This window comes from Telluria mixta, assembly GCF_029223865.1.
Taxonomy (GTDB): Bacteria; Pseudomonadota; Gammaproteobacteria; order Burkholderiales; family Burkholderiaceae_D; genus Telluria; species Telluria mixta.
The window spans coordinates 229,017-459,702 of record NZ_CP119520.1 but is presented as its reverse complement, the minus strand read 5'-3'; the positions used below and the strand labels follow the sequence as shown (position 1 = coordinate 459,702).

196 protein-coding genes, 2 tRNA genes and 3 pseudogenes (2 of these 201 only partly in view) are annotated in these 230,686 nt (G+C 66.7%); 117 read left to right on the top strand and 84 right to left on the bottom strand.

Features of this window, described 5'->3' with window-relative positions; translation table 11 throughout:
- The 4 genes in view from P0M04_RS02035 to P0M04_RS02020 are tightly spaced (at most 45 nt apart) and all read left to right on the top strand, a layout consistent with a single transcriptional unit that may run on beyond the window.
- Window positions 1–576: the 3' portion of a dienelactone hydrolase family protein gene (locus tag P0M04_RS02035; protein WP_259448990.1), read on the top strand. The gene continues 315 nt to the left of window position 1, outside the view; 576 of the gene's 891 nt are visible here — the last part of the coding sequence; the start codon falls outside the window, past its left edge; its stop codon occupies window positions 574–576.
- 45 nt (window positions 577–621) lie between these two features.
- Window positions 622–1,089, top strand: a complete 468-nt coding sequence (locus tag P0M04_RS02030) for a c-type cytochrome (protein WP_259448991.1) — start codon at window positions 622–624, stop codon at window positions 1,087–1,089.
- A gap of 24 nt (window positions 1,090–1,113) precedes the next feature.
- Window positions 1,114–1,812 carry a lectin gene (locus P0M04_RS02025; RefSeq protein WP_259448992.1) on the top strand — a complete coding sequence of 233 codons (699 nt, stop codon included), beginning with the start codon at window positions 1,114–1,116 and terminating at the stop codon, window positions 1,810–1,812.
- Window positions 1,813–1,831: 19 nt separating this feature from the next.
- Entirely contained in the window at window positions 1,832–3,223 is a 1,392-nt protein-coding gene (locus P0M04_RS02020; RefSeq protein WP_259448993.1) for a Do family serine endopeptidase, read from the top strand.
- Window positions 3,224–3,320: 97 nt separating this feature from the next.
- Here the strand turns inward: P0M04_RS02020 and P0M04_RS02015 are convergent, their stop codons facing one another.
- From P0M04_RS02015 to ccmA, 9 genes are all read right to left on the bottom strand, one after another.
- Complete coding sequence (locus P0M04_RS02015; RefSeq protein WP_259448994.1) at window positions 3,321–4,007, bottom strand: tetratricopeptide repeat protein; 687 nt, start codon at window positions 4,005–4,007, stop codon at window positions 3,321–3,323.
- A complete protein-coding gene (locus P0M04_RS02010) occupies window positions 4,004–4,405 on the bottom strand; it encodes a cytochrome c-type biogenesis protein (protein ID WP_259448995.1) in 402 nt (133 codons plus the stop codon). The genes P0M04_RS02015 and P0M04_RS02010 overlap by 4 nt, the downstream gene beginning before the upstream one ends.
- Window positions 4,398–4,925, bottom strand: a complete 528-nt coding sequence (locus P0M04_RS02005; RefSeq protein ID WP_259448996.1) for a DsbE family thiol:disulfide interchange protein — start codon at window positions 4,923–4,925, stop codon at window positions 4,398–4,400. Before P0M04_RS02005 ends, P0M04_RS02010 begins: the two co-directional genes overlap by 8 nt.
- The gene (locus tag P0M04_RS02000; protein ID WP_259448997.1) at window positions 4,922–6,934 is read right to left on the bottom strand and encodes a heme lyase CcmF/NrfE family subunit; all 2,013 of its coding nucleotides are present in this window, start codon (window positions 6,932–6,934) and stop codon (window positions 4,922–4,924) included. The genes P0M04_RS02005 and P0M04_RS02000 overlap by 4 nt, the downstream gene beginning before the upstream one ends.
- The gene (gene ccmE / locus P0M04_RS01995; protein ID WP_259449162.1) at window positions 6,931–7,383 is read right to left on the bottom strand and encodes a cytochrome c maturation protein CcmE; all 453 of its coding nucleotides are present in this window, start codon (window positions 7,381–7,383) and stop codon (window positions 6,931–6,933) included. The genes P0M04_RS02000 and ccmE overlap by 4 nt, the downstream gene beginning before the upstream one ends.
- 2 nt (window positions 7,384–7,385) lie before the next feature.
- Window positions 7,386–7,538: a heme exporter protein CcmD gene (gene ccmD / locus P0M04_RS01990; protein ID WP_063978197.1), complete on the bottom strand. Its 153-nt coding sequence runs from the start codon at window positions 7,536–7,538 to the stop codon at window positions 7,386–7,388.
- Window positions 7,535–8,284 (bottom strand): heme ABC transporter permease CcmC, encoded by a 750-nt coding sequence (gene ccmC / locus P0M04_RS01985; protein WP_259448998.1) that lies wholly within the window; start codon window positions 8,282–8,284, stop codon window positions 7,535–7,537. The genes ccmD and ccmC overlap by 4 nt, the downstream gene beginning before the upstream one ends.
- 152 nt (window positions 8,285–8,436) lie before the next feature.
- Entirely contained in the window at window positions 8,437–9,105 is a 669-nt protein-coding gene (ccmB, locus tag P0M04_RS01980) for a heme exporter protein CcmB (protein WP_259448999.1), read from the bottom strand.
- Window positions 9,105–9,734 carry a cytochrome c biogenesis heme-transporting ATPase CcmA gene (gene ccmA, locus P0M04_RS01975; protein ID WP_259449000.1) on the bottom strand — a complete coding sequence of 210 codons (630 nt, stop codon included), beginning with the start codon at window positions 9,732–9,734 and terminating at the stop codon, window positions 9,105–9,107. The genes ccmB and ccmA overlap by 1 nt, the downstream gene beginning before the upstream one ends.
- 135 nt (window positions 9,735–9,869) lie before the next feature.
- On the opposite strand from ccmA, the gene P0M04_RS01970 reads away from it, so the two are divergent.
- Window positions 9,870–11,141, top strand: a complete 1,272-nt coding sequence (locus P0M04_RS01970; RefSeq protein ID WP_259449001.1) for an O-acetylhomoserine aminocarboxypropyltransferase/cysteine synthase family protein — start codon at window positions 9,870–9,872, stop codon at window positions 11,139–11,141.
- On the opposite strand, the gene P0M04_RS01965 is transcribed toward P0M04_RS01970, so the two are convergent.
- The 4 genes from P0M04_RS01965 to P0M04_RS01950 are packed head-to-tail and all read right to left on the bottom strand — an operon-like array spanning window position 11,142 to window position 19,904.
- Window positions 11,142–12,533, bottom strand: a complete 1,392-nt coding sequence (locus P0M04_RS01965; RefSeq protein WP_259449002.1) for an efflux transporter outer membrane subunit — start codon at window positions 12,531–12,533, stop codon at window positions 11,142–11,144. It abuts the gene before it with no gap.
- An 11-nt stretch (window positions 12,534–12,544) separates the two neighbouring features.
- Entirely contained in the window at window positions 12,545–15,631 is a 3,087-nt protein-coding gene (locus P0M04_RS01960; RefSeq protein ID WP_259449003.1) for an efflux RND transporter permease subunit, read from the bottom strand.
- Window positions 15,628–18,729 (bottom strand): multidrug efflux RND transporter permease subunit, encoded by a 3,102-nt coding sequence (locus P0M04_RS01955; protein ID WP_259449004.1) that lies wholly within the window; start codon window positions 18,727–18,729, stop codon window positions 15,628–15,630. The genes P0M04_RS01960 and P0M04_RS01955 overlap by 4 nt, the downstream gene beginning before the upstream one ends.
- Window positions 18,726–19,904 (bottom strand): MdtA/MuxA family multidrug efflux RND transporter periplasmic adaptor subunit, encoded by a 1,179-nt coding sequence (locus P0M04_RS01950; RefSeq protein WP_259449005.1) that lies wholly within the window; start codon window positions 19,902–19,904, stop codon window positions 18,726–18,728. Before P0M04_RS01950 ends, P0M04_RS01955 begins: the two co-directional genes overlap by 4 nt.
- Before the next feature lie 248 nt (window positions 19,905–20,152).
- On the opposite strand from P0M04_RS01950, the gene P0M04_RS01945 reads away from it, so the two are divergent.
- The 3 genes from P0M04_RS01945 (at window position 20,153) to P0M04_RS01935 (ending at window position 22,743) form a co-directional block, all read left to right on the top strand.
- Complete coding sequence (locus P0M04_RS01945; protein WP_259449006.1) at window positions 20,153–21,376, top strand: sigma-54 interaction domain-containing protein; 1,224 nt, start codon at window positions 20,153–20,155, stop codon at window positions 21,374–21,376.
- A 182-nt stretch (window positions 21,377–21,558) separates the two neighbouring features.
- Window positions 21,559–22,563, top strand: coding sequence for a sulfate ABC transporter substrate-binding protein (locus P0M04_RS01940; protein ID WP_259449007.1), 1,005 nt, complete (start codon window positions 21,559–21,561; stop codon window positions 22,561–22,563).
- A gap of 30 nt (window positions 22,564–22,593) precedes the next feature.
- Window positions 22,594–22,743: a hypothetical protein gene (locus P0M04_RS01935; protein ID WP_259449008.1), complete on the top strand. Its 150-nt coding sequence runs from the start codon at window positions 22,594–22,596 to the stop codon at window positions 22,741–22,743.
- Window positions 22,744–22,835: 92 nt separating this feature from the next.
- Here the strand turns inward: P0M04_RS01935 and P0M04_RS01930 are convergent, their stop codons facing one another.
- Window positions 22,836–24,035, bottom strand: a complete 1,200-nt coding sequence (locus P0M04_RS01930) for an RNA-guided endonuclease InsQ/TnpB family protein (RefSeq protein ID WP_259449009.1) — start codon at window positions 24,033–24,035, stop codon at window positions 22,836–22,838.
- Window positions 24,036–24,256: 221 nt separating this feature from the next.
- Here P0M04_RS01930 and P0M04_RS01925 point away from each other — a divergent pair, with 221 nt between their 5' ends.
- The 9 genes from P0M04_RS01925 (at window position 24,257) to P0M04_RS01885 (ending at window position 35,022) form a co-directional block, all read left to right on the top strand.
- A complete protein-coding gene (locus tag P0M04_RS01925) occupies window positions 24,257–25,918 on the top strand; it encodes a sensor domain-containing phosphodiesterase (RefSeq protein ID WP_281042356.1) in 1,662 nt (553 codons plus the stop codon).
- 224 nt (window positions 25,919–26,142) lie between these two features.
- Window positions 26,143–26,943: a 3-keto-disaccharide hydrolase gene (locus P0M04_RS01920; RefSeq protein ID WP_259449010.1), complete on the top strand. Its 801-nt coding sequence runs from the start codon at window positions 26,143–26,145 to the stop codon at window positions 26,941–26,943.
- Between the two features lie 8 nt (window positions 26,944–26,951).
- On the top strand, window positions 26,952–27,791 hold the full coding sequence (locus tag P0M04_RS01915) for an FAD:protein FMN transferase (protein ID WP_259449011.1): 840 nt from the start codon (window positions 26,952–26,954) through the stop codon (window positions 27,789–27,791).
- The gene (locus P0M04_RS01910; RefSeq protein WP_259449012.1) at window positions 27,781–29,067 is read left to right on the top strand and encodes a Gfo/Idh/MocA family protein; all 1,287 of its coding nucleotides are present in this window, start codon (window positions 27,781–27,783) and stop codon (window positions 29,065–29,067) included. The genes P0M04_RS01915 and P0M04_RS01910 overlap by 11 nt, the downstream gene beginning before the upstream one ends.
- Window positions 29,068–29,096: 29 nt before the next feature.
- A complete protein-coding gene (locus P0M04_RS01905; protein WP_259449013.1) occupies window positions 29,097–30,485 on the top strand; it encodes a Gfo/Idh/MocA family oxidoreductase in 1,389 nt (462 codons plus the stop codon).
- A gap of 320 nt (window positions 30,486–30,805) precedes the next feature.
- Window positions 30,806–31,795, top strand: a complete 990-nt coding sequence (gene dusA, locus P0M04_RS01900; RefSeq protein ID WP_259449014.1) for a tRNA dihydrouridine(20/20a) synthase DusA — start codon at window positions 30,806–30,808, stop codon at window positions 31,793–31,795.
- A 348-nt stretch (window positions 31,796–32,143) separates the two neighbouring features.
- The gene (locus tag P0M04_RS01895) at window positions 32,144–33,922 is read left to right on the top strand and encodes a methyl-accepting chemotaxis protein (protein WP_259449015.1); all 1,779 of its coding nucleotides are present in this window, start codon (window positions 32,144–32,146) and stop codon (window positions 33,920–33,922) included.
- Window positions 33,923–33,995: 73 nt separating this feature from the next.
- Window positions 33,996–34,343 (top strand): energy transducer TonB, encoded by a 348-nt coding sequence (locus P0M04_RS01890; protein ID WP_258851162.1) that lies wholly within the window; start codon window positions 33,996–33,998, stop codon window positions 34,341–34,343.
- Window positions 34,344–34,638: 295 nt separating this feature from the next.
- Window positions 34,639–35,022 carry a YXWGXW repeat-containing protein gene (locus P0M04_RS01885; RefSeq protein WP_259449016.1) on the top strand — a complete coding sequence of 128 codons (384 nt, stop codon included), beginning with the start codon at window positions 34,639–34,641 and terminating at the stop codon, window positions 35,020–35,022.
- Between the two features lie 7 nt (window positions 35,023–35,029).
- Here P0M04_RS01885 and P0M04_RS01880 read toward each other — a convergent pair whose 3' ends face one another.
- From P0M04_RS01880 to P0M04_RS01870, 3 genes are read right to left on the bottom strand one after another with little or no spacing between them, the layout of a single operon-like run.
- A complete protein-coding gene (locus tag P0M04_RS01880) occupies window positions 35,030–36,241 on the bottom strand; it encodes a YbdK family carboxylate-amine ligase (protein WP_259449017.1) in 1,212 nt (403 codons plus the stop codon).
- Window positions 36,238–37,446, bottom strand: coding sequence for a cation:proton antiporter domain-containing protein (locus P0M04_RS01875; RefSeq protein WP_259449018.1), 1,209 nt, complete (start codon window positions 37,444–37,446; stop codon window positions 36,238–36,240). The genes P0M04_RS01880 and P0M04_RS01875 overlap by 4 nt, the downstream gene beginning before the upstream one ends.
- On the bottom strand, window positions 37,439–38,494 hold the full coding sequence (locus tag P0M04_RS01870; protein WP_259449019.1) for a hypothetical protein: 1,056 nt from the start codon (window positions 38,492–38,494) through the stop codon (window positions 37,439–37,441). Before P0M04_RS01870 ends, P0M04_RS01875 begins: the two co-directional genes overlap by 8 nt.
- Window positions 38,495–38,868: 374 nt before the next feature.
- Between P0M04_RS01870 and P0M04_RS01865 the strand changes: the two genes are divergently transcribed.
- The gene (locus P0M04_RS01865; protein WP_259449020.1) at window positions 38,869–39,459 is read left to right on the top strand and encodes a hypothetical protein; all 591 of its coding nucleotides are present in this window, start codon (window positions 38,869–38,871) and stop codon (window positions 39,457–39,459) included.
- A 69-nt stretch (window positions 39,460–39,528) separates the two neighbouring features.
- On the opposite strand, the gene P0M04_RS01860 is transcribed toward P0M04_RS01865, so the two are convergent.
- The 4 genes from P0M04_RS01860 to P0M04_RS01845 all read right to left on the bottom strand — a co-directional run bounded on the left by P0M04_RS01860 (window position 39,529) and on the right by P0M04_RS01845 (window position 42,870).
- Window positions 39,529–39,604 (bottom strand) — tRNA-His (locus P0M04_RS01860).
- A gap of 103 nt (window positions 39,605–39,707) precedes the next feature.
- Window positions 39,708–40,547, bottom strand: a complete 840-nt coding sequence (murI, locus tag P0M04_RS01855; protein ID WP_259449021.1) for a glutamate racemase — start codon at window positions 40,545–40,547, stop codon at window positions 39,708–39,710.
- 138 nt (window positions 40,548–40,685) lie between these two features.
- Complete coding sequence (locus P0M04_RS01850) at window positions 40,686–42,221, bottom strand: fumarate hydratase (RefSeq protein WP_259449022.1); 1,536 nt, start codon at window positions 42,219–42,221, stop codon at window positions 40,686–40,688.
- A gap of 37 nt (window positions 42,222–42,258) precedes the next feature.
- Window positions 42,259–42,870 carry a TIGR00645 family protein gene (locus P0M04_RS01845; protein ID WP_056131044.1) on the bottom strand — a complete coding sequence of 204 codons (612 nt, stop codon included), beginning with the start codon at window positions 42,868–42,870 and terminating at the stop codon, window positions 42,259–42,261.
- A 212-nt stretch (window positions 42,871–43,082) separates the two neighbouring features.
- Between P0M04_RS01845 and acs the strand changes: the two genes are divergently transcribed.
- A complete protein-coding gene (gene acs, locus P0M04_RS01840; RefSeq protein ID WP_259449023.1) occupies window positions 43,083–45,074 on the top strand; it encodes an acetate--CoA ligase in 1,992 nt (663 codons plus the stop codon).
- A gap of 73 nt (window positions 45,075–45,147) precedes the next feature.
- On the opposite strand, the gene P0M04_RS01835 is transcribed toward acs, so the two are convergent.
- Entirely contained in the window at window positions 45,148–45,420 is a 273-nt protein-coding gene (locus P0M04_RS01835) for a KTSC domain-containing protein (RefSeq protein ID WP_259449024.1), read from the bottom strand.
- A gap of 158 nt (window positions 45,421–45,578) precedes the next feature.
- Here P0M04_RS01835 and P0M04_RS01830 point away from each other — a divergent pair, with 158 nt between their 5' ends.
- Both P0M04_RS01830 and P0M04_RS01825 read left to right on the top strand, forming a co-directional pair.
- Window positions 45,579–46,505 (top strand): lipase family alpha/beta hydrolase, encoded by a 927-nt coding sequence (locus P0M04_RS01830; protein ID WP_259449025.1) that lies wholly within the window; start codon window positions 45,579–45,581, stop codon window positions 46,503–46,505.
- Complete coding sequence (locus P0M04_RS01825; protein ID WP_259449026.1) at window positions 46,502–47,422, top strand: lipase secretion chaperone; 921 nt, start codon at window positions 46,502–46,504, stop codon at window positions 47,420–47,422. Before P0M04_RS01830 ends, P0M04_RS01825 begins: the two co-directional genes overlap by 4 nt.
- An 88-nt stretch (window positions 47,423–47,510) precedes the next feature.
- Here P0M04_RS01825 and P0M04_RS01820 read toward each other — a convergent pair whose 3' ends face one another.
- The gene (locus tag P0M04_RS01820; protein ID WP_259449027.1) at window positions 47,511–50,189 is read right to left on the bottom strand and encodes a polysaccharide deacetylase family protein; all 2,679 of its coding nucleotides are present in this window, start codon (window positions 50,187–50,189) and stop codon (window positions 47,511–47,513) included.
- 91 nt (window positions 50,190–50,280) lie between these two features.
- Entirely contained in the window at window positions 50,281–50,646 is a 366-nt protein-coding gene (locus P0M04_RS01815; RefSeq protein ID WP_259449028.1) for a VOC family protein, read from the bottom strand.
- 114 nt (window positions 50,647–50,760) lie between these two features.
- On the opposite strand from P0M04_RS01815, the gene P0M04_RS01810 reads away from it, so the two are divergent.
- Window positions 50,761–51,048, top strand: a complete 288-nt coding sequence (locus P0M04_RS01810) for a helix-turn-helix domain-containing protein (RefSeq protein WP_259449029.1) — start codon at window positions 50,761–50,763, stop codon at window positions 51,046–51,048.
- Window positions 51,049–51,080: 32 nt separating this feature from the next.
- On the opposite strand, the gene P0M04_RS01805 is transcribed toward P0M04_RS01810, so the two are convergent.
- Window positions 51,081–51,171: transfer RNA gene (locus tag P0M04_RS01805), tRNA-Ser, on the bottom strand.
- Between the two features lie 163 nt (window positions 51,172–51,334).
- Between P0M04_RS01805 and P0M04_RS01800 the strand changes: the two genes are divergently transcribed.
- Complete coding sequence (locus tag P0M04_RS01800) at window positions 51,335–52,117, top strand: HNH endonuclease (protein ID WP_259449030.1); 783 nt, start codon at window positions 51,335–51,337, stop codon at window positions 52,115–52,117.
- A 1-nt stretch (window position 52,118) separates the two neighbouring features.
- On the opposite strand, the gene P0M04_RS01795 is transcribed toward P0M04_RS01800, so the two are convergent.
- A complete protein-coding gene (locus P0M04_RS01795; RefSeq protein WP_281042353.1) occupies window positions 52,119–53,099 on the bottom strand; it encodes a FecR family protein in 981 nt (326 codons plus the stop codon).
- Window positions 53,096–53,698, bottom strand: coding sequence for an RNA polymerase sigma factor (locus P0M04_RS01790; RefSeq protein WP_259449032.1), 603 nt, complete (start codon window positions 53,696–53,698; stop codon window positions 53,096–53,098). Before P0M04_RS01790 ends, P0M04_RS01795 begins: the two co-directional genes overlap by 4 nt.
- 242 nt (window positions 53,699–53,940) lie before the next feature.
- Here P0M04_RS01790 and P0M04_RS01785 point away from each other — a divergent pair, with 242 nt between their 5' ends.
- The 9 genes from P0M04_RS01785 to P0M04_RS01745 all read left to right on the top strand — a co-directional run bounded on the left by P0M04_RS01785 (window position 53,941) and on the right by P0M04_RS01745 (window position 66,599).
- On the top strand, window positions 53,941–56,400 hold the full coding sequence (locus tag P0M04_RS01785) for a TonB-dependent receptor (protein ID WP_259449033.1): 2,460 nt from the start codon (window positions 53,941–53,943) through the stop codon (window positions 56,398–56,400).
- Between the two features lie 76 nt (window positions 56,401–56,476).
- Complete coding sequence (locus P0M04_RS01780) at window positions 56,477–57,841, top strand: MFS transporter (RefSeq protein ID WP_259449034.1); 1,365 nt, start codon at window positions 56,477–56,479, stop codon at window positions 57,839–57,841.
- A gap of 18 nt (window positions 57,842–57,859) precedes the next feature.
- Window positions 57,860–59,518 carry a serine hydrolase domain-containing protein gene (locus tag P0M04_RS01775; RefSeq protein WP_259449035.1) on the top strand — a complete coding sequence of 553 codons (1,659 nt, stop codon included), beginning with the start codon at window positions 57,860–57,862 and terminating at the stop codon, window positions 59,516–59,518.
- A complete protein-coding gene (locus tag P0M04_RS01770) occupies window positions 59,515–60,987 on the top strand; it encodes a M81 family metallopeptidase (protein ID WP_259449036.1) in 1,473 nt (490 codons plus the stop codon). Before P0M04_RS01775 ends, P0M04_RS01770 begins: the two co-directional genes overlap by 4 nt.
- 25 nt (window positions 60,988–61,012) lie before the next feature.
- The gene (locus P0M04_RS01765) at window positions 61,013–62,041 is read left to right on the top strand and encodes an N-acetyltransferase DgcN family protein (RefSeq protein ID WP_259449037.1); all 1,029 of its coding nucleotides are present in this window, start codon (window positions 61,013–61,015) and stop codon (window positions 62,039–62,041) included.
- Window positions 62,031–63,017, top strand: coding sequence for an N-acetyl-D-Glu racemase DgcA (gene dgcA / locus P0M04_RS01760; protein ID WP_259449038.1), 987 nt, complete (start codon window positions 62,031–62,033; stop codon window positions 63,015–63,017). The genes P0M04_RS01765 and dgcA overlap by 11 nt, the downstream gene beginning before the upstream one ends.
- Entirely contained in the window at window positions 63,017–64,270 is a 1,254-nt protein-coding gene (gene kynU, locus P0M04_RS01755) for a kynureninase (protein WP_371877287.1), read from the top strand. Before dgcA ends, kynU begins: the two co-directional genes overlap by 1 nt.
- Window positions 64,271–64,282: 12 nt before the next feature.
- A complete protein-coding gene (gene kynA / locus P0M04_RS01750) occupies window positions 64,283–65,113 on the top strand; it encodes a tryptophan 2,3-dioxygenase (RefSeq protein WP_259449040.1) in 831 nt (276 codons plus the stop codon).
- Window positions 65,114–65,126: 13 nt separating this feature from the next.
- On the top strand, window positions 65,127–66,599 hold the full coding sequence (locus P0M04_RS01745; protein ID WP_259449041.1) for a leucyl aminopeptidase: 1,473 nt from the start codon (window positions 65,127–65,129) through the stop codon (window positions 66,597–66,599).
- Between the two features lie 5 nt (window positions 66,600–66,604).
- Here the strand turns inward: P0M04_RS01745 and P0M04_RS01740 are convergent, their stop codons facing one another.
- Window positions 66,605–67,501: an AraC family transcriptional regulator gene (locus P0M04_RS01740; protein ID WP_259449042.1), complete on the bottom strand. Its 897-nt coding sequence runs from the start codon at window positions 67,499–67,501 to the stop codon at window positions 66,605–66,607.
- A gap of 97 nt (window positions 67,502–67,598) precedes the next feature.
- Between P0M04_RS01740 and P0M04_RS01735 the strand changes: the two genes are divergently transcribed.
- From P0M04_RS01735 to P0M04_RS01715, 5 genes are all read left to right on the top strand, one after another.
- Complete coding sequence (locus P0M04_RS01735) at window positions 67,599–68,342, top strand: SDR family oxidoreductase (RefSeq protein WP_259449043.1); 744 nt, start codon at window positions 67,599–67,601, stop codon at window positions 68,340–68,342.
- Window positions 68,343–68,467: 125 nt separating this feature from the next.
- On the top strand, window positions 68,468–69,436 hold the full coding sequence (locus P0M04_RS01730) for an HDOD domain-containing protein (protein ID WP_259449044.1): 969 nt from the start codon (window positions 68,468–68,470) through the stop codon (window positions 69,434–69,436).
- A gap of 109 nt (window positions 69,437–69,545) precedes the next feature.
- A complete protein-coding gene (locus P0M04_RS01725; protein WP_259449045.1) occupies window positions 69,546–69,998 on the top strand; it encodes a nuclear transport factor 2 family protein in 453 nt (150 codons plus the stop codon).
- The gene (locus tag P0M04_RS01720; RefSeq protein ID WP_259449046.1) at window positions 69,998–70,633 is read left to right on the top strand and encodes a methylamine utilization protein; all 636 of its coding nucleotides are present in this window, start codon (window positions 69,998–70,000) and stop codon (window positions 70,631–70,633) included. Before P0M04_RS01725 ends, P0M04_RS01720 begins: the two co-directional genes overlap by 1 nt.
- Before the next feature lies 1 nt (window position 70,634).
- Window positions 70,635–72,881, top strand: a complete 2,247-nt coding sequence (locus tag P0M04_RS01715) for a putative bifunctional diguanylate cyclase/phosphodiesterase (RefSeq protein ID WP_259449047.1) — start codon at window positions 70,635–70,637, stop codon at window positions 72,879–72,881.
- A 3-nt stretch (window positions 72,882–72,884) separates the two neighbouring features.
- On the opposite strand, the gene fliD is transcribed toward P0M04_RS01715, so the two are convergent.
- Together fliD and P0M04_RS01705 are read right to left on the bottom strand one after the other, a co-directional pair.
- A complete protein-coding gene (fliD, locus tag P0M04_RS01710; protein ID WP_259449048.1) occupies window positions 72,885–74,198 on the bottom strand; it encodes a flagellar filament capping protein FliD in 1,314 nt (437 codons plus the stop codon).
- Window positions 74,199–74,252: 54 nt separating this feature from the next.
- Window positions 74,253–75,155 carry a PAS domain-containing protein gene (locus tag P0M04_RS01705; protein ID WP_259449049.1) on the bottom strand — a complete coding sequence of 301 codons (903 nt, stop codon included), beginning with the start codon at window positions 75,153–75,155 and terminating at the stop codon, window positions 74,253–74,255.
- Window positions 75,156–75,415: 260 nt separating this feature from the next.
- Here P0M04_RS01705 and P0M04_RS01700 point away from each other — a divergent pair, with 260 nt between their 5' ends.
- Complete coding sequence (locus P0M04_RS01700) at window positions 75,416–76,816, top strand: GntP family permease (RefSeq protein ID WP_259449050.1); 1,401 nt, start codon at window positions 75,416–75,418, stop codon at window positions 76,814–76,816.
- Window positions 76,817–76,850: 34 nt separating this feature from the next.
- On the opposite strand, the gene P0M04_RS01695 is transcribed toward P0M04_RS01700, so the two are convergent.
- The 4 genes from P0M04_RS01695 to P0M04_RS01680 form a co-directional block, all read right to left on the bottom strand.
- Window positions 76,851–77,441 (bottom strand): PEP-CTERM sorting domain-containing protein, encoded by a 591-nt coding sequence (locus tag P0M04_RS01695; protein WP_259449051.1) that lies wholly within the window; start codon window positions 77,439–77,441, stop codon window positions 76,851–76,853.
- Between the two features lie 22 nt (window positions 77,442–77,463).
- On the bottom strand, window positions 77,464–78,957 hold the full coding sequence (locus P0M04_RS01690; protein ID WP_259449052.1) for a PhoX family protein: 1,494 nt from the start codon (window positions 78,955–78,957) through the stop codon (window positions 77,464–77,466).
- A 127-nt stretch (window positions 78,958–79,084) separates the two neighbouring features.
- A complete protein-coding gene (locus P0M04_RS01685) occupies window positions 79,085–79,522 on the bottom strand; it encodes a GNAT family N-acetyltransferase (RefSeq protein WP_281042352.1) in 438 nt (145 codons plus the stop codon).
- A 250-nt stretch (window positions 79,523–79,772) separates the two neighbouring features.
- Window positions 79,773–80,573: an alpha/beta hydrolase gene (locus P0M04_RS01680; RefSeq protein WP_259449054.1), complete on the bottom strand. Its 801-nt coding sequence runs from the start codon at window positions 80,571–80,573 to the stop codon at window positions 79,773–79,775.
- 178 nt (window positions 80,574–80,751) lie between these two features.
- Here P0M04_RS01680 and P0M04_RS01675 point away from each other — a divergent pair, with 178 nt between their 5' ends.
- The 4 genes and pseudogenes from P0M04_RS01675 to P0M04_RS01660 all read left to right on the top strand — a co-directional run bounded on the left by P0M04_RS01675 (window position 80,752) and on the right by P0M04_RS01660 (window position 84,315).
- Window positions 80,752–80,967, top strand: coding sequence for a tautomerase family protein (locus P0M04_RS01675; protein WP_259449055.1), 216 nt, complete (start codon window positions 80,752–80,754; stop codon window positions 80,965–80,967).
- Between the two features lie 115 nt (window positions 80,968–81,082).
- On the top strand, window positions 81,083–81,643 hold the full coding sequence (locus tag P0M04_RS01670; protein WP_259449056.1) for a prepilin-type N-terminal cleavage/methylation domain-containing protein: 561 nt from the start codon (window positions 81,083–81,085) through the stop codon (window positions 81,641–81,643).
- Between the two features lie 99 nt (window positions 81,644–81,742).
- Window positions 81,743–82,237: pseudogene (locus P0M04_RS01665) on the top strand (hypothetical protein); the annotation flags it as partial.
- A 347-nt stretch (window positions 82,238–82,584) separates the two neighbouring features.
- Complete coding sequence (locus P0M04_RS01660) at window positions 82,585–84,315, top strand: hybrid sensor histidine kinase/response regulator (RefSeq protein ID WP_281042351.1); 1,731 nt, start codon at window positions 82,585–82,587, stop codon at window positions 84,313–84,315.
- Here P0M04_RS01660 and P0M04_RS01655 read toward each other — a convergent pair whose 3' ends face one another.
- Window positions 84,316–85,263: a LysR family transcriptional regulator gene (locus P0M04_RS01655; protein WP_259449058.1), complete on the bottom strand. Its 948-nt coding sequence runs from the start codon at window positions 85,261–85,263 to the stop codon at window positions 84,316–84,318.
- A gap of 79 nt (window positions 85,264–85,342) precedes the next feature.
- Here P0M04_RS01655 and P0M04_RS01650 point away from each other — a divergent pair.
- Window positions 85,343–86,164 (top strand): annotated as a pseudogene (locus P0M04_RS01650) (DMT family transporter); the annotation flags it as partial.
- A gap of 112 nt (window positions 86,165–86,276) precedes the next feature.
- Here the strand turns inward: P0M04_RS01650 and P0M04_RS01645 are convergent.
- Window positions 86,277–87,269, bottom strand: coding sequence for a GlxA family transcriptional regulator (locus tag P0M04_RS01645; protein ID WP_259449059.1), 993 nt, complete (start codon window positions 87,267–87,269; stop codon window positions 86,277–86,279).
- 92 nt (window positions 87,270–87,361) lie between these two features.
- On the opposite strand from P0M04_RS01645, the gene P0M04_RS01640 reads away from it, so the two are divergent.
- Together P0M04_RS01640 and hisN are read left to right on the top strand one after the other, a co-directional pair.
- Window positions 87,362–88,162: an MBL fold metallo-hydrolase gene (locus P0M04_RS01640; protein ID WP_259449060.1), complete on the top strand. Its 801-nt coding sequence runs from the start codon at window positions 87,362–87,364 to the stop codon at window positions 88,160–88,162.
- Between the two features lie 43 nt (window positions 88,163–88,205).
- Window positions 88,206–88,988: a histidinol-phosphatase gene (hisN, locus tag P0M04_RS01635; protein ID WP_259449061.1), complete on the top strand. Its 783-nt coding sequence runs from the start codon at window positions 88,206–88,208 to the stop codon at window positions 88,986–88,988.
- On the opposite strand, the gene P0M04_RS01630 is transcribed toward hisN, so the two are convergent.
- The 4 genes from P0M04_RS01630 to P0M04_RS01615 all read right to left on the bottom strand — a co-directional run bounded on the left by P0M04_RS01630 (window position 88,974) and on the right by P0M04_RS01615 (window position 96,515).
- Entirely contained in the window at window positions 88,974–92,567 is a 3,594-nt protein-coding gene (locus P0M04_RS01630) for a GAF domain-containing protein (protein WP_259449062.1), read from the bottom strand. The two genes, hisN and P0M04_RS01630, sit on opposite strands and share 15 nt — an antisense overlap.
- A gap of 164 nt (window positions 92,568–92,731) precedes the next feature.
- The gene (locus P0M04_RS01625) at window positions 92,732–95,032 is read right to left on the bottom strand and encodes a xanthine dehydrogenase family protein molybdopterin-binding subunit (RefSeq protein WP_259449063.1); all 2,301 of its coding nucleotides are present in this window, start codon (window positions 95,030–95,032) and stop codon (window positions 92,732–92,734) included.
- A complete protein-coding gene (locus tag P0M04_RS01620) occupies window positions 95,029–96,039 on the bottom strand; it encodes an FAD binding domain-containing protein (RefSeq protein WP_259449064.1) in 1,011 nt (336 codons plus the stop codon). Before P0M04_RS01620 ends, P0M04_RS01625 begins: the two co-directional genes overlap by 4 nt.
- Window positions 96,036–96,515, bottom strand: a complete 480-nt coding sequence (locus P0M04_RS01615; protein ID WP_259449065.1) for a (2Fe-2S)-binding protein — start codon at window positions 96,513–96,515, stop codon at window positions 96,036–96,038. The genes P0M04_RS01620 and P0M04_RS01615 overlap by 4 nt, the downstream gene beginning before the upstream one ends.
- 254 nt (window positions 96,516–96,769) lie before the next feature.
- On the opposite strand from P0M04_RS01615, the gene P0M04_RS01610 reads away from it, so the two are divergent.
- The 7 genes from P0M04_RS01610 (at window position 96,770) to P0M04_RS01580 (ending at window position 105,263) form a co-directional block, all read left to right on the top strand.
- Window positions 96,770–98,614, top strand: a complete 1,845-nt coding sequence (locus P0M04_RS01610; protein ID WP_259449066.1) for a sensor domain-containing diguanylate cyclase — start codon at window positions 96,770–96,772, stop codon at window positions 98,612–98,614.
- 94 nt (window positions 98,615–98,708) lie between these two features.
- On the top strand, window positions 98,709–100,559 hold the full coding sequence (locus P0M04_RS01605) for a potassium transporter Kup (RefSeq protein WP_371877293.1): 1,851 nt from the start codon (window positions 98,709–98,711) through the stop codon (window positions 100,557–100,559).
- A 72-nt stretch (window positions 100,560–100,631) separates the two neighbouring features.
- Window positions 100,632–102,221, top strand: coding sequence for a GGDEF domain-containing protein (locus P0M04_RS01600; protein WP_259449068.1), 1,590 nt, complete (start codon window positions 100,632–100,634; stop codon window positions 102,219–102,221).
- A gap of 71 nt (window positions 102,222–102,292) precedes the next feature.
- Window positions 102,293–102,754: a MarR family winged helix-turn-helix transcriptional regulator gene (locus tag P0M04_RS01595; RefSeq protein ID WP_259449069.1), complete on the top strand. Its 462-nt coding sequence runs from the start codon at window positions 102,293–102,295 to the stop codon at window positions 102,752–102,754.
- A 98-nt stretch (window positions 102,755–102,852) separates the two neighbouring features.
- A complete protein-coding gene (locus P0M04_RS01590) occupies window positions 102,853–103,506 on the top strand; it encodes an outer membrane beta-barrel protein (protein WP_259449070.1) in 654 nt (217 codons plus the stop codon).
- Between the two features lie 21 nt (window positions 103,507–103,527).
- Complete coding sequence (locus tag P0M04_RS01585; RefSeq protein WP_259449071.1) at window positions 103,528–104,229, top strand: hypothetical protein; 702 nt, start codon at window positions 103,528–103,530, stop codon at window positions 104,227–104,229.
- Window positions 104,226–105,263: a glycoside hydrolase family 43 protein gene (locus P0M04_RS01580; RefSeq protein WP_259449072.1), complete on the top strand. Its 1,038-nt coding sequence runs from the start codon at window positions 104,226–104,228 to the stop codon at window positions 105,261–105,263. Before P0M04_RS01585 ends, P0M04_RS01580 begins: the two co-directional genes overlap by 4 nt.
- Here P0M04_RS01580 and P0M04_RS01575 read toward each other — a convergent pair whose 3' ends face one another.
- Entirely contained in the window at window positions 105,264–106,145 is an 882-nt protein-coding gene (locus P0M04_RS01575) for a LysR family transcriptional regulator (RefSeq protein WP_259449073.1), read from the bottom strand.
- 113 nt (window positions 106,146–106,258) lie between these two features.
- On the opposite strand from P0M04_RS01575, the gene P0M04_RS01570 reads away from it, so the two are divergent.
- The 3 genes from P0M04_RS01570 (at window position 106,259) to P0M04_RS01560 (ending at window position 108,585) form a co-directional block, all read left to right on the top strand.
- Window positions 106,259–107,125, top strand: a complete 867-nt coding sequence (locus tag P0M04_RS01570) for an SDR family oxidoreductase (protein ID WP_259449074.1) — start codon at window positions 106,259–106,261, stop codon at window positions 107,123–107,125.
- Between the two features lie 112 nt (window positions 107,126–107,237).
- Window positions 107,238–108,050, top strand: a complete 813-nt coding sequence (locus tag P0M04_RS01565) for a prohibitin family protein (RefSeq protein WP_259449075.1) — start codon at window positions 107,238–107,240, stop codon at window positions 108,048–108,050.
- A 397-nt stretch (window positions 108,051–108,447) separates the two neighbouring features.
- Window positions 108,448–108,585 carry a hypothetical protein gene (locus P0M04_RS01560; RefSeq protein WP_259449076.1) on the top strand — a complete coding sequence of 46 codons (138 nt, stop codon included), beginning with the start codon at window positions 108,448–108,450 and terminating at the stop codon, window positions 108,583–108,585.
- On the opposite strand, the gene P0M04_RS01555 is transcribed toward P0M04_RS01560, so the two are convergent.
- Window positions 108,569–111,013: a TonB-dependent receptor gene (locus P0M04_RS01555; protein ID WP_259449077.1), complete on the bottom strand. Its 2,445-nt coding sequence runs from the start codon at window positions 111,011–111,013 to the stop codon at window positions 108,569–108,571. The two genes, P0M04_RS01560 and P0M04_RS01555, sit on opposite strands and share 17 nt — an antisense overlap.
- 231 nt (window positions 111,014–111,244) lie before the next feature.
- Here P0M04_RS01555 and P0M04_RS01550 point away from each other — a divergent pair, with 231 nt between their 5' ends.
- From P0M04_RS01550 to P0M04_RS01535, 4 genes are read left to right on the top strand one after another with little or no spacing between them, the layout of a single operon-like run.
- The gene (locus tag P0M04_RS01550) at window positions 111,245–112,252 is read left to right on the top strand and encodes a LacI family DNA-binding transcriptional regulator (protein ID WP_105379798.1); all 1,008 of its coding nucleotides are present in this window, start codon (window positions 111,245–111,247) and stop codon (window positions 112,250–112,252) included.
- A gap of 56 nt (window positions 112,253–112,308) precedes the next feature.
- Window positions 112,309–114,645, top strand: coding sequence for a glycoside hydrolase family 65 protein (locus P0M04_RS01545; protein WP_259449078.1), 2,337 nt, complete (start codon window positions 112,309–112,311; stop codon window positions 114,643–114,645).
- Window positions 114,645–115,289: a beta-phosphoglucomutase gene (gene pgmB, locus P0M04_RS01540; protein ID WP_259449079.1), complete on the top strand. Its 645-nt coding sequence runs from the start codon at window positions 114,645–114,647 to the stop codon at window positions 115,287–115,289. The genes P0M04_RS01545 and pgmB overlap by 1 nt, the downstream gene beginning before the upstream one ends.
- A 29-nt stretch (window positions 115,290–115,318) precedes the next feature.
- Window positions 115,319–116,569, top strand: a complete 1,251-nt coding sequence (locus tag P0M04_RS01535) for an MFS transporter (protein ID WP_259449080.1) — start codon at window positions 115,319–115,321, stop codon at window positions 116,567–116,569.
- On the opposite strand, the gene P0M04_RS01530 is transcribed toward P0M04_RS01535, so the two are convergent.
- The gene (locus tag P0M04_RS01530; RefSeq protein ID WP_259449081.1) at window positions 116,559–118,676 is read right to left on the bottom strand and encodes an EAL domain-containing protein; all 2,118 of its coding nucleotides are present in this window, start codon (window positions 118,674–118,676) and stop codon (window positions 116,559–116,561) included. The two genes, P0M04_RS01535 and P0M04_RS01530, sit on opposite strands and share 11 nt — an antisense overlap.
- Before the next feature lie 109 nt (window positions 118,677–118,785).
- Entirely contained in the window at window positions 118,786–119,571 is a 786-nt protein-coding gene (locus P0M04_RS01525; RefSeq protein WP_259449082.1) for a hypothetical protein, read from the bottom strand.
- 222 nt (window positions 119,572–119,793) lie between these two features.
- Between P0M04_RS01525 and P0M04_RS01520 the strand changes: the two genes are divergently transcribed.
- From P0M04_RS01520 to P0M04_RS01465, 12 genes are all read left to right on the top strand, one after another.
- Entirely contained in the window at window positions 119,794–122,436 is a 2,643-nt protein-coding gene (locus P0M04_RS01520; protein WP_259449083.1) for a TonB-dependent receptor, read from the top strand.
- Between the two features lie 84 nt (window positions 122,437–122,520).
- Window positions 122,521–123,861 carry an MFS transporter gene (locus P0M04_RS01515; RefSeq protein ID WP_259449084.1) on the top strand — a complete coding sequence of 447 codons (1,341 nt, stop codon included), beginning with the start codon at window positions 122,521–122,523 and terminating at the stop codon, window positions 123,859–123,861.
- Between the two features lie 18 nt (window positions 123,862–123,879).
- Entirely contained in the window at window positions 123,880–124,830 is a 951-nt protein-coding gene (locus P0M04_RS01510) for a glycoside hydrolase family 43 protein (protein ID WP_259449085.1), read from the top strand.
- Between the two features lie 12 nt (window positions 124,831–124,842).
- Window positions 124,843–125,901, top strand: coding sequence for an aldose epimerase family protein (locus P0M04_RS01505; protein ID WP_259449086.1), 1,059 nt, complete (start codon window positions 124,843–124,845; stop codon window positions 125,899–125,901).
- Window positions 125,902–125,923: 22 nt separating this feature from the next.
- On the top strand, window positions 125,924–126,811 hold the full coding sequence (locus P0M04_RS01500) for an SMP-30/gluconolactonase/LRE family protein (RefSeq protein WP_259449087.1): 888 nt from the start codon (window positions 125,924–125,926) through the stop codon (window positions 126,809–126,811).
- 140 nt (window positions 126,812–126,951) lie between these two features.
- Window positions 126,952–128,694, top strand: a complete 1,743-nt coding sequence (locus P0M04_RS01495; protein WP_259449088.1) for an IlvD/Edd family dehydratase — start codon at window positions 126,952–126,954, stop codon at window positions 128,692–128,694.
- An 89-nt stretch (window positions 128,695–128,783) separates the two neighbouring features.
- Window positions 128,784–129,776 (top strand): AraD1 family protein, encoded by a 993-nt coding sequence (araD1, locus tag P0M04_RS01490; RefSeq protein ID WP_259449089.1) that lies wholly within the window; start codon window positions 128,784–128,786, stop codon window positions 129,774–129,776.
- Window positions 129,773–131,353, top strand: a complete 1,581-nt coding sequence (locus P0M04_RS01485) for an aldehyde dehydrogenase (NADP(+)) (RefSeq protein ID WP_259449090.1) — start codon at window positions 129,773–129,775, stop codon at window positions 131,351–131,353. The genes araD1 and P0M04_RS01485 overlap by 4 nt, the downstream gene beginning before the upstream one ends.
- 122 nt (window positions 131,354–131,475) lie before the next feature.
- A complete protein-coding gene (locus tag P0M04_RS01480; RefSeq protein ID WP_259449091.1) occupies window positions 131,476–132,243 on the top strand; it encodes an SDR family NAD(P)-dependent oxidoreductase in 768 nt (255 codons plus the stop codon).
- Between the two features lie 107 nt (window positions 132,244–132,350).
- The gene (locus P0M04_RS01475) at window positions 132,351–133,904 is read left to right on the top strand and encodes an alpha-N-arabinofuranosidase (RefSeq protein WP_259449092.1); all 1,554 of its coding nucleotides are present in this window, start codon (window positions 132,351–132,353) and stop codon (window positions 133,902–133,904) included.
- Window positions 133,905–133,907: 3 nt separating this feature from the next.
- Entirely contained in the window at window positions 133,908–134,909 is a 1,002-nt protein-coding gene (locus P0M04_RS01470; protein WP_259449093.1) for an arabinan endo-1,5-alpha-L-arabinosidase, read from the top strand.
- Window positions 134,906–137,257, top strand: coding sequence for a glycoside hydrolase family 127 protein (locus P0M04_RS01465; protein WP_259449094.1), 2,352 nt, complete (start codon window positions 134,906–134,908; stop codon window positions 137,255–137,257). Before P0M04_RS01470 ends, P0M04_RS01465 begins: the two co-directional genes overlap by 4 nt.
- A gap of 133 nt (window positions 137,258–137,390) precedes the next feature.
- Here P0M04_RS01465 and rsgA read toward each other — a convergent pair whose 3' ends face one another.
- Window positions 137,391–138,419: a ribosome small subunit-dependent GTPase A gene (gene rsgA, locus P0M04_RS01460; protein ID WP_259449095.1), complete on the bottom strand. Its 1,029-nt coding sequence runs from the start codon at window positions 138,417–138,419 to the stop codon at window positions 137,391–137,393.
- A 352-nt stretch (window positions 138,420–138,771) separates the two neighbouring features.
- Between rsgA and P0M04_RS01455 the strand changes: the two genes are divergently transcribed.
- From P0M04_RS01455 to P0M04_RS01420, 8 genes are all read left to right on the top strand, one after another.
- On the top strand, window positions 138,772–139,734 hold the full coding sequence (locus tag P0M04_RS01455; protein ID WP_259449164.1) for an ABC transporter substrate-binding protein: 963 nt from the start codon (window positions 138,772–138,774) through the stop codon (window positions 139,732–139,734).
- A gap of 11 nt (window positions 139,735–139,745) precedes the next feature.
- Window positions 139,746–141,263 (top strand): sugar ABC transporter ATP-binding protein, encoded by a 1,518-nt coding sequence (locus P0M04_RS01450; RefSeq protein ID WP_259449096.1) that lies wholly within the window; start codon window positions 139,746–139,748, stop codon window positions 141,261–141,263.
- Window positions 141,260–142,294, top strand: a complete 1,035-nt coding sequence (locus P0M04_RS01445) for an ABC transporter permease (RefSeq protein WP_259449097.1) — start codon at window positions 141,260–141,262, stop codon at window positions 142,292–142,294. Before P0M04_RS01450 ends, P0M04_RS01445 begins: the two co-directional genes overlap by 4 nt.
- Window positions 142,291–143,274, top strand: coding sequence for a galactofuranose ABC transporter, permease protein YjfF (gene yjfF / locus P0M04_RS01440; protein WP_259449098.1), 984 nt, complete (start codon window positions 142,291–142,293; stop codon window positions 143,272–143,274). Before P0M04_RS01445 ends, yjfF begins: the two co-directional genes overlap by 4 nt.
- 105 nt (window positions 143,275–143,379) lie before the next feature.
- Entirely contained in the window at window positions 143,380–144,333 is a 954-nt protein-coding gene (locus P0M04_RS01435; RefSeq protein WP_259449099.1) for a glycoside hydrolase family 43 protein, read from the top strand.
- Between the two features lie 53 nt (window positions 144,334–144,386).
- Window positions 144,387–145,328, top strand: a complete 942-nt coding sequence (locus P0M04_RS01430) for a LysR family transcriptional regulator (protein WP_036238599.1) — start codon at window positions 144,387–144,389, stop codon at window positions 145,326–145,328.
- A gap of 104 nt (window positions 145,329–145,432) precedes the next feature.
- Entirely contained in the window at window positions 145,433–146,131 is a 699-nt protein-coding gene (locus P0M04_RS01425; RefSeq protein WP_259449100.1) for a fumarylacetoacetate hydrolase family protein, read from the top strand.
- A complete protein-coding gene (locus tag P0M04_RS01420) occupies window positions 146,128–147,066 on the top strand; it encodes a 2-hydroxyacid dehydrogenase (protein ID WP_259449101.1) in 939 nt (312 codons plus the stop codon). The genes P0M04_RS01425 and P0M04_RS01420 overlap by 4 nt, the downstream gene beginning before the upstream one ends.
- Here the strand turns inward: P0M04_RS01420 and P0M04_RS01415 are convergent.
- The 5 genes from P0M04_RS01415 to P0M04_RS01395 form a co-directional block, all read right to left on the bottom strand.
- Window positions 147,063–148,217, bottom strand: a complete 1,155-nt coding sequence (locus P0M04_RS01415; protein ID WP_259449102.1) for an HlyD family secretion protein — start codon at window positions 148,215–148,217, stop codon at window positions 147,063–147,065. The two genes, P0M04_RS01420 and P0M04_RS01415, sit on opposite strands and share 4 nt — an antisense overlap.
- Before the next feature lie 4 nt (window positions 148,218–148,221).
- Window positions 148,222–149,607: an efflux transporter outer membrane subunit gene (locus tag P0M04_RS01410; RefSeq protein ID WP_259449103.1), complete on the bottom strand. Its 1,386-nt coding sequence runs from the start codon at window positions 149,605–149,607 to the stop codon at window positions 148,222–148,224.
- 55 nt (window positions 149,608–149,662) lie between these two features.
- Window positions 149,663–151,165 (bottom strand): MDR family MFS transporter, encoded by a 1,503-nt coding sequence (locus P0M04_RS01405; RefSeq protein WP_259449165.1) that lies wholly within the window; start codon window positions 151,163–151,165, stop codon window positions 149,663–149,665.
- 26 nt (window positions 151,166–151,191) lie between these two features.
- Window positions 151,192–151,638, bottom strand: a complete 447-nt coding sequence (locus tag P0M04_RS01400) for a MarR family winged helix-turn-helix transcriptional regulator (protein ID WP_259449104.1) — start codon at window positions 151,636–151,638, stop codon at window positions 151,192–151,194.
- 75 nt (window positions 151,639–151,713) lie between these two features.
- A complete protein-coding gene (locus P0M04_RS01395) occupies window positions 151,714–152,805 on the bottom strand; it encodes an asparaginase (RefSeq protein ID WP_259449105.1) in 1,092 nt (363 codons plus the stop codon).
- Window positions 152,806–153,135: 330 nt separating this feature from the next.
- Here P0M04_RS01395 and P0M04_RS01390 point away from each other — a divergent pair, with 330 nt between their 5' ends.
- Complete coding sequence (locus P0M04_RS01390) at window positions 153,136–153,504, top strand: hypothetical protein (RefSeq protein ID WP_259449106.1); 369 nt, start codon at window positions 153,136–153,138, stop codon at window positions 153,502–153,504.
- A 67-nt stretch (window positions 153,505–153,571) separates the two neighbouring features.
- Here the strand turns inward: P0M04_RS01390 and P0M04_RS01385 are convergent, their stop codons facing one another.
- A complete protein-coding gene (locus P0M04_RS01385; RefSeq protein WP_259449107.1) occupies window positions 153,572–154,426 on the bottom strand; it encodes a pirin family protein in 855 nt (284 codons plus the stop codon).
- A gap of 121 nt (window positions 154,427–154,547) precedes the next feature.
- On the opposite strand from P0M04_RS01385, the gene P0M04_RS01380 reads away from it, so the two are divergent.
- The 6 genes from P0M04_RS01380 to P0M04_RS01355 all read left to right on the top strand — a co-directional run bounded on the left by P0M04_RS01380 (window position 154,548) and on the right by P0M04_RS01355 (window position 164,309).
- Window positions 154,548–156,077 (top strand): dipeptidase, encoded by a 1,530-nt coding sequence (locus tag P0M04_RS01380; protein ID WP_259449108.1) that lies wholly within the window; start codon window positions 154,548–154,550, stop codon window positions 156,075–156,077.
- 334 nt (window positions 156,078–156,411) lie between these two features.
- Complete coding sequence (gene galT, locus P0M04_RS01375) at window positions 156,412–157,506, top strand: galactose-1-phosphate uridylyltransferase (protein ID WP_259449109.1); 1,095 nt, start codon at window positions 156,412–156,414, stop codon at window positions 157,504–157,506.
- Window positions 157,503–158,618 (top strand): M24 family metallopeptidase, encoded by a 1,116-nt coding sequence (locus tag P0M04_RS01370; RefSeq protein ID WP_259449110.1) that lies wholly within the window; start codon window positions 157,503–157,505, stop codon window positions 158,616–158,618. The genes galT and P0M04_RS01370 overlap by 4 nt, the downstream gene beginning before the upstream one ends.
- Window position 158,619: 1 nt before the next feature.
- Window positions 158,620–159,720 (top strand): galactokinase, encoded by a 1,101-nt coding sequence (galK, locus tag P0M04_RS01365; protein WP_259449111.1) that lies wholly within the window; start codon window positions 158,620–158,622, stop codon window positions 159,718–159,720.
- Window positions 159,707–161,515: a glycoside hydrolase family 2 protein gene (locus tag P0M04_RS01360; protein ID WP_259449112.1), complete on the top strand. Its 1,809-nt coding sequence runs from the start codon at window positions 159,707–159,709 to the stop codon at window positions 161,513–161,515. Before galK ends, P0M04_RS01360 begins: the two co-directional genes overlap by 14 nt.
- A 211-nt stretch (window positions 161,516–161,726) precedes the next feature.
- On the top strand, window positions 161,727–164,309 hold the full coding sequence (locus tag P0M04_RS01355) for an NAD(P)-binding protein (RefSeq protein ID WP_259449113.1): 2,583 nt from the start codon (window positions 161,727–161,729) through the stop codon (window positions 164,307–164,309).
- 54 nt (window positions 164,310–164,363) lie between these two features.
- On the opposite strand, the gene P0M04_RS01350 is transcribed toward P0M04_RS01355, so the two are convergent.
- The 7 genes from P0M04_RS01350 to P0M04_RS01320 form a co-directional block, all read right to left on the bottom strand.
- Window positions 164,364–165,026 (bottom strand): hypothetical protein, encoded by a 663-nt coding sequence (locus tag P0M04_RS01350; protein ID WP_259449114.1) that lies wholly within the window; start codon window positions 165,024–165,026, stop codon window positions 164,364–164,366.
- Between the two features lie 154 nt (window positions 165,027–165,180).
- Window positions 165,181–165,582, bottom strand: a complete 402-nt coding sequence (locus tag P0M04_RS01345) for a VanZ family protein (RefSeq protein ID WP_259449115.1) — start codon at window positions 165,580–165,582, stop codon at window positions 165,181–165,183.
- 107 nt (window positions 165,583–165,689) lie between these two features.
- Window positions 165,690–166,013 carry a hypothetical protein gene (locus tag P0M04_RS01340; RefSeq protein WP_259449116.1) on the bottom strand — a complete coding sequence of 108 codons (324 nt, stop codon included), beginning with the start codon at window positions 166,011–166,013 and terminating at the stop codon, window positions 165,690–165,692.
- 541 nt (window positions 166,014–166,554) lie between these two features.
- Window positions 166,555–167,331: an SDR family NAD(P)-dependent oxidoreductase gene (locus tag P0M04_RS01335; protein WP_259449117.1), complete on the bottom strand. Its 777-nt coding sequence runs from the start codon at window positions 167,329–167,331 to the stop codon at window positions 166,555–166,557.
- 69 nt (window positions 167,332–167,400) lie between these two features.
- Window positions 167,401–167,910 carry a TPM domain-containing protein gene (locus P0M04_RS01330; protein ID WP_259449118.1) on the bottom strand — a complete coding sequence of 170 codons (510 nt, stop codon included), beginning with the start codon at window positions 167,908–167,910 and terminating at the stop codon, window positions 167,401–167,403.
- Window positions 167,910–168,767 carry a TPM domain-containing protein gene (locus tag P0M04_RS01325; protein ID WP_259449119.1) on the bottom strand — a complete coding sequence of 286 codons (858 nt, stop codon included), beginning with the start codon at window positions 168,765–168,767 and terminating at the stop codon, window positions 167,910–167,912. The genes P0M04_RS01330 and P0M04_RS01325 overlap by 1 nt, the downstream gene beginning before the upstream one ends.
- Window positions 168,768–168,776: 9 nt before the next feature.
- Window positions 168,777–169,355 carry a LemA family protein gene (locus P0M04_RS01320; RefSeq protein WP_259449166.1) on the bottom strand — a complete coding sequence of 193 codons (579 nt, stop codon included), beginning with the start codon at window positions 169,353–169,355 and terminating at the stop codon, window positions 168,777–168,779.
- Window positions 169,356–169,509: 154 nt separating this feature from the next.
- Between P0M04_RS01320 and pyrF the strand changes: the two genes are divergently transcribed.
- On the top strand, window positions 169,510–170,331 hold the full coding sequence (gene pyrF, locus P0M04_RS01315; protein ID WP_259449120.1) for an orotidine-5'-phosphate decarboxylase: 822 nt from the start codon (window positions 169,510–169,512) through the stop codon (window positions 170,329–170,331).
- A gap of 7 nt (window positions 170,332–170,338) precedes the next feature.
- Here pyrF and P0M04_RS01310 read toward each other — a convergent pair whose 3' ends face one another.
- From P0M04_RS01310 to P0M04_RS01300, 3 genes are all read right to left on the bottom strand, one after another.
- Window positions 170,339–171,562 (bottom strand): MFS transporter, encoded by a 1,224-nt coding sequence (locus P0M04_RS01310; protein ID WP_259449121.1) that lies wholly within the window; start codon window positions 171,560–171,562, stop codon window positions 170,339–170,341.
- 19 nt (window positions 171,563–171,581) lie between these two features.
- On the bottom strand, window positions 171,582–173,030 hold the full coding sequence (gene sbcB / locus P0M04_RS01305; RefSeq protein ID WP_259449122.1) for an exodeoxyribonuclease I: 1,449 nt from the start codon (window positions 173,028–173,030) through the stop codon (window positions 171,582–171,584).
- Between the two features lie 76 nt (window positions 173,031–173,106).
- Complete coding sequence (locus tag P0M04_RS01300) at window positions 173,107–174,060, bottom strand: GGDEF domain-containing protein (RefSeq protein ID WP_259449123.1); 954 nt, start codon at window positions 174,058–174,060, stop codon at window positions 173,107–173,109.
- 109 nt (window positions 174,061–174,169) lie between these two features.
- On the opposite strand from P0M04_RS01300, the gene P0M04_RS01295 reads away from it, so the two are divergent.
- Window positions 174,170–174,970, top strand: a complete 801-nt coding sequence (locus P0M04_RS01295) for a helical backbone metal receptor (protein WP_259449124.1) — start codon at window positions 174,170–174,172, stop codon at window positions 174,968–174,970.
- Here the strand turns inward: P0M04_RS01295 and P0M04_RS01290 are convergent.
- From P0M04_RS01290 to P0M04_RS01265, 6 genes and pseudogenes are all read right to left on the bottom strand, one after another.
- Window positions 174,963–176,066, bottom strand: a complete 1,104-nt coding sequence (locus P0M04_RS01290; RefSeq protein WP_259449125.1) for an acyltransferase family protein — start codon at window positions 176,064–176,066, stop codon at window positions 174,963–174,965. The genes P0M04_RS01295 and P0M04_RS01290 overlap by 8 nt on opposite strands.
- Window positions 176,067–176,186: 120 nt before the next feature.
- Entirely contained in the window at window positions 176,187–176,561 is a 375-nt protein-coding gene (locus P0M04_RS01285) for an HPF/RaiA family ribosome-associated protein (protein WP_259449126.1), read from the bottom strand.
- A gap of 75 nt (window positions 176,562–176,636) precedes the next feature.
- A complete protein-coding gene (locus P0M04_RS01280) occupies window positions 176,637–177,320 on the bottom strand; it encodes a DUF1345 domain-containing protein (protein ID WP_259449127.1) in 684 nt (227 codons plus the stop codon).
- Window positions 177,320–178,581: pseudogene (locus tag P0M04_RS01275) on the bottom strand (MFS transporter). Before P0M04_RS01275 ends, P0M04_RS01280 begins: the two are co-directional and overlap by 1 nt.
- Before the next feature lie 78 nt (window positions 178,582–178,659).
- Entirely contained in the window at window positions 178,660–179,403 is a 744-nt protein-coding gene (locus P0M04_RS01270; RefSeq protein ID WP_259449129.1) for a methyltransferase domain-containing protein, read from the bottom strand.
- Window positions 179,404–179,522: 119 nt separating this feature from the next.
- Complete coding sequence (locus P0M04_RS01265) at window positions 179,523–180,551, bottom strand: CDP-6-deoxy-delta-3,4-glucoseen reductase (protein WP_259449130.1); 1,029 nt, start codon at window positions 180,549–180,551, stop codon at window positions 179,523–179,525.
- Between the two features lie 11 nt (window positions 180,552–180,562).
- Here P0M04_RS01265 and P0M04_RS01260 point away from each other — a divergent pair, with 11 nt between their 5' ends.
- Window positions 180,563–181,444 (top strand): NAD-dependent epimerase/dehydratase family protein, encoded by an 882-nt coding sequence (locus P0M04_RS01260; RefSeq protein WP_259449131.1) that lies wholly within the window; start codon window positions 180,563–180,565, stop codon window positions 181,442–181,444.
- A gap of 146 nt (window positions 181,445–181,590) precedes the next feature.
- Window positions 181,591–181,863, top strand: a complete 273-nt coding sequence (locus P0M04_RS01255; protein WP_259449132.1) for a hypothetical protein — start codon at window positions 181,591–181,593, stop codon at window positions 181,861–181,863.
- Between the two features lie 53 nt (window positions 181,864–181,916).
- Here P0M04_RS01255 and P0M04_RS01250 read toward each other — a convergent pair whose 3' ends face one another.
- The 7 genes from P0M04_RS01250 to P0M04_RS01220 form a co-directional block, all read right to left on the bottom strand.
- On the bottom strand, window positions 181,917–182,642 hold the full coding sequence (locus P0M04_RS01250; protein WP_281042326.1) for a glycine-rich domain-containing protein: 726 nt from the start codon (window positions 182,640–182,642) through the stop codon (window positions 181,917–181,919).
- A gap of 207 nt (window positions 182,643–182,849) precedes the next feature.
- Entirely contained in the window at window positions 182,850–184,703 is a 1,854-nt protein-coding gene (locus P0M04_RS01245; protein WP_281042324.1) for a sensor histidine kinase, read from the bottom strand.
- Window positions 184,704–184,970: 267 nt separating this feature from the next.
- Window positions 184,971–185,852, bottom strand: a complete 882-nt coding sequence (locus P0M04_RS01240; RefSeq protein ID WP_281042322.1) for a glycine-rich domain-containing protein — start codon at window positions 185,850–185,852, stop codon at window positions 184,971–184,973.
- A gap of 305 nt (window positions 185,853–186,157) precedes the next feature.
- Window positions 186,158–188,011 (bottom strand): sensor histidine kinase, encoded by a 1,854-nt coding sequence (locus P0M04_RS01235; RefSeq protein WP_281042319.1) that lies wholly within the window; start codon window positions 188,009–188,011, stop codon window positions 186,158–186,160.
- A gap of 222 nt (window positions 188,012–188,233) precedes the next feature.
- The gene (locus tag P0M04_RS01230) at window positions 188,234–189,019 is read right to left on the bottom strand and encodes a glycine-rich domain-containing protein (protein ID WP_307727394.1); all 786 of its coding nucleotides are present in this window, start codon (window positions 189,017–189,019) and stop codon (window positions 188,234–188,236) included.
- 319 nt (window positions 189,020–189,338) lie between these two features.
- Window positions 189,339–191,129, bottom strand: a complete 1,791-nt coding sequence (locus P0M04_RS01225; RefSeq protein WP_281042317.1) for a sensor histidine kinase — start codon at window positions 191,127–191,129, stop codon at window positions 189,339–189,341.
- 236 nt (window positions 191,130–191,365) lie between these two features.
- Complete coding sequence (locus P0M04_RS01220; protein ID WP_259452312.1) at window positions 191,366–193,114, bottom strand: glutamine--tRNA ligase/YqeY domain fusion protein; 1,749 nt, start codon at window positions 193,112–193,114, stop codon at window positions 191,366–191,368.
- Window positions 193,115–193,318: 204 nt separating this feature from the next.
- Here P0M04_RS01220 and P0M04_RS01215 point away from each other — a divergent pair, with 204 nt between their 5' ends.
- The 5 genes from P0M04_RS01215 (at window position 193,319) to P0M04_RS01195 (ending at window position 196,298) form a co-directional block, all read left to right on the top strand.
- Window positions 193,319–193,609, top strand: coding sequence for a DnaJ domain-containing protein (locus P0M04_RS01215; protein WP_258851283.1), 291 nt, complete (start codon window positions 193,319–193,321; stop codon window positions 193,607–193,609).
- A gap of 29 nt (window positions 193,610–193,638) precedes the next feature.
- The gene (locus P0M04_RS01210) at window positions 193,639–194,154 is read left to right on the top strand and encodes a hypothetical protein (protein ID WP_259452313.1); all 516 of its coding nucleotides are present in this window, start codon (window positions 193,639–193,641) and stop codon (window positions 194,152–194,154) included.
- On the top strand, window positions 194,151–194,933 hold the full coding sequence (locus P0M04_RS01205; RefSeq protein WP_259452314.1) for a hypothetical protein: 783 nt from the start codon (window positions 194,151–194,153) through the stop codon (window positions 194,931–194,933). Before P0M04_RS01210 ends, P0M04_RS01205 begins: the two co-directional genes overlap by 4 nt.
- Window positions 194,934–194,950: 17 nt before the next feature.
- Window positions 194,951–195,829 carry a hypothetical protein gene (locus P0M04_RS01200; protein WP_259452315.1) on the top strand — a complete coding sequence of 293 codons (879 nt, stop codon included), beginning with the start codon at window positions 194,951–194,953 and terminating at the stop codon, window positions 195,827–195,829.
- 148 nt (window positions 195,830–195,977) lie between these two features.
- On the top strand, window positions 195,978–196,298 hold the full coding sequence (locus P0M04_RS01195) for a hypothetical protein (protein WP_259452316.1): 321 nt from the start codon (window positions 195,978–195,980) through the stop codon (window positions 196,296–196,298).
- A gap of 34 nt (window positions 196,299–196,332) precedes the next feature.
- On the opposite strand, the gene P0M04_RS01190 is transcribed toward P0M04_RS01195, so the two are convergent.
- Genes P0M04_RS01190 through P0M04_RS01175 form a run of 4 tightly spaced genes read right to left on the bottom strand, consistent with a single transcriptional unit; the run spans window position 196,333 to window position 202,602 of the window.
- Entirely contained in the window at window positions 196,333–197,205 is an 873-nt protein-coding gene (locus P0M04_RS01190) for an MORN repeat-containing protein (protein WP_259452317.1), read from the bottom strand.
- Window positions 197,202–198,470 carry a CaiB/BaiF CoA transferase family protein gene (locus tag P0M04_RS01185; protein ID WP_259452318.1) on the bottom strand — a complete coding sequence of 423 codons (1,269 nt, stop codon included), beginning with the start codon at window positions 198,468–198,470 and terminating at the stop codon, window positions 197,202–197,204. The genes P0M04_RS01190 and P0M04_RS01185 overlap by 4 nt, the downstream gene beginning before the upstream one ends.
- 35 nt (window positions 198,471–198,505) lie before the next feature.
- On the bottom strand, window positions 198,506–200,287 hold the full coding sequence (locus tag P0M04_RS01180; protein ID WP_259452319.1) for a cation:proton antiporter domain-containing protein: 1,782 nt from the start codon (window positions 200,285–200,287) through the stop codon (window positions 198,506–198,508).
- A gap of 53 nt (window positions 200,288–200,340) precedes the next feature.
- Window positions 200,341–202,602, bottom strand: coding sequence for a family 1 glycosylhydrolase (locus P0M04_RS01175; RefSeq protein ID WP_259452320.1), 2,262 nt, complete (start codon window positions 202,600–202,602; stop codon window positions 200,341–200,343).
- Window positions 202,603–202,903: 301 nt separating this feature from the next.
- Between P0M04_RS01175 and trpS the strand changes: the two genes are divergently transcribed.
- Together trpS and P0M04_RS01165 are read left to right on the top strand one after the other, a co-directional pair.
- Complete coding sequence (trpS, locus tag P0M04_RS01170; RefSeq protein WP_259452321.1) at window positions 202,904–203,926, top strand: tryptophan--tRNA ligase; 1,023 nt, start codon at window positions 202,904–202,906, stop codon at window positions 203,924–203,926.
- Window positions 203,927–204,051: 125 nt separating this feature from the next.
- Window positions 204,052–205,101 carry a serine endopeptidase gene (locus P0M04_RS01165; protein ID WP_259452322.1) on the top strand — a complete coding sequence of 350 codons (1,050 nt, stop codon included), beginning with the start codon at window positions 204,052–204,054 and terminating at the stop codon, window positions 205,099–205,101.
- Between the two features lie 9 nt (window positions 205,102–205,110).
- Here the strand turns inward: P0M04_RS01165 and P0M04_RS01160 are convergent, their stop codons facing one another.
- From P0M04_RS01160 to P0M04_RS01150, 3 genes are all read right to left on the bottom strand, one after another.
- On the bottom strand, window positions 205,111–207,300 hold the full coding sequence (locus tag P0M04_RS01160) for a glycoside hydrolase family 9 protein (protein WP_259452323.1): 2,190 nt from the start codon (window positions 207,298–207,300) through the stop codon (window positions 205,111–205,113).
- A gap of 248 nt (window positions 207,301–207,548) precedes the next feature.
- Window positions 207,549–207,995 carry a DUF3597 domain-containing protein gene (locus P0M04_RS01155; RefSeq protein WP_259452324.1) on the bottom strand — a complete coding sequence of 149 codons (447 nt, stop codon included), beginning with the start codon at window positions 207,993–207,995 and terminating at the stop codon, window positions 207,549–207,551.
- 55 nt (window positions 207,996–208,050) lie between these two features.
- Window positions 208,051–208,569 (bottom strand): hypothetical protein, encoded by a 519-nt coding sequence (locus tag P0M04_RS01150; protein WP_259452325.1) that lies wholly within the window; start codon window positions 208,567–208,569, stop codon window positions 208,051–208,053.
- A 141-nt stretch (window positions 208,570–208,710) separates the two neighbouring features.
- On the opposite strand from P0M04_RS01150, the gene P0M04_RS01145 reads away from it, so the two are divergent.
- The 10 genes from P0M04_RS01145 to P0M04_RS01100 all read left to right on the top strand — a co-directional run bounded on the left by P0M04_RS01145 (window position 208,711) and on the right by P0M04_RS01100 (window position 220,492).
- Window positions 208,711–209,667, top strand: coding sequence for an alpha/beta fold hydrolase (locus P0M04_RS01145; RefSeq protein WP_259452326.1), 957 nt, complete (start codon window positions 208,711–208,713; stop codon window positions 209,665–209,667).
- A gap of 52 nt (window positions 209,668–209,719) precedes the next feature.
- The gene (locus tag P0M04_RS01140) at window positions 209,720–210,061 is read left to right on the top strand and encodes a DUF1294 domain-containing protein (protein ID WP_259452327.1); all 342 of its coding nucleotides are present in this window, start codon (window positions 209,720–209,722) and stop codon (window positions 210,059–210,061) included.
- A 21-nt stretch (window positions 210,062–210,082) separates the two neighbouring features.
- Complete coding sequence (gene ugpQ / locus P0M04_RS01135; protein ID WP_259452328.1) at window positions 210,083–210,835, top strand: glycerophosphodiester phosphodiesterase; 753 nt, start codon at window positions 210,083–210,085, stop codon at window positions 210,833–210,835.
- A 69-nt stretch (window positions 210,836–210,904) separates the two neighbouring features.
- A complete protein-coding gene (locus P0M04_RS01130) occupies window positions 210,905–212,563 on the top strand; it encodes a flagellinolysin (RefSeq protein ID WP_259452329.1) in 1,659 nt (552 codons plus the stop codon).
- Window positions 212,564–212,676: 113 nt separating this feature from the next.
- Window positions 212,677–215,292 (top strand): alanine--tRNA ligase, encoded by a 2,616-nt coding sequence (gene alaS, locus P0M04_RS01125; RefSeq protein ID WP_259452330.1) that lies wholly within the window; start codon window positions 212,677–212,679, stop codon window positions 215,290–215,292.
- Between the two features lie 311 nt (window positions 215,293–215,603).
- A complete protein-coding gene (locus P0M04_RS01120; protein WP_036238555.1) occupies window positions 215,604–215,831 on the top strand; it encodes a sulfurtransferase TusA family protein in 228 nt (75 codons plus the stop codon).
- Window positions 215,832–216,034: 203 nt separating this feature from the next.
- Window positions 216,035–216,784 (top strand): electron transfer flavoprotein subunit beta/FixA family protein, encoded by a 750-nt coding sequence (locus P0M04_RS01115; RefSeq protein WP_056129015.1) that lies wholly within the window; start codon window positions 216,035–216,037, stop codon window positions 216,782–216,784.
- Between the two features lie 16 nt (window positions 216,785–216,800).
- A complete protein-coding gene (locus tag P0M04_RS01110) occupies window positions 216,801–217,733 on the top strand; it encodes an electron transfer flavoprotein subunit alpha/FixB family protein (protein ID WP_259452331.1) in 933 nt (310 codons plus the stop codon).
- 90 nt (window positions 217,734–217,823) lie between these two features.
- Window positions 217,824–219,614 (top strand): acyl-CoA dehydrogenase, encoded by a 1,791-nt coding sequence (locus P0M04_RS01105; RefSeq protein WP_259452332.1) that lies wholly within the window; start codon window positions 217,824–217,826, stop codon window positions 219,612–219,614.
- A 170-nt stretch (window positions 219,615–219,784) separates the two neighbouring features.
- On the top strand, window positions 219,785–220,492 hold the full coding sequence (locus tag P0M04_RS01100; protein ID WP_259452333.1) for a hypothetical protein: 708 nt from the start codon (window positions 219,785–219,787) through the stop codon (window positions 220,490–220,492).
- A gap of 32 nt (window positions 220,493–220,524) precedes the next feature.
- On the opposite strand, the gene P0M04_RS01095 is transcribed toward P0M04_RS01100, so the two are convergent.
- The gene (locus tag P0M04_RS01095; RefSeq protein WP_259452334.1) at window positions 220,525–220,938 is read right to left on the bottom strand and encodes an NINE protein; all 414 of its coding nucleotides are present in this window, start codon (window positions 220,936–220,938) and stop codon (window positions 220,525–220,527) included.
- Window positions 220,939–221,141: 203 nt separating this feature from the next.
- On the opposite strand from P0M04_RS01095, the gene rpsP reads away from it, so the two are divergent.
- The 10 genes from rpsP to P0M04_RS01045 all read left to right on the top strand — a co-directional run bounded on the left by rpsP (window position 221,142) and on the right by P0M04_RS01045 (window position 229,717).
- Window positions 221,142–221,390 carry a 30S ribosomal protein S16 gene (gene rpsP / locus P0M04_RS01090; protein ID WP_259452335.1) on the top strand — a complete coding sequence of 83 codons (249 nt, stop codon included), beginning with the start codon at window positions 221,142–221,144 and terminating at the stop codon, window positions 221,388–221,390.
- Window positions 221,391–221,410: 20 nt separating this feature from the next.
- Window positions 221,411–221,986 (top strand): ribosome maturation factor RimM, encoded by a 576-nt coding sequence (rimM, locus tag P0M04_RS01085; RefSeq protein ID WP_259452336.1) that lies wholly within the window; start codon window positions 221,411–221,413, stop codon window positions 221,984–221,986.
- 26 nt (window positions 221,987–222,012) lie between these two features.
- The gene (gene trmD / locus P0M04_RS01080; RefSeq protein ID WP_259452337.1) at window positions 222,013–222,774 is read left to right on the top strand and encodes a tRNA (guanosine(37)-N1)-methyltransferase TrmD; all 762 of its coding nucleotides are present in this window, start codon (window positions 222,013–222,015) and stop codon (window positions 222,772–222,774) included.
- An 89-nt stretch (window positions 222,775–222,863) separates the two neighbouring features.
- Window positions 222,864–223,250 carry a 50S ribosomal protein L19 gene (gene rplS, locus P0M04_RS01075; protein WP_259452338.1) on the top strand — a complete coding sequence of 129 codons (387 nt, stop codon included), beginning with the start codon at window positions 222,864–222,866 and terminating at the stop codon, window positions 223,248–223,250.
- Window positions 223,251–223,310: 60 nt separating this feature from the next.
- Window positions 223,311–223,976: a CoA pyrophosphatase gene (locus P0M04_RS01070; RefSeq protein ID WP_259452339.1), complete on the top strand. Its 666-nt coding sequence runs from the start codon at window positions 223,311–223,313 to the stop codon at window positions 223,974–223,976.
- 78 nt (window positions 223,977–224,054) lie between these two features.
- Complete coding sequence (locus P0M04_RS01065; protein WP_259452340.1) at window positions 224,055–225,014, top strand: CobD/CbiB family protein; 960 nt, start codon at window positions 224,055–224,057, stop codon at window positions 225,012–225,014.
- 113 nt (window positions 225,015–225,127) lie between these two features.
- Window positions 225,128–225,472: a DUF3579 domain-containing protein gene (locus tag P0M04_RS01060; protein ID WP_056129044.1), complete on the top strand. Its 345-nt coding sequence runs from the start codon at window positions 225,128–225,130 to the stop codon at window positions 225,470–225,472.
- A gap of 62 nt (window positions 225,473–225,534) precedes the next feature.
- Window positions 225,535–225,984, top strand: coding sequence for a CBS domain-containing protein (locus P0M04_RS01055; protein WP_056129047.1), 450 nt, complete (start codon window positions 225,535–225,537; stop codon window positions 225,982–225,984).
- Between the two features lie 67 nt (window positions 225,985–226,051).
- Entirely contained in the window at window positions 226,052–228,784 is a 2,733-nt protein-coding gene (locus P0M04_RS01050; protein ID WP_259452341.1) for a M16 family metallopeptidase, read from the top strand.
- 150 nt (window positions 228,785–228,934) lie between these two features.
- The gene (locus P0M04_RS01045) at window positions 228,935–229,717 is read left to right on the top strand and encodes an SDR family oxidoreductase (protein WP_259452342.1); all 783 of its coding nucleotides are present in this window, start codon (window positions 228,935–228,937) and stop codon (window positions 229,715–229,717) included.
- A gap of 12 nt (window positions 229,718–229,729) precedes the next feature.
- Here P0M04_RS01045 and P0M04_RS01040 read toward each other — a convergent pair whose 3' ends face one another.
- Together P0M04_RS01040 and P0M04_RS01035 are read right to left on the bottom strand one after the other, a co-directional pair.
- Window positions 229,730–230,008 (bottom strand): hypothetical protein, encoded by a 279-nt coding sequence (locus tag P0M04_RS01040; RefSeq protein ID WP_307727338.1) that lies wholly within the window; start codon window positions 230,006–230,008, stop codon window positions 229,730–229,732.
- A 24-nt stretch (window positions 230,009–230,032) separates the two neighbouring features.
- Window positions 230,033–230,686, bottom strand: the 3' portion of a protein-coding gene (locus tag P0M04_RS01035; protein ID WP_259452343.1) for a GntR family transcriptional regulator. It continues 87 nt past the right edge of the window; only the last 654 of its 741 coding nucleotides appear in the window; its start codon lies beyond the right edge, outside the window; the stop codon is at window positions 230,033–230,035.

Below are 230,686 nucleotides of genomic sequence, written 5' to 3'. Positions count from 1 at the left end.
GAGAACCGCGGCCTGAACCCCCACATCGAAGACATCGCGCGCCGCCTCGCGCTCGCCGGCTATGTCGCGTTCGCGCCGGACGCCTTGTATCCGCTGGGCGGCTATCCCGGCGACGAGGACAAGGCCCGTGCCCTGTTCCCGAAACTGGACCAGGCGAAGACGCGCGAAGACTTCGTCGCCGCTGCCGGCGCGTTGAAGACGCTGCCCGGCACGAACGGCAAGGTCGGCGTCGTCGGCTTCTGCTACGGCGGCGGGATCGCGAACCTGCTGGCGACGAGGTTGCCCGACCTGGCCGCCGCCGTGCCGTTCTACGGGGCCGCACCCGCGCCGGCGGACGTCCCGCGGATCAAGGCGCAGGTCCTCGTCCACCACGCCGGCAACGATGCGCGCCTGCTGGAAGCGTGGCCCGGCTACGAGGCCGCGCTGAAGTCGGCCGGGATCCGCCACGAGGGTTACGTGTACCCGGGCGTGGAACACGGCTTCAACAACGATACGACGCCGCGCTATGACGACGCGGCGGCGAAGCTCGCGTGGCAACGCACGCTGGCCCTGTTCGACCGGACCCTGCGTGCCTGAAGCCCGGTCGTCGTCACTTTTTTTACCCCCACCAGAAGGAAGAAGATGAACAAGCGTACCAAGACTCTCGTCGCCCTCGCCGTGATTGCGGCTTCCGCGTCCGCACTGGCCCAGCAGGGGCCGAAGCCGGAAAACCTGATCAAGTGGCGCCAGTCGGCGTTCCAGGTCGTGGCCTGGAACTCCGGCCGCATCAAGGCCTCGCTGGACGGCCAGTACAACAAGGACGAGGTCCTGCGCGCCGCCAACACCATCGCCGCCGTCGCCAACTCGGGCCTGGGCTCGCTGTTCGCGCCGGGCACGGAGCAGGGCAAGGGCTGGCACGACACGAGTGCGAAGCCGGAAGCGTTCAAGGACACGAAGCATTTCGGTGAGCTGGGCGCGAGCTTCGCGAAGGAAGCGAACGAGCTGGCCTCGCTGGCTGCCGGCGGCGACGCGGCCGCCATCAAGACCCAGTACGGCAAGCTGACCCGCACCTGCAAGGCCTGCCACGACGACTTCAAGGCCAAGGACTGACCTGTCATCACATCGGAGACCTGAATGATTCACCTGAAACATGCGGCCGTCGCAGCCGCGCTCCTCGCCACCGCCTGCGTCCTGCCGGCCGTGGCCCAGCAATCCGCCGCGCGCTCGACCGACCCGGCGAAGCCGCTCGGCTTCTTCGTCACCAGCGAAGGCGTCGGCAAGGGCGGTAATCTCGGCGGCCTGGCCGGCGCCGATGCCCAGTGCCAGAAACTGGCGACCACGGTCGGTGCCGGCAACCGCACCTGGCACGCCTACCTCAGCACGCAGGCGTCGGAGGGCCAACCCGCGGTCAACGCGCGCGACCGCATCGGCCAGGGACCGTGGTACAACACGCGCGGCGCCGTCGTCGCGCGCGACGTCGCACACCTGCACGGCGACACGCTGGAGGCGGCCCGCCTCGGCAACAACCTGACGCGCGCCACCGTCTTCAACGAAAAGAACGAGCCGGTGAAAGGCTTCGGCGACAAGCCGAACGAGCATGACATCATCACCGGGTCGACGCCGGACGGCCGCGCGTTCGCCGACGCGGCCGACCATACGTGCCGCAACTACACGAGCAGCGCGGCGGATGCGTCGACGCAGCTGGGCCACTTCGACCGGACCGGCGGCGGCAACACGTCGTGGAACTCGGCGCATGCGAGCCGCGGCTGCGGGCAGGAGAATCTCGTGAGTACCGGTGGGGCGGGCCTGTTGTACTGCTTCGCCGTCAACTGACCGGTCCGTGGAGATGCCCATGACATCCTTCCGTTACGCGTCTCCACTTGTTTTTGCCTGCGTGCTCGGCGCCGCGCAAGCCGTCGAGGTGGGGCCCGATTTCAGCACGCTGGTCGAGAAAGCCGGTCCCGCCGTGGTCAACATCCGCACCACGCGGACCGTGGCCGCGCATGAGAGCGACGACCCGGAGACGCGCGAGCTGTTCCGGCGCTTCTTCGGCGAGCCGCTGCCGCGCGATCATCCGCCGCTCCCGTCGGACGAAGCACCGGAGCGCGTGCGGCGCGGCGTCGGCTCCGGCTTCATCGTGTCGCGCGACGGCGACGTGCTGACGAATGCGCACGTGGTCGACGGCGCCGACGAGGTGTACGTCAAGCTGGCCGACCGGCGCGAGTTCAGGGCGCGGGTCGTCGGCACCGACAAGCGCACCGATGTCGCGATCCTGAAGATCGACGCCGCCGGCCTGCCGACCCTCACGACGGGCAATTCGGGCAACACGAAAGCGGGCGAATGGGTCATCGCGATCGGCTCGCCGTTCGACCTGGACAACACGGTCACGGCGGGCATCGTCTCCGCCCGCGCGCGCGAGACGGGCGACTTCCTGCCGCTCATCCAGACCGACGTGCCGGTCAATCCCGGCAACTCGGGCGGCCCGCTGATCAATTTGCGCGGCGAAGTGGTCGGCATCAATTCGCAGATCTACAGCCGCTCCGGCGGCTTCATGGGCATCTCGTTCGCGATTCCGATCGAGGACGCGCTGCGCGTGGCCGGGCAACTGAAGGGCAGCGGACGCGTGACGCGCGGCCGCATGGGCGTCTACCTGACGGACGTCGACCGTGACGTGGCCGACGCGCTGGGTCTCGCGAACACGCAGGGCGGATTCGTCGGTCGCATCGAACGGGGCGGACCGGCCGAACGCGCGGGCCTGCGCGACGGCGACATCATCGTCGCGTTCAACGGTGCGGCCATCGAGCGCAGCGCGCAACTGCGCCGCCTGGCGGCCGACACGCGGCCCGGCACGACGGTCAACCTGACCGTGCTGCGCAACGGGTCCGCACGCCATGTCACCGTCACGCTGGCCGAGCTGGAAGCGGAACGGCCGGCACCGAAGGTTCGCGCGCAACCCGCGCCGGCGGCGCCGGGCAACCGGCTGGGCGTGTCGGTGCTGGACCTGACGGCGGCGCAGAAGGCGGAACTGGGCGCACGCACCGGCGTGGTGGTCGACAAGGTGGAAGGCGCGGCGCAGGTGGCCGGCGTGCGCCCGGGAGATATCATCCTTGCGCTCGACAATGCGGACGTGGCCAGTGCCGCGGCGTTCGCGAAGCAGGCCGACAAGGCGGGGAAGGCATCGGTATTGCTCGTGCGGCGGGGAGATACGTCGCAGTTCGTGATGCTGCGTCCCGAAGCTCACTGAGCACCTACGTCGTCCCCGCGCAGGCGGGGACCCAATTTGTACGCGCCGCGGCAGCGCCACCAACTTAGGTTCCCGCCTGCGCGGGAACGACGGTTTTTCAACGTTTCGAACTCTTGGCCGCCAACGCTTCCGCCTTCTCCACACTGGCCCCGATCGAGCGGGCCATCTCCGAATCCTGCGGCACCATCGCCAGGATTTTTTTCCACGGTGGGATCGCCTGCGCGTAATCGCCCCGTTCGTAGGCGGCGCTGCCCTTCAGCGCGAGCGCCTGCACATGGTTCGGGTTGATGGCTAGCGCGCGGTCGATCAGCCGTTCCGGTTCGCCCGACAAATCCTGGTTCATCGCCATCCCCAGCGCGACGGCGGCGTCGGTCAGCCCGTTCGCATTGTTCGGCTCCAGCGCGATCAGGTGGCGGTAGGCCTCCACCGCGGCATCGAAGCGGCGCAGCGTCTCGTACGAGTGCGCGAGCATGCGCCAGCCTTCGGCGTCGTCAGGTTCATTCTTGAGGCGTTCGGCCAGGCGGTTCACCATCGCCTCGATCTGCGCGGGACCGATCGCCGGCGTGTCCGCCTGCGTCGGCGGCGCCAGCACGGCCTGCGGCGTGCCGATGGCCGCGTACAGCGCCACGGCGGCCGCGGGGAGCACGAGGCCGATGGCGATGGGTGACCAGTCGCGGTCGGGGCGAGGCGCAAGGCCGGCCGGGTGACGGCGCAGCAGCGGCGCCAGGGCGAAGGCGAGGGCGATGGCCACCAGGGCGATCGCGCCGAGCAGGAAAGACGTCATGCGGCAGACTCCTCATTGTCGGGTTCGAACTGGCGCGCGCGCAGGCGGGCGAACAGCAGGGCGAGGCCGGCCAGCAGCAGGCCGAAGGGGCCGAACCACAGCAGCCACGTGCTGGCCTTGACGGGTGGGCGGTACAGCACGAAGTCGCCGTAGCGCTGCACCATGAAGTCGATGGCCTGCCGGTCGGTGGCGCCGCGCGCCAGCATGTCGCGCACCTGGCGCTTCAGCATCAGGGCCAGCTCCGCGTGCGAGTCCGCGATCGTCTGGTTCTGGCACACGAGGCAGCGCAGCTCCGCGGTCACGCGCTCGACGCGCCGGTCAAGTGTCGCATCGTCCGGTTGCGCGCTGGCCGGAGCGAGCGCCGCGCACAGCAGCAGGGTGGCGAAGCGCTTACGCATGTTCCAGTTCCCGGATCAGCGGCAGCAGGGTGTTCTTGATGATCTCCGGCGTCACGGGACCGGTCAGCTTGAGGCGGATGTTGCCCTGGCGGTCGATGACGAAGGTCTCGGGCACGCCGTACACGCCGTAGTCCGTGCCGACCTTGCCGTCCGCGTCGAACACGGACAGCGCGTACGGATTGCCGAACCTGTCGAGCCAGCGGCTGCCGTCTTCGCGCACGTCCATGTAGTTCAGGCCCACGATCGGCACGGCCGCCTGCTTCGCGAACTCCACGAGCACCGGATGCTCGGCGCGGCACGACGTGCACCACGACGCCCACACGTTGAACAGCCAGACCTTGCCGCGCATGTCCTGCGGCGAGAACGTCCTGTCGGCCTGTTCGAGCTGGCTGAGCTTGAAGGCGGGCGCAGGCTTGCCGATGAACGGGGACGGGACTTCCTGCGGCTTCAGGCGCAGGCCGACGCCGAGGAAGACGAGCAGGATGGCGAAGATGCCGAGCGGGATGGCGTAGCGTTTCATGCGGACCTCGATGATGATGGAACGGGGATGGCCGGCGCGGCGCGGGCGGTGTCCGGGGCGGCGACGCGGCGCGTGCGGTAGCGGCGGTCGACGGCGGCCAGCAGTCCGCCTGCGGCGATGACAAGGCAGCCGGCCCAGATCCAGCCCATGAAGGGCTTGTGCTGGACGCGCACGATCCACGTGCCGTCCTTCGTCAGTTCGCCCAGCGACACGTACAGGTCGCGCGCGATACCGCGGTCGATGGCGGCTTCCGTCGTCGGCATCTGCTGCACCGTGTAGAAACGTTTTTCCGGATGGAGCGTCGCGACGCGCGCGCCGTCCAGCGTGACGGCGAACGTGGCGCGCGCGCCGACGTAGTTGGAGGCGCGGATTTTTTCCAGTCCCTCGAACGTGAACGTGTAGTCGCCCGCGCGGGCGCTGCCGCCCACGCGCAGGCTCACGTCGTCCGCCGTCTCCGTGCCCTTGACGAGCGTGACGCCGATGACGAAGATGCCGACGCCCGCATGCGCGATCACCATGCCCCACCAGGCCGCGCCCTGGCGAGACGCGCGCCGGGCGAGCGACGTGCCGCGCGGCGCCTGGCTCAGGTTGCGGACCACGTGCTGCAACGTGGCGGAGAGCGTCCATGCGGCCAGCAGCACGCCCAGCGCGACCGTCGGCGAGCCGCGCACGACGAACAAGCCGGCCGCGCCCAGCACCACGGTCAGCAGCACGGCCAGCAGCGCGGCCGGACGCAGGCGCACGGCCACGTCGCGCAGCGAACCGTTCTTCCACGGGACGAACGGACCGACGGCGATCAGCAGCAGCACGGGCACCATCAGCGGCACGAACACGGTCTCGAAATACGGCGGGCCGACGGAGATCTTGCCGCCGCCCAGCGCATCGAGGAACAGCGGATACAGGGTGCCCAGCAGCACGGTGGCTGCGGCCACGAGCAGCAGCACGTTGTTCACCAGCAGAAGCGACTCGCGCGAGAAGAGTGCAAAGCGGCCGCCGAGGCCAATGGTCGGCGCGCGCCACGCGTACAGCGCCAGCGAGCCGCCGATGACGATGGCGAGGAACACGAGGATGAACAGGCCGCGGCGCGGATCGGACGCGAACGCGTGCACGGACGTCAGCACGCCGGAGCGGACGAGGAAGGTGCCCAGCAGCGACAACGAGAACGCGAGGATCGCGAGCAGCACGGTCCAGTTGCGGAAGGCGCCGCGCTTTTCCGTGACGGCCAGCGAGTGGATCAGCGCCGCGCCGACGAGCCAGGGCATGAACGACGCGTTTTCCACGGCGTCCCAGAACCACCAGCCGCCCCAGCCCAGTTCGTAATAGGCCCAGAAGCTGCCGAGGAAGATGCCGAGCGTGAGGAAGGTCCAGGCGACGAGCGTCCACGGCCGCGCCCAGCGCGCCCAGGCCGCATCCAGCTCGCCGCCGATCAAGGCTGCGATGGCGAACGCGAAGGCGACGGAGAACCCGACATAGCCCATGTACAGCAGCGGCGGATGCACGATCATGCCCACGTCCTGCAGCAGCGGGTTCAGGTCCTTGCCGTCCAGGGGCGCGGGCAGGCTGCGGTCGAACGGATTCGACGTGAACAGCGTGAACGACAGGAAGCCGATGGCGACGAGGCCCATCACGGCCAGCACGCGCGCGGACGTCGCCGGCGGCAGCTGGCGGCTGAACGCGACGACGGCGAGCGTCCACAGCGCGAGCGTCTGCACCCACAGCAGCAGCGACCCTTCGTGTCCGCCCCACGTCGCCGTGATGCGGTAGACGAGCGGCAGCGCCGTGTTCGAGTTGCCGGCCACGTAGGCGACGGAAAAATCGTTGACGGCGAACGCGTGCACGAGGATCGCGAACGCCAGCGTGACGAACAGCGCCTGGCCGACAGCCGCGGTGCGCGCCAGCGCCAGCCAGCGCGCGTTGCCGTTCAGCGAGCCGGCGAGCGGCAGCGTACCCTGCAGGACGGCGAGGCACAGCGCCAGCACCAGCGCGACGTTACCCAGTTCCGGGATCATGGCTTGCCTTTCGATTCGTTGGCGGCGAGGGCGCCTTTCCGCAATGCTTCCGCGGCTTCGGGCGGCATGTAGTTCTCGTCGTGCTTGGCCAGTACCTGGTCGGCGACGAACACGTGGTCCGCATTCAGACGGCCCTGCGCGACGACGCCTTTGCCTTCCTTGAACAGGTCGGGCAGGATGCCGCGGTAGTTGACCGTCACCTTGTGCGCGAGGTCGGTCACGACGAAGCGGACGGTGACGCCATCGGGCTGGCGCTGCAGCGTCCCATTCTCGACGAGGCCGCCGATGCGCAGGCTCTGGCCGCGCGGCGCTTCGCCCGCCAGGACCTGCGTGGGCGTGAAGAAGAATACGAGGTTCTTGCGGAATGCGGACAGCACGAGCATCGTGGCGATGCCCAGCGCGGCAAGAGCGCCGGCCAGCAGTATCAAACGTTTGTGGCGGGGTTTCAGGCTCATGGCCGGCCTTTCGACAGGGCGGCGCGGCGGCGTGCGCGCAGCGCCAGTACCTCGATCAACACGCCCGCCGCGGTCGCGCCGACGGAACCCCAGACATACGGCGCGTAGCCACCCATCGCGAGAAAATCGTGCCAGGTTTGCCAGATCATCGTGCCGCTCCCCGTTCGAGAATGATGCAGCGCAGCCGCGCGAGCACGGCGGCGATGGCATAGGCCCACAGCGCGAACGTCATCACGAGCATCCCGGTCAGCATCGTCGTCGCCATGCTGGGCGCCGCGCGCAGGCTGACGGACGCGCCCTGGTGCAAGGTGTTCCACCACTGGACCGAGAAATAGATGACGGGGACGTTGATCACGCCGACGAGGGCGATCACGGCGCCGGCCTTGTCGCCGCGCACCGGATCGTCGATGGCCGATTGCAGCGCCATGAAGCCCACGTACAGGAACAGCAGCAGGAGCTCCGACGTCAGGCGCGCATCCCACACCCACCACGCGCCCCAGGTCGGCCGGCCCCACAGGGCGCCCGTCCACAGCGCGAGGAACGTGAACAGCGCGCCGGTCGGGGCCAGAGCGCGCGCCATCATCGCGGAGAGGCGCGTGTTCAGCACGAGCCCGAGTCCGGCCCAGAAGGCCATCGCGACGTAGATCAGCATCGACAGCCAGGCCGCCGGCACGTGCACGAAGATGATGCGGTAGGCGTCGCCCTGCTGGTGGTCGGTGGGCGCGACGAGGAAGCCGATGGCAAGGCCGACGGCCGCGAGGACCAGCGCCGCGCCGGCGAACCAGGGAATCAGGCGGCCCGCGAGCGGATAGAAGACTTGCGGCGACGCGTAGCCGAACCAGTGGATGCGGCCAGGCGCCAGGCGTGGGGCCGCGTGGGAAGTCGGTGGTGTCATGTCGTGACGTCGTTGGCGTTCAAAAAAAAGCCCGCGTGTGTTGGACGCGGGCCCAGGAGACCGTCCCAACGGGAGAATGGCAGGGACGGATTCACTGTATCGCCTGGCGCGAAAAAAGTAATCGAATATGTTCGCATGTCGTTATGAGCTCGTCATTCGAGTGCGATGCGCAGCGCGCGCGCCGTGGCCCAGGGCGCCAGCGCGACGGCGCCCGCGAGCAGGGCGCCCAGCAGCGACAGGTGCGCCGCGCCATCCATGCCACTCATCTCCGCGCCGACGGCACCCGCGCCAAAGATCAGCACGGGCACGTACAACGGCAGCACGAGCAGCGCGACGAGCACGCCGCTGCCGCGCACGCCCAGCGTGAGCGCGCCGCCGATGGCGCCGAACAGGCTCAAAACCGGCGTGCCGATCAACAGCCCGAGCGTGAGTGTGCCGATGGCCGCGGGCGACAGGTCGAACTGCAGTGCCAGCAACGGCGCGAGCAGCACGAGCGGCAGGCCGGCGACGAGCCAGTGCGCGAGGATCTTCGCGGCGACCAGCACCGCCAGCGGTTCGGGCGACAGCAGCATCTGTTCGAGCGTGCCGTCCGCATGGTCCGGCGCGAACAGGCGCGCCAGCGACAGCATGGCCGCCAGCAGCGCCGCGACCCACAGGATGCCGGGCGCCATCGTGCGCAGCAGTGCCGGTTCCGGTCCGACGCCGAGCGGGAACAGCGAGATCACGATCACGAAGAAGAACAAGGTCGTGAACACGTCCGACCTGCGGCGCAGGGCGAGCTCCAGGTCGCGCCGGATGATGCACAGGAAGGTCGCGAGCATCAGCTTTGTCCGCCGAGGTCGAGCCGGTGCAGGCGGCCCGCGGAGAGTGCCAGGTCCTGGTGGGTCGTGTAGACGATGCTGCCGCCCTCATCGAGATGTTGATCCAGGAGCGAATGGAGCGCGGCGATGGACCCGGTGTCCAGCGCGGAAAACGGTTCGTCAAGGATGAGGAGTGCCGGCCGCGGGGCCAGCGCCAGCCGTGCGAGAGCGACGCGCTTGCGCTGGCCCTGCGACAGGATCGCGCACGGCAGGTGCAGCGCGTGCTCCAGGCCGAACAGCGCGAGCGCGCGCCGGGCGTCGTCGATGCCGCCGGACTGGCCGGCGATGCGGCGCGCGACGTCGAGGTTGCGCCAGGCGGGCAGGTCGTCCTTCAGCCCGGGCGCGTGGCCGCAGTAGAACAGGTCGCGGTGGTAGTCTTCGCGCGACGTCGCGATGTCGCGGCCGCGCCAGTGCACGGTGCCGGCCGCCGGCGGCGTGAGGCCGCACAGGATGCGCAGCAGGCTGCTCTTGCCGCTGCCGTTGGCGCCGGCCACCCACAGCGCCTCGCCCGGCGCGACGGCGAGGTCGATGTTCGAGAACAGGGTGCGGCCGCCGCGCACGCAGGCGATGTGATGGGCTTGCAGGGTCATGGTCGAGCGGACTATAGCGGGGTGTGGAGAAAAAGACATCGAAGGAATTCGCATGTCGTTATGCGCAGTCCTTCGTTCACCGCGCATGCCACCCGACCGTATATTCCAGAGCACCGAAACGATCACGGAGAAACCATGAAGAGAGAGACCATCGCCGTCCACGGCGGCTATTCGCCCGACCCGACCACGCGCGCCGCCGCGGTACCGATCTACCAGACGGTGTCGTACGCGTTCGACAGCACGCAGCACGGCGCCGACCTGTTCGACCTGAAGGTGCCCGGGAATATCTACACGCGCATCATGAACCCGACGCAGGACGTGCTGGAACAGCGCGTCGCGGCGCTGGAAGGCGGCGTGGGCGCGCTGGCGCTGGCGTCGGGACAGACGGCGATCACGTATGCGATCCTGACCATCGCGGAAGCGGGCGACAACATCATCTCCGCCTCCACGCTGTACGGCGGCACCTACAACCTGTTCGCCCACACCTTGCCGCAGTTCGGCATCCAGACGCGCTTCGCCGACTACCGCGAGCCGGAATCGTTCGCGCACCTGATCGACGAACGCACGAAGGCCGTGTACATCGAATCGATCGGTAACCCGCTCGGCAACATCACGGACATCGAAAAGATCGCCGAGGTCGCGCACCGCCACGGCGTGCCGCTCATCGTCGACAACACGGTCGCCACGCCTTACCTGCTGCGCCCCTTCGAACACGGCGCCGACATCGTCGTGCATTCACTGACCAAGTACCTGGGCGGCCACGGCAACTCGATCGGCGGCATCATCGTCGATTCTGGAAAATTCCCCTGGGCCGAGCACAAGGAACGCTTCCGCCGCCTGAACGAGCCGGACGTGTCGTACCACGGCGTCGTCTACACGGAGGCACTCGGTCCGGCCGCATTCATCGGCCGCGCACGCGTGGTCCCGCTGCGCAACACGGGCGGCGCGATCTCGCCGTTCAATGCGTTCCTGATCCTGCAAGGCATCGAAACGCTCGCGCTGCGCCTGGACCGCATCACGGAGAACACGCTGAAAGTCGCCGAGTACCTCGATCGCCATCCGAAGGTCCGCTGGGTCAACTACGCGGGCCTGCCCGACCATCCGAGCCACGACCTGGCCGTCAAATACCTGGAAGGCCGGCCGTCCGGCGTGCTGACGTTCGGCGTGTCCGGCGGTCGCGAGGGCGGGGCGCGCTTCCAGGATGCGCTCAAGCTGTTCACGCGGCTCGTCAACATCGGCGATGCGAAGTCGCTGGCATGCCATCCGGCGTCGACGACGCATCGCCAGCTCGGGCCGGACGAACTGGCGAAGGCCGGCGTCACCGAGGATACGGTGCGGCTGTCGATCGGCATCGAACATATCGACGATCTGCTCGAGGACCTGGCCCAAGCCCTCGACGCCGTTTGATTACCCGTTCCACCCGCCACCCAACGCCTTGACCAGGCTGACGCTCGCCGCCAGCCTGCGCCCCTGCGCAGCGAGCGCGCTGCGTTCGGCCGCCAGCGCCGTCGCCTGTACCGTCACCACGCTCAGGTAGTCGGTCGTGCCGGCCCGGTAGCGCGCCAGCATCTGGCGCTCCGATTCGCGCGACGCCTGCACGGCCGCCTCCAGCAGTTCCGATTCCTGTTCCAGGCCCGCCAGCAGGGCCAGCGCATCTTCCACTTCCTGCACGCTGTCCAGCACCGTCTGGCGGTAGCCGGCCACGGTCGCGTCGTAGACGGCGATGGCGCTGTCCGTCTGCGCGCGCCGTGCGCCGCCGTCGAACAGGGTGACGGCCAGCGCGGGACCGAGCGCCCACACGCGGTGCGGCACCGTCAGCCAGTGCGCGCCGTCCGTGCTCTGGAAACCGCCCATGGCGGACAGCGTCAGGTCGGGGAAGTACGCGGCCTGCGCGGCACCGACGCTCGCATTGGCGCTGGCTACGCGGCGCTCGGCGGCCGCCACGTCGGGGCGGCGTTCCAGCAGCTTGGACGGCACGCCGGCGGGGACGACGGGGACCTTGACCGCCACCCGTGCGGCCGGGGCAAGCGCGAACGAGGCAGGTTCGCGGCCCAGCAGCACGGCCAGCGCATGTTCCAGCTGGCTGCGCTGCACGCGGTTGTCGACGGCCTGCGCCTGCGTGGTTTTCAACTGCGCCTGTGCCTGCGCGACGTCGGCCGGCGTGGCGACGCCGAAGCGCAGGCGCTGCTGCGTCAGTTGCAGGCTGCATTCGTACGCCTGCACCGTGCTGTCCAGCAGGCGTTGCTGGGCGTCGACGACACGGACCTGAAAGTACAGCTGTGCCACCGTCGCCTGCACCGCGAGCCGGGCCGCGGCCAGGTCGGCGGCACCGGCTTCAGCTGCCAGTCGGCTCGATTCGGCCTGGTTGCGCACGCGGCCCCACACGTCCGCTTCCCAGCCCGCTTCCAGGGCGATGCGGCGGCTTGTCGCGACATTGCCGGCGCCGCCGGCACCGTTGCCCGTGCCGCGTTTCGCGCCGCCGGTCAGGTCGAGGAACGGGAACAGACTGGCCCGGGAGGATGCGGCCAGGGCCAGCGCCTGGCGGTAGCGCGCTTCGCTGATGCGGATCGTATCGTTGGACCGGCCCGCTTCCTCGACGAGTTCGGACAGGTGCGTATCGCCATACCCGAGCCACCAACGGCCCTGCGTGTCGAGTTCCGCGGGTTCGGCATACTTCCAGGCGGGCAGTGTGGTCGTCTCCTTGTACGTGGTGACCGGGACGTCGGGACGATGATAGGCGGGGCCGGTGGCGCAGCCGGCGAGGAGCAGGGAGAGCAGGGTAAGTCGAGGAGCGTTCATTGCGTGAGGATTCAGGTTGTGGCGAGCACCGGCGCGCGCTTGAAGCGGCGCAGCGCCTTGTGGCGCACGCGGTCGAGCGCCAGGTAGACGACCGGTGTCGTGTAGAGCGTGAGGGCCTGGCTGAACAGCAGGCCGCCCACAATGGCGAGGCCCAGCGGCCGGCGCAGCTCCGCGCCGTCGCCGGCGCCGAGGGCCAGCGGCAGGGCGCCGAACAGCGCGGCCAGGGTCGTCATCAGGATCGGACGGAAGCGCAGCAGGCAAGCCTGACGGATCGACGCCTCCGGCCCGAGGCCCTGGTCGCGTTCCAGCTGCAGCGCCGTGTCGATCATCATGATCGCGTTCTTCTTGACGATCCCGACGAGCAGGATCACGCCGATGAACGCGATCAGCGAGAACTCCGTGCCGCACGCCATCAGCGCCAGTAGCGCACCGACGCCCGCCGACGGCAGGGTCGACAGGATCGTCAGCGGGTGGATCGCGCTTTCGTACAGGATGCCGAGCACGATGTACACGGACAGCAGCGCGGCGAGGATCAGCCACGGCTGCGTGGCGAGCGAATCCTGGAACACCTGGGCGGCACCGGCGAAGCGGCCCGTGACGCTGTCCGGCGGATTCAGGCCCGCGAACGCCTTGTCGACGAGTGCCGCGGCCTGGTCGAGCGTGACGCCCGGCGCGAGGTTGAACGAGACGGTCGTCGCGGCGGCCGGGCCCTGGTGGTTGATGGCCAGCGGTGCCGTTTGCCGTTCCCAGTGGCTGATCGCGGCCAGCGGCACCTTCGCGCCGTCGGCACCCGTCAGGTAGACGTGGTTCAGCGCGGCGGCATCCTGCGTGAATTGCGGCAGCAGGGTGAGGACGACGAAGTACTGGTTCAGCGGTTCGTAGATCGTGGAGACGGGGCGCTGGCCGAACGCGTCGTTCAAGGTGGCGTCGATGTGGCGCGCCGTGATGCCGAGCCGCGCGGCGGCCGCACGGTCGACGACGAGGCGCGTCTGCAGGCCCTTGTCCTGGAAGTCGCTGTTGACGTCCGTGAGCTGCGGCAGCCTGGCCAAGGCGCCGCGCAGGCGCGGGGCGAGCGTGCGCAACGCGTCCAGGTCGCTCGACAGGATCGTGTACTGGTATTGCGCGCCGCTGGAACGGGCACCGATCGTCAGGTCCTGGTTCGACGACAGGAACAGCGAGATGCCGGGCACGCCGGCCAGCTTCGGACGCAGGCGCGCGATGATCTCCTGTGCGCTGGCCTTGCGTTCGCCCAGCGGCTTCAGGCGCACGAACACGGTGCCCGTATTCGTCTGCTGGCTGCCGAAGCCGCCCGAGTATTCATAAAAATTATCGATGTCCGGATCCTCGCCGAGGATTTTCAGCATGCGGTCGATTTTTTGCCGCATCGCCTGGAACGACGTGGACTGGTCGGCCTGGAAGGAGCCCATCAGCCGGCCCGTGTCCTGGATCGGAAAGAACCCCTTCGGCACGATCGTGTACAGCCACGTGTTCAGCGCGATCGTGGCCGCCAGCACGAGCAGGGTGAACCCCGCGTGGCGCAAGGTCCAGTCCAAAGTGCGGCGGTACCACGCAAGCGGGACGTCCATCAGACGGTCCAGACGGCCGGGCTTCGCATGCGTGTCGACAGGGCGCAGCAGCAGCGCGCACAGCATCGGCGTCGTCGTCAGCGAGATCACGAGCGAGATCAGCACGGCGAGTGACAGGGTGACGGCGAATTCGCGGAACAGCCGCCCGACGATGCCGCCCATGAACAGCAGCGGGATGAACACGGCCACGAGCGACACGCTCATCGCGAGTACGGTGAAGCCTACTTCCCTGGCACCGCGCAGCGCGGCGGCGATGGGCGCCATGCCTTCCTCGATGTGCTTGACGGCGTTTTCCACGACGACGATCGCATCGTCGACGACGAAGCCCGTCGAGATGATCAGCGCCATCAGCGACAGGTTGTTCAGGCTGTAGCCGAGCAGGTAGATGATGGCGAGCGTGCCCAGCAGCGAGACGGGGATCGCGATGCTGGGGATCAGCGTCGCGCGGCCGTTGCGCAGGAACAGGAACGTCACCGCGACCACGAGCACGACGGCGATGGCCAGCGTTTCCTGCACTTCCGTCAGCGACTTGCGGATGGTGGAGCTGCGGTCGATCGCGACGTCGACGTCGACGCCGGCCGGCGCCATCGCACGCAGTTGCGGCAGCAGGGCGCGCAGCGCGTCGACGGTGGCGATCACGTTGGCGCCCGGCTGCGCGAACGCCGCGATGATCACGGCCGGCTTGCCGCCGTACGTGCCGGCGTTGCGCACGTCCTGCACGGCGTCGCGCACGCGCGCCACGTCGGACAGGCGCACCGGCGCATCCTTGTTCCACGCGACGACGAGGTTGCGGTAGTCGCGCGCCTGGCGTGCCTGGTCGTTGACGTCGATCTGCCAGCGCCGCTGCCCGTCCTCGACGAAGCCCTTGGGGGCGTTGACGTTGGCGGCGGCCAGCGCCTGCCGCACCTTTTCCAGGCCGATGCCATACTGGTTCAGGACGTTCGGGTCGACCTCGATGCGCACGGCGCGCAGCGAGCTGCCGTTGACGTTAACCTGGCCCACGCCCTTGACTTGCGAGACCTTCTGGCCCAGCAGGGTGAAGGCGATGTCGTACAGCTGGTCCTGCGTGTGCGTTTGGGAGCGCAGCGCGAAGGTCATGACGGGCGGGCCGGCCGAATTCGACTTGCGGTACGACGGGTTGTTCGGCATCGTCGGCAGCAGCGCGCGGGCCGCGTTGATCGCCGATTGCACGTCGCGCGCGGCGCCGTCGATGTCGCGGTCGATGTCGAACTGCAGGTTGATGCGCGTGACGCCCTGCGTGCTCGACGACGTCATTTCCGTGATGCCGGCAATACGCCCTAGCACGCGCTCGAGCGGCGTCGCCACCGTCGCGGCCATCGTTTCCGGACTGGCGCCGGGCAGGTTGGCCTGCACGCTCAGCGTGGGAAAGTCGACCTGGGGCAGGGCGGCACGCGGCAGCAGCGCATACGCGAGCATGCCGGGCAGCGCGATGGCCAGGGTGAGCAGGATCGTGGCGACAGGCCGGCGGATGAAGAAGGCGGAGAAATTCACGCGCGCAGCTCCACCACCTGCGCCTCGCCCGGGCGCACGGCCGGGACGGCGGACGCGCGGCCGAACCTGCGGCCCAGCCGGTCGAAGGCGAGGTAGATGACGGGCGTCGTGAACAGGGTCAGCGCCTGGCTGGCCAGCAGGCCGCCGACAAGGGCGATGCCGAGCGGCTCGCGCAGCTCGGCACCGGGGCCGCTGCCGAAGATCATCGGCACGGCGCTGAACAGCGCGGCCAGGGTCGTCATCAGGATCGGGCGCAGGCGCAGCAGGCAGGCTTCGTAGATCGCGGCGCGCGGGTGCATGCCGCGGCTGCGCTCCGCCTCCAGCGCGAAGTCGATGATCATGATGGCGTTCTTTTGCACGATGCCGATCAGCAGGACGATGCCGATGATGGCGATCACGCTCAGGTCGTGGCCGCCGACCCACAGCGCGAGCAGCGCGCCGATACCGGCGGAAGGCAGGGTCGACAGGATCGTGAGCGGATGCACGAAGCTTTCGTACAGCACGCCCAGCACGATGTACATGGTCACGAGCGCCGCGACGATCAGGAAGAATTCGTTCGACAGCGCCGTGCGGAACGCGAGGGCCGCGCCGCGGAAGCGGGTCTGCACGGCTTCGGGCAGGTCGAGCGTGGCGCGCTTCGCCTCGATGGCGGCCACGGCGTCGCCCAGCGAATAGCCGTCGGCCAGGTTGAACGAGATGGTCGCGGCGGGGAACTGTTTTTCTCGGCTGATCAGCAGGTTTGCGGGCGCCTCGCGCACGCGCACGAGCGTGGCGAGCGGAATCTGGCGGCCGTTCGCGCCGCTGACGTAGAGGCTGCCGAGCGCGTTCAGGCCGGCGTCGCGGTCGCGCTGCGCTTCCAGCACCACGCGGTACTGGTTCGTCTGCGTGAAGATGGTCGACACGAGGCGCTGGCCGAACGCGCTGTACAACGCGTCGTCGATGGCGGCCACCGTCACGCCGAGGCGGCTCGCGGCGTCGCGGTCGATTTCCAGGTAGGCTTTCAGGCCCGCGTCCTGCACGTTGCTCGCGACGTCCGTGAGCTGCGGCAGCGAACGGAGGGCCGTCAGCAACGGCGGCAGGGACGCCGCCAGCGCGTCGCCGTCCATGCTCTCGACGAGGTACTGGTATTGCGTGCGGCTGACGCGGTCTTCCACCGTCAGGTCCTGCAGCGGCTGGAAATATGCCGTGATGCCGGGGACGTCGTGCGCGGCCTGGCGCAGGCGCGCGATGATGGCCGGCGCGCGGTCGCCGCGTTCCTCGTGCGGTTTCAAATTGACGAGCAGGCGGCCGCTGTTGACGGTGGCGTTGGTGCCGTCGATGCCGACGATGGACGACAGGCTCGCCACGGCCGGATCGCGCAGCAGCGCTTGTGCGAGGGCCTGCTGGCGCTCGGCCATCGCGCCGAACGATGTCGTCTGCGGGCCTTCCGTGATGACCTGGATGGCGCCCGTGTCCTGGGCGGGGAAAAAGCCTTTCGGGATGCCCCAGGCCAGCAGCGCCGTCAGCACGACGGTGCCGAACGTGACGAGGAGTGTCGCGCCCTGGTGGCGCAGCACCCATTCCAGCGCGCGGCCGTAGCGCTTCAATACCGCGTCGAAGAACGGATCCTCCGCGGGCTTCTCGTGCTTCAGCAGGCGCGCGCACAGCATCGGCGTGAGCGTCAGCGATACCACCGCGGAGATCAGGATGGCGACGGCGAGCGTGACCGCGAATTCGCGGAACAGCCGTCCGACGACGTCCGCCATGTACAGCAGCGGGATCAATACCGCGATCAGCGAGAAGGTCAGCGAGATGATCGTGAAACCGATCTGCTTCGAGCCCTTCAGCGCGGCGTCCAGCGGCGATTCCCCTTCCTCCACGTGGCGCGCGATGTTCTCGATCATGACGATGGCGTCGTCGACGACGAAGCCCGTGGCGATCGTCAGCGCCATCAAGGTGAGGTTGTTCAGGCTGAAGCCGGCGAGATACATCACGCCGAACGTGCCGACGAGCGACAGCGGCACCGCGAGGCTGGGGATCAGCGTGGCGGACAGGCTGCGCAGGAACAGCGCGATGACCATCACGACCAGCGCAATCGCCAGCACCAGTTCGAACTGCACGTCGTGCACGGCCTGGCGGATGGTGGTCGTGCGGTCGGACAGCACCGTCAGCTCGACGTTCGCCGGCAGCCCCGCGCGCAGGGACGGCAGCAGCGCCTTGATGCGCTCCGCGACATCGATCACGTTGGCGCCCGGCTGGCGCTGGATGTTCACGAGGATCGCCTGGTGTTCGTTCGCCCACGCGGCCAGGTGCAGGTCTTCCGGCGCTTCGCGCACGTCGGCCACGTCGGCCAGGTGCACCGGGTTGCCGGCGCGCGTGGCCAGCACCACTTGCCGGTATTCCCCGGCGCTGCGCAGCTGGCTGTTGGCGTCCAGCGCCGCGGTCTGCAGTGGGCCGTCGAAGCTGCCCTTCGCCTGGTTCGAGTTGGCCGCGCCGATGGCCGCGCGCAGCTGGTCGAAGCCGATGCCGTACGCGGCCAGCGCGGCCGGGTTGACCTGGATGCGCACGGCCGGGCGCTGACCGCCCGCGAGGCTCACGAGGCCGACGCCCGACACCTGCGCGATCTTTTGCGCCATCGACGTGTCGACGATGTCCTGCAGGCGTGTCAGCGGCAGCGTGTCCGAGCGCACGGCCAGCGTGAGGACGGGCGCGTCGGCCGGATTGACCTTGCTGTAGACGGGAGGCGACGGCAGGTCCTGCGGCAGGTAGCTTGCGGCCGCGTTGATGGCGGCCTGCACGGACTGTTCGGCCACGTCGAGGCTCACGTCGAGCGCGAACTGCAGGGTGATCACGGACGCGCCGCCGGAACTCGACGACGACATCTGGTTCAGGCCCGCGATGGCGCCGAACTGGCGTTCCAGCGGCGCGGTAATGGCCGTGGCGACGACGTCCGGGCTGGCGCCCGGATAGCCGGTCGACACCTGGATCGTCGGATAGTCGACCTGGGGCAGCGCGGACTGCGGCAGCAGCCGGTACGCGAGGAGGCCGGACAGCAGCACGGCCAGCATCAGCAGGAGCGTCGCCACCGGACGCCGGATGAAGACGCGCGACGGGTTCATCCCGCGATCTCCGCGCGTGCGGTCGCGCGTGCCTTGCGGGACTCCGGCAGCACCACTTTCGCACCGTTGCGCAACCGGTCCGTGCCCGTCACGACGACCTGTTCGCCGGGTTCCAGGCCCGTGGTGACGGTCGTCTTGTCGCCGTCGACGGGGCCCAGCGTGACGGGGCGCAGCGCAACGGTTTTATCGGTGCCGACCACGTACACGAACGGCCCCTGGTTGCCGTTCTGGATCGCGACGCTGGGCGCGACGATTTGTGCCGACCGCGTCTCGACGAGCAGGCGCACGTTGACGAACTGGTTGGGGTACAGCGCGCCGTCCGCGTTCGCGAACTGCGCCTTGAAGCGGATGGTGCCGGTGGCAGGATCGATCTGGTTGTCGATCGTCTCCAGCCGGCCCTGCGCGAGCTTGCGCGTGCCGGCGCGGTCCCACGCTTCCACCGCGAGCACGCGGCCCTGCTTCTGCGCGCCGGCGAGCTGCGCGGCGATGGCGGGCAACTGGTCTTCCGGCAGCGAGAACAGCGCGGCAATGGGTTGTACGGCCGTGATGACGGCGAGGCCCGCCGCGTCGTTCGGTGCGACGATGTTGCCGACGTCGACCTGGCGCAGGCCGATGCGGCCCGACACGGGCGCCGTGATGCGGGCGAAGCTCAGTTGCAGGCGCGCGTTGTCGACGACGCCCTGGTCGGCCTGCACCGTGCCCTGGTACTGCTGCACGAGCGCGGCCTGGTTGTCGAGCGCCTGTTCCGAGATCGAGTCGTGGGCGCGCAGGCCCTGGTAGCGCGCGAGGTCGGCCTGCGCGTTCTTCAACAGCGCGAGATCGCGCTTGAGTTGTCCTTCCGCCTGCGTCAGCTGCGCCACGAACGGGCGCGGGTCGATTTCCGCCAGCAGCTCGCCGGCTTTGACCAATTGACCCTCCTGGAACAGCACCTTTTGTAATTGGCCGCCGACGCGCGCACGCACGACGACGGACGCCTGCGGCACCACCGTCCCGAGCGCGCTCTGCACGACGCGCACGTCCTGTTTGCCGGCCGCCGCGACGGCCACGGGCACGGGCCGGTTGGCGGCGGCGCCCTGGCGTTCTTCCTTCACCTGCTGGCCGCAGCCCGCCACACCCACGCACGCGGTCAGCCCGAGCACGCCCGCGGCGCGGCGCCATCGTCTCTTGTCTGTCATTCCTGGTCCCGGATTTGCGGCCGTCGTCGAAATGCGACGGCCTGTCGATCGTCGTCATCCTGCAACAACCATGCCCGGGATTTGGGCCGCCGCAGCGGCAAAAACTGTTCGATTCGCAGCAGGCGGCGATGCGGCGTGCTGCGTCCTCAACAATGTTGTGCGCTGCCACCAGCACGGCGCCTTGCCGAATAAGCAAATGCCTTTATCTTCGTTCTCCGGGCCGGAAAGCGCACGTTATATTGACAACCATGAGCCTGACGACCCTACACCACAAGACCGCCGACCTGCCGCGTACCGCGGGCCCCACGACCGCCATCGTGAGGCCGCCGGGCGAGCACGAGTTCGAGCGGGCGGACAGCCCCACGCTGATCGCTTTCCGCGAATCGCAGCAACTGAGCCTGCTGATCCGCGCCACGGCCTTCGTGTTTTCCGACCCGCAGTCGCGCGCGCTGCAGGACCTGATCAAGCGCATCGCGCCCAGCGAAGCGACGGCGCTGATCATGGGCGAGACGGGTACCGGCAAGGAGCTCGTCGCGCGCCACGTGCATGCGCTCTCGCGCCGTGCCAGCTCGAACTTCGTCGCCATCAACTGCGGCGCGTTTTCCGAGACGCTGATCGAAAGCGAGTTGTTCGGCTACGAGCGCGGCGCGTTCACGGGCGCGCAGCAGGCCAAGGCCGGCTGGTTCGAGACGGCCAACGGCGGCACGCTGTTCCTCGACGAAATCGGCGACCTGCCGCTCGCGATGCAGGTAAAACTCCTGCGCGTGTTGCAGGAACGCGAAGTGGTGCGGCTGGGCGGCCGCAAGCCGATCCCCATCGACGTGCGCCTGATCGCCGCGACCAACGTCGATCTCGCGGAGGCCGTGCGGGCAGGGCGCTTCCGCGAAGACCTGTTCTACCGCCTGCAAGTGGTGACGCTCCCCTTGAAGCCGCTGCGCGAGCGCGCCGGCGACATCCTGCCGCTGACCCGCCACTTCCTGCAGATGTACGCGCAGCGGCTGCACGTGGCCGACCCCGTCGTCCTGCCGGAGGCGGACCAGGCGCTGCTCGCGTATCCGTGGCCGGGCAACATCCGCGAACTGGAAAACGTCATCCACCGCGCGCTGCTCGTGTGCCAGCAGGGCGTGATCACGGCGGCCGACCTGCACCTGCCCAGCTGGCACACGCAGGCCGTGGCTGCCCCGGTGTCCGTGCCGGACGTGCCGCAGGCGTTCGTACAGCACGCCGCGGCGCCGGAAACGTCCGCGCCGCGACCGCACGCGCCCGCCGTCGAGGGCACGTACGCGGAACTGCGCCAGGCCTGGCAGCAGCTGCTCCATTCGGACCGCACGATCGAGTTCGAGAACATGGTGCTGCAACTGGCGGAGGACGCGTGGCGCCACAACCTGTGCAACCAGGTGCGCACGGCCAAGCAGCTGAATATCAGCAGGAACATCCTGCGCACGTACCTGAAAAAGTCCGAACTGTTGTGACGCCGCCGCGTCGTTTGCGCAGGGTGCCCGGCCTCGCCGCGCACCCTGTTTGCGTTCGTGCGCCCGTGCCCAAGGGGATATGACAAAACCGGATAAACAAGGGCAAAAGTATTCGTTTGGTTTTCGACCTGCTGTGCTTAACCTGTGACTTCCAGAACCTGCCCTTGAAAGAGAGAAACAATATGCTGTTAAAAAAACTGATCCAGGCAACCGTGGCTATCGCACTCGTTGCCCCGACCGTGCATGCCGCCGACATCACTCTCCTGAACGTGTCGTACGACCCGACGCGCGAGCTGTACCAGGACGTCGGTAAAGCCTTCGCCGCCAAGTACAAGGCCCAGACCGGCGACAACGTCACCTTCAAGGCATCGCACGGCGGTTCGGGCAAGCAGGCCCGCTCCGTGATCGACGGCCTGCAGGCGGACGTCGTCACCCTGGCCCTCGCATGGGACATCGACGAGATCGCCGAGCGCGGCCTGGTCGCCAAGGACTGGCAGAAGCGCCTGCAGCACAACAGCTCGCCGTACAACTCGACCATCGTGTTCCTGGTCCGCAAGGGCAACCCGAAAGGCATCCACGACTGGAACGACCTGATCAAGCCGGGCGTGCAAGTCATCACCCCGAACCCGAAGACGTCCGGCGGCGCACGCTGGAATTACCTGGCGGCCTGGGGCAATGCCCTGAAACAGCCGGGCGGCAATGAAGCGAAGGCACGCGACTACGTGGCCAAGCTGTTCAAGAACGTGCCTGTGCTCGACTCCGGCGCGCGCGGCGCGACTACGACCTTCGTCGAACGCGGCATCGGCGACGTGCTGATCGCCTGGGAAAACGAAGCGATCCTGGCCATCAAGGAACTGGGCCCGGACAAGTTCGAGATCGTGGCGCCGAAGCAGAGCATCCTGGCCGAGCCGCCGGTGGCCGTCGTCGACAAGGTCGTCGACAAGCGCGGCACCCGCAAGGTGGCCGAGGCCTACCTGCAATACCTGTACACGGATGAAGGCCAGGACATCATCGCGAAGAACTACTACCGTCCGATCAACGCCACGGTCGGCGCGAAATACGCGGCGCAGTTCCCGAAAGTGAACCTGTTCACCATCAACGACGTGTTCGGCGGCTGGACCAAGGCGCAGAAGACCCACTTCGCGGATGGCGGCACGTTCGACCAGTTGTACCAGCCGGGCAAGTAAGATAGCCTGATACCGTTCCGCCGGCGCTACTTGCGCCGGCATTCTGGTTCAACGCCGGCGCGTGCGCCGGCCTTCATTTTTCTCGGACCCATCATGGACTGGCTGGATCGGGTGACCTGGTTCCTGGTCATCGTGCTCGTGATCGCCGCGTTCTGCTTTCCCATCAACCGCGGCGACTAATATCTACCTGGCAATATTGCTGTTGCTATCACAACGGATGGGCGCTACAGTGGCCGGATGGAACGACACCGTTCTTCCAAACTTATGCAAAGCTAACCATAGTTAACTTTTCGGTTGGATTCCTGCTTCACCGGGGCCGGTTTCACCCTGCGCTCACGCGCACGGCCAGCGACTTCCCCTCCACAGGCGGATGCGGTGGAACTCACCGCCAGGTTTCTTAGATTGGTTGCGGCGTTCACGTCGCGGTCGTGGGATGCCCCGCAACCCGGGCAGGTCCAGTGACGCACATCGAGGCCGAGCTCATCCAACCGGTATCCACAGCCTGAGCACAGTTTGCTGCTTGGGAACCAGCGATCGGCCAGCAAGACCTTCCCGCCGCGCCAGGCCGCCTTGTACTCGAGCTGGCGGCGCAGTTCGAAGAAACCCATGTTGGCAATGGCCCGCGCCAGATGCCGGTTGCCCAGCATGCCTTTGACGTTGAGGTCTTCGATGCCAATCGTGTGAAAGCGGCGGGTGATGCTTGTGCTCAGCTGGTGCAGGCTGTTGCGACGAATGTTCGCGATGCGTGCGTGGAGCTTCGCCAGTTTCAGCTTCGCCTTCGCGCGATTGCGCGACCCTTGGACTTTACGGGACAAGCCACGCGACAGTCGTCGCAGGCGTATCAGCAAGGTACGCAGCGCCTTCGGGCCTTCGAACGATTCACCGGTCGACAACGTGGCCAGCGCCTTGACGCCCAGGTCCACCCCGACCGCGCCCTGGTTCTCGGCAGGCGGCACAGGTGGATCGGAGGTATCGACGGTGATGCTGGCGTACCAGTGGTGAGCGATACGTGCGACCGAGGCGGAAACGATGCGACCCGCGAAGCGCAGTGTCTCGCGCATGCGGACCCATCCCAGCTTTGGAATACGGATGCGCCGCCCCTCGACCTGGAACTGATCATTGGTCAAGGTAAAGCGGTCGTCCCGTCCTTTCCTGCGGAACCGCGGGTAACGGGCGCGCCCCGCGAAGAAGTTCTCGAAGGCTCGCCCGAGCTGCATGATGGCCATTTGCGGCGCGTTCTTCGTGACATCGAGCATCCAGGGAAACTGCTCGCGCTTGATGCTGTTGAGCAGGCGTCGCAACGCCGCTTCGGAAGGCTTGGTCAGCGTCGGATCGGTTTTGCAGGCTTCGTACTGTTTCCGCCATTCGTTCAGTGCCCAGTTATAGGTGAAGCGGGCCGTGCCGGCCGCGCGCGCAAAGTAGGTCGCCTGCACGTTGTTCGGGTCCAGCCGGATGCGGTGCGCTACGAGCATTGTGTTTTTACAACGGTGTTGGTCGAGGTGTCGGGAGCTTTGGTAACCGTGCTGAACCGAACAAACTTGCTTGTTTTGCATAAGATCGCAGAAAACTAGCCAAGTTCCGAACGAACTGTTGCAACCCCCTCACCGCCAATGAAGAGGCGCGCCTGGCCGCGCTGCACAACCTCCGCCTGCTCGATACCGCGCCGAACGAAGCCTACGACCGCATCACACGCATGGCCAGCCGCCTGTTGCGGGTGCCGGTCTCGTCGATCTCGCTGTCCGACCGCCACCGCCAGTTCTTCAAATCGCGGGTCGGGTTTGACCTGACGGAAGCGCCGCGCGAACAGACGCCATGCCACTGGGCCTTCCAGTCGGACGGCGTCTACACGGTGTCCGACCTCCTCGCAGACGAACGGTTCGAACATACCGACATCGTGCAGCAGGGCGGCATGCGCGCGTACGCGGGCGCGCCCTTGATCACGCGCACGGGCTACAGCCTGGGCACGCTGTGCGTGATCGACAACCGGCCGCGCACGTTCAGCACCGAGGAAACGGAATTGCTGGCGGACCTGGCCGAGATGGTGATGAGCCAGATCGAACTGGAAAACAGCATCGGCCGCATCCACCCGGTGAGCGGCCATCCGAACGAATACCAGTTGATCGACGACCTGGACGACATCGCCGGACGCCAGCCCGAGGCCGAGCACACGGCCCTGCTGATCGAGCTGCTGCCCGCGCGCCAGCTGCGCCAGGGGATGCGTGTGCTCGGTGCCAATTTCGTCGAGAACCTGATCCACAGCTCGACCGAAACCATCCGCCGCTGCCTCGACGCGGACACGTGCCTGTACCACATCGGCCCGACGCGCTGCGCGGTGCTGCTGAGCGCAACCTGCGCGAGCGTGTGGGAGGCGGCCGCGCGCCGGCTCGACCTGCACCTGCGCGAACCGATAGCCTGCGACGGCATCCCGGTGCGCGCCGTGCCCGCCATCGGCGTCTATACGTTCAAACCGGCCGACGTGACGCCGCGCGACGTGCTGCGCCGCCTGTACAACGCGGCCGAGGACGCCCGCGACGACGGCGTGCTGACGGCCAGCTATGACCCCGACCACGACCGTATCCACGCGCGCCGCTTCCAGCTCTTGGGCAGCCTGTCCGACGCGCTGCGGGCGGACGACCAGCTGGCGCTGATGTTCCAGCCGCGCGTCGACCTGTCCGGCCGGCCGCGCGGCGCCGAAGCGCTGCTGCGCTGGCGCCACCCGCATCATGGTCCCGTCTCGCCCGCCGAATTCGTGCCGCTCGTCGAAGAAACCGCCCATATCCAGGAACTCACGCAATGGGTGCTGGACAATGCGCTGGCCCAGGTCGCGCGCTGGCGCCGGGCCGGACACTCCCTTAAGGTGTCGATCAACGTGTCCGCGCCGAACCTCGAGGAGCCCGACTTCGCGGCCGGCGTTGCACGCCTGCTGGCGCGGCACGACGTGCCGCCCGGCGCGATCGAGCTCGAGTTCACCGAAAGCGTCCTCGCACGGGACGACGGCCGCGTGATCGAGCAGCTGTGCGCGCTGCGCGACATGGGCATCGAGATCGCGATCGACGATTTCGGCACCGGCTACAGCAGCCTGGCCTACCTGCAAAAGCTGCCGGCCAGCGTGCTCAAGATCGACCGCGCCTTCATCAAGGACTTGCCGACGAGCGAGCGCGACCGCAAGCTGGTGCGGGCGATGATCGGCATGGCGCATGATCTCGGCTATCGCGTCGTCGCGGAGGGCATCGAATCGGAAGAGGGCGTCGCGCTGCTCGCCGAATGGGGATGCGATGAGGCGCAGGGGTATTATTTTTCGAAGCCGTTGTCCGTGGGTGACATGGAAGCGTGGCTGGCGGCCAGGAACCACTAACAATACCTTTTTTGAACCATTCGATATACACAAAACATTGGTTCTAATTATTTTATTGAAATAGAGTGAACGGATGAGTGCCGGGTAGCATCGTCGTGCTCGCGGCCCTGCTCGGTTTCATCGGACGATAACAATCATTCCATACGCGGCGGATGTCAATATGCCGCACGTGTCCATGTGCCCAGCGACCATTTGTTTAGCGTTTCGTTCACATGGAGACTGTAATGCCCCGCTACCGAATGCTCCCGGCGATCCTCGTCGCCGCGATATGTTCCGCCTCGTCGTTCGCCCACGCGCAAGCCGCGCCGTGCGCCGTCACCAGGTCAGCGCCGCTGACGCCCCAGCAAAAAGCGGAAGGCTGGACCGTTTTATGGGACGGCACGTCCACCGACGCGTGGCGCAGCGTGAAATCCGATCGGTTCCCGCAACAAGGCTGGCGGGCCTGCGACGGCATGCTCACGGTGGCCGGGAAAGGTGGCGAGGAATCGCGCGGCGGCGGCGACATCATCACCCGCAAGCGCTATGCCGATTTCGAGCTCACGCTGGATGCGCGGCTCACACCCGGCGCGAACAGCGGGGTCAAGATCTTCACCCAGCCGAATCTGGCACCGATCGACAAAGTGACGGGCAAGCCGGCCGCGGTGGGTTCGGCGATCGGCCTCGAATTCCAGTTGCTGGACGATGAGCGTCATCCCGATGCCAAACTGGGACGCGACGGCAACCGGACCATCGGTTCGCTGTACGACCTCATTCCAGCCGCAAAGGACAAGACCCCTGCGCCGGTCGGCCAGTGGAACCACGTGCGTATCCTGTCGCAAGGGAAGACCGTCACGTTCTGGCTGAACGGCAGGAAGACCGTGGAATTCGAGCGCGGCTCGGCCGCCTTTCGCGAAGCTGTCGCCGCCAGCAAGTTCCGCGACATCCCCGGATTCGGCGAATGGGCTGACGGGCACATCCTCCTGCAGGACCACGGCGACGAGGTTGCTTTCCGCAATATCCTGATCCGCGACCTCCACGGGAAATAAGCGACCCGATGTTTCACCGGACCTTCGCGTCGATGAACACGCGGCTGAGCATGGTCTTGCCGTCCACGGCAGGCCAGGCCGGCGAGCGGCTTGCGGACGAGGTGCAGGGTCTGCTGCGCGACCAGGAATCGCTCATGAGCCGCTTCGTTGCCGTTGGCGACCTGGCAGTGGTCAACCGGAACGCCGCCCGAGGCGCCGTCCCGGTGAGCGATGCCCTGTGGGCGGTCCTGGACGCATGCATGCGGCATCACCGCCTGACCGGGGGCGCATTCGACATCGCCCAGGGCGCGGGTCGTCCCGGCCATGGCATGCACCAGCTGGACCTCGATCCTGGTGCGCGTACCGTACGCTTCACCGAGCCGGGGTTGCAACTCGACCTGGGCGGTATCGGCAAGGGCATCGCACTCGACCTGATCAGGCAGTTCCTGCTCGATCGACACGTCGGGCAGGCCTTTCTCAGTTTCGGGGAGAGTTCGGTGGCCGTGATCGGCAGCCATCCCGCCGGCGACTGCTGGCCGGTCGGCGTCGAGCACATGTTCGCGCCCGGGACGTCGTTGCACAGGTTCGACCTGCGCGACGGCGCGATGTCCACGTCGGGCAATCGTCCTGGCGAAACACACATCATCGATCCGACGAATGGCCAGGCGGTGGCCGGTTGCAGGACCGTGTCCGTCACTTGTCCCGGCGCCGCGGATGCCGAGGCATTGTCGACGGCCCTGTTCGTGCTCCCGGCAGCGCGCCGTGCGGATGTGCTGCGTCGCTATCGGGACGCGCAGGCCGTGGCGTTCGACTATGGCCTGGAGGGCGGGGCCTGGCGTGTACAAAAGGAATGGCGATATGAGCAGTAACCCTCTTGACGACATTCGCCTCGAGGCGCAGGAGCGGCGGCGCTTCCTGGCGCGCGTGGCCGGCGTGGTGGCAGGCTCTTCCTTGCTGAGCGGGCTCCCGTGGATGGCGCCGCTGCGCGCCCAGCCGGTGGGCGATGCGCCATCGGACCGGGTGCGCATCGGCGTGATCGGCACGGGGTCGCGCGGCAGCCTGCTGTTGCAGTACCTGCTGCGCACCCCGGGCGTCGAAGTCGCAGCATTGTGCGACGATTATCCGCCGCACCTGAACGACGCCATGGCGGCAGCGTGCGGCAAGCCGAAGGCGTTCAGCGATTACCGCAAGCTGCTTGCGATGCCGGGGATCGACGGCGTGGTGATTGCCACGCCCCTGCATCAGCACGCGCCGATCTGCCTGGCCGCGTTCGCGGCGGACAAGCACGTGTTTTGCGAAAAGAGCCTGGCGCTCACGGTCGACGAATGCAAGGCGATCGCGCGGGCGGCGAGCGCCAGCCCGCGGGTGTTCCAGGTCGGTCACCAGCGCCTGTTCAGCGCCACGTTCCTGCACGCGCACGAGCTGGTGCGCTCGGGACACATCGGACCGATCACGCAGATCCGCGCCAGCTGGCACCGCAACAACGACTGGCGCCGTCCGGTGCCGGACCCGCGCCTGGAGCGCAAGCTGAACTGGCGACTGTACCGCGCCAGTTCCGGCGGCCTGCTGACGGAGCTGGCGTCGCATCACCTGCAGGTCGCCAACTGGTATCTCGATGCCGCGCCGTTGTCCTGCGTCGGCTACGGCAGCGTCAATCATTGGAAGGACGGGCGCGACGTGTACGACAACGTCAACGTGCTGTTCCGCTACCGCGACGGCGTGACCCTGGTCTACGACTCGCTCACCAGCAACCGCCACCACGGGCTGGAAATCCAGATCATGGGGCCCAGGGGAACGATCGAAGGCGAGAGCGGCAGGTTTTACACGGAGGAGCCGCCCCCGGCGCCCGCCGTCGCGGCACTCGTCGCGCAAATCGAGCAGGGCAAGGCGGAGACGGTGCCGATCGGCGCGCCGAGCTGGAAGCCGGAAGCGAAGTCCGGCGAGGTCGGACAACAGCTGCGGCACGACTTGGGCGGCGACGATGGCACCGTACTGTCGATGGCCGCCTTCGCCAACGCGATCCGCCTGGGCCAGCAGATGCCGCACATGATCGAGCACGCCTACCGTTCCGGAATCGCCGCGCTGATGGGGCAGGCGGCCATGGACGAGGGGCGCGAGATCGCCTGGCCCGGCAGCTACAAGTAACGACACCCGACTACTACAAGGAGACACCGATGTCGCAGCCGCTTTTCTCTACCCGTCGCCGCACGATCGTCAAGGGCGCATTGGCCGCGATGGCCACGCCGATGCTGGCGCACGCCAAGGCACCCAATGGCAAAGTCAACCTGGCCTGCGTCGGCATCGGCAATCGCGCCGCCCAGGTCATCAAGGAACTGCACGCGACCGGGCTCGCGAACGTCGTGGCCCTGTGCGACGTCGACATGGGCGCGCCGCATACCGTCGAGATCCTCAAGATGTTCCCCGATGTGCCGCGCTTCCAGGATTTTCGCCGCATGTTCGACAAGATGGGCAAGGAGTTCGACGCGGTCAGTATCGCCACGCCCGATTTCTCGCATTTTCCCATCGCGATGCTGGCCATGTCGCAAGGGAAGCATGTCTATTGCGAGAAACCGATGGGGCAAAGCTTCCGCGAAATCGACATGATGATGGCGGCCGAGCGCAAGTACAAGGTGGCTGCCCAGATGGGCAACCAGGGCCATTCGGAGGCCAATTACTTCCAATTCAAATCGTGGGTCGATGCCGGCGTCATCAAGAACGTGCGCGCCATCACGGCGTTCATGAACAATCCGCGCCGCTGGCACGGCATGACGGTGGCCGGATACCTGCCGCGCCAACCGGTACCGGCAACGCTGGACTGGGACGTCTGGACCGCGACCGGTCCTTACCATGATTTCAATCGCGGGTACGTCAACGGTGACTGGCGTTCCTGGTTCGACTACGGCAACGGTGCCTTGGGCGACTGGGGCGCGCATATTTTCGATACCGCCCACGAATTCCTGCAACTCGGCCTGCCGACCGAAGTCGAAGCCGTGCGGCTGGAAGGCCACAGCCCCTTTATCTTTCCGCAGGCGTCGACGCTGGCATTCCGCTTCCCGCAACGCGGCGCACTGCCACCGCTGGAACTGACCTGGTACGACGGCGTAAATAATCTGCCGCCGCTGCCGAAGAACTTCGGCGCCGCCATCGTCGATCCGAGCGTGCCGCCGCCATCGAAAGGCAGCGCCACCGGTGCCGTGCTTCCGCCCGGGAAGGTCATTTATGGCGACGGCCTGACCTTCAAGGGTGGTTCGCATGGATCTGAACTCCAGATCGTCGGCGAGGCCGCGCGGGATATCGCGCTCCCTGCCGTACCGAAGAGCCCATCCAACCACTTCGCCAATTTCCTGAAGGCCTGCATGGGCGAGGAAACCTGCCGCTCGCGCTTTGCCGTCGCCGGACCGCTATGCCAGACGATGGGGCTCGGCGTGATCGCCCAGCGGGTCAACGCGAAGCTCGTCTTCGATCCTGCGACCAAACAGATCACCAACCACAAGCAGGCAAACGCGCTGCTGGCCGGCATGCCGCCGCGCAGGGAGTGGGAGCAGTACTACAAGCTCGTCTAAAAACCGCAGCGGGTGCCCAGGCAACGTCACCGTGGTTCCGCCGCCACGTCCGTAACGCTGCCGTCTTCTTCTTGATGAGCTCTTTTAGGGTAATATTCGCTAGCCCGCGAGTGTCGTCGAAGCGCCGGGCATCCATCTCAGCCTCGACTTTCCGCGCCCACGCGACGGCCTGCGCGGACCTGCGCCCGCCAGGGTCCCCGACCTCAAGTATCGAAGTCATCTGTAGCAAATTCGTAGCAGCGAGGGAGGAAACAGGGGCATTCTGCGGGAAGTTCCGGGAAGTCGTATCGCTCCCTCCCAGAGGGAAAAGTAGGGATTAAATGAAAGACAGCAAGAGAAAACTGAGCGTTGCACCCATGATGGACTGGACCGACCGCCATTGCCGCGTCTTCCACCGCCAGATCACGAAGCACACCTGGTTGTATACAGAGATGGTGACGACGGGCGCGCTCGTCTACGGCGACGTCGAACGCCACCTGCGCTATGACGACGTCGAGCATCCCATCGCGCTGCAACTGGGCGGCAGCGATCCGGCCGACCTTGCCAAGAGTGCCAAGCTGGGCGAGCAGTGGGGCTATGACGAGGTCAACCTGAATTGCGGCTGCCCGTCCGAGCGCGTGCAGAAGGGGGCGTTCGGCGCCTGCCTGATGCAGGAACCGCAGCTCGTCGCCGATTGCGTGAAGGCGATGCGCGACGCCGTCAGCATCGACGTCACCGTCAAGCACCGCATCGGCATCGATTACAACGAGGAATACGGCTTCGTGCGCGATTTCATCGGCACCATTGCCGACGCCGGTTGCCGTACCTTTATCGTGCACGCGCGTAATGCCGTGCTGAAAGGGCTGTCGCCGAAGGAAAATCGCGAGATCCCGCCGCTGCGCTACGAAGTGGCGTACCAGTTGAAGCGCGAATTCCCGGACCTCGAGATCATCATCAACGGCGGCATCAAGACGGATGACGAGATCGCTACGCACCTGCAATACGTGGACGGCGTCATGATCGGCCGCGAGGCTTATCACAATCCCTATGTGATGGCGGGCTGGGATGCCCGCTTCTACGGCGACGCGACGCCGCCGAAAACGCGCGAGCAAGTGCTTGAAGCGATGATCCCGTACATCCGCGCCGAGCTCGAGCGCTATGGTCCGCTGGGCCTGCGCCTGAACAGCATCACCCGCCACATGCTGGGCCTGATGGCCGGCCTGCCGGGTGCGCGCGGCTACCGCCAGATGCTGTCCGACTCCCGCCGCCTCGCCGAAGGCAATCCCGAACTCCTCCTCGAAGCTGCCGGCAAACTGCGTCTGGCCGCGTAAGCGTCGCGTAAGGTTGACTCTTTGTTACTTTACTACCCCGGCCGCATGAAAATGGCCGGGATGTTCAAAATCCGCTACAAAAAATGTTGCATTTATTTAATCATTTGCAACGTTATCCTTGCCCGAAGGCAAGAATAGACCCATAATCTGGGCTCTTCTCCTTGCACGACATCTAATCCTGTTGTTGTGGTGAAACATAATTACAGCGGGGCATGTTTTCTGTCTGCAAATCGTCGTTTTGATTTATCCTGACGGAAATACGCAAGTCCACCGGGAAGATGGACTTTCCGTAACAAAAGACAAAGACCCCGGAGCGGGTCCGATCACTTGAAACAGGGAAGATAAGGAATGAACTTAGCAAACATGAAGGTCGGCGTGCGTCTGGGCTTGGGCTTTGCCCTCGTGCTCGTGCTGCTGGTCATGGTCACCGTCGTCGGCATCCTGCGCATGGCGCAGATTCAGAACCGGCTCGACCACGTCGTGAATGTCAATAATGTCGTCACCCGCCTGGTCGTCGACATGCGTAACAACGTGAGCGAACGCGTCACCTCGCTGCGTACCCTGACCCTGATGACGGACCCGGCCGACATGGAGCCGGAGCTGAACCGTTTCAAGGAACAGACCGCCAAGTACGATGCTCTGCAGCAGAAGCTGGTCGCCAAGTTCGCGGAAGAAGCGTCGGCTGAAGAAAAATCCCTGCTGAATCAAGTGAAAGAAGCCGAAGGCGCCGCCATGCCGGCGATCGCCAAGGCATCGGAACTCTACCTGGCCAATAACGCGATGGACGCCACCCGCGTGATGGTCAAGGAAATCCGTCCTGCCCAGAAGAAATGGCTGGAAGCGCTTGACCAGCTGGGCAAGCTGGAAGACAAGCTGAACGCGCAGACCCAGGTCGACGCGGAAGCCGCCTTCGCCAGCGCCCGTAACTTCATGCTCGTGCTGCTGGCCCTGGCCGTCACACTCGGCATCCTTGCCGCCACCGTCATCACCCGCGGCCTGCTGAAGCAGCTGGGCGGCGAGCCGGGCTACACCGCCAAGATCGCCGGCAGCATCGCCGAAGGCGACCTGTCGATCGCTATCGACACCAAGTCGTCGGATCGCGGCAGCCTGCTGATCGAAATGAAACAGATGCGCAACAGCCTGGTCGACATCGTCAGCCAGGTTCGTCGCGGCACGCACACCATCACCACCGCTTCGCGTGAAATCGCAGCCGGTAATACCGACCTGTCGTCGCGTACCGAACTGCAAGCCAGCTCGCTGGAAAAGACCGCGTCGGCGATGGAAGAACTGACGTCGACCGTGAAACAGAACGCGGACAATGCCCGCGAAGCGAACCACCTGGCCGCCACCGCATCGGACGTGGCACGCAAGGGTGGTGACGTGGTGTCGCAGGTCGTCGGCACGATGGGCGAGATCAATAGCTCGGCAAGCAAGATCGCCGACATCATCGGCGTCATCGACGGCATCGCCTTCCAGACGAACATCCTGGCACTGAACGCCGCCGTCGAGGCAGCCCGTGCCGGTGAACAGGGCCGCGGCTTCGCCGTCGTCGCCTCGGAAGTGCGTAACCTGGCCCAGCGTTCCGCAGCGGCCGCGAAAGAAATCAAGCAACTGATCGGCGACTCCGTCGAGAAGATCGGCCGCGGCAGCAAGCTCGTCGGCGAGGCCGGCGAGACGATGGACGAGGTCGTTGCCAGCGTCAAGCGCGTGACCGACATCATGAGCGACATCGCCAGCGCCAGCGCCGAACAGAGTGCAGGCATCGAACAGGTCAACCTGTCGATCATCGAGATGGACGGCATGACGCAGCAGAACGCCGCGCTGGTCGAAGAGGCCGCCGCCGCCTTCCAGAGCCTGCAGGACCAGGCCGCGGAACTGCAGCGCGTCGTCAGCATCTTCAAGCTGGCCGAAGGCGAAGAGCAGGCCGTCGTGGACGCACCGGCGCCAAGCGCCGCGACCGCCAGCCGTGCCGTCGTCGTCCGCCCGGCCGCCAAGCCGCAGCTGAAGAAGCCGGCCGCCGCGAAGGCCAAGGCGCCGGCCCAGCAGGAACGTGCGGCGGATGCTCCGGCATCGACCGCGAAGAAAGTCGCAGCGGCAGCCGCCAGCGACGATTGGGAAGAATTCTGAGCCAGGACGGCTCGTCCAGCGCCGGTCAACGCGCCGGCATCAAAAAAAACTTTGTTTTTCGGGGGTAATAAAAATGTCCAATAAGAAATTTGCTGTGAGCCTCGTCGCTCTGCTGGTCTCGGGTATCGCTGGTTCGGCTTTTGCAGGCGAAACGCCGGCATCGTTCGATCCGTCCAAGTGCAAGGTCGAATATCCGAAAGCGTCGCTGATGAACGAAGAGCAGGGCATCACGTCGATGTCCTTCCTCGTCGCCGCGGACGGTTCGGTGGCCGATTCGAAGCTGGAAAAATCGAGCGGCTTCAAGGGCCTGGACAAGGCCGCACTGAAGGGCCTGTCGGCATGCAAGTTCAAGCCGGGCACCAAGGACGGCGCACCGGCGCAGACCTGGACCAAGGTCGACTACGCCTGGAAGCTGGACTGATCCATCGGCGGGTGCCGGCCGGCCTGGCTCGGCGCCCCAGGTGAGGCTCTGCGTCCCCGGCATCTTGGCCGGGTGCGCGCGAGACCTGGGCCTGGCGGCATCCAACGATTCGAAAAGGGCGTCCCCGCGGGGGCGCCCTTTTTGCATCCGGCCCCGTGAAATCTGAAAATCTGTTACCGGCCTGTTGCGGCATGTATCGGTTGTAAGCGCCGGCTTCAATCCGGCAAATGCGGGCGGCTTCTCGCTATAGTGGTCTCACAGCGCAACTTCACCGCGCAACCAAAGGAGAACCACCATGAAACGCATTCTTGCTGCCACCGCCCTTGCCATCGTGAGCACCGCCGCCGTCCTGCCGGCGCAGGCGTCCGCCCGGGATGTCGTCGTCGTGCGCACCGCGCCGCCGCCGCCGCGCCACGAAGTCGTGCCGGCCGCGCGCCACGGTTACGAATGGGCGCCGGGCTACTGGAACTGGAACGGCCACCGCTACACCTGGGTGCGCGGCCATTGGGAGCGGGTGCGTCCGGGCTATGTCTGGCACCGTCCGGAATGGCGCCAGGGCGACCGCGGCTGGCAAATGGAGCGCGGCGGCTGGCGCCACGGCGACCGCGCTGTCGATCGTGACGGCGACGGCGTGCCGAACCGCTTCGACAACCGTCCCAACAACCCGCACCGCTCGTGACGAGTAACTAGCCCAGCGGCGCGCCGTCCTCGAACATCTCGCTCGCCATCCGCGCGAGATCGTTCATGCCGCCGCCGGACGCGAGATGGGCGCGCAGCCAGCGCGCCTGTCCGCCGTCTTTCATGAGGTGTTCGATCACCTCGCACGCCTTGCCGAAGCCGGGGTCGCTCGAGCGTTTTTTTAATCGTTCGAGGTCGGCGCGGATCGCATCCCCGATAGGCATAGCCGCACCCGATTCAGGATCGATCCACGTCGCGTCGACGCCGTCGCGTGCCGCGTTGAAGCGGTTCCAGATATACAGTTCGCGGCTGCTGCTTGTCGGCCAGCGGCCCGGCTGGTCCGCCCATTCCAGGCACAGCTCGCGCGCGTAGCACGCGAGCGCCGCCGCATACACAGGTTTTAACGGCGTATCCAGCACGCGCAATTCGATCGTTCCGTATTCCGGCTTCGGGCGCACGTCCCAGTAAAAATCCTTGATGCTGTTGACGATGCCGTGGCCGGCGAGCTGGTCGAAGTGGGCGCGGAAGTCGTCCCACGTGCGGATCTCGTACGGCAGGATGCCGCTCATCGGGAACGCGCCCACCACGTTGCTGCGCGAGCTGCAGAAGCCCGAGACTTCGCCCTGCCAGCACGGCGAATTGGCCGACAGCGCGATGAACAAGGGCGCGCGCTGCGTGAGCCAGGAACACAGGCGCATCGCCTCGTCCGGCGTGCCCGCGCCGATGTGGACGTGCATGCCAAATACCGTAAACAGTTTGGCTAGATAGCCGAACTTGCGCTCCGACGCGAAGTAGCGCTCCTTCGGGTAGATGCGCTGCTCGTTCCACTTCTGGAAGGGATGCGCGCCGCCGCCCGAGATCGACGCGCCGACATCGAACGCGGCCCGCTGCACCGTCGTGCGGATGTGTTCCAGCTGCTCGGCCGCTTCGTCGAACGAGGTCAGGATCGCAGTCGCCACTTCCAGCATCGACGTCGTGATTTCCGGCGTGTGCACCCAGGGCTTGTCGTGCTTGTCGAGCAGGCGCAGGATGTCGGGTGCGGCGGGGAACAGGTCGAACGTGAGGCGGTCGAGCACCATCAGTTCCAGCTCGATGCCCATCGTGCCGATCGTGGACGCCTTGAAGTCGGGCAGGTAGGCCGGGCCCTGACCGCTTGTTGCGAGTGCCTGCGCGTCCGTTTTCAGTTTTCCCAGCGCTTCGTCGTTCATCAATTCGCTCATTGGGCACCTCCTCGATAAGTTTCGCCCGCAAGGTGCAAACCAAGCCAGGTCAGGCCGGGCGCCAGCAGGACGTTCAGGGCCAGCAGCGCGCCCATCACGGCGGTGGACGTCGCATCGAGCCCGGTGTAGGCATTCAGGGTGTTGTCGACGACGAGCCCGCCGTAGCTGACCAGGGAGCACATCGACAGGGCCATCGCATGCTGCTTGCGCATGTCCCAGGCGGTGCCCGGCCACAGGGCGAGGCGCGTGGCCGCGATGCGGACCGCGAACACCGTCAGCGCGGCCACGATGGTCCAGCCGTCCAGCAGCGCCTGCAGGTCGACGAGCGCCGCCGACATCAGGAACAGCAGCACGTAGCCGATGTCCTGTGCCGTCTTCAACTGCGCCTGGAACACGTTGTCGCGCTTCTCCGCATTGCGCAGCAGGACGCCCATCAGCAGCAGCGAGAGCAGGGCGCTCGCGGACATCACGGAGCACAGCCCGAGGTCGATCAGCAGCGCGGCCAGCAGCATGCCGGGGCGCAGCGTCGCCGGCACCTTGCACAGCCGGGTCGCAAGCGCATAGACGCCGTACGACAGCACGGCGATCAGGGCGCCGATCACGAGCTTGCCGCCCTGGCGCATCAGCTCCGTCCAGAAACCGCTGTCGGCGTCCTGGCCGTGGCTGCGCGTCCATGCGAGCGTGATGCCGAGCGCCAGCAGCGCGACGAAGTTGGAGAGGCCGACCATGTTCGACGTCGCGAACGTGCTCGTGCCGCTCGCGTTTTCGTCCGCCACCATCGAGCTGTGGATGACGGGATTGACGGCGATGAGGATCGAGCCGATGAAGATCGCGGCGCCCCACGGCAGGCCGAAGAGGCCCAGCGTGACGGCGGCCGCGGCGCCGCGCGCCAGGGTCGCGAGCAGCAGACTGGCGCCCTGGCGGCCGCTGCGCAGCAGCCACGCGAGGTCCATCTTGCGGCCGACCTCGAACAGCACGAGCGCGGCGGCGCCGTTGAGGAGTTCCTGGAACTGCGTCAGCAGCGCGCGGTCGATGAAGCCGGCACCGTTCGCGCCGAGCAGCAGGCCCGCGATCACGGCGCCATACAGTTTCGGGATGCGGAAACGCTGCAGGGTCAGTCCGATCACGAGCGCGACCATCAGGCCGGCACCCAGAACGGCCAGCGGCGACAGCAGCCAGAGGGGCGAGTACAGTTCGTCATTCATGGCGCACCTCCCACGCGTGGGCAAGCGCGGTCAGTTCGCGCCCGATCACGTCGGCCCGCTGCTTCGCCAGTTCCTTTTGGCGCTCCGCCGATGCCGGCGCGAGGTCGCTGACGATGCGCGCGCGGACGATGCCCGCGTCGTCGCGCAGCGGAATCCACAACTGTCCCTTGACGCTGGCGCCTTCGCGCCACACGGCGACGAACTTCGCACCGGTACGGTCGCCGGGACGGCCCGGCTCCAGCAAGGTAAAGGGCTGCAGCCACTCGGCATCCGGGAAGCGGCGGGCGAGCAGCACCTGCATGCCGCTGCGCTGCTCCAGCCTCGCATCGTCGCGCGAATAGGGCAGGTGGATGCGCGTCTGGCTGATGCCCGAGGTCTCCAGGCGCAGGCAGGTCTTGTCGGACACCCAGCGCCATGTATCGCCATCGAGCACGCGCGGCTTGCCCTGCGACGCATCGCGCCACGCGACGAACAGCTTCGAGGCCGCCGGCAGCGGATTTCCTGCATCGATCGCATGCGCGGCCTTCGTCACGTTGTCCCAGTGGCCGGCCTGCCAGGTGCGCGTATCCGGTTTCTCCGACGGCTGCCAGCGCCACAGCGCTGCCGACCACTGGCCGTCGTCACCGCGCCAGATCGCGGCGAGTTGCCGGGTTTCGGACGTATTCATGGTCACGGTGCGGCCGGACCAGGCGCTGTTCCACGGCGGCGCGTCCGCGTGGATGGCTTGCGTGAGGCGGTGCCATGCGATGGCAGCCGGCTGCAGGCAGGTGGCTGCCGGCGTCGGGATGCTGCGCCAGTACACCATCTCCACGCGCTGGCTCCAGGCGCAGCGGCGCATCGTCGGTTCGCCCAGGCCTGACAGGGCGGGGGCGGCGGGGGCGGCGCAGTCGCGCGGCTGGGCGCCGCTCAGCTGGGTGAAGTCGGCGATGGCCGGCGTCGTTGGGGTCTTGACCGGCTTGCGGCTGGCCGCGTGCGCCGGTGGAATCAGGATGGCGCACAGTGCGCCTGCCGTTGCGAGCAGGCGGCGCAATGGTCGTGTTGGGGTCATGAAGATCGGCCCTCATTGAAAGACCTCGGTGCGGGCCGGGGGAAGCTTGGATCCGTCCGGCGCGCGGAGGTAAGTGGTCGCAGCGCGGGACGGTTGGCCGGCGTCTGGACTCGTTGAAAGACTGGATGCTTCGGATGCATCCGCGCTGCGGCGGGGCCGCGCGGCGGCGAGGTCAACGTGATGCCTGCCGCTCGTTTTTTAGGTGTGTACCGGGATCAAGTATAGGGCAAATAATTCATTTGCTCAAATATGATTGACGTAAGTACATTTCTGACGTGCATTTTAATCCAAGCGGAAATAGGGTGGCGTACGGTTGGTCGGTGTAGCCGCATTCGGTATAGTTGGGCCGACAATGACCGAAAAGGCATCGCAACATGAGTGAGCGCGGCATTTTATTCAGTGCGCCGATGGTGCGCGCGCTGCTGGCCGGTACGAAGACCCAGACACGGCGCGCGGTGAAAGAGCGGGAGGGCAGCGTCCACGCCGACTCGCCTCGTCCCTACGGTCGGCCTGGCGATCGGCTGTGGGTGCGCGAGACCTTTTTCGCGTATGGCCGCTGGGAAAAGCGCTACAACGAGAAGAAGCAACGCGACGAGTGGCGCTTCGTCGATATGACCCTGGAGCGCAGCCATTCCTATTTGTACGCGGCCGACAACCCGGACGTGCCGGTGGAAAAGGGGCGCTCCGCGACACCGGGCTGGCACACTCGTCCGGCACTGTTCATGCCGCGTGCGGCGAGCCGTATCCTGCTGAAAGTCGTATCGGTGCGGGTCGAGCGTCTGCAGGCCATCAGTGATCACGATGCAATCGCTGAGGGCATCGAGCGTGACGCCGGCAATACTACCGAATCGTTCAGCTGCCCGGTCGACAGCTACCGCTCGCTGTGGGAGCAGATCAACGGTATTGGCAGCTGGAACGCCAACCCGTTGATATGGGTTGTCGAGTTCAGGAGGATGGAAGCGTGATCGAACGTCAAAACGACAAAGGGTTGCAGCGACTACGCTTGCAACCCTTTGCTTTTACTGCTGAATTCTTGGGGTGGCTGATGGGACTCGAACCCACGACAACAGGAATCACAATCCTGGACTCTACCAACTGAGCTACAGCCACCACTGTCTTACTTGCTGTCTCGTTGTTGCCGAGACAGAACGAGATTATATAGGCACATTCGCATTCTGGCAAATCGAGTTTTGCCCAGCAGTGCGAGCGGCCCTCACTCGCCGCCGAACGTCGCCTCGTGCACGGGCGGATCGATGCCGATCAGGCTGTTGAACGCGGCCGACAGCGCCGTGGCGCTGGCGCTGGTCCAGGCCTCCAGCGTACCCGGCGCATCGTCAGAAGGGGAACGCAGCAACCGCCCCGCATCCAGCAACCGCACCAACTGGCGTGTAACGGCATCGCCGGTATCCACGAGCGTGACGTCACGTGCGCCGGTGGACGCGATCACGTCCTCGATCGCGGCGCGCACGAGCGGGTAGTGCGTGCAGCCCAGGACGAGGGTGTCGGCGCCCTGGTCGAGCAGCGGCGTCACGTAGCGCTGCAGCAGGTCGCGCGTGCCTTCCGTGTCGCCCAGTTCGATGCGGTCGACGAGGCCGCGGCACGGCTGCAGCAGGAATTGCGCATTCGTCGCTTCCGTGATCTGGTCGCGCAGTTGCAGGAACTTGGCGCCGGCCAGCGTGCGTTCCGTGGCCAGCACGCCGACCTTGCCGCTGCGCGTGGCCGCCGCTGCCGGTTTCAGGCCCGGTTCCACGCCGACGATGGGCAGGTCGGGGAAGGTGTCGCGCATCAGCTTGACGGCGGAGATAGTCGCCGTGTTGCAGGCGACGACGATGGCTTTCACGCCGCGTTCGACGAGGAAGCGGGCCACGGCCAGCGAGCGCTCGGCAACCACTTGTTCGGACTTGTCGCCGTACGGGGCGAATCCGGTGTCGGCCACGTAGATCAGGTGTTCGTGCGGGAGTGCTGCACGGATGTGGCGCAGGATCGACAGGCCGCCGAGGCCGGAGTCGAAGACGCCGACGGGGGCGTCTTCGGGGTGTGCTTGGGTGTTCATGGGGAGATGGTAACCCGGCAGGAGACGTTGCGGTACTGCGGGAGAAATTAGGTCCCCGCCTCCGCGGGGACGACGTGCGAATGATGCGATATCGTTCGAACGTCGCCCCTGCGCAGGCAGGGGCCCAATGTCGTGCGCTTAAGCCGTCGCGACCGGAATGCCCTTCAGCGACTCGATCTTCGCAGCCCATTCCTTCGGACCGGTCTGGTGCACGGAGGTACCCGTCGCATCGACGGCCACGGTCACCGGCATGTCCTTGACCTCGAACTCGTAGATCGCTTCCATGCCCAGGTCTTCGAAGCCGACGACCTTCGCCGACTTGATCGCCTTCGACACGAGGTACGCCGAGCCGCCGACGGCCATCAGGTAGGCCGACTTGTGGTTCTTGATCGACTCGATGGCGGCCGGACCGCGTTCCGCTTTACCGATCATCGCGATCAGGCCCGTCTTCTCGAGCATCATGTCGGTGAACTTGTCCATGCGGGTCGCCGTCGTCGGGCCGGCCGGGCCCACGACTTCGTCACGCACCGGATCGACCGGGCCGACGTAGTAGATCACGCGGTTCGTGAAGTCGACCGGCAGCGGTTCGCCTTTCGCCAGCATGTCCTGGATGCGCTTGTGCGCGGCGTCGCGGCCCGTCAGCATCTTGCCGTTCAGGAGCAGGGTCTGGCCCGGCTGCCACGATGCGACTTCTTCCTTCGTCAGCGTGTCGAGGTTGACGCTCTTGCTCTTCTGCGTGTCCGGGGTCCAGTTCACGTCCGGCCAGGTCGACAGCGCCGGCGGTTCGATGTACGACGGGCCCGAGCCGTCCAGCACGAAGTGTGCGTGGCGGGTGGCGGCGCAGTTCGGGATCATCGCGACCGGCTTCGATGCGGCGTGGGTCGGGTACATGTTGATCTTCACGTCCAGCACGGTCGTCAGGCCGCCAAGGCCTTGCGCGCCGATGCCCAGGGCGTTGATCTTGTCGCACAGTTCGATACGCAGCTCTTCCAGCTTGTTCTGCGGGCCGCGCTGCTTCAGCTCATACATGTCGATGTCTTCCATCAGCGACTCCTTGGCCATCAGCATGGCCTTCTCGGCGGAGCCGCCGATGCCGATACCCAGCATGCCCGGCGGGCACCAGCCGGCGCCCATCAGCGGGACGGTCTTGAGGACCCAGTCGACCAGCGAGTCGGACGGATTCAGCATGACGAACTTGGTCTTGTTCTCCGAGCCGCCGCCTTTGGCCGCGACCATCACGTCGACCGTGTCGCCCGGCACCAGCTCCATGTGCACGACGGCCGGGGTGTTGTCCTTGGTGTTCTTGCGCTCGAAGTGCGGGTCGGCGACGATCGAGGCGCGCAGCTTGTTGTCGGCGAAGTTGTACGCGCGGCGCACGCCTTCGTTGACGGCGTCCGTGATCGAGCCGCTGCCGAAACCTTCGAAGCGCACGTTCATGCCGATCTTCAGGAACACGTTGACGATGCCGGTATCCTGGCAGATCGGGCGCTTGCCTTCCGCGCACATGCGCGAGTTGGTCAGGATCTGCGCGATGGCGTCCTTGGCGGCCGGGCTCTGCTCGGCCTCGTAGGCGCGCGCGAGGTGCTGGATGTAGTCGGCGGGGTGGTAGTAGCTGATGTACTGGAGTGCGGCGGCGACCGATTCGATCAGGTCGTCCTGTTTAATGACAGTCATGTGAGTCTCGCTGTGGGGGTCTTGGATTACGGAGGAATCAGTGGTGCTTGTTGTCACTCTGGGTGTTCATCATGATCCGGTCGGTGTAGGCGATCGCCATTGCCGACAGCAGGAACACGACGTGAATGCAGGTCTGCGCGATGATCGTCTGCGCATCGTAGGACTTGGCGTTGATGAACGTCTTGAGCAGGTGGATCGACGAGATACCGATGATCGCCATCGCCAGCTTGGTCTTCAGCACGGACGCGTTCACGTGCGACAGCCATTCCGGCTGGTCCGGATGGTCTTCCAGGTACATGCGCGACACGAAGGTTTCGTAGCCGCCCACGATCACCATGATCAGCAGGTTCGAGATCATGACGACGTCGATGAGGCCCAGCACGACCAGCATGATCGTCGTTTCGTTCAATTTGTCCGGCAGCGGCGCGCCCGGCACGGCGACGGCCTGGAAGATGTGCTGCAGCGCGGCTTCGTTGCCCATTGCGGCCAGCACGAGGTCCTTGAGTTCGACCCAGAAATGGAACACGTAAACGCACTGCGCGAGGATCAGGCCGAGATACAAAGGCAGTTGCAGCCAGCGGCTGGCGAACATGAAACTGGCGAGTGCGCTGCGTTTGCGTGCGCTGGAGGAGGGTTGCGAATCGAACATCTATGCGGGCTTTCCAATGCGGCGGCGGTCAGGACAGCTCAACATTCTACACCCGCCGGGCGTTGCCGGCACGGCGTCGTGGTACGCGGAAGGTTGATAGAATGGCCAGCGGGGATGTCGCAGGTAGCCCGCGTTGGGCCGTGTAAGGGCTCAGTAAGCGTGGGTGCTTAAGGTATTAGGCAAAATTACTACACTATCAATAGGAGACTAGTATGGCCGAGAACGAGACCCAACAGCAGGGACTGCAGGAAAACCGCGTCTTCCAGCCGCCCGCACAATTCACCGCCAATGCCGCGATTTCCGGCATGGATGCGTACAACAAGCTGTGCGACGAAGCCGCCAGCGACTACGAGGGTTTCTGGGCCCGCCTGGCGCGCGAAAACGTCGCCTGGCACAAACCCTTCACGCAAACCCTCGACGAATCGAATGCGCCGTTCTACAAATGGTTCGCGGATGGCCAGCTGAATGCGTCGTACAACTGCCTCGACCGCAACATCGAGAACGGCAACGGCGACAAGACGGCGATCATCTTCGAAGCGGACGACGGCGCTGTCACCCGCGCCACGTACCGCGAACTGCACGAGCGTGTGTGCAAATTCGCCAACGGCCTCAAATCCCGCGGGATCAAGAAGGGCGACCGCGTCATCATCTACATGTCGATGTCGATCGAAGGCGTGGCCGCGATGCAGGCGTGCGCGCGCATCGGCGCGACGCACTCCGTCGTGTTCGGCGGCTTCTCCGCGAAGTCGCTGCAGGAGCGCATCATCGACGCGGGCGCCGTCGCCGTCATCACGGCCGACGAGCAGCTGCGCGGCGGTAAATCGCTGCCGCTGAAAGCCATCGTCGACGAGGCGCTGGCGATGGGCGGCTGCGAGACGATCCGCGACGTCATCGTCTACAAGCGCACCGGCGGCAACATCAACTTCCAGGAAGGCCGCGACCTGTGGCTGCACGACCTCGTCGACGGCCAGAGCGCGCAATGCGAGCCGGAGTGGGTCGACGCGGAACATCCCCTGTTCATCCTCTACACCTCGGGCTCGACGGGCACGCCGAAGGGCGTCCAGCACTCGACCGGCGGCTACCTGCTGTGGGCCGCGCTGACGATGAAGTGGACCTTCGACATCAAGCCGGACGATGTCTACTGGTGCACGGCCGATATCGGCTGGGTGACGGGCCACACGTACATCTGCTACGGCCCGACCGCGGTCGGCGCCACGCAGATCGTGTTCGAAGGCGTGCCGACCTTCCCGAACGCCGGCCGCTTCTGGGAGACGATCGCCAAGCACAAGGTCAGCATCTTCTACACGGCGCCGACGGCGATCCGTTCGCTGATCAAGGCGTCGAACACGGACGAGAAGGTGCATCCGAAGAACTACGACCTGTCCAGCCTGCGCCTGCTGGGCACTGTCGGCGAGCCGATCAACCCGGAAGCATGGATGTGGTACTACACGCAGATCGGCGGCCAGCGCTGCCCGATCGTGGACACCTTCTGGCAGACGGAAACGGGCGGCCACATGATCACCCCGCTGCCGGGCGCGACGCCGATGGTGCCGGGTTCCTGCACGTTGCCGCTGCCGGGCATCATGGCCGCCATCGTCGACGAAGCCGGCCACGACGTGCCGAACGGGCAGGGCGGCATCCTGGTCGTGAAGCGTCCGTGGCCGTCGATGATCCGCACGATCTGGAACAACCCGGACCGTTTCCGCAGCGCCTACTACCCGGATGAACTGGGCGGCAAGTACTACCTGGCCGGCGACGGCGCGATCCGCAACAAGGACACGGGCTACTTCACCATCACGGGCCGCATCGACGACGTGCTGAACGTCTCGGGCCACCGCATGGGCACGATGGAGATCGAGTCCGCGCTCGTGGCGCACCCGATCGTGGCGGAAGCGGCGGTCGTCGGCAAGCCGGACGAGACGACGGGCGAGGCGATCTGCGCGTTCGTCGTGCTGAAACAGGCGCGTCCGACCGGCGAGGAAGCGAAGAAGCTGGCCGCCGAGCTGCGCAACTGGGTCGGCAAGGAGATCGGTCCGATCGCCAAGCCGAAGGAGATCCGTTTCGGCGACAATCTGCCGAAGACGCGCTCCGGCAAGATCATGCGCCGCCTGCTGCGCGTGCTGGCCAAGGGCGAGACCATCACCCAGGATATCTCGACGCTGGAAAACCCGGCCATCCTTGAGCAACTGAAAGAATCTGCCTGACCATTCGCGCGTGATCGGTTACACTGATCACAGCAGAGTTGACGCCGCACCGGGAGACCGGGGCGGCGTTTTTTTATTCCTCGCCGGTTTTCTTGAACAGCGCTTCCAGTTCCGCCCGTTTGCTGTCCACCTGCGCGCGTCCGCGCTTGCCCGCAAACTCTTCCTCAATGTTGTCTCGGTAGAAACTCCAGGCCGCGCCCGACGTCGAGAAGCGCCGCCATACCTCGCTGCCGACGCCCGAGTAGTCGATCGCGCTGCCGTCGTCGAATTCCACGCGCAGGATGCGCTCGCGCGCGTCGTAACCGATCGCGCGCAGCTTACCCGCGTTGATGCGTTTCATGTCCATGGTGTTGTGTCCTCCGCAAACGATGCATGGATTATTGGGACATTCGACTGATTCGGCAAGCCAAGCCGCCTTGCACGGCGGTGCATGCCTTGTTGCGTCTTCCGCTTGTACGTACTCTGGCTCAGCCGCACGACAAACATTAAATGGGAGACTAACAGATGAAACGTTTCGCCCGCTGGTTCGCCGCACTCTTGTTCGCCCTGTCGTTCCTGCCGCTGTCCGCATCCGCCGCCGGTTATACCCAGACCCGCTACCCGATCGTGCTCGTGCACGGCCTGCTCGGCTGGGACAGCATCGGCCCCTTCGATTACTGGTTCGGCATCACGGACGCCCTGCGCCGCGACGGTGCCCAGGTCTACGTCGCCCAGGTGAGCGCCGCCAACAGCACCGAAGTGCGCGGCGAGCAGCTGCTCACCTACGTCAAACAGGTGCTGGCCGCGACTGGTGCCCAGAAAATCAACCTGATCGGCCACAGCCACGGCGGCCCGACGATCCGCTATGTCGCGTCGGTGGCGCCGAATCTCGTCGCTTCCGTGACGAGCGTCGGCGGCGTCAACAAGGGTTCGGCGGTGGCGGACGTCCTCCGCGGCACCGTCGCGCCGGGGACGTTCCCGGAAGCCGTGCTGGGCTCCATCGTGAACGGCCTGGCCGGCACCATCGCCTTCCTGTCCGGGGACAGCAGCGCGCAGGTGTCGACGGCGGCGCTGGATTCGCTGACCACCGCCGGCGCCGCGAAATTCAACGCCGCGCATCCGGAAGGCGTACCGACGACTGCATGCGGCGAAGGCGCCTGGCAGGCCAGAGGCGTGTATTACTTTTCGTGGAGCGGCGCGCAGCCGTTCACGAACCTGCTCGACCCGATCGATGCGCCGCTCAGCCTCGTGTCGCTGGCGTTCCGTGGCGAGAAGAACGATGGCCTCGTCGGTAGCTGCTCCAGCCACCTGGGCCGCGTGATCCGCGACGACTACGCAATGAACCACTTGGACGAAGTGAACCAGGTCGCGGGCCTCGTCAACCTGTTCGAGACCAATCCCGTCACGCTGTACCGCCAGCACGCCAACCGCCTGCGCGAGATGGGACTGTGAACCGCAATCCGACCATCGTCTTTGCGCTCGGCGCGGCCGGCACGCTGTGGCTGGCCGTGGTGGCAGGGCGGCCCGCACCGGCGGTGCAGACCGTGCACGTGGCGCGGGCGGCCAAGCCGTTCGCGCCATCGCTGCAGGGCACGCGGCCGGACGGCGCCGTACGCGTGGCGCCGGACGACAGCGTCGTCGCGGACGCCCAATTGATCGAGCTGTTCGACTATTACCTGAGCACCGTGGGCGAGAAATCGCCCGCCGCGGTGCGGACGGAAATCGAGCGTGAACTGGACCGCACCTTGCGTCCGGCCGCCGCCGCGGCAGCGAAGCGCGTGCTGACGCGCTACATCGCCTACCGGCAGGCGCTGGCGGGTTTGCAGACCGACCGCAGGCTGACCGGCCCGGATGCGGCGGCACTCAAGCGCCGGCTGAACGCATTGCGCGGCCTGCGCGCGCAGTATTTCAGCCAGCGCGAGATCGCCGCGATCTTCGGCCGCGAGGATGCCGCCAATGCGGAGGCCCTGGCACGCATGGAGATCCGCGACGACCGCACCCTGAGCGCGCAGCAGAAGCAGACGCGCCTGGCGGCGCTGGATGCGGGCTTGCCGGCCGACGTCCGCGCGGCGCGCGAGACGCCTTTGAAAATCGTGCGTGTGCAGGAGGAGGCGGAGCGGCTGCGGGCCGGCGGGGCGAACGAGGAGGATGTCTTCCGGCTGCGCGCGGACGCGTTTGGCGCGGATGCGGCGCAGCGGCTGGCGGATGTGGATAGTGAGGAGGCGGCGTGGAAGCGGCGGATCGAGGCCTACCTCGTCGAGCGCCGGGGGCTGCGCGACGAGGCGGAGATCGCGGCGCTGCGCAATCGCATGTTCAGCGAGGATGAGCAGCGGCGGTTGGCGGCGTATGAGGGCGGCCCGCTACCTTAAACGTCATTCCCGCGCACGCGGGAATCCATACGGAATCACAGAATTCGCTCAGCATGGGTTCCCGCTTTCGCGGGAACGACGATTATTTTTACAGCTTCTCGAGCTGTCCCTTCGCATACCCGGCCCCCGCGCCGCTCGGCGCCAGCTCGAGATAAGTCTTGTACGCCGCCTTCGCTTTCTCGCCATCGCCCGCGCGCGCATACGCGTCGCCCAGGTTCATGTACGCGATCGCGCGCGACGGATCCATCTTGATCGCGTTCTCGAACCAGCGCGCCGCTTCCGCGAACTTGTCCTGCTTGTAGAAGACGAAGCCGAGATTGTTCGCCGCCAGCGCGAAGTTCGGCCGCAGCTTCAGCGCTTCCGTGAACTGCGCCTCCGCCTGCGCATACTGCTTTTCCTTGTACAGCTGCAGCCCGTGATCGTTGGCGCGCTGCGCCTGCTGGCGGCTCGACACCGGCACCGCGACGGGCGCCTTGATCGTTTGCTCGCCGCCTTGCAAGTCCTTCACGACGACGGGCGCGGTCGGCGTCGACGCCTTCGCGTCCAGCTTCGTGTTGAGGGCGATGGCGTCGTTCGACAGCTGTGCCGTGTTCGTGTTCAGGAATTCGCTTTCCTCCGGCAGTTCGAACACGAAGTCGCCGCCTTCGGAACCGGGTAGGCTGCCGAAAGCGGGCGTCTGCTGCGACACGCTGGATACCGCCGGCGCCACGTACGCCGCCAGCTCCGTCGCGGTGATCAGGCCGTCGCCGTTCAGGTCGGCCTTGCCGCCGAGGCCCTGCAGCAGCGTCCACGTGAACACGGAATGGCCGTTCGGACCGCCGTCGGACACCATCTGGTCCGTGCCGCCCGCCGTCAGCATCTGGCGGCCGAGGCGCTTCGCGTTATCGCGCAGGAAGGCCGCGTTGGCGCCGCCGCGCGTGAGTCCCAGGCCGCTGTAGCAGGCATCCATCACGAACAGCACGTGCTTCGCGGGCAGGCTCTCGGCGATGTTCTGGATTTCCGTCATCGGGATGGCGTCGCTGGCCAGGTTCTCGGGATCGGCGTCGTACGGGACGATGTAGCCGAGATCGCGCCCGGAGCTCAGCTTGCGCGTGGCGCCGTGGCCCGCGAAGAACACGAACACGCGGTCGTTCGGCTGCAAACCATGACCGACGACGTCGTGGAACGCGGCGAGGATCCCGCGCCGCGTGGCCTGCTCGTTCTTCAGCGTGATCACGTGGTCGGACGCGAAGCCGAACTTCTGCACGAGCGCCTGCCCGACGCCTTCCGCATCGCGCACGGCATACTGCAGGCGCGGCCATTTCGGATAACCGTCGACGCCGACGACGATCGCCCACGAAGACGCATAACCCGTCGCAGCCGCGCGCGCGACAGGTGCCGGTGCCGCACCCGCACCGCCGCTCACGCGGAACGTATTGCCGTCCCAGCCGGCGAACTGGTAGCCCTCCGCGACGAGCCGGTCGAGGATCGCCGGCAGTGCCTTCACGGTGCGCTCGTGGATGTCGTGGAACAGGATGATGCCGCGGCCTTCCTTGTCCACCGCACGCAGCACGCGGTCGGCGATGGAAGAGGGCACCGGATCGGCCCAGTCCAGCGAGTCGATGTTCCACATGACGGATTTTAAATGCGCATCGGCCAGCAGGTGCATGCCTTCCTTGTTGCGCGCGCCGTAGGGAAAGCGGAACAGCGCGGAGCGTTGCGGATCGACGGCCTTCAGCAGCGTGTCCGTATCGAGGATCTCGGCTTTTAAACTGTCGCCACTCTCTTTCGACAACTGCGCGTGCGAGAAGCTGTGGTTGGCCAGCACGTAGCCTGCGGCCTTCAGCTTGCGGCTGACTTCCGCGCCCGCGTTGAGGCGCGCGGCACCGTGCGCGTCGAGCGTGCCGATGTTGCGGCCGACGCTGAAGAACACGGCCGGCGCATCGTACTGCTTGAGGATCGCGGCGATCTCCTCGCTGTAGCGGCGGTGCGGACCGTCGTCGAAGGTCAGTACGACTGTCTTCTTCGGCAGGCCCTTGCCGAAGATCTCGTCCTCTTCCTTTTGCGCGGTCGGGCTATTGTCCTGGCTCGGCGGTTCCGGCTTGGCGGGGTAGGGCAGCACGACGCCGTAGTCCTTGAGGATCTGGTCGCGTCGATACAACGTCTTCAGGTGGGCGACGTAGGCGTCCCACTTCTCGCGCTTGAGCGTGATGGAGCGCGTCTCGAAGCGACCGAAGACGGCGTGGATCTCCTTCTCGTAATTGCGCTCGATCTCGGCCAGCGCGTCGACGTCTTCCGAGATCCGCTTGTGCAGCTTGATCGCGGGCAGCGACGAATCCTTCGCCACGCTCGCCAGCAGCGACTGCATCAATTCGCGGAACGCGAGACGGTCCGCATCGTACAGGCCTTCGCCCGACTCGACGTAATCGAGCAGGCCGCCCACCGCCTCGAAACGGCGCGGATTCTGCGACCCGACGAGGCTCGCCAGCGCATCGTCGATCCTGTTGATGCGCTCCTGGTTTTCATGGAACAGCTGTTGGCCGACGCGGTTGACCTCTTCCTGGCCTGTCGAGGAGAGGCCGGCTTCGTCCTGGGTCAGCACGATCATCTTGCGGTAGGCGGCCAGCACCTGCTGCATGTCGGCAGCAATGTCGGAGGCCTCTTTGGACTGGTTTTGTTGTGTCGCCTGGGCCGGCGGCCCCGGTTTGCGGTTGACCAGCCAGGTGCCGCTGGCAGCACCGGCAGCGGCGACGGCGAAGATGACGAGATAGAGGGCTTTGCGTTTCACGGCGGCGTTGGAAAACTTTTATCGCGGCAACAATATCACTAACGGCGTGACCTTTGCTAACAAAAACTTAACCTTTGTGGCGCCGCAACAATCAGGACGACGACAGCACGAAGGTATTGCCGTCCGGGTCGCGAAACTTGGCGAACGAGCCCCAGGGTTGGCTGGTCGGCGGCTCGATGAACTCGACGCCGCGCGCGCTGAGCTGGCGCCAGGTCGCTTCGACGTTGTCGCACGCGAATGAGCCGTTGAAGAACGTGCCGATGCGGTCCTCGTGGCCATCCGGCGTGAACAGCACGACGCGCGTGCCCGAGCGCGCGATGCGCAGTTCGATCCAGCGTTTGCCGGGGCCCATCGGCTGGTCTGTGGAGATCTCGAAGCCTAGCTTCTCGGTGTAGAAGGCGAGGGCGCGGTCCTGGTCGGAGACGGGGATGCCGACGAATTTCAGTTGAGTGATCATGTTGTGGCTTGTTGTAGTTGTGGTGCCGGCCATTATCGTGGCAGGATGGCCACCGGTGTGCTTTTAAAAACTATAGTATCGATGACTACTCGTGTTTCCCCGCTGGACGCCTATGTGTTCGAAGTCCTGATGCCCGATCTGGTGGGGCATGACCGCCGCCCGGCGGCCTTTGTCGTCTATCTGTATTTGCTGCACAGTGCGCAGGCACTGGGGCGTGATCAGGTTCCGGCCAGTTTGCAGACGATCGCCGTGAAGACGGGGCTGTCGAAGTCGGCGGTGCAGGTGGCGCTGCGGCACCTGAAGCGGCGCGGGCTGATCGGTGCGGAAGAGGTGGGGACGCAGGTGAATCCGGTTCGGCACGTGCTGCGGCCGTGGCGTCGGCAGATCGATACAAAAAAATAGGCCACCGCAGGGTGGCCTATTTTTGGGTGTTCTGGCGGAGAGAGGGGGATTCGAACCCCCGATAGGCTATGAACCTATACACGCTTTCCAGGCGTGCGACTTAAACCACTCATCCATCTCTCCTGATGGGTTCACGAACTAGATGTTCGCGAAGCCGCCTATTATAGCAAGGATTCTCGGCTGTACAAGAGCGGCATGTCACACGCACCAAATCGCGCCCCCGTTCGGATCTCTCTGTTCAAAATCAATGCTATCTTGCCTGTTCAATATCTATTGAAGGGGCAACATGGATTTCGTGGAATGGATGCGATCAATCGACCTATCCGAAAAGTCGGTCAACAACTACGCCAACGCCATCAAGGGCAGTCTGACCAACTGGGCGATGCGATACGGACTGACGAAGAAACCGATTTCCGATATCTCGGATGTGGATGAACTGACCGTCTTGATCGAGCGTCTGAGCCGAACGACCGAATTCATCAATCGGAACGGGCGGGGGAAGGGCATGTACGCTGCCGCGCTCAGCAACTACCAAAAATACGTGCAGAGCCAATACCATGGAAAGCCCAATGACTACGGTCCGTATCGAAAGCAAGTCGAAAAACTTGAAGCGGAACCCGGCGTGCCGTTCGATCCGGCCGGACTCGAGGACGCGCGTACGCGTGTGTTGCGCGTCGTCGTCCAGCGACGCGGACAGCGGAAGTTTAGGGGCGAGCTGCTCCAAGCGTATGGGGGCCGCTGCGCGATCACGGGCTGTCCCGTGATTCCTCTTCTGGAAGCCGCGCATATCACGCCCTATCTTGGCCCGGATACCAACACGATCAAGAACGGCATCCTGCTGCGTGCCGACATCCATACGTTATGGGACCTGGGTTTATTGGCGGTCGATCCAGGTACGGGCGAAGTATGGGTGAGTCCCGACGTCGACGATCCGACCTATCGTGTGCTCTCGGGCCAGCCGCTCAAGCATCCAGCGCATACCGCCCAGCATCCGGCGCTGTCCGCACTGCAGCAGCAATGGGATCTCGTGCACAAAAAGCGCGATGAAGCGGCGTTGGGCATGTCGTAAGTCATCCGGTCCGTTCACGAGGCCGGACTCGACACCCTGATCTCATCCCCACGACGTTCACATCGAGCCCGAACCCGACGTGCAACAACCGCGCAAACGCCTCCACATTATCCGCATCGAACACGCCGCCGATGCCGATGCGCGCCGCGGCGTCATCCTCGATCACCAGCTGCTTGCGCCCATACCGGTTGAACTGCCGCGCCGCATCGGCCAGCGTCGCCTGGTCGAACACCAGCTTCCCCTGCATCCAGCTCAAGCCGGCCTTCAGCTGCTGCGTCGATTTCCGCGTGACCAGCACGTTATCGCGCTCCGCCAGCGCCGCATCGTCGCGCGTTAGCACGGTCGGAGTGCCGCGCGGCGCCTTCACCTGTACGCGGCCTTCCAGCACCGCCACGCGCAACCGGTCGCCTTCGCGCAGTAAAGAAAATTTCGTTCCCAGCACAGTGACAGTCTGCGCACCCGCATGCACGACGAACGGCCGCCGTGCGTCGTGCGCGATGTCGAAGAACGCCTCGCCCTCGTCCAGCCACACTTCACGCGCGCGCGGCGTCACGGCCGTGCGTACGTGGGTCGCGGTGTTCAGCGTCAAATGTGAGCCGTCGGCCAGGGCGACCTGCTCGCGCTGGCCGCGCGCGGTCGCGTAGCGTTGCGTCTCGGGCGAGCGGCCGAACTGGGTGACCAGCAGCACGGCCACCAGCACCGTGCAGAAGGCCGCCGCGGTGCGGTAGACCGCAGGATGCGCGATCCAGGCCAGCGGCGTGCGCCGGCGTTGCGCGCCCGAGGCCGGCAGCGCACCGAGACGGTCGGCCCGGCGCCACGCGTGTTCCAGGCGCAGGAAGGCGACGCGATGGGCGGTCGATGCGGCGAGCCAGGCGTCCAGCGCCTGCTGGCGGTCAGGGGGCAGGGTAGCATCGTAGCGATCGCGCTCGGCGATCCAGTCGGCGGCCCGGGCTTCGATCTCCTGGAGATCCGTGGATGTCATTGCAGGGTTCCTTTCTTGCGCAGCGGTCCCGCAGGAGCCAGGCCGACGGCGGTGGCACTCGCCTGCAGGGCCTGGGCCAGGGCGCGGACGCCTTTGGAGACCTGGCGCTCTACGGTGTCTTCGGTGATGCCCATGCGCGACGCGACTTCGCGTTGCGACAGGCCCTCGATCTTGCGCAGTTCGACGACTTCGCGGCAGCGCGCCGGCAGCAGGTCGAGCGCCACCTGCAGCAGGCGCAATTCGCTGCGGCCGGTCAGGTGGCGCTCGGGACTCAGTTCGTCGACCGTCGGCGCGAGGGCGTCCATGTCGGCGAATGTGTCGATCGCCACGATCTGGGCGCGGCGCGCGCGGTCGATCAGCAGGTTGCGGGCTGTCGCCAGGACGAAGGCCTGGGCGGAATCCGGCCGGCGCAGCGCGCAGCCGTCCCACACGCGGGCATACACCTCCTGCCGCAGGTCGGCGATCTCGCTCGCATTGCGCCAGTTGCGGCGCAAATAGCGTTCGAGCACACCTTCGAGCGGCAACACCTGGTCGACAAACCAGGCGCTCAATTCATCGTTTTCCACGTCGGATCCTTCGCTGTCGTGCGACTCGGCCATCACCTCATCTCTTCAGACGAAGCGGAAAACAAAATCCGGTACGCCGCCACGATATTTATTTTTCGTCGAAAAAGATACCGGATCGTGCCGGCACCCACGTCTAGGTTTCATGGAGACACCCAAAACAGGAATCAAAAATGAAACCGAAAACGCGTTCGCATGTTTTGATACGCACGGCATACCGGATAATGGCGCGGCCATCGTCTTTATTCGACAGAGACAGCTTACCTGGAAAGCCAACGATGAAGACGAAACGACCCTCGCACTTCCTGCCGTCGATGGCGCTCGTCGGCGCGCTCCTGTGCGGCGCCGGCGCGCAGGCGCAGGTGCGCAACTTCGATATCGCGCCGGGCGAGTTGAAGACCGCGCTCGATGCCTATGCGGCGCAGTCGGGCACGCAGCTTCTCTACAAGATGGAAGACGTCAAGGGGCGCAGCACCCAAGGGGTCAAACGGGCGCTGTCCCCGGACGACGCGTTGCGCCAGCTGCTCGACGGGACGCCGCTTTCGGTGCGGCGCGACGTGTCGGGCGCGCTGGTCATCTTCGCGGCGCCGGCGCCGCCACCGCCGCCGTCCGACAAGCGTTCCGAGGTCGAACAGGTGACGCCCGGGATGGTGGTCGTCACCGCCACGCGGCGCCGCGAGCCGGCGCGCGAGGTGCCGATGCAGGTGAGCAGCCTGTCCACCGAGAGGCTGACCCAGGCCGGTGCGAGGGGCCTGCAGGATTACCTCGGCAGCGAGGCCGGCGTCGACGTCAAGAGTACCGGCGGTCCCGGGATCGGCACGTTGACGATCCGCGGCGTCAGCACCGGCACGCAGACCATTTCGACGGTGGGCGTGTACATCGACGATGTTGCATTCGGCTCAAGCACGGCGGCCGCCAACGGCGCGCAGATGGCGCTGGACATGGCCCTGCTGGACCTGAATCACATCGAGCTGCTGCGGGGCCCGCAAGGCACGCTGTACGGCGCCAGTGCGATGGGCGGCCTGCTCAAGTACGTCACCAACGAGCCGGATACGACCGAGTTCTCCGGCAAGGCGATGGTGAGCGCGTCCACGACGCGGCACGGCGGCGCGGGCCACATGGTGAGTGCGGTCGTGAATGCCCCGCTGAAGGAGGACGTCGCGGGGCTGCGGGTGTCGGCCTTCACCGACCATGCGGGCGGCAGCGTGGACAGCGTTGACCTGCGCCCCGGTCGCGACATCGACGGCGGCCGGACCAGCGGCAGGCGCGTGTCGCTGCTGCTCATGCCGGCCCACCGCCTGCGCGTGCGGCTCACCGGGACCACCCAGCGCATCGCGCGCGGCGGCACCGATTTCGTCGACTACGACGCGAGCGATGGGCGGCCGGTGCGCGGGACGCCCACGCGCCAGCTGTTCGGCGCGGAACCGTATCGCGTCAAGACCGACGTGCTGGCGGCCGAAGTCGAATACGATTTCGGCTGGGCGCGTTTGAACTCCATCACGTCGCGGCAGCGCGTCCGCTCGTCGGCGGGGACCGATTTCAGCTTCGGCTACGTGCCGCTGCTGCGCGATGCCGGCATCGACGTCGACTCCACCGTGGCCGTGGTCGACGTATCGCTCGACAAGACGACGCAGGAGGTGCGCCTGACGTCGAAGGCGGACAAGCAGCTGGAATGGCTCGCCGGCGTCTACCTGAACCGCGAGAACAGCAATAACCGGCAGCGCATCGATACCACGTCGAGTGGGCTGCCAGGCGCGAGCCCGCTCGCCGTCGCGATTCCCGCCGAATACCGCGAGGCGGCGCTGTTCGGCGACGTGACCTGGAAATTCTCGCGGGCGCTGGCCGTGACCGCAGGCTTGCGGACGGCCCGCAACCGGCAGCATTACGTGCAGCAGTCCGACGGCCCGCTGGCCGGCGGTTCCCAGGCCCTCGAGGCCCGGTCCAGCGACAGTACCCGCACGTGGCTGCTCACCGCACGCTACAACCTGACGCCCGGAAGTTCGATCTATGCGCGTGCGGCCACCGGATATCGTCCCGGCGGGCCGAATGCGGTGCTGCGCGATCCGGCTACCGGCGCGCCGACCGGACCGACGTCGTTCCAGCCCGATACCCTGACCAGCTACGAGCTGGGCTACAAGGCCGACCTGCTCGACAAGCGCCTGCACGTCGAGACGGCGGTGTTCGACCTCGAATGGAAGAATTTGCAGCAGTACCGGCCCGTCAACGGCATCGCGACGATCGTCAACGCCGGCGCGGCGCGCGTGCGCGGTGCCGAACTGACGGCGATCTATCGGCCTGATGACCGCTGGACCCTGGCCGGCAACGCGGCCTGGATCGACGCCAAGCTGACCAAGGACGCCCCCGGCCTGGACGCCGTGGCGGGCGCGCGCCTGCCGTCCAGCGCGCGATTCTCGGCCAGCCTGAGTGCCAATTACACGTTCGAGGTGGCGGGCTTCGCGGCCTATGCCGGCGCGACGCAGCGCTACGTCGGCGCCCGCAACGCCGGTTTCGCGGGCAGCGCCGCGCTGCCGTTCTACCGCCTTCCAGCCTACGCGCTGACCGACCTGCAGGCGGGCGTCGATTTCAGGCGCGCCAGCGTGTCGCTGTTCGTGCGCAACGTGTTCGACCGGCGCGCCCAGCTTGCGGCCGACAGTACGGTGCAGGCGTTCGGTGGGCCGGCCTGGGTCTCGCTGGCCCAGGCGCGCACGATCGGCGCGACGCTGACCGTGCCGTTCTAAGCGCCGGCATTTCGCTGTTCCATCGCCGACGGCCGCGCGCCGCCGGATCCTCTTCCATTCTCATCGGGCTTCGCTCATGGATAAACACGTCCTGCATTTCCCCACGCCGGCGCTACCGGCCGCGTCGCGGGCGCACGGCCTGGCGGCCTGCTACGGCCTGCTGGTCCTCGTCATCGCGTCGATTTTCAGCGCGCTGGACCGGCAGATCCTCGTCCTGCTGGCCGAACCGATGCGGCAAGGCCTGGGCCTGTCGGACACCCGGCTCGGCCTCCTGCAAGGCGTCGGCATCACCTTGCTCGCCGGCGCGCTGGCCGTGCCGTTCGGCTGGCTGGCGGACCGCTACGGCCGCCGCACCTTGCTGGGCATCTGCCTCCTGCTGTGGGGCGCCGGCACGGCCGCGTGCGGGCTGGCCCACGATTTTTCCACCCTGTTCGTCGGGGCGATCGGCCTGGGCATCGGCGAGTCCGGCGTGACGCCCATCGTCTATGGCCTGATTCCGGAAATCGTGCCGGAACGGCGGCGCGGGCTGGCCAACGGCATCTACACGCTGGCGGCGATCCTGGGCGCGGGCCTGGGCATGTCGCTCAGCGGCGCCCTGGTCCAGGCGCTGGACGATGCCCGCCCGCTGCTGCCGACGGCCCTGCGCACGCTCGAGTTGTGGCGGCTGGCGTTCCTCGCCACGGCGCTGGCGGGCCCCGTGCTGGCGCTGGCCGTGTGGCTGATCCGGCTGCATCCCGGGCACCGGAGCGACGACGCGCCGCAGGACACGGCCCGGCCGGCGCTACGGGCGTACGTCAGCGCCCACCGCCGCACGATGGTCAGCGTGTTCGCCGGCTCCGGCCTGCTGACGATGGGGATCGCGGCGGGCGCCAACTGGGCACCGATCGTCGCCGCACGCGAATTCGGCGCGACGCCGGGGGAAGTCGGGGAGGGCATCGGCGCAGCCTACCTGCTCGGCACGCTGGCGGGCGCGGTGCTGGGCGCGGCGGGCGTGCGCCTGCTGCGCCGCCGGGCGGGACTGGCCACGCCGGTGCGCGTCATCACGGTCGGCGCGACGGTGGCGGGACTCGCATCGGTGCTGATGCCGGCGGTGCCCGGCGTGGCGGGACTGTACGTGCTGTTCGGCCTCCAGGTCGCCGCGCTGATCGCCGGCAGCGTGCTGGTGCCGACCCTGCTGCAGGACATGACGCCGGCCGCGCTGCGCTCCCGCCTGATCGCCATCGGCACGGGCGTGACGCTCGGCCTGGGCGCGCTGAGCCCTGTGCTGGTCGGTGGGCTGTCCGACCTGATGCAGGGCAGTGCCCACGGCCTGCTGTTCGCGATGGCGGGCGTCGGTGCCACGGCATTCCTGGTGTCCGCGGCCATCATGCGGACCGCCGAGAAGCCGTTCCTCCATACCGTCGACGACATCCATCCCGAACTCGCGGCAAAGACCGCGTGACCGCTCACAGGAGACACCATGAACGAATCCAATGCGCTGGACGACCTGTTCCAGCCTTTCAACCGCAGCGACGCGCCCGGCCTGGTGGTGGGCGTGGCCCGGCACGGGCGGCGCATCCACCGGCGCGGCTTCGGCCTCGCCAGCGTCGAGCTGGGGGTGGCCAACACGCCCTGGACGCGCATGCGCATCGGCTCGGTGAGCAAGCACTTCACCTGCCTCGCGGCGCTGCTGCTGGCGGAAGAAGGGCGCCTCGACATCGACGCGGGCGTGTGCAGCCTGTTGCCCGGGCTGCCGGTCCCGCTGGGCGAACCGACCCTGCGCCAGCTGATGACGCATACCAGCGGTGTTCGCTGCTACGTGGACCTCGCGTCGCTGGCCGACGGCACCGCGATCCAGCCGCCGGGCGCGGTGCTGGCCGCGCAAACGCGCCAGCGGACCGCGAATTTCGCGCCGGGCGAGAAAATGATCTATTCGAATGGCGGCTACCACCTGCTGTCGCTCGTCATCGAACGCGTGGCGGGCATGCCGTTCGAGCGGTTCCTCGAGGAGCGCATCTTCGTGCCGCTCGGGATGATGGACACCGCGTCCGTGCCCAGCGATTTCGACATCCATCCGGGCATGGCCACCCTGCACGTGGCGCGCCCGCCGGAGCAGGGCGGCGGCTGGCGCCGGGGCGTCTTCCCCACCGACGAGTTGCGGGGCGAAGGCGCGATGGTGTCCACGATCGACGACATGCTGGCCTGGCTTGCCCACTTGCGCGCGCCGGACAAGCGCGTCGGCACGGCCGCGAGCTGGCGCCAGATGCTGACGCCCGCCACGCTGAACAATGGGCGCGTCAATCCGTATGGACTGGGCCTGTTCCGGCACGATTACCGCGGCGTCGAGGTGATCCACCATGCCGGCGGCGTGGTCGGCGGCACCTGCCAGATGATCACCGTGCCGAGTGAAGCGCTGGACATCGTCATCATCACGAACGGCGTCGCGGCCAATCCCATCGAGCTTGGTTACAGGATCATCGACATGCTGCTCGGCGACGGCGTGCTCGGCGCGCGACCGGAAAAGCCCGAGGCGGCGCGGTTCCGCCCCATGCTGGGCACGCGCTACCACGCGGCGGCGTCCGGCCTCGTCGTCGGTTTCGCGGAGGCGCCGGGAGGGAAGCTGGGCATCTCCTTCCTGGACAACCCGCCAGCGGCGCTGACGGCCAGCGGCGACGTGCTGCGCCTCGGCTTCGAGGACATGGCCATGGGGCCGCTGGAACTGCGCACCGGCGATCTGGCCGTGGAAGGGCAATCTCCGCCCGCCGTGCTGACGGTGAGTGAAGCGGGCCACGCGGAACGCTACGAGCGCCTGCCGCCCACGCCGCCCGCGCCGGCATCGGTCGCCACGACTTTGCTGGGCCGCTACCGCGTCCCCGACCTGGACGCCGACGCCGAGATGCGTTTCGACGGCGCGCAACTGCTGCTCGATATCTCCGGGCCGTACGGCCGCGACCTGATGACGCTGGAGGCGTTCTCGGACCGCGTGTTCGGCATACGCTTCGGCGGCGAACATCCGCCCCTGTGCGGCGTGCTGACGGTGGAACGGTCGCCCGAGGGCGTCGCCGGCCTGCGCGTCAACACGCCGCGCACCCGCAACCTGCGCTTCGAGCGCGTGGCCGACCGGGAGGCGTCGCGATGAAATTCTTCATTGCCCAACTGGCCACGGAGACGAACACGTTCTCGCCCACGCCGACCGGCTACGGCGCGTTCGAGGAATGCGGCATCTACCGCGGCGACGGCAGCACGGAGGCGCCCGACAGCACGGGCGCCGTCCTGCATGCGTTCCGCACGCTGATGGAAGCCGACGGCCACGAGGTCGCGGAGGGCCCGTGCGCGCTGGCCGAACCGGCCGGCCGCACCGTGCGCGCCGTCTACGAGGACTTGCGCGACCAGCTGCTGGCCGACCTGCGCGCCGCGATGCCGGTCGACGCCGTGCAGCTCATGCTGCATGGCGCGATGGTGGCGGACGGCTACGACGATTGCGAAGGCGACGTGCTGGCGCGCGTGCGCGCCATCGTCGGTCCCGAGGTGCCCGTCGGCGCGGAGCTCGACCTGCACTGCCACTTCACGGAATCGATGCGCACCTCGGCGGACGTCCTCATCGCCGTCAAGGAATACCCGCATACGGACATCGCGGACCGCGCGCGGGAGCTGTACCGCATTCTCGTCGACATGTACGCCGGCCGCGTGCGGCCCACCACGGCCGTCTTCGACTGCAGGATGGTCGGCACGTGGCAGACGACGCGCGAGCCGATGGCAAGCTTCGTGCGGCGCATGCAGTCGTTCGAGGGGCGCGACGGCGTGCTGTCGGTCTCGCTCGGCCACGGCTTCCCCTGGGGCGACGTGGCCGATGGCGGCGCGCGCCTGTGGGTGGTCACGGACGATGATCCGGTGCGAGCCGCCGCGCTGGCCGAACAGCTGGCCCGTGAGTTCTGGGCGCTGCGGGAGCAGGTCGGCGCTCCGGTGATCGCGCTCGACGCCGCGCTCGACCAGGTCGTGGCGCAGGCGAGCGGTCCGCTGGTACTCGCCGACATGGCCGACAACCCCGGCGGCGGCGCGCCCGGCGACGCGACGTTCATCCTGCGGCGCCTGCTCGAGCGTGGTATCGGCAACGTCGCCATCGGCGCGTTCTGGGACCTCGGCGCGATCCACATCTGCCGCGACGCCGGCGTCGGCGCGACGCTCGACCTGCGCGTCGGCGGCAAATGCGGGCCCAGTTCCGGGCAGCCGGTCGACCTGCGCGTGACGGTAAGGGCCGTGGTCGACGATCACAGCCAGAGCGCCGCCGCCATCGGCGGACGGGCACCCATGGGAACGTGCGTCTGGCTCGAAGCAGCCAATGACGTGCATCTCCTGCTCGCGTCGGTGCGCGGCCAGATCTTCGCACCGGACGCCTTCACCGGCGTCGGGATGAGCCTCGCCGACAAGAAGCTCGTGGTCGTCAAGTCCGCCGTCCATTTTTACGCCGAATGCGCGCCGATCGCGCGGGCCGTGTTCTACGCCGCCACGCCGGGCGCCGTCGCGCCCGATTTCGCCGCCATTCCCTACCGCGTGCGCCAGCCCGATTACTGGCCGCGGGTGGCCCGACCGCACGCGGACTGGTCCTGAATCAAACTCACCCAACGGAATTTTCATGCTCGTACTTCGCAAACCTTATCTGCTCTTCCTGGGCGACGCCCGGACGCCGGTCGATGCCAAGACCGCGCTCGGCGTCGCCCAGTGGTGCCCCGACGACGTCGTCGGCGAACTGCGCTTTGCCGGTGCGGCGGTCAGCACCGGCATGCCCGCCATGGGCATCGCCGAGGCGGTCGCCGCCGGCGCCGGCTCGCTGCTGATCGGGATCGCCCCGGCCGGCGGGCAGCTGCCGCCGCACTGGCTGCCGACCCTGTTCGAGGCCGTCGACGCGGGCCTCGACATCGTCAGCGGCCTGCATACCCGCCTGAACGATTTTCCGGAACTCGTGCGCGCGGCCACGGCGGCGCAAGTGCAGCTGCACGACGTGCGCCACGGCGCCTGGCCGCGCGTGACCGGAACCGGCCGCAAACGCGCGGGCCGCCGCCTGCTGACTGTCGGCACCGATTGCGCGCTGGGTAAAAAATACACGGCGCTGGCGGTCACGCGTTCGCTGCAGGCGCGGGGCATCCCGGCCACGTTCCGCGCCACCGGCCAGACCGGGATCATGATCGCCGGCAGCGGCGTCGCCATCGATGCCGTCGTGGCCGACTTCATCGCCGGCGCCGCCGAGCACCTGTCGCCGGACAACGCGGGCGACCACTGGGACGTCATCGAGGGCCAGGGCTCGCTGTTCCATCCGGCCTACGCGGGCGTCAGCCTGGGCCTGCTGCACGGGTCGCAGCCGGATGCGCTCGTGCTGTGCCACGAACCCGGCCGCACCGCGCTGGATGCCTTGCCGGCCTTTCCCACGCCGCGGCTGGCCGACGCCATCGATGCGTACCTGCGGGCGGGACGCCTCACCAACCCCGCCATCCGCTGCATCGGCATCAGCGTCAATTCGTCCGCGCTTGACGACGCGCAGTGGGCTGCGTACCGCGACCGGACCGGCGCCGAGCTCGGACTGCCGGTCGTCGACCCGCTGCGCGGCGGCGTCGAGGCGCTGACCGCCGCCATCGTTCAACCGGAGGAGACCCATCATGACGCTTGAATGCACCATCGCCATCGAAAGCTGGCCCCTGCGCGAACCGTTCGAAATCGCGCGTGAAACGATGACCGACGTCGACGTGCTCGTCGTGACGCTGCGCGACGCGCAGGGACGCGCCGGCCGCGGCGAGGCGGCCGGCGTCTCCTACGACGGCGAAACACTGGCGTCGATCGCGGCGCAGGTCGACGCCGTGCGGCCGTTGCTGCGCGCCGATACGGCGGGCGCGGACCTGATGCGCTGGCTGCCGCCCGGCGGCGCGCGCAATGCGCTCGACTGCGCCCTGTGGGACCTGCGCGCGAAGCAGGCGGGCCGGCACGTGTGGGAGCTGGCCGGTCGCGCCCAGGCGGGCCGTGTCCTGACCGCGTACACCATCGGCCTGGGCGGCGAAGCGGACGTGCGCCGCAAGATCCGCGCCGCGCGCCGGTTTCCGCTGCTGAAGCTGAAGGCCGATGCCACGCGCCACGTCGACATGGTGCGCTGGGCGCGCGAGGAGCACCCGCAGGCGCGGCTCGTCATCGACGCCAACCAGGCGTGGGACCGCCGGCTGCTGGAGCGCATCCTGCCCGAGCTGAAGGCCCATGGCGTCGAACTGGTCGAGCAGCCCGTGCCGCGCGGGACCGACGCGCAGCTCGACGGCCTGGCGGCCACGATTGCGCTGGCGGCGGACGAATCCTGCACCGACCGCACGTCGCTCGACAACCTGGCCGGCCGCTACCAGTTCGTGAACATCAAGCTCGACAAGTGCGGCGGCCTCACCGAGGCGCTGCTGCTGGCGCAAGCCGCGCGCGCGCGGGGATTCGGCCTCATGGTGGGCAACATGGGCGGGACATCGCTGGCGATGGCGCCCGCCCACCTCGTGGCTCAGGATTGCGCCTACGTCGACCTGGACGGACCGCTGCTGCTGCGCGAGGACCGGTCGCCGGGCATGCGCTATACGGCGGCGCTGCTGGATGCGGCGGATGCGGGTGTCTGGGGGTGATGGCCATGAACCGACAAGACTGCATCGCGCTCGATGCGCGGGATCCGCTCGCGCCGTTGCGCGCGCATTTCGACCTGCCCGAGGGCGTGATCTACCTGGACGGGAATTCGCTGGGGGCCGCACCGCGCGCCGCGCAGGCACGCGCCGCGCAGGTGATCCGCGCGGAGTGGAGCGAGGGCCTGATCCGCAGCTGGAACACGGCCGGCTGGTTCGACCTGCCCAGGCGCCTGGGCGACAGGATCGCGCCGCTGATCGGTGCGGGCGCGGGCGAAGTGGTGGTCACCGACACGACGTCCATCAACCTGTTCAAGGCGCTGGCCGCGGCCGTGGCCGTGCAGGCGCGGCATCCGCGCAACGGCGGCCGGCGCGTCATCGTCACCGAGCGCGGCAACTTTCCGACGGATCTCTACATCGCACAAGGCCTGTCCGCCTGGCTCGCGCGCGGCTATACGGTCAAGATGGTGGACTCGGCCGCCGCGCTGCCGCAAGCGATCGACGACGACACGGCGGTGGTGATGCTGACGCACGTGAATTACCGCACCGGCTACCAGCACGACATGGCGGCCCTCAGTGCGCATGCCCATGAACGGGGCGCGCTGACGGTGTGGGACCTGGCCCATTCGGCCGGCGCGGTGCCGCTCGCCGTCGACCGCGACGGCGCCGACTTCGCCGTCGGGTGCACCTACAAATACCTCAACGGCGGTCCCGGCGCGCCGGCCTTCATCTGGGTGCCGCGGCGCCACCAGGTCGGCTTTGCGACGCCGTTGTCCGGCTGGTGGGGGCATGTCGCGCCGTTCGCGATGGCACCCGAATTCGCGCCTGCCGACGGCATCGCGCGGGCGCTGTGCGGCACGCAGCCGATCGTGTCGATGGCGCTGGTCGAGACGGGACTGGACGTGTATGCGCTGACGACGATGGCGGCGGTGCGTGCGAAGTCGCTGGCGCTGACCGACCTGTTCATTGACCTGGTGGAGACGCGCTGCGCCGGTCACGGGCTCGATCTGGTCACCCCGCGCGAGCACGCACGGCGCGGCAGCCATGTCAGTTTCGCGCATCCGCACGGTTTCGGCGTCATGGCCGCGCTGATCGGACGCGGCGTGATCGGCGACTACCGCGAGCCGGCCCTGCTGCGCTTCGGCTTCAATGCGCTGTACATCAGCCATGCGGACGTGTGGGATGCCGTCGAGATCCTGCGGCAGATCCTCGAACATGAAGACTACGACGTCGCGGCGGAACGAAGCGCGGTGACGTGATTGGAGACAGAGATGAAAAACACAGGAGAGTGGCACGGTGCGCAGATGGACTTCTCGGCATCGATGAGCTACGGCGACTATCTCGCGCTCGAGCCGATCCTCGCGGCGCAGCAGCCGCTGTCGCCTGCGCACGACGAGATGCTGTTCATCGTCCAGCACCAGACCAGCGAGCTGTGGATGAAGCTGATGCTGCACGAGCTGCGTGCCGTGCGCGCCGCGCTGCAACGGGACGAGCTGGCGCACGCGTGCAAGATGCTGACGCGCGTGGCGCGCATCATGGACCAGCTGGTGCACGCGTGGGACGTGCTGGCGACGATGACCCCGCCGGAATACACGGCGCTGCGCGGCTACCTGGGCAAATCGTCCGGTTTCCAGTCGTGGCAGTACCGCGAGATCGAATTCATCCTCGGTAACAAGAACGCCGCGATGCTGGCCGTGCATGCCGGCGTGGCGGCGCGCCATGCGCAGCTGGAGCGGGAGCTGCGGACGCCGTCGCTGTACGACGAAGCCGTCATGCTGCTGGCGCGGCGCGGCTTCGCCATCGCGCCGGACCGCCTGGCGGGCGAGCGGACGTCGCCGGCGGTCGCCGATGACTCGGTGCTGGCCGCCTGGCAGGACGTATATGGTGACCCGCAGCGCCACTGGCCCCTGTACGCGCTGGCGGAAAAGCTGGTCGACCTGGAAACGGCGATGCGGCTGTGGCGCTTCCGCCATGTGGCGACGGTGGAACGCATCATCGGCATGAAGCCCGGCACGGGCGGCACGAACGGCGTCGGCTATTTGCGCAAGATGCTCGAGACGGTTTTGTTCCCGGAACTGTTCGCGCTGCGCACCGAGATCTAGGACGAGAGGACGCATGGATTTCAGTATCAGGGAAAGCGACAAACGGAGCGGCTGCATCGCCGTGGGGGTATTCGAGCAACGGTGCCTGTCGGCGCAGGCACGCGCGCTGGACGGGGACGACGCCATCACGCTGGCGCTGCGCTCCGGCGATATCAGCGGCAAGCCGGGTTCCACGCTGTTGCTGCATGGCGTCGGCGGCGCGGCGCGCGTGCTGCTGGTCGGACTGGGCGACGAGGGCGCGCTCACGCAGGCGGCATTCGCGACGGCGGTGCGTGCCATGCTGGGTGTGTTCGCCACACTGGGCACGGCGCAGGCGACCGTCGCGCTGCCGTTCGACGACGTGGCCGGGAGCGACCGCGCCTGGGCCATCGCGTGCGTGGTCGCGGCCGCGCGCGCGGGCGTGTTCCGGCGCGATGCATTGAAAAGCCGGAAGGATGCGCCGGCGGCGGGCGTCCGGCGCATCGTGCTCGCGGCGACGCCTGACGCGGCGGCGAAGGCCGCCCTGGCCCAGGCATGTGCCATGGCCAATGGCGTGGACCTGTGCAAGACGCTGGGCGACCTGCCGGCGAACATCTGCACACCGGCTCACCTGGCCGACGCGGCACGGCAGCTGGGCCGCGACTGGGGCTGCGGCGTGCAGGTGCTGGGCCGCACGCAGGTCGCGCGGCTGGGCATGGGCTGCCTGCTGGCGGTGGCCGAGGGCAGCGAGGTGCCGCCGCAGTTCATCGTCCTGAAGCACAAAGGCGGCAAGCCGGGCGAGGCGCCGGTGGTCCTGGTGGGTAAGGGCATCACGTTCGACTCAGGCGGCCTCTCGCTCAAGCCCGGCGCGGGCATGGAGGAGATGAAATACGATATGTGCGGCGCGGCGGCGGTGCTCGGGACGTTCCGCGCCATCGCGGAGATGCACCTGCCGCTGAACGTGATCGGCCTCGTCCCGGCCTGCGAGAACCTGCCGTCCGGCCGCGCCGTGAAACCCGGCGACGTCATCACGTCGATGAGCGGCCTGACCGTGGAAGTGCAGAACACGGATGCGGAAGGGCGCCTCGTCCTGTGCGATGCGCTGGCCTACGCGGCGCGCTTCAAGCCCGCCGCCGTGGTCGACATCGCGACCCTGACCGGCGCCTGCGTCTCTGCGCTCGGCCACCACCGTTCGGGGCTCTTCACGCGGTCCGACCCCGAACACGACCGGCTGGCCGATGCGCTGATCGCCGCCGGAAGCGCCAGCGGCGACCCGGCCTGGCGGATGCCGCTCGACGATGCGTACCAGGAGCAGATCAAGTCGGCCTGCGCCGACCTGGCCAACCTGGGCACGCCGGGAGCGGGCAGCATCACGGCGGCCTGCTTCCTCGAGCATTTCACGCGCGCCTACACCTGGGCGCATCTCGATATCGCCGGCACGGCGTGGGAGCAGGGCGGTGCCAAGGGGGCCAGCGGCCGGCCGGTGCCGTTGCTCGTCGCGTTCCTGCGCGCCCGGGCAGGACGGTAGCACCTTCAGGCCGCGCGTGCATAGCGCGCGGGCGGCTGCCCCACGTGCCGCGCGAAGGCGACCGTGAACGTGCTCGCGGAGCTGTAGCCGACACGCTCGGCCACCTCGGCGACGCTGCCCGCGCCGCGGCGCAGCAGGTCTTGCGCCAGCGCCATCCGCCAGGTCAGCAGGTACGTCATCGGCGCCATGCCGACGGTGCGGCTGAAACGGTCGAAGAAGGCGGAGCGCGACAGCGCCGCCTCGCGTGCGAGGTCGGCCACCGTCCAGGCACGGGCGGGGGCCGCATGCAGCGCGCGCAGTGCGTTCGCGAGGCGCGCGTCCGCGAGGCCGCGCACGAGGCCCGGCGAAGGCTGCGTCCCGGTTGCCCCGCGCAGCGCTTCGATCAGCAGTACTTCCAGCAGGCGCGCCAGCACGACCTCGCGTGCGGGACGCTGCGCGCGCGATTCGTCGTTCGCCAGTTGCACGAGCGTGGCCAGCCGGGGCTCGCCGCGCACGTACACGACGCGCGGCAGCAGGGATACGAGCAGGGCCGCGTCGGGCGCCGCGAACTCGCAATGGCCGATGAGGAAGCGCACGTCGGGCGCGCCGTCGGGCGTGCCGTGGCGGACTTCGCCGGGCGCGACCTGCGCGGGAGGCTTGTCGAAGTCGCGTGCGGGCGGCGGGCGCAGGCTGGACATCGCAAACGCGTACGTGGCGGGGATCAGCACGAAGTCGCCGGGTTCGAGCGCGATGGGATCCATGTCGTCGACAGTCAGCAGACACGTGCCGTCGAGTATGGCGCAATACGTCGGCTGGCCCGTTTCCGTGCGTCGCACGCCCCAGCGCCCCGCCGCGCCGACGAGCTTCGTGAAGCGCACGCCCGGCCGCAGCAGGCCGACCACGTCGGTCAAGGGATCGATCATTCCGGACTCTCACAAAAGTATCGTGGACTGGCGATTGTAGCGCGTCCGGACTTCGACGGGTATCGTTCTGGTATCGCCAACCCACACAGGAGTTCCCATGAAAACCGTCATGATCACCGGCTGCTCGTCCGGCTTCGGCCTCGAAATCGCCCGCCATTTCCTCGCAAACGACTGGCACGTCGTCGCCACGATGCGCACGCCGCGCACGGACCTGCTGCCGGCATCGAGCCGCCTGCGCATCGTCGCGCTGGACGTGACGGATGCGGACAGCATCCGCGCCGCCATCGCCGCGGCGGGACCGGTCGACGCGCTCGTCAACAATGCCGGCGTCGGCGTGATCAATCCGCTGGAAGCCGTGTCGATGGAGACGGCGCGTGCCGTGTTCGAGGCGAACACGCTCGGCACGATCGCGATGACGCAGGCCGTGCTGCCGGCCATGCGCGCCCGGCACGCGGGCGTGATCGTGAACGTCACGTCGGTCGTCACCCTCGCGCCCATGCCGCTGCTGTCGGTCTACCGGGGCAGCAAGGCGGCGGTGAATGCGTTCACGGAATCGCTGGCGCTGGAACTGGCGCCGCTGGGCATCCGGGCGCGCCTCGTGCTGCCGGGCCGCGCGCCCGCCACGAGCTTCGGCGAGAATGCCCGCGCGCTCATGCAGGGCGATGTGCCGGCGGAGTACGCGCCGCTGCTGGACGAGGTGTTCAACGGCATGCGCGAGCCGGGGCCGGTCACGCAGGCGCAGGACGTCGCGCAGGCGGTCTGGCGGGCCGTGACGGATCCTGCTGCGCCGATGCGCATTCCCGCGGGCGCGGATGCCGAGGCCCTGGCGGCGTCGCGCTGATTCATTTCCGACAATGCGAGCCGGCGGTTTGTTGCCTTGCGGCATCATTCCGCCTGAGGTACTTCGCGCGCAGCCTGCAACAGGACTACAATAGGGCTCATGATCGCTGCGCAGCCCCAACGCCTATGAAAAACTGGATCAGCCGCCTCCGGGGCGGTTCCGACAACACGGCCGACACCAAGGCGGCTCCCGCCGCGGCGGAGGCGGACGAACACCCGGGTGGCATTCCCGCCGAAATCGAGGCCACGTATTACCGCTGGCTGACCGCGTCCTCCGGCTACGACGCCTCGGACGCCGTCCAGACGGCGATCCTCGACCAGGTGCGCGCGCTCGCGCGCGATCCGGCGAGTGCGGCCGAACTGGTGCCGCGCGTGCCCGAAGTGATCCCGCAACTGCTGCGCAGCCTGCAGGACGAGGCGTCGAATGCCGATCTGGCGCGCCAGGTCGCGCAGGATGTCGTGCTCGTGGCCGAAGTCATCCGCGAGGCGAACAGCGCCTATTACCGGCCGATGTCGCCCGTGAAGACGGTCGAGGCGGCCCTCATGATGCTGGGCCAGAACGGCTTGCGCATGCTGCTGGCGCGCGTCGCGTTCCGGCCGATCATCAAGCTGCAGACGACCGGTTTCACGCGCCTGGCGGCGCCGCACGTCTGGGCCCAGTCCGAGAAATGCGCGCTGGCCGCCAGCCTGATGGCGCCCGGCCTGACTGCGGGGGCGTTCGAAGCCTATCTCTCCGGCCTGATGCAGAACCTGGGTCTCGTCGTCGGTTTCCGCCTGGCCGATCGCCTCTGCGAAGAGAACAAGGTGCCCGGTTCCAGCGAATTCGGGGCGCAGTTGCTGGCCGAAGGCCGCCTGCTGTCGGCCGCCATCGCGAAGCACTGGGACTTCCCGCAGGAGGTTGCCGACGCCATCGCGCATGCCGGCGATGCAGGCGACGAGAACCTGGCGCAAGCGCTCGCGCTGGGCGACCGCATCGCCAAGCTGCGGATGCTGATCGACAGCCATGTGATCGACGAGGACGACGACTTCGTCACCGACGGTCTCGACAACTTCCAGCGCCGCTGCCTCGGCAAGCTGGGCACAGTCGAAAGCTGATCCGCCACATCGTTCTTCTTCCGTGTTGCCACGGCCGGGTTTCCGTGTAATCATGATTTTCAGACACGAAACTTTTGCCTAGGCAATAACTACGCGTGGAGGAGACACGATGATCCGCAAGACGAAGGTTGCATCCCTGCTGCTGGCATTCGCATTGCTGCCCGTGTGCGGCGGCCAGGCCGTGGCCGGACCGCTGGACGAGGCCAAGGCCAGGACGCACCTCGACGCCGTTGCCGCCGGCGACCTGGACGCCCTGATGCGCGACTATGCCGACGACGCTTATATGGAGTGGGTCGGCGGGCCGCTCGACGGCCGTTACCGGGGCAAGGCCGAGATCCGCGCCGTGTGGCAGAAATTCATTGCGGCGAACGGCGGCCAGCCGCGTCCGGCGACGTTCGGCAAGTTGAAGGCGTTCACCAATCCGCGCGGCACGTCGGTGGAGGCCGGCGCCGGCTACGGTGGAAAGTTGCCGATGAAGGTCTGGCACGCGCTGACCTATCGGGAGGGCGATCTCACCACCGAAGTGTGGCAGATCGCGCCCGCGCTGCAGATCGATCCGTAATGCGTCCGCTGGTGCTCGCGGCGCTGCTGCTGACGGGTGGCGCGGGCGCCGCGCCCGTCGAGGTGCTCGTGCAGACGCCGGCCGGCACGCCGCTGGCCGACGCCGCCGTGCTCGTCGAGCCGGTCGCGGGCACGCCTGCGCGCCCGCGTGCGCGCGGCCATGCGGCCATCGAGCAGCGGGGCCGCGAATTCATCCCGTGGATGACCGTCGTGCAGACCGGCACCAGCGTCGACTTCCCCAACAACGACACGATCCGCCACCACGTGTACTCGTTCTCCGAGCCGAAGCGCTTCGAGATCAAGCTGTATGCCGGCAAGCCGGGCCAGCCCGTCGTGTTCGACAAGCCGGGCCAGGTCGACATCGGCTGCAACATCCACGACTGGATGGAGGCGCATGTGCTGGTCGTCGACACGCCATACTTTGCCCGCACGGGCGCGGACGGCCGTGCCACCGTGGCCGGCGTCCCGGCGGGGCGCTACCGCGTGCGGCCGTGGCATCCGCTGCAGAAGGCGGTCGTGGCGCCGCAAGACATCGAGATCGAGAACGGTGAAGCGCCGGTGCGCATGGCCCTCGTGGTCGACGCGCGTCCGCGCCAGCCCAAGCCCCACACCGAGGACGACCCGGACCGTTACTGACATGTCATCGAGATCGCTGCGGCATCGGATCGCCATCGTCTTCGTGGGCCTGCTCGTGCTGGTCATGGGGCTCGTGCTGGCGCTCGTCCACCACAGCAGCGCGCGGATCGTGGAGCGCGAGACGCGGCGCGAACTGGCCGTCGGCGCCAAGGTGTTCCAGCGCCTGCTCGAACAGAACCAGCGCCAGCTCGAGACGGCGGCCGCCGTGTTGTCTGCCGACTTCGCGTTCCGCGAGGCGATCGCCACGCAGGACCAGCCCACCGTGCGCTCCGTGATCCGCAACCATGGCCAGCGCATCCACGCGCAGGTGATGATGGTCGCGGGCACCGATGGCAGGCTGATCGCCACGACCCAGCGCGCCAGCGCGGCCGGCGATCCGTTCCCGTTCCCCGACCTGCTCGCAGCCGCCGAAGCGTCCGGGCGCAGCGCGGGCTTGCGCCAGATGCGCAACGGCCAGCTTTATCAAGTGGTGCTCGTGCCGATCCTGGCGCCCACGCGCATCGCGTGGGTGGCGATGGGCTTCCACGTGGACGACCGCTGGGCGGCCGACATGGCCGGCATCACGGGCCTCGGCGTGCACGTCGTGCGTGCGGGGACGCCCGGCGTGCTCGCGTCCTCCGGCTCACCCGTCGGCACGCAGGATGCGTCCGTGAGCGTGCCGCTGGACGGCGGCCTGCAGGCCGCGCTGCGGCTGCCCGTCGCGCAGGTGCAGGCGCCGTTCGAACAGTTGCAGGGCCGTCTGCTGGGGGTGATCGTCGTGGCCGTGCTGGTGTTCGCGGCCGGCAGCGTGATGCTGGCCGCGCGCATCGTCCGGCCCCTGAATGAATTGTCCGCCGCCGCGCGCCGCATCGCGCAGGGCGATTACGCGCAGCCGCTGCCGCCCGCCCAGGGCGACGAGATCGGACAGCTGGCCGGCAGCTTCGAGCAGATGCGCACGGAGATCGCGAGCCGCGAAGAGCGCATCGCCCGGCTGGCCTACGTGGACGCCTTGACGGACCTGCCCAACCGCACCCGCTTCCTGGAAGCGTTCGCGCGCCTCACGCCGGGGGGCGGCGGGGCCGTGATGGTCGTGAACGTCGACCGCTTCGCCCTCATCAACAATGCGCTGGGCCACCTCGTCGGCGACCGCCTGCTGCGCGCCGTGGCGGGCCAGCTGCAACCGCTGGTGCCGCCAGGCGGCATGCTGGCGCGCCTGTGGGGCGACCAGTTCGCGTTCCTGCTGGAGGGCGCCGGCCTCGAGGCCGCGCGCCGCTTCGCCGACACCGTCCTGGCCGCGCTGCGCGACCCGGTCACGCTGGACGGCCAGCGCCTCGACATCGAGGCCGGCGTCGGCATCGCGCTGTATCCGGACGACGGCCTCGATGCGGCCACGCTGCTGCGGCGCGCCGAGCTGGCGCTGGCCACGGCCAAGCGACGCCATGCCGGTGTCGCGTTCGCGCAGGAGACGGGCGGCGAAACGGCGCACGAGCAGCTGTCCCTCATCGGCGACATGCGGCGCGCCCTGGCGGCCGGCGAATTCACGCTCGCTTATCAACCCAAGCTGGCGCTGGCCGGCGGACGCATCGTGGCGGTGGAAGCGCTGCTGCGCTGGCAGCATCCGGAGCGCGGCAGCATCGCGCCGGCGCGCTTCATCCCGTTCGCCGAGCAGACGGGTTTCATCCGCGAGATCACGCCGTGGGTGCTGGAGTCAAGCGTGCGCCAGGCCGCCGCGTGGCATGCGGCGGGGCTGGACATCGCCGTGTCGGCGAACCTGTCGACCCTGGACCTGCTCGATCCGCACCTGGGCCGGCGCGTGCGCGGCCTGCTGGAACAATACGCGGTGCCGGCGCGCCGCCTGTGCCTGGAGATCACGGAGAGCGCGCTGATGGACGATCCGGCGCTGGCGCAGGCCCACCTCGATGAACTGGCGGGCCTCGGCATCAAGCTGTCGATCGACGACTACGGCGTCGGCCAGGCGTCGCTGGCCTACCTGAAAAGCCTGCCCGTGGACGAGCTGAAGCTCGACCGCAGCTTCATCACCGCCATCACGGAATCGCCGCGCAACGCGGCCATCGTCGAATCGACCATCATGCTGAGCCACGCGCTGGGATTGACGGTCGTCGCGGAGGGCGTGGAGACGCCGGCGGAACTGCGCTGGCTGCGCGAGCACGGCTGCGACATCGCGCAAGGCTACTGCATCGGCCGGCCGATGACGGCGGCGCAGCTGCAGGACTGGCTCGCCGATTTCAGGCTGGACACCGTCGTCTGAGCGTCAGGCGAGGAAGTCGAAGGCGGACATCGGTCGTCCGCCGTTCATCAGGCCGAACAGCGAATTGCTGCCCGCATTCGCGTACTGCTGCACCAGGCTGCTGGCCTGCGCGTTGACGGCCTGGGTCATCTGCGTTTTCTTGTCGCTGAGCGCATCGCGGTCCTTCGCCACGGCCGCGGCCTGGCCGGCGAGCGTACCGCCCGTCGCCAGCTGCTGCGCGATGCCGGCGCCGACCTTGTCCGCGAGGCCCGAGCCGCCGTTCGCGAACACCTTGGCCACCTGGTCCGGGTCAAGCGCGATGGCCGCGTTCAGCTTCGCCTCGTCGACCGCCAGCTTGCCGTTCTTCGCGCTGATGCCAATGGCCGCCAGCGCGGCAGGATCCGTACCGCCGACGAGGCGCGTGACCTGGTCCTGGATCTGCGCGAGCGTGCGGTCGGAGGCGACGTCGTTCGTCTTCAGTGCGGCCAGGCGGCCCGGCATTGCATTGACGGCGTCGGCGAACGCCTTAACGTTTTTCGCGATGGCCGCGTTGTCGCCGGCCAGCGTCACAGTGCCGGTGCCCTTGGCCTTGAGGTCGAGCGTGACGCCGGCGATGGCGCCCGTGACCTTGTTGCCGGCGCTGGTGACCGTCTTGCCGTCGACGTTGACGATGGCATCCTGCGCGGCGCCGGCCTGCGTCACCGCGCCGCGCGTCCCCGGCTGGTAAGCGAGCAGCGCCTGCAGGGCCGGGTCGCCGGAGACGCCGATGCGCATGGCGTTCGCGGCGCCGGGCTGGCTCGTGAGGCTCAGCGCGACGCCCTTGTCGTCGGCGACGAGTTTGGCATCGATGCCGGCCGCCTTGAACGCGGCGGCGATGCCGTCCGGCGTATTGTCGGGCGCGTCGATGCGGATGGTTTTCGTGCTGCCGCCCGCTTCGACCTTGATGAGGGTCGGCGCGCCGCTGCCGATCGGCGTCGTGGCCGTCGGCACCCGGACCGTGACCAGTTGCTGGGCCTGGGCCAGCTGCTTCACGTCGATCTTGTGCGTACCGGCGGCCGCGCCGGACGCCGTGATGCGCGCGTCGAGGAGCTTGCCGTCGACCTGCGTCGCGAGTTTCAGGCCGCTCGCGGCGAGGGTGCCGGCGACGGACCTGACGTCGTCCAGCACGTTGGCCAGCCGCCCCAGCGTGGACAGGCGCGCGTCGTCGCGTTTGATCTGCGCGTCGATGCCCTGCAGGCCGGCGTTGCGGGCGCTCAGCGACTTCACGGCGGCGCCGTACAGGTCGGCCAGGCCCTGGCTGGCGGTGGCCGTCGTCCTCGATGGAATGGTGGTCGTCATGGCTTTGTATTATCCCTGCAAGCTTGCCGTTTCATTTACTGAACATCGTGCAGTTTACCCGTCAATCCCCGCCTTCGCCGCGGCAGGTGGTGCCTCGACGAAGCCGGCGACCGCGCCCACGACTTCGCCCGCCTCGTCGCGCAGGGGCAGGGCATTGATGACGACGTGCAGCCGGTCGTCGTCGGCAAAGCGTAACGTCAGGGACGCGTCGCGCACGACCTCGCCGGTGGCGGCGGCGCGCTGCAGCGGCAACTGGTCGAGGGCCAACTGCCGGTTGCCTTCGTACACGGAGAAGGCCCGCCCGCCGCGATCGTCCGCCACTGGGTTTTGGCCGCGGCGCAGGCGCAGCAGGCGTTCGGCCGCGGGGTTCGCCTTGACGCGCCGGCATTCCCGGTCGCTGGCGACGAACAGCGCGGCGGGCGCCGCCTGCATCACGCCCTCCAGTTCGCTCGTGCGCCGCTGCTCGCGCCGCTGGCTGTCCTGCAGGGCGCCGGCGAGGCGCTGCTGTTCGGTGATTTCCTCGACGACGACAGTCACGCCCAGCAGGGCGCCGTTGCGGTCGATGACCGGGTAGATGCTTTCGCGCCACACGCGGCGCAGGTGCGGCTGGGCCGGCGTCGCGCCATCGAACACGGCGCCCAGGCTGGCGATCCCGCTCGTCATGACCTGGCGGATGCGCAGTTCGGCGCTGGGCGCGATCTCGGGGATGGCGTCGTGGATCGATTTGCCGATGTGGTCTTCGACCGGCAGGCCATTGATCTCGGCCAGCAGCCGGTTGATGCGCACGTAGCGCAGGTCGAGGTCCAGCACGGCCAGTCCGACGGGCACGTGGGCGAACGCGGCTTCCATGGTCAGGATGGCGCGGTGCGTGTCCTGGCTGTCGCGCCGCGCGTCCGCCAGGCGCTGCTGCTGCCATCCCAGCAGAATGGCGATGACCGCCGCAAGCGGCATCAACATCAACAGGAGCTCTGCACTGACAACGGGCACGGCGGCCTCCGCAACACATCGATGGACGTTTCACAAAATATCATTTCCTTTGCGAAATTCCTAATGTATGTACACGACTGCGCGGCGCTGAACGAGGGAAATGGAAATGCAAACCTTTCCATATGTGGCGGCGCAACATCACTGGGTAAATTGATAACAGTAATTTTACGTATTTCAAAGATTTGTCGGATCAATAATAATCGGCCGCATCCAGAAGAAAGAGGAGGCCCATGTCATTTCTAATCGTTCTCGCCGCGCTGGCGTTCCTGATGTTTGCCGCCTATCGCGGCTACAGCGTCATCCTGTTTGCCCCGATCGCCGCCCTGGGGGCGGTGCTGCTCACGGCGCCGGACGCCGTCGCGCCCGTGTTCACCGGCATCTTCATGGAAAAGATGGTCGGCTTCGTCAAGCTGTACTTTCCCGTGTTCATGCTGGGCGCCGTGTTCGGCAAGGTGATCGAGTTGTCCGGCTTTTCGGAATCCATCGTCAACGCCGCCATCCGCTACATCGGCCGCTCGCGTGCGAACGCCGTGATCGTCGCCGTGTGCGCACTGCTGACCTATGGCGGCGTGTCGCTGTTCGTCGTCGTGTTCGCGGTGTACCCGTTCGCGGCCGAGCTCTACCGCCAGAGCAACATTCCGAAACGCCTGATGCCGGGTGCCATCGCGCTGGGCGCGTTCTCGTTCACGATGGATTCGCTGCCGGGCACGCCGCAGATCCAGAACATCATCCCGACGACGTTCTTCAAGACGACGTCGTGGGCCGCGCCGGTGCTGGGCACCGTCGGTTCGCTGTTCATCATCGTCGTGGGCCTGTCGTACCTGGAGTGGCGCCGCCGCGCCGCGCTGGCGCGGGGTGAAGGCTACGGCACGTCGCTCGTCAACGAGCCGGAACGCACGCAGGCGACCTCGCTGCCGCATCCGGCGCTGGCGATCCTGCCGCTGATCGTCGTGGGCGTCGCGAACTTCGTCCTCACGCGCATGATCCCGCAATGGTATGGCGATTCGTTCACGGTGCCGGCCGAGATCCTGCCGGGCGTGCACACGCCGGTGACGGCCACGATCAAGACCGTCGTCGCGATCTGGGCGGTGGAGGCGGCGCTGCTGCTGGGGATCGTCGTCGTGATCCTGACCGCGTTTCGGCGCGTGAGCGCCCGTTTCGCGGACGGGTCGAAGGCGGCCGTCGGCGGCGCGCTGCTGGCCGCGATGAACACGGCGTCGGAGTACGGCTTCGGCGGCGTGATCGCGGCACTGCCGGGCTTCATCGTCGTCAGCGATGCCTTGAAAAGCATCCCGAATCCGCTGGTGAATGCGGCCGTGTCGGTGAGTTCCCTCGCGGGCATCACGGGTTCGGCGTCGGGCGGCATGAGCATCGCGCTGGCCGCGATGTCCGACCTGTTCATCAAGGGTGCGCAGGCCGCGCAGATCCCGCTGGAAGTGTTGCACCGCGTGGTGTCGATGGCCAGCGGCGGCATGGACACCTTGCCGCACAACGGCGCCGTCATCACGCTGCTCGCGGTGACGGGGCTTACGCACAAGGAATCATATCGCGAGATCTTTGCGGTGACCGTCATCAAGACGGTGGCGGTGTTCTTCGTGATCGCGTTTTATTACGTGACCGGGCTGGTGTAACGCGCCGCCCCGCGCAAGGGCGGCGCATACGACGTCAGCCGCGCTTGCGCTTGTACGCCGCCGCCATGCCCAGCAGCGCCGTCATCGCGAGCAATGCGGACGACGGCTCCGGCACCTCGGCCGCGGCCGCGGTGGCCGCCGTGACCGTGAACGTGTCGCCCGCGCGCAGGCCTCGCGTATCCAGCAGCCAGTCGGTGGCGCCCGGCATGCCCAATGCATTCCCGAACTGGAACTCGGCCCATTCCGGTGCGCTGAACACGACGTTCGCCGTGTGCGCACCGGACGTCGTCGAGCCGACCGTGCCGAAGGCCGGCGTCACGCTGCCGGCCGCGAAGAAGGCGATGCCGTTCAACGAGAAGCTGAATTCGTCGAGCGCGGTGCCGGCCAGGTTGCGCACGAGCGCGTTGAAGGCGAGGGGGCCCGCCAGGTCGCCCGCTTCCAGCACGAAGCTGAAGGTCGTCGGCGTGAACGTGGCGAGGTCGAGGTCGAACGCGGCCAGGCCTGCGCCGCTGTAATCCGTCACGGCGTTCGTGCCCGAGGTGGCGGTCAGGATCGCGGCCTGGGACAGTTGCGGCAGTGCCAGCGCGGCCGCCAGGGCGAATGCGCCGATGAGTGTGGTCTTCATGTCGTATCCTTTCGATGGCGGATCAGAGCGGGCCCCTGGCCCATGGACCGGAGATCGCGAACGTGATGCCCGGGGTCTGGATGTTGACGAACAGGTAGCGGCCCGTCGGATCGAAGCAGGCGCCGGCGAACTCGTTGCCGCGGTGGTCGCCCGCCAGCGTATTCAGTTTGCCGGCCGCGTTCAGTTGTGCCGTCGTCAGCTGCACGTTGTTCTTGGCGAAGATGTAGGCGTCGCCGGTTTGCGTGATGCCCATCAGGCGCTGGCCGTAGCCGAAGGCGTCGGTCGTGGCCGTGGACGCGTCCTCGCAGATCAGGATGGCGTTGCGCGGGCTGACCGTGAGGTTGTCGCCCATATTGCCCACCGTCGTATTCGGGCTCGAATAGATGCAGCGCAGGACCTGCGTGGCGAGGTCCAGTTCCCAGATCGCGCCGCGCGCCACGCTGCCGCCCGACGTATCCATCACGTACATCTTGCCTTGCGCGTACCAGATGCCTTCGCCGCGGTTCATGCGCAGCGCGCCCTGCAGCCAGCCCTGTACGAACGGGCCGGCGGCGTTGTTGATCGTCGTGCCGGACGGCCCCGTCGCGTTGCCGCGGTTCTGGTCCGGATTCGCGATGGGCACCCATTCCAGCACGTAGGCGTCGCCTTTCAGCGCGCCTGCCACGTTGGCGTTCGGCGTGCCTTTTACTCGCGCCATCTGCAGCACGCCGCCCCGCGCCAGCGCGCCGTAGCCGCCGTTTTTATCGTCCGGGATGTAGCGGTAGAAGCCCGACTTGCCCGACGAATCCTCCGTCATGTAGACGATGCTCGTGGCCGGATCGACGGCCGCTGCCTCGTGCGCGAAGCGGCCCATGCCGACGATGGGCTGGCCCGTCGTCTGCGTGGTGTCCGGCGACACTTCGAACACATAGCCGTGCTTCTTGCCCGATGCAGTGACGTTGTCCGAGCCGATCTCCTCGCACGACAGCCATGTGCCCCACGGCGTGATGCCGCCGGCGCAGTTGCCGTCCGTGCCGCCCAGGCTCGGGGTCACGCTGACCCAGGCGCCGTCGCGGAACAGCAGGTTCGTCGTGCCGCCGCCCAGCACCGTGGTCGCGCCGGCGCTGCTCGCGCCCGTGTCGTATGCGCCGAACGCGTTGATGAATTTGTTCGGACTGACGGCGTGCGCCTCGTGGTTGCGGACCAGGACGAGCTCCGTGCTGCGGCCCACCTTGCGCGTCAGGACGACGCCCATGCCGTCGTGCGCGGCGGGGCAGGGCTTGCCGTCGGTCATCGTGTCGCCGGTCCAGCCGAAGCTCTTGTACGTGAAGCCGGCCGGCAGTTGCAGCAGCGGCAGGCCGGTGGTCAGATCGTTGACGGGGGCGATGGGGCCGTACGGGCTGTCGATCAGGGCGCTGACGCCGCCGGCGGCCAGCGCCTCGCGTGCCTGCAGGGCGGCGAAGGCGCCGACGAAGGGGAGCGTGCCCATGCCTTTCAGCAGGTTGCGCCGGGAGGCCGAGATGTCGTTGTGAGTCATGCTGAGCTTTCTCCATAGGGATGGATTGCGCCGGCACTTCGCGGCCGGTCCGCCGTGCCGGAATGGCACGTGCTCATGCATTAAAACAAACGAAAACTACCGTTCGATGACAGCAAAAAGACAATGTTCAGAGGGGCGTAACGACCCGCACCACCGTCTCGCAATAGTCGCGGAAGCCCATGCGCAAATAAAAGTCGTGGGCGGCCTGGTTGGCGCTCATCACGTGCAGGAACGGGATCTCGCCGCGCGCCAGCTGGCGCAGGATGACCTTCTGCATCAGGCGCTTCGCGTAGCCGCGGCCCTGGTAGTCCGGGTGCGTGCACACGCCGCTGATTTCGCGATAGGGGCCCGCCGTCGTGCGTTCTCCGGCCATCGCGACGAGACGGCCATCGTCGAACAGGCCGAAGTATGCGCCCATCTCGATCGTGCGCGGACCGAACGGGCCGGGACGCGTCAGCCGGGCCAGCGCCAGCGCCTCGTCCGCGTGGCGGGCTCCCAACGGCAGGGCGTCCGGTGCGGGATCCTCGGCCGGGCCCGGGCGGCCATCCCATACGAGGCGGAACATCTTCGCATTGACCTCGATGCGCCAGCCGTCCGGCGCGGGGCCGGACCAGACGTCGCAATAAAACTGTTCGCCGGGCGTGCAGAACGGGCGCAGCGCGGCGAAGTCGGGCTGCTGCGGATCGGGAAAGCCGACGATGGGTGAAAAGCCGGGGCATAGCGGCGCGCACGGTCGGTGCCGGAGGAGAGGTGGCGGTGCGGGCCGTCGAGGCAGTTCCAGAAGATGTTGTCGAGCGGGTGGGCCATGGTCCTTATCATGCAGGCAGCTTCAGGATCCAGTCAAGCAGCGGCCGGGCCGCGTCTTCCCAGTGCGGATCGAGCATCAGCGCATGCGCCAGCTGCGGCACGACGTGCGGTTTCACGCCGTAGTAAGTCGCGGTGCCGCGCACGGCGTCGGAACGGATGAAGCGGTCGTCCTCGCCACCCAGCACGAACATGGACGGCGCCTGCCAGGGCATCGGCGCGAACGGCCGCCAGCCCTGCAGTTCGATGCCCACGTGGCGCGACTCGCCCTGCACGCGGCGCGCGAAGCGGGCATAGTCGGCGTCGGGCAGGTCGTCGGAAAACAGGTGGCGGCGCATGATTTCGGGGTCGAGCGTCTGCGGTTCGGCGAAGGAGAGGCGCGCCAGCTGCTGGAACAGGTCGGGCGACGACAGCATCATCTGCCACGCCGAATACGCGAGGCCCCACGGCGGGACGGACGCGAGCAGCGCGACGCCGGCCGCGTGGCCGCCGCTGCGGATCCAGTCCTGCACGACGGCGCCCCCGAGCGAGTGGCCGACGACGACGAGCGGCCCGTCGCCCAGCCGCGCGATGGTCGTGCGCAAGTCCTCCGTGTAGTCGGCCAGCCGCCAGTCGTTCAGTCGTTCGCGCCCGCCGCTGCCGCCGTGGCCGCGCAGGCTGAGCGCATGCACTTCGAAGCCGGCGTCGGCGAGCCAGGGCATGACGTGCTCTTCCCACACCCAGGCGCCCACGCAGATGCCGTGCACCAGCAGCAGGCGCGGGCTGTCCGGGCGGGGCGTTGCCGGGCGGCGCGTGATCAGTTCGAGTTCCATGCGGTCGTCGTGAGTCGCTCTCGACTGTATGGTAGCGCAAACGGACAAGGTCAGTGACGCCAGATTGTTGGGCCAGGCCGAACAGACTTCGCCATTTCTGAACATTTATCGCGCCTGCGCGAATGCCGACAATGCCTGCACCGGCGACATCCGTTGCCATTCACGACAAGGAAGAATCATGCCATTCGCAAACTTCAAATTCCCGGAAGGCGTCGTCGACGCGGCCAGCAAGGAAGAGATCATTCACCGCACGACGGCCATGTTCGTCGAGTTTTTCGGCGAGCAGGCCCGGCCCTATTCGATGGTGCTGGTGGAAGAGGTCGCCGACGGCGGCTGGGGCAGGGCGGACGAGACGCTGACCCTCGCCAGGATGGGGCTGACCAAGCCGGAATAGACGCAAGGTTACAACGGTCCGCCAACCATATGATAGAAATGTGGCGAGCGTATTGATATACTGAAACAATTCTTTGTGGAAAAGAATGTAACCGACTTCATATCGAGCCCGCGCCATGTATCGACACTCAACAGGAATCACCGCCCTCAGCGCCGCACGGACCCGGGGGTTCACGCTGATCGAACTCATCGTCGTCATCGTCATCCTCGGCATCCTGTCCGCGGTCGCGTTGCCGAAATTCGCGGACGTCGGGGGCGACGCCCGCAAGGCGTCGATCCAGGCACTGACCGGCTCCGTCAACACGGGCATCAAGCTGGTCAAATCCCTGACCGCGATCCGCGGCGCGGGCACGTCGGCCGGCATCACCAACCTGACGTACGTCAGCATGGACTCCGGTACCCAGGTGCGTGTCTGGAGCGGCTATCCGGATCGCTGGTGCGACGGTATCGGCGCGGTGCTGCAAGGCATGACCGTGCCCGGCGGCGGCTGCTATCTCAAGTCGACGGCGGTCGAGGTCGATGGCTATACGTTCTACGGGTACGGCAACGACAAGCTGCCCAACGGCGACGCCGGATGGCGCATCGAGAGTGCGCCGGATCCGAAGCAATGTTCTGTGCAGTACACTTATAACGGTACCGGCGTTCCCATCGTCACGCCGAATACCGACGGGTGCTGAGCCGGTGACAGCCGAGGCCGCTTGATTGCGGCTGCAATGCATTAGCGCGCCGCGGAGGCGTGCTTTTCGGTAGCATGGGGTGTCCATACAATCGGTTCAATGTCGATGGAGACCCAATCCTCAACCGCCGCGTCCTGCGTCGACGACGTGCTCATCACGGCGGAACTGGAGCGGCGTCCGCGCCGGGCGCCGGACTACGCGGCGGAAAACCGCGCGATGGCCGCGCTCGCCCGGCAGCTGGCCATCGATCCGCATGGCGTCCCCCAGAAACTGGCCGAGCTGGTGCTCGACTTGTGCGACGCCGGGTCGGCCGGCATCAGCCTGCTCGAGGAACAGGACGGGCACCGGTACTTCCGCTGGCACGCGGCGGCCGGGCTGTTCGCGGACCACCTGGGCGGCACAATCGACTTCGGCGTCAGTCCGTGCGGCATCGTGGTCGACCGCAATCAAACCATGCTCATGCGGCACGGCGAACGCTGCTTCGCGGCGATGGCCGGCTTCGAGCCGCCGATGATCGAAAACCTGCTCGTGCCGTGGACGGCGGAGGGCCGCGCGGTGGGCACCGTGTGGGTGATCAGCCATCGCCGCGACCGGGAATTCGATGCCGAGGATGCGCGCGTGCTGCGCAACCTGGCCGATTTCGCGGCCGCCGCGTACCAGGCCATCATCGCGCTCGAGGAAACGGCCGAGGGCCGGCGCGAGCTCGTGCAGGCTGCCGAGGAGCGCACGCGCGTGCTGGCCGGCCACAACCGTATGCTCGAACACGAGATCGCCCAGCGCCGCCAGGCCGACGACGCGCTGCGTGCCAGCGAGCAGCGCTACCGCGACCTGATCGGCGCGATCCCGGCCGGCGTCGTCGCCTGCGACGCGGCGGGGACGGTCGTGTTCCACAACGCCTGCGCCGACGAGTTGTGCGGCGGCCCGCCCGGCGAGACGCCCGCGTGCTGGGGGCCGGAAGCCTGCGCCAACAATGGCCACCGGCTGGAAAACTTCACGGCGCCACTGCGCGAGGTGCTGGCCGGGGCGAGCCCGTCGTCGACCGCGAACTGTCGATCGAACGGCCGGACGGCAGCCGCATCGACGTCCTGCTCAACATCACGCCGCTGCGCGACCATGCGGGCGGCATCGCCGGCGCCGTCAACATCGTGCAGGACATCACGGCGCGCAAGCGCGTCGAGGACGAGCTGCGGGCGTCGGAACAGCGCTTCCGCACGCTGGCGAACACGGTGCCCGTGCTGATCTGGCAGAACGACGAAGACGCCCGCAACGTGTTCGTCAACCAGTATTACCTCGATTTCACGGGCAAGACGTTCGAGGACGTGATGGGCGTGCGCTGGCACGAGCTGGTGCACCCGGACGACGCGCCCGCGTACATCGCCGACTACATGGATGCCGTGCGCACGCGCCGGCCCTGGCGCAATCTCGACCGCCTGCTGCGCCGCGACGGCCAGTGGCGCTGGTTCGACAATTACGCGCAACCGCTGTTCGCGCCGGACGGCAGCTATGCGGGCCATGTCGGCGCCTCGCTCGACATCACGGACGCGGTGCTGGCCGAGCAGGCGCTGAAGGAAACGGACCGCCGCAAGGACGAATTCCTCGCCGTGCTGGCGCACGAGCTGCGCAACCCGCTCGCGCCGATCAGCAACGCGGTGCACCTGCTGCGCCATCCGGACGGCCGCCGCCGCGCCGACCGCCTCGTCGAAATGCTGGGCCGCCAGGTACGCCAGATGATCAAGCTCGTCGACGACCTGCTCGAGATCTCGCGTATCACGCGCGACAAGATCGAGCTGCACCGGCAGCCGCTGCTGCTGGCCGACATCGTGCACGGCGCCGTCGAGACGAGCCGGCCGCTGATCGACCAGCAGCACCACCACCTGGAGGTGCGCCTGCCGGAGGAACCGCTCACCCTCAACGCGGACAGCGTGCGCCTCACGCAGGTGCTCGCGAACCTGCTGAACAATGCGGCCAAGTACACGGACCAGGGCGGGACGATCGACCTGGAGGCGCGGCGCGACGGCACGGAAGTCGAGATCGCGGTGCGCGACAACGGCATCGGCATCCCGGCCGGCAACCTGCCCGCGGTGTTCGACATGTTCACGCAGGCCCACCGCGCGGCCGGACGCGGGCAGGGCGGGCTCGGCATCGGCCTCGCCATGGTGCGCAGCCTCGTGCAGATGCATGGCGGGACCGTGGAAGCGAAGAGCGCCGGCGCGGGCAGCGGCAGCGAATTCGTCGTGCGCCTGCCGCTGGCCGAGCCGCCCGACGAAGCGCACGACGGCACCGCCGCGGGGGCCGGCGCGGCGCCGCTCGCGGGGCAGCGCATCCTCGTCGTGGACGACAACCAGGACGCGGCCGACACGCTCGCGATGCTGCTGGACGCGGACGGTGCTCAGGCGCGCGCCGTGTACGACGGCCCGTCCGCGCTGGCCGCGTTGCCGGCCCTGCGGCCGCACACCGTGCTGCTCGACCTGGGCATGCCGGACATGGACGGCCTCGAGGTCGCGCGCCGCATCCGCGCCGATCCTGCCTGGTCGGGCGTGCGCATCGTCGCGCTGACGGGCTGGGGGCAGGAGAGCGACCGCGAACGCACGCGCGGGGCCGGGTTCGATTTTCACCTCACCAAGCCGGTCGACCTGACCGTCCTGCACGCCTGGCTCGGCACCCGTCACTGATCATCCAAAATATGCCGTGTCGGCCGCGACGCGCGGCGCGATGTGTCCATCGACCCAGTCGAGCCACGCCCGCGTGCGCGCATCCATGAAGTGACGCGACGGCAGCAGCGCGTACACGCCGATGTCGGGCGAGCGCCACCCCGGCAGGATGCGCACGAGGCGCCCCGCGCGCACGGCATCGATCACGGAGAACAGGGGCAGCAGCGTGATGCCGGCGCCGCGCAGCGCCACGTCCACGATCAGGTCCGGCGTGTCCGCCACGACCTGCCCCCGCGGCGCCAGCGTGAACACCGCGTCTTCTTTCGCACCGCCTTCGACGAGGCGCCAATCCGGCCCGACCGACGGATTCGCCAGCCGCAGGCAGGCGTGCGCGCGCAGGTCGTCCGGCGTCGCCGGCGTGCCGTGGCGGGCGAGGTAGGCCGGTGCGGCGCACAGGACGGCGAACGTGGTGCCGAGCCGGCGCGCCACCATGCCCGAATCGACGAGGGCTTCGGCCAGGTACAGGCTCACGTCGGCGCCGCGCGCCAGCAGGTCCGGCACGTATTGCGACGTCGAATACTCCACGGTCAGGTCGGGATACGCGGCGCAGAAGTCCGCCAGCACGGGCGCCACGTAGTGCTGGCCGAAGTTCGTCATGCACTGCACGCGCAGGCGCCCGCGCGGCCGCGCGCCGGCCCCGCGCGCCTGCGCCTCCGCTTCCTCGACGAGGGCCAGCAGCTCGCGGCAGCGCTCCGCGTAGGCGGCGCCGCTGTCGGTCAGCGCGTGCTTGCGCGTCGTGCGCTGCAGGAGCTTGGTGCCGAGGCGCCGCTCCAGGTCGGCCACGAGGCGCGAGACCTGGGCCGTCGTCAGGTCCATCTGCTCGGCGGCCAGCGTGAAGCTGCCGCTGTCGATCGTGCGCAGGAAGGCCTGCATGGCCCAGACGAGGCCGGCGTCGAGGTTGTTGCGCATGGTTTTATTACGTTTTACGTAAAGGTCATTTTCATTTTTCCGGATTGTTGCATGAGGCGTGCGTGACCACAATCGCAACATGCCATCCGAGGAGACCGCCATGAAGATCACGCCCGCCCCCGCCGTTGCCACTCCCTGGCGCTGGGTCCTGCTGGCCGTCCCGCCGCTGCTGTGGGCGGGCAACTTCGTGGCCGGCCGTGCCGTGCGCGACGCCGTGCCGCCGATGACGCTGGCGTTCGCGCGCCACCTGCTCGCCTTCCTCGTGCTGCTGCCGTTCGCGTGGCCGGGATTGCGTGCGGACGCGGGGACGTTGTGGCGCCACCGCGGGGTCATCGCGCGCACGGCGCTGGCGGGCATGGCCGGCTTCAACCTGCTCGTCTACGCCGCGCTGCACACGACGACGGCCACCAACGTGCTGCTGCTGAACGCCGCGATCCCCGTGCTGATCGTGCTGTTCGGCGCCGTGCTGGGCCGCGGCGCGCCGACGCGGCAGCAGGTCGCAGGCATGCTCCTGTCCTGCGCCGGTGTCCTGCTCATCATCGGCCACGGCGACCCGGCGCGCATCGCGCAACTGCGCTTCGCCCGCGGCGACCTGCTCGCGTTCGCGGCGATGGGCGGCTTTGCGCTGTACTCGCTGTGGCTGCGCGACCTGCCGGCCGGCGTCGACCGCATCGGCGTGCTGGCCGCGCAACTGGGCGTGGCGGCGGTCGGCCTGCTGCCGTTCGCCGCATGGGAGTGGGGCCGTGGCCTGCAGGCGCACCCCGCCCCGGCCGCACTCGGGGCCGTGCTGTACGTCGCGCTGGGTGCGTCGCTGCTTGCGCCGCTGTTGTACATGGCCGGCGTGGCACGCGTGGGCGCGGCCCGCGCCGGATTGTTCCTGCACCTGATCCCGGTGTTCGGCGCGCTGCTGGCGGCGCTGCTGCTGGGCGAGGCGCTGCAGGCGTACCACGCCCTCGGCATGCCGTCATCGCGACCGGGATGGCGGTGTCGAACCGGTCGCCGCGGCCGTGTACTCAGGCCGCGAACTGCGGTGCCTGCTGACGGAACGCCTTGCGGTAGGCCGCCGGCGACGTCTGCAGCGCGGCGCGGAAGTGCTGGCGCAGCGACAACGCCGAGCCGAAGCCGGCCTCCTGCGCCACCACCTCGACGGCCGCATCGGATGTCTCCAGCATCCAGCGCGCGTGCGCCAGCCGCTGGGCCAGCAGCCATTGCTTGAACGACGTGCCCGTCGCCTGGCGGAAGTGGCGCGTGAAGTTACGCCGGCTCATGGCAGCGCGCTGCGCCAGGTCGTCGATGCCATGCTCCTCGGCGAGGTGGCGCGTCACCCAGTCCAGCACGGCGGACAGCCGGCCGTCGCTGGGCGACACGGGCAGCGGCCGTTCGATGAACTGGGCTTGCCCCCCTTGCCGGTGCGGCGCGACGACGAGCATGCGCGCCACGTGGTTCGCCGCGTCCGCGCCGCACAGCCGGCGCATCAGGTGCAGGCAGCAGTCGATGCCGGCCGCCACGCCCGCCGACGTCAGCACGTCGCCGTCGTCCACGTACAGCACGTCAGGATCCACTTTCACGCGCGGGTGGCGGCGCGCCAGCTCGGCGGCGAGCGCCCAGTGCGTGGCCACCGTGCGGCCGTCCAGCAGGCCCGCCTCGGCCACCGGGAACGCGCCGAGGCACAGCGCGACGATGCAGGCGCCGCGTGCATGCGCCGCGCGCAGCGCGTCCAGCAGCGCGGGCGGGGCGGGGCGGCAATCGTCGTACCAGGCGGGCATGACGACGATGTCGGCATCGAGGAGCGCCTCCAGGCCGTGGCCGGGCACGATGCCGAAGCCGGCGCTCGTGGCCAGCGGGGCGTCCGGGTCGGCGCCGCACACGGTCAGCGCGAAGCGGGAGCGCGCATCCGCGCCGGGACGGCCGCTGAACACGAGGCAGGGCACGGACAGGTGGAAGGGCGTCATGCCGTCGAAGGCGATGACGGCCACGCGCCAGGTGGAGGGATGATTTTGGGTCATGGCCCGATTATATCGAAGGATGTCCTGCGGGCCGCTGTCGGCGAACCGGCCGCACCGCGACAATGGCGTCACACACACCAAGGAGAGACACCATGCAAGTGACCCAGATCCGCAACGCCACCCTGCTCATCGAGTACGCCGGCAAGACCTTCCTCGTCGATCCGCTGCTGGCCGACAAGGGCGCCTACCCCGGCTTTGCCGGCACGGCCAACAGCCACCTGGCCAATCCGCTCGTCGACCTGCCCGTGCCGCTGGAAACACTGTTCGACGTGGACGCCGTGCTCGTCACGCACCTGCACGCCGACCACTGGGACGAGGCCGCGCGGCGCACGCTGCCCCGTTTGCTGCCCGTGTTCGCGCAGAACGACGCCGACGCGCAGGCCATCCGCGCCGACGGGTTCACCGACGTGCGCACGCTCGGCGCACAAGGCGACACGCTGTTCGACGGCATCCGCATCGCCCAGACGCGCGGCCAGCACGGCAGCGACAGCGTCATGGCCGTGATCGGCGCGCGCATGGGCGAGGTGAGCGGCCTCGTGCTGCGCCATCCGGACGAGCCGACCTTGTACATCGCCGGCGACACGGTGTGGAACGTGCACGTGGCGGGGGCGCTGGAGACGTACGACCCGGACGTCGTCGTGCTGAACTGCGGCGATGCGCAGGTGCCGGGCCTGGGCCCCATCATCATGGACCTGGACGACGTGGCCAGCGTGGTGAAGGCGGCGCCGCGGGCGACGATCGTCGCGAGCCACCTGGAAGCGGTGAACCATTGCATGCTGACGCGGGCCGAGCTGCGGGCGTGGGTGGATACGCAGGCGCTGGCGGCGCGGGTGCTCGTACCCGACGACGGCGAGGCGTGCATGTTCACCCAAATCGCCACGGCTTCGCGGTAGTATGCGGAAGACGGCGCCGTGCCGTCTTCCTGCGAGATAGCCGATGCCCATCGATGCCACCGAATTCGACGAGTACCTGCAGTTCGCCAACGAGCTGGCCGACGCGGCCGCCGGCGCCATCCTGCCGCACTTCCGCGCCGGCAGCGGCGCCGAGAACAAGAGCGCGCACGGCTTCGATCCCGTGACGGCGGCCGACCGCGGCGCCGAGCGCGTGATGCGGGCGCTGATCCGTGCCCGCTACCCTCACCACGGCATCCTCGGCGAAGAGGAGGGGGCCCAGGCGGGCGAGGGCTTGACGTGGGTGCTCGACCCCATCGACGGCACCAAGGCCTTCCTCCTCGGCCTGCCGCTGTGGGGCACGCTGATCGCGCTGAACGACGGCACGCGCCCGGTACTGGGCCTGATGAACCAGCCTTTTACGCGCGAGCGCTTCGTCGGCACGGCGCACTGCGCCTGGAACGGCGGCCACGTGCTGCACACGCGCCCGTGCGCGCAGCTGGCGGACGCGCACGTGATGTGCACGTCGCCCGACATTTTCGATCCCGTGCAGCGCATCGCGTTCGACGCCGTCGCGGGCCGCGCGCGGCTGCTGCGCTATGGCGGCGACTGCTACGCCTACTGCATGCTGGCGTCCGGCCTCGTCGACGCCGTCATCGAGGCGGGCCTGCAGCCGTGGGACGTGCAGGCACTGGTGCCCATCATCGAAGGGGCGGGCGGCGTGATCACGGCGTGGGATGGCGGCGACGTGCAGCATGGCGGCACGGTGCTGGCATGCGGCGACCGGCGCCTGCACGCGCAGCTGGTGCGCGATCTAGCCGTTCGCTAGCCACGCGGCGAGTGCGCCCAGGTCCACCGGCTTGGTCATATGATGATCGAACCCGGCCGCGCGCGTGCGCTCGCGGTCGGCCTGCTGGCCCCAGCCCGTGAGGGCCACGATACGCACGTGCGCGTGGCCTTCGGCGCGGATGGCCCGCGCGACGTCGAAGCCGTCCATCTCCGGCATGCCCAGGTCGAGCAGCACGACGCTGGGCGCGAACCCGGGCAGCGACGCCAGCGCGGCCGGGCCGCCGTACACGGCCCGTGCCCGTGCCCCGTGCGTGTCCAGCAGCAGGGCCAGCGTGTCGGCCGCGTCGGCATTGTCGTCCACGACGAGCACGCGGTGACCGGCCAGCGCCGCACACGTCGTCCCCGCCTCGCCGTCCGGCGCCGTGCCGTGCAGCAGGGGTAACCGTACGACGAATTCGCTGCCGCAGCCCGGTCCCGCGCTGTGTGCTTCCACGGTCCCGCCGTGCATGTCGACGAGCTTGCGCACGATGGCGAGACCGATGCCCAGGCCGTCGCCGCAGCCCCGGTCGCCCAGGTGCGGCTGCGCGAACATTTCGAACACGTGCGGCAGCTGGGCGGCCGGGATGCCGCGGCCGTTGTCGCGCACCCGCAGCACGACGGCGGGGCCTTCGCGCCGGGCGAGCAGTTCGATGCGGCCGCCCGGGCCGGTGTACTTGGCGGCGTTGTTGACCAGGTTCGTGAGGACCTGCGTAAGTCGCACGGCGTCGCCATCCACGACAAGAGAGTCGTCCTGCACCGTCACGTCGAGGACGTGGCCGGCGCGTTCGACCTGCGGGCGGCTCGCCTCGACGGCGTCGCGCACGACGTCGGCCAGGGCCAGTGCGCGCCGGTCCAGTTCGATCTTGCCGCGCGAGATGCGGGCGATTTCCATCAGGTCGTCGACGAGCTTGACGATCTGCCGCACCTGGCGCTCGACGATGCCCGTGAGGCGGTCCGTCGCGTCCCGGTTGTCGGTGCGGCGCATCAGCTGGATCGCGTTGCTGATCGGCGCGAGCGGGTTGCGCAGCTCGTGCGCCAGGGTGGCGAGGAATTCGTCCTTGCGCCGGTCCGCTTCCTTCAGCGCCTGCTCCGCGCGCACGCGCTCGATCGCGGCCCACGTCCGTTCGCCGGCCTCGCGCACGAGGTTCACCTCGGCCGCGTTCCAGTGCCGCGGCGCCGCGTGATGCACGCAGAACACGCCGGCGACGCGCCCGCCGGAATACAGCCCCACGCCCACGTGCGACGCGATGCCGACGCTGATCCAGCCGGCGCGCGTGGTGCTGTCCGTGTGCGGGTCGCGCGCCGTATCCTCGACGACGAACGGCTCGCCCCGCTCGAACGCGGCGAGCGCCCGCATGCCCAGCGCGGGCATCGGATACGTGCCGGCCAGCGACGCGACGCCTTCCACGTGGTCGCGCCGGATGCGGATCCGGTCTTCCTCGAATTCGCCGATCAGCACGCGGCTCGCGCCGAGGTGCGCGGCGACCATGCGCGTGGCCGTCGTCTCGATCGCGTCGGCATCGTCCAGCGAGCGCATCGCGTCGGACAGGCGCAGCAGGAACGCCGCCCGTTCCTCGCTCTCGCGCAGGCGCGCTTCCAGCATGCGCCGGCCGGTCGTGTCGCGCGAGACACCCACGACCTGCTCGACCGATCCGTCCTCGGCCAGCACGGGGCCCCAGCGGAACTGGAAATAGGCGCTCGTGCCGGTCGGGCTCGTGAAGTAGATCTCGTCCTGGATGGTGACGCCGGTGCGGAAGATGGTGTCGAGGTGGCCGTCCAGGCGTGCGGCCAGGTCCGACGGGAAGTCCAGGTCGGCGAAGCCGCGGCCCACGAGGTCCCCGGCGGCCATCCCGTACAGTTCTTCCATCGCGCGGTTGACGTAGACGAAGCGGTGCGAGCGGTCGAATGCGTACACGAAGTCGGGCAGCGCATCCATCGTCGTCGCGACGAAGCGCGACTGGCGCATCAGTTCCACGTGGGCGGCTTCGCGCTCGGCCTGCGCCTGCGCGCGCTCGACGGCGGCCCAGGTGCGCTCGGCCGTCTCCTGCATCAACGCCAGGTCCGCATTGCTCCATGCGCGCGCGCGGCCGTGGTGCGCGAACAGGATGGCGACGAGGCGGCCATCCTTCACGAGCGGCACGTCGGCCACGGAGGCGGCGCCGAGCACGGCATGCGCGGCCCGCGCGGCGGCATCCAGGTCCGGATCGTTCTGCACGTCCGGTCGCACGATGGGCCGGCCCATGCGCAGCGCGGCCAGCAGGCCGGGGCCATAGTCGGCGTAGCGCAGCTTGCTGCCGAAGGCGGACGCGCTCGTGCCGTCGGCATGGGTGACGATCAGGTGCTCGCCGTCGCCGCAGTCGGCCGCGTAGCCGGTGCGGTCGATGCCGAGATGGTCGCGCAGCACGCGCGCGGCTTCCTCCTGGATACGGCGCGGGTCGGCCAGCGGCCGCAGCGTGTCGTTCAGGCGCAGCAGGAACGCCTGGCGCCGCTCGTCGTCGCGCCGGGCCGCATGGCTGCGGTGGCGTTCGATGGCGCCGGCCGCCGTGCGCGCGAGCAGGTCGAGCAGGCCGGTGCTGTCCGCCGCCGGCGGCCGCGCGAGGGCAAGGCGCAGCGTGCCCAGCACGGTGCCGTCGTGGGCCGACAGGGGAAGGGCGTACGGCGCATCCGTGGTCGTGGCGCGGGCGATGGGCACGACGTCGTTGCGGTAGCCGGCCGCGGCGCCGTGCGTACGCTGGGCCACGATGGCGCGCCCGGCATCCGGCCCGGCGGCCAGTTCGATGCGGCCGTAGGCGGCGCCGGCCAGTGCGCAGGCGCGGTTCAGCACCGGGGCCAGCGCCGCGGGCAGGTCGGCCTGGCCGGGCGGCGCCACGTGCAGTTCGAGCAGCGGACGCAGGATGGCGGGGCTGGCCAGCAGCGCGGCTTCGGCGGTGCCGCTGGTGCGCGTTTCGACGTGATGGCGCAGCGTCGCGAGATGACGGTCGACGTGGGAGGCGGACTGCGCGTCGTCCAGCGCCTTCACGACCCGGTGCGCGGCGGCCGCGAAGGACGACAGTTCCGCCAGCAGGCGCGCATCCTCGGCATCGAACTGCCGCTCGGGATCGTGGGCGATGACCCAGACGGTGCCGATCGGCTGCTCGTCGATCGTCCAGGGCACGAGCAGGCATTCGAGCAGGGCGGGACCGCCGCAGCGCAGCGGGGCGAAGCGGCGCGCCGGCCCGTCGAACAGCAGCGTCGTATTGCGTTCGATGACGACGCCGCACGGGCTGTCCCCGCGCGGCACCGTGGCGCCCAGCGCGGCGGCGTGTGCGCCGGCCATCGCGTGCCAGCGGAACACGTCGCCCTTCGCGCCATGTTCGAGAATGCTGACGCCGGCCGTGCCGGCGCGGCACAGTTGCAGCGCGAGTTCGGCGAGCCGCTGCAACACGCCGCGCGGATGGGTCACGAGCTCCTGGCTGAGCAGCGTGAGGGCGCGGCTCTCCGCGCGGTGGTCGGGCGCGCGCGCAGGGCGGCGCGCGAGTTCGTGCGTGATCAAGACTTCGTCGAGGGTCACCTCGACATTGCCCGTGTCGTTATGCGTCATGTCTTCTCGTCCGTTGTTATTCCGGGCAGACTCTGCGCGGCTGAGCCGCGAACGAGAAGAATAGGTTTAGATCGTTTTGCAGGGCAAGCGAAAAATGAGTTTTAGTGATATTTCATTTGGTCAGTGTTGCCGATGCGACGATTCAAATTCCGGGTGGAAAATCTTTACTTGCCGACAGGCACTTCGTGGTCGCCCAGCAGCACCTTGTCGGGTGTGATGGGCGTCGTGCGCAGGCGCTTGCCGGTGGCGTGGAACACGGCGTTGGCGACGGCCGCCGCCACGCCCACGATGCCGATCTCGCCGACGCCCTTGGCACCGAGCTGCTTGCTGACGATGCGGTCTTCCTCGTCGGCGAAGATCACGTCGATGGCGTGGATATCCTTGTTGACCGCCACGTGGTACTCGGCGTAATTGTGGTTCATGAAGCGGCCGAGGCGATGGTCCGTGAACGTTTCTTCGTGCAGCGCCTGGCTGATGCCCCATACGACGGCGCCGCTGACCTGGCTCGCGGCCGTCTTCGCATTGATGATGCGGCCGGCCGCGACGGCGGACACGGCCCGCGTCACACGTACCATGCCGAGCCGCTCGTTGACGCGCACCTCCACGAACACGGCCGAGTGCACGGCGCGCGAAAACTTGCGCTGCTTGAGCATCTGCGGCGTCATCAGGTATTTCTCCTCGATGCGCTCGCGCCCCGCCTGCGCCAGCAGGCTTGTCAGCGGGATGCCCTGGTCCGGCTGCCCGTGAGGCTGGATGCGGCCGTCGGCGAATTCCACGTCCTTGACCTTGAGGCCCTTGAAGGCCGGATGCTTGTGCGCGAGTTTCAGCAGCGTGGCCTTCAGCTTGTCGCAGGCGCCGGCCACGCCGCCGCCCACCGTCGTCACGTGCGACGAGCCGCCTTCCACAGGCGCCAGCGGCAGGGTGGAATCGCCCAGCTGGAACGTGACTTTTTCGAGCGGCAGGCCGAGGCGCTCGGCCGCGATCATCGCCATGACGGTGTACGTGCCGGTGCCGATGTCGGACGCGGCACTCGACACGACGAGGCGCCCGTCCGCATGCAGTACGGCGGACACGCGCGCGATCATCACGAGCGAATCCCAGATGCCCGTCGCCATGCCCCAGCCGATCAACTCGTCGCCGTCCTTCATCGAACGGGGTTCGACGGGCCGGTCCTTCCAGCCGAAGCGCTCCGCGCCGAGCCGGTAGCACTGGCGCAGTTCCTTGCTGGAGAACGGCTTGTCTTCCAGGTGGTTGTGCTCCGCGTAGTTCTTCAGGCGGAACTCGAGCGGGTCCATGCGCAGCGCGTACGCCAGTTCGTCCATCGCGACTTCCAGCGCATGCACGCCGTGCGCGGCGCCCGGCGCGCGCATGTCGATGGGCGTCGCGCGGTCCTGCTCGACGAGCTGGTAGCCGAGGTGGATGTTGTCGCACGCGTACATCTGCCCGGACCAGTTGACGACGACTTCCACGTAGTCTTCCAGGCGCGACGTCTCCTGGATCGCCTCGTGCCACACGGCCTGCAACTTGCCGTCCCTGTCGGCCGCCAGTTTTATCTTGTGCCACGTCTCGGGCCGGTGGCCGAAGCTGAACATCTGCTGGCGCGTGAGCACGACGCGCACGGAGCGCTTCAGCTTCAGCGCGCCCATCACGGCGAGCGGCAGTTGATACTGCGGACGCAGCCCGGACCCGAACGCGCCGCCCACGTACGGGTTGCGCACAGTGACCTTGTTCTTGGAGAGCCCGAACACGTGCGACACGTACCAGCGGCTGTTCTGCGAGCTCTGGGTCTTGTCGTAGATCGTCAGGTGGCCGTCCTCGCCGTAGACGACGGTCGAGGCGAACATCTCCATCGGATTGTGGTGCTCGACGGCGTTGTAGTACTCCGCCTCGATTTTGACGGGCGCCGCGTCGAACGCCTGGTCCGCATCGCCCTTGCTGCCCGGCGGCGTGAAACCCGCCTTCATCGGACGCGGCTTGTAGGCCCTGTTCAACGTCGAAAGGAGATTCGTGTCGTGTTCCTCGATGTCGTACGTGAGGCGCACGAGGCTGGCCGCGTAGCGCGCGGCTTCGAACGTCTCGGCCACGACGAGTGCCACCGGCTGGCCGCTCCAGAACACGCGATCCGAGAAGAGGGGGCGGAACGGCGAGCCGCCGGGTGCCGTCATGTCCTTGTACGCGAGGTCGTTGCCGCGCATCTTCGGCCGGTTCTCGTGCGTGATCACGTCGATCACGCCGGGCACGCCACGGGCGGCTTCGGTATCGATGGTCTTGATGCGGCCGCGTGCGACGGTGCCGCTGACGACGACGCCGTATGCCAGGTCCGGCGCCGGGATCTCGGCCGCGTAGTGCGCCGTGCCCGTCACCTTGGCGCGGCCGTCGATGCGCGACACGGCCATGCCGCTGTGCACGCGGCCCGTGCCGTCGGGTGCCGTCGGGGTGCGCAGGTCGGGGATCAGGTCGGTCATCGCGGGGCTCCCCTCAGTTCGTTCTTCTGCACGGCGTTCGTCAATGCCTGGACGATGGCATTCTTCGCCAGCGGTATCTTGAAATCGTTCTGGCCGTAGCCGCGCGCGCCGCGCAGGATGCGCTCGGCCGCCTGTTCGAACGCGGTCTCGCCGGCGGGCCGGCCGGTGAGCAGCTCTTCCGCTTCCTCGACCCGCCATGGCTTGTGCGCCACGCCGCCCAGCGCGATGCGGGCCGCGCGCACGGTGCCGTCCGCGGCGAGGTCGAGCGCGGCGGCCACCGACACGAGCGCGAACGCGTACGACAGCCGGTCGCGCACCTTCACGTACTCGAAGCGCTGCGCGAAGCGGCGCGCGTCGGGCAAGGTGATGTGCGTGATCAGTTCACCGGGCTGCAGGGTGCTGTCCACGTCCGGCGTGTCGCCCGGCAGGCGGTGGAAGTCGGCGAACGGAATCGAGCGTTCACCGTTCGCCGCGCGCACGTGCACGGTCGCATCGAGCGCGCGCAGGGCCACGCACATATCGGACGGATGGGTGGCGATGCACTGCGGGCTCGTGCCGAGGATCGCGAGCTGGCGGTTGAGGCCGGCCTTGGCGGGGCAGCCCGTGCCCGGCCCGCGCTTGTTGCACGGCGTGCCCACGTCGTAGAAATAGACGCAGCGGGTGCGCTGCAGCAGGTTGCCGCCGTTCGTCGCCATGTTGCGCAACTGGGGCGACGCGCCGGCCAGGATCGCGGCCGCCAGCAGCGGATAGCGCTCCCGCACGAGCGGGTGATACGCCGTGTCCGCGTTGCGGGCGAGGGCGCCCAGGCGCAGGCCCGTGCCGTCTTCCGCGATGGCGGCGAGGCCCGCGATCGGGTTGATGTCGACGAGGCCGGAGGGCTTCATCACACCCTCCTTGATCAGGTCGAGCAGGTTCGTGCCGCCGGCGATGGGACGCGCGCCCGGGGCGGCGAGGGCGGCCAGCGCGGCGTCCACGTCGGCGGGCTGCTGGAAGTCGAACGGATTCATTTTTCGATCTCCATCACGTCGCAGACGGCCTGCGCGATCTGCGGATAGGCGCCGCAGCGGCACACGTTCCCGCTCATCAGTTCGCGCACGTCGTCGACCGTCTTCGCCTGGCCCTCGGCGACGAGGCCGGCCGCCGAACAGATCTGGCCCGGCGTGCAGTAGCCGCACTGGAAGGCATCGTGGTCGATGAAGGCCTGCTGCAGCGGATGCAGCGTGTCGCCATCGGCCAGGCCCTCGATCGTCGTGACCTCGTGGCCGTTCTGCATGACGGCGAGGGTGAGGCAGGCGTTGATGCGGCGCCCGTCCAGCAGCACCGTGCAGGCGCCGCACTGGCCGTGGTCGCAGCCCTTCTTGGTGCCTGTGAGGCCGGCGCGTTCGCGCAGCAGGTCGAGCAGCGTCACCGTGGATTCGACGGCGAATGCGCGGTCCTCGCCGTTGATGCGCAGGCGGATGGGGTACTGCCGGTAAGCGTCCATGGCCGTCCTTGTCGGGGCAAAGCCCTCACCTTACGGTTCCAGGGACGGCCGTTCGGTTAGGTCACACACACAATGTGATCGATCTGGCAACGCAGTGTGTCATTTGTGCAGCAGTCCGCATGGTTTTCGCATAAAAGGTGAATTCTCATCAATTATTTCGAAGTAGAATGTTTTCAAAGTTTTACAACGGCACGGGATGTAACCGTAATGCAACGGTTGCGGCGTCAGGGCGCCCCGTCCAGGCAAGGATGCTCATGCTCAGTCAACAAGATCTCGCAGAAGAAGCACGCCTCCAGGCCTTGCACGCGCTGGGGTTGCTCGATACGCCCCGCGAAGACCGGTTCGACCGGTTCACCCGCCTCGCCCTGGCCGCGTTCCACGTCCCCATCGCGCTCGTGTCGCTCGTCGACCGCGAGCGCCAATGGTTCAAGTCGCACGCCGGCCTCGATTACCGCGAGACACCGCGCCCGCTCGCCTTCTGCAGCCACGCCATCGCCCTCGACGACATGCTGGTCGTGCCCGACACGCTGGCCGACGAACGCTTCGTCGCGCATCCGCACGTGACGGGCGCGCCGGGCATCCGCTTCTATGCCGGCCAGCCGCTGCACAGCGTGGATGGCCAGCCGCTCGGCACCCTGTGCATCATCGACACGGCCCCGCGCACGTTCGGCGACGCCGACCGCCGCATGCTGTGCGACCTCGCGCAACTGGTGCAGGACGAGTTGAACCGCGACGTGCTGGTCGCCGCGCGCACGCGCGAGCTGCAGGACAAGAACGCCACGCTCGAACTGACGATGCGCATGCGCGAGGCAGCCGAGCAGGCCTTGCGCCAGAAGCAGGAATTGCTGGACGCCGTGCTGGAAACCGTGGACGTGGGCGTGGTCGCCTGCGACGCCGACGGCCACCTGATGCTGTTCAACCGCGCGGCGCGCGCCTTCCACGGCCTCGACGCGGACAGCGCGCTGCCGCAGGCCGACTGGCCCGCGCACTACGATCTATATGGCGAGGACGGCCTCACGCCGCTGGCGCCCGCCGACATCCCGCTCGTGCGCGCGCTGCGCGGCGAGCGCGTGATCGACGCCGGCATGACGATCCACGTGCCGGGCGAGCCGACGCGCCGCCTGCTGGCGAGCGGCCGCGCGCTGCACGGGACGGCCGGCGAGCCGCTGGGCGCCGTCGTCGCGATGAAGGACGTGACGGAACTGGACGCGTCGCGCGCCCGCCTGGCCGAGAGCGGCGAATGGCTGCGCACCATCGCCGACAACGTGCCGGCGCTGATCGCCTACGTCGACACGGACCTGCGCTACCGCTTCGCCAACGAGCGCTATCGCGAATGGTTCGGCGTGAAGCCCGCCGACATGGTCGGCAAGACCGTGCTGGACGCGATGGGCGACGGGTTCTACGCCCCGCGCCGCGCCGCGCTCGAGCGCTGCCTGGGCGGACACGCGTCGCACCTCGAGATCGAGGAACAGCGCCGCGGCCGCACGCGCGTCATCAGCTCCACGTATCTGCCGCACATCCGCGACGGCATCGTGCAGGGCATCTACGTGCTGTCGACGGATGCGACGTCCGCGCGCGAATACGAGCGCCAGCTGCATGCGCTCGCCCACTCCGACCACCTGACCGGCCTGCCGAACCGGCGCAGCTACGAGGAGCGCTTCGCGCAGGCCGTCGCGCGCGCCCGCCGCGGCGCGACGCCGCTGGCGCTGGCCTACCTCGACGTCGACCACTTCAAGCAGATCAACGACAGCCTCGGCCACGCGGTGGGCGACGCCGTACTGCGCGAGTTCGCGCGCCGCCTCGGCGCCACGGTGCGCGCCACGGACACGGTGGCACGCCTGGCCGGCGACGAATTCGTCATCGTGCTGGAGCAGGTCGGCTCGCCGCTGGAATGCGAACGCGTCGCCGCCAAGCTGCTCGACGCGATCCGCACGCCGTTCGCGGTGGACGGGCATACGCTGGCGGTCACGAGCAGCATCGGCATCGCGTGGAGCGCGCGTCCGGAGCAGGCCGCAATGGCCCATGCGGCGGACGACGGGTTGTACCGGTCCAAGCATGCCGGGCGCGACACGGTGTGCGTGCTCGTCGTGGGCAACTGACCACCACCTTTTTACAAAATCTTTACGGCCCCGCCAGTACGATACCAGCCACGATCATTGCTGGAGAACCTGGTTGGACACCGACAACAAGAACATGGCCGGCCTCGCGCTGGCCGCCATCGGCATCGTGTACGGCGACATCGGCACGAGCCCGCTGTATTCGCTGAAGACCGTCTTCGATCCCGCGCACGGACTGCCCCTCACGCCGGCCAACCTGGTCGGCGTCGTGTCGCTGATCTTCTGGGGCCTGTCCGTCATCGTCTCGTTCAAGTACGTCACGCTCGTGCTACGCGCCGACAACCGCGGCGAGGGCGGCATCATGGCGCTGCTGGCGCTCGCGCTGGGCGCCGTCGGCGACCGCCGGCGCATGCACCTCGGGCTGCTGCTGATCGGGGTGTTCGGCGCGTCGCTGTTCTACGGCGACAGCGTGATCACGCCCGCGATCTCGGTCCTGTCCGCCGTCGAGGGCCTCGAGGTCGCGACCCCGGCAATGGAAGCGTACGTCGTTCCGCTGACGATCGTCATCCTCGTGTGCCTGTACGCGGCGCAGCGCCACGGCACGGCCGGCATCGGCCGCTGGTTCGGTCCGGTCATGCTCGTGTGGTTCGCGGCGCTGGCGGCGATGGGCGTGCTGAACATCGTGCGCAGTCCCGGCATCCTCGTGGCCCTGAATCCGTGGCATGCGCTGCGCTTCTTCCTCGACAACCGCGGCATCGCCTTCCTGGCGCTGGGCGCGATCGTGCTGGCCTTCACGGGCGCCGAGGCGCTGTATGCCGACATGGGCCACTTCGGCCGCAAGCCGATCCGGCTCGCGTGGTTCGCCGTCGCGTTTCCGGCGCTCGCGCTGAACTATCTGGGGCAGGGCGGGCTGCTGCTGGCGCGGCCGGACGCGATCGCGAATCCGTTCTACCAGCAGTTGGGCAGCTGGAGCGTCTATCCGCTCGTCGTGCTGTCCACCATCGCCACCGTCATCGCGTCGCAGGCGACGATTTCCGGCACGTTCTCGATGACGAAGGAAGCGATCGCGCTCGGCTTCCTGCCGCGCATGCGCACCGTGCACACGTCGGAGCGCGAGATCGGCCAGGTCTACCTGCCCGTCATCAACTGGCTGCAGCTGATCGCCGTGCTGCTGGCCGTAGTCGGGTTCGGCTCGTCCGACGCGCTGGCATCCGCCTACGGCATCGCGGTCACGGCGACGATGCTGGCGACGACGATCCTGACCTACTTCGTGATCCGCTACCGCTGGCGCCTGAATCTGCTGCTGTGCCTGGGGGCGACCGGGTTCTTCTTCGTGATCGACGCGGCGTTCTTTTCGGCGAACGTCCTCAAGATCCTGCATGGCGGCTGGTTCCCGCTGGCCCTGGGCGTGCTGCTGTTCACCTTGATGCTCACGTGGCGCCGCGGCCGCGCGCAGGTGTTCGAGAACCTGCAGAAGCACGCGATCCCGCTCGACGCTTTCCTTGAGTCACTGTTCATTGCGCCGCCGACGCGGGTTGCCGGCACGGCCATCTTCCTGCGCGGCGAAAGCGATGGCGTGCCCCATGCGATGCTGCACAACCTGCTGCATAACAAGGTGCTGCACGAGCGCGTCGTGTTTCTCACCGTGCACATCGCGGACGAGCCCTATGTCGACGCGGCATCCCGCATCCGCATCACCGGTCTTGGCCACGGCTGCCACCAGGTCGACGTGCGGTTCGGCTTCAAGGACGAGCCGGACATCCCCGGCATCCTCGGCCAGTGCGCGGCGCACGGGCTGGCCTTCGACATGATGCAGACCTCGTTCTTCGTCGCGCGCCAGACCGTGATCTCGACACCGGGCGGGGGCATGGCGCCGTGGCGCGAGCACCTGTTCGTCGCGATGCAGCGCAACGCCCGCGACGCGGCCGACTACTACCGCATTCCCACTAATCGGGTCATCGAGCTGGGAACGCAGGTGGAAATCTAGCGGCGCCGCTCGTGCGAATGTGGACGGCGGCCTCCGACGCGGATAAGCTGGAGGCGGAGGGGATGCCGCCACATGCACGATGCCGACCACAGCGCCGCCGACAGGGACGGCCACGGATTGTCTGCGCTCGACGGCCAGCGCCGCCCGCTGGTCGCGCTGGCCGTCGGGCTGATCGCCGGCTTTTGCCTGCTGCTGGCCGGCCTGCAGGGCTGGAGCGCCTGGCATGCCTGGCAGGCCATCCGGGAGGACAGCCGCGTCGCCACGACCAACATGGCGCGCGCGCTCGCGTCGCATGCGGAGACGTCGATCAAGCTGGGCGATGCGGTGCTGGCCGAGATGGTCGAGCGCATCGAGCACGACGGCCTCGGCGAGGCCGCCACGGCGCGCCTGACGGGACGGCTGCGCGACCTCACGCACGACGTCGGCGAACTGCACGGCCTGTTCGTGTACGGGCCGGACGGCAAGTGGCTGACGTCGTCGCTGCCGCGCCCCATGCAGGGCAATAATTTCGACCGCGAGTACTTCCAGTTCCACCTGCTGCACAGCGGGCGCGCGACGCACGTGGGCGTGCCCGTGCGCAGCCGGTCGACCGGTGCGTGGATACTGCCGCTCTCGCGCCGCATCGACGGGCCCGACGGCAAATTCGCGGGTGTGGCGCTGGCCACGCTGAACCTCGCGTGGTTCGGGCGCTTCTACGAGAGTTTCGACGTCGGGAAGAAGGGCACGATCCTGCTCGCGCTCGACAACGGCACCCTGATCTACCGCCGGCCGTTCCGCGACGACCAGGTCGGCATGGACATACGCAACGGCAGCATCTGGCAACGGATCCAGCGTGACGGCTACGTCGGCTCGGTCGTGGAAGCGCCCCGCATCGACAACATCGAGCGGCTGTACAGCTACCGGCATCTGCAGGGCTTTCCGCTGTTCGTCGCCAGCGGCCAGGCGACGGAAGAGATCTTCGCCGGATGGCGCCGGACCACGATGCAGACGGCCGTGCTGGGCGCGGCGGCGATGATCCTGCTGGCGTGCGGCGGCGTGGTCCTCGTGCGCCAGATCCGCATCCGCGAGCGGCTCGAGCGCGACCTGCGCCGCGTGGGCGTCTCGCTCAGGCGCCACAACGCCTCGCTGCAGAACCTGGCCGACAGCGACGCGCTGACGGGCCTGGCCAACCGCCGCCTGTTCGAAGACCGCCTCGTGAGCGAATACGAGCGTGCACGCCGCAATGGGGCGCAGTTCGCCCTTATCATGGCCGACGTCGACCACTTCAAGAAATTCAACGACCACTACGGCCACCCGGCCGGCGACGATTGCCTGCGCAAGGTGGCCGGCGCCATCGAATCCGGCGCGCGCCGGCCGGGCGACCTGGCCGCGCGCTACGGCGGCGAGGAATTCGCCGTCATCCTGGCCGATACCGATCTCACCGGCGCCAACGCGGTGGCCGACACGATCCGCGAGGCCGTGGCGGCCCTGGACCTGCCCCATGCGGACAACCCGGCCGGCCGCGTCACCCTCAGCATGGGCCTGTACGTCGGTCACCCGGCGCTGGCCGAGCGCGACGATCCGCTGGCCTGGGTCGACGTGGCCGACCGGCTGCTGTACGAGGCCAAGGATGCCGGCCGCAACCGCGTCGTCGCGCGCGAGGGACACGAGGCGGCGGTGTGATGTCGTGCGCTGGTCGGCGATAAAAGGTCTACACTGGTGTGGAGGCCGCCTCGCGAACCGGGATGCAAACCATGGAAGCGAACAACACATCGACCAAGCAAGGCAAGCGGACCCCGCTGCTCGACGACCAGTTGTGTTTCGCGCTGTACTCGACCGGTCTGGCGATGAACAAGGTGTACCGCAAGCTGCTGCGCAAGCTGGACCTGACTTACCCGCAATACCTCGTCATGCTGGTGTTGTGGGAAAAGGACGAGCAGACGGTGTCCGAGATCGGCGCCCGGCTGTTCCTGGACTCGGCCACGCTGACACCGCTGCTCAAGCGGCTGGAGGCGGCCGGCCTGGTGAGCCGGACCCGGTCCGCCGCCGACGAACGGCAGGTTGTCGTGGCCCTGAGCCCGGCCGGCCGCGCGCTGGAGCAGGAAGCGGCCGCGATCTACGACGGCGTGCTGTGCGCCACCGGGTGCGCGCCGTCCGACCTGGCTGCGCTCAAGGGACAGCTGGACATGTTGCGCGGCAAACTGGCTGACCATTAATGCATATTTTTAGTTACAGACGCTTACGTGCGGGATGATGCGATTTTGAACACGGACTGCTATCGTAATGAAAGGCATCCATGACAAAGGGGAAACGCATGAACACCATCCACGTCGCATTGGCCGCCGGGCTGTCGGTGGCCGGCGCCGCGCACGCGCAGTTGCTGGACAATGCGGCCGCGACGAAGGACCTGTCTGCCACCCGCACGCTGTCCCCGGCGTTCGCGAAGATCCAGCCCGTCCCACGCACGTACATGGGCAATGAGGCGGAAACGGGCGGCCTGCGCTACCAGGACAAGAGCGCGTTCGGCGTCTACGTGTCCGATCCCAAGCTGTTCGCCGGCGTCAACCTGGCGCCGAACTTCGCCATCGAGACGGGCTACGCGAACCTATACACGCGCGGCTTCCATTTCGCCGATTATGCCCGTCCCGACGAGGTGAACGGGGCGCTCGGCACCAAGGGGGTTAACAGCTACCTGGCGGCGCGGCTGAACGTGCCCGTCAACGACCAGCTCGCCGCCTACGGCAAGCTGGGCGTCGCCGTTAGCGAGCGTGTGACCCACGACAAGACGCTCCGCAACACCGTGTCGGATACCGACGTGGGCGCATACGTGGGCATGGGCGCGCGCTACAAGGTGAACGAGAAAGCATCCGTCTCCGCCGGCTACGAACAGTACGGCAACAGCGCGAAGAAGTGGGGCAGCGACACCAACAACTCCGGCCTGCAGGCCAAGTTCAAGATGGGTTTTTGAGCCTGTGTCACAATCACGGGCATGGAAAAACTGCTCTATGAATTGAACCGCCTGTACCTGCTGCCGGACAGCCCGGCCGCGCAGGGCGGCCCCGGCCCGGTCGCGGACCTCGTCTCCGCCGCGGGTGTTACGCGCGCCATCGCGATCCCGTTCCGCAAGGTGCGCGGTGAAGACGCGCAGCACTGGGAACGCCTGTGCACCGTCGCGAACGGCCTGCAGGCCGACTTCGGCTTTCCGGCCCCGGCGGTGAGCGTCGCCAGCACGGGCGGCTTCATGCTGTGGCTGTCGCTCGAGGCCCCCGTGCCGGTCGCGGATGCGCGCCGCTTCGTCGCCGGCCTGGGCCGGTTGTGGCCGGACACGCTGCCGCCCGCCGACACCATCGGCCAGCCCGTCGAACTGCCGCCGTGCCCGAACACGGCGACGGGGACGTGGGCCGCGTTCATCCATCCGGGCATGGGCGCGTCGTTCGCGGACGAGTCCGGGCTCGACATGGCACCGCCCGCGGCGGGGCAGGTCGCGTTCCTGGAACACCTCGACAGCATCGCACCCGGCCAGTTCAGCGACGCGCTGGCGCGGCTCGACGCCCCGGCGGCACCTGTCGCGGCACCGCCGCCTCCCGCCGCCGCTGGCCTGCTGCTGAAAGACGCCACCCTGGAAGACATCGTCCGCGTCCTGCACGCGCGCGGCATCGAACCCACGTTCCGCTTCACGCTCGCACGATGAAGCGCGCCTTGCTGGCCGTTGCCGCCGCCGTCGCGCTGCAAGCGCAGGCGGCCAACCCGATCGTCAAGGGCTGGTACGCCGATCCGGAAATCCGCGTCTATGGCGACACGTACTGGATCTATCCGACGTATTCCGCCGACGCCGACAAGCCAGCCAGGCCATCGGTCTTCACGCCGGACCAGCAGCGCATGCGGGCCCGCTCCGACCTGATCTGGGCGCCGTTCCTGAAGCAGACGTTCCTCGACGCGTTCTCGTCGCGCGACCTCGTGCACTGGACGCGGCACGAGCGCGTGCTCGACGTCGCCGACGTGGCCTGGGCCGCGTACGCGGTGTGGGCGCCGTCGGCCATCGCGCACGGCGACAAGTACTACCTGTTCTTCGGCGCGAACGACATCAAGGGCAACGGCCAGCTGGGCGGCATCGGCGTGGCCGTCGGCGACCGTCCGGAAGGCCCGTTCAAGGATGCGCTCGGCAAGCCGTTGATCGGACAAGTCCACAACGGCGCGCAGCCGATCGACCAGATGGTGTTCAAGGACGACGACGGCCAGGCGTACATGCTCTATGGCGGCTGGAAGCACGCCAACGTCGTCAAGCTCGCGCCGGACCTGCTGAGCGTCGTGCCGTTCCCCGACGGGACGACGTACAAGGAGATCACGCCCGACCCGGCCTACGTGGAAGGCCCGTTCATGGCCAAGCGGAAGGGGGTGTACTACTTCATGTGGTCGGAAGGGGAGTGGACGGGGCCGGATTACCGCGTCGCGTATGCGATGGGCCCGTCGCCGTTCGGCCCTTTCAAACGTATCGGCACGATCCTCGCGCAGGATGGCCGCATCGCGCGCGGCGCCGGCCACCACTCGATCGTCAACGTGCCCGGCACCGACGAGTGGTACATCGCCTATCACCGCCGCCCGCTGGGCGAGACCGACGGCAACCATCGCGAGCTGGCCGTCGACCGGCTCTACTTCAACGACGACGGCACGATCCGGCCCGTGGTCATGACGAACGAGGGCGTCGCGCCGCGGCTTGTGCGCTGATCACGGCGCGAGGTAGGCCGCCAGCTCGTCCGGCGTCCCCTTCGGAAACGCCGCCTTCAAATAATCGAGGAAGGCGGATACGCGCGCGCTGAGCAGCCGCCGCGACGGGTACAGCGCCCACAGCGCGATCTCGGGCCCGGCCACGTCGCCCCACCGCACCAGCCGCCCCGCCGCGAGATCGTGGCTGACCACCGACGCCGGCAGACAGCCCGCGCCGACACCCGCCCGCACCGCGTCGCGCACCATCACGAGCGAGGACAGGCGGAGCACCGGGTCGATCGCGATGTCTGGCTGTCCCGTGACTTTCCATGTCGCCTGGTCGGCGACGCGGCTTACGACGGCGGGCACGGGTGCGCCATCCGCCGGCTGCTGGCGTCCCGGCGCCGCCACGACGACGAGCCGGTCGCGCAGGAAGATGCGGCCCACGAGGCTTTCGTCCGGATCGGGATTGACGCGGATGACGAGGTCGTAGCCTTCCTCGACCATGTCCACGGGCCGGTCTTCCGTCGTCACTTCCAGCCGCACGTCGGGATACGCCCGCGCGAACCCGGCGGCCAGCGTGCCCATCGCCGTCTGCGAGAACAGCAGCGGCGCACTGATGCGCAAGCGGCCGCGCGGCCGGTCGCCGCCCGAGGCGAGGGCCGCCGCCGTCTCGTCGATCTCCGCGAGGAGCGCCCCCGTGCGCTCGTACAGCGCGCGACCTTCCTGCGTGAGCTTCAGCACGCGCGCGCCTCGCTCGAACAGGCGTAGGCCCAGATCCGCTTCCAGCTCCGCGACGCGGCGCGACAAGGTCGCCTTCGGCCGGCCGGTTTCGCGTGCAGCGCGGCCGAAGCCGCCGTGGCGGGCGACAAGGTTGAAATCGGCGAGGGCGAGCAAGTCCATGTGTTCCACCTGTGAGACGGGATGTCCAATATTACCGTCTATCGGTCCGCCTGTGGGATGACTAAGCTGTTAAGCGTCAACCGACACTTTCGAACCCAACCCAGGAGCACATCATGACCATTCTCGTCACCGGCGCCACCGGCAACATCGGCCACCACGTCGTCAACCAGCTCGTGCAGCGCGGCGCCCCCGTGCGCGCACTCGTCCGCAATCCCGCCAAGGCGGATTTCCCCGCCGGCGTCGACGTCGTCCAGGGCGACCTGCTCGACGTGGATGCCCTGCGCCGCGCGTTCGACGGCGTGTCGACCCTGTTCCTGCTGAATGCCGTCGTGCCCGACGAATTCACGCAGGCGCTCGTGACGCTCAACGTGGCGCGGGAAGCGAGCGTGCAGCGCATCGTTTATCTCTCCGTCATCCATAGCGACCTGTATGTGAACGTGCCGCACTTCGCCGGTAAATTTGGCGTCGAGCGGATGATCGAACGGATGGGCTTTGCCGCCACCATCCTGCGCCCGGCCTATTTCATGGACAACGACGTCACGATCAAGGACGTGGTGCTCGGCTACGGCGTGTATCCGATGCCGGTCGGCGGCAAGGGCCTCGCGATGGTCGATGCGCGCGACATCGCCGAGGTCGCCGCCATCGAACTGGTCCGCCGCCACGATGCCGCGCAGCCGCTGCCGCTCGAGCGCATCAATCTCGTCGGGCCGGACACGCTGACGGGCAACGACGTCGCGGCCATCTGGTCCGACGTGCTGGGGCGTCCCATCGCCTACGGCGACGACGACACGGCCGGCTTCGAACAGAACCTGCGCCAGTTCATGCCGGCCTGGATGGCGTACGACATGCGTTTGATGAGCGAGCGCTTCGTCACCGACGGCATGGTGCCGGAAGCCGGCGACGTCGCACGCCTGACTGCGCTGCTGGGGCGTCCGCTGCGCACGTATCGCGCATTCGCCGCTGCCATCGCCGCTGCCTGAACCCAGGCGCTTCGGCTTTCCCGAACTTCTGCTTCCGATATTTCTGATTCTCTTGTTGCCCTGACAGCTATACACTTTGTTCGCTGTCAACAATAACTGAAAGGGAATCGAAATGAATCGAGTGTCGTTGAACGTGGGCGTGAAGCTCGTCCTCGCCGTGGTCGTGCTGATCCTGCTGTTCGCGCTGGCACCGTTCGGGACGGTGCCGGCCGGCTACCGCGGCGTGATGACGACGTTCGGCAGCCCGAGCGACCAGGTGCTGAGCGAGGGCATCCACTTCCGCATACCGCTGGCGCAAAAGCTCAACCTCGTCAACGTGTCGATCCAGAAGGGCGAAGGCGACGGCGACGCCGCCTCGCGCGACCTGCAGACCGTGCACACCCGCGTGGCGCTGAACTACCACGTCCGCCCGGATGCCGCGATGACGGTGTTCCGCGACCTGGGCAACGAGCCGGGCCAGCGCATCATCATCCCGGCCGTGCAGGAAGCGGTGAAGGCCGTCACGGCGCGCTTCACGGCCGAGGAGCTGATCGCCAAGCGTACCGACGTGCGCGACCAGATCGTCACCCAGCTGCGTGAAAGGCTGGCACGCCACGGCATCGTGGTGGACGAGTTCTCGATCGTGAACTTCAATTTCTCGCGCTCGTTCAATGAGGCGATCGAAGCGAAGACGACGGCCGAGCAGCTCAAGCTGAAGGCGGAACGCGACCTGCAGCGCATCGAGGTGGAAGCGAAACAGCGGGTGGCCCAGGCCAAGGCCGAAGCCGAATCGCTGGCCGTGCAGCGCCAGCAGGTGACGCCGGAACTGATCCGCCTGCGCGAAATGGAAAACCAGCGCGCGGCCATCGAGAAGTGGGATGGCAAGCTGCCGAGCGTGTCGGGTGGGGCGGTGCCGTTCATTAACGTAGGCAACGGCGTTAAGTGAACTTTCTATACTCACTCAAGTCGAAAGGTGGCATGGGTGAGTAGTACGTTGAACGACGATGGAATGGGCTTCGAGCGATACCGCTGATATACCATGTTCGCAAAAACCAAGCGAAACTGTTTCAGGTTTGCGGTATCCGAACAAGAGCGCGCTTTACTTCTGAATAACAGTGAATTCGATTTGACGCTCATGATGCATCGGCTCGCATCCGGCGCCTTTGAGGCGCAATCTGCGCTACCCGTGGCGAGTCCGACGGTAACGTCGGGCACTGCCGCCGAGATGATGTTGGCGGGAGGCGGGAAAGTGACGCTTGTCAGGTACGAATACGGTCAGCAGGACGGTTCGGGGCAGGAAGAAATGGCGAGCACGTGTGCTCACATTTTAATAGCAGATAGCCATGAAAGCACTGACCTTCGCCCTTTTGATCGGCCGATTTGAAAGTCAGCTTCTGAAAGAAAAAAAAGCGGGACCGAAGTCCCGCCAAGAGGGTACAGCAGAAGAGGAGGTAAAGCGTTACATCAGAAGCGGTAGGTGAGCGACGCTTCCCACGCGCGGCCGAAGATCGGACGGGCGTTGATCGGGCCGGTGCTGGCGCCGACAAGGCGCGAGTTACCTTCCGTCAGGCCCAGCGAATTGTTCACGTTGGTGCCCGTGACACGGAATTCCAGCTTGTCCGACAGCTCGGCCAGGATGCCCAGGTCCAGCGTGTTATACGACGGCAGGTACTGGGTGTTCTGCTGGTCCGCCCAGCGCGCGCCGATGTGCGAGTAGGTGCCGTAGAAGCGCAGTGCGTAGTCGCCCACCGGCAGGCGGTAGCTCGGCGAGAAGCGGTACTGGAACTTCGGCTGGCGCTGCACCTGGTTGCCGGCGATGGTCGGATTGTCCTTGTACGTCGAATCCTGCCAGTCGCCCGTCAGCTGCAGTTGCAGGCCCGCGATCGGGCGCACGGCCAATTCGAATTCCACGCCCTTGCCGTGCGAGCCGCTCACCGAATACAGTACGCCCGACGTCGTGATCTGCTGGAACGAGATGCCCGTGAAGTCCGTGAAGAACGCGTTCACGTAGGCGCTGTACAACGGCGTCGCGGTCTTGTAGCCGATCTCGTACTGCGTGACTTTCGGCGTCGGGACGCGGTTGCGGTCGTTCACGACGTCCTGCGTGCCGGCGTTGCGCAGGTCGTCGAAGTAGATGAACGTGTGACCCTGGTTGGCGCGCACGAACACGCTGGAATCCTTGGTCAGCTTGTACAGGCCGCCCGCGGTGAACGAGTTCGCGGTGTCGTCGCGCGACAGGCCCGTGAAGCTGCCCGTGGGCTGCGACGTGCCGTTGTTGTAGACGGTCAGCGCATTGTTGTCCGTGTCGCTGGATGCCAGGTTCGAGATCGAGCCCGAGATGTGCTGCTTCTCGTGGCGCATGCCGGCGTCGACCTTGATGCGGTCGTTGATGCGCCATTCGTCGGCGACGAACACCGCCGTGTTGCGGCCGTCGTACGAGGCGATCGGCGCGTAGAACACGTTGCCGTCCGTGCCGTTCTTGGAGACGACGGCGCCGTTGTTCAGCTTGACGTCGATGAGGCGCGCGTTCGGCGTCGCGGTCATCAGGTGGCTGTTGCCGAGGTACCAGACGTCGTGCGACGAATAGTTCGCCACGTAGGCGCCGGCCGTGATCGTGTTGTTGTAGCCGATGTCCTTGCTGACGCGGAATTCGTCGGTGAACGAGCGCAGCTTCTTCTCGACGGCCCACAGGCCGGCCTGCACCACCTGCTGGTTGCCCGCGACGGTGCCGCCGCCGTTCGTGTACGTAATCGCGCCGCTCGTGGCCGCCGTGCCGCCTGCCGCCGCCAGCACGGCGGCATTGCCGTTGGCGGAGGAGATGGCCTGGCTCACGTAGTCGGCCGCGCTCAGCGGGTTGTTACCCGTGAACATGGCGATCGTGTTCAGGTCGCCCTTGAAGTAGTTGAACTTGTTCGACACGTCCCAGCCGTTCAGCTTTTGCTGGAACTCCGCGCCGACCACGTTCGACGAGAGGCCGCGGCCGTCGCCCAGGTCGTACGTGAGCGTCTTGCCCGGACCGGCTTCCACCGTGAAGTTGCGCATCTCGTTGCTCATCAGGGTGCCGCGCAGCGGGTCGAAGCCGGGGAATGACGAGATCGTGTGGCCGTTGTTCGACGAGATCAGCGGCACGCCCGTGTAGAACGCGTTCTTGTCGGACGTCGAGCGGGCGTAGACGGTCAGCTCGCCCTGGTCCAGCTTGCGGGTGAGGGACGCGGACAGCTGGCCGCCGTCGTCGGCCGGGAAGCCGGCGTCGCGCACGCCGTTCGTCGTGCGGTAGAAGCCGCCGATCATGCCGTACCACCCGTCGGCGATCTTGCCGCTGTAGACGCCGTCGAAGCGGCGCAGGCTGCCGGTGCCCGTCGTGAAGCGCAGGCTGCCTTCCGGCGTGTCGCCGCCTTTCTTCATGATGAAGTTCATCGTGGCGCCCGGCTGGCCGCTCGAATAAATCGTGCTCGGACCGCCGCGCAGCACTTCCACGCGCTCGATCGTGTCATCCAGGCGGAACGCGGACGAGCCTTCGAAGAACGACAGCACCGGGACCGGGAAGATCGGGTTGCCGTTCATCTGCACGGAGACGAACGGCGAGTCGCTGCCCGACGGGAAGCCGCGCACCTCGATGTTGGCGCCGGACTGGCCGCCCGTCGCTTCGGCGTACACGCCTGGAACGATCTTCAGCACGTCGGCCGTGCTGGACGGCGCCGCCTGCTTCAGTTGTTCTTCGGTCGCGGTCGTGATCGAGAAGCTCGTGTCGATCTTGCGCGTACCGGAGGCCGATGCCGTACCGGTCACGACGACTTGCTGGATTTCTTTCTGAACATTGTCCTGAGCGATGGCCTGGGACTGGGCGACGAGTGCGAGGACAGCGAGGGCAACTGCCGACAGTTGCGGAAACTGCATGGTGTTTTTCATTTTGTGCTCTCTTGTGATTGGGAACCGGCTGCGGGGCGTCTCCTCCCCGGTTTTCCTCGCGATTGATGGTTCGACAAGGAAACTGCGGCCATTGAAACATCGGATTGACATCGATGTCAATCAAAATGCTATCGATGTCATTTTTTGTCGACACGACAAAAAAATCTGTCATAATCCATCCCGCTCAAGTAATCTGTTACCGATACCCCAAGATTTATTGCTCACAAGACTATGGCGCAAGCGAAGAAAACACTGGCCGGCGACAGCGCCGTGACGATGGAAGACCTGGCGAAGATCGCCGGCGTCTCCACGATCACGGTGTCGCGGGCATTGCGCGACAGTCCGCTCGTGACCGAAAACACGCGGGAAAAGATCCGCAAGATCGCGCAGGAGCAGGGCTACCGCTTCAACATCAGCGCCCGCAACCTGCGCATGCGCCGGTCGTATTCCGTCGCCGTCGTCGTCGAGATGACGCCCGTGAAGGGCCGGCCGATGTCGGACCCGTATCCGCTCGAACTGCTGGGCGGCATCACGCAGGAACTCACCACCGCCGGCTACAGCGTCGTGCTCACGTCCAAACAATTGCTCGACACGGCCCCGGTGCAGGGCGCCGACGGCCTGATCCTGCTGGGCCAGGGCTCGCACGGCGAGGCCGTGAAAGCCTTGCAGCAGACGACCTTGCCGCTCGTCGTCTGGGGCGCGCCGGAAGAGGGGGCCACGTACACGGTCGTCGGTTCGGACAACCGCAAGGGCGGCGCCAGCGTCGCCGAGCGCTTCCTGGAGCAGGGCCGGCGCAAGCTGATCTTCGTGGGCGACGTCGACCATGCCGAGGTACAGGAGCGCTGCGCCGGCTTCATCGACGCGCTGTCCGGCCGCGCCACCGTGCACATCCTGCGTCCGAAGGCGTTCACGTTCGAAGCGGGCTTCGATTGCGTGACGTCGATCTTGAAAAAGAAGAACGGCCACAGCATCGACGGCCTGTTCGCCGCCAGCGACCTGCTGGCGATGGGCGCCATCCGAGCGCTGACGGAAGCGGGCCTGCGCGTGCCCGACGATATTTCCGTGATCGGCTACGACGATACGCCGGGCGCCGCCAGCTTCGTGCCGCCGCTCACGAGCGTCCACCAATACCTGCGCGACGGCGGCGTGCTGCTCGCGAAAAAAATGCTGGCCATGATCGAAGGCCAGCCGGCGCATTCGGAAATGCTGCCGACGACGCTGATCGTCCGCCACACCTGATCGCACCACCATAAAAGCTTGAAAACGCGCCCCGCGCACGAGACGAGGAAACTGAAGTGGAAAATGACATCGATAACAATAGCGCCATCGCCGCCGAAGCGTGGTGCATCCGCGAAGACGCGCTCGACCCGGCGCGCGCTTTCCTGCACGAGACCCTGTTCACCCTGGGGAATGGCTGGATCGGCATGCGCGGCACGCCGGACGAAGGGACGCTCAAGCGCGCCGGCCAGACGCTGGAAGGCACCTACCTGAACGGCTTCCACGACACGGAAGCGATCCGCTATCCGGAAAACGCCTACGGCCTCGCGCGCATCAATGAATTCATGCTGAACGTGCCGAACGCGAAGCGCATCGCGGCGGTCATCGACGGCGAACGGTTTTCTCTCGACGGCGGCAAGGTCCTCGCGTGGGAACGCACGCTGGACTTCCGCACCGGTCTGCTCGTGCGCACGGTCGAGTGGGAGACCACGACAGGCAAGCGCCTGCGCATCGCGAGCCGCCGTCTTGTCTCCCTCGTGCACAAGCACGTCGCCGCGATCGAATACGCCGTCACGCCGCTGAATTTTTCGGGGGCCGTGCGCATCGTCGCGGACATCGATGCGGATGTGACGAATTTGCAGGCCGGCGACGACCCGCGCGTCGGTTCCGCGCTGACGGGAGCCTCGCTGATCGAGGCGCAACGCGAGGTGGGCAGCGAAGCGGGCGCGCACGATGTGCTGCTGCTGCAGCGCACGCGCCACAGCGGTTTCACGCTGGCCACCGCGACGCATGCCGTGGCGTCGGGCGCTGCCCGCGTCGAGCAGGCCGGACTGGGCCACGCGTTCGACGCGGACGTGGAGCAGGGCGCCACGTTCACCGTGCACAAATACGTCGCCTACGCGAGCTCGCGCGACATGGCGCAGGACGCCGTCGGCCCGCACGCACGCGCCGAGCTGGCGCAGGCCCGTGCGGCCGGTTTCGATGCGTTGGCGCTTGAGCAGGCCGACTATCTGTCCCGCTTCTGGGAAGACGCCGACGTGGCCATCGCCGGCGACGACGCCCTGCAGCAGGGCGTGCACTTCAACCAGTTCCACCTGCTGCAATCCGTCGGCCGCGACGGCAAGACGAACATCGCGGCCAAGGGCGTGACGGGCGAGGGCTACGAAGGCCACTATTTCTGGGACACGGAAATCTATGTGTTCCCGTTCTTCCTGTATTCCCGTCCCGAGATCGCGCGCGCGCTGCTGCAGTACCGCTACAACGGCCTGCCGAAGGCACGCGAGCGCGCACGCCAGATGGCGCACGACAAGGGCGCGCTGTACCCGTGGCGCACGATCGCGGGCGAGGAATGCTCCGCGTACTTCCCGGCCGGCACGGCGCAATACCACATCAATGCGGACGTCGCCTACTCGATCCGTTTATACCTGCTGGCCACCGGCGACTTCGACTTCATGGCAGAGCAGGGCGCCGAGATCGTGCTGGAGACGGCGCGCATCTGGACCGGCATCGGCAGCTACGACCGGCAGCACCGCTTCTGCATCAACACGGTGACGGGGCCGGACGAATACACGGCCATCGTCAACAACAACTACTACACGAACGCGATGGCGCGCATGCACATGACGTTCGCGGCGGATGTCGCCGAGCGCCTGCGTGCCGAGCGTCCCGCCGACTACGCGCGCGTGGCGCAAGCCATCGGCCTGGACGATGCCGAGATCAAGGCGTGGCGCGCCGCCAGCGCCGCGATGTATCTGCCGTACGACGACGCCCTCGGCATCCACGAGCAGGACGACAGCTTTCTGTCCAAGAAGCCCTGGGATTTCGCGAACACGCCGACAGAGAATTACCCGCTGCTGCTGCACTACCACCCGCTGGTGATTTATCGCCACCAGGTGTGCAAGCAGGCGGACGTCGTGCTGGCGCTGCTCCTGCTGTCGAACCAGTTTTCGCTCGACGACAAGCGCCGCGACTTCGATTTCTACGAACGCGTGACGACGCACGATTCCTCGCTGTCGTCCTGCATCTTCAGCATCGTCGCGAGCGAGATCGGCTACCGCGACAAGGCGTACAGCTATTTCATGGAGACCGCGCGCCTGGACCTGGACAACACGCACGCGAACACGCAGTACGGCGTGCACACGGCCGCGATGGCCGGCACGTGGCTCGGTGTCGCCTACGGCTTCGCCGGCATGCGCCTCGACGAAGCGGGCATGCGTTTCGCGCCGACGCTCCCCGACCAGTGGACGGGCTACCGCTTCAAGGCGCAGGTCCGGGACACGCTGCTCGAGGTGTCGGTCGACGCCACCGGCACCGACTACCGCCTGCTGCGCGGCGACGTGCTGGTCTTCGCGCACGCCGGCAAGACGGTCGAACTGAATGCACAGCGCACCCACATCCGCATGGAGAACAAATAATGACTTCAAGATTCAAAGCCGTGATCTTCGACCTCGACGGCGTCATCACCGACACGGCCCACTACCACTACCTGGCGTGGAAGCGCCTCGCGGACAGCGTCGAAGCCCCGTTCGACGAAGCCTTCAACGAACAGCTGAAGGGCGTCGACCGCATGGGTTCCCTGGAACTGATCCTCGCACGCGCGCCGCGCACGTACACGCCTGAAGATAAGCGTGCGCTGGCCGACAAGAAGAACGCGCATTACCAGGAACTGATCGCGACGATGACCCCGGACGATTTGCTGCCCGGCGCCCTGCGCGCGCTGGAAGACGTGCGCGCGGCCGGATTGAAGATCGGCCTCGCGTCGGTCAGCCGCAACGCGTTCACGGTGCTGGACCGCCTGGGCATCCGCGACCGCTTCGACGACGTCGTCGATGCCGCGACCGTCGTCAACGGCAAGCCGGATCCGGAGATCTTCCTCACCGCCGCGGCGCACCTGGGCGTCGACCCGCAGGATTGCCTGGGCGTGGAAGATGCCGTCGCGGGCGTCGCGTCGATCAAGGATGCGGGCATGTTCGCCGTCGGTGTCGGCAGTCCGGAGGTGCTGCAGCGCGCGGACCGTGTGATACCGTCGATGGCAGCGTTCCGGCTCGAAGACTACTAAAACATAACCATAAAAATATTGGAGACAACATGAACCAACGACGCATCATGCTCGCCCTGTTCATGATTTACTTCGTGTTCGCCATCCTGCTCAACAGCGTGGGCACGGTGATCCTGCAGGTGATTCACACCTATGGCGTCGACAAGGGCGCGGCGAGCGTGCTGGAAGGGTTCAAGGACCTGCCGATCGCGATCGTGTCGTTCTTCGTCGCGTCGACCCTGCCGCGCTTCGGCTACAAGAAGGCGATGCTGGTGGCGCTGGCGATCGTTACCGCCGCCACGCTGGCGATGCCGATGATCCCGGCATTCGCGACAGCGAAACTGCTGTTCCTGTGCGTGGGCGTCGCGTTCGCGTTGGTGAAGGTGTCCGTGTACTCGACCATCGGCCTGGTCGCGCGCGACCGCAAGCACCATGCGGGCATCACGAACATGCTGGAGGGCTTCTTCATGGTCGGCGTGCTGTCGGCGTACTGGATCTTCGGCTTCTTCATCGATGCGGACGATCCTGCATCGACGAGCTGGCTGAACGTCTACTGGCTGCTCTCGGGCCTGTGCGCAGCGACGTTCCTGCTCGTGCTGGTGACGTCGTTCGACGAATACGGCGCCGCGCCGCCGGACAGCCGCGGGCCGGCCGCCGACTTCATCGAGATGCTGCGCCTGTTCGTGCGGCCGCTCGTGTACGTGTTCGTGCTGACGGCATTCCTGTCCGTCCTCGTCGAGCAGGCGATCGGTTCGTGGCTCCCCACGTTCAACAACGAGATCCTGATGCTGCCGGCCACGATGAGCGTGCAGGTCACGAGCATCTTCGCGGGCTGCCTCGCGGTGGGGCGGCTGCTGGCGGGTGTCGTGATGCGCCGCCTGAACTGGTATCCCGTGCTGACCGTGTGCATGCTGGCGATGGGCGCGACGGTGCTGCTGTCGCTGCCGCTCACGCACGGCATCGCTCACGATCCGAACGTGACGTGGGCGACGGCGCCGGTGGCCGCGTTCCTGTTCCCGCTCATCGGCCTGTTCATGGCGCCGATCTACCCGGGCATCAATTCCGTGATGCTGAGCTCCCTGCCGCGCCACCAGCACGCGCCGATGACGGGGCTGCTCGTGATCTTTTCGGCGCTCGGCGGCACCACGGGGTCCTTGATCACGGGGTATGTGTTCGGGCACGTGAACGGGCATTTCGCGTTCTACCTGACGCTCGTGCCGATCGTGCTGATGGTGGGCAGCCTGTATGGGTTCAAGCGGCAGGTGGAGAAGAGCCCGGCCGAAGCGGTCGTCACGGCGTAGGCTGGCAACCCGGGTCGGCTTGCGTCGGCTCGGCCTTCTGCGCCAGCAGCAGCGCCCTGAAATCCTCCGCCCGCATCGGCTTGCCGATCAGGTAACCCTGCAGGACGTCGCATCCCGTCGAGCGGATCGCTTCCTTCTGCAGCTCCGTCTCGATGCCTTCGCAGATGACGTCCAGCTTGAGCGACTTGGCGAAGGCGATCACGCCGTTGACGATGTCCAGGCAGCGCCGGTCCTGCTCGATCTCGCGCACGAACGAGCGGTCGATCTTGATCGCGGTAATCGGCAAGGTGCGCAGGTACGAGAGGTTCGAGTAGCCCGTGCCGAAGTCGTCGAGCGCGATGCGGAAGCCGTCGCGCTGCAACAGCCGCAGCACCGCCGCGGCCTTGTCGATGTCCTGCATCAGCATGCTCTCGGTGACTTCCAGCTTGATGCACTCGGGGTCGAGGTCGTAATGGGTGACGATGTTCGTCAGCAGCGGCGGCAGGTTCTCGTCCATCAGCTGGCGCGGCGAGACGTTCACCGCCATGCGCAGCCGGTAGCCCAGCAATTCCCATTCGCGCGCCTGGCGGCACGCCTCCTCGCACACCCAGGCGCCGACGGCCGTGATGGCGGGCGAGCCTTCCAGCATCGGCAGGAACAGGTCGGGGGCGAGCAGGCCGAGGCGCGGATGTTCCCAGCGCAGCAGCGCCTCCGCGCCCACGACGGCGCCGTTCGCGGCGCTGACCTGCGGCTGGTAGAACAGCACGAACTGGCGCCGTTCGAGGGCCGAGAACACGTCCTGGCGCAGCTCCAGCCGCTGCTTGAGCAGGTGGCGCGCCGTCGTCGAGAACACGGCGAACGTGTGGCGGCCGTTGTCCTTCGCTTCGTACATGGCCGCGTCCGCGTTGTTGAGCAGCTCGTCGGCCGAGTAGTCGCGGCCCGTGCCGATCGCGATGCCGATGCTGCCGCCGACCGACACGTAATGGCCGTCGACGGGAATCGGCGTGGCAAGGTGCTGCAGGACGGCCGCGGCCACGCCCTTCGCGCCTTCGGTGTCCATGCCTTCGAGGACGACCACGAATTCGTCGCCGCTGATGCGCGCGACCGTGATGCCGGCGCCGGCGAGGCTGCCCAGGCGACGGCCGATTTCCTGCAGCGCGTTGTCGCCCGCGCGGTGGCCGTGGGCGTCGTTGACTTCCTTGAAGTGGTCGAGATCGACGAACAGTACGCCCACCGGGCGCTCGTCCTCGACGGAACGGGCCAGCGCTTCGTCGAGCGCGCGCAGGCAGCTGAAGCGGTTGTGCAGACCCGTCATGCTGTCGTGCGTGGCCATGTGCAGGAGCCGCGTCTCCGCTTCCTTGCGCTCGGTGACGTCGGCGAAGAACGCGGTGACGCCTTCGCGCGACGGGTACACCCGCAGTTCCAGCCAGATCCCCAGCGGCGCGTAGAAGTTCTCGCACCGGGCGACTTCGCGGTCGTGCATCGCGTGCTGGTACGCCTCGTAGAACGGGCCGCCGACGGCTTCCGGGAACTCGTCCCACATGTTCTTCCCGATCAGGTCTTCCGGCGCGCGGTCTATCCACGCCGCGCCGCGCGCGTTGACGTACGTGAAGCGCCACTCGCGGTCGAGCGACACGCAGCCGTCGGAGATGCTTTCCAGGACGGTGCTCAGGCGTTCGCGTGCCTGCACGGCGGCCTGCTGGGCTTCGACCACTTCCGTCACGTCCTGCAGGAAGGCGACGAAGTGGGTGGGCGCGCTGCCGTTCTCGTGCACGGGAAACAGGTGCATGCGGCTCCAGAACGGGCTGCCATCCTTGCGGTAGTTGCGCAGCAGCGCCGTGCAGACCTCGGCGTTTTCCACGCAGTGGCGGATCAGCGCGATCTCGGGCTGGTCGCGGTCGTCGCGCTGCAGGAAGCGGCAGTTGCGGCCGACAACTTCGTACAAGGCGTAACCCGTCATCCTCTCGAACGCGGGGTTGACGTAGGCAATGGGATTGTCCGGCAGGCTGGCGTCGGAAATGATGATGCCCGTGTTGCTCGCCTCGATCAGTCGCTTGAAGAACGGCACTGGCAACTGTTCGATCTTGTCGAGGAGGGAGCGGACTTCTTCAGGAGAACAATTCTGCATGATCGTCTACCTTGGCGCTGGACGTTATCAGTGTAACGCCGCCTGAGGCCGGCATGCAGCACGAAAGACAGCTGTGTCCGCATGTTGTTGCCTCTGGGATGGGACCGGTTCAATCCACGCCCAGCGCCGCCATTTTCGCCCGTAGCGCCAGCCGGTCCGCATCGATCTGCGCGCCGTTCGTCTGGCGCGACAGCGCGGCCTTATCCTTGCGGCCGAGGAAGTAGGCGATGCGCTCGGCATTGGCGCCGGACGGATGCGGAATGCCGTGCAGGATGCGGTCGGCGGCCAGCACGCCGCGTGCCGCGAGCCAGTCGAGCGCCAGGCCGACCTTCGGGCCCAGCGGCACGTACACGGCATCGGGCAGCAAGCGCGCCTCGGCCGCGAAATAGTCGAGCAGCTGGGCCTGCAGCAGCGGCGTCGTCAGCATGTTCGGCGATGCGCCGTTGTAGTTCTTTTCGTTGACGAATACCGGATGGCGCAGCACGGCCGTCACGTGCATCAGGTGCGCGTGTTCGCCGAACAGCGACGCGCAACTGGCAATGCCGAGCCAGCGCTGCAGGCCCACGTGGTCGAGCAGGGCGACGAGGTTCGGGCGGATCGCGCCGGAAAACGCGCCGGTGTACTTGGCTGCGCGCAGCAGCTCCTCCTGCGCCGCGCCGAGTGCCAGCCGCCGCCGCGCCTCGCGCACGGCGTTCTTCCATTGCACGAAACCGGGCGAGATGCCGACGAGGACGAGCCGCGCCGCGTGGTTCACATAATCGAACGGGATGTAGTGGGCGCTGATGGTCCCTGCGCGTACCAGCAGGAAGCCATCGGGGATCTGCGCGGGCGTGTTCACGAGGTCCGGATCGGTGTCCAGGATGAGGTCGCGGAACGCGGGAAAGGTAGCCAGCATGAAAATCGTAAAAAGTTCGAATTCCTCGGATTGTGCCATGTGAAATCGTTGTCACGTGTCTTTACCTGGTTTTACACATACAAAAAACGATATCGAAGTTGCCGAAAATTTGATTGGATCGTTCTCGATGTTGCGCCTAACATTACCGATAAGCATGCCAGTTCTGAAAGCGTTTCTAGGCTTTCTGAAACATAACAATACTTACATAGCAATAGGAGACGTATGGAACCCATCGCATCGGGTCGTTTTGCACCCGCTTCGCGCGCCTTCGCACTGCGCGGCACGGTGGCCGCACTCATGGGCATTGGCCTGTTGACGAGTGTTTCCGTCCGCGCCCAGGACGCCGGCGCCTCCCAGGACGCCAACCAGGCCAACGGCAGCAACGTCGTGGTCGTCAGCGGCCAGCGCCAGGCGGCGCAGAGCGCCCAGACGATCAAGAAAAACGCGGACCAGGTCCTCGATTCGATCGTCGCCGACGACATCGGTAAATTCCCGGACAAGAACGTGGCCGAGATCCTGGCCCGCGTCACCGGCGTGCAGGTCCTGCGCGGTGCCGGCGAAGCCAGCACGGTCGTGGTCCGCGGCCTGGGTGGCGCGAAGACGCTGTTCAATGGCCGCGAGATGTTCACCGCCGCCAGCCGTTCGTTGGCCCTGGCCGACGTGCCGGTCTCGATGCTGCAGCGCGTGGATGTCTATAAATCGCAGGGCGCCGACATGGTCGAAGGCGGCACCGCGGGCACCATCGACGTGCGCACCTTCCGTCCGTTCGACTTCAAGGGTTCGCAGGTCGCCATCAACGCCCGCGCCGAAAACCGCGACAAGGCCGGCAAGACCGATCCGCAGGTCGGCGGCCTGTGGTCGAACCGCTGGAAGACCGACATCGGCGAAGTCGGCCTGCTGGGCGGCCTGTCGTACCAGCGCGGCCGCTACAGCGACGAAGTGGCATGGGCCGGCCAGCCGGCCACGTACCAGGCCAACGGCCAGACCGTGCAGGGCGCGGACGGCAACGGCCGCGTGATGACGACGGGCGACCGCAAGCGCCTGGCCCTGAACTTCGCGGCCCAGTGGCGCCCGAACCGCGACATGCAGTTCTATGCGGAAGGCTTCGGCACCAAGATCGACCATGACGCGCAGAGCGTGTTCTTCGTCGGCGGTTTCCCCGTGAACAGCCCGACGTCGACGATCAAGACGATCACCGAGAACGGCAAGAACTACCTGGACAGCATCAGCAATCCGAGCGACACGTCGCTGGTGCTGAGCTCGACGCAGGCGCGCCGCGACTGGTCGAAGGGCAGCCAGCTGGCCCTCGGCGGCACGTGGGACGCGACGCCGACGATCCGCCTGTCGACCGAGGCCGTACGCACGGTCTCGACCTACCGCCAGGAAAACCCGATCCTCGACTCGATCTATACGGCGCCCCATGCGGTCGTCGGCGGCACCCGCGACGGCGGCGGCTATGTCGATTATCCGGGCACGGACCTGACCGATCCGTCCAAGTGGACCATGATCGCGCTGTACGACAACCACAACCACGCGAACGGCGCGTCCAACGACTGGCGCGGCGACGTGACGTGGACCCCGGAAAACGACGGTCTGCTGAAGGAATTGAGCGGCGGCCTGCGCTGGGCGCAACGCGACGCCTCGTATGCGCACGAACTGGGCAACTACCGTCCGGCGACGATCACTGGCCAGAATCCGGGCAGCGTCCCCGGCCTGTCGTGCCTGAGCCCGGAGACCCACGGCAACTATGGCCTGAACCAGTACTACGCCGCCTGCTACAAGTTCCTGCTGGATAATACCTCCGTCGTGCGCCAGGCCATCCTCGGCACGCCGAACGGCCTGCCGGACGATCCGCTGTCGCTCTACACGGACCGCGAAACGTCGCAAGCCATCTACGGCAAGGCCAAGCTCGGCTTCGACGCCTTCGGCGTGCCGATCGATGCGACGGCCGGCGTGCGCGTCGTGAACACCAAGCAGAGCGTCAACGGCAACTCGCGCAGCGGGACGGGTCCCGTCACGCCGGTGTCGGTCTCGACCAGCAATACGGACGTGCTGCCGAGCCTGAACGTGCGCGCCAACTTCCGCAACGACCTGGTCGGCCGCGTCGTCTACGGCAAGGCGATCGAGCGCGCCGCGTTCGGCGACTACAACCCCGGCGTCGTGCTCGGTTCCGTCACCACGACCAACGGCAATCCGCCGGGCGGTGCAGGCGGCAACCCGAACCTGAAGCCGCAGGAAGCCCGCAACCTGGACGTCTCGCTGGAGTGGTATTTCTCGAAGGACGGTTCGCTGACCGGTACGGCATTCCAGCACGACTTCAAGAACTTCATCCGCCACAAGACGACGACGGAAACGATCAACGGCCAGGCCTACCTGATGGACCGTCCGTACAACACGGACACGGCCAAGCTGTACGGCTTCGAAGCGGCGTACCAGCAGTTCTTCTCGTTCCTGCCGGGCTGGCTGAGCGGCCTGGGCATGCAGGCGAACTTCACGTACATGAACGGCGGCATGACGGAGCCGGACGGCACCCGCAACACGTTCCCGGGCATGTCCAAGCGGGCCTACAACCTGGTCGGCCTGTACGAGCGCGGCCCGTGGTCGGCGCGCCTGGCCTACAACTGGCGCGACAAGTTCGTGGACACGTACAACTACCGCGGCCTCGGCCTGAACCTGGTCGTGGACCCGATCAAGACGCTGGATGCCTCGATCTCGTACAAGATCACGGACAACCTGACGGCGACGCTGGACGGCAGCAACCTGCTGGACCAGGAGTACCACGATTACCACGGTACCCCGCTGCTGCCCCGTGACGTGCGCCGTTATGACCGTGTCGTCGGCTTTGCCCTCCGTTGGAAACACTGATCCAGGTTTCTAATCGTTAGGCAATAATCAGGGTGCTGCGCGGAAAATCCGGGTAGCACCCTCGTCGTTTGGAAGGACGTCCCTATGCAAACCCAGAAACTTTCCACTCTCGAAAAAGTGGGCTTCGGCGCCGGCGACATGGCGCTCAACGTGGTGATCTCATCGATGATGCTGATCATCACTTTCTTTTATACGGACGTCTATGGCCTCAAGACGACCGACCTCGCGCTGCTGTTCGTGCTCGTCAAGATCGTGGGCGCCATTTCCGACCTGATCGTCGGCCAGATGACGGACACCTTCCTCTCCCGCTGGGGCCGCTATCGGCCGTATTTCCTGTTCCTCGCGATCCCGTACGGCCTGTCGGTGTACGCCGTGTTCAGCACGCCGGACTGGAACTATGACGCCAAGCTCGTGTGGGCCTATTCCACGTACATCCTGATGACCCTCATGACGTCGGGCGTGGGCGTGCCGTACATCTCGCTGATCAGCGGCCTGACGAGCGACCCGCAGGAGCGCCTGTCCGCCAACGGCTACCGGCTGTTCCTGGCGAAGGTCGGCGCGTTCATGGTCACCATCGTCGTGCCGATCCTCGCGCAGCGCTGGGGCAACGGCAACCAGGCCGCCGGCTACCAGGCGGCGATGGCCCTGATGGCGCTGCTGGGTGTCGTGCTGTTCCTGTTCACCTTCTTCACGACGACGGAAAGAGTCGTCTACAAGACGAAGCGCCAGCCGCTGATGGAACAGATCGCGGTGCTGGCACAGAACGACCAGTGGCTGATCCTGTGCGCCGTGTGCGTGACGGGCACCATCGGCTACGTGATCCGCGGCTCCGTCGCGATCTATTACGCCAAGTATTATCTGCACGGCGACACCGAGACCGTGTCCGCGTTCCTGTCGACAGGCGTCGCGGCCGCGATCATCGCGATGGTCGTGTCGACGTGGGTGACCAAGTTCTATTGCAAAGTCAAACTGTTCCGCTACACGCAGCTGATGGTGGCGGTGCTGTCAGTGATGATTTATTTCCTGGTCAAGCCGGGCGACACGGCACTGGCCTTCGTCCTGTACTTCCTGCTGTCGCTCGTCGTCGACCTGCACGCGCCGGTATTCTGGTCCGCGATCGCCGAGACCATCGACTATGGCCAGGTCAAGACGGGCAAGCGCGTGTCGGGCTTCGCGTTCGGCGGCATCTCGGTCGCGCAGAAGGCGGGCATGGGACTCGCGGGCGGCATGGTCGGCCTGCTGCTGAATTATTTCCACTACCAGCCGAACCAGGAACAGAGCGCGCTGGCGCTGCAGGGCATCGCGCTGATGCTGTCCGTGATTCCCGGCTTCTTCCATTTCCTGATGGGCGCGCTGATGTTCAAGTACCGCATCAGCGATGAATACTATTCGACAGTCAAGGAAGACCTCCGCGCCAGCGCGTGATTCACTAGCGAGAACAACATGCAAGACACCGTCCTGAAACCCCTTATCGAACAACGTGCCGACCCGTACATCTACAAGCATACGGACGGCTATTACTATTTCACCGCCTCGGTCCCGCAATACGACCGCATCGAACTGCGCCGCGCGAAGACGATCGCCGGGCTGGCCACCGCGCCCACCGTCGATGCGTGGGTGAAGCCGGACACGGGCCCTTACAGCGAGCTGATCTGGGCACCGGAAATGCACTTCAACATGGGCGCGTGGTACGTCTATTTCGCCGCCGCGCCGAGCCGCGAGATCAAGTACAAGCTGTTCCAGCACCGCATGTACGCGATCCGTAACACGAACGCGAATCCGCTCGAAGGCACGTGGGAATTCATGGGCCAGGTCGACACGGGCATCGACACTTTTTGCCTGGACGCGACCACGTTCAACCACAACGGCGTGCTGTACTACCTGTGGGCGCAGAAGGACAACGAGATCGAAGGCAATTCGAACCTGTACATCGCGAAGATGAAGACGCCGTGGCAGATCGAAGGCAAGCCCGTGCTGCTTTCGAAGCCCGAGTACGACTGGGAAATCCGCGGCTTCTGGGTCAACGAAGGTCCGTCCGTCCTGCGCCGCAACGGCAAGATCTTCATCTCGTATTCCGCCAGCGCCACCGACGAGAATTACGCGATGGGCCTGCTGTGGGCCGACGAGAATGCGGACCTGCTCGATCCGGCCGTGTGGACAAAGTCGCGTGAGCCCGTGTTCCGTACATGCTACGATCACGGCATCTACGGACCCGGCCACAACAGCTTTACCTATGCTGAAGATGGCGACACCGTCATGCTCGTCTACCACGCGCGCACTTATACGGAAATCGTCGGCGATCCGTTGTGGAACCCGGACCGCCATACCTTCGTCAAACCGCTGCGCTGGGACGAGAACGGCATGCCGGTATTCGGGCGGCCATCCACCCTCTGAGGATATAACAACGTGCAAAACGGAATTACCCAGGCGCCGTTCGGGACTTTGCCCGACGGTCGGCAAGTGTCGCAGTACACGCTCAAGAACAACAACGGCATGGTCGTGAAGGTGCTGGATTTCGGCGGTATCATCACCGAGATCCACGTCCCGGACCGCGACGGCGTCTTTGCCGACGTCGCACTCGGCTTCGAGACGCTCGAGCCCTACATCAAGGACAGCCCGTATTTCGGCGCCCTGATCGGCCGCTACGGCAACCGCATCGGCAAGGGTCGCTTCACGCTCGACGGCAAGCAGTACCAGCTGACGACCAACAACGGCAACAACCACCTGCACGGCGGCGATCCGGGCTACGACAAGGTGTTGTGGACGGCCGCCGTCGAAGGCGACGGCCTCGTCCTGCGCTACCACAGCCCGGACGGCGAGCAGGGCTATCCCGGCAACCTCGATGCCACCGCCACGTATCTGCTGACCGACGATAACGAGATCGTCGTGCGCTTCCACGCCGTGACCGACCAGCCGACGCCCGTCAACCTGACCCAGCACAGCTATTTCAACCTGGCCGGCGCAGGGCAGGGCGACGTCCTGGCCCACGAGATGACGATCGACGCCGACAAGTTCGTGCCCATCGACGCGGAATCGATCCCGTTCGGCGAACTGGCCCCCGTGACCGGTACGCCATTCGATTTCCGCAAGCCGCGCACCATCGGCGAGCGCATCGAACAACCGGACAAGCAACTGCGCCACGGCACCGGTTACGACCATTGCTGGGTGCTGAACCGCAATCTCGGCGAGCGCGGCCTGAAGCGTGCCGTCCACGTGTGCGAACCGACGTCGGGCCGCGTGCTGGAACTGTTCACCCAGGAACCGGGCGTGCAGTTCTATAGCGGTAACTTCCTCGACGGCTCGCTGAGCGGCAAGGGCCATCCCTGGATTTTCCGCAGCGGCTTCTGCATCGAGCCGGAGCACTACCCGGATTCGCCCAACCAGCCGGCGTACCCGAACACGATCCTGCGTCCGGGCGAAGTCTATGAAACGGAATCGCGCTTCCGCTTCTCGGTGGCGCAGTAATCAGGAGACTGGAGAAAAATCGATGATGGAACTGGTGGTGGATGGCCGGCACGTGCTCGGCGAGGGGATCATCTGGGACGACAAGGGCGCACGCCTGTTCTGGACCGACATCGAAGGCAGCGAACTGTGGTCGCACGCACCCGCAACGGGCGCGCTGCAGCGCTGGCCGCTGCCCGAGCGCCTGTGCTCCATGGCGCTGACGCACGACGACGGCCGCCTGCTGCTGGGTCTCGCGTCGGGTCTCGCGTTCTTCGACCTGGCCAGCGGAGAACTCGACCGCATCTGCGACGTCGAGGCGCACCTGCCCACCACGCGTCTCAATGACGGCCGCACCGACCGCCAGGGCCGCTTCGTGTTCGGCGTGTTCAACCAGGCCGAGAACCCGAAGGATCCCATCGGCGGTTTCTACCGGCTGAATCACGACCTGTCGCTGGAGCGCCTGCCGCTGGGCGGCGTCGCCATCGCCAACAGCATCTGCTTCAGCCCCGACGGCCGCACGATGTATTACGCGGATTCGGGCACGCGCGAGATCCGCTGCTGCGACTATGATCCGGACACGGGCGCCATTGCCAACCTGCGCGAATTCGCGGCGGCCGACGCGGCGCCGGGCGATCCGGACGGCTCGACCATCGACGCGGACGGCTATCTGTGGAGCACGCGCTGGGGCGCGGGGCAGGTCGTGCGCTTCGCCCCGGACGGCGCCGTCGATCGCGTATTGACGCTGCCCGCCCCGCAACCGACGTGTCCGGCGTTCGGCGGACCCGGCCTGGACGTCTTGTATGTCACTTCCGCAACAGTCGGCCTGCAGGCCGGCCAGCTGGCAGATGCACCAAAATCGGGCGGCGTATTTGCAAAATTGCTACCAGTTAAGGGCTTGGCAGAGGTGAAATTCGCTGGTCGGCGCCGATAGCGGTAACAGCGATGCCGATAACGATATCGATTGCTGCTAAAAATTGATTGGAAAGTTATCTTATCGGCCTTTAGACTTCCTTCATCGCTGAGCTGGACGACGACAAGGGTCGCTCAGATTACAAAAACGACGGAGGAAGAATGTCCGAGACAAAAAAGAAGCCCACCCTGCGTTCCGCAGCGTGGTTCGGTACCCAGGACAAGAACGGCTTCATGTACCGGAGCTGGATGAAGAACCAGGGTATCCCCGATCATGAATTCCAGGGCAAGCCGATCATCGGCATCTGCAACACCTGGTCCGAATTGACCCCCTGTAACGCCCACTTCCGCAAGCTCGCCGAGCACGTCAAGCGCGGCATCCTGGAGGCGGGCGGCTTCCCGGTCGAATTCCCCGTGTTCTCGAACGGCGAATCGAACCTGCGTCCGACCGCCATGCTGACCCGTAACCTGGCCAGCATGGACGTCGAAGAATCCATTCGCGGCAATCCGATGGACGGCGTCGTCCTGCTGGTCGGCTGCGACAAGACCACGCCGGCCCTGCTGATGGGCGCGGCCAGCGTCGACATTCCGGCCATCGTCGTCACCGGCGGCCCGATGCTGAACGGTAAGCTGAACGGCAAGGACATCGGTTCCGGCACCGCCGTCTGGCAGCTGCACGAGCAGGCCAAGGGCGGCCAGATCTCGATGCACGACTTCCTCGCCGCCGAAGCGGGCCACTCCCGCTCGGCCGGTACCTGCAACACGATGGGCACCGCGTCGACGATGGCCTGCATGGCCGAATCGCTGGGCGTCTCGCTGCCGCACAACGCCGCGATCCCCGCCGTCGACGCGCGCCGCTACGTGCTGGCGCACATGTCCGGCATCCGCATCGTCGAGATGGTCAACGAAGACCTGAAACTGTCGAAGATCCTCAAGCGCGAGAACTTCGAGAACGCGATCCGCACGAATGCCGCCATCGGCGGTTCGACCAACGCCGTGATCCACCTGAAAGCCATCGCCGGCCGCATGGGCGTGCCGCTGGAACTGGAAGACTGGACCGCTATCGGCAAGGGCACCCCGACCATCGTCGACCTGCTGCCTTCGGGCCGCTTCCTGATGGAAGAGTTTTACTACGCCGGCGGCCTGCCGGGCGTGCTGCGCCGCCTGGGCGAAAGCAACCTGCTGCCGCACAAGGACGCGTTGACCGTGAACGGCAAGACGATCTGGGAAAACGTCCAGGACGCGCCGATCTACAACGACGAAGTGATCCGCAAGATCGACAACCCGCTGATCGACGACGGCGGCATCTGCATCCTGCGCGGCAACCTGGCCCCGCGCGGCGCCGTGCTGAAACCGTCGGCCGCATCGCCGCACCTGATGAAGCACCGCGGCAAGGCCGTCGTGTTCGAAGACTTCGACCACTACAAGGCGCGCATCGTCGATCCGGACCTGGACGTCGACGAGAACTCCATCCTCGTGATGAAGAACTGCGGTCCGAAGGGCTACCCGGGCATGGCCGAAGTGGGCAATATGGGGCTCCCGCCGAAGCTGCTGGCGAAGGGGATCACCGACATGGTCCGCATCTCGGATGCGCGCATGAGCGGCACCGCCTACGGCACCGTCGTGCTGCACGTTGCACCGGAAGCGATGGCCGGCGGCCCGCTGGGCATCGTCAAGGACGGCGACTTCATCGAACTCGATTGCAAGGCCGGCCGCCTGCACCTGGACGTGCCGGAAGACGAGATCAAGACCCGTCTCGCGGACCGCGCCGAGAACCAGAAGGAAGCGCCGCGCACCGGTTACGCCGGCCTGTACCTGGATCACGTGCTGCAGGCGGACGAGGGCTGCGACTTCGACTTCCTCGTCGGCTGCCGCGGTTCGGCCGTGCCCAAGCATTCCCATTAATGTTGGCATTCGCGTGGGCACGGGGTGCCCACCCTACCGTGTTGCGTAGGGTGGGCTCTCCGAGCCCACGCGCTATTTGAGATCCCACTATGCTGCTCATCCAATACAAATCCGCCACCGGCGACCGCCGCGTCGGCATCCTGAACGGTGACACCGTCACCGCCATCACCGGCTACGCCACCACCTTGGAACTCGCGCAGGCCGCCATCGCGCAGGGCAAGGGCCTGGCCGTCCTGGCAGACGCCGCCGCCAAAGGCGACACCGAATCGTACGAAGCGATCGCGCAGGCAGGCCGCGTGCTGGCCCCGCTCGACCATCCGGACGCCGCCCACACCTACGTCACCGGCACGGGCCTGACGCACCTGGGCAGCGCCGACACGCGCGACGCCATGCACAAGAAGATCGGCGGCGACGTCGAGACGCTGTCCGACTCCATGAAGATGTTCCGCATGGGCGTCGAAGGCGGCAAGCCGGAAGCGGGCAAGGCCGGCGTGCAGCCGGAATGGTTCTACAAGGGCGACGGCTCGATCGTGCGCGCCAGCGGCCAGGACATGGAAATGCCGGACTTCTCGCTGGACGGCGGCGAAGAGCCGGAGATCGCCGGCCTGTACGTGATCGGCGACGACGGCCAGCCATACCGCGTCGGTTTCGCGATCGGCAACGAGTTCTCGGACCACGTGACGGAACGCCAGAACTACCTGTACCTCGCGCACTCCAAGCTGCGCAACTGCGGCATCGGTCCGGCGCTGCTGGTCGGCGAGCTGCCGGCCCACGTCGAAGGCGTGTCGCGCATCCGCGCCGCCGACGGCTCCGTGCGCTGGGAAAAGGCGTTCGTGTCGGGCGAGCAGAACATGTCGCACACGATCGGCAACCTGGAATACCACCACTTCAAGTACGGCCTGTTCAACCGCCCGGGCGACGTGCACATCCACTTCTTCGGTACCGCGACCCTGAGCTTCGCCGACAACATCAGCGTACAGGCCGGCGAGACCTTCGAAGTCGAATCGCCGCAATTCGGCCCCGCACTGCGTAACAAGCTCGCCGTACAATCTACTCAATTCGCGAAAGTGAAGACCTTATGACCATCGCACAAATCACCGGCGAAGCCCTCATCGGCGGCGTCGCGCAGCGCGGCGCCGGCGGCTCGTTCAAGGCCTGGAACCCGGGCGCACGCACGCACATCGAACCCGCGTTCAACATGGTCGACATCGACCAGATCGACCAGGCCTGCAGCCTGGCCGGCAAGGCGTTCGACATCTTCCGCAACACGACCGACGAAGAGCGCGCCGCGTTCCTCGACACCGTCGCCGAGCAGATCATGGCCCTGGGCGATGCGCTGGTCGAGCGCGCGATGCTTGAAACCGGCCTGCCGCGCGGCCGCATCGAAGGCGAGCGTGGCCGCACCTGCACCCAGCTGAAGCTGTTCGCCAGCCTGCTGCGTGAAGGGTCGTGGCAGGATCCGCGCATCGATCCGGCCCTGCCGCAGCGCACGCCGCCGCGTCCGGACCTGCGCAGCCGCCTGATCGGCGTCGGCCCCGTCGCCGTGTTCGCCGCATCGAACTTCCCGCTCGCATTCTCCGTCGCCGGCGGCGACACGGCATCGGCCTTCGCGGCCGGCTGCCCGGTCGTGCTGAAGGCCCACTCGGCCCACCCGGGCACGTCGGAACTGGTGGCGCGCGCCGTCGTGAAAGCCGTCGAACTGTGCGGCCTGCCGGCCGGCACGTTCGCGCTGCTGACCGGCACGGGCAACGGCATCGGCCAGGCGCTCGTCGCCCATCCGGCCATCCAGGCCGTCGGCTTCACCGGTTCGCGTTCGGGCGGCACCGCCCTGATGGCCGTCGCTGCGGGCCGCCAGCAGCCGATCCCGGTCTACGCCGAGATGAGCAGCATCAATCCGGTGTTCCTGCTGCCGCAGGCGCTGGAACAGCACGCCGAGCGCATCGGCCGCGAATTCGCCGCGTCGCTGACCTTGGGCGTCGGCCAGTTCTGCACCAACCCCGGCCTCGTGCTGGCGATCGACGGCCCGGGCCTGGCGACGTTCTGCGCGTCGGCCACGGCCGCGCTGAACGACACGCAGCCGGCGACGATGCTGTCGGCCGGTATCGCATCGAGCTTCCGCCGCGGCGTCGCCGCGCTGGGCAGCAACGAAGCGGTGACCACGCTGCTGCGCCTGGAGCACGAAGAGAACCAGGGCCACGCCGCGCTGTTCCGCGTGGAAGGCGACGCCTTCCTGGCCCGCAAGGAGCTGCATGAAGAAGTGTTCGGCCCGGCCTCGCTGCTGGTCGTTTGCAAGGACGTCGAGCAGATGCGCGCCATCGTCGAGCACCTGGAAGGCCAGCTGACGGCCGCGATCCACCTGGAAGAGGGCGATATCGCGGCGGCACAGGTCCTGCTGCCGACGCTGGAGCGCAAGGTCGGCCGCATCTTGGCCAACGGCTTCGGCACCGGCGTGGAAGTGACGCACGCGATGGTGCACGGCGGTCCGTTCCCGGCCACGGCCGACGGCCGCAGCACCTCGGTGGGCACGGGCGCGATCTTCCGCTTCCTGCGCCCCGTGGCGTACCAGAACCTGCCGCAGGCACTGCTGCCGGCGGTGCTGCGCGACGAGAACCCGCGCGGCATCTGGCGCCGCCGCGACGGCGCGCTGGGCAAGGACTGATACGCCAACAAGCCGCATACGTCACGCGTGGGCACAGGGTGCCCACCCTACGCAAGCGGCGACAGTAGGGTGGGCTCCCCGAGCCCACGCGTTACACATAGAATAAGAGTAAGGAGACGACGATGGGTACTTTAGCCAAGTACGGTAGCCTCGAAGGCAAACGGGTATTCGTGACGGGCGGCGGCAGCGGGATCGGTGAAGCGATCGTCGCCGCGCTGGTGGAGCAGGGCGCGCTGGTCGGCTTCGTCGACATCATGCGCGATGCCAGCGAAGCGCTGGTGGCACGCCTGGCGGCAGCAGGCCACAAGGCGCCGATCTACCGCTACTGCGACATCACCGACATCCCGAGCCTGCAGGCCGTGATGGCCGAGATGGCCGCGAAGCTGGGCGACTTCGACGTCGTCGTCAACAACGCCGCCAACGACCAGCGCCACCAGATCGGCGAGGTGTCGGTCGAATACTGGGACGAGCGCATCAATATCAACCAGCGTCCGATGTTCTTCACGGTGCAGGCCGCGCTGGAAGGCATGAAGCGCCGCGGCGGCGGCTCCGTCATCAACTTCAGTTCGATGTCGTGGCACGCCAAGAATCCGAACTACCCGATCTACGCGACCACGAAGGCCTCCGTGATCGGCCTGACGCGCTGCCTGGCGCGCGACCTGGGCAAATTCAACATCCGCGTCAACACCGTGACGCCGGGCTGGGTGATGACCCAGCGCCAGATCGACCTGTGGCTGGACGAGGCGGGCGAGGCCGAGATCGCGCGCTCGCAATGCCTGCCGGGCAAGCTGATGCCCGAGGATATCGCCGCGATGGTGCTGTTCCTGTCCGCCGACGACAGCAAGATGTGCACGGGCCAGGAATTCATCGTCGATGCCGGCTGGGTGTGACCAGGACGCCTGTCCTTTTCCTCCCCATCTAAAACCGTCAATCCCGAGCCTGTGGGATTGACGGATTCTGCACTTCACAACAATACAACCACCCTAATGGAGACCACATGAAGGCATTCCAACCCACCATCCTCGCCCTCGGCCTTGCCGCCGCATTCTGCGCCGGCGCCGCGTTCGCCCAGGTGAACGTCACCGTCGACGCGTCCAAGCCGGGCGCGGTGATCGACAAGGACGTCTACGGCCAGTTCGCCGAGCACCTCGGCACCGGCATCTACGGCGGCCTGTGGGTTGGCCCGGATTCGAAGATCCCGAATACCAAAGGGTGGCGCAACGACGTCGTCGGCGCGCTGAAGGACATGCACGTGCCGCTGGTCCGCTGGCCGGGCGGCTGCTTCGCCGACGAATACCACTGGCGCGAAGGCATCGGCCCGCGCAACAAGCGTCCGGTGAAGGTCAACACGAACTGGGGCGGTGTGCCGGAAAACAATGCGGTGGGTACGCATGAATTCTTCGACCTCGTCGAGATGCTGGGCGCGGACGCCTACGTCAACGGCAACCTCGGTACCGGCACGCCGCAGGAAGCGGCCGAGTGGATCGAGTACATGACGTCGGAAGGCAAGTCGACCCTGGCCGAACTGCGCGCGAAGAACGGCCACCCGGCGCCGTTCAAGGTCGCCTACTTCGCCATCGGTAACGAGTCGTGGGGCTGCGGCGGCAACATGCGTCCCGAGTACTACGCCGACCTGTACCGCCAGTGGCACACGTTCCTGAAGGCGCCGCAGCACCTGCGTCCGAAGATGATCGCCAGCGGCGGCAACGGCGACGACACCAGCTGGACCGAAGTGCTGTCGCGCGACCTGAAGGGCCGCACGGAAGGCATCACCTTCCACTATTACACGCTCCCGACCGGCAACTGGGACAAGAAGGGCGCCGCCACCGCCTTCCCCGAGTCCGAATGGTTCTCGACCATGACCAACACGCTGCGCATGGAAGACTTCGTGCGCAAGAACGTCGCGATCCTCGACAAGAACGACCCGGAGAAGAAGATCGGCTTCGACGTGGACGAGTGGGGCACCTGGTACGACGTGGAGAAGGGCACCAACCCGGGCTTCCTGTTCCAGCGTAATACGATCCGCGACGCCGTCGTGGCCGCGCTCAACTTCAACATCTTCCATGCCCACGCCGACCGCGTGCGCATGACGAACATCGCGCAGATGGTCAACGTGCTGCAGGCGATGATCATCACCGACAACGAGAAGATGCTGCTGACGCCGACCTACTACACCTTCAAGATGTACGTGCCGTTCCAGGGCGCGACGTCGCTGCCGGTGGCGCTGTCGAACAACACGACCTACGGCTCGAACGGCCAGGGCGTGCCGGGCATCAGCGCGTCGGCTGCGAAGGCCAAGGACGGCAAGACCTACGTCGCCCTCGTCAATACCAACCCGCATGACGCCACCGACGTCGTCCTGAACGTCGCCGGCCAGAACGTCGGCGCCGTGCGCGGCCAGCTGCTGACCGCGGACGCGATGGATGCCCACAACACGTTCGAGCGCAAGGATGCCGTCAAGCCGGTACCGTTCAGCGCCAACGCCAGCGGCGGCAAGCTGACGATCAAGGTGCCGGCCAAGTCGGTGCTGGTCGTGGCCGTGGAAGGCTGAGGCATGAAGGCGCCGCTCGCAGCCACGATGCTGCTGGCTGCGGCGGCCAACGCCGCGCAGGTGGGCGTCCACGATCCCGTGATGGCGAAGGACGGCAGCACGTACTACCTGTACAGCACCGGCCCCGGCATCACGTTCTACTCGTCGCGCGACATGCTGCACTGGAAGCCGGAAGGCCGCGTGTTCGCGGGCGAGCCGGCGTGGGCCAAGCGCGCCGCGCCGACGTTCAACGACCATATCTGGGCACCGGACGTCCAGCACCATAACGGCCGCTGGCTGCTGTACTACTCGGTGTCCGGCTTCGGCAAGAACACGTCGGGCATCGGCGTGACGACCAATGCGACGCTCGACCCGCGCTCGCCGAACTACCGCTGGGAAGACCAGGGGATGGTCGTGCAGTCCGTGCCGGGCCGCGACCTGTGGAACGCCATCGACCCCAACGTCGTCGAGGACGACAAGGGGCAGGGCTGGATGAGCTTCGGTTCGTTCTGGGGCGGCATCAAGCTCGTGAAGCTGGACGACAGCTGGACGAAGATCGCCGAACCGCAGGAATGGCACACGATTGCGCGCCGCGAGCGTCCCGCGTTCACGCCGGACGAGGACGCCGCACCGGCCGAGATCGAAGGGCCGTTCATCTTCAGGAAGAACGGCTATTACTACCTGTTCGTCTCGTGGGGCCTGTGCTGCCAGGGGCCGAAGAGCACGTACCACGTCGTCGTCGGCCGCGCCAGTGACGTCAAGGGACCGTACCTCGACCGCCAGGGCAAGGACATGGCCAAGGGCGGCGGCTCGCTCGTCGTCAAGGGCGACAGGGACTGGAAGGGGCTGGGCCACAACAGCGCCTATACCTTCGACGGCAAGGACTATCTCGTGCTGCACGCCTACGAGACGGCCGACAAGTACAAGCAGAAGCTGAAAGTGATGGACATCCGCTGGGACAAGGATGGCTGGCCCACGGTGGACCCCAAAGACCTCAACAAGTATGTGAGCGAAGAACTGAAATGAAGCCGATCCGCATCGCCGCGCTGTTGTTCACCCTGGGCGCGACGTGCGCCCAGGCCGCCGACCTGTTCCCGCTGCAGGACGTCCGCCTGGGGGCCAGCCCCTTCCTCGACGCCCAGACGACGGACCTGAACTACCTGATGGCGATGGAGCCGGACCGCCTGCTGGCGCCGTTCCTGCGCGAAGCGGGGCTTACGCCGAAGCAGCCCAGCTACGGCAACTGGGAATCGTCGGGCCTCGATGGCCACATGGGCGGGCACTACCTGTCGGCGCTGGCGCTCATGTATGCGTCGACCGGCGATGCGGAAGTCAAGAAGCGCCTCGACTACTTCGTCGCGGAGCTGAAGCGCGCGCAGACGGCCAATGGCGACGGCTATGTCGGCGGCGTGCCGGGCGGCCGCGCCGCGTGGCGTGACGTCGCGGCGGGCAAGCTCCATGCCGATAACTTCTCCGTCAACGGCAAATGGGTCCCGTGGTACAACCTGCACAAGGTCTATGCGGGCCTGCGCGACGCATACCGCTATGCGGGCAACGAGGATGCGAAGGCGATGCTGATCGCCATGGCCGACTGGACGCTGCGCCTGACGAGCCGCCTGACGGACGAGCAGATGCAGCAGATGCTGAAGGCGGAACACGGCGGCATGAACGAGGTGCTGGCGGACGTCGCCCAGATGACGGGAGATTCGCGCTACATGGACCTGGCGCTGAAGTTCTCGCACCAGGCCATCCTGCAGCCGCTGGAAAAGCACGAGGACAAGCTCTCCGGCCTGCACGCGAACACGCAGATCCCGAAGGTCATCGGCTTCAAGCGCATCGGCGAACTCACGGGCCGCAAGGACATGGCGGATGCCGCCGCGTTCTTCTGGCAGACCGTCGTCGACCACCGCACGGTGGCGATCGGCGGCAACAGCGTCAGGGAACACTTCCATGACGACAAGGACTTCAGCCCGATGATCAACGAGGTCGAGGGGCCGGAGACCTGCAACACGTACAACATGCTCAAGCTGACGGAGATGCTGTTCGAAACGTCGGACAAAGCCGCCTACGCCGACTACTACGAGCGTGCGCTGTACAACCACATCCTCGCGTCCGAACGTCCCGGCACGGGCGGCTTCGTGTACTTCACCCCGATGCGCCCGAACCAGTACCGCGTGTATTCGCAGGTGGACAAGGGCATGTGGTGCTGCGTGGGCTCCGGCATCGAGAGCCACGCGAAGTACGGCGAATTCATTTACGCGCATGAAGGCGACGCCTTGTTCGTGAACCTGTTCATCCCGTCCACGGTGGACTGGCGCGAGAAGAACGTGAAGGTCACGCAGGCAAACAACTTCCCCGACCAGGCCAGCACGCGCATCACCGTTGACGGCGATGCCAAGTTTGCGCTGAAGATCCGCTATCCGGCCTGGGTCGCGCCGGGCAAGCTGGGCGTGAAGGTGAACGGCAAGGCCGTGAAGGTCGACGCGCAGCCGGGCAGCTACGTCAGCATCGAGCGCGCGTGGAAGAAGGGCGACCGCGTCGACGTGAGCCTGCCGATGACGATGCGCCTCGAGCAGATGCCGGACAAGTCGAATTACTACGCGGTGCTGTACGGCCCTGTCGTGCTGGCCGCGAAGACGAACCCGTTCCCGACCGAGCACCTGAACTTCCTCGCGGACGACTCGCGCATGGGCCACAGCCCGTCCGGCCAGGTGTGCCCGCTGGAGGCCGCACCGACCTTCGTCTCGGACAGCAAGGATTTCACGCGCCGCTTCAAGCCGGTAAAAGGCAAGCCGCTCACGTTCACGGCGCCCGGCGTCGTGCAGGGCGGGGCGGGGGCGTCGACGGAGTTCATCCCGTTCTTCCGCCTGCACGATTCGCGCTACATGATCTACTGGCAGCAGAGCACCCCGGCCGAATTCGCCCGCATGAAGGAAGAGAACGCGGCGAAGGAAGCGGAGCGCCTCGCGCTGGACGCGCAGACCATCGACCAGGTGGCGCCGGGCGAGCAGCAGCCGGAATCGGACCACGGCTTCAAGGGCGAGGGCGCGGACGCGGGCCTGAACAACGGCCGCCACTGGCGCCATGCGACCAAGTGGTTCAGCTACCAGTTGAACGATGCCAAGCGCGAAGCGAAGGCGCTGCGCCTCACGTTCGCGCGCGGGGACGCCGGCCGCAAATTCGACATCGTCGTCGACGGCCAGCGCATCGCCGAAGTGGAATTGCCGGCCGGCGAGGCGCAGGAATTCTATACGCGCGACTTCGCGCTGCCGCCCGCGCTGGTGCAGGGCGCGAACGGCAAGCTGGAAGTCAAATTCGTCGCGAAAGAGGGATCGATGGCGGGTGGGCTGTACGGGCTGCGATTGATGCGCTGAGGTACCCGTCATCCCCGCGCAGGCGGGGATCCATACTGAATCACAGAATTCGGTAACTTGACGATACTGCGTTTGTCAAACAGGTCGACTTCGGCACTTCAGCATGGGTTCCCGCTTTCGCGGGAACGACGTTTTAGCGCTTCGCCTGCGCCCGCGCCCTGGCCATCCTGTTCAGCACCTTCCACCTCGACCGCTCCGCGATGCGGTCCAGCGGCGTCGCCGCCGCATGCCGCACCTCGCGCAACAGCTTGTGGTAGTTGCGCAGGCGGTCCGCATCCACCGCCCCGCGCACCGCGCATCCCGGCTCCTCGATGTGCGAGCAGTCGTGGAAGCGGCAGTGCGCGGCCAGCGTCTCGATGTCGTCGAACGCCGCGTTGACGTCGTCCTCGTCCGCGTCCGGCTGCCAGCTGCGCAGTCCCGGCGTATCGATCACGCAGGCGCCGCCAGCGCACAGGTGCAGCGAGCGTGACGTCGTCGTGTGGCGGCCGCGGTCGTCGCCCTTGCGCACGCCGCCCGTCTCCTGGTGCGCGCCGGTCAAGGTGTTCGTGAGGGTCGACTTGCCCACGCCGGACGTGCCGAGCAGGACGAGCGTCTGGCCTTCTCCGGTCCACGGCGCGAGCACCCCGGCGGCGCTGTCCCGCAGCGGATGCACGCGTACGACGGGCACCGTGGCCGGCAGGCGCGCGCCTACTTGCGCCGCTTTCGCGTCCGCATCGGGCACGAGATCGCCCTTCGTCAGCACGATTACGGGCGCCACGTCGCAGGACCTGGCCACCATCAGGTAGCGCTCCAGCCGGCGCAGATTGAAATCGCCGTCGAGGCCCATCACGAGCAGGGCCGTGTCGACGTTGGCCGCGAGCCGCTGGCGCGTGCCGTGGGCGTCGCGCCGGACCAGTTCATTCAGCGGGTCGACGAGCGTGTGGACCCAGGCTTCGTTTTGCTCGTTAAGGTCGAACAGCACCCAGTCGCCGACGGCGGGCGACGCGTCGAGGGATGGATGCGGCCGGGCAGGGAATTCACGCTGGCCGTCGTGCAGGACGAGCGCGGTGCGGTGCACGCTCGCCACGCGTGCGGGCTGGCCGCGGTCGTGCGAGGCGAGGCGTGCGGCGATAGGGTTGGTGAGTCCGATGCGGCGCAGTGCCGCGATATCGAAGTCGATCATGGTCGTTGTGTTCCTGTTGCGAAATGCGCGTATGCGCGGGCACGCCGCCGCATACGAATGCGGCAACGATGGATTCGGTCAGGGATGGTCGGCGCGGCTGGCGCGCCCTTTCACAACGACGGTGATCGGCGAAGGAAGGCGGTCAGGCGGCCGACGAGAGGGCAATATCCGGCTGGTTCATGGGGGCGCTCCTCGTCAATGAATGAAAAGGCAAGTATAACGCGGCGCCGCCGCCATGCAATCGTCATTTGTATTGATGCCAAAATGGATATGTCTACCGTCAAAAAAATGATTGGATAGATATGTCAGTTCTGTCATAGTATCCATGCACAACAATTCCGGAGACTAAGTGATGATCATCACCCGCAGGACCCTCCTGGGCGCAGCTGCCGCCATCGCGTGCGCCGCCGCCATCCCGGCATTCGCCGCCAAACCCCTCACGATCGGCTTCTCGCAGGTCGGCGCCGAAAGCGAATGGCGCACCGCGAATACCGCCTCGATCAAGGACGCCGCCAAGAAGGCCGCCGTCAACCTGAAATTCGCCGACGCCCAGCAACAGCAGCAGAACCAGGTCAAGGCCATCCGCTCGTTCATCGCCCAGCGCGTCGACGTCATCGCGTTCTCGCCTGTCGTGGAAACCGGCTGGGAGACCGTGCTGCGCGAAGCGAAGAATGCCAAGATCCCCGTGATCCTGACCGACCGCGCCGTCAAGGTCACCGATCCGTCGCTGTACGTCAGCTTCATCGGTTCCGACTTCGTGGAAGAGGGCCGCCGCGCCGGCCGCTGGCTGCTGGAGTACGCGAAGAAGAACGGCGACAAGCCGCTGAACATCGTCGAGCTGCAGGGCACGACCGGTGCCGCGCCCGCGATCGACCGCAAGAACGGTTTCGCCGAAGTCATCGGCGCGAATCCGAAGCTGAAGGTCATCCGCTCGCAGACGGCCGACTTCACCCGCGCCAAGGGCAAGGAAGTCATGGAGGCCTTCCTGAAGTCGGAAGGCAAGAAGATCAACGTGCTGTACGCGCACAATGACGACATGGCCATCGGCGCCATCCAGGCCATCGAGGAAGCGGGCCTGAAGCCGGGCAAGGACATCATCATCATCTCGATCGATGGCGTGAAAGGCGCGTTCGAAGCCATGAAGGCCGGTAAGCTGAACGTGACGGTCGAGTGCAATCCGCTGCTTGGTCCGACGCTGATCCAGACGGCGCAGGACGTCGTGGCCGGCAAGCCGGTCCCGAAGCGCATCGTCGTCAACGAGGGCGTGTTCCCGGCTGAGGTGGCGGCGAAGGAACTCCCGAACCGCAAGTATTGATCGGGTCGAGCATGATCGATTCGAAGAAGCCGGTGCTGGAAGTCACCGGCATCCATAAAGCCTTCCCGGGCGTGAAGGCGCTGTCCGATGCCGGACTGCGCCTGTTCCCCGGCGAAGTCCACACGCTGATGGGCCAGAACGGCGCGGGCAAGTCCACGCTGATCAAGGTCCTCACCGGCGTCTACCAGCCGGACGCCGGCAGTATCGTGCTGGAAGGGCGGGCGATCCAGCCGCGCTCCACGCAGGATGCGCAGAACCTCGGCATCAGCACCGTCTACCAGGAAGTCAATCTGTGCCCGAACCTGTCGGTCGCGGAAAACATCTTCATCGGCCGCTATCCGCGCCGCTTCGGCATGGTCGACTGGCGCTCGATGCGGTCGCAGGCCACGGCGCTGCTCGCGCGCCTGGAGATCCACGTCGACGTCAGCAAGCCGCTCGCCGATTATCCGCTCGCGATCCAGCAGATGGTTGCCATCGCCCGTGCGCTGAACACGGAATCGCGCGTGCTGATCCTCGACGAGCCCACGTCCAGCCTGGACGAGGCGGAAGTGCAGATGCTGTTCTCGGTGCTGCGCCGCCTGCGCGAAGAGGGCATGGCGATCCTGTTCGTCACGCACTTCCTCGACCAGACGTATGCGATCTCCGACCGCATCACGGTCATGCGCAACGGCGAGCGCGAAGGCGAGTACGCGTGCGCGGACCTGTCGCGGCTTGCCCTCGTCAACAAGATGATCGGCGCGCCGGCCGACGCGGAACACGCGGCGGAGACGGCGGGCGCCGGTGAAGTCAACGAACACGGCGAAGTCTTCCTGCGCGCCCGCGGCATCGCGCGCAAGGGCGTCCTGTCGCCGGTGGACCTGGAAATCCGCCGCGGCGAATTGCTGGGCCTCGCCGGCCTGCTGGGCTCCGGCCGCACGGAGACGGCACGCCTGCTGTTCGGCGCCGATAAAGCCGACAGCGGCAGTTTCGACATCGACGGCAAGCAGGTGAGCTTCTCGAACCCGCGCGACGCCATCGCGCAGGGCATCGGCTTCTGCTCGGAAGACCGCAAGCACGAAGGCGCGATCCTCGCGCTGTCCGTGCGCGAAAACCTGATCCTCGCGCTGCAGGCGAGACAGGGCATCTTCCGCGCCATTCCTTTCAAGCGCCAGCAGCAGCTGGCGACCGACTACGTCAAGTGGCTGGGCATCAAGACGGCCAGCATCGAGACGCCGATCGGCACGCTCTCCGGCGGCAACCAGCAGAAGGTCTTGCTGGCGCGCTGGCTCGCGACCGATCCGCGCCTGATGATCCTCGACGAACCGACGCGCGGCATCGACGTGCGCGCCAAGCAGGAAATCATGGATTACGTCAGTAACCTGTGCCGCAAGGGCATGTCCATTCTCTTCATCTCGTCCGAGCTGCCGGAAGTGCTGCGCGTGTCAGACCGCATGGTCGTCATGCGCGACCGCAAGGCCTGCGGCGAGTACCAGCGCGGTGAACTGGACGAGACGTCCGTGCTGCACGTGATCGCAGGGGAGACGGCATGAGCACGACCGGCGCTACCGTCAAACCGTCCGCGCAGGCGGCGGCATCGCGCGCAGCACTGCTGCAGCATCCGCTCGTGCGTCCGCTCGGCGCGCTCGTCGCGCTGCTGCTCGTCGACGCGTTCCTCGTACCCGGCTTCTTCCACCTGGAAGTCAAGGAAGGCCACCTGTACGGCGCGATCATCGACATCCTCAACCGCGCCGCGCCGCTGATGCTGGCGGCGCTCGGCATGACCCTCGTCATCGCCACGCGCGGTATCGACATCTCCGTGGGCGCCGTCGTCGCGCTGTCCGGCACCGTGTCCGCGATGCTGATCGGCGGCAGCGAGCCGACCACGCCGATGGCGCTCGCGCTGGCGGCCTCGCTGGGGGTCGCGCTGCTGTGCGGCCTGTGGAACGGCGTCCTCGTCGCCGGCATCAAGCTGCAACCGATCGTCGCCACGCTGATCCTGATGGTGGCGGGGCGCGGTCTCGCGCAGCTGCTGACGGACGGCCAGATCGTCACCGTGTACTACGAGCCGTTCTTCTTCCTGGGCAGCGGCTACCTGGCCGGCCTGCCGTTCTCGCTGTTCGTCGTCGCGGCCGTGTTCGCGGTGACCCTGCTGCTGGTGAAGAAGACGGCCCTCGGCCTGTTCATCCAGGCGGTCGGCATCAATCCGGTCGCGGCGCGCCTCGCGGGCCTGCGCACCGCCACCCTGATCACCTTCGTGTACGTGTTCTGCAGCGCCTGTGCGGGCCTGGCCGGCATGCTGATCACGTCGAACATCAAGAGCGCGGACGCGAACAACGCGGGCCTGCTGCTGGAGCTGGACGCGATCCTCGCCGTCACCCTGGGCGGCACGTCGCTCGCCGGCGGCAAATTTAGCCTGGTGGGCAGCATGATCGGCGCGCTGATCATCCAGACCCTGACCTACACGATCTATTCGCTGGGCGTGCCGCCCGAAGTGAACATGGTCGTCAAATCCATCGTCGTCTTCGTCGTCTGCATCTCGCAGTCGAGCGAATTCAAGAACATCCTGCGGAGGTCCGCATGAGCGCGGTCGCAACCGGTACCCGCGGCGTCACGTCGGCGCCGTGGTTCACGTCCCTCGTTACCGTCGTCCTTCTCGTGGCGATGCTGGGCATCGGCGGGTCGGTGTACCCGGGCTTCCTGTCGCTGCAGGTGATCTTCAACCTCCTGATCGACAACGCGTTCCTGCTCGTGATCGCGGTGGGCATGGGCTTCGTGATCCTGGCGGGCGGCATCGACCTGTCCGTCGGTTCCGTGCTCGCGCTGTCGACGATGATCTCGGCCTGGCTGCTGCAGCATGCGCACTGGCCGCCGGTCGCCGTCGTCGCGCTCGTGCTGCTGCTGGGCGCGTGCTTCGGCGGCGCGATGGGCGCGATCATCCACCTGTTCAAGCTGCAGCCGTTCATCGTCACCCTGGCCGGCATGTTCCTCGCCCGCGGCCTGTGCTACCTGATCAGCGTCGAGTCGATCACGATCGACGACCCGGTGTTCACGGCGATGTCGCAGACGCAGGTGCCGATCCTCGGCGGCTTCCTGTCGCCGGGCGCCATCATCGCGCTCGTCGTGCTGCTGGTCGCCATCTGGCTCGCGCACTTCACCGCGTTCGGCCGCGCCGTGTACGCCGTCGGCGGCAACGAGCAGTCGGCCGCGATGATGGGCCTGAACGTGGGCCGCACCAAGGTCCTCGTGTATGCGCTGTCGGGCTTCTGCGCGGCGCTGGGCGGCGTGCTGTTCGCTTTCTACATGCTGTCGGGCTACGGCCTGCACGGCCAGGGCACGGAGCTCGATGCCATCGCCGCCGTCGTCATCGGCGGGACACTCCTCACCGGCGGCTACGGCTACATCGCGGGTGCATTGTCGGGCGTGCTCGTGCTGGGCGCCATCCAGACGCTGATCGCCTTCGACGGCACGCTCAGCTCGTGGTGGACCAAGATCGTCATCGGCGCGCTGCTGTTCGTCTTCTGCGTCGTGCAGAGGGTGATGGGCGGACGTTCGAAACAATAAAGGCGGACCCGCGCACCGACCCCCGGCCACACGGGGGCGGGCGCGGCCGCGGCTGTACCCGGCGCCGCCAACGCCGGTGATTCCACAAAAAACAACGGAGACTACATGCTCAAGACCACGCTTGCCGCGACGCTGTTCGCGACGACGGCGCTCGCCGGTGCCGCCAATCCCCTCACCAGCAAGATCTTCACCGCGGACCCCGCGGCCCTCGTCGACAACGGCCGCGTCTACCTGTACGTGGGCCGCGACGAAGCGCCCGTGGGCGGCAAGGATTACGTGATGAACGAGTGGAAGGTGTTCTCCAGCTGCGACATGCAGAACTGGACCGAGCACCCGGCCGGTGTGCCGTTTTCCACGTTCAAGTGGGCGGCGAAGGACGCCTGGGCGAGCGACGTCACCAAGCGCAACGGCAAGTACTACCTGTACGTGACGGTCGAGCACAAGACCATCCCCGGCAAGGCGATCGGCGTGGCCGTGTCGGACAGCCCGACGGGCCCGTTCGTCGACGCGCGGGGCACGGCCCTGATCACGAACGACATGACGCACGAGACGGAAATCAGCTGGGACGACATCGACCCGGCGATCTTCGTCGACGACGATGGCCAGGCCTACCTGTACTGGGGCAATACCGTCATGAAGTACGCCAAACTGAAGCCGAACATGACGGAACTGGACGGCCCGATCCACACGGTCGGCCTGGACCAGTTCACGGAAGCGTCCTACCTGCACAAGCACGCCGGCAAGTACTACCTGTCGTACTCGCGCAAGTTCCCGGAAGAGACCGTGTACATGACGGGGCCGACGGCCACCGGCCCATGGTCGTACGGCGGCGTGATCATGGAAAAGAACACAAACGTCGGCACGATCCACCACGCGATCATCGACTTCAACGGCAAGTCCTACATTATTTATCACAACGGCAAGCTGCCGACGGGTGGCGAGTACCGCCGTTCGGTCGCCATGGAAGAACTGCACTACGGTCCGGACGGCAAGATCCTGCCCGTGCCGCAGACGGAAAAAGGTCCTGCCGCCAATCCGTCGGCAGCCTGCAAGCGATAAAAGTTTTGCGTAAATCTACGCAATACCGATATCGATACTGATATGATTGTCTGATGGACACGACCAATCCCAACTGGTTTCTCAAGGCCCGCCTCAAGACGCGTCAACTGCTGCTCTTGATCGCGCTGGACGACTACCGCAACATCCACCGCGCGGCGGACGAGCTGCACATGACGCAGCCGGCGGCCTCCAAGCAGATCAAGGATCTGGAGGAAATGCTGGACGTTAAGCTGTTCGAACGTCTGCCGCGCGGGATGGAGCCGACAATCTACGGCGAGACGATGATCCGTCACGCGCGCATGGCCCTGACGAGCCTGGCGCTGGCGCACGACGACATCGTGACCCTGAAGGCCGGCCTCACGGGCCAGGTCGAGGTTGGCGTGATCATGACACCCGCGATGGCGCTGCTCCCGCGCGCCATTGCCCGCGTGAAGGAAGAAGCCCCGCTGCTGCGCATCGGTGTGCAACTGGAAACCAGTAACCTGTTGCTGGACAAGCTGCAGCATGGCACGCTGGACTTCATGATCGGCCGCATCTTCGACACGGGCGATACGTCCGGCCTGATCTACGAAGAACTGACGGAAGAACCGGCCTGCGCTGTCGTCCGCCCTGGCCATCCGCTGCTGGAGCGCAAGAACCTCACGTTGCAGGACATCGCGCCGCTGCCGTGGATCGTGCCGCCGCACGGCAGTATCCTGCGCTACCGCTTCGACATGATGTTCCGCCGCGCCGGCCTGGAACCGCCCGCGAACGTCGTCGACACGACGGCGATGCTGATGATCACGGCGTTGCTGCAGCAGACCGATTCGCTGCACGTGATGCCGATCGAGGTGGCGCAGTATTACGCGTCGCTGAACGTGATGCGTATCCTGCCCATCGAGATTCCGTGCAAGATGGATGCGTTCGGCATCATCCGCCACCAGGACCATTTGCTGTCGCCCGGCGCCGACCTGCTGCTGCGCGCCGTGCGGGCCGCGGCGAAGGAAATATATTGAGCCGCTGACGGCGAGCCCCCTTCGTCCAGCTTGCGATTGTGATAGGCTGTCCGGTGCATCCGGCCCAGGGCCGCTGCACCGTCACTGTCTTTACAAGGATACGCATGACTGGCTTCGTCATTACGCCTCCCGCCGTCCCGGCCCTCGCCGTGGCCGGCTCCGACCAGGTTTTCCCGCTGCGCCGCGTGTTCTGCGTCGGCCGCAACTACGCCGCCCACGCGCGCGAGATGGGTTCCGATCCGAACCGCGAACCGCCGTTCTTCTTCACCAAGCCGGCGGACGCCGTCGTGCCGGCCAGCGGCACCGTGCCGTACCCGTCGTCCACGCGCGAGCTGCACCACGAAGTCGAACTCGTCGTGGCGCTGAAAGGCGGCGGCACGAACATCGCGCCGGAACAGGCGCTGGACCTCGTGTGGGGCTATGGCGTGGGCCTGGACTTGACGCGGCGCGACCTGCAGGCCGTCGCCAAGAAGGATGGCCGCCCGTGGGACATGGCCAAGGGCTTCGATGCCTCCGCGCCGTGCAGTCCCCTCATCCCCGTCGAGCGCACGGGACACCCGCAGGAAGCCCGCATCTGGCTCGAAGTGAATGGCCAGCTGAAGCAGGAGGGCAACCTGGACGAGATGATCTGGCCCGTGGCCGACGTGATCGCGGCCCTGTCGCGCCTCGTCGCGCTGGCGCCGGGTGATCTGATCTACACGGGCACGCCGGCGGGTGTCGACGCGTTGAACCCGGGCGACAAGGTGCGCGGCGGCGTCGACGGCGTGACCACGTTCGAACTCGAGATCGGCCCGGCGGCATGAGGGTCGTGCTGCAGATCGGCGGCTTCGCACCCGAGATCCAGGCCCAGCTCGACGCCGAATTCCGCTGCGTGGATCTCGCGGACCTCGAGCGCGAGCCCGGCCTGGCGGAGCAGGTGAGCGCCATCGTCACGCGCAGCAACCATGAAGTACCGGAAGACGTCGTGCGGCGCCTGCCGATGCTGGAGATTATCGCGACGTGCGGCGTCGGCTACGACCTCATTCCGCGCGCGCTGGCAGCCCAGCGGGGCATCGTCGTGGCCAACACGCCGGACGTGCTGAACGCGGCCGTTGCCGAGCTGTGCATCGGCTCCCTGCTGGCGCTGCTGCGCCGACTGCCGCAGGCCGACCGCTACGTGCGCGAAGGGCGCTGGGACGCGGCCGGCTTCCCGCTGGCGACGAGCCTCGCGGGCAAGCACGTGGGCATCGTCGGCATGGGCCGCATCGGCAAGGAGATCGCGCGCCGGTTGGAGATGTTCGGCGTGGCGCTCGCCTACCACGGCCGCACGGACCAGCAACTCGGATGGCGCTACGAGGCCGACCTGGCCGCGCTCGCGCGCGACTCCGACATCCTGGTCGTCGTGGCGCCCGGCGGGGCCGAGACGAAGCACCTGATCGATGCGCGCGTTCTGGAAGCGCTGGGGCCGAATGGCTATCTCGTGAACGTGGCGCGCGGCTCGCTCGTCGACGAGGCGGCACTGCTCGCCGCGCTGGAGCAGGGCACCATCGCCGGCGCCGCGCTGGACGTGTTCGACAACGAGCCGGACATCGACCCGCGCTTCTTCGCCCTGGACAACGTGATGCTGACGCCGCACCTGGGCAGCGCCACGCACGAGACGCGCGCGGCGATGGCGCAGCTCATGCTGGACAATGTGCGCAGCTGGTTCCGCAGCGGCCGCGCATTGACGCCCGTCGAGCCGCCGGTGGAACCCGTTTAATTCGCCATGTTCCTGGCGACGATGGCATCCGTCGCCGCCTGCGCCTGCTGCAACGGCTGGTTCAGCACCGTGGTGGCGTAGGCCGGAGAAGGCGTGGCCACCGTGCCGAGGGCATTGCCTTCCTTGTGTGCGATGTCCACGTCGACGGTGGCCGACAGGCCCACGCGCAGCGGATGCGCGGCCAGTTCCTTCGGGTCCAGCGAGATGCGCACCGGCACCCGCTGCACGACCTTGATCCAGTTGCCCGTCGCGTTCTGCGCCGGCAGCAGCGAGAACGCGCTGCCGGTGCCCGCGCCGAGGCCCACGACCTTGCCGTGGTAGAGGACCTTGCTGCCGTAGATGTCGGCCTCGATGGTGGCCGCCTGGCCTACGCGGATGTCGCGCAGTTCCGATTCCTTGAAGTTGGCGTCGACCCACAGCTGGTCCAGCGGCACGATCGACAGCAGCGGCGCGCCCGGCGCGATGCGGCTGCCGACCTGCACGCTGCGCTTGGCGACATAGCCCGACACCGGCGCGACGATCGCGTTGCGGCGCGCGGCCAGCCATGCGGACAGGTAGTCCGCCTTCGCGGCCAGCACGTTCGGGTGTTCGGCAGGGGAGACGCCCGCCACCGTCACGCGCGCGGCCGCCAGCTGCTTTTGCGCGACTTCCAATGCGGCCTTCGCATCGTCGACGGCGCGGCGGGCATGCGCGACGTCCTCGCCGGAGACGATGTTGTCGGCCGCCAGCGGTGCGCGCCGTGCGAGATCTTCCTGCTTCGCCTTCAGTTCCACGCGACGCTGGTCGACGAGGGCTTCGTACTGCGCCACGTTCGTGTAGCGTTCGCGCTGCTGGCGCACGGCCGTGCCCAGTCTCGCCTCGGCCTGGGCCAGCGCGACTTCCGCATCGGACGGATCGAGGCGGACGATCTCCGTGCCCGCCTGCACGAGCTGGGTCTCGTCGGCGCGGATCTCGACGACGCTGCCCGTCACCTGCGACGACACGTTCACGAGATTGCCGCCGACGTAGGCGTTGTCCGTCTCCACGCGCTTGGAGAGCACGAGCGCGTAATAGGCCGCGTAGGCCGCGCCGGCGGCGAGGAAGGCGACGGTGATGCCGGCCAGGACGACGCGGCGCTTGTTGCTGGTGGGGGCTTGGGCTTGGGTGCTCATGGTTTTACCTGATGTTCGATTGGGTGTGATAGCCGCCGCCGAGCGCCTTCACGAGGGCGACCTGCGTCTGCAGGCGGGCATCCGTCAGCTGCAGGTCGATGTCGCGCTGGCGCAGCACGGCCAGCCGCGCCTGCAGCACGGCGGCGCGGTCGGCGAGGCCGCGCGCCATGCGCGCTTCCGCGTTCGCGGCCAGCTTGCGGCTCGCTTCGTCAGTCGCGGCATGCGCTGCCGTCTCCTTCGCGATGCCTTGCAGGGTGGCCGCTTCGCGTGCGACGTCGCGCACGGCATTCAGCACGGCCTCGTTGTACTCGGCCAGCAGTTCGTCGCGGCTGCTGCGCGCCTGGCCCAGCTGGGCGTGCAGGCGGCCGCTGTCGAACAGGGGCAGGTCGAGCGTGGCGCCGATCAGCGGCGTGCGGCTCGGATAGCGCAGCAGCTTGCCGAGCGACGTCGCATCGAGGCCGATGGCGGCCGCGAGATTGATGTCGGGCCGGAACGCGGCTTCGCTGGCGGCCACGCGGCCCAGCTGCGCCTCGACGCGCCAGCGCGCGGCCTGCAGGTCGGGACGGCGTGCGAGCAGTTCCATGCCCAGGTCGCGCGGCACCGCGTCGATCGCCGGTGCGGGCTGGAAGCGGGCGAGGTCAGTCAATGCAGCGGCATCGCCCCCGATCAGCGCGCGCAGGCCTTCGCGTTCGCGCGCGGCGTCGGTGTCGTAGCGCGCGGCCTGTTCCTGCAGGCTCGCGAGATCCTGCTCCGCGCTTTGCAGGCTGTCGAGACTCACGAGCCCGTGGGCCATGCGGGCCTTGCGGCCGGCAATCACGTCGCGCTGCACGGCGATGAGGGCGTTCGTGTTGTCCTGGCGCGCCCACAGCATCTGCAGGCGCAGATAGCTTTGCACGACTGAGGCCGCCAGGATCTGGCGCACCTGCGCGCTTTCCGCGGCCGACGCATTCGTCTCGCCCAGCGCGGCGGCGATGAGGGCGCGGTGCTTGCCCCACCAGTCGACGTCGTAGCTGGCGCGCAGGGACACGCTCGCGTCGTTGAACCACGCCCCGCCGATCGGCGGCGGGAAGAAGCCGTTCGACGAATAGCGCTGGCGGTTCAGGCCGGACGCGAGATCGACCTTGCCGCCTTCATTGGCCACTTCCGCGCCGAACGCGGCACGGGCGCTCGCGACGCGCGCGGCGGCGACGCTCAAGCCCGGATTGTCGCGCAGGGCGCGGGCCACGAGGGCGTTCAGTTGCGGGTCGTGGTAGTCGAGCCACCATTGTTCGGCGGGCCAGGCGTCGGCCGGCAGCTGGATCGCCGGCGCATGCTGGGCCTTTGCGAAGTCGGGGCCTTGCGCCTTGTTCGCTTCCGGTGGGACGCTGATGCAGCCGGATAGCAGGGTCAATGCCGCCGCCGCGATGGGTAAAAGTCTGAAGTGTCGCACTTGATGGTCTTTCGGTTTATTCGAGGGCCGCATGGTCCACCTGCGCCGGCGCGGCGGACGGCTTCGGCGGGCGGATCAGCAGCAGCATCGGGATCACGGCCACGGTCAGCAGCATCATCAGCCAGTAGTCGTCGACGTAGGCGATCATCGACGCCTGGCGCGTGATCTCGTTGTTGATGAGGGCGGGGCCGGCCTGCGTGGCCATGTCGTAGAGGCTTACGGGATCGCGCACGGCGGCATTCGCGTTGGTCACCTGCGTGGCCAGCGACGCGTGCGCGATCTGCGTATTGCGCACGAGGAGGGCCTGCACGAGGGCGATGCCGATCGACGAACCGATGTTGCGCACGAGGCTGTACAGCGCCGTGCCTTCCGCACGCATCTGCGGGGAGAGCGTGGCGAACGTGGCGGCCGACAGCGGCACGAACACGAGGCCCAGGCCCACACCCTGGATCACGCCGGGCCACACGATGTCCGACTGCGACAGCACGAGCGTGTAATGCGTCATCTGCCACAGCGAGAACGCGGTGATGGCGAAGCCGACGCCGAGCAGCAGCCGGAAATCGACCTTGCCCGTGAGGCGTCCGACGATCATCATCGCGGCCATCGTCCCAAGGCCCGACGGCGCCGTGACGAGGCCCGCCAGCTTGGCCGGATAGCCCATCAGGCCCTGCAGCATCGTCGGCATCAGCGCGCGCGTCGCGAACAGCACCATGCCGACGATGAAGATCAGGATCAGGCCCGTGACGTAGTTGGCGTTCTTCAGCAGGCGGAAGTCGACGAACGACTGGCCGGCGGGCCGCGTCAGGGTGTGGCCGATGAAATAGGAAAACGCGAGCGTGGTCAGGATCAGTTCGACCCACGTCTCCGTCGACGCGAACCAGTCGTTCTGCTCGCCGCGGTCCAGCAGCATCTGCAGCGCGCCGATGGCGACGGACAGCGTCACGAAGCCGAACGTATCGAAGCGGACGCGCCGCGCCGCATCCGTGTGGTGGATGTAGCGCCAGATGCCCCAGAAGGCCATGGCGCCGATCGGCACGTTGATGAAGAAGACCCAGCGCCAGCTGTAGCTGTCCGTCAGCCAGCCGCCCAGCGAAGGACCGAGGATCGGTCCGATCATCACGCCCATGCCCCACACGGCCATCGCGGAGCCGTGCTTTTCGCGCGGGTTGATGTCGAGGAGGACGGACTGCGACAGCGGCACGAGCGCCGCGCCGAACACGCCCTGCAGCATGCGCGCGATGACGATCTCCGTCAGCGTCGCCGAGATCCCGCACAGCACCGACGCCAGCGTGAAGCCGGCGACGGACACGAGGAACACGTTCTTCAGGCCGAAGCGGTCGACGAGCCAGCCGTTCAGCGGTGTCGCGATGGCGGCGGCCACGATGAACGACGTCAGCACCCACGTGATCTGGTCCTGCGACGCCGACAGCGATCCCTGCATGTGGGGCAGGGCCACGTTGGCGATGGTGCCGTCGAGCGCCTGGATGATCGTCGCCAGCATGATCGAGATCGTGATCATGGTGCGGTTGATGGGTGCCGCTGTCGTCACAGGCCGTCCTCGAGGCGCTGCCTGAGGGTCTCCAGCAGGACGGTCGCGGCGGCCAGCGCCTGCGGATCGAGGCCGGCCAGCAGGTCGGCGCGGAACGGCGAGGCTTCCGCGAGCACCTCGGCGTAGACGGTCTTGCCGGTGTCGGTCAGCTGCACGAGTTTCACGCGGCGGTCGGTGGGTGAAGGCGCGCGCGTGACGAAGCCGTCGCGCTCGAGGCGGTCCAGCATCGACACCATCGACGGCCCCTCGACGCCGACCAGGTCGGCCAGCGCCCGCTGCGACATCGGCTCGCCCGACTTGGCGATCATCGCGATCGTCATCCAGCCGGACTGGCCGATGCCCAGGTGCTTGAGGCGCTTGTCCAGCGCGAGCCGCCACAGGCGCGCGCTCGTGTGCAGCGCGGCCGAGAAGCGCTCTTCCAACGATACGGGTAGGCTACTCATCATTAGTCATGAAATAGATAGGAACCTATCGATTTTATGACGAGCAACCGAACTGCGCAAGTGACAACACCAGGGTCAGAGCCCGTTTTTAATCAATTGCCCAAAATCGGGCTCTGACCCCGGTTGGTTCAAGGTAAATACGGCGTGCACGTCGCCCGCCACGATGCCGCGTGCATTCCTGATGGGCGGCGCGCGGTACTGCTCCAGGTGCTTGCGGCGCGTGTCGTCCAGCAGGCCCAGTTGATCGAGCACGGCGAACGTGGCCGGATGCAGCGCGCGTACGGCGCCGTCTGCCACCTTGATCGCGATGCCGATGCCGGCCGAGCGGATGCCGATGGCCTGCACGGCGTCGGCGCCGATCTTCGCCACCCAGTCGCCGCCGCCCGCCTGCATCCACGCGAGGTCCGTGCGCGCGTCGCCCGACACCATCTCCGGGTGCGCCGTCATCGCATCGAACAGGTCGCCCAGCGCGGCGCCGAGGCGCGCGTCCGCGCTGCCCTGTGCAAGGCGCGCGTACAGGTGCGCGAGGCGCGCCAGCGGCATTGCGTAGTTCGGCGCGGAGCAGCCGTCGATGCCCATCGGCAGCGTGTCTTCGGTCATCTGCACGCAGTCGGCGATCGTGGCGCGGATCGCGCGCTGCAGCGGGTGCGCGGGATCGACGTAGCCCTCCGTCGGCGCGCCGTGCAGGCGGCACCACGCGAGAAAGCCGCTGTGCTTGCCCGAGCAATTGTGGTGGACCGTGCGCCAGCGGCGTTCGGCCGGGACGGGCAGGCCGACGGCGTCGTAGTACAGCGGCGCCGCGCAGCCGCAGGCGAGGTGGCTTTCGTCCAGGCCGATCTTGTCGAGGATGGACGTCACGCCCACCAGGTGTTTCTCTTCGCCCGAGTGGCTGGCGCACAGCAGGGCCAGCTCGGCGCGCGTGAGCCCGAAGCGGGCCGGGCCGTCGTCGAGCACGAAGGGCAGGGCCTGGAACGGCTTCAGCGCGGAACGGGTGAAGGTCATGAAGTCGGGATCGCCCGCCGACCACAGCAGGCGTCCGGCCACATCGACGACGGCGATCGAACCATAGTGGATGTTCTCGACCGCATAACCGCCGGCAAGCGCGCCGGCAAGCTCGCCGTCGGGCGGATAACCACGCGTGGTGGCGACCAGGGGCACGGGATGCATCGGTCTGCTCCTTCGTTCTGGATGGCTTTGACGCCGACACTGTAACGGATTCCGGCCATGCAGGGAGCGCAAAAGCGGCCCGGAAGGATGTCAAAAACTATATGCATCCGCTGCATTCCGGTCCGGTTTTTCGACAGTTCATCCCTCGTTTTCGACGCTTTGGCGTCTCCCCGATGACGCGTCGGGCCGCTTTTCCTACACTGTCATCACTCGCCGCACATTAACGACGCGGCGATATGAAAAATGGTGGACCAGATGAGCATCCGGCAAAAATTTTGAAATCGTGCTCATGGTCCGTTATACATATCGAAAATTAATATTGGAGCAATCATGCGTATCGTACAAGCCCTGGTCTTCGCCGCTGCCGCCACCCTGTCCCTGAGCGCGTTCGCCGACCCGTCCGTCGCGCCGTCCTCGGCCACCGCCAGCGCCGTGATGGTGTCGTCGTCGACGCACACCGCCTACCGCCTGACCCAGGACGAAGCCGAACACATGCGCGGTTCGTTCCGTCTCACCGACGGCCGCACGATCACCGTGACGAACCGGATGAACAAGCTGTTCGTCGACCTGGACGGCAAGCGCGAGGAACTGGTGCCGGTCGCTCCGAAGAAATTCGTCACGCGCGACACCGGCGCCACCGTCGCCTTCAACCAGGTGCCGTTCGCCGACGAGGTCGTCGTCAACCAGGCCGCGCGCTGATGCGCGGCGCAGAACACGGCCGGCCTGGCCGATGTGGTGCGGGCCGGCGTCTTTCAAACGGGGCGATTCAGATCGGCGCGCCGAAGCGCCCGGCCTGGTAATCGACAATCGCCTGCTGGATCTCTTCGCGCGTGTTCATCACGAACGGCCCGTGCGCCACGACGGGTTCGCGGATCGGGAAAGCATGGCCCAGCAGCAGCACGCTGTCGTGGTCGGCCAGGATGTCCAGTTCATCGCCCTCCGCATCGAACTCCGCAAGGTGCATTGCGCTGACCGTTTCCGGCACGCCCTGGATCACGCCGCGCACGACGTACAGGAACACGTTCCGGTCGAGTAGTCCATCCACGTGCAGGCGCGCGCCCGCCTTCATCTCCACCGTGCACAGCGACACGTCCGTCAGCGATTCGATGGGCCCCGTCACGCCGCCATACGTGCCCGACACCAGGTGCACGCGCACGCCGTCGCCCTTGTCCACGATGGGTATCTCGTCGCGCTGCAGACCGACGTAGCGGGGCGCCGTCATCTTCAGCGCGGGGGGCAGGTTGACCCACAACTGCAGGATCTCGAGCGGGCCGCCGCGTTCCATGAATTCGCGCGGCGACACTTCCGCATGCACGATGCCGCGGCCGGCCGTCATCCATTGCACGCCGCCGGGACCGATGATGCTTTCGTGGCCCGCGCTGTCGCGGTGCGCAAGCAGGCCGTCGAGGATGAACGTGACGGTCTCGAAGCCGCGGTGCGGATGCGGGCCGAACGGCAGGCCGCGGTTGTGCGGCGGGTAGACCTGCGGGCCGTGATGGTTGAGGAACAGGAAGGGATCGACCTGGTCGAGATGCGGACCCGGCACGGGGCGTTGGGTGATGAGGTCGCCGATGTCGTCGCGCAGCGCGGGGTGGACTCGGCGGATGATTTTATGCGTCATGGTCGTCGTCGTTCGAATGTGCAGCAAATACGATAACCGATTGCGACCGGAGGGGTCGCCAGCGCATTTCACCTATCCCTGCTATGCTCGTTTCCCCCTTTCAATTCTGGAGACGGAGACAATGAATATGAAGACTTGCGCACGCAACCTGGCGATGGCCATCAGCTTCGCCTGGGCAGCAAGCGCGACGGGCGCACCCGCCCAGGCCGTGCCGGGCGACATGGCGATCAAGGCGGCCAAACATGCCGTCACGGCGTACCGCGACGACGTCGTCGACACGCTCGCCAAACTGGTCAGCTACAACACGGTGGCCGACAAGGACATCCCGTGCGACCGCAATCCGCGCCACCAGGCGTTCAAGGATTACCTGAAGCAGGAAGCGACCCGCCTGGGCCTGGACTATGCGGACTACGGCTGCGTGGCCATCGTCGGCCTGGGCAAGGGCGACGAGCGCGTGGGACTCGTCGCGCATGGCGACGTGCAGCCTGTCGATGCGAGCAAGTGGAAGAAGTCGCCGTTCGAACTGGACCGCACGAGCGAGCCGGGCCGCCTGCTGGCGCGCGGCGCAGAGGACGACAAGGGCCCCATCGCTACCGCGCTGTATGCGATGAAGTCGCTGAAGGACCTGCAGGTGCCGCTGTCCAGGCGCATCGAACTGTACGTCTACATGGCCGAGGAATCGGACTGGGGCCCGCTGGAAGAATTCATCAAGACGCACACGCTGCCGCAGATGAACATCACGCTCGACGCGGAGTATCCGGCCGTGACGGCCGAGAAGGGCTATGGCACGCTGGCCGTGACGATGCCGGCAACCACGGCCGCGCCGCCGGCCGGCGCCCCGTTCGTCAAGGCATTCAAGGGCGGTTTCTTCGGCAGCCAGATTCCCGAGGATGCGCAAGCGTCGATCGCCAACGCGACGCCGGCACTGGAAGCGCAGATCCGTGCGCGCGCCGGCAAGCAGACCGGCATGCATTACCGGTTCGAGCGCAAGGACGGCGACCTGCTCGTCACGGCGAAAGGTTTGTCGGCGCACTCGTCGAAGCCGGAAGACGGCGTCAACGCCATCAGCATGCTGGCCGACGCGCTCGCCGTACAGGCGTGGCCGGACACGACGGCAGGCGCGCTGGTGAACTTCCTCAACGAGATGGTGGGCACCGGCTACTACGGCGAGAAGTTCGGCAGCATCGCCTACCGCGATGCGTTCATGGGGCCGATGACGTTCGCGCCGACCGTGATCCGCCAGCAGGAGGGCGGCGCCATCGAGGTGGCGATCAACATCAGAAGGCCGCAGGGCAAGACCACGGAACAGCTGACCAACGAGATCAATGCCGCGCTCGCGCAGTGGCAGGGCGCGCACGTGCAGCTGGCGAAGGTGAACATGCAGATCGGCGACCCGTGGGTGCAGAAGGATGCACCGCAGCTGCCGGTGTTGATGAAGACGTTCGCCTACTTCACGGGCATCAAGGATCCGAAGCCGGTCGCGATCGGCGGCGGCACGAATTCGCGCCTGTTCCCGCATGCCGTCAGCTTCGGCCCGGCGATGCCAAAGACGGTCTACACGGGCCATTCGGAGCATGAGTTCATCACCACGAAGCAGCTCCTGCTGAACCTGCAGATGTACACGGCCGTGCTCGCCGAGTTGGCCAAATAAGCGCCAGATAATTGTCACATTCCAGCGCCGCCCGGGCCCGCTCCCGGGGGCGCTTCACGATTTTGGACGCCCGGCAGTCATGTAGGCCGGCTTCTCGCCAAAATGTGTAAATCCTTCCAAAAGTTTTGTAGGTTTATGCCTACATAGGCATGGTCTTCATAGGGACTACATACCCATTCCCCTAGGAGAGACAGCAGGCCGGGCCACGGCCGCCGGACTGGCCTCCGTACGCCCCGTTGATTGTCGGAAAATCAAGAGGTGGCGCCAAGAAAATGTGGCGAAAACGCCATGATAGGATCAGACCTGACGTAGCAATGCCTGACCTGTCGATGCCATGCACAGCCAAGAACTGATCAAACCTGACGGAAGAGACCTGACGTTGTACAGCAACCGGCCCATCCCGGACGGCATCGTCGCGACCAGTCCCTTCGCCGAACCGCAGCATGCGAACCCGCACCTGCGCTGGCATCCGCTGCGCGGCGAATGGGTCACGTATGCCGCGTTCCGCCAGAACCGCACGTATCAGCCGCCGCCGCAGTACAACCCGCTGGCCCCCACGCGCGATCCGGACCACCCGACCGAGATGCCGGCCGGCGACTACGAGATCGCCGTGTTCGACAACCGATTCCCGTCGCTGGCGCTGGACGCCCACGAGCCGCCGACACTCACCGTGCCGACCGCGCCCGCCAACGGCAAGTGCGAAGTCGTCGTGTTCACGCAGGATCCGCAGGCGGCACTTGGCCGGCTGCCGCTGTCGCGCATCGAACTGCTGCTGGAAGTATGGGGCGACCGCACGCGCAGGATCGGCGGCCAGCACCACATCCAGTACGTGCTGCCGTTCGAGAATCGCGGCGCCGAAGTCGGTGTCACGCTGCACCACCCGCACGGCCAGATCTACGCCTACCCGTTCGTGCCGCCCGTGCCCGCACGCCAGCTCGCGCAGGAACGCGAGTACTACCTGCAGCACGGCACGAGCCTGTTGTGCGACATGGCGCGCGACGAGGCGGCGGACGAGAAGCGCGTCGTGTACCGCGACGACGAGGCGATCGCCTTCGTGCCGGCCTGCGCGCGCTACCCGTACGAGGTGTGGGTGATGCCGACGGCGCCGTGCAAGGATTTCGCGGCGCTGACACCTGCGCAGCGCACCGGCCTGGCACGCGCGCTGAAGACGGTGCTGCTCAAGTTCGACACCCTGTGGGAGCGCCCGTTCCCATACCTGATGACGTGGTACCAGGCGCCGACGGACGGCGCGGACCACCCCGAGACGCAGCTGCACTGCCAGTTCTATCCGCCGTACCGCACGCGCGACCGGCTGAAATACCTGGCCGGCACGGAGATCGGCGCCGGCATGTTCGCGATGGACGTGCTGCCTGAAACCACCGCCTACGAATTGCAGCAGGTCGAGGTGCGGCTGGAGGACGAGGCATGAGCGCCCTCGATACCCTGACTGCCGAAGTGGCCGACAAGCTCGCGCTGCTGCGAGCCGCGCTGGCGGAGGCGGGCGCGCAGGCGATCCGGCTGCGCGGCGCCGACTGGTTCGCGTGGGCGACGGCGGGCGGGGACGCTTCCGTGCTGCTGGCCGCCGATTGTGGCGTGGCCGAGGTGCTCGTCACTCGCGACGACGCCGTGATCCTGACGGACGCCATCGAAGCCGAGCGCCTGCGCCTCGAACAGGTGCCGCCGGGGTTCACGTTCCACATCGCGCCGTGGGCCGAGACGGAGCTGCGCGAGACCTATGTGCTGGGCGTGGCGAATGGCGGCGTGGTGCTGTCCGACCACCCGCGCCTGAGCAACGGCACCAGTGAGCAGCCGCTGCCCGCGAGCCTGCGCCTGCGCCGCATGGTCCTGCTCCCGGCAGAACAGAAACGCTACCGCGCACTGGGCGTTGACGCCGCCGCCGCGATGTCGGAGACGCTGCGCGCCGCGCGGCCCGAGTGGACGGAGCTCGAACTCGCCGCGGCAGGCGCACAGGCCCTGTGGCGGCGCGGGATCCAGCCCGCGCTGGTGCTGGCCGCCGGGGCGCGGCGCCTGCCGTTGTTCCGCCATCCCGTGCCGACGACCGAGCCGCTGGGCGCACGCGCGATGCTCGTGTTCTGCGCACGGCGTCATGGCCTCGTGGCGAACCTGTCGCGCGGGGTCGCGTTCGGTGCGCTCACGGACGACGAGCGCAATGCGCAGGCCGACCTGCTGCAGGTCGAAGCGACGGGGCTCGATGCCGTGCGTCCGGGCCAGTCGCTGGCGGCCGTCTACCACGCGCTGGAAGCCGCGTACCGCCACGTCAACCGGCCGGACGCGATCCGCGAGCATCACCAGGGCGGCATCACGGGCTACCAGGCGCGCGAGATCGTCGCGAGCCCGAGCACCGCGACCGGCATCGAGACGGGCATGGCGTTCGCGTTCAACCCGAGCTTCGCGGGTATGAAGGTGGAGGACACATTCCTGCTCGGTGCAAGCGGGCTGGAAAACCTGACGCTGGATGCGAACTGGCCGGCGACGACAATCCAGGGCCGCGCGCGGCCCGTATGGCTGGAGGTGGCATGACATGAACAATCCCGAGACCTTCTTCGGCGGCGCCCCGGAAGCGTTCGCGTCGGCCCCCGGCCGCGTCAACCTGCTGGGCGAGCACACGGACTACAACGACGGCTACATGCTGCCCGTCGCGACGCCGCAGCGCACCGAGATCGCCCTTGCGCGCAGCCACGACGACCAGCACCACCTGTATTCCGGCACGCTGGACGGCAACGTCACGTTCGCGGCGAAGGGCGGCAGCGCGCCGCAGGGCTTCGGCAGCTATATCGAAGGCTGCATCCGCCTCGTGGAAGCGACGGGCGTCACCGTGCCGCCGCTGCGCGTGTTCGTGACGACGAACCTGCCCGTCGGCTCCGGGCTGTCGTCGTCGGCGGCGCTCGAAGTGGCGATGCTGCGTGCCATGCGCAACCTGCTCGGGTTCTCCCTCGACGACGTCAAGCTCGCGCAGATTGCGCAGCGCGCCGAGATCGAATTCGCCCGCGTCAACTGCGGCATCATGGACCAGATGGCGTCGAGCCTGTGCGACGAACGGAACATGCTGTTCATCGATGCGCGCACGCTCGAACATCACCTCGTGCCGATGCCGGAAGGGACGGAGCTGATCGTCGTCGACTCCGGCGTGCCGCGCACGCTGGCCGCCAGCAAGTACAACGAACGCCGCGCCGAATGCGAAGAAGCGTCGCGCAAGCTGGGCGTGAAAGCGCTGCGCGACGTGACCGATCCCGCGGCCGTGGAGTCGCTGCCCGAGCCGCTGCGCCGGCGCGCGCGCCACGTCGTGCTGGAAGACCTGCGCGTGCTGGAAGCGGCGCGCGGCGTGTCGGCCGAACGCTTCGGCGAACTGATGAACGCGTCGCACGAAAGCCTGCGCGGCGACTACGAGGTTTCGATTCCCGAGCTCGACCAGCTGGTGGCCGCGTTGCGTGCCGCCCCGGGCGTGCTCGGTGCACGCTTGACCGGTGCCGGATTCGGCGGCGCTACCGTGGCTCTATGCCGGACCGGACAAGCAAGACAGGCAGCGGAAACTGCACTCTCCACCTACAACAAAGCAGGACGTCAGGGTCGCATTTTGATCCCGGTCCCGACCCAAGGAAAGGAAAATAATGAGCCAGTTTGAGTATCCCCGCCCGCAGCTGGTCCGCGACAATTGGATCAACCTGAACGGTAAATGGCGCTTCCGTTTCGACGATGAGCTGGTCAACAAGATGCCGGAGGGCGTCACCGGCTGGACCCACGAAATCAATGTCCCGTTCGCGCCCGAGACCGAGATGTCCGGCATCCAGGACACCGGCTTCCACCGCTTCTGCTGGTACGAGCGCGACTTCGAGCTGAAGCCATCGGAGGACCGCGTCATCCTGCACTTCGGCGCCGTCGATTATTTTGCCCGCGTCTGGGTCAACGGCCAGCTCGTGGCCGAGCACGAGGGTGGCCACACGCCGTTCCGTGCCGACATCACGCCCGCGCTGAAGGCGGACGGCAAGCAGACCGTGACCGTGTTCGTCGAGGACGACCCGGCCGATCTCGCCAAGCCCCGCGGCAAGCAGGACTGGCTGCTGGAACCGCATTCGATCTGGTATCCGCGCACGACCGGCATCTGGCAGACCGTGTGGGTCGAACGGGTGTCGCGCACCTTCATCCAGACCCTGCGCTGGACGCCGCTGTTCGAAACCTTCGAGATCGGCTGCGAAGTGTTTGCAGGCGGCGACATCCAGGAAGACATGTTCGTCGAGGTCAAGATCTGGCACGGCAAGCAATTGCTGGCGGACGACAACTACAAGCTGCTGGCGGGCGAGGCCAATCGCAAGATCGCGCTGTCCGACCCCGGCATCGACGATTCGCGCAACGAGCTGCTGTGGAGCCCGGAGCGCCCCACGCTGCTGGACGCCGAGGTGATCCTGCGCTGCGGCGACAAGATCGTCGACCACGTGAAGTCGTACACGGCGCTGCGCTCGTTCCACATCAACCGCGACCGCCTGCTGCTGAACGGCCGCCCGTATCCGCTGCGCCTCGTACTGGACCAGGGCTACTGGACCGAGTCGTTCCTGACGGCGCCGTCGGACGAACACCTCAAGCGCGACGTCGAACTGGCCAAGCTGATGGGCTTCAACGGCGTGCGCAAGCACCAGAAGATCGAGGACCCGCGCTACCTGTACTGGGCCGACAGGCTGGGCCTGCTCGTGTGGGAAGAGATGCCGTCGGCCTACCGCTTCGCCCCGCGCGCGATCACGCGCATGGTCAAGGAATGGACGGAAGCCATCGAGCGCGACTACAGCCACCCGTGCATCATCGTGTGGGTGCCGTTCAACGAATCCTGGGGCGTGCCGAACCTGACGCTGACCCAGGCGCACCGCAACGCGGTCGAGGCGCTGTACCACCTGACGCGCACCCTCGATTCGACCCGCCCGGTGATCGGCAACGACGGCTGGGAAGCGTCGGCCACCGACATCCTCGGCATCCATGACTACGACTGCAACCCCGACAAGCTGAAGGCGCGCTACGAGGTCTCCGACCCCGTGCGCACGCTGTTCGACCAGCGCCGCCCTGGCGGACGCATCCTCACCTTGGACGGCTTCCCGCACCGCGGCCAGCCCATCGTGCTTACCGAATTCGGCGGCATCGCATTCGATCCGAACGCGACGCCCGAGGACGGCACGTGGGGCTATACCCGTGCCCATACGGCCGAGAGCTATCACGCGCTGTACCGAGATCTGCTGAAGGTGGTCAACGAGACCTTCATGTTCAGCGGCTTCTGCTATACCCAGTTCGCCGACACGTTCCAGGAAGCGAACGGCCTGCTCAACGCGGACCGTACACCCAAGCTGCCGTTCGAGGTGATCAGCGCGGCGACGCGCAACGTCGCCCTCGAACCCAAGGACGTGGAAGAGGAGGGAGACAAGCCGGGCCCAGCCTGATCCAGGCGCCGCCCGGCGCGCTCCGAACCCCGACGCGAGCACGGCACCCTCAGGGCGCCCGCCCCATCGCAGCGCGGCTACGCATGGTCGCGCTGTGGACGGGTTCGCTCGTCCGTACCGCGCGCAGAGCGTTCGACGCCGCGCCGCGGCGCGGGCGGCCGGCCCACGCCACCGATCAACTGAACGCCCGCGCGGGCGAGAAGGAGCCATCATGTCCACGATCGTCGTTTTCAGTCACCTGCGCTGGGATTTCGTGTTCCAGCGGCCGCAGCATCTGCTGTCGCGCCTGGCGCAGCATTATCCGGTCCTGTTCGTCGAAGAACCGGTCCACGATGACGGCGCACCGTTCATGGAACGATCGAGTCCCGCGCCGAACGTGACCGTGTGCCGTGCGCACACGCCGATCCAGGCGGCCGGCTTCCACGACGAACAGCTGCGGCTGCTCCAGCCCATGGTGGCGCAGCTGGCACCGCCAGGAGAAGAAGTCGTCGCGTGGTTCTATACGCCGATGGCCCTGCCGCTGCTGCAATCGCTGCGGCCCGCGCTTGTCGTGTACGACTGCATGGACGAGCTGGCCTCGTTCCGGAATCCGCCCAAACAATTGCTGCAGCGTGAAAGCGCGCTGCTCTCCATCGCCGACCTCGTGTTCGCCGGCGGCCCCAGCCTGTACGAGGCCAAGCGCAACCGCCACCCGAACGTGCACTGTTTTTCCAGCAGCGTCGATGTCGTGCACTTCCAGCAGGCGCTGGACCGCACGCGCACGCATCCGCAGCAGGACGCCATTCCGCGCCCGCGCCTGGGCTTCTACGGCGTGCTGGACGAGCGCTTCGACCCGGATCTCGTCGGCGCCGTTGCCGATGCCCATCCCGAGTGGCAGGTCGTGCTGGCCGGACCGGTCGTCAAGATCGATCCGGAGCGTCTTCCACGCCGCCCCAACATCCACTACCTGGGCCAGCAGCCATACTCGGCATTGCCGGATCTGCTGGCCGGCTGGGACGTGTGCCTGATGCCGTTCGCCATCAACGAGGCGACGAAATTCATCAGTCCCACCAAGGTCCTCGAATACATGGCGGCGCAACTGCCGATCGTCAGCACGCCGATCGCCGACGTCGCCAATCCCTACGGCCACGTGGTCGCCATTGCGTCCACCGCCGACGAATTCGTCGCCGCCTGCGAAGCGGCGCTCGCGCAGACGCCGGAGCAGCGCCGCCACATGGTCGACGCGATGCAGGCCGTCGTCGCCGCCACGTCGTGGGACAACACGGCCGCGCGCATGCGCGAGCTGATCGACACGGCCCCGCCGCATACGGACCGGCGCGCCACGCCGCGCAGCCTCGATGCCGCCGACGCCGGTTCGAAAGTGAACCCGCTGCGCGCGCACGAGCCGCACGTGGGAGCTATAGTTATCGGCGGCGGACCGACCGGCCTGTCGGCCGCTTACCACCTCGGCGCCGATACGCTGCTGCTGGACCGCAACGAGTCCATCGGCGGCTGGTGCCGCTCCATCGAGGACAATGGCTTCACGTTCGATTACGCGGGCCACATCATGTTCTCGAACGACCCGTACGTGCTCAAGATGTACGAGGTGCTGCTGGGCGATAACGTGCACTGGCAGAACCGCGAAGCGTGGGTCTACAGCAAGGGTGTCTACACCCGCTATCCGTTCCAGGGCGCGCTGTACGGCCTGCCGCCGAAGGTCGTCACGGAATGCATCATGGGCGCGATCGAAGCCCGCTACGAAAGCGCCGAGGGCAAGACTGCCGCCGCGCAAGCCGTCGACGACTGCTGCGCCGACGGCACGACGGACGTGTGCAACACCGACCGTTCCGTAAAAGGTGAAGTGAAGAACTTCGAACAGTTCATCTACAAGGTGTGGGGCAAGGGGATCGCGAAACACTTCGCGATCCCGTACAACCGCAAGATCTGGACGGTGCCGCTGTCCGAGATGGAGACGTCATGGCTGGGCGGCCGCGTGCCCTTGCCGAACCTGGAAGAAATCATCCAGGGCGCGCTGGAACCGTCGCCGAAACCGCTGGGCCCGAACGCCCGTTTCGGCTATCCGCTGAAGGGCGGCTTCCAGGCCCTGATGAATGGCTTCCTGCCGCACATCAAGGGCAAGATCGAGCTGAATGCCGACGTCGTGCAGGTGCTGCCGCGCGAACACATCGTCGCCCTGCGCGACGGGCGCCGCTTCCGCTACGACGACCTGATTTCCACGATGCCGCTGCCGGAGCTGATCAAGGCGATCGGCAACGAGGCGCCGGAAGAGGTGAGGGCGGCGGCGAAGGGGCTGCGCCACGTGTCGATCCGCTGCGTGAACATCGGCATCGACCGCGTCGCCACCGACAAGCACTGGATCTACTATCCGGAAGATACGATCTTCCACCGCATCTTCGTGCAGGGCAATGCGAGCCCCGGCTGTAATCCGCCGGGTTGCTTCGGCTTCACCTGCGAGATTTCGTATTCGCCGTATAAACCGCTGCCCGTCGACGGCGAGGCGCTGATCGAGCACATCATCCAGGATTGCCGCAAGGTCGGCATGATCCAGGACGGCGACACGATCCTGGCCGCGAACCAGGTCGACATGCCGTACGCCTACGTGCTGTACGACCATGCGCGCGCCCGCAACGTCGAGACGTGCAAGGCGTGGCTGAAGCAGTTCGACATCACCCTCGTCGGCCGCTACAGCGAATGGGAATACTACAACTCCGACCACGCCCTGCTGGCCGGCAAGCGCGGCGCCGACATCGTGCATGCCAAGCGCGCGCGGGCGCAGAAGGCGAGTTCGGAATAGGCGGGCGCATCCGGGCGCGCCGTCAGCGCCGTGCCCGGTGCTGCTCAGTGCTGCTCAGTGCTGTATGACGCCGCCTGCGAGGCTGACCCGGTCGCCCGTGCGGAAATCCGGCGTCGTCTGCTGGGTCACGACCTGCGTGCTGCCGTCGTCCATGCGCAGGGTGACGCGATAGATGCGGTCGGGGGAAGAACCGGTTGTGCCGCCCGAGCTGCTGCCCATGGCGGCGCTGGCGCTGCTTTCGCCTTCGGTGGCGGCGCTGCTCGACCGGGGCATGACTTCGATGGCGGCGACGGTGGCGTTCGGGCTCGTGCTGGACGCGGACGTGCCGCCGGCCGACGCGCCGGTGCTGCTCTGGCTGCCGGTGGCGGCACCCTGGTCCTGCATCATGCCGGACGTGCCTTGCGAGCCGGACGTGTCGTACCCGCTCGAGCTGCCCGCGGCGCCGGAGCTGCCGGAGGAACCGGACGAGCCGGACGAGCCCGAGGAACTGCTGCCGCCACCCCAGCTGCCCGAGCCCTGCGATCCGGTGCCGCCGCCGGTGCCCGACATGCCGCCGCTGGTCGACGTGCCCGTGGCCGTGCCGCTGCTGCCCGTCTCGCCGGCGGCGCCGCTGCTGCCGCTGCTGCCCGTGCCGCCGCGCCAGGAACTGCACGCGGACAGCCCGACTGCGAGCGCCAGCAAGCCCGCCAGGAAGACGCTCTGGTGTTTTTGCTTCATGATCAACTCCTTCTGAGGGGATAGTGTCAGGTTAGATGAGTGACGATGCCGCGTGCCACTTTGGTAAGAGGCGTGTTCGGTATCGGCGTTCAAACTGCCTGACGTTGAGCATGAGCCACGTCAAAGTTGTAGCGCGGGGAAGTGCGGCGGCGGCTCAGCGTCGCACGCCGACGGCGATGCGCGCTGCCAGCAGAGCCATCACGCTGCTCGCGACGATGGCGGCGCTGACGTCGACGGCCCAGTCGTGCACGCTGGCGCCGCGGTAGGGAAAGAAACTCTGCACGTACTCGTCGCCCGCGCCCATCGCGGCGATCGCCAGCACGGCCTTGCAGGCGCGTGCCAGCGGCGTGCCGCGGCTGCCGCCGAACCACAGCGCGGCCAGTACGGCATAGGCGATCGAGTGCAGGACCGCTCCCGGTGCGTAGGCGCCGACGTCGGCACGGAAGCCTGGGACGTTGCCGGCCGTAATGATGGTCAGGTAGATCAGGATGGCCGCTGCAAGGCACAGCAGGTGCAAGCGCGGATTCTGCAGGAAATTGAATGAGTGCGGCGTCATGGCAAGGCGGCTCGCAAAAGCGCTCACCTTACCATGCTCGTTGTGCACTTGCACAAAGACACGTGTGCGGTACCACGCCCCATCAGTCGAGGCGGGACGCCCGGGCCTCAGATCGTGAGGGCGGGGGCGCCGTTCGGGTAATGGGCGTCGAAACAGCTGGCGCAGTCGGTGCAGAACAGGTGGGCCACGCGCACGGCGGACTGGCGCAGGACCAGTTTCAGGTGGCCGCTCTGGCATTTGGGACAGATCTCTCGGACACTGCCGAAAGTCAGTACGTGAAGAGGTTGCCCTTCATCGTCGAGGTGGTCGATGACCATGCGCGGATTGAGCTCGCTGAGAACCAGACAGTCTTCCGGTTCCGCGTGCCGGCGGCGCGATGGTTCGGCGTGTTGCAGGGGTGGCGACATCGTTTCAGGTACGGGTAACGTCATTGGACCGGCTCCTTATTGTGTCTTATCCCCGCGCGACTGTAAAAAACGCGAGGCGCGAATTTCATCATAGCGGAATCCTGAGATGATTCAAGTACGACAACAAAAAAATTGTGCAGTGCGTGGCGAACACAACAACAAGAATACGGAACAAAAAAAAATGCCCGCCAACGGAGGACGGGCACAACCCAAGATCGGGCCAAGAGACGCAGAATCCGGTGCGGTGTGCCGCGGGGCGGCACACCTTCTGCGATCACGCATATCGGTTGCGTGTATGCAGATGAACCCAGTATAAAGACACAATGTTAAAGGACCATGACACATCTCAAGGGTGTGCCCCTTTGCGCCGGAACGTTTTCGGATGGGATTGGTCACGATGCGTGACACGGATAAAAAAAAAGCCCGCTGGTTGCGGGCTTCAAAACTATTTTCTTGGAGGAGAATAGTGGAGACAGGTGCCATTATGTTGCGGCGCGATATGCGTGTCCAATGATGAATTCGGATACCTGTCATCACGCCGGTTGATAATGGTTGAGCTCGCCATTCATTCCTTGACCGGCACCGTATAATTCAGCGCCATGCGGCCGCCGTCCGCATACAGCGTCTGGCCCGTCATGTACGACGCGTCGTCGCTGGCGAGGAATGCGGCGATGGCGGCGATTTCTTCCGGTTCGCCGCAACGGCCCAGCGGCGTGCGCGACAGGATCGTGTGGCGTGCTTCCGGGCTGCCCAGGACGGCCTTTTTCGCCAGTTCCGTCAGGATCGTGCCCGGACCGATCGCGTTGACCCGGATGCCATGCTGGGCCAGGCTGATCGCCGTCACGCGCGTGAGCTGGTTGACCCCGCCCTTGGACACGACGTATGGGATCTGGTTGGGAATCGTTAGCTCCGCGTTCACGCTCGACATGTTGATGATGCAGCCGCGTTGTTGCGTATCTTGCCGTTTGACCATCTCGCGCGCACAGGCCTGGCTGCACAGGAACATCGATTTCAGGTTGATGCGCAGGACGCGGTCGAAATCGTCTTCGGCCAGGTCGAGGAAATCGGCGGCATGCGTCACGCCGGCATTGTTGACGAGGATGTCGATGTGGCCGAACGCGGCCAGGGTGGCGGCCACCATCGCATCGACCTCGGCTTTGATGCTCACGTCCGCCTGGAAGAAGCGGGCAGCGTCGCCCAGCGCCTCGGCCGCGGCCGCGCCTTCGGGGCGCACGTCGACGAGCATCACGCGCGCGCCCTCGCGCACGAGGCGTTCGGCGCACGCCAGGCCGATGCCCTGGCTGGCTCCGGTGACGATGGCGGTTTTCTGGGTCAGTTTCATGGGTCCTCGCTGCTGCGGTGAAAAGAAAAGGCCGCCATTGTAGCGGCCGTCTGCAGGACCAGTGGCCGGTCAGAGCATCACGGGCCGGTCCGGCAATTCATTTGGCCGCGCCCCGCCGGACGGGAAATGCTGGCGCAGCAGCTGGTTCACCTGGGCGATCGCGGCCAAGGTCGCCGCGTGGAACTCACCGCGGGCAAAGCCGCGCGTCATCGTGTCGCATACGCCTTGCCACGTGGCCGCGTCGATCTTGCGGTCGATGCCCCGGTCGGCAATGATATCGACTTTCCGATCTGCAAGATTCACGTAGATCAACACGCCGCAGTTGTCTTCGGTATCCCAGATGCCATAGTCGGCGAACAGGGCGATGGCGCGCTGGCGCGTCGTCACGCCGGCCCAGGCCAGCGACAGCGGCAAGCCCTTTTCGACGATCAGCCGCACTTCGCCGCGGTGCGTCTGCTCGCCCGCCGTGATGGCTTCCGTGATCGCCGTCAGCGCTTCGGACGGGAACGCGCGCTCGGCCTCGTTGCGTGTACTGAGCAGGTGGCGCAGGGCGCGCCGCAGGCGGTTCGGTTCTTCCATCACCAGTCTCCCGACGCGCCGCCGCCGTCGAAGCTGCCACCGCCGCCACCGGAAAAGCCGCCGCCGCCGCCATCCGAAAAGCCGCCAGAAAAGCCGCCGCCGCCGCCGCGCCAGCGGTCGTTGTCGTGCTGGTGGGCGGCATTGGCGAGGATGTTGCCGAGGATGAAGCCGGTGGTGCCGCTGCCCCAGCCGCTGCCGTAGCGCCCCGGCTGCGCGAGACGCGTGCGGCGCGGGCGGAACACCGAGCGCAGGACCGTGATGCCGACGAGGATCAGGAAGATGCTGACGACGACGTTGGGGCCGTCATCCTCCTGCTGTTGCGCGGGCGGCTGCGCCTGTGGCGCTGGAAATTTTTCCTGGTTCAGCAGGGTGGCGATGGCGCCGACGCCCGCCACGAGGCCGCCGTACCAGTCCTGCTGGCGGAAGTGCGGGGCGATCGTATCTTCGAGGATGCGCTTCGATTGCGCATCCGTCAGCACGCCTTGCACGCCGCGTCCCGCCTCGATGCGCAGGCGTCGCAGCGCCTTCGGATTGTCTTTCGCGACGACCAGCAGTACGCCGTCGTCGACGCCCTTGCGCCCGAGCTTCCATTCGTCGGCTACGCGGATGCTGTACTGCTCGATGGCTTCCGGTTCCGTCGATGCCACGAGCAGCACGGCGATCTGGCTGCCCGTCTTGGCCTCGTAGTCGGCCAGCACGCCTTCCAGTTTCTGGCGCTGGTCCGGCGTCAGCATGCCGATCTCGTCGGTGACGCGCGCCCGCAGCGCCGGCACCGGCTTGAACTGCTGCGCGTGCGCATGGCCGGCCAGCAGCAAGGTCAGCATCCAGGCCCACAGCAACCGCGGCAGGGCGTTCATGGCATGGCCTTATTTGCCGAAGTTGACGGTCGGCGCCGTCGAGATGGCCTTCTCGTTCTCGACCGTGAACGACGGCTTGGCCTGGTAGCCGAACATCATGGCGGTCAGGTTGGTCGGGAAGCTGCGGACCGTCACGTTATAGTCCTGCACGGCTGCGATGTAGCGCTGGCGGGCCACCGTGATGCGGTTCTCCGTGCCTTCCAGCTGCGACTGCAGGTCGCGGAAGCCGGCGTCCGCCTTCAGTTGCGGATAGTTCTCCGACACGGCCATCAGGCGCGACAGCGCGCTCGACAGCTCACCCTGCACCTGCTGGAATTTCTGGAAGGCCTCCGGGTTGTTCAAGACTTCCGGCGTGATCTGGAAGCTGGTCGCGGCCGCGCGCGCCCGCGTCACGGCTTCCAGCGTATCCTTTTCGTGCGTCGCATAGCCCTTGACCGTGTTCACCAGATTCGGGATCAGGTCGGCGCGGCGCTGGTACTGGTTGACGACCTCGGCCCAGGCGGCCTTCGTGGCCTCGTCCTTGGACTGGAACTGGTTGTAGCCGCAGCCCGACAGCAGGGTGGCGGCCAGTACGGCGGCCAGCAGCATGCCGGCCCAGCGCGTGAACAGGGAAGGTTTCATCTGACGATCCGTAACAAGTTGTCGAATGGCCAAAATATAACCGAAATGCCACAGCGATGGCGAGACAAACGGGCACGGGCGGTACAATAGAGGGTTTGCAATCAGATCAGAGAGGCCGCCCATGAACTTCATCGACAAACTGAACGCCGCCTGGAAGCGTAACGATTCCCTGCTGTGCGTGGGACTCGACCCGGACACGGCCCGCTTCCCCGCGCACCTGCAGGGCCGCCCGGACGGCATCGTGGAGTTCTGCAAGGCCATCATCGACGCCACCGCCGACCTGGCCTGCGCCTTCAAGCCGCAGATCGCCTATTTCGCCGCCCTCGGCGCGGAAGACCAGCTCGAAGCCATCTGCCGCTACCTGCGCGACAATTACCCCCATATCCCGCTGATCCTCGACGCCAAGCGCGGCGACATCGGCGCGACGGCCCACCAGTACGCGCGCGAAGCGTTCGACCGCTACGGCGCCGACACCGTCACCGTCAACCCGTACATGGGCTTCGACTCGGTCGAACCGTACATGGAGTGGAAGGACCGCGGCGTGATCGTCCTGTGCCGCACGTCGAACGCGGGCGGCTCCGACCTGCAATTCCTCGACGTGGGCGGCCAGCCGCTGTACCAGCACGTGGCGCGCCTCGTCGCGGAAAAGTGGAACAGGAATGGCCAGTGCGCCCTCGTCGTGGGCGCCACGTTCCCGGAAGAACTCGCGCAGGTGCGCGCCATCGTCGGCGACATGCCGCTGCTCGTGCCGGGCATCGGCGCGCAGGGCGGCGACATCGAAGCGACCGTCAAATCGGGGCGCACGGCCGTCGGCACCGGCATGATGATCAATTCCTCGCGCGCCATCATCTACGCGCAGCCGCAGGGCGACGAGGATTTCGCCGCGGCCGCGCGCCGCGTGGCGGCCGAGACGCGCGACGCCATCAACCGCTACCGCGGCTGAATCCGTTTTACGTCTCCGCCTGGCGCTGCCGGGCCATTGCCAGGTAGCGCATCCCGACCGCCAGCGCCGCGAAGCCCGACGCGGCGGCGACACCCAGCGCCCAGCGCGGCCCCGTGTGGTCGGCCACCCAGCCGACGATGGGCGCGCCGATCGGCGTCGTGCCCAGTGCGATGCCGAGCCGCAGGGCCATCACGCGGCCCCGCATCGCGGGTTCGGTCGATAGCTGCAATAGGCTGTTCGACGTGTTCGTGAAGGTGAGGGCGGCCACGCCCGTCAGCGCCAGCGCGGCCGCAAACCACAGGTAGCCAGGCGCCACGGCCGCCAGCCCGCAGCCGATGCCGAACACCCCGGCCCCGACGACGAGCGCGCTGAACTGCGTGCGTTCGCGGCGCGCGGCGAGCAGTGCGCCGACGACGCTGCCGACGGCCATCGTCGACGACAGCAGGCTGTAGCCGCGCGCATCCGTGTGGAACACCGAGACGGCCATCGTGCCGATGAAGATCGGGAAGTTCAGCCCGAACGTGGCGATCAGGAACAGCATGCCGAGGAGCGCCATCAGGTCCGGCCGCTTCCACACGTAGCGCATCCCATCCAGCATCCCGCGCCCGCCCGCGCTGCCGGCCGCGCGCGGGTGCGCGTGGAGCTCGTCCTTGCGCAGCCACGTCAGCGACGCCAGCACCGCCACGTACGAGAGTCCGTTGACGATGAATGCCCAGCCGGTGCCGATGCCGGCGATCAGCAGGCCGGCGGCCGCGGGGCCGATCATCCGGGCGGCGTTGAACGACGTCGAATTCAGCGCGACCGCGTTCGGCAGGTCGGCATCCCCGACGAGCTGCGCGACGAACGTCTGGCGCACGGGCGCGTCGAATGCGGACGCACAGCCGAACAGGAAGGCGAACACGTACACGTGCCACAGTTCGACGATACCGGTGATCGTCATCGCGCCCAGCGCGAGCGCGAGGATGCCCATCGCGGCCTGCGTGACCATCATCAGCTTGCGCTGGTCGACATGGTCGGCGGCCCAGCCCGTCCACGGCAGCAGGAGCAGTTGCGGGCCGAACTGCAGGGCCATCACGGTGCCGACGGCCGACGCGTTGTGGTGCGTCAGTTCGGTGAGCACGAGCCAGTCCTGGGCCGTGCGCTGCATCCACGTGCCGACGTTGGAGACCAGGCAGCCGGCGGCCCAGAGGCGGTAGTTGAAATTGCTTAGCGAGCGGAATGCACGGGACATCAGGCGGCAAATGCCGGCATTAGTACCGGCTGGGGGCGATCATCTCCGCGTAATCATACAGGGCCCCGAGGATTTCCTCAGCCCGCTCGTCCGCCGTCTCGGACAGTGCGTCGATCTCCGCAAACAACTGGTCGACCGTGCGCGCACCGCCCGCGCCGTCGAACAGGCGCGCGGCGCGGTGGTCTTCCCATGCCTGCTGCTCGTCGTCGCCCAGCGTGTGCGGGAAGTTGCGGGCGCGGTAGCGGAACAGTAAATGTGACAGGCGCTCGTCCTCGAACGACGGGCGCAAGGTCGCCAGCTTCGGCGCGGCTTCCGCCCGCAGCGATTCCAGCCGGCGCCGGTCGCCGTTCGAGACGAAGCCGCCGTACAGGTCTTCGTCGACGTCGACGGCGCCCGCGACCGCGTCGCGCTGGTACACCTTCTGCCAGATGGCCGCCATGTCCGGCCCGCCCGCCGCGATGCGGGCGTGGGCGAGACACTGTTCGACGTCCAGTTCCCACCGTGCCGCCATCTGCGTGCTCAGGGTTTTCAGATTACCGACCAGCATCGGCGACTTGTTCAGGTGCACGCTCTTGATCGGGAGGCGCGTCATGCCCTCTGGCATCTCGGCGGCGCGAGTGAACAGGCGCTGGCGGATCGCCTCGACGTTCAGGTTGAACAGTTCGGACGGATCGTGGCGGCAGTCCCACACGAGGACTTCATTCTTGTTCGTGGGGTGCGTCGCCAGCGGCCAGACGACGCCGAGGCAGCCGCGCTCGGCCGGGAACATGCCGGAGACGTGCAGGAATGGCTGGCGCAGCGCGCGGTCGAGGTGCAGGCCCATCTGTTCCGCCACCTTGTCCTTGCGGCGCAGTTCGAGGCAGAAGTCGAACAGTTTCGGCTGCTTGCTGCGCAGCAGGCGCGCGAGCGCGATCGTGGCGCGCACGTCGGACAGCGCGTCGTGCGCGGCCTCGTGCACAAGGCCGTTGTCGCGCGAGAGGTGTTCGAGCTTGAAGCTGGGGCGGCCGTCGTCGTGGCGCGGCCAGGTGATGCCGTCGGGACGGAGCGCATAGGCCATGCGCACGACGTCGAGCATGTCCCAGCGGCCGCAGCCGTTCTGCCATTCGCGCGCATACGGGTCCATCAGGTTGCGCCACAGCAGGAAGCGCGTGACCTCGTCGTCGAAGCGGATCGTGTTGTAGCCGACGCCGATCGTGCCCGGTTCGGAAAACGCGGCGCAGATGCGGGCCGCAAATTCGTGCTCGGGCACGCCGTGTTCCAGGCAGTGCTGCGGCGTGATGCCGGTGATCAGGCAGGCCTGCGGGTCGGGCAGGTAATCCGGTGCGGGCTGGCAGTACAGCATGATCGGCTCGCCGATCTCGTTGAGGTCGGCGTCGGTGCGGATCGCGGCGAACTGCGCGGGACGATCGCGCCGCGGTTCCGCGCCGAAGGTCTCGTAATCGTGCCAGAGGAAGGTGTGGTTGCTCATCGTGGCGTCATTCTAACTTGCAAGCATCGCACGGCCTAGCACCGGCTCAATCCGGCTTTGGGAACCTTTGGGAAGTTCAGGTGCCGATGCGGTCGCGGCCTGCTTCCTTGGCGCGGTACAGGGCGGCGTCGGCCGCCTCGATCAGGCCGCGCTCGTCCTGGCCGGGCAGCAGGGTGGCGACGCCGAACGACCCGGTGACGTGCGGCAGCGCCAGGCGCATGTCGTCGAACACGACGGCCTCGCGCATGCGCACACACAGGCGCTCGGCGACCGTCACGGCCTGCGCCTGCGGGGTGGCGGGCAGGATCGCCATCATCTCCTCGCCGCCGTAGCGCACGGCGAAATCGGTCGGACGCAGCCCCGCGCGGATCACGCCGGCGGCCGCGCACAGGGCGGTGTCGCCCGCGATATGGCCGTGCGTGTCGTTGAAGCGTTTGAAGTGGTCGAGGTCGATCATCACGAGCGACAGCGGCCCACTGTCCTGGCGCGCGCGTGCCACCAGCTTGGGCAGCGCGTCGTTCAGCCAGGCGCGGTTGTACAGCCCCGTGAGGCCGTCGTTGAACGACAGCTGGCGGTAGAACTCGCCCAGCTTCTGGCGCCGGCGCAGGCGCGCGTTCGTCGCGCGGATGCGGAACGACAGCAGCCGCAGCAGGTTGCGCGCCACGCCGTTATGGCCGTCGATCAATTGCCACACACGGTCGGGTTCGATAACGAGCAGCGCGCTGTCTTCCAGCGCGACGATGGCGTCGAGGTTGGCGGCATCGTCCAGCACGGACTGCTCGCCCACGCTTTCGCCCGGCAGGATGCGTTCGACATTGCCTTCGCCCAGCGCGCCTTCCACGGCGAGACTGCCCGCGAGCAGGATGTACAGGCGGGCACGCAGGCCGTCCTCGAGCGCTTCGCCCTGCGGCAACCGCACGATCCGGCAATCGGCGAGCGCCTGCGCGACGGCGGGATCGTCGATGTCGCGAAAGAGCTGCAGGTCGCGGATGCGATAGGGGGATGCACCGAAGGTGCCGGTCACGATCATTGGGTTTGACTGCCAGGCGACAACTTATATTGACAACCTCGCATGATACCTGAACGAAACACCAGCGCCGATGCTTGGCGCCGATAAACAACAGTGTTTCAATGGCGGCATGAATACCGCACCCGATTCCCTGGTCGATGCCCTCGGCCGCCGCCATGTGCCCGCGCCCGATGCGCGCATCGTCTGCCTCGTGCCCTCCATCACCGAACTGCTGTGCGACCTGGGCCTGGCCGGCAAGCTCGTCGGCCGTACCGGCTTCTGCATCCATCCGCGCGACGTCGTCGCGGCCATCTCCAAGGTGGGTGGCACGAAGGACGTCAACATCGAGAAGATCCGCAAGCTTGCGCCGACGCACGTCATCGTCAACATCGACGAGAACGAAAAGCCGACCGTGGAGAAACTGGCTGAATTCGTGCCGCACGTCGTCGTCACGCATCCGAATACGCCGCGCGACAACCTGCACCTGGCGCGGCTGATGGGCGGGATCTTCGGGGCGGAGGCGGCCGCCGCGCGCTGGTGCGCCGAGCTCGAGGCCGAGTACGCGGCGCTGCACATGTCACCGGCAGGTCCGGCGCGCACGGTGCTGTACTGCATCTGGCAAGACCCGTGGATGACAGTGTCGAAGGACACGTATATCGCGAGCATGCTGGCCGAACTGGGCTGGCGCGTGCCGGACCTGGGCACGGACCGGTATCCGCGCTTTGCATGGTCGGAGGACCTCGTCGACGGGCTCGATGCCGTGCTGCTGTCGACGGAGCCCTATCGTTTCACGGAAGACCATGCGGACGCGCTGGAAAAACAGCTGGGCATTCCCGTGGTCCTCGTCGACGGCGAGATGATGTCGTGGTACGGCAGCCGGGCGCTGGCCGGGCTGCGTTATCTGCGCTCGTTGCGGGAGGCGGTCAAGTAAAGGCCGGCGCCGCGCCGCGGCGGGCCCACACGTTGCGCAGCCACTTCGCGACGGGCTTTTCCACGCAGCGGTGCACGGCCAGCGCCGCCACGCAGGCCACGGCCACGGCGCCGGTGAGCAGCAGGGCGCCCGATCCGGCGTAGTGCAGCTTGCGCGCCACGTCGACGGTGATGCTGATCGCGATGCCGTGCGTGAGGTACAGCGGATAGGACAGCGCGCCCAGCAGGGCGCCGATGCGGCCCATGCGCAGGGTGCCTGCGGTTTCGGCCGCGACGAGGCCAATGATGATGAAGGCGGAACTCACGCCGTACAGCAGCACCGGCAACAGGCCGTGCTCGGCCATGCTCTTGTAGAGGCCCGTGTCTTCCACGAGACCCGTCGCCAGGAAGGCGAGGCCGCCCGCCAGCGCGAGCAGGCGCGGAAAGGTGACCGTGCGATGGCGCAGCACCCACGCGACGCCCATGCCGAGGATGAACAGCAGGTTGTAGGGCGAGGCGAGCGTCTTGACGGTGTCGCCGAACAGCCCGGCCGGCAGCGGGAGATCGACCACGCGCGCCGCGCAGAACAGGATCGCCCACGCGAGCAGCACCCAGCGGCTCAGGCGCACGCGCCAGATGGCCAGGCCGAACAGCGCGTAGAACAGCATTTCGTGGACGAGGGTCCAGGACTGGACCAGCATCGGCAACTGGCTCTGCGGCAGCAGCAGCACGGATTTCACCCAGTAGTCCCACGCGAAGGTGCCGGCGAACCAGGTCTTTGCCGTGATCAGCACCATCACGATCAGGTACAGCGGATAGATGCGCGTCACGCGCTTCCACGCGAACGAGCCCAGCCTGCCGGGGCGGTCGAGGTCGGCGTGGTGGATGTAATAGATGATGTAGCCGGACAGGACGAAGAAGAACGGCACGCCCGCGTGGCCGAAGCTGAAGAAGCCGCCGAACGGTGCGCCGCGCCCCGGCTGGGCCAGTTCGACGACGTGCGCTCCGTGGAAGAAGGCCACGAGCAGGGCGGCGATGCCGCGGGCCGCTTCGATGGTCAGGAGCTTGTCCGTCCGGGCGGCAGGAACGGTTTGGGGTGATTGTGGAGTGGTTGCCATGGTGCTTGAGGTTATCCGGAGAAGCGTATCTGTACGCTCCGGATGACGCAAGCAGATTTTAATTTTTGCAACACTTTTGACGGGCAACGGACCGGCGGCGGCCCGTTGCCGCGACGGCAATCAGGAATCGCTGGTCAGGTCTTTGTCGGCCAGGGCATCCACGGGCAGCGGCTCGCGCTTGTTCTTGTCATTCAGGCGGCCGATGGCGCTGTCCAGGGCGCGCTTGAGCTTGCCCACGGCGCTCGTGATCGACAGCTGCAGGTTTTCCGCATGCGCATGCACGACGACGGGCGCGTAGCCCGAGACGAGCGCTTCCATCATGCAGTAGTTGCTGCCGTCTTCGTGCTTTTCCTTGTTCTCGTTGGAGAGGTGCACGTCCACGCGGCGCACGTGGTCGCCGAAGCGGGAAATGGCTTCCTCGACCAGGGTGCGGACGCGTTCGTCGAGGCCCGAGTGGCGCTGGATGGTGTTATCGGTGTTGACATTAACTTCCATAAACTCCTCCAAAAATGGTCACATTTGCATCGATGTTACCCGCTCCGGAGAAAACCCGGCGTCCCGCACGCGCACTCAGGTGTTCACGAGGCTCGCCGCGATGTTCACCGACAGGCCGAGGATGACCAGGTTGAAGAAGAACGCCAGCACGCAGTGACCCAGCACGAGCTTGCGCATGGCGCGCGTCTTGACCGTCACGTCCGACGTCTGCACGGCGACGGACAAAGTGAACGAGAAGTACAGGAAGTCCCAGTAATTCGGCTGCGTGTGCTGGTCGGGGAATTCGAGCGGGAGCGTGTGCTTGCTGGCCGTGTAGTAGATGTGCGCGTAGTGGAGGCAGTACATGACGCCGACCAGCAGCCAGGAGCCGATCACGGTCAATGCCGTGAATCCGTAGTGCAGCGCCTTCATGTGCTCGGACGCTTCCTTCATGTTCGCCAGTTCCGTCACGATGGCGTACACGCTGAGGATCGCGCCGACGACGACGGCGCCCAGCACGGCGCCGCCGCTCTCGTCCTGCTTTTCGGCGATCGCGCGCACGCGGCTGTGGTCGGCGCGGAACATCGTCCACGCCATCGCCAGCAGGTAAGCCCAGACGCCGCTGTTCCAGCCGATCAGCGCACGCCGCAGCTCGTTGTACCGCTCGGGAACGAGAATCCCGACCGCCACGCCGAGCACCAGCGCGCCCAGCAGGTAGGGGCGGCTGCGGATGAAGCGCAGCAGGAAGTTGGGCTGTTGGTGCGCGGGCCGCTCTTCCATCACGTGGCCCCGGCCTTGGCCGCCCGTTCGGCGTCGTGGTGCGGGAAGCGGTCCATGCGCGACAGCACGGGGAACAGCTTCATCCACGTGCCGGTGACGACGAGCGTGGCGACGCCCCGAACACGATCGCGCGCACGAGGCCGAACCAGCTCGCGGTGAGGCCCGATTCGAATTCGCCCAGTTCGTTGGAGGCGCCGATGAACACGGCGTTCACGGCGCTGACGCGGCCGCGGATCTCGTCCGGCGTCTCGTACTGCACGAGCAGGTGGCGGATGTAGACGCTGACCATGTCGCCCGCGCCCAGCAGGAACAGCGCGACGAGGGCGACATAAAAGCTGTGCGTCAGGCCCATCGTCACGGTGGCCGCGCCGAACAGGGCAACGCCGCCGAACATCCACGGGCCGACCTTGCGCGTGATGGGCCAGAACGCCAGCGCGATCGAGCACAAGGTGGCGCCGGCGCCGGGTGCCGTCCGCAGCAGGCCCAGGCTCGTGGGCCCGGCATGCAGCACATCATGGGCGTAGGCGGGCAGCAGGGCGGTGGCGCCGCCGAACAGCACGGCGAACAGGTCGAGCGAGATCGCACCCAGCACGATCGGCCGCGACCACACGAAGCGCAGGCCTTCCAGCAGCGTGTGCCAGCTGACGGGGGCCTTGTTCATCGCCTGCGGCGCGCTCTTCGTGCCGGACATCAGCAGCACGGCGATGACGAGCAGCGTGCTCGACACGGCATACACGACGTTCGGCCCGAACACGTACAGCAGGCCGCCCAGCACCGGGCCGGCGATCACGGACACCTGGAACGTCGACGAGCTCAGCGCGACGGCCTGCGAGAAATCCTTCGTGGAGACGAGGTTGCGCAGCACGGCCTGCGACGCCGGCTGCATGAAGGCGCGCGCGCTGCCGAACAGCACGAGCACGGCGTACACGGGCCATATGGTCTTGCTGCCCGAGAGCGTGAACGCGACGAGCAGCAGGCTGCACAGCAGCTGCGTGGCCATGCAGGCGATGACGATCTTGCGGCGGTTGTGCGTGTCGGCCACGTGGCCGGCCCACAGGATCAGGACGAGGAACGGTGCGAATTGGGCGAGGCCGATGAGGCCGAGGTCGAACAGGCTGTGCGTGATCTGGTAGACCTGCCAGCCGATGGCCACGCTCTGCATCTGGACGGCGAGCGTGCCGAGGAAACGCGAGGACAGGTAGAAGGAGACGTTACGGTTGCGCAGGACGGCCAGGCGGCCTGTCGGAGAAAGCACGGACATAGGTTGGGAGAGGGAATGGCGGGAATGCAACCCTCATTGTGCCTGATGTCCGCGCAATGCGCTGTCTTGACAGCGGCTTTACTTCTTGACGAACCGGATCGCGAACTTGTCGTCCGGCGCGCCCTTCATTTCGAAGAACGGCTGCTCGCGCGGATCGGACGGCGCGCGCAGGTAGTCGCTGCGGGCGTCGACCTTGAAGCCGGCCTTCGTCACCTCGTCGACGACCGCGTCCTCGTCGATGCGGTGCAGCGTCTTCGTGGCCGTGAGGCCGCTGCCCTTCCTGGCCGCGTTGTCGATGATGACGAGGTGGCCGCCCGGCTTGAGGGCGTCGTACAGGCGCTTGTTCAGCGCGGCGCGGTCGGCCGGCGTGTTGACGATGTCGTGGTACGACATGTTGATCGTGATGAGGTCCAGTGGCGGCGTGCCTTTCGGGACCGGATCGTTGAAGTCCGCCACGACGGCGTGCAGGTTCGGCAGCGTGGCCTGGCCCAGGCGCGCGTCGAGCTTGGCGTTCGGCTTGGCGTTCTGGGCCCAGACTTCGCCCTTGCTGCCCACGGCCGCCGTCAGCAGGGCCGCGGTGGCGCCGCCGCCGGACGACACGTCGAGCACCTTCATGCCCGGCTTCACCTGGGCGAACGTCAGGAACTCGGCGGATTTGCGGTGTTCGTCGCCCTTGCGGTCGTCGTCGGTACGGAGCGGGCTGGCGAGGACGGTTTGCCAGTTGTTGCCGGCCTGGTCGGCAGCGTGGGCGGGGAGAGTGCCCGTCAGCAAGGCAGCCGACAGGGCGAGCAGGACAGGGGCACGGCGGAGCGTCTTATGCATGTTGTTGGACCCTTTCTTGTTTGGGAACCGGCCGGCGCGGCCGGGGCAAACGGGAACATACCGCAAATCCTTGTCGAGATATACAGGAATCGCGTCTGCATGTGCACCCCGCCGGGACATCAGGGCTGCGCCAGGTCCGCCTCCGTCGTGAAGGCGTCGGCGTAGAACTCGTCGGCCGGCAGGCCGCACTGGTCGACGTAGTCGCGCCGCGCGGAATCGACCATGATCGGCGCGCCGCACGCATACACCTGGTGGTTCGACAGGTCGGGAATGTCCTGCATCACCGCCGCGTGGACGAAGCCGGTGCGGCCGGTCCAGGCGTCTTCCGGCTGCGCGTCCGAGATGACGGGCACGTACGTGAAGTGGGGCAGCTCGCGCGCCCACTGTTCGCACAGCTCGTGCATGTACAGGTCCTGCGGCCGGCGTCCGCCCCAGTACAGCGCGACGGGACGTTCCGACTTCAGGTGGATCATGTGCTCGACGAGCGCCTTGACCGGGGCGAAGCCGGTGCCGGAGGCCAGCAGCACGATCGGCTTGCTGGAATCTTCGCGCAGGAAGAACGTGCCCAGCGGGCCTTCGAAGCGCAGGATGTCGCGCTCCTTCATCGTCGAGAAGACCTGGTCGGTGAACACCCCGCCCGGCAGGTGGCGGATGTGCAGCTCGATCGGGCCGCCCAGCGACGGTGCGCTGGCGATGCTGTAGGCGCGGCGCTTGCCGTCCTTGAGCATGAACTCGATGTACTGGCCGGCGCGGTAGGCGAGGGCTTCGTTGGCCGGCAGCTGCAAGGTGAGGATGGCGACGTCCGGCGCGGCGCGGCGGATGGCGGTGACGCGGGTCGGCATCTTGCGCACCGGGTACTCGCTGCTGCCGCCCACTTCGCGCGCTTCGATCACGACGTCGCCCTCGGGGACGGCACAGCACATCAGGGCGAGACCCTGCAGCTTTTCCTGGTCGGTCAGGGCGCGTGCCTGGTGCGGCTTGTGGTGGATCGTGCCTTCGACGACCTTGCCCTTGCAGGAACCGCAGGCGCCGTTCTTGCAGCCGTAAGGCAGGCCGATGCCGGAGCGGATCGCGGCAGCGAGCACGGTTTCGTCGGCCTCGCAGTCGTAGTGGTGGCCGCTGGGCTGGACAGTGATCTGAAACGTCATACAATCCTCGAATGGATACAAAAAACAATGTCAGGTTCAACAAGCCGCGCCTCCTGATCGTAGGCTGCGGCGACGTCGGCATGCGTCTGCTGCCGCTGGTGCGCGAGCGTTTTCGCGTGTTCGCCGTGACGAGTCAACCAGCGCGGTGCGCAGAACTGCGTGCGGCCGGCGCCATTCCCATCGTGGCCGACCTCGACCGGCCCGGGACAATGAAGCGGCTGGCCGGATTGGCGCAGCGGGTCGTTCATCTTGCGCCGCCACAGCAGGACGGCGCGCTCGATTTGCGCACGCGCAATTTGACCGCCATTCTACCCGACGGCGCGCGGGTGGTTTATGTCAGCACCACGGGCGTCTACGGCGACCGCGGCGGCGCGGCAACCCCGGAGACGACGCCCGTCGCCCCGCGCAATGCGCGTGCGCGGCGCCGAGTGGACGCCGAACGCGTGCTGCGTGCGTGGGCCGTGGCGAGCGGGGGCAAGGTGGCGATCCTGCGCGCGCCCGGCATCTATGCGGCGGACCGCCTGCCCATCGAACGGCTGCAGCGCGGCACGCCGGCACTGGCGGGTGCGGACGACGTGTACACGAACCACATCCACGCGGACGACCTGGCGCGGCTGTGCGCGCTGGCGCTGTTCCGCGCATGGCCGGGGCGCGTCTACAACGCGTCCGACGACACGCGCATGAAGATGGGGGATTATTTCGATCTCGTGGCCGACGCATTCGGCCTCGCCCGGCCGCCGCGTCTCGCGCGCGCCGAGCTGGAGAAGGCCGTCTCGCCCATGCTGCTGTCGTTCATGTCGGAATCGCGCCAGCTGGACAACCGCCGCCTCGGCAAGGAACTGCGAGCCCGGCTGCGCTATCCGCACGTGGGCGACGGCATAAGGGCGTCTTAAGCATTTCGCAACTAATCCATGTATCATTCGGGTACGCCGTAGAGCGACCACACAAAGAACTTATATTTCCCGAAACTGGCTGATTTTCCATAACCCACTATGGGTTGTGGAAAATTTCCCATGGATGTCACAAGCGAAAGAAAAACATGCCCATCAGACGCATACCCGAGGGCGCCGAGTACGACCCGAACCGGGTGCTCGACGCCATCATCAATAAACTCAAGCTCAAGAACGACGCCGCGCTGTCGCGCCTGCTGGAAGTGGCGCCGCCCGTGATCAGCAAGATCCGCCACAACACCCTGCCGATCGGCGCGACCATCCTGCTGCGCATGCACGAGGTGTCCGATTACAGCATCCGCGAACTGCGTGCGCTGATGGTGCGGACGGACGGCGCAGCCGCGGGCGCCGGCCTGGCCTGAGCCGACAGTAAAACAATCCGCCCGGGTGGGGCGGATCGGACTGGAGCGACTGCTCAGGCGGCCGTTGCAGCGGCGTTTGCCGCCTTCATCGCCGTGTGCGGGCCGGCGCAGAATGCCGTCGCTGCCTTGTGCGGACCGGCGCAGAACGCCACGTCGCTGGCGTGCGGACCGGCGCAGAAAGCGGTATCGGCCTTGACCGCGCTGTCCTGTGTCGTGCGCGGACCGGCGCAGAACGCGGTCGCCTGTTTGTGTGGGCCGGCACAAAACGCCGTCTCCTGCTTGTGCGGGCCTGCGCAGAACGCCGTCGCCTGCTTGTGCGGACCGGCGCAAAATGCCGTTGCCTGTTCGCGGGGGCCGGCGCAGAAGGCGGCGTCCTGCTGCGCCGCGCTGGCCGTGCCGGGGTAGGCTTCGCCGAAGGTGGCTACGTACAGTTCACGCATGCGCTCGCCGCTGTCGAGGCGGAACTGTTCGTCGTCGTCGCCGCGCATGCCGACGTACGGATAGTGGTGCAGGAAGTAGCCGAACGCCTGCTCGCAATCCTTGGCGTATTTCATCGTGTCGAGGATGTGGTAGTGCCAGAACGTGTCGACGTCGACGAGCGGTGCCGTGTCTTCTTCCGGATACAGTTTCATCAGGCACAGGAAGCGGCGGTATTCCTTTTCGACGGCATTGGCCTTTTCCAGGCTCCAGCCTTCGCCGGATTCCACGTGCATCAGTTTCGTCTTGATCGGTTCCAGGTCGAGTTGCATCACGGCTTTGAACAGGTCGTTGGTGTTCATGGTCATCCTCGTTGAATGGTTGAGTGCTGCTAGCCCTAGTGTTGGACGTGGTGTATCGGCTGCTGCGCTAATATTTTTTAGAGACGCGTCTTACACCCGCTCAATGTACTTGAGGCAATTTAGCGACTTATTGATATTTGTCAATTACATAACGTTTATTGCTTTAGGCGCTGTACAGAATGGGAAAGGCAGAGTAGGCCGATTCATTCAGATGACAGCCGAGCCGGCACTGTGCTCCTGCTCCTGGGAGAAGGTGGGCTCGGGGCCGCCGACGACGGGCGCCGATACCATCACGGTCGTGCCGCCGTCCGGCTCGCTGAATACGGCACAGGTGCCGCCGAGGATGACGATGCGCTCCTCGATGCCGACCAGGCCGAACGAACCGTATTTGTTGCGCCCGCCGGGCGGCAGGCCGCAACCGTTGTCGCGCACCGTCAGCGACAGCCAGCCGCCGTGCAGGCGCAGCTCCACCTTCACACGCGTGGCGTTGGCGTGGCGGACGATGTTCGTGAGCGATTCCTGCAGGATGCGGAAGAAGGCCGTGGCGCAGTGGTCCGGCAGGGCGATCTCGCCATGGTCGTCCTGGATCTCGCACTGGATGCCCGTGCGCCGCTGGAACTGGTTGACCTGCCACTCGACGGCGGCCGACAGCCCGAGGTCGAGCACGGTCGGCCGCAGGTCGTTGATGATCTGGCGCACGCTCTTGATCGTCGCGTCGATCTGCAGCAGCGTGGCGCGGGCGCGCTTGTGCAGGTGGCTGTGCGTGCCTTTCGTGCGTCCGGCCAGCAGCTCGGCCTCGATGCGCAGCGCGAGCAGGCTCTGGCCCAGGTCGTCGTGGATTTCGCGCGCGATGCGCTTGCGTTCAATTTCCTTGATCTGGTACGCGTGGTCGGCCAGGCGCCTGAGCTTCTGGTGCGACAGCTGCAGCTTGGTCTGGCTCTCGCGCAGTTCGCTCGTCATTTCCTGCGCGAGCGAGAGGGCGGCGCGGCGCGACGAGGTCAGCGTATGCAGCAGGGCGTACAGCAAAATCGAGCCGAGGAACCCGAACGCCATCATCAGCTTCGGATAATAGGTGTCGAACTCCGTGTATAGCGCGGACTTGTGCACGCTGTAGATGGTCTTCCAGGGCCGGCCGTTGAAATCGAGCGGCAGCGTGGTCGTGAATACGTCGTCGCCGCTGTCGAGTGCCGGCGTCGGATCGCGGGTCGTGCCGCGGCTGTCGAACAGCGCGAGCGGGCGTCCGGTGACATCGCGGCCGGCGGCATCCATGCCGGCGCCGATATCGTACAAGGTCATGCGCAGGCCCTTGATCGGGACCTCGTCGATGACGCCGTTCAGCAGCTTGGGCAGGTTGAATGCGATCCCGAGCGAACCGACATAGGCCGCACGGCGTTGTTCGACGTCGTTGACCGGCATGCCGAAGCGGTAGATCGGTGCGCGCATCCCGAGGTAGATGTTGTTCGGGGTGGACAACGCCGGGATCGGCGTGCCGGACGCGTACAGCGTGCCCTGGTCGCGCGACTCCATCAATTGCCTGCTGAAGTAGCGATTGGTGGCCAGGTCGATGCCGTAGAGCGCGGGGTTCTTCGGGTCGGGTTCGAAGTAGGCCATCGCCAGATAATAGGGGCGGAGACCCGGCGGCGAGATCTCGAGTTGCACGTCCTTGCCGAGATGGCGTTGCATTTCCTCGCGCAGGTCATCCATGAAGGCGACGCGGTCGGACTCGGTGACCCAGGCCGCGAAATTCATGCTGTCGACCGCCGGATAATTGCGCGGCAAATCCAGTCCCCGCACGTATTCGTGGAACCGGCGGTGCGTCATGATGTCCGTACTCTGCAGCATGCTGCCCGCGGCGCGGAGCAGGTCCGTGTATGACTTGACGCGTACGCTGATCACGCTCTGCGCGTGCCTGGCATGGTTGACGAAACGCGTCTCGGCGTCGCCTTCGATCGAGTGCGCCGTCACGATGTACAGGAGGCTGCCGACCAGTGACGACAGCAGTGCGCCGGCCCAGAACGAGAGGCGGGTGACCGAAAAAGCGTCTCTCAGCGTCGTCGCCATGAAAATCCCATCTCCACATCTCTTCGGCGCACGCCGGTTATGCATTGTTAATTATTTGCAACTTACGCGTATTATAATGTGTCGCGAACCTGGCAGTTCGAACAGTTGACGCTGGCGCGGAACGCAAGATGGTTATGCTGTTTCGAGGGAAGGCGATGGTATGAGCCAAAAAAATCCGTCCGCGGATGACGGACGGGTCAGGCTGGCGCTGCCTGGTGAAGGCGGCCGCGCCAGGAGGACTGCGGGACGAGGTAGCGTCTGCTTACCTCACGCGGCGCGGGACGCCCCACGCGGGCCGGCGCACCATGCGGTGGCGGCGCCGATGGCACCGCCCGCACGCGGACCTGCACACCATGCCGTGGCGGCGCTGACGGCGCCTTCCCCGGATCTGACTTTTGCCTCGACGCGCGGGCCTGCGCACCATGCCGTCGCGACGCCGCTGGCGGCTTGCGTACCCTTGGCCCGTACTTCGAGCCGCGGACCGGCGCACCATGCGGTGCCGGCACTGATGGCACCTTCCGCGCGCTTTGCCTGCGCCTCGACGCGCGGACCGGCGCACCATGCGGTGCCGTTGCCGGAGGCGGCCTCGACGCGCGGACCGGCGCACCACGCGGTGCCGCTGCCGGAGGCGGCCTCGACGCGCGGACCGGCGCACCAGGCGGTGCCATTGCCGGCGGCGGCGTCGATGCGCGGACCGGCGCACCATGCGGTCCCGTTGCCGGCGGCGTCCCCGGAAACCGGCGACGCTGCGGCTTCGACCGGGGCGCCTGGATAATCTTCGCCGAAAGTGGCTTCGTACAGTTCACGCATGCGCTCGCCGCTGTCGAGGCGGAACTGGTCGTCGTCGTCGCCGCGCATGCCGACGTACGGATAGTGGTGCAGGAAGTAGCCGAACGCCTGCTCGCAATCCTTGGCGTATTTCATCGTGTCGAGGATGTGGTAGTGCCAGAACGTGTCGACGTCGACGAGCGGTGCCGTGTCTTCTTCCGGATACAGTTTCATCAGGCACAGGAAGCGGCGATATTCCTTTTCGACGGCATTGGCCTTTTCCAGGCTCCAGCCTTCGCCGGATTCCACGTGCATCAGTTTTGTCTTGATCGGTTCCAGGTCGAGTTGCATCACGGCTTTGAGCAGGTCGTTGGTGTTCATTGTCATCCTCATGTTGTTGGTTGAATACTGCTATCCCTAGTTGTCGTTGTGAGCGGTGAATCGACTGTCGACGAACAATATTTCCTTAATGCATGTGATGACGGCGGACAACTTTTTATGCATTTCCCGCAGCGCCTTACACGTGATCAATGTAAATGAAATAATTCGTTAAGTTATTGATATTTGTCAAATAAGCAACATTCGTTGCTTAAAAGTCTAGGTATGAATGTAAAAGACGTAGTAGTGCCATGTACAGGGCATAGCCTGCAGGCATGAGAAAGACGTGGAAAGGGGGAAGTGGAGGGTCAGATCACGGCCGAGCCTGAACCGTGTTCCTGCTGCTGCGTGAGAACAGGCTGTTCAGGTCCGATGACGGGCGCCGATACCATCACGGTCGTGCCGCCGTCCGGCTCGCTGAACACGGCACAGGTGCCGCCGAGGATGACGATGCGCTCCTCGATGCCGACCAGGCCGAACGAACCGTATTTGTTGCGCCCGCCGGGCGGCAGGCCGCAACCGTTGTCGCGCACCGTCAGCGACAGCCAGCCGCCGTGCAGGCGCAGCTCCACCTTCGTGTGCGTCGCATTGGCGTGGCGGACAATGTTCGTGAGCGATTCCTGCAGGATGCGGAAGAAGGCCGTGGCGCAGTGGTCCGGCAGGGCGATCTCGCCATGGTCGTCGCGGATTTCGCACTGGATGCCGGTTTGCCGCTGGAACTGGTTGACCTGCCACTCGACGGCGGCCGACAGGCCCAGGTCGAGCACGGTCGGCCGCAGGTCGTTGATGATCTGGCGCACGCTCTTGATCGTCGTATCGATCTGCAGCAGCGTGGCGCGGGCGCGCTTGTGCAGGTGGCTGTGCGTGCCCTTCGTGCGTCCGGCCAGCAGCTCGGCCTCGATGCGCAGCGCGAGCAGGCTCTGGCCCAGGTCGTCGTGGATTTCGCGCGCGATGCGCTTGCGTTCCATCTCCTTGATCTGGTATGCGTGGTCGGCGAGGCGCCTGAGCTTCTGGTGCGACAGCTGCAGCTTCGTCTGGCTCTCGCGCAGTTCGCTCGTCATTTCCTGCGCGAGCGCGAGGGCGGCGCGACGCGACGAGGTCAGCGTATGCAGCAGGGCGTACAGCAAAATCGAGCCGAGGAACCCGAACGCCATCATCAGCTTCGGATAATAGGTGTCGAACTCCGTGTACAGCGCGGACTTGTGCACGCTGTAGACGGTCTTCCACAGGCGGCCGTTGAAATCGAGCGGCAGGGTCGTCGTGAACACGTCGTCGCCGGTTTCGAGCGCCGGTGTCGGGTTGGCCGAGGTGCCGCGGCTGTCGAACAGGGTGAGTAATTTGTCGGATGCATCGCGGCCCTGCGCGTCCAGGCCCGGGCCGACGTCGTACAGCGTCATGCGCAGCCCGGCGATGGGGATCTCGTCCATGACGCCGTGCAGGAGTTTGCGGACGCTGAAAGCGATGCCGAGGGAGCCCACATAAGCGGCGCGGCGTTGCTCGACCGTATTGATCGGGCCCGCGCCGCGATAGACCGGCATCCGCATGCCCAGGTAGATATTGTTCGGCTGGGACAGCACCTGGATCGGGGTGCCTGCCGAAAAGATCACGCCGCGGTCCCGCTCTTCGATCAGCTGGCTGCCGAAATAGCGGTTGGCCATCAGGTCGACGCCATAGTAACGCGCACCCGGCGGTGCGGGTTCGACGAAGGCGACCACGAGGTAGGAGGACCGGTCGCCCGGCGGCGATATATCCACGTCAACCGGTCTGCCGAAGATGCGCGACACGTTCTTGCGCAAGTCCGCGACGACACCGTCGCGCCGCTCGTGGGGCACGTACACCGCATAATTGATGTAATCGACCGCGGGGAAATGCTGTGCCAGATCCAGTCCGCGCGCGAACTCATGGAAATTCTGGTAGGTCAGCACGTCGGTACTCTGGATCATGCTGCCCGTGGCACGCAGCAGGTCCGTGTACGATTTCACGCGCACATTGATGACGCTTTGCGCGTGGCGGGCATGGCTGACGAAGCGGGTCTCCGCGTCGCTCTCGATCGAGCGTGCCGTGACCAGGTACAGCACGCTGCCGACCAGCGAGGACAGCAGTGCACCGACCCAGAACGAGTATCGGGTGACCGAAAACGCGTCTCTCAGCGTTGTTGCCATGAAAATCCCATCTGCACCTGTCTGCCGTGCGTCGCAGCTCAAAAGTGGTTTGCCGACGCTTGTTGCACGTGGTCAATATAGTTGGGGCAATCGACGTAGTTATTGATATGCTTCAAAGATATCGCTGTTATTGCATGGACGGCTTTACAGGTGCCGGCCGCCGGCATAGCAATGAAAAGCCCGCCCTCACATCGGGGCGGGCGTGCCTGCACGCGGCTGTCGTCAGATGTTCAGCGCGGCAGCCGGACGCCACGGACCGGCGCAGTAGGCCGTGTCGGCATTGACCGCGCCCGGCACCCGTTTGTCCCACGGGCCCGCGCAGTAGGCCGTTGCGGCCTGTGCGAGCGCCTTCTTCTTGTCCCACGGACCGGCACAGTAGGCGGTGCCGCTGCCCTTGTCCCATGGTCCCGCGCAGTACGCGGTGGCGGTGTTGACGGCGTTGTGCGCGTGCGGTTTGTCCCACGGACCGGCGCAGTAGGCCGTCGCGGCCCGGCCGGCGCCCGCGCCCTGGTTGTCCCACGGACCGGCGCAGTAGGCGGTGGCAATCCTGATCGGCTTGGCGCCGCGTGCCTGCGGCTGGTCCCAGGGGCCGGCGCAATAGGCCGCGGCGTCCGTCGCCGGATAGGCTTCGCCGAACGTGGCCTCGTACAGGCTCTGCATGCGTTCGCCGCTGTCGATGCGGAACTGCTCGTCATCCCCGCCGCGCAGGCCGACATACGGGTAATGATGGACGAAGTAGCCGAACGCCTGCTCGCAGTCGACCGCGTACTTCATCGTGTCGAGGATGTGGTAGTGCCAGAACGTGTCCACATCGACCAGGGGCGCGATGGATTCATCCGGATACATTTTCATCAGGCACAGAAAGCGGCGATATTCCTTTTCCACGGCATTGGCCTTGTCCAGGCTCCAGCCTTCGCCCGACTCCACGTGCATCAGCTTCGTCTTGATCGGCTCCAGGTCGAGTTGCATCACGGCGTTAAACAGGTTGTTGGCGTTCATGTTGTTCATCCTCATTCGTTGTTGAAGATCTCGTTGTGACTGCTTTCCCTAGTTGTGGTTGTGTTGGCTTGTCGGGCCAGCGCTGGACAGTATTTCCTCAAGGTTCGTGATGACATCTGCCAACGAGTTGCTGGGTTCGTCAGTGCGCCTTACACGTAATCAATGTAGTTGAGGCAATCTATCGAGATATTGATATTTGTCAAAGAAACAACATTTGTTGCTCAGAACGCTATATGAATTTTAATTTATGAAGTAGCGATACCCTAGGGGAATGGGCGTGCGCAGGCATCGTCCGGGAGGACGGCGAGGCTCGCTGCGACGGGAAAGGTTAGATGACGGCCGAACCCGAGCCGACTTGCTGCTGCGCGAGAACAGGCTGTTCAGGCCCGCCGACGACGGGCGCCGATACCATCACGGTCGTGCCGCCGTCCGGCTCGCTGAACACGGCACAGGTGCCGCCGAGGATGACGATGCGCTCCTCGATGCCGACCAGGCCGAACGAACCGTATTTGTTGCGCCCGCCGGGCGGCAGGCCGCAACCGTTGTCGCGCACCGTCAGCGACAGCCAGTTGCCATGCAGCCGCAGCTCCACCTTCACGTGCGTGGCGTTGGCGTGGCGGACAATGTTCGTGAGCGATTCCTGCAGGATGCGGAAGAAGGCCGTGGCGCAGTGGTCGGGCAGGGCGATCTCGCCATGGTCGTCGCGGATGTCGCACTGGATGCCCGTGCGCTTCTGGAACTGGTCGACCTGCCACTCGACGGCGGCCGACAGCCCGAGGTCGAGCACGGTCGGCCGCAGGTCGTTGATGATCTGGCGCACGCTCTTGATCGTCGTGTCGATCTGCAGCAGCGTGGTGCGCGCGCGCTTGTGCAGGTGGCTGTGCGTGCCTTTCGTGCGTCCGGCCAGCAGCTCGGCCTCGATGCGCAGCGCGAGCAGGCTCTGGCCCAGGTCGTCGTGGATTTCGCGCGCGATGCGCTTGCGCTCAATTTCCTTGATCTGGTACGCGTGGTCGGCCAGGCGCCTGAGCTTCTGGTGCGACAGCTGCAGCTTGGTCTGGCTCTCGCGCAGTTCGCTCGTCATCTCCTGCGCGAGCGCGAGGGCGGCGCGGCGCGACGAGGTCAGCATGTGCAGCAGGGCGTACAGGAGGACCGAACCGAGGAAGCCGAACGCCATCATGAGCTTCGGATAATACCCGTCGAAATCCGTGTAGAGCCGGGCTTTCGGCACGCTGTAGACGGTCTGCCATGGGCGCCCGTTGAAATCGAGCGGCAGGGTCGCCGTGAACATGTCGGCGCCGCCGTCGAGCGGAGGCGCCGGGTTGCGGTCGCTGGCGCGGCTGTCGAACAGCATCTTGGGCCAGGTCGTCGTATCGTTTCCGATCACTTCGCGCGGGCCGATGTCGAACAGGGTCATACGCACGCCCGAGATCGGCATCTCTTCCATCACGCCGTGCAGCAACTTGGGCAGGCTGAACGCGATGCCGAGCGAGCCGAGATAGGCCGCGTGGCGCTGTTCCGTGCTGGTCAGCAGCGATCCGTGCCGGTACACCGGCAGGCGCATGCCCAGATGGTTGTCGTTGGGCGTCGACAGGGCCGCGATCGGCCGGCCGGACGCGCGCAGCTTGCCGTCGTCGCGCGATTGGGCGAGCTGCGTGCGGAAATATGGGTTGGCCATCAGGTCGAGGCCGTACAGCCGCGTGTTCCTGGCGTCCGGCTCGATATAGTTCATGACGAGGTAGCCGGGGCGGATGCCCGGCGGCGTGATGGCGGGGCGCGCCGCCGGGCCGAGGAATTCCTGCAGCTCCCTCGTGAATTCCCTCTCGAACGCCGGGCGTCGCTCGTCGGGCACCCAGGTCGCGAAGTTCAGCGTGTCCACGGCCGGATAGTTCCTGGCCAGCTGCAGCCCCTGCACATAGTCGTGGAACTGGCGGTGGCTGATCGTGTCGCCGCTCTGCAGCACGCTCGCGGCGCCGCGCAGCAGGTCCGTGTACGACTTGATGCGCATGCTGATCACGGACTGCGCATATTTCGCATGACGCACGAAACGCTCCTGCACATCGCTTTCGATCGAGCGCGCGGTGACGACGTAGAGCACGCTGCCGACCAGCGTCGACAGCATGACCCCGGTCCAGAATGAGAACCGGGTCACGGAAAAGGCGTCTCTCAGCGTCGTCGACATCAGGTTCCGCGGGCGGCACGCCGTTGTTGATTTATTACAACTTACTGTGCCTGCGCGCCCGATGAACCTAGCAGAACGATCAGTTGCCGATCGGGAACGAGAATGGATTCCGAGTGAAGAAACGAAAAAGCCCGATTCATCGCTGAACCGGGCTTTTGAGCTAGATCAAAGGTGTGTTACTTGCCCCAGCTGTCCTTGAGCGTAGTGACGCGGTTGAACACGGGCTTGCCCGGCACCGAGTCCACGCGGTCGGCGACGAAATAGCCGTGGCGCTCGAACTGGAAGCGCTGGTCGGCCTCGGCCTTGGCCAGGCCCGGCTCCAGGTACGCGGTGACGACTTCCAGCGCGTTCGGATTGAGCACGCTCATGAAGTCCTTGCCGCCGCCGTCCGGTTGCGGGTCGAGGAACAGGCGGTCGTACAGGCGCACCTCGGCTTCCAGGGCGTGGGGCGCGCTGACCCAGGTGATGTTGCCCTTGACCTTGTAGTTGTCCGCGCCCGGCGTGCCCGATTTCGAGTCCGGGAAATAGTTCACGTGCACAGCGACGACATTGCCGTTCTCGTCCTTGTCGAACCCGGTGCACTCGGTCACGAAGCCGTATTTCAGGCGCACGCGCGAGCCGGGCTTGTCGTCGATGGGCGGGTAGAAGCGGTGGTAGCCCTTGGTCGGCACTTCCATGAAGTCTTCCTGCTCGATCCACAGTTCGCGCGAGAACGGGAACGAACGCGTGCCCCATTCCGGATGGTGCGGATGGACGGGCGCGCTGCACTCGACCGTTTCGCCTTCCGGGAAGTTGTCGACGATGAGCTTCAGCGGACGCAGCACGGCCACGGCGCGCGGCGCCTTCGGGTCGAGGTCGTCGCGCAGGGCGCCTTCCAGGGTGCTCATGTCGATCCAGCCGTCGGCCTTGGAGACGCCGATGCGCTCGCAGAACAGCTGGATGGATTCGGGCGTGTAGCCGCGGCGGCGCAGGCCGACGATGGTGGGCATGCGCGGATCGTCCCAGCCGTTCACGACGCCCGTGTCGACCAGCTGGCGCAGCTTGCGCTTGGAGGTGACGACATAGGTCAGGTTCAGGCGCGCGAATTCGTACTGGCGCGGCACCGGGCGTTCGAAGAAGCCGCCTTCGGCCAGCGTCTCCACGAGCCAGTCGTAGAACGGGCGGTGATCCTGGAATTCCAGGGTGCACAGCGAATGCGTGATGTTTTCCAGCGCGTCCGAGATCGGGTGCGTGAAGTCGTACATCGGGTAGATGCACCACGTGTCGCCCGTGCGGTGGTGATGCGCGTGGCGGATGCGGTACAGGGCCGGGTCGCGGTTCGTCATGATGGGCGATGCCATCGCGTCCTCGCTCATCTTCGCGCGCAGCACGTGTTCGCCATCCTTGTACTTGCCGGCCTTCATGTCGCGGAAGATCTGCAGCGATTCCTCGACGGGGCGGTCGCGGAACGGCGAGTTCGTGCCCGGCGTACCGAAGTTGCCGCGGTTGCGCGACATGTCTTCGGCGCTCTGGCTGTCGACGTAAGCTTTACCGTTCTGGATCAGGTATTCGGCCATCGCGTACAGCTGGTCGAAGTAGTCGCTGGCGTAGTGCAGGAATTCCTGCCCGCCTTGCTCCCACGTGAAGCCCAGCCACTTGACGCTGTCCATGATCGTGTCGACGTATTCCTGGTCTTCCTTTTCCGGATTCGTATCGTCGAAACGGAGGTGGCAGCGGCCCTGGTAGTCGCGTGCCAGGCCGAAGTTCAGGCAGATCGATTTGGCATGACCCACGTGCAGGTAACCGTTCGGCTCCGGCGGGAAGCGCGTGATCACGGACGGCATGCCGGCACGCGTGTGGGTGCCCGCGGCGAGGTCGGATTCGACGATCGCGCGGACAAAATTCGGCGACGGGGTGGCCGCCGCAGCGTTCTTGTCGTTACTCATGAAGCCTATCTTGAATGGGTATGATTCCCGGCATTTTACCGTAGAAGACGCCATCCGGGCCGCTATGTGGTCAAGCGCACGGTCCGTGTGGAGGGCCATCCGCATACTGGGTGACAGTGTCCCGGGCAGCGGCCTGTCAAGTTGGCGCTTTCTATAGGATAATCTCGGTTTAATGTTTTTTCGGCTACAGCCGGAGAGTTCCAAGTGGAAAATTTATACGCGATCCTCGGCGTCGCGCCGAATGCCAGCGACGACGACATCAAGAAGGTCTATCGCTCGCTCGCCATGCGCTACCACCCGGACCGCAACCAGGCGCCGGGCGCGGAAGCGCGCTTCAAGGCCGTCACGAAGGCGTACGAAGTCCTGTCCGACCCCGTCAAGCGCGCCGAATACGACCAGAGCGTGAACCACCGCATCGTGCTCGACGCCGAAAGCGAGGCGTTCGAATTGTGGCGCTCCGTCTTCGCCCTCAACGGCGTGAACCTCCCCGCCTGAATACGCATCCAACAGAATACGAGTCAATCATGAAAAAAGTACATCCGGAGTTCGCCTTCCAGTCGCGCGAGCTGGAAGGCCAGATCGAAGGCACCCTGGGTGACCCGCCCAACCGCAAGAACTACGACATGATGGTGCAGGCCCTCGTGTCCGAATACGCCAACGGCGACGGCCTCGACGACGTCAACATGATGGCGTTCGCGCTCGTCGACCGCATCCGCTTCACGGACCCGAAGGGCCTGATCCGCGAAGCCTACGACTACGAAGGCGGCGATCCGGCGAAGGTCTTTGCCATGGCCAACTGCGACGGCGACGACGAGGGCAAGGCGATGTATGCCGCCATCTGCGACAACCATCCGGAACTGGCGCGCCAGGCCATCGTGACGGCGTTCCTGTACAAGAACCAGGCCCGCTGGGAAGACGACGACCAGTCGCTCGACCAGCTTGCCCGGGACGACGAGGGCGACGACGAGGAACTCGACGAAACGGCAGCGGGCGACGACTTCACCCAGCTGTTCGACCAGGACGGAGGTGAGCGCGAATGAGCGACGAATCCAAATCCAACCTGCCCGCGCTGACCAAGCAGGTCGGCGAACTCGTGCTGGCCGGTTCGCTGCAGCACGCCGAAGAGGCGCTGTCGCAGGCTGCCGACGAACATGGCGACTACGCCGTGGCCGAGGTGCTGTCGACACTCCCCCCGCAAGTGACGGCGCTGCACCTGGCCGGCTTCGACGGCGCCAAGACGTCGGTCGCGACCTTGCTGGTGCCGCCGAAGGCGTGGGCCGAAAGTCTCGCCTACCTCGCCGCCACCTGGCCGGACGACATGATCGAGGACGACCCCGAGCGCATCGCGGAAAACCTGTTCAACCATATCCACGGCATCGTCTACGCGACGGATGACGAGGACCGCCGCCACGACCTGCTGGCAGAAGCGACGGCCACCGACTACGGCGCGACGGCGTTCGCCATCGTGTGGTCGCTGGCGCCGCGCGAGATCCTCGAAGTGGCCGGCGAGATCAACAACCGCGGCCCGCACATCAACGTGCACACGACGTCCGACAGCGACATCGTGCCGCTCGCCGTCGACCTGGCCAAGGCCAGCGAGGACGGCTGGCAGCGTTCGCTGCTGGAACTGTTCCCGGAATACCGCAACACGGCCGACCTCGCGGACGTCGAGTTGCCGGACGATCCGGACGAAGAGACGGAATTCCAGCAGCGCGGCACGCGCGAACTGCTGTACCGCCTGCGCAAGCAGGTGCCGTCCGTCCGCAGCCTGCAGCGCCGCAGCGGCCGCCGCAGCATGGGCACGGACATCTTCTCGTGACGGGGACGAGCGCATCGATGCTGCCGGCAATCGTCATCGAAAAACTGCCCCGGCTGATCCGCGCGATCCGGCTGATTCCCGGGAATGCCAATACCGACGAGGCGGCCGGCCTGGCCGACGAACTGGCCGGCATCACGGCGATGGTGGCCGAGAAGTTCACCAACGACCGCACGGCCGAAGGCATCCAGCGCGCGCAGCTCCTGAGCATCGGCTGCGTGTCGCTGGGGCTAGAGCACCTGGTCGAGACGGACGACGCGCAGGGCGACCTGGACGCGCTCGACGTGCTGCTGGACGAGGGCGCGGAGTTCGTGTTCCAGCAGGGCTTCCGCCTGATCCGCGAACTTGCGGCGCTGCCGGAAGACACTCTGATCGGGGAGTTCGACAATGACCCCGTGTACTCGGCGCGGCGCCTGAAGGAACTGTTCGTCGACATCTGCACGGCCGATCCGGGCGAGACGTGGTCCGGCTACGAGCGCTACCTGGGCCAGCTGAAGCAGCGCCAGGACGTGCAGGCCGTCGTGCGCGCCGCGCAGTGGCTGCGCCGGCACCACTGGGAAGGCCCCGTCAAGGATCCGGACCTGAACGCGGAAGGCGTGATCGCGCTGGCGATCATCTTCGGCGTCGAGGGCGGCGGACGCATCGTCGCGCGCACGGGGCAGAAGGAATTCGAGCGCTTCGTGCAGACCGTCCGCAAGGGCAAGCCGGACTTCGACGCGGGCTGGGCGGCGCTGCTGGCGCATATCCCGGCACCGCACCAGGCCATCATCGCGGACCGCATCCAGAGCTACCGCAACAGCATCCTCCTGCAGAACATCGCGGGCAAGGTGCCGCTGAAGGAGCTGTTCGTGGAGCTCGAAAACTACGCGGGCTCCGAGATCGACGCGGAGTATCCGTAGTCATCAAATCCGGCAATTCGGGGGCGAGGCGCTGAGCTCGTCAATACGGTTCGTGCGCCCCCCGATTCCCAACAGGACTACCATGACGTCCCAGCCCCGCATCCCCCCAGCGGATGTGGACACGAGCCATCAATGCAAGGAGTACGTCATGTTGCAAGCGAACGAAATCCAGCAGCGATTCACTCATATTCAGCAAACCATTCAGGAAGCCCAGCAGGCCTGTCAGCAGGATGCGCCCAACGAGATCCGCGATTGCATCGAAAAACTGTCGCGCGAAGCCAAGCAGGCGCAGAGCGTGATGCAGTCGAACGACCAGCAGCGCATCCAGCAATGCGTGGACAGCCTGGAAGACATGGGCGACGAAGCCAAGCGCATCAGCCGCTCGCTGCCGACGATGCCCGCCCACCTGGAGGCCGCCGTCACCCGCGTGCACGCCGAACTGTCGGACCTGAAGCACAAGATCCACTGATTGTCTGAAACCGCCACGGCCCTTGCCGTGGCGTTCAGGGTTCCAGCGTCAGCTTGAGGCGATAGGGATACATCATCTCGCACGGCTGGCCGGCGCAGACGGCGGGCTTGTACTGGACGAGGCCGGCCACCGTCGCGACGATCTTGCGTGCTTCGGGGTCGTCCAGGCCGATTGCCCTGACGCTGCGTGCCTTGCCGTCCGTACCGACCAGCACGTACACGGTGATTTCGCCTTGCTCGAGCGTCTTGCTGACGACGCGCGCCATCGCCTTGTAGAACTCGGCGGGGCCCTTGACGGGATACGGCGGCTCGTCCCCCGGCGCCAGTGCCGGATACCACCGGGCGACCTCTGCCTTCTGTTCCGGCGACAATTCCTTGTAGCTCCGGTCAGGCGGTACCGGGATATTGCGCGCCGCGTCGCGCCGGAGCATCGTGCCCACGCTCGCGTGATCCCGCTTGACCGTATATGACGGGTCCAGGGCGGCAGGGCGCTCCCGGCCCGGTTCGCGTCCGTCCTGCACGGCCACTTCGCGCCCCGGGCTGCCCGCGTAAACGATCTTGCCCGGCCCACTCGGCTCGCCATCCTTCCAGCCGCCCTCGTAGCGCCCGCCGAGTATCCAGGCCATCGTGCCGGTGCCGTCGGGGCGGCCGTTCCTGAACTCGCCCTTGTAATCGTTGCCGTTGGCGTACAAGGCTTCGCCCATGCCGGTGCGCTCGCCCATCCGCACTTCGCCTTCGTATTGCGTGCCGCTCGGGTACTGGAAATAGCCCCGCCCGTCGGGAACGCCATCTTTGAGCGTGCCCTTGTACAGCGTGCCGTCCGGAAAGCGCAGCTCGCCTTCGACCTGCGCCAGCAGAGGCGCCGGCGCCCCAAGCACGAGGAGCAGCAACGCGGCCGCGGTCTTCATACGACCCCGCCCGCGCGCAGCGCAGCGATCTCTTCATCGCTCTTGCCCAGCACGTCGCGCAGGACTTCCTCCGTGTGCTCGCCCAGCAGCGGCGGCGCCTTGGCGCTCGTCGCCGGTGTGGCCGACATGCGCATCGGGCTGCGCACCAGTTTCACCTGTCCGGCGGTCGGATGCGGCAGCGCGATCTCCATGCCGCGCGCGCGGACCTGCTCGTTGGCGAACACCTCGTCCAGGTCGTTGATCGGACCGCACGGCACACCCACGGCTTCCAGCATCGCGATCCATTCCGCGCGCGGCCGCTCTCGCACCATGTCCGCGAGCAGGGGCACGAGCACGTCGCGGTTCTGCACGCGCATCGGGTTCGTCGCGAAGCGCGGATCGCGCGCCAGTTCCGGGCGTCCGCCCGCTTCGACGAATTTCTGGTACTGGCCGTCGTTGCCGGCGGCGACGATGATGTGGCCGTCGCTGCACGCGAACGTCTGGTACGGCACGATGTTGGCGTGCGCATTGCCCCAGCGCTTCGGCCGCTTGCCGCTGGCCAGGTAATTGCTGCCGACGTTCGCCAGCATCGCGACCTGCGTGTCCAGCAGGGCCATGTCGATGTGCTGGCCTTCGCCGGTGCGGTCGCGGTGGGTCAGCGCGGCGAGCACGGCGACGGTCGCGTACATGCCCGTCATCAGGTCCGTCAGCGCGACGCCCACTTTCTGCGGACCGCCACCCGGCAGGTCATCGCGCTCGCCCGTCACGGACATCAGCCCGCCCATGCCCTGGATCAGGAAGTCGTAGCCGGCGCGGTGCGCGTACGGTCCGTCCTGGCCGAAGCCCGTGATCGAGCAGTACACGAGGTCCGGCTTGATGGCTTTCAGCGTGTCGTAATCGAGGCCGTAGCGCTTGAGGTGGCCGACCTTGAAGTTCTCGATCACGACATCGCAATGGCGCACCAGTTCGCGCAGCAGTGCCTGGCCTGGCCCGCTCGCGATGTCGACCGTCAGGGAACGCTTGCCGCGGTTCGCCGACAGGTAGTAGGCGGCTTCGGTAGTGGGCCGGCCTTCGGCGTCGGGCGCGTACGGCGGCCCCCAGGCGCGCGTATCGTCGCCGGCGCCCGGGCGCTCGATCTTGATGATGTCGGCGCCGAGGTCGGCGAGATTCTGCGAGCACCACGGCCCGGCCAGCACGCGCGACAGGTCGAGCACGCGGATGTGGCCCAGCGCGCCCTGCAGGCGATTGTCCGGACCTTCGTGTGGTCCGTTCGGATTAACTGCCATCTTGTCTCCGATTGATGAGTTGTTCTCGGCGCGGATTATACGTCGCGTTCGTCGCGCTCCCGCTCGCGGGCATCGTCCAGCGCGGCGGCGAACGCATCGCGCTCGCGGTCGACGATGTCGTCGACCATGCGCTCGTCGAGTCCCATCCCTTCGAGCACGAAGGCCGACAGCTGCAGGCTCGCTTCCAGCGTTTCCGGCACGACGACGTTGGCGCCGGCCCGCTTGAGGGCGCGCGCATGTTTTTCGTCGCGCGAGCGCGCATACAGCTGCACGTGCGGGAACTCGCGCCGGATGCCGCGCACGGCCTGCATGGCCGATGCGGGATGGTCCATCGTCAGCACGATCGCGGGCGCTTCGTCCGCATGCACGCGGCGCAGCAGTTCCGGGCGCGCCGCGTTGCCGAAAAAAACCGGCACCCCGTCGGCGTGCAGCTTCGACACGAGCTTCGCATCGTTCTCGAACGCGACGTAGCGGATCTCCTGGGCAGCGAGCAGCTTGGCCAGTTGCTGGCCCACGCGTCCGAAACCGGCGATGATCACGCGGCCCCGTGCCGCTTCGAGTTCGTCGTCGGCGAGGTGCGCCGCGGCGCCCTGGGCTTCCGCGGCCGAGCGCTCGCCGATCGCATGCCCGATCCGCGCCAGCAGCGGCGTGATGAACAGCGACAGGCCGACGGCCAGCATCACGCGCGCGCCGAGGGCGCCGTCCAGCAGCTTCGACGCGACCGCGTAGCCGATCACGATGAACGCGAATTCGCCGCCCTGGCCCAGCAGCAGGCCGCCTTCGATCGCGCGGCCCCACGGCAGGCCGCCGAGGCGCAGCAGCGGCGTGATGACGAGGCCCTTCAACAGCACGAGGCCGGATACCGCGCACGCGAGCCACAGCGGCGCGTGCAGGATCTGCAGCGCGTCCATGCCCATGCCGACTGTCATGAAGAACAGCCCCATGAGCAGGCCCTTGAACGGTTCGACCATCAGCTCGACCTCGTGCTTGAATTCCGTTTCGGCGAGGAGGAGGCCCGCGATCAGCGCGCCCAGCGCCATCGACAGGCCGGCCAGGTGCGACAGCGCGGCGATGCCGAATGTCGACAGCAGGATCAGGGCCATGAACACGTCCGGCTGGCGGTGGCGGGCAAACGCACGGAACAGCGGGTGCACGACCTTGCCGCCGATGAGGTAGATGAGGGCGATGGCGATGGCCGCCTTGGCCATCGCGAGCAGGGCGATTACCGCCACGTTCGCGCCGTCACCGTCATTGTTGCCGAGCGCCCCGATCAGGATCAGGATCGGCACGACGGCCAGGTCCTGCAGCATCAGCACGGCGAACGCGGCCTGGCCGAGGGGACTCGCGGTGCGCTGGCTCTCGGCCAGCAACTGCATCACGACGGCCGTCGACGACAGCGACAGCACGAGGCCCAGCACGAGCGCCGCATCGAGCCGGCGGTCGAGGAACAGATACGCCGCGCCGCCGATCAGCGCCGCGCACAGCACGACCTGCGCGCTGCCGGTGCCGAACACCCAGCGCCGCATGGCCCACAGGCGCGCGGCCGAGAGCTCCAGGCCGATCATGAACATGAGGAACAGCACGCCCAGCTCGGCCAGCATGGCGACGTTGTCGTTGTTGGGAAAGGTGAACAGCCCGAGCGGGGCGAAATCCTGCGCCATGCGCCCGAGCCCGAACGGGCCGAGGAGGGCGCCGACGGCGAGGAAGCCCAGCACCTGGTTGATGCGCAGGCGCTGCAGCAGCGGGATCAGGATGCCGGCAAGGGCGAGGAACAGCAGGATTTCGCGCAGGAAGGGGAAGGCGTGTTGCTCTTGCACGGGGTAGAACCTTTATCGGATGGTCACCCCGGCAATTCTAACGCGCCCCGCCTTTATGCCTGCCGACTCTCCGCCATGAGGATCACTTCCTCCATCTCCTGGTCGATCTCGTTGCGCAGTTCCAGATAGCGCCCCAGCGCATGGTCCAGCGACGGCAGCAGGATCCCCCGTTCGCTGTGCAGCCCCGTGAAGCGCGGCCGCGCCGCCGCGAAGCCGTACGACTCCGTCGACACGGCTTCCAGCCGGCTCGCATCCACACCGGCCCGCGCGGCCGCCTGTTCGGCCAGCTCGGCCCACGTCAGCGTGCCGACGTTGGCCAGGTGCCAGACACCGGACTCGCCGTCGATCGCGAGGTCGAGGCAGGCATGCACGAGGTCGGGCACGTAGGTCGGTGACACGGCCATGTCGCGCGCGGCGCGGAACGGTTCGCCACGCTCCAGCGCCTGCAGCGCCAGCGTGACGAAGTTGTACTTGTCCCATGGGCCGAAGAAGGCGCTCGTGCGCACGACGAGGGCGCCCGGGTGCTTGTCCTGCACGCGCAGCTCGGCCTCGGCCTTGCTGCGGCCGTAGACGTTGAGCGGGGCGACGGTGTCGCTCTCGACGTACGGCCGGTCCAGTGCGCCGTCGAACACGAGGTCGCTGGAGAACGTCGTCAGGTGCACGCCGTGGCGGGCGCAGGCGGCGGCCAGGATCGCCGGGCCGATCGCGTTCTCGCGGAAGCAGCGCTCCGCGTCGCGCTCGGCATCGTCCACGCGCACGTAGCCGGCCGTGTTGACGACGGCCCAGGGCCGGTATGTATCGAGCGCGCGGTCGACGGAGGCCGGATCCGTGATGTCCATGTCCTGACGCGACAGCAGGCGGTACGCGAGGTTGCGCTTGCGGCAGATGCGGGCGAACGCGCGGCCCAGCGTGCCCGTCGCACCGGTGATGAGAATCGGTGCGGCATCCTTGCCGACGAGCGTGTGGCCGTCGGCCGTGATCGACGTCAGCGCATCGGGTGTCGCGACGGGCGTGCACAGCCAGCGGCCCGGCCGGCGCCACCAGCCCTGGCCGCGCAGCACCGGGTGCGACAGTGGCGCGCCGGCAGACAGTTCCCGCATCATGCGCGCGACGGCAGTCGCACGGGGTTCCGGCGCGCGCACGTCGAACGGGCCCGGCTCGTAATAACCGTTGTTGCAGGTGACGAGGCTGTTCCAGTCGAACGAGCCCAGCAGCGACCAGACGGTGACGGCGCGCAGGTCGACACCGTTCGCGCGCACTTCCTTGCCCGCTTCCCAGATCTCCAGCAGCCAGCGCAATTGATCTTCGCGGTTGGCGTCGATGTGGGCTTCGGTGACGGCGAGCGGGATATGGTACCGGTCCCAGATCTCATGCAGCAGCGGGGCGATGCCGGCCGTGGGCGTCGCGAGCGCGCGCGAGGCTTCGATGTCGGCGCACGGGATGCCGTCGGCCACGCCGCGGTGGTGCGCCGGATAGCGATCCGGACGGTGGTCGAGCCAGCGCTCGCTCGTGACGTAGTAATTGACGCCGATGACGTCCGGCGGGCACGGGTTGTCGCGGAACCACAGGAACTCCTCGGCCGGAATCCCGGTCTTCGTCAGATACGACCACAGCGCGTGCTCGGGACCGACCATGCCGCACAGCAGGTCCCACGCGAGCCAGCGGCGCTCGTTGTAGAACTCGGCGACTTTGGCCATCTCGGGCGTGCTGTAGGTCTTGCCCAGGTCGTCGGTCTGCACGAGTTTCGCGTTCGGGTTGACGGCGCGGATGGCGCGCATCGAGAGGACCACGGCGCGGCACTGGTTCAGCAGGGCCTGCACGAACGTGCGGTCGTCGCGGCCGTGCGGATACCACACGCCGTACAGGCCCGCGAAGCGCGCCGTCGTGCACGGTTCGTTGACGGGGGTGTAGTACTCGATCCATGGATAGCGCGCGGCCACGGCGCCGGCGTATTCCGCCAGCTGCTCCGCGAACGCGGGGTCGACGAGGCTCGTGTGGCGTGGGCCGCTGCCGTGGTGGATCAGGCCGGCGATCGGTGTGACACCGTGGGCGCGGAGTGCATTCAGGCGCTCGTCGGGCCAGCTCCAGTCGGCGGCATGGATGCCGTCCGGTGCGGTGCGCTCCCACAGGATGGGGTAGCGGATGGCGCGGATGCCGAGGGAGGCGAAACGGTCGATGTCGTCGGCCCGGGTGGCGTGGCCGTTACGGTCGAGCTGGTGGAAGTAATCGTCGCGGACGCGGTTGACGGTGCATTCGAGGCCGCCCCACAGTTCGAGAGGGCGGGCGTGGCTGTTCGTGCTCTTCGTAGAATCCATAATTCACCAATGTTGTTAGTTTTATTGCAACAAAAAATCCAGCATGGCCCCGAACTGGCAAAAAAGTCGGGGAAGCGTTTTGGCTTTCGAGCGGTGGCGGTTGACAGCGACGCGTCAACCTGCAACCATGCCATCCATGAATTTTTCGTATCCACATCCTGTTCTCACCTGGTGGCGCCGCTGATTGCGCGCGGCCAGTGAATTGGATAGGTATTCCGAAACGCCGCCTCGATTCCAAGGTGGCGTTTTTGTTGGCGCAGCAGGATCGAGGCAGGGCGGTTAAACACCCAAGGAAAACTCGATGAGTCTGCAAACCCCTACCGCTACCACGCCCATCATCCTCACCGGCGACCGTCCCACCGGGCCGCTGCACCTCGGCCACTTCGTCGGCAGCCTGCGCAATCGCGTCACTTACCAGGACCAATATCGCCAGTTCATCATGCTCGCGGACGCCCAGGCGCTCACGGACAACATGGATGATATCGGTAAGGTACACCGGAACGTGATCGAGGTGGCGCTCGATTACCTTGCCGTAGGGATCGACCCCGCCAAATCGACCATCCTGATCCAGTCGCAGATCCCGGAACTGGCCGAGCTGACCTTTTATTACCTGAACCTGGTGACCGTCGCGCGCCTCGAGCGCAACCCGACCGTCAAGCAGGAAATCATCTTGCGCGGCTTCGAGCGCGACATCCCGGCCGGCTTCCTCACGTATCCGGCGAGCCAGGCCGCCGACATCAGCGCGTTCAAGGCGACCATCGTGCCGGTTGGCGAAGATCAGATCCCGATGATCGAGCAGTGCAACGAGATCGTGCGCAAGTTCAATCGCAACGCCGGTCGCGACATCCTCGTCGAGTGCAAGGCGATCGTGCCGGAAGTGGGCCGCCTGCCGGGCATCGACGGCAAGGCCAAGATGAGCAAGTCGCTGGGCAACACCATCAACCTGGGCGCGTCCGCCGACGAGATCCGCGCCGCCGTCAAGATGGTCTACACGGACCCGCTGCACCTGAAGGTGTCCGACCCGGGCCACCTGGAAGGCAACGTCGCGTTCCTCTACCTCGACGCGTTCGACACCGACAAGGAAGGCCTCGCCGAGATGAAGGCGCATTACCAGCGCGGCGGCCTGGGCGATTCCGTCGTCAAGAAGCGCCTGGAAGGCATCCTGCAGGACATGCTGGCGCCGATCCGCGCCCGCCGCGAGGAACTGGCCAAGGACAAGGGCCAGGTCATGCAGATCCTCAAGGAAGGCACGATAAAGGCGCGTGAAGTGGCGGCGCGCACGACGGACGAGGTGCGCAAGGCCCTCGGATTGTCCTACTTCTAACCCACGTCGGGTAGCAGAAAACGCGCTTTGAGGTAGCGCAAGGTGACCGCCTTGCGCTTTCTGATGGTCGGTTCCATGTATCGATGGCAAGCTGCGGCTTTCGCCATCGATGAAGGAGCCGCACCATGAGCAAGGGTTTGCGTTGGACCGAACAATGGATGCGTCGGGCACTGTGGCTCGTCGCGTTCGTCTTCGCCGGATTCCTGATCGGACTCGGCAACCAGGTCGTCGACAACGTGATGTACCTGGAGCCCGTGCCGCCAGCCGAACAATTTCTCGATCCCGCGAAGGCGGGCCCACTGCGGGCCGCGGCCGAGCAGGCGCAGCAGACTCGCGAAGAGGCGGACGCGGCGCTGGAGCAGGCCCGGCAGAAACATCGCGTGGCGCAGGCCAACACGAAGAGCGCGCGCGACGCGTTCGAGAACTGGATCGCGACGCGCCACGTGACGGCGCGCCCCGACCAGGACACGGAACTGATCGCCCGCAACCGGGAGCTGGACAAGCTCGTGGCGGCGGAACGCGCGACGCTCGCCGCGGTCCAGGCCCAGGAGCAGATCGAACTCGACGCCAAGCAAGCCCAGCAGAAGGCCGAGGCGGCCTACGAGGCGCTGCTGGAACCGGCCCGTGACGCGTCGAACGACGCTGCACGCCGCGCCGCGCGCAAGGTCTTCCTGATCCGTCTCGGGGTGACCCTGCCGCTGCTGCTGGTGGCGGGCTGGCTGTTCAAGTACAAGCGCAACGGCACGTACTGGCCGTTCACGTGGGGCTTCATTTTCTTCGCGCTGTTCGCGTTCTTCGTCGAGCTGGTGCCGTACCTGCCCAGCTACGGCGGCTACGTGCGCTACGGCGTGGGCATCGTGGTGACAGTCGTCGTCGGCCGCTACGCCATCCGCTGGCTGCACGCGTGGCTGGAACGCCAGCGCGCCGCCGAAGCGATGCCGGACGCGGAGCGCCGCACGACGATGCGCTACGACGTGGCGATGGAACGCATCGCCAAGAACGTGTGCCCGTCGTGCGAGCGCGCGACGAATTTCAAGGACGAACACCTCGCCCATTGCCCGCACTGCGGCATCGGCCTGTTCGACCGCTGCCCGGCGTGCACGACGCGCAAGAACGCTTTCACGCGCTACTGCTTTTCGTGCGGCACGCCGGCCAACCTCAGCCTTGCGGACTGAGCGGGGTGCTTACTTCACGAAGCGGGCCAGCAGGCGGATGTACGCCGTCTGGTAACCGTTCGAAGGCTCGCTGACAGACCACGAGTTCAGCGGCCAGCCGTCGTTGAAGTCGAGATAGGTCTTCTGCGACGGTTGGCCATACGGCGGGGCCGGCGGCGCCGAGCCGCATTGCGGCGACACGCCCGGGCACCTGCTGTCCCAGTTGTACTGCGTGCCGGCCGGGCCGCCCGCCAGGTAGCCCGGCGCCGGGCCGTACGGCGACTGCTTGGCGTCGTTCCACGGCGTGCCCTGCGTGAACCAGCTGTGCCACAGCCGGTTGACGGAATTCTCCGCCCCGAAGCTGTACATATTGGACAGGTAGACCTTGCCCAGCGGGTTCACGCCGTGCATGTAGTGCACGTAGTCGGCCGCGACGTTGGCATCCTGCTCGGCCGTGTGACGGCTGATCCCGTAATAGCTTTCTTCCGCGAACAGCGAGCCGGCGTTGGCCTTGACCGCGTTGCTGGCCCAGGTGTACGAGCCGATGTAGGCGCGGTACGGGTCGGTCTGTGCATCGACCTTGCCCCAGCCGTCGTAGTCGGCGCGGCCCCACAGGTCGAGGAATTGCGTGCGGATCGCGGCGGCCACGGTGGGCGTCGCGTTCGGCAGCGACGCGTAGTACAGCAGGTTGCGGGCGTCGCCGGCGCTGAAGCCGGACAGGTTCCAGTCCCTGAACATCGCCGCGCTGGTGTAGTTCGCGTCGACGTAGTTCTTGTACGTCGCATCGCCGGTGGCGGCGAACAGCCGGACGGCCGCCATCAGTTTCAGCGACTTGCGTCCGTTGTCGTCGGTTTCCTGCTGGCCGACGGCGAGCCCCTGGGTGCCGTGGTTCGCGTCGTTGTTGTAGAACAGGACGTTGGGATTGGCCTGCGCCCAGTTCCAGGCGTTTTTCGCGCGCGTCAGCAGGTCGGCCGCATACGTGTTCAGCGCTGCGTTGTTCAGGCTGCCCAAGACCTTGGCGCCTTCCGCGAAGGCGGCGGCGGTCGCAAGCGTGGCCGTCGTGCTGGCGTCGCCGTAGTAGCTGGGGCCGGTGGACGAGGACGGCGGGCTCGCACCCACGACGCCGACAACCGACAGCACCGAGCCGTCGCTGTTCTGCATGCGTTTCATCCAGTCCAGGCCCCACTTCGCTTCGTCGAGGATGTCCGGGATGCCGTTCCACGATTCCGGAAGATTGAAATCGTCGGTGAACACGGTCGGATTCTGGACGTAGGCGTCCATCAGTTCCTGTGCATAGCCGGCCGCCCAGCTCGTGTACTTGTTGAAGTCGCCCGCGTCGGCCCAGCCGCCGCGCAGGTCGCGCGCCGTGGCGGCGTTGCCGGCATCGAGGAAGCGCCGTGCCTGCGAATCCTGGCCCGGTCCGAGGTTGCTGGCGCCGTCAGCCCAGTTCAGGCCGGCGTTGTTCGCGGTGCGGGCCTGGCCCAGGCGCTGGTAATAAAACATGCGCACGGCCTGGATCAGCACGTTGCGGTAGACGTTGTCGCCGATCTCGAAGCGGGCCGAGCGCTGGCCGCCCTGGTCGACGATTTCATACGTGCCCGGCGTGGTGATCTGGCTGAAATCGAAATGCCAGACCTGGTCGCCCGACGACGGATCGGTCGCGCGGGTGTTCCATTCCGTGGGCCACCATTTGTACACCTCCTGCCCGGTGGCCGAGTTCACCACGCTGACCTGCTGGGGCCAGAACTGGGGGCTGTTGGCGTCGTAGCCGGTGCGCGGCATGCGCAGCACTGCCACCTTGCGCGCGTTGGTCAGGTAGCCGAACTGGTCGACCATGATGTACTTGCCGGCATTGGCCGCCATGGCCGGCCAGATCGTGAAGTTGTACTGCTGGGTCGACTTGGCGCCGCAGCTGTTCGTGTACGTGGCCGTGGCCGTGCAGGTGGTGGCGCTGGTGCCCGTATTGGTGAGCTTGATGGTCTGCTCGCGCGCCGAGCCCGACGTGCCGCAACCGCTCCACGCCCACGTGCCGCCGGATGCCGGTTGCGGCCCGAGGACGACCGTCGAGCCGGTGTTCAGGGCGAGCGACGACGTCACTGCCCATGAGGTCGTGCCGTTGATGTTGAGGTACGGGGTGGTGGTACTGGGCTGGCACGTCTGCGCCCATGCGGGTGCGCTCAGTGCTGCCAGTGTCAGCAGTACGCTCTTCTTGATCTCCATCGTTTTTCTCTTTTTGATGTAGGCCGGGCTCGTCGGGCCCGTCCCGTTCAGGCGTGGGCGGGCCGGGCTTCAACGGCCGGCCGTCGTTGAAGCCGCTGAATGCAGCGTGTGATGCGACATCGGGGATGTATGTATGAGCTGATTATGCGAGTGCCGTCGCGGCCTCGCCAGACCGAAAACCATCAACCTGCGGTATGAAATTCGCCGACGGCATGGACGCCGCCGGCGGGAAGGGAGGGGTGAAGCGGTTAGTCCTTGAGGTCGGCCGGCACCTTGCCGCCGTTTGCCGCCAGCTTGTTCATGACCTGGCGGTGCAGCCAGATGTTCATGCTGGCCGAGTCGCTGGTGTCGCCCGAATAGTTCAGCTCGGCAGCCAGTTCCTTGCGTGCCTGCAGGCTGGAATCGAGGCCCAGCAGCTTGAGCAGGTCGACGATGGACGTGCGCCAGTTCAGCTGCTGGCCGGATTGCTGCTGCATCCCGTTCAGGACGGCTTCCACGTCGACCTGCTGCATCGGTGCGGCTGCCGGTGCGCTTGCCGCGGGCGCGGCCTGCGGTTGTTGCGCGGGCTGCTGTGCGGGTGGTTGCGTCGGCTGCGGCGCGCGCTGCTGGGCGCCCGGGGCCGCCTGGCTGCTGTTCTGCGCGGCGGGATGCGAACCCGGGAAGATTTTGTGGAAGATATTGCTCAGGATACCCATGTCGACTCCTTCTCGATGTTGGTGGATGCGCTCATTGACGCTGTCAGTGACGCTGTCAGTGGCGCTGCATGCCCTGGGCCATGTGGCCGAGCGCGATCGCCAGCGCGGCGCCGCCGATGGCCTTGACCAGGGTCGGGTGTTCGGCATAGAAGTCGCCCATGCGTTCGACGATGCCGGGATTCTGCTGCTCGGCCTTGGCGGCCAGTTCCTGCACCTGTTCCGGCGACACCTGGCTCGCCTGCTCCGGGGACACCCGGGCCTGGTCGGCGCCGAGCAGGTTGCCGAGCGAGCCGCCCGCGACGGACGCGAGCACGGAAGGGCCAATATTGGCCAGCAGCTGGTTCAGCATGCCGGCGCGCTGGTCGGGATTGCTGTTGCCAAACAGCTGGCCGACCATCTGCGAAAACGGGGGCGTCTGGTCCGAGCGCAGCGCCTGCGTCACGCCTTGCGCGACGGTGGCGCGCGGCACGTTCTGCGCGACGTGGTCGAAATCGTTTTCGGCCTGCGCCGGATTGACGTTCGGGTTGGCACCGCCCAGGTATTGCTGCAACAGGTTGCCCAAATCAAAGCTCATGATGTTCTCCGCGTTGAAACCTCGAAGCGCAAGGGTAGACGTTCCAGCACGATCCCTCCGTACGTTCGCTAACGGACGGGTGGCATCTATAATCCGAATTGCATTTCATAAATAAAACAATGAAGGGAGACTATGTCCGTCATGATCCGATCGGCCGCGCTCGCCGCTGCCCTCCTGTGCACCTCCGCCTCGGCCGCCAACGCGGGCGCCATGCAACCCGGCGAACACCAGGTCGTCGTAGGCGACGTCCGCCTGTGGTACAAGGTCGCCGGCCACGGCGCGAAGGGCGCGCCGCCGCTGCTGTTCCTGCACGGCGGTCCCGGCTACAACAGCTACAGCTTCGAGGCCCAGGCCGGTCCGGCGCTGGAGAAAAAACTCCAGGTGATCTACCTCGACCAGCGCGGCAGCGGCCGCTCCGAGCGCCCCTGGCGCGGCGAGTATTCGATCGCCGCCCTCGTCGACGACATCGAGGCGCTGCGCAAGACGCTCGGCGTGGACAAGCTCGCGCTGATGGGCCATTCGTTCGGCGGCACGCTGGCGCTCGAGTACGCAGCGAAGCATCCTGAACACGTGGCAAAGGTGGTGCTGGTGAGCGCCGCATCGGACATCCCGGCCGCGTGCACGGCGCGCGTCGACTACATCGCCCGCCACTACGGCGACCGGCTCGACAAGGCGCGCGCCGATGCGAAGGTGCGCAACGAGTCGCCTGACGCGTGCTTCTATGCGTTCAACACGGTCGGCCCGGACCTGCACCAGCGCGTCAACGACGAGGTGATGTTCCCGGACCTGTCGATCAGCAAGCGCCAGGATGCGATCGATGCGAAGAGCGGCCTGCGCAACACGGGCGAAATCGGCAACGCGCTGTTCGGCGGCGGGTTCACGACGTACCGCTTCGCCCATCCGGAACGTGTGACGATGCCCGCGCTCGTCATGGCCGGCGCCGAAGACCATGCGATCGGCCTGCCGGCGCAGCGCGCGCTGGGCCAGGCGTTGCCGCACGCGCGCGTCGTCGAATATCCGGGCGCCGGCCACTTCCTGTACCTCGATGCGCCCGAGCGCTTCACGCGCGACGTCACGGACTTCCTCGCGACGCCCTGACGGCCGAACTTGCCCGGTGGACACCCGCGCCGCCGGCGCGTAAGCTGGCGCCATGACGTATTCGCCGCTGCTCCTGTTCTTTGCGCTGTATGCCTATGCCGCGCTGGCCTTCGGCCTGCCGGCCGCGGTGGGCGTCGCGTATGCGCTCGCGAGCGTCGCCTGTTTCGCGCTGTATGCGCGCGACAAGGCGGCCGCGCGGCGCGGCGACCGGCGCACGCCCGAGCGTCATCTGCTGTTGCTGGGCCTCGCCGGCGGCTGGCCGGGCGGCTTGCTGGCGCAGCAGTGGTTGCGGCACAAGACTGTCAAACGGCCGTTCCGGCAGGGGTTCTGGCTGACCGTCGGCCTCAACCTGGCCGGTTTCTGCTGGCTGGCGCGCGCGCTGGCGCCGGCCTGAATTCGTTCACGAGGAGTCATCATGTGGCCTTATCCCAGGATCCTGGCGCACCGCGGCGGCGGCACGCTCGCGCCCGAAAACACGGTGGCCGGGCTGCGCCGCGGCATGGACGCGGGTTTCCGCGCCATCGAATTCGACGTCATGCTGGCGCGCGACGGCGTCCCCGTCGTGCTGCACGACCCCAGGCTGGGCCGCACGGTGGCCGGGACGGGATCGGTGGCGGACATCGATGCGCTCGACCTCGCCGCCCGCGATGCGGGCTCGTGGTTCGGGCCGGAATACGAGGGCGAGCCGGTGCCCCTGTTCGTCGAATTCGCGCAGTATTGCAAGGCCCACGGCGTGTGGATGAACGTCGAGATCAAGCCCGTGCCCGGCCATGAGGACGAGACCGGCAGCGTGGTCGCGCGCCTGACGGCGGCCCTGTTCGCCGACGAGATCGCCGCGGGCAGGGTAGAGCAGGTCCCGCTGCTGTCCTCGTTCAGCGCGACCGCGCTGGCGGCCGCGCGGGACGCCGCGCCCCAGGTCCCGCGCGCCTGGCTGGTGGAGGCGCTGCCGCCGGATTGGGAAGCCCGTGCGCGGGCGCTGGACGCCGTCGCCATCCATACCGACCACACGCGCCTGACGGCGGCCGCGGCCGCGCAGGTAAAAGCGGCCGGCTTCGGCCTGTTCTGCTACACGGTCAATGTGCCGGCGCGTGCGCGCCAGCTGTTCGGCTGGGGCGTGGACGGGTTGTGCACGGACCGGATCGACCTGATCCCGCCTGATTTTGCTTAGCCGAAAAATTTTCCCTCAAGAATTGTAATGACTTGTCGTTAATGACATTCGGCTACCGGTCACGGCCCTATGTCATTATCGATCAACAATCAATCCCTGTCCCTGCATGCGCAGCGCAAGCTGGCGGAGCACACGAACGAGGCGACCCGTCTCGTCGCGCGTCTCGGCTCGTCCGCGCGTATCGAAAATGCCGCTGACGATCCGGCCGGCCAGGCCGTGGTTGGACGCATGAGGTCGCAACTGACGGGGATGCGCCAGGCCATGCGCAGCATCAACGATGCGACGTCGATGCTGCAGGTGGCGGACAGCGCGTTGTCGAACATCACCGACAACCTGCAGCGCCTGCGCGAACTGGCCGTGGCATCCGGCAACGGGTCGTACACGGACAGCGACCGCGACACCTTGCAGGCGGAGGCGAACCAGATCCTCGCCCAGATCACGCAAACGGGAAATGGCGCCACGTTCAATGGCCAGGCAATCTTTTCTCCGGACGCTACGAACGGCAACGAGGACAAGCGCAAGCGTGCCGTGCTGGACAGCCTCAAGGCGGGCTGGCTGAGCGCCGCCGAAGACATGGTCCAGCAGTATTACGGCCTGCAGGGCGACGGCGTGACCCTGAAGATCAACCTCGACACGACGGATGGCGCCAGCGGCGTGCTTGCCTCCGTGACGGGGTCGACGGCGCCCGGCAGCGACGTCACGCTGAACGTCGACATGGCCGACTTCAGCGACATGAGCACGCCCGACGGCGGCACCGGTCCGGTGTACGACGACCGCGTCATCGCGCACGAGATGGTGCACGCGATCATGCTGCGCTCGACCAGTTTCAATTTCCCGCAGTGGTTCACCGAAGGCACGGCCGAGCTGATCCATGGCGCGGACGAGCGCCTGGCCGGCGCGCTGGCGGGCGGCCAGACGGCGCAGGGCATCGTCGACACGATCACGGGCGGCGGCTTCAGCTACGAAGGCGGCTACGTCGCGTCGCGCTACCTGCACGACCAGTTGAAATCGATGGGTGTCGACGGCGGCATGAAGGGCCTGATGACGTACCTGAGCCAGCACCGGTCGGCAGACCTGGACACGGCGCTGAACGCGGTCACGGGCGGGCAGTACCAGGACATCGGCGATTTCATGACGGATTTCGCGGCCCATGGTGCCAGCTTCATCGCGGGCATGGACCTGACGAATGCCGACACGGGCGCGATCGGCGGCCTGGATGCGGACGGTGGCCCGTCGCGCGACGCGCGGGGCGTCGTCCCGGAAGCCGGCTTTGGCACTGCGGCACAGCCGCTGCGCAACTTCAAGGTCGAGTATCCGAACATCGGCGGCCAGGGCGAGGCCATACGCCGGGTGCAGATCCAGGTCGGCGCCTCCGCCGGCGACCTGGTCAACATGGAGTTCTCGGCCGTCAACGCCGGCGCGCTGGGCCTCGCGGACCTGGACATGCACAACACGGCGGTGGCGCTGCTGCACATCGACGACGCGCTCGCGTCCGTCACCGGGCAACGGGTACAGGTAGGCGCCTACAGCAACCGCATGGACCTTGCGGCCAGCAACACCCAGACGGCGTCGATGAACCTGGAGGCGGCGCGCAGCCGTATCGAAGACGTCGACTATGCCGGGGCCACGGTCCGGCTGACGCGCGTCCAGATCCTGCAGCAGGCGGCGTCGGCCATGCTGACGCAGGCGAACGGGGAGCCAAGGGCGGTGCTGGCCCTGCTGCGCTGAATCATTGTTGCCGTTTCTGCAACGCCGAATGTCGCGGATGCGATTTACCGTCGACAGCTACGCTATAATCGATTTTCTTTATATAGCAAGCTGCCTAAATCCGCCCCTACGACATGAAATCCACCGAAATACGCGAAAAGTTTCTCAAGTTCTTTGAGTCCAAAGGCCACACGATCGTCCGCTCCAGCCCGCTCGTGCCGGGCAACGACCCGACGATGTTGTTGACCAACAGCGGCATGGTGCAGTTCAAGGACGTGTTCCTGGGCCTGGATACGCGTCCGTACAAGCGCGCCACCACCGTGCAGCGCTGCGTGCGTGCCGGCGGCAAGCACAACGACCTGGAAAACGTCGGCTACACCGCGCGCCACCACACGTTCTTCGAAATGCTGGGCAATTTCAGCTTCGGCGATTACTTCAAGCGCGACGCCATCCACTTTGCCTGGGAACTGCTGACCAAGGTCTATAACCTGCCGGCAGAAAAGCTGACCATCACCGTCTACTTCGAGGACGACGAGGCGTACGGCATCTGGGCCAATGAGATCGGCGTGCCGACCGAGCGCATCATCCGCATCGGCGACAACAAGGGCGCGCGCTACGCATCGGACAACTTCTGGCAGATGGCCGACACCGGCCCCTGCGGTCCGTGCACGGAAATCTTCTACGACCACGGCGCCGAGATCTGGGGCGGTCCTCCGGGCTCGCCGGAAGAAGACGGCGACCGCTTCATCGAGATCTGGAACCTCGTGTTTATGCAGTTCAACCGCGATGAACAGGGCGTCCTGACCCCGCTGCCGAAGCCGTCGATCGACACCGGCATGGGCCTGGAGCGCCTGGCTGCCGTGCTGCAGCACGTGCACTCGAACTACGAGATCGACCTGTTCCAGAACCTGATCAAGGCCGCCGCCCGCGAAACCGGCGCGACCGACCTCGCGAACAACTCGCTGAAGGTCATCGCCGACCACATCCGCGCAGCGAGCTTCATGATCGTCGACGGCATCATCCCGAGCAGCGAAGGCCACGGCTACGTCCTGCGCCGCATCATCCGCCGCGCGCTGCGTCATGGCCACAAGCTGGGCCAGACCAAGCCGTTCTTCTACAAGCTCGTGGAAGACCTTGACATCGAGATGGGCGCCGCGTACCCGGAACTGCACGACGCCAAAGAGCGCGTGATGCAGACCCTGAAGGCCGAGGAAGAGCGCTTCGGCGAGACCCTCGAGCACGGCATGAAGATCCTGGAAGCGCAGCTGGCCAAGGATCCGCAGAACCTGGACGGCGGCACCGCGTTCACCCTGTACGACACCTACGGCTTCCCGCTGGACCTGACCGCGGACATCTGCCGCGAGCGCGGCATCAAGCTGGACGAGGAAGGCTTCGCTGCCGCCATGGAGCAGCAGAAGAAGACCGCCCGCGCCGCCGGCAAGTTCAAGATGGCCGCCAACGTGGAGTATTCGGGCGAGAAGACGACCTTCGTCGGCTACGACGCCCTCGTGCACAACAGCCGCGTGCTCGCGCTGTACGCGGGCGGCGCGCCCGTGCAGGAACTGAAGGCGGGCCAGGACGGCATCGTCGTGCTGGACACGACCCCGTTCTACGCCGAGTCCGGCGGCCAGGTGGGCGACAAGGGCCTGCTGAAAGCGCAGGGCGGCGTGTTCGAAGTGGAAGACACGCTGAAGATCCAGGCGGAAGTGTTCGGCCACCACGGCGTGCTGCAGTCGGGCTCGCTGAAAGTCGGCGACATGGTCGACGCGCAAGTCGATGAGGTGAAGCGCGCCCGCACCATCCGCAACCACTCGGCGACGCACCTGATGCACAAGGCCCTGCGCGAAGTGCTGGGCGGCCACGTGCAGCAGAAGGGCTCGCTGGTCGATCCGGACAAGACCCGCTTCGACTTCAGCCACAACGCCCCGCTGACGGCGGAACAGATCGCCCAGGTGGAAACCATCGTGAATCGCGAAATTCTCGAGAATCACGCGACCCAGGCCCAGCACATGTCGATGGACGACGCGATCAAGCATGGCGCCATGGCTCTGTTCGGCGAGAAATACGGCGACACCGTGCGCGTGCTGGACATCGGCTCCTCGAAGGAACTGTGCGGCGGCGTGCACGTCACCCGCACGGGCGACATCGGCCTGTTCAAGATCGTGTCCGAATCGGGCGTGGCCGCCGGCATCCGCCGCGTGGAAGCCGTGACGGGCGAGGGTGCTCTGGCTCTGGTGCAATCGATCAACCGCAAGCTGAATGAAGCAGCCGGCGCGCTGAAGACGAGCCCGGACGAGCTGCCGTCGCGCATCGCCCAGGTGCAGGACCAGGTCAAGTCGCTGGAGAAGGAAATCGCCGCGCTGAAGTCGAAGCTGGCTGCGGGCCAGGGCGACGAGCTGGTGACGAAGGCCATCGACGTGAACGGCATCAAGGTGCTGGCCGCCACGATGGAAGGCGCCGACGTCGCGGGCCTGCGCGAAACGATGGACAAGCTGAAGGACAAGCTCGGAACGGCCGCCATCGTGCTGGCGTCTGTGCTGGAGGGCAAGGTCAGCCTGATCGCCGGCGTCACCGCTGACGCGACGTCCAGGGTCAAGGCGGGCGATCTCGTCAACTTCGTCGCCAAGCAGGTGGGCGGCAAGGGCGGCGGCCGTCCGGACATGGCCCAGGCGGGCGGTACCGATCCTGCCGCGCTGCCGCAGGCGCTGGCGGGCGTTGCCGGCTGGGTCGGCGAGCGCGTGTCTGCGTAACCGTTGTAACCGTGCCGCCGCAATGTTCTCGTTGTGGTGGCACATGTGCTCAATCTGCGTATGATTTGAGCTGAATCAACGGTAGTTTCGGTTGAACATAAGGGCGGCAAACCGCCGCCCTACATCCCTCCAATTCGGTCGTCCCCATCGAATCTCTATCTGCCTGTCAAGTAATTGCCGTTGTTACAACGCAACACGGATACCAAATTTTGGTGCGGCGCGTCATAATGGGCTAATTGGAGTACTATCGGGGCCATGCCCTACCAACTAGCAGGCAATCGATGAGCGAAACCATAATCGACACCGGCACCATCGAGGTCCAGAAGGACCTGGATGCGCGTGGCTTGAATTGCCCGCTGCCGATCCTCAAGGCCAAGAAGGCCCTCGCGGAACTGGCCAGTGGCGAGGTGCTGCGCATCGTCGCCACCGACACCGGTTCGGTACGCGACTTCCAGGCATTCGCCAAGCAGACGGGCAATGCCCTGCTGGCGCACACCCACATCAACGGCGAATTCACGTTCTGGCTGCGCCGGAAATAACCACAGCCTTCCCCTGATCGCCCGGTCCGCCGGGCATCCCATACCTCACCCGTAAGGAAACCCGTCAACGCACAATCAAGTACGATTAGGGCATTTCCTCTAACCGAAAAACGCACGATCGTGCTTTAATTCTGACCTGAACGGAATTTGCTTTTATAATTCGGATCATTTTTAGTCTTTCACCCATTTTTCAAAGGCACACTATGAAAGTCCTGGTACCCGTCAAACGCGTGGTCGACTACAACGTCAAGGTCCGCGTCAAGTCCGACGGCAGCGGCGTCGATATCGCCAACGTCAAGATGTCGATGAACCCGTTCGACGAGATCGCGGTGGAAGAAGCCACGCGCCTGAAGGAAGCCGGCAAGGTCACCGAGATCGTGGCCGTGACCTGCGGCGTGGCCCAGGCCCAGGAAACCCTGCGTACCGCGATGGCGATCGGCGCCGACCGCGGCGTGCTGGTCGAGACCGGTGCCGAGATCGAGCCGCTGGGCGTTGCCAAGGTACTGAAGGCGCTGGCCGTCGAAGAGCAGCCGCAGCTGATCATCCTGGGCAAGCAGGCGATCGACGACGATTCGAACCAGACCGGCCAGATGCTGGCTGCGCTGCTGGGCTGGCCGCAGGCGACGTTCGCGTCGAAAGTCGTGCTGGAAGACGGCAAGGTCACCGTGACCCGCGAAGTGGACGGCGGCCTGGAAACCGTGGCGCTGAGCCTGCCGGCCATCGTCACCACCGACCTGCGCCTGAACGAGCCGCGCTACGTCACGCTGCCGAACATCATGAAGGCCAAGAAAAAGCCGCTGACGACCGTCAAGCCGGAAGACCTGGGCGTCGACGTCACGCCGCGCCTGAAGACCGTCAAGGTCGCCGAGCCGGCCAAGCGTTCCGCCGGCGTCAAAGTGCCCGATGTGGCGACCCTCGTTGCGAAGCTGCGCACCGAAGCCAAAGTCATCTAATTAAGGAATTTCATCCATGGTCGCACTCGTCATTGCTGAACACGACAACGCCCACCTGAAGGCTGTCACCCTGAACACCGTCACCGCAGCCGCGCAATGCGGCGGTGACGTCCACATCCTCGTCGCCGGCAGCGGTTGCGGCGCCGTCGCGGAAGCGGCCGCCAAGGTCGCGGGCGTAGCGAAAGTGCTGGTCGCCGACGCGCCGCAATTCGCCGACGGCCTCGCCGAGAACGTCGCCGAGCAGATCCTGGCCGTCGCAGGCAACTACTCGCACATCCTGGCCCCGGCTTCGGCCTTCGGCAAGAACGTGCTGCCGCGCGTGGCCGCCAAGCTGGACGTCGCCCAGATCTCGGAAATCACCAAGGTCGACGCGCCCGACACGTTCGAGCGTCCGATCTACGCCGGTAACGCCATCGCCACCGTGCAGTCGACCGACAACGTGAAAGTCATCACCGTGCGCGGCACCGGCTTCGATGCCGCAGCAAGCGAAGGCGGTTCGGCCGCCGTCGAAACCGTCGCCGCCGTCGCGGACTCGGGCAAATCGTCGTTCGTCGGCCGCGAGCTGGCCAAGTCGGACCGTCCGGAACTGACCGGCGCCAAGGTCGTCGTGTCCGGCGGCCGCGGCATGGGCTCGGGCGACAACTTCAAGATCCTGGAGCCGCTGGCCGACAAGCTGGGCGCCGCGATGGGCGCATCGCGCGCCGCCGTCGACGCGGGCTACGTGCCGAACGACTGGCAGGTGGGCCAGACCGGCAAGATCGTCGCGCCGCAGCTGTACATCGCCGTCGGTATCTCGGGCGCGATCCAGCACCTGGCCGGCATGAAGGATTCGAAAACCATCGTCGCCATCAACAAGGATCCGGAAGCGCCGATCTTCTCGGTGGCCGACTACGGCATCGTGGGCGACCTGTTCGAAGTCGTGCCGGCCCTGGTCAAAGAACTGGGCTAACCACGTCGTACCCCAAGGGCGGGAACCCTCCCGCCTTTTTTGCGGCCGGCGATTGACGTATACGTAAATCGAGAAAACTAGGAGACTGCGGTGACCTATAACGCCCCACTGAAGGACATGCTGTTCGTCGTGAACGAACTGGCCAACCTGTCCGAGATCAATCAACTGCCCGGCTGCGAAGACGCAACGCCCGACACCGTCGAAGCCGTGCTGGAAGAGAACGCGAAGTTCTGCGGCGAAGTCGTCGCTCCCCTGAATCACCCGGGCGACAAGGAGCCGAGCTACTGGCACGACGGCCAGGTCACGACGTCGAAAGGCTTCAAGGAAGCGTTCCGCGGTTTCGCGGATGCCGGCTGGCAGGGCGTCCAGCACCCGGCCGAATTCGGCGGCCAGGGCCTGCCCAAGCTCGTCGCGACGCCGTGCATCGAGATGCTCAACAGCGCGAACATCGCGTTCGCCCTCGTCGGCCTGCTGACGGACGGGGCCATCGAAGCGCTGCTGACCGCCGGCACCGCCGAGCAGAAGACGCGTTTCATCGAACCGCTCATCAGCGGCAAGTGGACCGGCACGATGAACCTGACGGAGCCGCAGGCCGGTTCCGACCTCGCCGCCGTGCGCACGCGCGCCGTGCCGCAGGGCGATGGCACTTATAAAATTTTCGGCACCAAGATCTTCATCACCTACGGTGAGCACGACATGGCCGAGAACATCATCCACCTCGTGCTGGCGCGCACGCCGGACGCGCCCCCGGGCGTGAAGGGCATCTCCCTGTTCATCGTGCCGAAGTTCATGGTCAATGACGACGGTTCGCTGGGCGAGCGTAACGACGTGCACTGCGTGTCGATCGAGCACAAGCTGGGCATCAAGGCGAGCCCTACCGCGGTGCTGCAGTTCGGCGACCATGGCGGCGCGATCGGCACGCTCGTGGGCGAAGAGAACCGCGGCCTCGAATACATGTTCATCATGATGAACGCGGCCCGTTTCGGCGTCGGCCTGCAGGGCATCGGCCTCGCCGAGCGCGCGTACCAGCAGGCCGTCGCGTTCGCGAAGGAGCGCGTGCAGTCGCGCGCCGTCGAAGGTTCCGCAGGTCCGGTCGCCGTCATCCACCATCCGGACGTGCGCCGCATGCTGATGTCGATGCGCGCACAGACGGAAGCGGCGCGCGCGCTGGCGTACGTCGGTGCCGGCCTGTCCGACCTGGCGCACAGCCATCCGGATGAAGCGACGCGCAAGGCCAACCTGGCCGTGTACGAATACCTCGTCCCGGTCATCAAGGGCTGGTCGACGGAGATGAGCGAGAACGTCGCCCGCGACGGCGTGCAGGTGCATGGCGGCATGGGCTTCATCGAGGAGACGGGCGCGGCGCAGCACTACCGCGACGCCAAGATCCTGACGATCTACGAAGGCACGACGGCGATCCAGGCCAATGACCTCGTGGGCCGCAAGACGGTGCGCGACGGCGGCGCGGTGGCGAAATCCATCCTGGCGCAGGTACGTGCGACCGAGGCGCAACTGGCCGACGTGCAGGATGCGGACTTTACCGCCATCCGCGCGCAGCTGGTGGCCGGCAGCGCCGCACTGGAAGCGGTCGTCGACTACGTCGTGGCGAACACGAAAGGCGACCCGCGCGCCGTGTTCGCGGGCAGCGTCCTGTACCTGAAGCTGGCCGGCGTCGTGCTGGGCGGCTGGCAGATGGCGCGTGCGGCCCTCGTCGCCCGCCAGAAGCTGGATGCCGGCGACGGCGACGCGGCGTTCTGCCGCGCCAAGATCGCCACCGCGCGCTTCTTCGCCGACCACGTGCTGTCGCAGGCGGATGGCCTGCGCCAGGCGATCGTGGCGGGCAGTGCCGGCGTGCTGGCGCTGGACGTCGAGCAGTTCTGACGACGGGGATGTGCTTCTGAAGCGGCCTGCGGGCCGCTTTTTTCATGGGCCGCAGCAGGCGATTTGTTGTGTGCTGCCGACCGGTGCCCTGCGTTTGACGCCCGTCATGCATGTTGGGTAAGTCGCGCTCCTAGAATCGATTCGTCGCATCCCAATCGAAGGAGCGCCCCATGATTCCCCTGAAGCCTGGCAAGGTGTTACCGATCGTCGTCGCCTGTGCCGCATTGTCCGCGCTGGTGGCCTGCGGCGGCGGCAGCGGCTCCACCCCTACGACGGCCGCGAACGATCCGCCGGCGGCGCCGAATCCCACGCCTGCGCCTTCACCTGCGCCGACGCCCGCGCCGACGCCGCCCAGCGATCCCGCGCCGCCGACGGACATCGTGCTGGAGCCGGGCTACAGCAAGCTCTATACGACCCTGAACAGCACGCCGCACTGGCCGGCCTGGAGCCATACGGGCACGGCGGTCGTCGATGGCGTGGGGTGTGCGAAGAACGAGGATTACCACATCCACGCGCTCCTTTCGATCTACCAGGACGGCATACGGCTCGGCTTGCCGGAATCGATCGGGCGCGGCAGCGGGTGTGCGTACGAAATGCACACGCACGACATCACCGGCATCCTGCACATCGAGACCGACATGCCCAAGGTGTTCACATTGGGGCAGTTCTTTGCGTTGTGGGGGCAGCCGCTGACCACCGCGGCGGTGGCCGGGTTGCCCGGCAAGCCGACCTTTTACCTGATCGACAAGGAAAAAGTGGTGCGCTTCACGGGCGATCCGGCCACGATCGCGCTGAACGCGCACCGCGAGATCGTGATCGTGACGGGCACGCCGCCCGTGCAGGTGCCGCGGTACGACTGGGGCGCGACCGGGCTATGAGACGCGCTTGTGATGCGCGACAGTGAGGCTGGTCAGCCGTACGCGCCGCCCGTGTAGAGCAGGTCGAACAGCCGCGAGATGGTGGCGATGAGTGCCGTCGTGCCCACCAGCATCGTGACCACGACGAGCAGGATCACGAACCAGTGCGACGCGGAGCGGCGGCCGGAATTCCGGTTGTAGCGGGCATCCCATTTCTCGTCCGGCGTGAGGCCGAGGATCAGGGCTTCGCCGAAGCCGACGAGCCAGGACAGGATGAGCGGAAGCAGGACCCAGAAGGGATTCGGTGCATGGCCGAGGCCGTACACGAGGCCGGTCGCCGGGAGGCTGCAGATGTGGAGCAGACCAAGACGGTCGACGCTGCCCTTGAGATAGAAACGGTGCGCGCCGAGTCCGCCGAGCAGGAAGGCGAGGGCGGTGGCAAAGGTCTTGTTCTTATGTTGCGACATCGAGTGTTTGTTGAAAAGAAAGCCATCAGTATCGTCCAAAAGCAGCCTCCATAGTGGCGGAGTGTCGCGAAATCGGCGATAATCTTGGATTCGGCCGGGACTGCGCGCCAGCGTTCTTGGTTTTTATGTAAATGCTTGCTGATGCAGGATAGAGCGCGCTATAATCGTCGGCTTTCTCCGTCCAGCTTACTTTTGGAAATATTATGGTCGTTATTCGTTTAGCTCGTGGTGGTGCCAAGAAGCGCCCGTTCTACAACATCGTTGCAACCGACTCGCGCAATCGCCGCGATGGCCGTTTCATCGAGCGCATCGGTTACTACAACCCGATGGCTTCGGGCCAGGAAGTCGCCCTGAACGTCACCGCTGACCGCCTGTCGTACTGGCAAGGCGTGGGCGCACAGCTGTCGCCGGCTGTCGCTCGCCTGGTGGCCACGCAAAAGGCTGCTGCTTAATACAGCGAAGGTTTTACGGTTTGACAGATTCTGCAGCACATTCGGCATCGGCTCCGGCGCAAGCCGCGCCTGACGACCTGATCCAGGTCGGCCACATCACCGGCGCCTACGGGCTCCGGGGCGGCGTCCGCGTGACGCCCTATTCGATGGATGCGGATGCGCTGCTGAGCGTCAAAACCTGGTGGATCGACAAGCCGTCGCTGCGTACCGTGCAAGTGCGGAACGCGAAGTACCACAGCGGCGACGTGACGGCCACGCTGGTCGAAGTGACCGACCGCGAAGCGGCCGAGGCGCTCAAGGGTGCCACGGTGCAGGTCTCGCGATCGGACTTTCCGGAACTCCCGGAAGACGAGTATTACTGGACCGACCTGATCGGCTTGGATACGGTCAACCTGCAGGGCGAAGCGCTCGGCAAGGTCTCCGACATGATGCACAACGGCGCGCAGTCCATCCTGCGGATCACGCCCGTGCCCGATCCGAACGCCGCTCCCGATGCGAAAGCGCCGGAGCGGCTGGTGCCATTCGTGGACCAGTACGTCAAAACGGTCGACCTGCAAGCCCGACTGATTACCCTGGACTGGGGCCTGGATTATTGATCCCGTCCACCTGAAGCGAGGTCCCGATGCAGTTTGACGTCGTGAGCTTGTTTCCCGAAATGTTTGCCGCATTGACGCAGTCGGGCGTGACCCGGCGCGCGCACGAGCAGGGCTTGTGGAACCTGTCGATCTGGAATCCGCGCGATTTCACGACGGACCGCCACCGCACCGTGGACGATCGCCCGTATGGCGGCGGTCCCGGCATGGTGATGCTGGCCAGGCCGCTCGAAGCGACGATCAACGCGGCGAAGCAGCGCCAGATCGACATGGGCTTGCCCGCACCGCGAGTCGTGTTCATGTCGCCGCAAGGCAAACCGTTGACGCACGAACGCGTGATGGGCTTGAAGAACGAGCCTGGCCTCGTCGTGCTGTGCGGACGCTACGAAGCGGTCGACCAGCGTTTGCTGGACCGTGTCGTCGACGAGGAAATTTCCCTCGGCGATTTCGTGCTGTCCGGCGGAGAGCTTCCCGCGATGGCGCTGATGGATGCCGTGGTGCGGCTGTTGCCCGGTGTGCTGGGCGACGAGGCGTCGGCGGTCGAAGACAGTTTTGTCAACGGCCTGCTGGATTCGCCGCATTACACGCGTCCCGAAGTCTATGAAGGCGTGGCCGTGCCGCCGGTACTGATGGGTGGCAACCACGCCGAGATCATGAAGTGGCGCCGCCAGCGTATGCTGGAGGCGACCGCGAAGAAACGGCCGGATCTGCTGGACAAGGCGCGTGGCGCCGGTCTGCTGACGAAGGCCGACGAGCAGTTTCTCGCAACCTTGCAAAAGGTCGCGGAATAAAGGCGGGTGACCATAAGGGCACTCGTGTTCAACCCCATCCTCTACCGGGCATCGAACGCGCCGGCAAGATGGTCATAGGAGTCATAAAAATGGATCTGATCCAGCAACTCGAGCAAGAAGAGATTGCGCGCCTCGGCCGCAACATCCCTGATTTCGCACCGGGCGACACCGTTGTCGTCAGCGTCAACGTCGTCGAAGGCAACCGCAAGCGCGCCCAGGCATACGAAGGCGTCGTCATCTCGCGTCGTAACCGCGGCCTGAACTCGAACTTCATCGTTCGCAAGATCTCGTCGGGCGAAGGCGTCGAGCGTACGTTCCAGCTGTACTCGCCGCTGATCGCTTCGATCGAAGTGAAGCGTCGTGGTGACGTGCGTCGTGCGAAGCTGTACTACCTGCGCGAGCGTTCGGGCAAATCGGCACGTATCAAAGAGAAACTGCCGACTCGCAAAGCCGCTACGACCGCTGCTGCGGAGTAATAGCGTCTGTGCTAGGGAAAAGGCATCCGGTTGGATGCCTTTTTCTTTTGGAGAAAGCCCTTGGCAAAACTGCACATCGATCCCAAGCGCCTGCCCGTCGACGCCATCGCCGGCGAGCCCGCCTTGCCGGCCGAGCGCCTGGAGGTCGCCTGGCTGCGCGAGCGCCTCGCCCATCCGCCGTCGTGGGTGCCGGAATTGCCCGACGACATGCGCCAGCGCTTCCCCACGCTGCGCCGCGCGGCCGTCCTCGTGCCCCTCGTGCGCCGGCCGGAGGGTCTCACGGTATTGCTGACGCAGCGCACCGAACACCTGAGCAACCACGCGGGCCAGGTCAGCTTTCCCGGCGGCCGGGCGGAAGAGGACGACTCGTCGCCCATCGAGACCGCACTGCGCGAGACGGAGGAGGAGATCGGCCTCACGCGCCGCCACGTCGAGATCATCGGTGTGCTGCCCGACCACGTCACCGCGTCCGCCTACATCGTCACGCCCGTCGTGGGCCTCGTCACGCCGCCGTTCGACCTCGTGGCCGAATCGAATGAAGTGGCGGACATCTTCGAAGTGCCCTTGCGGTTCCTGATGGATGGCATGAACCACCAGATCATGTCGTTCGACCTGCCGGAGGGCGCCGGCCGCCGCAGTTTTTATGCGATGCCGTACGAACGCTTCTTCATCTGGGGCGCGACAGCGGGTATGCTGCGCAACTTGTTTCATTTGTTACGCGCTTAATGGGGAATAGACTCGCGCTGGTCTCTGCGCTACCCTAGCGGGCAATGAAGTAAGGCAACAACGTACAAAGGACCGTGCATGACTTTTTTCTCCATTCTGTGCGCGCTGCTCATCGAACAGCTGAAGCCGCTGCGCGCGGATAACCAGATCTACGCCGAGATCAAGCGCTTTGCCATGAAGATCGAGAGCTGGTTCAATGCCGGCCAGGTCAGTCATGGCCGGCTGGGCTGGTTCCTGATGATGGCCGTGCTGATGGTGCCGACGGCCGTCATCTACGGTGTCCTCGTGTACTACCGCTTCGTGTTCGCCGCGTTCGCCTGGAACGTGCTGATCGTCTACCTGACGCTCGGTTTCCGCCACTACAGCCATTACTTTACGTCGATCCAGTTCGCCCTCAACGCGGGCGACGAGGCGACGGCGCGGACACTCCTGGCCGAATGGGCCAGGATCGACACGGTCGGCATGGACACCACCGAGATCGCCCGCATCGCCGTGGAAAAATCCCTGATCACGACGCACCGCAACGTGTTCGGCGTGTTCTTCTGGTTCCTGATGCCGCTGGGCCCGGCCTGCGCCGTCATGTACCGCGTGTCCGAATACCTCGCGCGCGCGTGGAACGAACCGGACCACATGCGCAATGAAGCCTTTGGCCAGTTCGCGGCCCGCGCGTTCTACTGGATCGACTGGATTCCCGTGCGCCTGACGGCGATCGCGTTCGCCGTGGTCGGTAATTTCGAGGATGCGATCTATGCGTGGCGCAATTTCGCCAATCGTTGGACCGACGAATCGAAAGGCATCATCCTGGCCGCGGGCGGCGGCGCGATGGGCGTGCGCCTCGGCTCCCCGGCCGAGAACGCGCCGCACGTCCTGCCGGCCGACGCGGCGACGGTCGACAGCTCCGCCAGCGAGGACGACATGCTGCCCGGCGACGAGCCGAGCGTGCGCGCACTGCAAAGCACGGTCGGCCTGGTCTGGCGCGCGCTGTTATTATGGATGCTGCTCCTGCTGCTGCTGTCGGGCGCGGTCCTGCTCGGCTGATATTTATCGTGCCGGTCCGACGAGGGCCGGCACATGGGGCTCGTCCGCAGGTCTTCTATAAGATATAATAGTCGGGTTGTTCTCATCCACGCCTTTGTTTCAGAAGCCGCACTATGGCCGACTCACCGCAAACCGGGAAAGGCGCCGACGAATTCTTCATTCTCGGCGTGACAAGTAAGGGCAGGCAATTCCGCCCGAGTGACTGGGCCGAGCGTCTATGCGGCGTCATGTCGTGTTTCCGGCCGGCCGGCAGCGGTGGCCCGAACGCCCACCTGAAGTTCTCGCCCTACGTGCACCCGACCGTCGTGAACGGTGTCAAGGCGGTTGTCGTGAACAACGCCCTCAAAAGCATCGAACCGCTGGCCTACCACTTCGTGTGCAATTTCGCCAAAGACAACGACCTGCAAGTCGTCGAGGCGTGTTTCGTTCCCCCTGCGGACGAAAAGAAGAAGTCCTGATCTACCTCAAACCCTGATCGATGCACCATGGGTAGCTTTAGCGCTTGACGTTGGAGCTCGCCATGGAAGTCGGAAAACTCTGCACGGTCGACACCGTTTGCTGCGCGCGCGATGAAAGCGTGCAGGGTGCGGCCTTACTCATGCGCAAACATCACGTGGGCGACATCGTCGTCGTCGACGATGTGGACGGCGAACGCACGCCGGCCGGCATCGTCACGGACCGCGACATCGTCGTCTCCGTCGTCGCCCTCGGCCTCGATCCGGCCGGCCTGCAGGTCGGCGACATCATGACGGACGACCTGCTCACGGCCGACGAGCACGACGACGTCTCGGTCACCATCGAACGCATGCGCCTGCGCGGCATCCGGCGCGTGCCCGTGGTGGGCGAGGGCGGGCGCCTCGCGGGCATCGTCAGCGCGGACGACCTGCTCGGCTTCCTGGCCGAGGAAATGGAAGACCTCGCCCGCATCAGTCCCTACCAGCAACAGCACGAACGCCGCGTGCGGCAATGACGGTAAGCCTGTCCTAAGTACCCGTCTGTTACCATGTCCCGAGGACAAAAGTAACTGACGGAGTGACATGAGCTTGACGTTCTTTCAGCGCGGCCTCGCCGCTTATACGGTCGCGGGCGGCCTCACCTTCATCGCGGCCGGCAACGCCTGGGCCTTCGACCTGCCCAAGGGCGTCGTGCAAGGCCCGTCGGTCGAGGGCATCACGGAATACCGCCTGCCGAACGGCCTGAAGGTCTTGCTGTTCCCCGACTCGTCGCGGCCCACCGTCACCGTCAACGTCACGTACCTCGTCGGCTCGCGCCACGAGAATTACGGCGAGACGGGCATGGCCCACCTGCTGGAACACCTGATGTTCAAGGGGAGCCCGAAGCATCCCGACATCACCCGCCAGTTCCAGGACCGCGGCATGCAGTTCAACGGCACGACGTCGCTCGACCGCACGAATTACTACGAAGTGTTCCAGGCGTCGGACGATAACCTCAACTGGGCGCTGGGGATGGAAGCGGACCGCATGACGCATTCCAACATCGCCAAAAAGGATCTCGATTCGGAAATGACGGTCGTGCGCAACGAGTACGAAAACGGCGAGAACTCGCCGGGCGCCGTGCTCATGAAGCGCATGCAGAGCGTGGCCTACGACTGGCATTCGTATGGCCGCTCCACGATCGGCAACAAGAGCGACATCGAGAACGTCAGGATTTCCAACCTGCAGAATTTTTATCACACGTATTACCAGCCGGATAATGCCGTACTGCTCGTCGCGGGCAAGTTCGATCCCGCGAAGACCCTCCTGTCGATCAACCGGCTGTTCGGCGCGATCCCGAAGCCCAAGCGCACGCTGCCGGAATTCTGGACCGTCGAGCCCACGCAGGACGGCGACCGTACCTTTACCGTGCGGCGCCAGGGCGACGTGCAGATCGTCGCGCTCGGCTACAAGGTCCCGTCCGGCCTGCACGACGACAGCGACGTGCTGAGCTTCGCGTCGACCATCCTCGGCGATTCGCCGACGGGCCGTCTCCATAAACTCCTGGTCGAGACGGGCAAGGCGAGCCAGGTGTTCGCCTACGGCCAGACGGGCTATGCGCCGGGCCTGCAATACTTCGGCGCCGTCGTCAAAAAGGACGCGCCGCTCGAACCCGTGCGCGCCGCGCTCACGCAGGCCGTGGAAGAGTTCGCGAAGAACCCGCCGACGCCGGAAGAGATGGAGCGCACGAAGCGCGGCTTCCTGAACGAATTCGAGCGCAGCCTGAACGATCCGCAACAGGTCGGCCTCGCGCTGTCGGAAGTGGTCGCGCTGGGCGACTGGCGGCTGTTCTTCGTCGGTCGCGACCGCGTCGGCAAGATCACGTCGGACCAGGTTGCGGCGGCAGCGGGACGCTATTTCAGGCGCGATAACCGCGTCACGGGAGAATTCATCCCGGACGACAATCCGCAGCGCGCCGTCATCCCGCCCGCGCCCAGCGTGCAGAGCCTGCTGAAGGATTTCAAGCCGCAGGCGTCCACCCTGAGCGCCGAGGATTTCGATCCGAACCAGGCCAACATCATGAAGCGCACGACGCTGACGACGGCGGGCGGCGTGAAACTGGCATTGCTGCCGAAGAAGAACCGCGGCCAGACCGTCACCGTCGACCTGCGCCAGCACATCGGCGACGAGCAGAACCTGTTCGGCAAGGCGGCGCTGCCCGGGCTGACGAATGCAATGCTGATGCGCGGCACGACGAAGTACGACCGCGTGCAACTGGCCGACGCCTTCGACAAGCTCAAGATTTCCGGCAGCCTCACGCATTTCCAGACGACGCGCGAGAACCTGCCCGAGGCCCTGAAACTCGTCGCCCACGTGCTGCGCGAACCGGCCTTCCCGGCCGCCGAGTTCGAGCAATTGCGCCAGCAAACGATCGTCGGCCTGGAGGCGAGCCGCAGCGAGCCGACCAATGTGGCGTCGCGCGCGCTGAACGAGCATTTCGATGTGTACCCGAAGGGCGATATTCGCCACGAAACGACGCTCGAGGAAGATCTCGCTGACCTCAAGGGCGCGACCCTGGACCAGGTCAAGGCATTCCACCACGATTACTACGGCACCGTGCCGGCCGAGATGGCCATCGTAGGCGATTTCGATGCGCAGGCGATCGCGCCCCTCGTGGATCAATTGTTTGGTCAGTGGAAGGCGACCATGCACGTGGCGCCCGTGCTGCGCAAGAACGGCGACATCGCGCCCATCCATGCGTTCCTGAACACGCCCGACAAGGAAAACGGCTTTTATACGGCGCGGATCAACGTCGACCTGAACGTCGAGGATCCGGACTACCCGGCGCTGATGCTGGCCAATTACATCTTCGGCGGCGGCGGCATGCGCTCGCGCCTGATGGACCGTATCCGCCAGAAAGAGGGTCTGTCGTATGGCGGCGGCTCGAACCTCGTCGCCGGCGACCTCGACCGTGCCGGCATGTTCGCGATCAGCGCCATCGCCGCACCGCAGAACCTGGCCAAGGTCGATGCCGCCGTGCGCGAGGAACTCCTCCGCGTGCTCAAGGATGGCTTCACGACGGCGGAACTCGCTGGCGCCAAGTCGGGTCTGATGCAGCAGAGGATCCAGAACCGTGCCGACGACGGTGCACTGGCCGCAGGCTGGACGTCGTACATGTACCGCGGCCGTACATTCGAATGGTCGGCCGAGTTCGAACAGCGTTTGATGGCCGTCACCTTGCCCCAGTTGAACGCAACATTCCGCAAGGCGATCGACCCGGCGAAGATGTCCGTCGTCATGGCTGGGGACAAGGCAAAAGTGAAACCTGCACCCTGAATGCAACACTCGGCCGTTCATTATCTTGCAGATTGACTGAGAAACTTGGTCAATGTCCGGCACCAGCGCTATCATGTTGCCTGAACGCAGTATTGCTTGTAGGAAGCAAAGCTTGCGTCAAGATATTGAAAAGGAAGCATGATGAAGGGCATGACCAAGCCAACTCCGAGTGGCATTTCGTATGCGGGCAAGGTAGTGCTGGTAACCGGCGGCGCCAGCGGCATCGGCCGCGCGACGGCGCTGGCATTCGGGCGCGCGGGCGCCTGTGTCGTCATCGCCGACACGTCGGTCGACGGCGGCCACATGACTGCGGCCCTGATCGTCGAAGCGGGCGGCAAGGCGCTGTTTGTTAAAGCCAATGTCACGGTCGCGGCGGATGTCGAAGCCTTGATGGACAAGGCGGTCGGCCATTACGGCCGCATCGACTGCGCCGTCAACGGCGCCGCCGTCGAGGAAGAGTTCCTGCCGCTGGCCGAAGGCGAAGACGACCAGTTCGACCGCATCATGGGCGTCAACGTCAAGGGTGTGTGGCTGTGCATGAAGAGCCAGCTGCGCCAGATGCTCAAGCAGGAAGGCGGCGGCGTGATCGTCAACATCGCGGACGCCGGCGGCCTCGTGGCGGCACCGCACCGCGCCATCTATTCGGCGTCCAAGCATGCCGTCGTCGGCCTCACGAAGAGCGCGGCCGTGGAATATGCGAAGGACGGCATCCGCGTCAACAGCGTGTGCCCGGGCGCCGTCAAGACGCCGATGCTGGCGCGCATGCTCGAGCGCGAGCCGGGACGCGACAAGAAACTCAAGGCGGCCCATCCGATGGGACGCATCGCCGACCCGTCCGAGATCGCCAACGCGGCGCTGTGGCTGTGCTCGGAGCAGGCGTCGTTCGTCACCGGTCACCAGCTGGCCATCGATGGCGGCCTGACGGCGATCTGATCGCGCCGGCGCTTACTTGCGGCCGCTTCCGGGAGGCGTTTTCTTGCGTGCGGCCCGCTGCTGCTTTGCCTGGGTATCGACGCGCGCCTGACGCGCCTTGTACAGCGTGACGGCATCCTCGCGCGCACGCGTCAGCGTCCGCATCTCCGGATGGTCGTCATGCGGCGAAAAATACTCGGCGGCCTGCGCATCGACGACGAGCTTGATGGCGGTGGCGTCGTCGAGGTCGTACAGCTCGGTCAGCAGGGTGGTGACTTCGTCCAGATAGGCTTCGTAGGTCAGGTTGGTCATGGCGTTGTTGTTGTTAAAAGTAAATCAGCCGGCGCTCAGCTCGGCCACGAAGTCGTACATGTCGCCCCGAAAATAGGAGCGGCAGAATTCCACCGCCTGGCCGTCCGGCAGGAAACCCAGCCGTTCCACGCACAGGCCCGCATCGCCTTCCTTCGATTGCAGCAGCTTCGCCTGCTCGGCGTTCAGCAGCAGGGCGGACAGGCGCTGCAGCGCGCGCACGGGGCGCTTGCCGTTCGCTTCCAGCGCTTCGTACATCGACACGTCCACCGCGTCCAGCGAGGGTAGGGCAGATGCCGCGATGGTCGCGTATTCCAGGCACATCGGCATGTCGTCGGCGTAGCGGATGCGGTTGAAGCGGTAGACGCCGGCGCCCGGCGACAGCCCGAGACGCAGCGCTTCTTCCGGCGTTACCAATCCTTCCGACCGCTTGAGCCAGACGCTGCGCGGCGTGCGCCCGCGCGAGCGCATGTCTTCCGAGAACGACGTCAACTTGGCGAAATTCTTTTCGATGCGCGTGTTGATGAAATTGCCGGACCCCGCGCGGCGCACGAGCAGGCCTTCCTCGACGAGGCCGTCGATCGCCTTGCGCACGGTGATGCGCGAAATGTCCAGTTCGGCCGCGAGCTGGCGCTCGGCCGGAAGGGCTTCCGCCGGACCGTAGACGCCGCGGTCGATCGC

Bases quoted from the DNA above. Each gene is read 5' to 3' on its own strand.
- P0M04_RS01205 (WP_259452314.1), top strand. From the start codon at position 194,151: ATGAGCGACGAATCCAAATCCAACCTGCCCGCGCTGACCAAGCAGGTC.
- P0M04_RS01965 (WP_259449002.1), bottom strand. From the start codon at position 12,533: ATGAACGCTCCTCGACTTACCCTGCTCTCCCTGCTCCTCGCCGGCTGC.
- P0M04_RS01475 (WP_259449092.1), top strand. From the start codon at position 132,351: ATGAAGGCATTCCAACCCACCATCCTCGCCCTCGGCCTTGCCGCCGCA.
- P0M04_RS01735 (WP_259449043.1), top strand. From the start codon at position 67,599: ATGAAAACCGTCATGATCACCGGCTGCTCGTCCGGCTTCGGCCTCGAA.
- P0M04_RS01880 (WP_259449017.1), bottom strand. From the start codon at position 36,241: ATGAGCGAATTGATGAACGACGAAGCGCTGGGAAAACTGAAAACGGAC.
- P0M04_RS01775 (WP_259449035.1), top strand. From the start codon at position 57,860: ATGAACGAATCCAATGCGCTGGACGACCTGTTCCAGCCTTTCAACCGC.
- P0M04_RS01100 (WP_259452333.1), top strand. From the start codon at position 219,785: ATGATTCCCCTGAAGCCTGGCAAGGTGTTACCGATCGTCGTCGCCTGT.
- P0M04_RS01130 (WP_259452329.1), top strand. From the start codon at position 210,905: ATGTCATTATCGATCAACAATCAATCCCTGTCCCTGCATGCGCAGCGC.
- P0M04_RS01565 (WP_259449075.1), top strand. From the start codon at position 107,238: ATGAATCGAGTGTCGTTGAACGTGGGCGTGAAGCTCGTCCTCGCCGTG.
- P0M04_RS01610 (WP_259449066.1), top strand. From the start codon at position 96,770: ATGCTCAGTCAACAAGATCTCGCAGAAGAAGCACGCCTCCAGGCCTTG.
- P0M04_RS01740 (WP_259449042.1), bottom strand. From the start codon at position 67,501: ATGATCGATCCCTTGACCGACGTGGTCGGCCTGCTGCGGCCGGGCGTG.
- P0M04_RS01530 (WP_259449081.1), bottom strand. From the start codon at position 118,676: ATGCAGAATTGTTCTCCTGAAGAAGTCCGCTCCCTCCTCGACAAGATC.
- P0M04_RS01745 (WP_259449041.1), top strand. From the start codon at position 65,127: ATGGATTTCAGTATCAGGGAAAGCGACAAACGGAGCGGCTGCATCGCC.
- sbcB (WP_259449122.1), bottom strand. From the start codon at position 173,030: ATGAGCAACCACACCTTCCTCTGGCACGATTACGAGACCTTCGGCGCG.
- ccmB (WP_259448999.1), bottom strand. From the start codon at position 9,105: ATGCTCGCGACCTTCCTGTGCATCATCCGGCGCGACCTGGAGCTCGCC.
- P0M04_RS02025 (WP_259448992.1), top strand. From the start codon at position 1,114: ATGATTCACCTGAAACATGCGGCCGTCGCAGCCGCGCTCCTCGCCACC.
- murI (WP_259449021.1), bottom strand. From the start codon at position 40,547: ATGAACACCCAAGCACACCCCGAAGACGCCCCCGTCGGCGTCTTCGAC.
- P0M04_RS01260 (WP_259449131.1), top strand. From the start codon at position 180,563: ATGGATACAAAAAACAATGTCAGGTTCAACAAGCCGCGCCTCCTGATC.
- P0M04_RS01385 (WP_259449107.1), bottom strand. From the start codon at position 154,426: ATGACGCATAAAATCATCCGCCGAGTCCACCCCGCGCTGCGCGACGAC.
- P0M04_RS01895 (WP_259449015.1), top strand. From the start codon at position 32,144: ATGAACTTAGCAAACATGAAGGTCGGCGTGCGTCTGGGCTTGGGCTTT.
- P0M04_RS01595 (WP_259449069.1), top strand. From the start codon at position 102,293: ATGGAAGCGAACAACACATCGACCAAGCAAGGCAAGCGGACCCCGCTG.
- P0M04_RS01605 (WP_371877293.1), top strand. From the start codon at position 98,709: ATGGCCGGCCTCGCGCTGGCCGCCATCGGCATCGTGTACGGCGACATC.
- dusA (WP_259449014.1), top strand. From the start codon at position 30,806: ATGAAAGACAGCAAGAGAAAACTGAGCGTTGCACCCATGATGGACTGG.
- P0M04_RS01200 (WP_259452315.1), top strand. From the start codon at position 194,951: ATGCTGCCGGCAATCGTCATCGAAAAACTGCCCCGGCTGATCCGCGCG.
- P0M04_RS01525 (WP_259449082.1), bottom strand. From the start codon at position 119,571: ATGCTGGCTACCTTTCCCGCGTTCCGCGACCTCATCCTGGACACCGAT.
- yjfF (WP_259449098.1), top strand. From the start codon at position 142,291: ATGAGCGCGGTCGCAACCGGTACCCGCGGCGTCACGTCGGCGCCGTGG.
- P0M04_RS01575 (WP_259449073.1), bottom strand. From the start codon at position 106,145: ATGGACTTGCTCGCCCTCGCCGATTTCAACCTTGTCGCCCGCCACGGC.
- P0M04_RS01615 (WP_259449065.1), bottom strand. From the start codon at position 96,515: ATGGACGCTTACCGGCAGTACCCCATCCGCCTGCGCATCAACGGCGAG.
- P0M04_RS01515 (WP_259449084.1), top strand. From the start codon at position 122,521: ATGCAAACCCAGAAACTTTCCACTCTCGAAAAAGTGGGCTTCGGCGCC.
- P0M04_RS01495 (WP_259449088.1), top strand. From the start codon at position 126,952: ATGTCCGAGACAAAAAAGAAGCCCACCCTGCGTTCCGCAGCGTGGTTC.
- P0M04_RS02030 (WP_259448991.1), top strand. From the start codon at position 622: ATGAACAAGCGTACCAAGACTCTCGTCGCCCTCGCCGTGATTGCGGCT.
- galK (WP_259449111.1), top strand. From the start codon at position 158,620: ATGAACAATCCCGAGACCTTCTTCGGCGGCGCCCCGGAAGCGTTCGCG.
- P0M04_RS01235 (WP_281042319.1), bottom strand. From the start codon at position 188,011: ATGGCAACAACGCTGAGAGACGCGTTTTCGGTCACCCGATACTCGTTC.
- P0M04_RS01785 (WP_259449033.1), top strand. From the start codon at position 53,941: ATGAAGACGAAACGACCCTCGCACTTCCTGCCGTCGATGGCGCTCGTC.
- P0M04_RS01450 (WP_259449096.1), top strand. From the start codon at position 139,746: ATGATCGATTCGAAGAAGCCGGTGCTGGAAGTCACCGGCATCCATAAA.
- P0M04_RS01155 (WP_259452324.1), bottom strand. From the start codon at position 207,995: ATGGGTATCCTGAGCAATATCTTCCACAAAATCTTCCCGGGTTCGCAT.
- P0M04_RS01915 (WP_259449011.1), top strand. From the start codon at position 26,952: ATGTTTCACCGGACCTTCGCGTCGATGAACACGCGGCTGAGCATGGTC.
- P0M04_RS01270 (WP_259449129.1), bottom strand. From the start codon at position 179,403: ATGCATAAGACGCTCCGCCGTGCCCCTGTCCTGCTCGCCCTGTCGGCT.
- P0M04_RS01295 (WP_259449124.1), top strand. From the start codon at position 174,170: ATGAATACCGCACCCGATTCCCTGGTCGATGCCCTCGGCCGCCGCCAT.
- P0M04_RS01425 (WP_259449100.1), top strand. From the start codon at position 145,433: ATGACTGGCTTCGTCATTACGCCTCCCGCCGTCCCGGCCCTCGCCGTG.
- P0M04_RS01430 (WP_036238599.1), top strand. From the start codon at position 144,387: ATGGACACGACCAATCCCAACTGGTTTCTCAAGGCCCGCCTCAAGACG.
- P0M04_RS01795 (WP_281042353.1), bottom strand. From the start codon at position 53,099: ATGACATCCACGGATCTCCAGGAGATCGAAGCCCGGGCCGCCGACTGG.
- P0M04_RS01345 (WP_259449115.1), bottom strand. From the start codon at position 165,582: ATGACGCCGCACTCATTCAATTTCCTGCAGAATCCGCGCTTGCACCTG.
- P0M04_RS01405 (WP_259449165.1), bottom strand. From the start codon at position 151,165: ATGATCACGATCTCGATCATGCTGGCGACGATCATCCAGGCGCTCGAC.
- rplS (WP_259452338.1), top strand. From the start codon at position 222,864: ATGGATCTGATCCAGCAACTCGAGCAAGAAGAGATTGCGCGCCTCGGC.
- P0M04_RS01210 (WP_259452313.1), top strand. From the start codon at position 193,639: ATGAAAAAAGTACATCCGGAGTTCGCCTTCCAGTCGCGCGAGCTGGAA.
- P0M04_RS01290 (WP_259449125.1), bottom strand. From the start codon at position 176,066: ATGGCAACCACTCCACAATCACCCCAAACCGTTCCTGCCGCCCGGACG.
- P0M04_RS01625 (WP_259449063.1), bottom strand. From the start codon at position 95,032: ATGACCGACCTGATCCCCGACCTGCGCACCCCGACGGCACCCGACGGC.
- P0M04_RS01415 (WP_259449102.1), bottom strand. From the start codon at position 148,217: ATGAGCACCCAAGCCCAAGCCCCCACCAGCAACAAGCGCCGCGTCGTC.
- P0M04_RS01145 (WP_259452326.1), top strand. From the start codon at position 208,711: ATGATCCGATCGGCCGCGCTCGCCGCTGCCCTCCTGTGCACCTCCGCC.
- pyrF (WP_259449120.1), top strand. From the start codon at position 169,510: ATGAACTTCATCGACAAACTGAACGCCGCCTGGAAGCGTAACGATTCC.
- P0M04_RS01500 (WP_259449087.1), top strand. From the start codon at position 125,924: ATGATGGAACTGGTGGTGGATGGCCGGCACGTGCTCGGCGAGGGGATC.
- P0M04_RS01065 (WP_259452340.1), top strand. From the start codon at position 224,055: ATGACTTTTTTCTCCATTCTGTGCGCGCTGCTCATCGAACAGCTGAAG.
- P0M04_RS01160 (WP_259452323.1), bottom strand. From the start codon at position 207,300: ATGGAGATCAAGAAGAGCGTACTGCTGACACTGGCAGCACTGAGCGCA.
- P0M04_RS01905 (WP_259449013.1), top strand. From the start codon at position 29,097: ATGTCGCAGCCGCTTTTCTCTACCCGTCGCCGCACGATCGTCAAGGGC.
- P0M04_RS01435 (WP_259449099.1), top strand. From the start codon at position 143,380: ATGCTCAAGACCACGCTTGCCGCGACGCTGTTCGCGACGACGGCGCTC.
- P0M04_RS01590 (WP_259449070.1), top strand. From the start codon at position 102,853: ATGAACACCATCCACGTCGCATTGGCCGCCGGGCTGTCGGTGGCCGGC.
- P0M04_RS01690 (WP_259449052.1), bottom strand. From the start codon at position 78,957: ATGACTCACAACGACATCTCGGCCTCCCGGCGCAACCTGCTGAAAGGC.
- P0M04_RS01580 (WP_259449072.1), top strand. From the start codon at position 104,226: ATGAAGCGCGCCTTGCTGGCCGTTGCCGCCGCCGTCGCGCTGCAAGCG.
- P0M04_RS01630 (WP_259449062.1), bottom strand. From the start codon at position 92,567: ATGACGCATAACGACACGGGCAATGTCGAGGTGACCCTCGACGAAGTC.
- P0M04_RS01245 (WP_281042324.1), bottom strand. From the start codon at position 184,703: ATGGCGACGACGCTGAGAGACGCTTTTTCGGTCACCCGCCTCTCGTTC.
- P0M04_RS01115 (WP_056129015.1), top strand. From the start codon at position 216,035: ATGAAAGTCCTGGTACCCGTCAAACGCGTGGTCGACTACAACGTCAAG.
- P0M04_RS01220 (WP_259452312.1), bottom strand. From the start codon at position 193,114: ATGAGTAACGACAAGAACGCTGCGGCGGCCACCCCGTCGCCGAATTTT.
- pgmB (WP_259449079.1), top strand. From the start codon at position 114,645: ATGACTTCAAGATTCAAAGCCGTGATCTTCGACCTCGACGGCGTCATC.
- P0M04_RS01695 (WP_259449051.1), bottom strand. From the start codon at position 77,441: ATGAAGACCACACTCATCGGCGCATTCGCCCTGGCGGCCGCGCTGGCA.
- P0M04_RS01185 (WP_259452318.1), bottom strand. From the start codon at position 198,470: ATGGCAGTTAATCCGAACGGACCACACGAAGGTCCGGACAATCGCCTG.
- P0M04_RS01645 (WP_259449059.1), bottom strand. From the start codon at position 87,269: ATGACCCAAAATCATCCCTCCACCTGGCGCGTGGCCGTCATCGCCTTC.
- P0M04_RS01050 (WP_259452341.1), top strand. From the start codon at position 226,052: ATGAGCTTGACGTTCTTTCAGCGCGGCCTCGCCGCTTATACGGTCGCG.
- P0M04_RS02010 (WP_259448995.1), bottom strand. From the start codon at position 4,405: ATGCGTAAGCGCTTCGCCACCCTGCTGCTGTGCGCGGCGCTCGCTCCG.
- P0M04_RS01780 (WP_259449034.1), top strand. From the start codon at position 56,477: ATGGATAAACACGTCCTGCATTTCCCCACGCCGGCGCTACCGGCCGCG.
- P0M04_RS01395 (WP_259449105.1), bottom strand. From the start codon at position 152,805: ATGCATCCCGTGCCCCTGGTCGCCACCACGCGTGGTTATCCGCCCGAC.
- P0M04_RS01800 (WP_259449030.1), top strand. From the start codon at position 51,335: ATGGATTTCGTGGAATGGATGCGATCAATCGACCTATCCGAAAAGTCG.
- P0M04_RS01330 (WP_259449118.1), bottom strand. From the start codon at position 167,910: ATGGAAGAACCGAACCGCCTGCGGCGCGCCCTGCGCCACCTGCTCAGT.
- P0M04_RS01685 (WP_281042352.1), bottom strand. From the start codon at position 79,522: ATGTTCCGCCTCGTATGGGATGGCCGCCCGGGCCCGGCCGAGGATCCC.
- P0M04_RS01420 (WP_259449101.1), top strand. From the start codon at position 146,128: ATGAGGGTCGTGCTGCAGATCGGCGGCTTCGCACCCGAGATCCAGGCC.
- P0M04_RS01930 (WP_259449009.1), bottom strand. From the start codon at position 24,035: ATGCTCGTAGCGCACCGCATCCGGCTGGACCCGAACAACGTGCAGGCG.
- P0M04_RS01875 (WP_259449018.1), bottom strand. From the start codon at position 37,446: ATGAATGACGAACTGTACTCGCCCCTCTGGCTGCTGTCGCCGCTGGCC.
- P0M04_RS01340 (WP_259449116.1), bottom strand. From the start codon at position 166,013: ATGACGTTACCCGTACCTGAAACGATGTCGCCACCCCTGCAACACGCC.
- P0M04_RS01355 (WP_259449113.1), top strand. From the start codon at position 161,727: ATGTCCACGATCGTCGTTTTCAGTCACCTGCGCTGGGATTTCGTGTTC.
- P0M04_RS01110 (WP_259452331.1), top strand. From the start codon at position 216,801: ATGGTCGCACTCGTCATTGCTGAACACGACAACGCCCACCTGAAGGCT.
- P0M04_RS01485 (WP_259449090.1), top strand. From the start codon at position 129,773: ATGACCATCGCACAAATCACCGGCGAAGCCCTCATCGGCGGCGTCGCG.
- trmD (WP_259452337.1), top strand. From the start codon at position 222,013: ATGCAGTTTGACGTCGTGAGCTTGTTTCCCGAAATGTTTGCCGCATTG.
- P0M04_RS01150 (WP_259452325.1), bottom strand. From the start codon at position 208,569: ATGAGCTTTGATTTGGGCAACCTGTTGCAGCAATACCTGGGCGGTGCC.
- P0M04_RS02005 (WP_259448996.1), bottom strand. From the start codon at position 4,925: ATGAAACGCTACGCCATCCCGCTCGGCATCTTCGCCATCCTGCTCGTC.
- P0M04_RS01335 (WP_259449117.1), bottom strand. From the start codon at position 167,331: ATGAAACTGACCCAGAAAACCGCCATCGTCACCGGAGCCAGCCAGGGC.
- P0M04_RS01280 (WP_259449127.1), bottom strand. From the start codon at position 177,320: ATGGAAGAGCGGCCCGCGCACCAACAGCCCAACTTCCTGCTGCGCTTC.
- acs (WP_259449023.1), top strand. From the start codon at position 43,083: ATGGCCGAGAACGAGACCCAACAGCAGGGACTGCAGGAAAACCGCGTC.
- P0M04_RS01510 (WP_259449085.1), top strand. From the start codon at position 123,880: ATGCAAGACACCGTCCTGAAACCCCTTATCGAACAACGTGCCGACCCG.
- P0M04_RS01945 (WP_259449006.1), top strand. From the start codon at position 20,153: ATGAGCCTGACGACCCTACACCACAAGACCGCCGACCTGCCGCGTACC.
- P0M04_RS01350 (WP_259449114.1), bottom strand. From the start codon at position 165,026: ATGAAGCAAAAACACCAGAGCGTCTTCCTGGCGGGCTTGCTGGCGCTC.
- P0M04_RS01095 (WP_259452334.1), bottom strand. From the start codon at position 220,938: ATGTCGCAACATAAGAACAAGACCTTTGCCACCGCCCTCGCCTTCCTG.
- P0M04_RS01790 (WP_259449032.1), bottom strand. From the start codon at position 53,698: ATGGCCGAGTCGCACGACAGCGAAGGATCCGACGTGGAAAACGATGAA.
- P0M04_RS01240 (WP_281042322.1), bottom strand. From the start codon at position 185,852: ATGAACACCAACGACCTGCTCAAAGCCGTGATGCAACTCGACCTGGAA.
- P0M04_RS02020 (WP_259448993.1), top strand. From the start codon at position 1,832: ATGACATCCTTCCGTTACGCGTCTCCACTTGTTTTTGCCTGCGTGCTC.
- P0M04_RS01850 (WP_259449022.1), bottom strand. From the start codon at position 42,221: ATGACTGTCATTAAACAGGACGACCTGATCGAATCGGTCGCCGCCGCA.
- P0M04_RS01640 (WP_259449060.1), top strand. From the start codon at position 87,362: ATGCAAGTGACCCAGATCCGCAACGCCACCCTGCTCATCGAGTACGCC.
- P0M04_RS01765 (WP_259449037.1), top strand. From the start codon at position 61,013: ATGCTCGTACTTCGCAAACCTTATCTGCTCTTCCTGGGCGACGCCCGG.
- P0M04_RS01910 (WP_259449012.1), top strand. From the start codon at position 27,781: ATGAGCAGTAACCCTCTTGACGACATTCGCCTCGAGGCGCAGGAGCGG.
- P0M04_RS01670 (WP_259449056.1), top strand. From the start codon at position 81,083: ATGTATCGACACTCAACAGGAATCACCGCCCTCAGCGCCGCACGGACC.
- P0M04_RS01265 (WP_259449130.1), bottom strand. From the start codon at position 180,551: ATGACGTTTCAGATCACTGTCCAGCCCAGCGGCCACCACTACGACTGC.
- P0M04_RS01380 (WP_259449108.1), top strand. From the start codon at position 154,548: ATGAATATGAAGACTTGCGCACGCAACCTGGCGATGGCCATCAGCTTC.
- P0M04_RS01285 (WP_259449126.1), bottom strand. From the start codon at position 176,561: ATGGAAGTTAATGTCAACACCGATAACACCATCCAGCGCCACTCGGGC.
- P0M04_RS01360 (WP_259449112.1), top strand. From the start codon at position 159,707: ATGAGCCAGTTTGAGTATCCCCGCCCGCAGCTGGTCCGCGACAATTGG.
- P0M04_RS01600 (WP_259449068.1), top strand. From the start codon at position 100,632: ATGCACGATGCCGACCACAGCGCCGCCGACAGGGACGGCCACGGATTG.
- P0M04_RS01890 (WP_258851162.1), top strand. From the start codon at position 33,996: ATGTCCAATAAGAAATTTGCTGTGAGCCTCGTCGCTCTGCTGGTCTCG.
- ugpQ (WP_259452328.1), top strand. From the start codon at position 210,083: ATGTGGCCTTATCCCAGGATCCTGGCGCACCGCGGCGGCGGCACGCTC.
- galT (WP_259449109.1), top strand. From the start codon at position 156,412: ATGCACAGCCAAGAACTGATCAAACCTGACGGAAGAGACCTGACGTTG.
- P0M04_RS01585 (WP_259449071.1), top strand. From the start codon at position 103,528: ATGGAAAAACTGCTCTATGAATTGAACCGCCTGTACCTGCTGCCGGAC.
- P0M04_RS01045 (WP_259452342.1), top strand. From the start codon at position 228,935: ATGACCAAGCCAACTCCGAGTGGCATTTCGTATGCGGGCAAGGTAGTG.
- P0M04_RS01320 (WP_259449166.1), bottom strand. From the start codon at position 169,355: ATGCTGCTGGCCGCCGTACTGGCCGCCACCCTGCTGTCGGGCTGCGGC.
- P0M04_RS01190 (WP_259452317.1), bottom strand. From the start codon at position 197,205: ATGAAGACCGCGGCCGCGTTGCTGCTCCTCGTGCTTGGGGCGCCGGCG.
- P0M04_RS01770 (WP_259449036.1), top strand. From the start codon at position 59,515: ATGAAATTCTTCATTGCCCAACTGGCCACGGAGACGAACACGTTCTCG.
- P0M04_RS01815 (WP_259449028.1), bottom strand. From the start codon at position 50,646: ATGATCACTCAACTGAAATTCGTCGGCATCCCCGTCTCCGACCAGGAC.
- P0M04_RS01400 (WP_259449104.1), bottom strand. From the start codon at position 151,638: ATGAGTAGCCTACCCGTATCGTTGGAAGAGCGCTTCTCGGCCGCGCTG.
- P0M04_RS01230 (WP_307727394.1), bottom strand. From the start codon at position 189,019: ATGAACAACATGAACGCCAACAACCTGTTTAACGCCGTGATGCAACTC.
- P0M04_RS01830 (WP_259449025.1), top strand. From the start codon at position 45,579: ATGAAACGTTTCGCCCGCTGGTTCGCCGCACTCTTGTTCGCCCTGTCG.
- P0M04_RS02015 (WP_259448994.1), bottom strand. From the start codon at position 4,007: ATGACGTCTTTCCTGCTCGGCGCGATCGCCCTGGTGGCCATCGCCCTC.
- P0M04_RS01445 (WP_259449097.1), top strand. From the start codon at position 141,260: ATGAGCACGACCGGCGCTACCGTCAAACCGTCCGCGCAGGCGGCGGCA.
- P0M04_RS01870 (WP_259449019.1), bottom strand. From the start codon at position 38,494: ATGACCCCAACACGACCATTGCGCCGCCTGCTCGCAACGGCAGGCGCA.
- P0M04_RS01535 (WP_259449080.1), top strand. From the start codon at position 115,319: ATGAACCAACGACGCATCATGCTCGCCCTGTTCATGATTTACTTCGTG.
- P0M04_RS01570 (WP_259449074.1), top strand. From the start codon at position 106,259: ATGACCATTCTCGTCACCGGCGCCACCGGCAACATCGGCCACCACGTC.
- araD1 (WP_259449089.1), top strand. From the start codon at position 128,784: ATGCTGCTCATCCAATACAAATCCGCCACCGGCGACCGCCGCGTCGGC.
- P0M04_RS02000 (WP_259448997.1), bottom strand. From the start codon at position 6,934: ATGATCCCGGAACTGGGTAACGTCGCGCTGGTGCTGGCGCTGTGCCTC.
- P0M04_RS01040 (WP_307727338.1), bottom strand. From the start codon at position 230,008: ATGACCAACCTGACCTACGAAGCCTATCTGGACGAAGTCACCACCCTG.
- P0M04_RS01300 (WP_259449123.1), bottom strand. From the start codon at position 174,060: ATGATCGTGACCGGCACCTTCGGTGCATCCCCCTATCGCATCCGCGAC.
- P0M04_RS01925 (WP_281042356.1), top strand. From the start codon at position 24,257: ATGGCCAGCCGCCTGTTGCGGGTGCCGGTCTCGTCGATCTCGCTGTCC.
- P0M04_RS01055 (WP_056129047.1), top strand. From the start codon at position 225,535: ATGGAAGTCGGAAAACTCTGCACGGTCGACACCGTTTGCTGCGCGCGC.
- P0M04_RS01250 (WP_281042326.1), bottom strand. From the start codon at position 182,642: ATGAACACCAACGACCTGTTCAAAGCCGTGATGCAACTCGACCTGGAA.
- P0M04_RS01550 (WP_105379798.1), top strand. From the start codon at position 111,245: ATGGCGCAAGCGAAGAAAACACTGGCCGGCGACAGCGCCGTGACGATG.
- ccmA (WP_259449000.1), bottom strand. From the start codon at position 9,734: ATGACCCTGCAAGCCCATCACATCGCCTGCGTGCGCGGCGGCCGCACC.
- P0M04_RS01165 (WP_259452322.1), top strand. From the start codon at position 204,052: ATGAGCAAGGGTTTGCGTTGGACCGAACAATGGATGCGTCGGGCACTG.
- P0M04_RS01885 (WP_259449016.1), top strand. From the start codon at position 34,639: ATGAAACGCATTCTTGCTGCCACCGCCCTTGCCATCGTGAGCACCGCC.
- ccmC (WP_259448998.1), bottom strand. From the start codon at position 8,284: ATGACACCACCGACTTCCCACGCGGCCCCACGCCTGGCGCCTGGCCGC.
- P0M04_RS01370 (WP_259449110.1), top strand. From the start codon at position 157,503: ATGAGCGCCCTCGATACCCTGACTGCCGAAGTGGCCGACAAGCTCGCG.
- P0M04_RS01950 (WP_259449005.1), bottom strand. From the start codon at position 19,904: ATGACAGACAAGAGACGATGGCGCCGCGCCGCGGGCGTGCTCGGGCTG.
- P0M04_RS01225 (WP_281042317.1), bottom strand. From the start codon at position 191,129: ATGCTGTCGACGCTGGTCGGCAGCGTGCTCTACGTCGTCACCGCGCGC.
- P0M04_RS01255 (WP_259449132.1), top strand. From the start codon at position 181,591: ATGCCCATCAGACGCATACCCGAGGGCGCCGAGTACGACCCGAACCGG.
- P0M04_RS01140 (WP_259452327.1), top strand. From the start codon at position 209,720: ATGACGTATTCGCCGCTGCTCCTGTTCTTTGCGCTGTATGCCTATGCC.
- hisN (WP_259449061.1), top strand. From the start codon at position 88,206: ATGCCCATCGATGCCACCGAATTCGACGAGTACCTGCAGTTCGCCAAC.
- P0M04_RS01680 (WP_259449054.1), bottom strand. From the start codon at position 80,573: ATGGAACTCGAACTGATCACGCGCCGCCCGGCAACGCCCCGCCCGGAC.
- rsgA (WP_259449095.1), bottom strand. From the start codon at position 138,419: ATGATCGACTTCGATATCGCGGCACTGCGCCGCATCGGACTCACCAAC.
- P0M04_RS01195 (WP_259452316.1), top strand. From the start codon at position 195,978: ATGTTGCAAGCGAACGAAATCCAGCAGCGATTCACTCATATTCAGCAA.
- P0M04_RS01700 (WP_259449050.1), top strand. From the start codon at position 75,416: ATGTCATTTCTAATCGTTCTCGCCGCGCTGGCGTTCCTGATGTTTGCC.
- dgcA (WP_259449038.1), top strand. From the start codon at position 62,031: ATGACGCTTGAATGCACCATCGCCATCGAAAGCTGGCCCCTGCGCGAA.
- P0M04_RS01390 (WP_259449106.1), top strand. From the start codon at position 153,136: ATGCGTATCGTACAAGCCCTGGTCTTCGCCGCTGCCGCCACCCTGTCC.
- P0M04_RS01310 (WP_259449121.1), bottom strand. From the start codon at position 171,562: ATGTCCCGTGCATTCCGCTCGCTAAGCAATTTCAACTACCGCCTCTGG.
- P0M04_RS01835 (WP_259449024.1), bottom strand. From the start codon at position 45,420: ATGGACATGAAACGCATCAACGCGGGTAAGCTGCGCGCGATCGGTTAC.
- P0M04_RS01940 (WP_259449007.1), top strand. From the start codon at position 21,559: ATGCTGTTAAAAAAACTGATCCAGGCAACCGTGGCTATCGCACTCGTT.
- P0M04_RS01560 (WP_259449076.1), top strand. From the start codon at position 108,448: ATGAAAGCACTGACCTTCGCCCTTTTGATCGGCCGATTTGAAAGTCAG.
- kynA (WP_259449040.1), top strand. From the start codon at position 64,283: ATGAAAAACACAGGAGAGTGGCACGGTGCGCAGATGGACTTCTCGGCA.
- P0M04_RS01845 (WP_056131044.1), bottom strand. From the start codon at position 42,870: ATGTTCGATTCGCAACCCTCCTCCAGCGCACGCAAACGCAGCGCACTC.
- P0M04_RS01705 (WP_259449049.1), bottom strand. From the start codon at position 75,155: ATGTTGATGCCGCTTGCGGCGGTCATCGCCATTCTGCTGGGATGGCAG.
- P0M04_RS01175 (WP_259452320.1), bottom strand. From the start codon at position 202,602: ATGGATTCTACGAAGAGCACGAACAGCCACGCCCGCCCTCTCGAACTG.
- P0M04_RS01720 (WP_259449046.1), top strand. From the start codon at position 69,998: ATGCGTCCGCTGGTGCTCGCGGCGCTGCTGCTGACGGGTGGCGCGGGC.
- P0M04_RS01520 (WP_259449083.1), top strand. From the start codon at position 119,794: ATGGAACCCATCGCATCGGGTCGTTTTGCACCCGCTTCGCGCGCCTTC.
- P0M04_RS01920 (WP_259449010.1), top strand. From the start codon at position 26,143: ATGCCCCGCTACCGAATGCTCCCGGCGATCCTCGTCGCCGCGATATGT.
- P0M04_RS01865 (WP_259449020.1), top strand. From the start codon at position 38,869: ATGAGTGAGCGCGGCATTTTATTCAGTGCGCCGATGGTGCGCGCGCTG.
- kynU (WP_371877287.1), top strand. From the start codon at position 63,017: ATGGCCATGAACCGACAAGACTGCATCGCGCTCGATGCGCGGGATCCG.
- P0M04_RS01715 (WP_259449047.1), top strand. From the start codon at position 70,635: ATGTCATCGAGATCGCTGCGGCATCGGATCGCCATCGTCTTCGTGGGC.
- P0M04_RS01555 (WP_259449077.1), bottom strand. From the start codon at position 111,013: ATGAAAAACACCATGCAGTTTCCGCAACTGTCGGCAGTTGCCCTCGCT.
- P0M04_RS01480 (WP_259449091.1), top strand. From the start codon at position 131,476: ATGGGTACTTTAGCCAAGTACGGTAGCCTCGAAGGCAAACGGGTATTC.
- alaS (WP_259452330.1), top strand. From the start codon at position 212,677: ATGAAATCCACCGAAATACGCGAAAAGTTTCTCAAGTTCTTTGAGTCC.
- P0M04_RS01655 (WP_259449058.1), bottom strand. From the start codon at position 85,263: ATGCGCAACAACCTCGACGCCGGCCTCGTCTGGGCCATGCAGGCCTTC.
- P0M04_RS01470 (WP_259449093.1), top strand. From the start codon at position 133,908: ATGAAGGCGCCGCTCGCAGCCACGATGCTGCTGGCTGCGGCGGCCAAC.
- P0M04_RS01955 (WP_259449004.1), bottom strand. From the start codon at position 18,729: ATGAACCCGTCGCGCGTCTTCATCCGGCGTCCGGTGGCGACGCTCCTG.
- P0M04_RS01620 (WP_259449064.1), bottom strand. From the start codon at position 96,039: ATGAATCCGTTCGACTTCCAGCAGCCCGCCGACGTGGACGCCGCGCTG.
- ccmD (WP_063978197.1), bottom strand. From the start codon at position 7,538: ATGATCTGGCAAACCTGGCACGATTTTCTCGCGATGGGTGGCTACGCG.
- P0M04_RS01675 (WP_259449055.1), top strand. From the start codon at position 80,752: ATGCCATTCGCAAACTTCAAATTCCCGGAAGGCGTCGTCGACGCGGCC.
- P0M04_RS01730 (WP_259449044.1), top strand. From the start codon at position 68,468: ATGAAAAACTGGATCAGCCGCCTCCGGGGCGGTTCCGACAACACGGCC.
- P0M04_RS01455 (WP_259449164.1), top strand. From the start codon at position 138,772: ATGATCATCACCCGCAGGACCCTCCTGGGCGCAGCTGCCGCCATCGCG.
- P0M04_RS01325 (WP_259449119.1), bottom strand. From the start codon at position 168,767: ATGAACGCCCTGCCGCGGTTGCTGTGGGCCTGGATGCTGACCTTGCTG.
- fliD (WP_259449048.1), bottom strand. From the start codon at position 74,198: ATGACGACCACCATTCCATCGAGGACGACGGCCACCGCCAGCCAGGGC.
- rpsP (WP_259452335.1), top strand. From the start codon at position 221,142: ATGGTCGTTATTCGTTTAGCTCGTGGTGGTGCCAAGAAGCGCCCGTTC.
- P0M04_RS01725 (WP_259449045.1), top strand. From the start codon at position 69,546: ATGATCCGCAAGACGAAGGTTGCATCCCTGCTGCTGGCATTCGCATTG.
- P0M04_RS01970 (WP_259449001.1), top strand. From the start codon at position 9,870: ATGAAGAGAGAGACCATCGCCGTCCACGGCGGCTATTCGCCCGACCCG.
- trpS (WP_259452321.1), top strand. From the start codon at position 202,904: ATGAGTCTGCAAACCCCTACCGCTACCACGCCCATCATCCTCACCGGC.
- P0M04_RS01465 (WP_259449094.1), top strand. From the start codon at position 134,906: ATGAAGCCGATCCGCATCGCCGCGCTGTTGTTCACCCTGGGCGCGACG.
- P0M04_RS01060 (WP_056129044.1), top strand. From the start codon at position 225,128: ATGGCCGACTCACCGCAAACCGGGAAAGGCGCCGACGAATTCTTCATT.